This window comes from Hydrogenovibrio kuenenii DSM 12350 (assembly GCF_000526715.1).
Lineage (GTDB): Bacteria > Pseudomonadota > Gammaproteobacteria > Thiomicrospirales > Thiomicrospiraceae > Hydrogenovibrio > Hydrogenovibrio kuenenii.
On sequence record NZ_JAGP01000001.1, the window covers coordinates 2,191,517 to 2,422,202 of the forward strand.

The following is a 230,686-nucleotide window of genomic DNA, read 5'->3' on the forward strand; positions in this document are numbered from 1 at the left end:
CATCAATGCCGGCAATATTTGGGATACGAAAGAAATGCTTGGCTACTTAAAGCAAATACAAAATATCAAATAAATAAGCGATGGGAATTAAAAAACAAAGAAATGAAAAAGTCCTTGCTGCCAAACAGTCTAAAACACGCACTAAGTTTTAGACATACAACAGCAAGGAGGTCGTAAACTAGAGCACTAACACAAATACATCCATATACTTGCATGAGTGTTCTATAAGTCAACGTGTATAGATTACCCAAAGTGAATGGGTTTGATAACTACCCAAAAGGGTAGTTTTACAAAAAAACCTTACATTATTAAGGTTTAGAATATATTTATAAGTTGCGTGCTCGAATATAAGAGCCTTCACCCACATTCGTCCATTGCGACACCTGCTTCAAGAAAGCTTTTTGAGACGCCCATACTTTGGCTGAAAGCTTGTCTGAAGCAGCTTCGGCTTCAATCACTTCTGATGAAAGCTTTTTCAACTCTTTCAATACTTCATCAGGGAAGTGACGTAACTCTACATTGTGTTTTTCAATTAAGGTCTGTAGCGCTTGTTCGTTTCGAGCAGTGTATTCAGACAACATTTCCAAGTTTGCCACTTTCATTGCATTACGAACAATACTCTTCAAATCATCCGGTAATGCATTAAAGGCCTTTTCGTTAATCATACATTCCATGGTTGTTCCCGGCTCATGCCAGCCTGGCGTGTAATAGTATTTAGTAACTTTATAGAAACCAAAGGCAAGATCGTTATAAGGTCCAACCCATTCCGTTGCGTCAATAGCACCAGATTGCAAAGAAGGGAAAATTTCACCACCAGGCAAAGAAACAGGAATCGCGCCAGCTTTTTTCAGCACTTCGCCACCAAGACCAGGCATACGCATTTTCAAACCTTTCAGGTCATCAAGTGAGTTGATTTCTTTATTGAACCAACCGCCCATTTGCGTTCCGGTATTACCCGCTGGATTCGGCACCAAACCGAACGGCTTATAGGCTTCTTCCCAAAGCTCTAAGCCACCACCGTTATAAAGCCAAGCATTCATTTCATCCGCGGTTAAACCAAAAGGCACGGTTGAGAAAAATACCGCTGATGGAATTTTACCTTTCCAATAATAAGCACCTGCGTGACCAAGTTGTGCATGACCACTGGATACCGCATCAAACACTTCAAAAGCACCAACCAACTCACCAGCACCATAGACTTTTACGTCAATACGCCCACCAGACATTTGGTTAATTAGCTCAGCAACACGGTTCGCCCCCGTTCCTAGCCCAGGAAAGTTCTTTGGCCAAGTGGTTACCATCTTCCAATGCACTGTTTCCATTGGCTTGGCTGCCGCCGCTTGGCTTGGCGCATCTTGTTGACCACAAGCGGTTAAGGCCGTTGTTGCTGTTGCGCCTGCTAGGGCACCAATAAAGTCACGTCTTTTCATGCTTTTCCTTTCCGTAAAATCAAAACTCTAGTTAACCTAACGCCCAACAAAAAACTAAGCTATTGGTTTAATATAAAAAACATTCTAACGATTCCCTTGAATCAGGCAAATAAAATCTGCCAGGCTGGGTTGAAAATTAACCAGACAAGCAGATTTTTCATCAGTTTTCCAAGTAAAATATTGGGTTTGAAATTTCAAAATAGGAAAGGAAAACTATGACCCCAGCACAGCTCATCGAAAAATTAGACCAAGGCCCAGTTGAGTTTAACGACGTAATGGCAGTTATTGATACTCACTACAAATTTACGCCAACACGCTTTGTTAACGGTGAACAAATCAACGAAGAAAATACCAATAATGGTTCTTGCAAAGTATTTTCTTTCGGGCAACTCAACAAACTATCAGAACAAACTACACTGAATGCGTTCGGTAAATTTTATACAGAAGAAGTTTTGCAAGATCCTGAAGGAGACAGTCACGGCAATATCCGTAACTTCATGAAAAGTGGCTGGTCAGGTATTAAATTCGACCAATTTCCTTTAATGGAATTGAGTGAAAAATAAATCTTTAAACGTTGCTCTCGCTTTTAAACGAAAAACCTATCGAGAGCTTCTTTTTCCGTTACAGTCAGCACACCATTATCTCGATAGTGTGCTAGCACCTTCTCATAAACCTCTTTGTACTTCTCTTTTTCTGGCTCAATAATACTAGCAATTTTAAAACTATAGGTTAGACCTTCTTGTCCAGTTTCAAGCCAACAAACATTGACCTTGGAAAAGTAAATCGTCTCCCCTTCAATCTGGATATAACAGTTTTTCAACAATTGCTCGCGATGAAAGTGGAATGTACCATCATTAGAGGCAGGATAAGCAACGCCGAAACCGTCAAGCCCCAAGTTTCTTCCTTCTAAAACTTCATCTTTATGATGAAAACTAAATAAACAAGGGACTTTATAAGACGTTCGGTTTTCATAATTTTCAGAACATATATCCACAATGGCACCTAAATAAGATAGATGTACCTGAATATAAAAAATTTCGTATCAACTTTCAACCAATCTAAGTAAAAAGCCCTAAATTAAATTAGGGCTTCGTCTTTTTAGAAATGGTGTCTTGGATTAAACGGCAAGGTTTCCGCCATTTTTTCATAAAACGCTTTTGCTTCATCCGACTCTGCCGGTGGCGTATGAATTTGAATCAATACATACTGATTACCAGCCTTATCGGCTTTGCCTAAACCGCGACCTTTGATACGAAGCTTTGCACCCGATTGCGTACCCGCAGGAATGTTCATCGACACTTTGCCTTTCAAAGTCGGCACTTCAACTTTTGTTCCTAAAGCTGCTTCCCAAGGAGTAAGAGGTAAATTAAGCAACACATCATCGCCATCGACCTTAAACAAAGGATGATTTTGCAAATCAACTTCCAAAAACAAATCCCCGTTTGGACCGCCTCCATAACCTGGCATACCTTGTCCGGTCAACCTGATTCTGGAACCTTGTTTTACACCCGCGGGAATTCTCACTTTTAGACTTTTAGGTTGATGTGAAAAACCACCTTGTCGGGTTGGCATTGGCATTTGAATCGTTAAAGACTTCTCCACGCCATGCACGGCTTCTTCTAGAGAAACAAGAACTTTTACCGATTGATCTTCACCTTTTTGCTGATATGTTTGGTGCCCGCCACCAAAACCACCTTGCTGCTGAAAACCGCCGCCAAATAAAGAATCAAAAAAATCAGAGAAGCCGCTAGCACCAGCACCACCTTGCGCACCACCAAATCCACCGAACCCACCAAACATTTCTTCATAGCCTGGAGGCGGTTGAAAATTTTGTCCATTATGATAATTTGGCCCTAGTTGATCATACATTTGGCGTTTTTCTTTATCGCCCAGTACTTCATAAGCTTCATTAATCTCTTTAAACTTGGTTTCATCACCAGTCGGTTTATCAGGGTGATGTTTAGCAGCCAGCTTACGATACGCTTTCTTGATATCCGCTTCTTCCGCGCTGCGCTCCACGCCTAATATCTTGTAATAATCTTTATACTCCATAATCCCTTCGATCTCATTAATCTCAATACATCTAACATAAGGCCAAATATTTTATTTTCAATGGCCTACATAAATATATTTTGCTTATAACGAACACTTACCACTTACCATATCGCGTCTAAAAGTGCTAAAATTTAACCCTAATATTTACGCGTTTTTTTAATTATTCGTTTTCGTATATTATCAAAAATGCGTATACACTCAACGGAGGCGGTTACGATGAAAGATAATGGGCCTGTCACTCAAAGACAATACTCTCTTCCTGCTAAACAAACAATCGTTTCACGTACTGATAAGTTTGGCAACATTGTTAGCGCGAATGAAGCTTTTATCGAAGCCAGCGGCTATGATTGGAAAGACTTAGTCGGCCAACCTCATAATATTCTAAGGCATCCAGATGTGCCTGCTGCCGTATTCAAAGACTTTTGGCAAACCCTACAAGCTGGAAAACCCTGGACCCAAATCGTAAAAAACCGTCGTAAAAATGGCGACCATTATTGGGTAGTCGCGAATGCCACGCCAATTTTCGAAAATGGTGAGGTCACTGGCTATATGTCAGTCAGAACCCCTGCAACCGACAAGCAAATCAAACAAGCGGAATCCACCTACAAAGCTATTGCCGAGGGAAAAATTTCTTTAGAAGGCGGTATACCAAAAAGCTTTAAACAAAAGTTCGATTTACTGTCTAATTTCAACTTGACCACCTTAACTATAATCATCAGCTTTTTACTATTTACTTCAATTTTTACAGCATTAACATTTGGTATAGATAAGAATGGTTTCGAAGCTCTCGATATTGCATTAATTCTGTCATTGATTGGTCTCAACCTTGTTTATAGCAAACGCTTAAAGTCGTTAAGCTCTACGATTACTGCTATTTCGGAAGGTGACTTTTCATGCCAAATACAAGCTCAAGGAAACTCCTTGGTTAGCCAAACATTCAACCGTTTAAAGTCTATGCAAATTCGACTAGGTGCTGACATGGATAATGTAAAAGAAGCATTAACCAATGCTCAGCGTATTGAATTGGCACTCAAGTCTTCATCTGCCAACGTCATGGTAGCTGATCGCTTTCGAAGCATTATTTTTATGAACGACTCGATTATCGAAATGCTCAATGCCATTGAACCTGAAGTCAAAAAGATACTCCCTCAATTCGATGTAGAACATTTATTGCGTCAGAGCATTGATATTTTCCACCAGAACCCGAAACACCAACAAAATATTCTTGATCAACTTAAAGAAACCCTGAATACCAGAATTACCATTGGAGACATCAAAATCGATCTGGTCATCAATCCAATTTTTGACGATGAAGGAAAACGAATTGGTTCCGTTGCCGAATGGAAAAATATGACCGAACAATTGGCTATTGAGGACAATATTGAACACCTTGTCGAAAGCGCATCAAACGGTATTCTAAAAGACCGCCTAAATACAGATAAACTTCATGGGTTTGAATTAAAACTATCTCATTCCATTAATCATTTATTGGATACCTTTTCAGGCATCACTCAAAACCTCAGTAAAATCTTAACAGGGATGAGTGACGGTGACCTGACGGGACGTATGAACCTCCAAGCCGAAGGCGAAGTCCTAGCCATGAAAACCGCCATCAACAATGCGTTACGCAATATCGAACTAACACTTGGAAAAGTCAAACAGGGCTCTGCTGAAATCGGCAATATGGCTGCCGAAGTCTCACAAGCCAGTGAAGACCTCTCCGAAAGAACACAACAGCAAGCAGCTTCGCTGGAACAAACAGCTTCCAGCATGGAGCAATTGACTGCCACGATTCAACAGTCAGCAGAGCATACCCAAAAAGCTAATGAACTGAGTCATACCGCAGGAACTGAAGCGTCTGAAGGCATTGGCGTCATGGAAAAAACCATAGAAGCCATGCAAAACATTAATGAGGTCAGCCAAAAGATTGGAGATATCACAAGTGTCATTGATAGCATTGCCTTCCAAACTAACCTTCTGGCATTGAATGCTGCTGTTGAAGCTGCCAGAGCAGGTGAACACGGACGCGGTTTTGCCGTTGTGGCCGGTGAGGTTAGAAGTTTGGCGCAAAAATCTGCAGAATCTTCAAAGGAAATCTCACAGCTTATTCAGACCGCAACAGAGCAAATCAAAACAGGAACCGACTTGGTTGAACAAACAAACGAAGTTTTCTCTGCAATGGTCAACCAAATTCGTGATGTAGAAAACTTGGTGCAAGAAATTTCCGCAACCACTCAGGAACAAGCTCGTGGTGTAGGCCAGATCAATACCGCAGTAACGCATTTGGATCAAATGACACAACAAAATGCTGCATTAGTTGAGCAATTGTCAGCAACAGCAAGCAATATGAGTGACCAAGCGCATAACCAAGAACAATTCGTAAGCCGCTTTCAAATTAGTGATAATGCAACAGTTCACTCCCAGCATGGCATAGGCATGGCCAATTTCGACTTTGAAGATGCTAAACAAAAACACCGTTCATGGAACGTAAAACTGGAAAATCTCTTTTCTGGCCTAGAATCGGATATTGACCATAATGCCGCTCGCAGGAATGACCAATGTGCTTTAGGCAAATGGTTATTAGGCGATGGCAAAAAATACGGAAACATTCCTGAAATGCAGCAATTAATCGACTCTCATACAGAAATGCATAATGAAGTAGGTAAAGCTCTTGATGCTTTGGATGTGGATGATAGAGAAACTGCTGCACAACATAAAAACAAAGTACAGAAAATTTCCCATCAAATTATTGCTTTACTAGATATCATCGAAAATGAGGTCAAATCAGATATGTCAGCTTTGGAACATGCTAAAGATGACTCGCCCTTGCTATCATGAAGAAAGAATTAATAGGATAAAAAAAGAGGCTATATAGCCTCTTTTTTATTATAAACGGATGCTAAAACTCAGCTTTTATTCCGCCATAGATGACACGCCCGCGTAGCGGGCCCCAAATATGTCCGGTGTCCCAATTACCGCTTGTATCGTAATAAAGCGGCGAGTCATGTGCGGAACCAATTTGCGTATAGTCAAACAAGTTATTTACACCACCATAGACTTTCCAGGTTTTATCCAACTCTTTCGACAGCTTCACATCCGCGGTCATATAAGCAGGTGATTTAGTGCCTTTAGAAATCGTATTAGCCTTATCGTCATAGTGCTTATCGTAAGCAGCACTTGGATAATCCGAATACTTACGCGAACCAATACCTGTAACCGTCAAATTACCCTGCCAACCATGACCGTCATAATCCGCTGTTAAGCGTAAACGTGATTCAATCGGAATCACACTAAAAGTGTTTTTATAGGTTTTATCATAGGCAAAACCTTCCAAAGTTGAACCCAAGCTCCAATGATTTGTCAGTTGATAACTCACACTCACATCAGCATGCTGCACATGACCCGTACCTGGTGTAGACACTAATGTTGGTGTCGTACCGGAAGTATCGATCGCAGCCAGATTTTTCACTGCTGTCCACGCATAACTGGTACTCATATTCGTTTTAGCACCGGAGTAGGCCAATTCGTAACGAACCGATTGCGACTTCTCCAACTTATCCACCGCGACTTTAAAACCATCATCCAAAATACCATGTTCCGCCTCAAAGAACTGTAACGGCACTCGGTAGCCCATTCCGGCAGAAAAACGGGAGGTCCAGTTGAAATTATGGTCATAACGAATATGCATTCTCGGCACCACAACCGTATCGGTAAACTTACGATTCTGATCAAGGAAATTCACATCTATCGCATCCACACGGATTGCACCTGCCACTTCCAAACGCTGACTAGGTGTCCAAATATCTCTTACATAAAAACCGTTGGTCTTTTTATTGTAAGAGTCATTTGCGGAATGGGTTCCTCCGGTCGAAATCGACAACATCTTATCGTGCTTCAAATCCGTACCCAAAGTGACCGCGTGTTTTAGTGAGGGGTAATAGTCGGCGCGCAAATCTGCATAATAGATATTTTGATCTGCCTTATAGGTTGTGGCTTCATAAATATCATCAGTACGCGTTTTAACATAAGACCCTGTTAAATGCGTTGTCAGCTTAGCATTCACATCACGAGACCATTTACCGGTTACTTCTTGTTTGGTCGTCGTAACGTTTTCTAAGAAGTCGCGTGCCGTTGTGGTCGCATTCGGCTTATTATTAATATTGTTACCAATAAAACCGGGGGTTGTAGAAGGAGACTGTGTTTTCGCATCCGACTGTGAAACCGCCAAACTTCCAATCATCGGCCCTCCGAACATTTCCGCACGCTGATCAGCCAAGCGCACTTCCAAACGGTCGCGCTCCGTCGGCTGATGCCAGATCTGTGCAACCACACTATGGTTATCAAGCTTAGGCGACTCGTTCACACCATTATGGTCACCGTCATATTGGTCGATATTATCCGTCTGTGCGCCAACCATCATTTGTGTACGTTTGTCTTTACTGATCTTGGTGCCCATCACTTGGTACTTTTTATAACCATCCGTACCCAAAGACAAATCCAACATCAACTTATCTTCTCTCGGCTTAGAGCTAACGACATTAATCACGCCACCAATCGCCTCCGGTGCAATCAAGGAGGCACCTGCACCACGCGAAATCTCCACTGAAGTGACCCCCACCATTGGGATGGCATCATAGCCATAATAACTCTCCAAAATAGAACTGTTCGGCACACCATTAATCATCAATGTGGTGTGCTCACCCTTCAACCCATTTAACGATACACGCTTGGCACCACACACCGAACACTCGGTGCGCACCTCCACACCTGGTTCATTTTTAATGGCTTGCTCTAAAGACCCTGCTTGCTTACTTTCTATGGTTTTTGCGGAAATGACATCCGTATGCACAATCGAATCTTTGACCTGCACAGTACGCGATTCGTGCTTCGTCTCTCCTTTTTCACTCACGTTGATTTCGTTCAGTTGATCTGCGGCATAGAGGTTGGAAACGGGTGCGATAACAAGACTGCTGATTGCAGCAGTCAAAAGCTTCTTCTTAAAAAATTTCATCATGACTCCTAGTCGGTTGAATATTTATCCAATCAATTACTTACTCATCAGATTGATGAGCACAATTCGTTTTACGACCACGACCAATCACATCACGCGTAAGGCAGACATAAAGCCAAACACGTCATCAAACAGCGAACCTTTGGACGTAGCGTAAAAATAAAATATTGAAAGTTAAACCGACGGAGATGGCGGGGCACGACCCCAGAAAGCAGGATAGGTTAAGGTATAAACCTGCGAAACCGCTTCAGAGGCTTGAAGCGCATAAACAGGTTTTAAAAGCGGTAAATCTAGCTCATAAACGTCATCCGAAACAGGATGCGCCAACGCTTGGTAGATTTCACAGACTTCCGTATGCTGATGAAACGGATGCACCGTGTCATGAATCATCCCTGCCGTTTTGGCAAATAGGAATACCGCCATCAGCACGACAATGCGCGGCATCATACGAGCGTCATCCCATGCACCGTGTAGTGCATGTCTCAATTTGGCAATCATTAAAGGAGATGGATTCATAAATTCAATTCTAACAAAACGAGCCAGATCTACTAAAGAATTTCTCTATATTTTCAACGATTTTTATCTCTAGTAACAGCCCCCAACCTGGCAGATTTTAGCTATTTTGTTGGCGTTTTTGAGATTTGGTTTTGAACAACTTTAAGAAGGGAACCGTCAGAATATTCTGACGGTGTATTTAGACGCCTAGACGCTTAAAACGCCATGCTGGCATGAAGACGGAAATTACGCCCCATGCCTTGCGCATAGCCTTTATAAGTGTCGAGGAAATCACGATAAGCGGTATCGAACAAGTTTTGCACCGTCAAATCAAGCTTCAATGGATATTGTCCAAGTTTGACCTCGCCACCAGTTTGCAGGTTCCACAACCAATAGGCATCCGTCGACGCCACACCAAAAGGCGTGCTGTCAAACTGGCTGAATGGCTCATACGCCCCCGCAGAATCCTTCGCCGCGACATACTTAGTACCCAAACCAAGATATGGCTTATGCCACCACCCCTGATTTCGGAAAGTATAGTCCGCATTCAAGGTGGCATTGTTGGCAGGCATCAACGGCAAGTCACGGCTGTTTTTGGTATCGCGCCCCTGCATCACTTCCGCCGTGGCACGCCATTGCAACTGCGATGTCATCTGATATTTCGCCGACCATTCAACCCCTTGAATCAAGGCATTGGTCTGAGCGTTAATCATCTTGCGATACGGATAATTCAGGTTCTGCGTTACCTGACAATTGCCATCATGATCACAGTAGAGCGTTTGCTCGGTGTTCTCCAGAACGATGTAGTTATCCACCCAATTGCTGTAAACCGCCAAGGTGGAATGCAAGGTTGATGATTGCCAAGTCGCCGCCAACTCACTATTGATGGAAGTTTCCGCTTTCAGGTTAGGATTCCCCAGTTGATAGGCCTGTACGCCACCATGCGCACCAGATGCATAGAGTTCAAAAATGGAAGGCGCTCTGAAGCTACGTCCTAAATTTCCGGTAAATGTCCAGTTTGAAGTGGCATGATACGCCAACCCCAAGGCACCTGACCAATCTGAGAAATCACGCGAATTATTGGAAGCATCATAGACTTTGGTTTCATCCCAAAAGTGAGCGTTCTCCGCACTCAAAGGCGCGGTGGTTTTTTGCGTGTCGTAACGCGCACCAATTTCGACTTCCCAGTCCTTGAAATGCTGTTTCTCAACAACAAACACTCCTGTACCATCCTCCTTGGCACTTGGCGTTAAATGCCCCGAACGAAGCTTTTGGTCTTTGTTGTAATTGCTCACACCAAACTCACCTGTCCATCCGAAAAATGCCGGATGTTCCACGGCCAATTGGTAGTCATCACGATGTACAACAATGTCCAAATATTCTTCGTCATTTTTGTAGGCAGCCATTTTTTCATAAACGACTTCATGCATGGCTTCACGTTGATTGCGGGTGTGACCATAACTCGGTTTGAACACCCAGTCTCTCGCGAAAAACTCCGCCTTCAACTGCGTTTCTTCATTCTTCAGTTTTTGGCCTGCTGATGGCAACAACTCATAACCACTTGCTGCGGCTTCAACGCCCAGATAGTTTTGTTTGGATTGCCAAACGTTATGGCGCAATTCCACTTCGCCCCAATCTCCCTGATACCCCAACCCAATAACCGCGGCATCCGACTCGAAGTTGGTATAAGGCGTGGTTCCTGTCACCAAAGGTTTCGTTCCTGCCGGATCACCCGGTTTCACGTCGCCCGCTTCGGTCGTATTCGGTGACACGAAATCATTGCCTTTTCGTTGGGTAATCCCCCCAACCAAACCAACGCCATTGGATGAGAATTTCGCCTTGGCACCTATCATGGTTTCATTATTGTTGGAGTTCACTTCGCCCATCAATTCGCCGGAAGTTTTGGTCTGACCCTTTCCAGCATAATCAATTTGCGGGCCGGACACATTCACCGCCGACTTCACTGCCTGACTCGAATATTTCAACCCCTGAGGACCCCGAGTCACTTCAACGTTCTCCATCAATGCAGGATCAACATTCGGGTTATGGCGTGTTCCTTCCGCTTGATATTCCATCGTCAATCCATTGGACAACACCGGCAGACGCAATGAAGTATCACCGCGCACAATGGGCTTGCCGGACTGACTGCCGGATGACAGATTGTTCACCCCCGGCAAACCGTCCAAAGCTTCGCCAAGTGACGCAGTGCTACCGCGTTCCATTTCCGAAGCTTCAGGGTGTAAGGTGGTAGAGGTACTGATATGTACCGGTTTTAAGGTTTCTTCCCGTCTTTCTTCAACGGAAATGGTTTCCAGTTCCGTGACATTTCTCTGCTTTTCTTCCGCCCAGGCAACATCAAAGGTTGCTCCTGTCGCAACAAGAATGGCAGACACAAGTTTCTTACGAAGCATGTCTTTCTCCTAAATTTTGTCAAATTTTCAATTCACCGGCGCGCAAAAACGCAGGCTAAAAGCTCAATCAGACAAAACTAGGTGGTGCACGCCCCCAAAAAGCAGGGTAAGTAGAGGGGGTACGTTGAGAAACGACAACCGTATCATGAAGTGTATATTCGGGCGCAGAAATCGCGACCTCAAGCTCGGCAACCGTATTACCGGTGTGATGCGCCATCGCTTGGTAAATATCACACTGTTCCGTGTGATGGTGAAAAGGATGAACCTCATCATGAATCAATCCTGCCGTTTTGGCGAACAGAAACAACGCCAGCAGTAACGCTATGCGCGAAGCCATGCGACTGGAGTGCCAAGCAGACTGAGCGGCTCGGCGTAACGTTGAAAGATTAAAGAGTGACTGATTCATATTTTCAATTTTAGCAAACTCGTCAACCCCTATTTGCAACTTTAAAAAACTTTCTCACCCCAGCCTGGCAGATTTTCATACGTAAAACATGAAGTCATGCAAACGTCATTTCAAATCACTATAATCAAATCAAAGCTATTCAAATATAAGGAACGCTCATGCCGATTTCACCACTTGCCGGAAAACCCGCTCCAGATGATATTCTTGAAAATATTCCCCTATTGGTTTCAGATTATTACACCCTAACACCAAATGCCGACAATCCGGATCATGCTGTCAGTTTTGGTACTTCCGGTCACCGTGGCTGTTCGAGCAAATGCACCTTTAACGAAAACCACATCGCCGCCATTTCCCAGGCGATTGTCGAATATCGTGCTTCGCAAGGCATCAACGGACCACTTTATATCGGCATGGATACCCACGCGCTTTCCGAAGCCGCACACGCAACCGCCATTGAAGTGTTTGCAGGAAACGGTGTGAACGTCATCATTCAAGACAATGGCCGCTATACGCCAACCCCTGTCGTTTCCCATGCCATTTTGACGCATAATCATGGCAAAACAGACGGTCTAGCGGATGGCGTCATCATCACCCCATCCCACAACCCACCGCAAGACGGTGGCTTTAAATACAACCCGCCACACGGTGGCCCAGCCGACTCGGATGCCACCAATGTCATTCAGAACCGTGCTAACGACATCATTCGCAACGGCATGTCAGACGTGAAACGCATGACATTAAGCGACGCTCTGGAATCTAAATTTGTCACCAAAGCAGATTTGATTATGCCTTACGTCAAAGACCTAGATAAAGTCGTCAATATGCAGGCCATTAAAGATGCTGGTCTGAAACTAGGCATTGACCCATTGGGCGGTGCAGCAATTCATTATTGGCAACCTATTGCTGATTACTACGGTTTGAACCTTGAAATCGTAAACCACAAAATCGACCCGACCTTCTCGTTTATGAGTGTGGATAAAGATGGCAAAATCCGTATGGACTGTTCATCTCCTTATGCAATGGCAAGCCTCATCAAACTGAAAGACAACTACGACATCGCTTTCGGTAACGACCCGGATGTCGATCGCCACGGTATCGTCACGCCTTCTGCCGGTTTAATGAACCCAAACCATTATTTGGCTGTTGCTATCCAATACCTATGCACGCATCGCCCACAATGGTCGGATGACGTTAAAATCGGTAAAACACTGGTTTCCAGTTCAATGATTGACCGAGTGGTTCATTCTCTTGGCAAAAACCTGTCTGAAGTGCCTGTCGGCTTCAAATGGTTTGTGGATGGGTTGGTGACGGGCGAATATGCGTTCGGTGGTGAAGAATCCGCAGGCGCTTCCTTCTTGCGTTTAGATGGTTCCACGTGGAGCACTGACAAAGACGGCATTATTATGAATTTATTGGCGGCGGAAATCACTGCCGTCACGGGTAAAGATCCTGGTGTTCTTTATCAAGAACTTACCGAGCAATTCGGCAACCCAATCTACACCCGTATTGACGCACCAGCAAATCGTCAGGAAAAAGCGATTCTCAGTAATCTTTCACCAGAAATGGTCAAAGCCAGTGAACTTGCCGGTGAAAAAATTACCGACAAACTCACCCATGCCTCAGGCAATGGTGCTGCCATTGGCGGGCTGAAAATCACCACCGAAAACGGCTGGTTTGCCGCACGCCCATCCGGCACCGAAGATATCTACAAAATCTACGCAGAAAGCTTTAAAGATCAAACTCATCTAGAAGCCATTATCGAAGAAGCGAAAGCCATTGTTGCCGAAGCTTTAAAATAAAAGGAGCAGTCAATGCCAACGAAACAACACGGAAAACTTAATTACGTTGAATACCCAGCCCATGATCTTGAAGCAACCAAAACCTTCTTCCATACAGTATTCGACTGGAAATTTACCGACTTCGGTATCGACTATTGCGCCTTCACCAGTGAAGAAATTAATGGTGGATTTTACCGCTCCAAACTGACCAGCACACAAGCTGCTGGTAGCGCTTTATTGATTTTTTACAGCGAAAATCTCGAAAAATCGCTCGCCAAAATAGAAAGCAACGGTGCGCAAATCAACAAACCGATCTTTTCTTTCCCAGGCGGCAGACGTTTTCACTTTATCGAACCGAGTGGTAATGAATTTGCCGTTTGGAGCGACCGTTAAATCAAACCATCAAGATGAACAACTCAACTGCATGCCCTTTTGATAAGGGCGTGGCGGTTGTTGAAAATCTGCCAGGCTGGGGTGGTCGTCAAACGGATTTTGTAGCGCAACCAACCACTCGTTCAACATTTTATAATCGCCTTTTTCGGCTTTTTCGATAATCTGCTGGGCTATGTAGTTACGCAACACAATCGAAGGATTGGCTTTTAGAATCCGTTCACGCCAAGAGGACATTTCAACGCTTTCTTGCTCGACTCTTGCTTGAAACTTTTCAAACCATTGCTGGAATCCAGTCGGCAATTTATCTGGATGGATCAATTCAAACAATTCGCTCTCATTATCCGTTTGCCATTTTGCCAAACGACGGAAAAATAAACTGTAATCCACCTGGAACTGATCCATCAATACCAATAAATCACCGATCAATTCCTTGTCGCCCGTTTGCACACTCGCCAAACCGAGTTTTTGATTCATGTCTTCTAAATATGCCCGATTGTATGTCTGCACAAAATCATCCATCGCTTGCTGAGCTTGTTCTTCGGTTAGCAGTCCTTCAAAACAACTCGCCAACACCTTGCAATTCCACAGCGCGATTTGCGCTTGTTGGTTGTAGGCGTAACGTCCTTCATAGTCGGAATGGTTACAAATGAAGTCGATTTTAAAATCATCAAAAAAGGCAAAAGGCCCGAAATCAAAGGTTTCCCCAATAATGGACATATTGTCGGTATTCATCACACCATGGTTGAAGCCGACAGTTTGCCATTTTGCCAAAAGCTTGGCTGTCTTAATACAGGCTTGGTACAAAACAGCCCAAGCCTTTTGTTCCAAGGAATCTTGTTCGTGTTCGGGATAATGTTTTTGCACAACAAAGTTCAGCAGAGTTTCCATATGTGCCGCCCCTTTAGAAGCTGCAAACTGAAAATGCCCAAAACGAATATGAGTGTGAGATACACGGATTAAGGTCGCACGCGGCTCCATCACCTCACGGCGAACTGCTTCATCAGAGGTGGCTATTGCCAAGCCACGCGTAGTCGGTACTCCCAACCCAAACAAGGCTTCCGAAGCAAGATATTCCCGAATAGTAGAACGCAAAACGGCACGCCCATCCCCTCTTCTCGAATAAGGCGTGCGCCCTGCGCCTTTTAAATGAAAATCCCATGCTTGCGCGTGACTATCTCGCCACTGACCTAACAACATACCTCGTCCATCGCCTAAATCTGGGTTATAAACCCCAAACTGATGCCCCACATATTTTTGCGCGAGAGGGTTAGCATCCACCCGTTGTAAATGACCCGATAGCAAATCGAGTAAATCATCGTCATTCAAGTCGCAATTAAGTTGTTTCATTAGAGCCCGATTGACCGAAACCAAACGAGCGTTATCCATCGCTTCTGGATCAATATGCGAGAAATAACTTTTCGGTAACTGCACGTAATCCTGTTCTAACCGAGGCTTAGATTGCTGTTCAACTGTGTTATCTGGTTTCAAAAGAGTCATGACCATCATTTTAGTTTTTATTTCCTACTAATTTACTAGGTTTTTAGGTAAACTTCACCCAATTCGGGAAAATAATTTTTACCTTTCTTTTCAAATAAAGGACAACACAATGTTAAAAACAGGCGACCAAGCACCTTCTTTTTCCAGCCAAAACCAAAAAGGCGATACGCTATCTTTAGCGGACTTTTCCGGTAAAACGTTGGTTTTGTATTTTTACCCAAAAGACGACACACCCGGCTGCACCATTGAAGCAAATGACTTTACTGCTCTGGCAGAAGATTTCGCTGCAGCCAATACCGTTGTTTTAGGAGTGAGTAAAGATGATTGTGCCAGCCACCAGGCTTTTATCGACAAGTTTGGTTTAACGGTTGATTTACTTGCCGATACTTCAGGTGAGCTTTGCGAAGCTTATGGCGTGTGGCAACTAAAAGAAAAAAACGGTGTTTCAAAAATGGGAATCGTCCGTTCTACTTTCATTATTGATGGCGAAGGTAAACTGGTTTCCGTTGAATATGGCGTTAACCCAGAAGGCCATGCACAGGCCGTATTAGACAAGGTCAAGTAACGCTAAATACTGGCTCGCAAACCTGTCTTAAGCATACAGTCAAGGTTTAAGCCTAGACCTTGACACCATATCAGGTAAACTTTGCAAATCACCTAAAATGACTAAGGGTTTTGTAAAGTTGCGCCTAGGAATATTCAAACTATTTGCCGGACTGCTATCGCTATTAGCCATAGTGTTGCTATCGGCTTGCCAACTTTCCCCTTTAAGCGACTCTGAAGCCCATTCAGAAGCTTCACCTGTGTCTAATCAATCTGAAAATTCTGCCAAGGGTTTGGAAAAAACACTCTCTTCTCACTTGTGGCAATTAACCGCATTTTTTGGGCAAAATATTCAAACCACAGGCAATACGAATTTACGTTTTTCACCTCAAAACAAAAGTGTTTCTGGTTCTGCGGGTTGCAATCGTTATTTCGGCAGCTATACTCTACAGCAAAACAATTTAACCTTTTCTCAACTCGGTTCAACTAAGATGATGTGTATGGACATGACTGAAGAAGATGCCTTTTTCAAGCGTATCGGGCAGGTCAATCACTTTCAACTAAAAGATCACATCTTAACGTTGTTCGATAGAGCAATGCCTTTAATGCAATTTACCGCTCAGGCATTGCCTCAAAAACACCAATAAAGGAACATTCACATGTTCACTGTAGCGAAATTGATATCGCTAGCATCAAACAAAACCCGCCTGATCTCACTGGCGGGATTGGCTTTTATCAGCCTCACATTAGTTGGTTGCCAGTCTGATCCTGCCAAACCTTCTGATGACACAAAAACCAAGACTTCGCAAATTTCGGGGTTAGACCCAAATAACGTTGTTATTCAAGGCGTAGTGACCTATTCGGAAAACTTGTTTTTACTCGGCAATCAAACAATCGTCGTCAAGCTGGAAGACGTTAGTCGACAAGATGCACCTGCAAAACTAATTGCTGAAGATAAACATCAAATCAAAGGTCAAATCCCAATCACTTTCGCGGTTCATTACGACAAACGAAAATTAAAGGTTGGTCATAGATATAATCTTCGTGCGCAAATATTGGATACCGAAACGGGTGCCATCAACTGGCTCTCAACGCAAAGCTATCCTTATGTACCGGGCATCACGCAAAACATCAATATCAAAGTACGTTCTTACAACTCACAAGTGCGTAAGGCTTCTCAGTTCCAAACCTTCACCTGCGGTAAAGACAAACTGACCGTATTGCTGATAGGCACAAAAATTCAACTCAGCTTTCAAAATAGAAAATGGATTTTGGAACAGGTTCCCTCCACCAACGGTACAAAATACCAAGCTGGAAGCATTACTTTTTGGATGAATGGCAGTAACGCGGTTTATATGGAAACTGGAAAACCCGCCAAACGCTGCGCCTTACAACCCTAGCACCAACAACTTTCATAAAACACACACATTTTCGTCATCTCTGTGTCACCTTTTACCGTCAGAATTCGTCAGATGAGTAAAAAGAGAACTGACACGACGACATGATTGATATTCGCAAAACGATTCTGGAAAAATCCCCAAATTTTGAGAAAAAACTGGGTGGCAAACAGTTAATACGCTTCCTGGAAAAAATCACACACCAAGATGAAATCAATCAGTTCATTCTAGAAAACCAGCACTTAAAAGGGTTCGCCTTTTTAGACAAATCGCTGGCACACTTTAATTTCAGTTACCAAACTGACAACCGTTCTTTCAACCACATCCCCGCTGAAGGGCGCGTGATTATTATCTCCAATCATCCTATTGGTTCTTTGGATGGCTTGGCACTGTTGAAATTTATTCGCTCCGTCAGACCAGATGTGCGTATTGTCGCTAACGAGTTACTGAACAAGGTAACGCCTTTCCGCTCTTTATTCCTAAGTGTGGATAATATGTCGGAAAAAGCCAGCCATAAAACCCAGTTCAAAGCCATGCTACAAGCTTTAGAAAATGATGAAGCTTTGATTATTTTTCCGGCTGGTGAAGTCTCTCGTATTCGCCCAAATGGTGTACGTGATGGCAAGTGGAAATCAGGCTTCCTGAAATTAGCAGAAAAAACCAATGCGCCAATTTTACCTATCTATACCGATGCTCGAAACTCTGCCCTTTTTTATGGTCTATCGACCATTTACAAACCGCTTGGCACGCTGATGTTGGTCAAGGAAATGTTTAACAAAAGTGATCAAACTATACATTTTCATGTTGGTGGTATGATTCCTTGGAAATCGATCAAAAACAGTCGTTTTAATTTCAAACAAGCTGCGCAACTGCTTCGTAAACACCTTTACCGTCTAGACAATCCGAAAAAAGCGGCAAAGAAGCTTCCATTTGAAATTGAAGAAACCATTGCGCATCCGGTAGATCGCAAAAACCTAAAAAAAGCGCTGAAGGATGGCGAACTACTTGGTAAAACTTCAGATGGCAAAATCATTTACCTGTTTGATTATGATGCTGACTCCCCTGTTATTAGAGAAATTGGACGCTTACGTGAACTGACTTTCCGTACCGTGGAAGAAGGCACAGGTCATGCGCTGGATCTGGATCAATACGATGCCGACTACAAACATCTTGTGCTGTGGGATGACGAAGACTGGGAAATAGTTGGTGCCTATCGCATGGGTGAGGCGGGGAATATTTTAGCCAATAAAGGCAAACAAGGCCTTTACACCACAACGCTTTTTGACCTAAATAGTGAGTTTGACGACATTCTGCCACAAGCCTTGGAGATGGGTCGTAGTTTTGTCCAACCACGTTATTGGGGTAAGCGCAGTTTGGATTATCTTTGGTACGGCATAGGGGCCTATGTAAACCACAACCCGCATATTAAATATATGTTCGGGCCAGTGAGTCTCTCCGATGCATATTCACAAGAAGCAAAAGAAATCATCGTCGCCTTCTACCAAGCACAATTTGGCTCTAAACAAGATTTTGCGACTGGAAAACGTCCGTTTGAAATTTCCGATACAGTCAAAACCGTCGCAGAAACTGAGTTTACCGGCGACTATAAAGAATCCTACAAAAAGCTTAATGCCATTCTTGACGAGTATGGCATTAAGGTTCCTACCTTGTTTAAGCAATACGCTGAACTTTGCGAGCCAGGTGGCTGTCGCTTTATCGATTTTAGCGTTGACCCAGACTTCAATAACTGTATCGACAGTCTGATTTTGGTGGAACTGGATAAAATCAAACCCAAAAAACGCGAACGCTATCTATCATCACCTATCCGATAGGATTGCTCAATAATGAAAGTACAATAAAACCTAACCAATTGAACCATTGATTATTAGACAATTTTACTAACTGTTTGTACAATCGTACTTAATAATAATATAAGTTGAAGTCAACATGGGTTTTTGGTTCGAAAATGGCGATTCTAGGCGTTTCCAACGCGTTGAAATGCCTATAAAAACATACATTTTCCCTACCCAGCCTATTCGTGATAGGGATATTTTTGCTCTTGGCATTAATTACTTCCCCCCATCTGTCGTAAAAAAAATACAAAAAACCAAAGTTGATCTTTGGCATTGGGTTACACACATCCAAGAACAACGTGAAATTCTGGAGCCTGTTTTTCTAGAAGTAATCGATTTAGTCGATAGTTTTGGTGAAATCGTTAAGCAGATTAGTGTCGGTAAAAACGAACTAAAGAACCCACAACACCGAGAAAAATTACTCCATCTTCAAAAGGGCTTTCTTGGCATTAGAACGCTAAAAGACCCTGCACCGAAAACCTTTCAATACTTTGGGTTAATGGATCAAAAATTTTCGGTCTATACCGAAAATCTAATTCAAAGCATGGCAAAGTCTACACCGATAAAATTTGAAATAAACAGTGACTTTCAAACCGAATTTGAAATAGATAAAATTATTGCCACCTTTGAAGACCCTAAGTTTGAACACATTCCTTTAGCTCGAGCTCTCTATTATTTAGCAACCTATATAGATCTTCACCTAAACGCTTACTATCAGCTACTAAAGGACTTAAAGCCTTCGAAAACACCTAAATCGTGGGATACTTACCGAGTCAACATCAGTGCTTGTGGTGCGGCAATCTATGCGCCAAAGCGTTATGCGTTAAATAGCAAAGTAGAAGTCATCTTTTACTTTACCGAAACAGGTGAAATGCTTAAGCTTAAAGCTTCTGTTGTTCACACTTTTACACAACCCAAAGAACAAACAGAAAGCAACGCTCTGGATTTTGATTTCCCTACAGGCATGGATCAAGCTATGATCCAACGGCAAATAGAGCTCTACCAGATTATTCGCTGTATGGATTTCGACTTATAGGAAAAGGTTGTTCATGGTTTCAAGAAGCTTTACACAAAAAACAATCGAACCTTTCTACATGAATAGCTTGCCCTTTCATGCTCGCAAGGTTGGCACGTTATTTTTCAGAGAATACCGCTTAGATGAATTGGTAAATATGTTAATTTCGTGTGTCGACAGAGATTTGGAAGAACGTTTCAAGCTTGCGCCAGATGTATGGAAATTAACGCTCCGATACCTCATTCTCACAAAGCTGACATCTTTCACTCTTCAGTCTCAGCTGACACCCGAGCATTTGACCCGCTTATATAAAATTGCAGCTTTAGCACTTGAAAAGCCTCAAGCCAGCTTAAAAGATTTAATCAAAGAAACTGAAGGGGAAGCTCAAATACTCTCTAAGTGGCTACAACAGATTCAAACAGCACTCTCTAAAAAAACCTAGTTGATTAAAAATCCTGTCGCACAAACCAAACACCCCCCTGCAATAAACCTAGATTTATAGCTCTTATCTTTTTCGCGTCGACCGCAAATCACTGATATAACTTGATAACATCAAAACTAAACAGCCACTTGCTTCTAAATGACAAATCACATAAAAAATAATCCTCCCCAAAACAACAAGAACATAGACTATTTTGCTAACAGTTTGTACAATTTTACGAAACGATAATAATAGTGAGACAACATGGGTTTTTGGTTTGAAAAAGGTGAGTCAAGGCGCTTCCCGAGAGTTGAAATGCCTGTACAGGTTCACATCATGCCAAGCGATCCTATACGGAATGACGAAATCTATGCTCTAGGCATAAACTACTTCCCGCCGTCAGTAGAAAAAAAGATTCAAAAAACCAAGCTCGATATTTGGCACTCAGTCAAACACATTCAAGAACAAAAAGACATCCTAGAGCCAGTATTCATGGAAGCCGTAGATTTAATTGACACTTTCGGGGAAGTCATTAAAAATGCATGCCGTGGAAAAAATCCAGCTCGCAGTAAACCCAAAGATACTATAACTTTTCAAAAACTCTTAAACGGGTTTCAAAAATCTTCTTCCCTTGAAGAGGCTGCTCCAAGAACTTTTCAACACTTTGATCAGATGAACCAAAAGTTTCTCGTCTATTCAAAAAACCTTGTTTTCAGTCTTCAAAAATCTTCCGCTACAAAATTTGTATCGACCATGAATTTTCAGACTGAGTTTGATATTGATAAAACAATTGCTAACTTTGAAAAACCAAAATTCAAACAGGTACCCCTAGCACAAGCACTGTTTCATTTATCGCAATATCTAAATTTTCACTTGGAAGCCTACACAGAATACCTAAAAGACTTACAAATACCGAGAACAGCAAAGAAAATAGCTCCCAGACTCATGAGTATTAGCGCATGTGGCCTTGCTATAAAAGCCAATAAGCGTTATCCAATGAGTAGCAAAGTAGACCTACTTTTTTATTTTCCTGAAACAGACGAAACACTCAAACTGTCAGCGACAGTCGTTCGCAGTGTAACTTTGCCAAGCGACGATACAGAGTGCAATGCACTGGATTATTATTTTCCGACCAGCAGAGACCTCAACATCATTCAGCGTCAAGTCGAGCTTCTCCAAATTAACCGTTGTCTTGAAACCTCGGTCAGGTAACTGCTTATGTTTGCAAGAATATTTACTCTAAGAACAATAGAACTCGGCTATATGAATGAACTTCCTCTTTCAGCGAGAAAGGCTGCCATAGTAATTTTTCGAGACTTCCTACTCGATGAACTGGTTGCAATGCGTGAAAAAGGAATCGACAAAGGTCTTGAACAAAAATTTAAGATTCCACAAGATATTTGGCAATTAACTTTAGATTATGTCATTTTGACAAAATTAAGTACTTTCAGTATTCATCCATACTTACAACACGCACACTTAGTTCGTTTACATCAAATTGCTGCCTTAGCATTTGGTGAAGAAAATGCAAACATCACTACCCTTATTGGAATGGCAGAAGAAAACGATGCAACTATCATGGTGGATTGGCTAAAACAACTTCAAGTCGCTTTAACTAAAAAGAAAGCCTAGCCCACCTAATATTCAAGGTTTGGAGAACTGTTTTGGTTTTGCTAACAGATGCTGCAGTCGTACTGCGTTTGACACACTTTAAACCCCAGCCTGGCAGATTTTGCACTTTTTGATTGCTTTCCCAAGGTAAGAGGCAGATAATTCGCTTCAAGTCAGTCCGCGTTTTTCTGGCGGATTTTTCCAAACACCTTATTCGTGCAACGCGTTTTTTTAGAAGGTTTTCCCAATGCAATCCCCTGCCAACGATTCTGATGCCACGGTGCTATTTGACCCTACCTACACCGAAAGTGACGTCTCCTTTAACCAATTACTAGATAGCCTGGTTGAAAAAGGATGGTATGTCTGGCCCAATGCGATTGAAACCGAAGTTTGCCAAGCACTATTAGAAGAAGCACAAGAACATCAGCAAGAAGGAAAGCTACAACGTGCCGGTATCGGTCGGGGTGACGAACATCAACTCAATAATGATATTCGCCGCGATAAAATTAAATGGTTAGATGGCAAAACGCCAACACAACAAGCCTATTTGGCAAAAATGGCTGACCTACAATTTAGACTGAATCGAGAATTGTTTCTAGGGCTCTTTGAGTACGAGTGCCACTATGCGCTTTATCAGCCCGGCGATTTCTACAAAAAACACTATGATAGCTTTCGTGACCAAGCCAACCGTATCGTCACAACTGTACTTTATCTAAACCCAGAATGGTCACCGGGAAAAGGCGGCGAACTGGTTATTTATGCAAATGAAGAAGATACCAAACCTATACTGGTTTCACCCTATTTCGGTACGCTGGCGGTGTTTATGAGCGAAGAGATTTTGCATGAAGTATTACCGACACAACAATCACGCTTTAGCATTAGCGGCTGGTTCCGCCTAAACAACATGCAAGGCAGCCAAGTTGATCCACCTAGCCAACTTTTAACCTACTAAATTCTTTTCCAGGCTGTTATCGGTTTCTAGTGAAGTACATAATCAAGGCAATCACAAAGAAAAACACGATTGCCAATATTAAAGAAAAGTCCCAATGCATACCCATTCGCACACCCCAGCCTGGTAGATTTTTAGTTTACGTCTTTAAAACGTTTTTTATTACCCAGTTCTTTTAACGCTTGATTGATACGTTGCTTCAGGTAATAAGGCACATAATCATAAGCGCCTGAGTTTGTCATGCGTTTGCTGATTTCATTGCCATCAGCGTCAACAAAAACAATACTGGGAATCGAAGTGATATTGTAGAAGTCTTGGAAAAACTTTGGTTTAACGGCTTCACCATAAAAGTCTTTGATTTTCTCATCAGCATCCACCGTGACCTGAACCATGTGGACATAACCATCTAAAATACCGTTTTCAATCATCGGCAAGATCGCTCGATCTTTCAGTTTTTTACTGCCGTTTATCTTCGTCATATTGAAGTAGATGGCAATCGGTAAGTGGTCTTTTTTCGCTTGCTTTGACAGAGCGGAAAAATCCGTTGCTTCTTTTAACTGCCAATCATCTGCATAGGCGCTATTCAACAGCCCTGAAAACGAGACAAACAATAGGGACAACAAGAACAATTTGGGGGCGTTCAACATCGTCTTTTCTCCTCTATAAATAACCTTCTATGGGTAGCAATCCCATTAACTTGGAAGTTATTTTACGCCAATGGCTCGCTTCTGGCGGCACGAATACCATTTTTTCTCGACAACCTTTTCGATAATGCCATGCAACTTTTCCATTTATCAGAGTCAACTGATAAAAAACACCGGCTTCCAGTATTTCATTCAACTGATCATTTTCCTGTTTTGCCATGGCTTCACTGTCGATAACGGCAAGCATTTCAGTATTCAGTTTTCTTGACCGCGGGTCAGCATTGGCAGAGCCAATCAATAAATAACGATCATCAATAATCACTAATTTAGTATGCAAAGACAACTGATGCCTATGCCAATATTGAAGCAAGTGATGGGATTTCAGCCAATTGGTATCCACCCACTTCAATTTTGCCAGCAGGGTTTGCACCCAGTTTACCAACCATCCTTTTGGACGCAACTCATACAACTCCACGCCCATTTCTAAAAGCGCTTTTTGATAATGCTGATAGGCAGAGTACACCAACGTAACATCGGTAGATGCGAGTGAATTAGTAAGTATTCTAACCTTAACACCTTGCTTGATGTAATCACGAAACCTTTCCAATCCTGCATGCGTCGGAATAAAGTAAGGAGAGACCAATACCAGAGATTTTTCCACTTCAATTTCATATGTGAGTTGGTAGGCTAAGCTATGCTTTTCTGCATAGTAAGCACTAACCTTTTCAGGCGGATCGACCAATAAATTGGCGTGCGCTAATTCAAGAGAAAGAGGCTCTTGATGAGAAGCTTTTTGTAACGGACTTTGTTTTAATAACTCTGCAATTGGCATCGTCTCAAAATGAGAAATGATTTGCTGATGCCGCCAATGATTTCTCTGGCGGTTTTTAATCGCATAAAGTGCGACATCAAGCTGATTCAATTCTTTCGATTCGCTGCTTTGCCAATAATTGTCAAATGCTAACTGAACTTGTAAGCTGATCGGGCCAAACGTCAGCACGTCATAATCAAGAAACATACGATTTTCGTCGGAAAGAAAATATTCCGTACCAATGTTTCGACCACCAAATAAGGCTACTTCACTATCGGCTATCATCGCTTTGTTATGCATACGATGACCGAGCTTTTCCATATTAAACAACAGTACCAGCCCGCGAAATAAACCGCGAAACAGATTAGGATTAAACAAACGAATTTCAACCTTAGGGTGATTTGCCAGCAAGGCAAAAGACGCGCCACGGCGTGCGCCTTGTAGATCATCCAGTAACAATTGAATCTCAACCCCGCGATCAGCCGCTTTTAGCAGGCGGTCAATCAGCAAAGAGCCGATCATATCTTCTTTAAACAAATAATATTGCAAGCAAAGCCGATGTTGCGCACGATCAATCATCAGTAGTCTAGCCGCCAAGGCATCAACAGGCGAAGACAAACTGTAAAACCCAGACAAGCCGTCGGATAAGCTTTCCGACAACCCTGTGGTATCAAACGCGTCGGTTAGACTCAGAGCATCCGAAACCGGTGGAATAGCACCCTCAGCATTGAGAAAATCAAAACCATCATCGGCTGCTTTGGTCATATCCGCTACTCTTTTAGCAAGTTTTCAATGGCTTTCATTGCGGCGGGACTTGTCCATTCATAGCCACCAAACAAGGCAAAACGAATCTGCCCTTTTTTATCGATAAGATATGAGCTTGGATAGGCAAAGACTTTCCACTCCTTAACTGCCGAACCTTTTGGATCAAGCAGAATCGGAAAATTAACTGGATGGGTTTTAACAAAGGCATCTATCGCCGCTTTATCTTCGGCAAGGTTGGCCGCGAGTATTTCAAAGTCCTGCCCTTTCAGGCGATTTTTCAACGTTGCCATAGAAGGCATCTCATGCACACAAGGCGGACACCAACTTGCCCAAAAATTCAGCAACACCACTTTGCCACGATAATCTTTAAGGTTAACGGTTTTACCTGCTCTATCCTGCAATACCAAGCTACGGTTTTGCACACCGGTGTAAGCTGGTAGAACATCATCATTCGGTGGCGTTGACTCGTCTCGCTCTTGAGTTTGTTTTTCTGTTGTCAGCTGAGTTGTTGAATCATCCGATTTACCCGCTTGACGAGGTTCTGCTAAATAACTGGACAACAAGCCCATTGCACCTGCTAATTCATTCGCAAGATGCTTGGCTGTTTGCTGTTCAATATCCATCGCGTCTGGACGGAAGTAATAACGGTCCCGCACTTTAGGAATAACTTTAATAAACACATCCGAACCCGCGTGAGATAAACGCTGGCTTAGAGCTGCCAAGTGCCAATGCCAAGGTGACAATTCGGATTGCAACACCATTATCGGCAAATTCAACAGCAATACACTCGGCCAATATTCTGCATTTTTGCCAGCTTCTGGCGTTTTTACATAAAGATTTGGGTTCAGTAAAATCAGCCCTACATTTTTCACTGGCGACTGCTCAACTTTAACCAAAGCCTTTACCGCCAACGCAGCTGCTTGATTGGGCGCGATAATGAATAGCGGTAAATTAGGGTGATCGTATTGCAGTTTAACAATCAAGTTGGCAACGACTTCCGGGGGGATTTTTTTCATACTGCTAGGTGCAGCAGGAAGGAAGTAGCTATCAAATAAATCCGGCATCAAAACCGAAATGTTTTTTTGCTGCAGTTGCTTTGCCAGCTTTTTCTCTTGCGGCAATAAACCATACTCTGAAGGAATCCAGAGCACCTGTGCGACCGGTGCTTTTGCCGTAAAGCGATTCATACTCAATGAGTCTTCATCACTTGCCGCAAATGCAGGTCGAAACAAACTGCTCACCAGAACCGCCATCAACCCAAGCATTCTCGCTACTGATAACAGTCTATTTTTATTTAAGCAGCTAAATGAAGCTCTTTTTTGTCCCTTATTAAACGTCATGACTCCCCCTCCTACCGACTTCGGTATTTCAGACGTATTTGATACTTTTTTATATTGCTATTATTATCTATATGCATGATTTTGGAGATGTCGCTCTAACGGCTATGCAAACCAAACCAGCACAGATTGAATCTTAAACGATATGCCGATATACTTGAAATTTATTATGTTTTGTAGGGTATTATTTATACTCTTCAATACTGAAAAAACATGTCTTTGGTGATAACTATGAACGCAAAATTGTTTAACACTTGGTTTATTGCCCTTATTTGCTTTCTACCCTTTTCCGTTCATGCTGAAACCTCTTCTGACTCGCTTCGCATTGATGCCAAAGACTTAAATATTGCTATCGCACAACATAAGCAAAATGCAATTTTACTGGACGCACGCTCGAAAGAACTTTATCAACAAGACCATATTCCAGGCGCTTTAAACTTTCCCGTCAATTGGACTTACGCTCATAAAAAAACCAATGGGCAAATTGTTGAACCACAGCAAGCTCAAACGCTATTTCGTAAACTGGGATTAGACATTCAAACCCCCGTCATTATTTATGATGATGGTGCATTGGTCGATGCCGCCAGATTATTTTGGACACTGGAAGTTTATGGTTTGCAACATGTCAAAGTGCTTAGCACTGGTTACGACTTTTGGGTCAGCAAAGGCTATCCAACCACCGAACAAACTTCTGTGGATACCCCTAGTCACTATATCACCGAAGTAAAACATCAACGCCTAGCGACCAAGTTCTCGACATTGCTTGCCACCAAAAATCCGAATGAATTGATTATTGATGCCCGTCCGAAACCGGCCTATCTAGGAGAAAAGTCTTCCGCCAAACGCTTTGGGCATATTCCAAAAGCCATCAATATTCCTGCTTCTCACAACTTAAAACTTGAAGATCATATGGCAAGCTTCCAGCCTGTTAACGAGTTGAAAAAGGTCTATGCAAACATTCCTAAAAACAAAAAAATAATTATTTACTGCGCCATCGGGCGAATCTCAGCAACCAATTATTTAGCGTTGCGCGAGTTGGGCTATGATGTTGCCAACTACGATGCTTCTTGGAAAGAATGGGGGAATGATTTTGCGCTGCCGATCGTCAACCCCTCTGCTTTTGACGATAACGCCAAATAACCCGAACAAGAACTCACGGAGCAACTGAAAATAAAATGTGGCGAAAACTCAGCATAAAACTCCAGTTGATGATTCTTATTTCAGTGGTGACTTTTACCGTGGTCATCAGCTCCTTAACGGTTGCCTTCTGGTTAGATAAGAAACAACGTCAAAACCTCGCCATCGAACTTTCCAACCAAATCAACACGGCATTGAAGCATGATTTATTGGAAGGCATGCTTTCCAACAGTGTCGATGCTTATTCAGATTTGAACTTTACGCTTTCCGGGTTCCAACAAATTGACCGTGTCGTTCTGCTTGATAATGACAATCGCTCGATTTACACCTACCGCCACGGTTCACACCATTACCATGACTTGATTGCTAAAAGTACGGAAACTCCCCAGTTTTCTGGCGTAGATCTATATGTAACACATCCCCTAGAAGAAGGGGGACATCGTTTTGGTTCCGTTGTTTATGTTATCGATATGGAAGACTTTTCTACCCAAATCGAAAAGCACCTGATTTTCCTCATCCTCGCCTTGCCTCTAGAGCTGATTTTCGCCCTGATTTTGGCATGGTGGATTAGCCGTAGCTATAACAAACCCTTTAGTTTGCTTGCCGACTCGATGCAAAAGAATGATGTTATCCGCAACCGTTTCTACACCGTCGAAACCACTTCACAGAATGAAATCGGCAAGCTGTTCGACGGCTACAACCAAATGATTCAAAAAGTCGAATCCACTACCGAGCAAATGCGTTATCAGTCTGAACATGATTCGTTAACCGGGCTATTTAACCGCTACTATATCGAACACCAAATTCAAACCTGTTTACAAGATGACTCCGTGAACAACCACACCATCATTGCGCTGGATATAGACCAGTTTCGTTTGATTAACGACTCCGCAGGCCATCAAGCTGGTGATGAACTCTTAAAAATGGTTTCGCAACACTGCCTACAACATCTAACAAAAGATGCAATGATGGGGCGTGTGGAAAGTGATATTTTCTATCTGCTTTTACCTCAATATTCCGAGAAACAAGCAATGCTTCTTGCAAACGGAATGCTCGACATCATGGCGGACTTCCGTTTTACCTGGCAAGGAGAAGCACATTCCGTATCTGCATCAGTAGGTATGGTTGTTTTCAAACCCAATGAATATACATTGGAAGAGCTAATAAAAGCACTGGAATCCGCAACACATACGGCTAAATCCTTAGGGCGCAATAAACTTCATATCTTCCAACCAAACGACAAGACAACTGCGCTTTATAATCAAGAATTACAAATTGCCAATATGGTCAAAGAAGCGCTTGCCAATGGTCCAGATAGCGACTCAACAAGATTCGAACTTTATGCTCAGGCGATTGTTCCTTTGCAAACGCCGGAAGTTTCTCGTAACAAAATTGGCTATGAAATCTTGATCAGGTTACGCAACAGTGAAGGGCAAATAGTCCCGCCGGATCAATTCTTACCTACAGCGGAACGCTACCAGTTAATGAGTGAAATCGATAGCTATGTGTTGTGGCACTTTATTGAAACCGTCAGTGCGCACCCTGAGCATCTGGACAAGCTTCACCTTGCACATGTTAATCTTGCGGGTTCCAGCTTAAACCACCCTGACTTTCAAGCTAAACTCAAGCAGGCTGTAACCACCTTCCACTTTCCTTGGCAAAAACTGGAACTGGAAATTACCGAAACCTCTGCCATCGGCAGTTTCAGTCAGGCTGCGGAATTTATCCAATATTGTAAGAATTTAGGTATCGGTTTAGCGTTGGACGATTTTGGAACCGGTATGTCCTCGTTTGAGTATTTAAAAAGCTTGCCATTTGATGTGGTGAAAATCGATGGTAGCTTTATTAAGGACATGCACACGGATCCATCTGATAAAGCCGTTATTCGCTATATTCAAGAAATCAGTGCACTGCGTAACCAAGAAACCGTCGCCGAATACGTCGAAACCGAACAAGACCTACAAGCTCTCACCGAAATCGGCATCACCTATGGTCAAGGTTATTACCTTGGAAAACCCAAACCCTTATCAGAGTGGTTGTAGGCTGTAACATGAGGTTATCTTTAGCCTGATGCGATTGCTTAAACTCTTCATTCTGATACTGGGGCTCCTGTATCTTTCTTACCAACTGTTCCTATTGTTACTGACTCCACCAGAATCGTTAACACACAGAGGCAAAGTTGAACACGCACCAAAAGAAACCATCGTCCCCGAGCATAAAGTTTTGCCTAGCGACCAAATTGCCAAAAATGCGTGGAACTATATCAACCAGCTACGCCATGACGTTGGCTTAACGCCTTTACAACCTAACGCCAAGCTCAACCAAGCAGCACTCAACCACTCCAAATACTGTGTTGTTAACAATATTCAAGGCCATATTCAGCAACCCAGCCTGGTAGATTTTACGGGTAAAACCCCTTCTGATCGTGCCTATGCTGTCGGTTATCCCGCAGGCGTTAACGAAGTCATCAGTTTTAATCGAGACAGCGCTATTCCGTTCGTTGATGACCTAATGTCAGCCATATATCATCGACTCGGTTTGTTGAATATGACCATCGATCAAATCGGAACAGGGGTTTATCGCATCAATGGGAAAAATCCCGGCCCCTACTCAGTCTCCTCAACTTTTACCGCTGAAACCAGTAATTTTAAACTGGCGCAACTCTGTATCAACCCACCCGACCCTCGCCCGGGTGAACTTGCTTACAAGGGGCTTTGTCGCAAAAATGAACTCATTCCCAAACAATCATTTGACCGAGCACGATACGACATTGCCCGCCAAAACCCAAAATGGATTGTTTGGCCCAAAGACAACAGCACTGTGCCACCGGTATTTTATGAAGAAATGCCAGATCCATTACCGAATTGTGATGCCTCCGGCTACCCGGTTCATATGCAAATCAACCCTATTTACTGGGGGCGCATCACTTTTGTCAAAGGCAGCTTCAAACTCTATCGCATAGATCATCAGCGCAAAATGCCCGTTGAGATTGAACGCACTATGACCAATCTCAATGACCCCAATCATGAGTCCAAAGGCACCAAGCCAGAATGGTATGCGCTCTTTCCTCGCTTGAGATTAGATTGGAATGCCGAATACCTCGCCCAAGTGCAAACCAAAGAAGCCGGGCAAATCACCACCCATCATTGGCGTTTCTTTACCCCAAAATTAACGCATTTAACACGCTTCCGAACATCCCAAGGCAATCGCACGCCGCTGCCGATAAAAGTCGGCGAAAAACATCATATTTACTTCATGCCGCATTCTTGTCGTGCGCCACGAGAAAGTCAGCTCAAAACACGCACGCCAAGAGACGTAAAACTACAAACTCGCTTTATTGACGGTCAAACCTTACAGATTCAAGTGCTTAGCGCGCGCAAAGGCGATAAAATTGAACTCGACTATATTCCAACCCATACTCGAATCACCTTTAAAGTTAACTAAAAGCATTTGTAATTTACCATGCCAGATACTCAAGCCCACTCAACTCCGAAACCTCAAGACTGGCAAAGCTGGTGTCGGCTGCTACACAATTATTTAGCCGAGCAAAAACACCGTGCTTGTGTGGTTTTAGTGGGCGAAAACACTTGGCGGCAAAATCACATCCAACAGGCCCTTATCGAGTTAGCGACAACAAAACCAACTCTCACAGGACTGGAAATCACACAAGAAATAGCTTCCAGTTTCAACGCAACTCAAGCTGTTTCCGCTAAAAAATTGCCTCATTATTTAGGGCAAGAAACCGACTTTGCCATCTTTAGTGGTGAACAAGGGTTGGATGCAAACGCCCTCGGTCAAGCTGGCGGCATGATTCGCGCTGGCGGTATTTTATGGCTGAGCTTACCAGTAAACTGGATGGAATTTCCTAATCCATCAAATAGTCGTTTTTTAAGTTACCCACTTACTTTGGAAAACAGCTTAAAAGGCTTTAACCGCTTTTTATGGCAGGGGTTGCAAACCCAAGCCAAGCAACAACAGGTACTTTGGATAACCCAAAATTCACCTTTGCCGGCATTACCAACCTCGGCTATTTCTGAGACACCAGCATTCGATACCAATAAACCTGCCCTACACTTAAATGCAGACCAACAAGCCGCTTGGGAAAAAATCCAATCCGTGGCTTTTGGTCACCGTCATCGTCCTTTGGTGCTGACAGCAGATCGCGGTCGAGGCAAATCTACTTTATTAGGAGTAGCGGCAATTCGCCTACTACAACAAGGCAAGCAAACCATCGCCGTTACCGCAGCCAGACTGGATCAAACCCAGGCGCTTTTCCAAGGTGCGACACAAACGTTAAATCAGCTCATTGAAGAGTATTCCGACAGCATTCAAATCATTGAAAATCTGCCAGGCAGGGTGCGCTTCAACATACAAGTTCAACAAGGTAATAAAGAAATTACCGAGCGAAAGGAACTGCTTTTTATCGCACCGGATGAGCTTGTTTTAAACGCGCATAAAGCATGTGATTTACTGATGGTGGATGAAGCAGCACATTTGCCTTTGCCGTTGTTACTCTCCTTGAGCGAAACCTACAACCGTATGATTTTCGCCACCACCCAACAAGGCTATGAAGGGTCCGGTCGCGGCTTTACGCTTAAATTTCAAGCAACCTTAAAGCAACAATTCCCTCAAACCAAAACCGCCACACTGCAAACACCGATTCGCTGGGCAGATGGCGATCCGCTGGAAAACACGCTCAACCAATGCCTGCTGTTTTCTACCGATACCGGTGAAGCATCACCACCGGTCTCAACGACTGACATCAGCAAGCTAACATATCGCCCTATTTCGGTCGATGACCTCCTGTCCGACAGAAACCAATTGGTTCAACTGTTTCAACTACTGACCTATGCACATTACCAAACTGCTCCTAACGATCTGATGCAACTACTCGAAACACCCAACCAACAGCTATGGGTGGCCGAACACGACCAACAGATTTTCGGCGTGTTATTTGCATTGGAAGAAGGTAATTTACCGATTGAAACCGAGGGTCGAAAACAGGGGCACTTATTCCCGCAACAAATGCACCTGCAAACTGGCAATAGTGAATGGTTATTGCCCAGAACGCTGCGTATCGTCCGCCTTGCCGTACAACCAGAAATGCAATCACAAGGCATTGGTTCCGAGCTGTTGCAATCCGTTATTTTCGATGCGGAAAAAGCAGGCTTTTCTGCCGTCACCACCAGCTTTGGCGCCACCCCCAGCCTGGCAGATTTTTGGCATCAAAACGGTTTCACCGCCCTGCATTTAGGTATCAAGCGCGACAAGGCCAGCGGCACCCATTCTTTGATGATGGCGCAGCCGTTCGATCTCAATTTACGCGAACTGGTCGCACAACAACACCGCAACTTCCATCACCAATTCAGTTGGTTGCTGACTGATGCTTTCCAACATCTATCTGCCGAGCTGATTCTGGCAATACTGTCGGGCAATCAGATAACACTCAAAACCGATTTCCCGATGGGCTATTTGGAAAATCAGCCCTTTGAAGCCGTGTCTTGGCAACTACGCCAGTGGACCCTCAACCAACCCGAAACCATCAAAAAAATAGATGAACCACTACGCACCAACTGGATTCAACGCGTACTGCAAAATCATGCTTGGGAAGCCTTGATCAAAGCGGGCGAAACCACAAGCAGAAAACAGCTAGAACAGCAATTTAAAACGCTCTTCGACAGGTTAACAAAACTATGAATGCGCTAGAAGCGATTGGGTTTAACGATTGGTTTCAAAACCAACTTGATGCAGACATGGCATCGGCTCATGAAATTGCTCGAGTGATTTCCGTACACAAGAACAGATACGTTATAAACAACGGTAAGATGGAAGTGTTCGCCGAATTATCGGGACATCTTTTCTATACCGCAGATTCTTCTACCGACTTGCCTACAGTAGGAGATTGGGTGTATGCAGATTTTTATGATGAAGACACACACGCAATCATTCATGCTGTGATGCCGAGAAAAACACTATTAAAAAGAAAAACGTCAGGTAAGTTGGTCGATATCCAGTTAATTGCAGCAAATATAGATATTGCCTTTATTATTCAATCCGCAGATTACAACTTCAATCTCAGAAGATTAGAACGTTACTTGGTAATGGTCAACGAAGGTGATATCACCCCTGTCATTCTGTTAAGCAAATGTGACCTCTCTTCCCAAAATGAATTGGATGAACTCAAGAACAGCATTACAAATATCGCTCCCAATGTCACTGTGTTGGCATTTAGTAGTTTAAACGGCGAAAACCTTGATCGCGTTAAAGATGCCTTAGCGCCATGTCAGACTTACTGTTTACTAGGATCATCCGGTGTTGGTAAAACAACCTTATTAAATAGCCTCTTAGGTAGCGAACAACTAAGAACGCAATCCGTGAGCAAAAAACAAAATAAAGGAAAACATACCACTACGAGCCGTGAGTTAATCCAGTTGGATAATGGAGCGATGCTAATTGATACTCCTGGCATGAGAGAGCTTGGTAATTTATCCGTAGATACGGGGATGGATGAAACCTTTTCAGACATATCTGCGCTGGCGGAACAATGCAAATTCGGTAATTGCACGCATACCAATGAAAAAGGCTGTGCGATTTTAGCTGCTATCGAAAGTGGCGAGTTGTCTGAACAGCGCTATAAAAACTACATCAAAATGAAAAAAGAATCAGAGTTCAACGAATTGAATTATTTTGAGAAAAGAAAGAAAGACAAAGACTTCGGTAAGATGATTAAAGCAACCCTAAAAGATAAAAACCGATAAGCCCACCTAACAACCACATACAAACGAATAACAAGAAACTATCAACACTTTGTTTAGACATAAATAAAATCGTGAATACAACACATTCTAATTGCTTGTTATTTACCTAAAAAAGGCATACTATTAATAAATCCGTTTACACAGATGTAAAGAGGTTCAAATGAAATCAGTCAAGTTAGTTCTATCGAGTTTAGTGTTTTTCTGGGCTATGCAAAGCTCACAAGCTTTTGCAATGGACTTTAAATTTCAGCCTGTGACCAAAAATGTCTATGCCTTTATCGGCCCTTTAACCAATCGAACCCCTGAGAATCTCGGACTAAATGACAATATTGGCTTAGTCGTCACGGATGCTGGCGCAGTATTGATTGATTCCGGAACTGGCATTCCCGCTGCTAAAGCATTGGAAAAAGCTGCAAAAGCAGTCACGTCTAAAAAAATCATTGCGGTCATTAACACTGGCAGTCAGGATCATCGCTGGCTTGGAAATGGTTACTTTGCATCCAAAGGCGCAACTATCTACGCACTAGCTAGAACGGTCAAAACCCAGAAAGCGATGGGGCAAGGTGAAATTGCGAATATGACTAAAATTTCCAGTGCTTTTGCCAGCACCAAACCTGTCACCGCAGCCAAACCTTTTGCTAAAGACCAAGCCAACTTAACCATTGGCGGCGTGAAGTTTGAGATCAAATATTTAGGCGATGCGCATTTTCCGGGAGACGCAGTAGTGTGGCTGCCAACACAGAAAGTCTTGTTTTCAGGTGATTTGATTTTTGTCGATAGAATGCTGGGTATCCATCCATTTTCTAACGTCGCCAGCTGGCAAAAAGCCTTCCATAAAGCACAACATTTCCATGCCAAATTCATCGTACCAGGACATGGTCAAGTTTGTAATTGGCAAAAAGCCAGACAGGATACGGGGAACTATCTCGATAAATTAGTAAGAATTATGTCTACCGCGGCCGAAGAAATGATGGGCGTTGGGGAAGCGGTTTCGGCAAATGCCGATTGGCCGGAGTTTAAACATTTGAAACACTATAAGACCTGGCACAAAACCAATGTGAACCGTACTTACTTGCAGTTTGAACAAAACTTATAAAATAAAAAAGCGCTTCAAGAAGCGCTTTTTTTAAATGTTTTTTGACCTAAGGCGCAAATACCACCGTTTTATTACCGTGAATCAATACACGATCTTCAAGGTGATAACGCAATCCGCGCGACAGTGTAATTTTTTCAACATCTCGTCCTAGGCGTTTTAGATCTTCTATATCTTGCGAATGACTGACGCGAATGACTTCTTGTTCGATAATCGGTCCTGCATCTAACTCTTCGGTCACATAATGACAGGTGGCACCTATCAGTTTCACACCACGTTCATAAGCTTGGTGATAAGGTTTTGCGCCAACAAATGATGGTAGGAAACTGTGATGGATATTGATGACTTTACCAGCATAATCACGACACATATTCGGTGGCAAAATCTGCATATATCTAGCCAGCACTATGACATCAGCTTCGTATTTCGCTGCTAAGGCTTCAGATTCAGCAAACGCTTGCGGTTTGGTATCTGGTGTTACTGGCACATGATGGAACGGCACTTGAAACCACTCGACCATGGAACGCAAGTCATCATGGTTAGCAATGACACAGGCGATTTCACCCGGTAGGTCTTTTTCGTGCCAGCGATAAAGTAAATCAGCCAAGCAGTGAGATTCTTTACTGGCAAATAAGGCGATGCGTTTTGGCTTGGCAGAATCAAACACTTGCCATTCCATATTGAACTCTTCGGCAATAGGGGTGAATTTTTCTTTAAAACCTTCCAAGTCGTTATTCAATGAACTGGCTAGGATTTCATGGCGCATAAAAAACCATTGATCCATCGTTTCTGTATGGTGGTTGGCTTCAACAATCGACCCGCCTTGCTCTGCGATAAACGTTGCTACCTTTGCCACTATCCCCACTTGATCCGGGCATGAAATCACTAATCGAAACACTCTGTTCATGAAACGCTAACCTTTTTAAATAAATTGATATGTAATATTGACTCACCCATTTTTCCCATGCCCCGAAACTCAGGAAACCTCAAATACCCTATTAAAATCAGGGTAAATCTCATTTGGGTAATGACAAAACATTGGCTTACAATCATATCAAAAGCATTTATCTTGCAAAAACGTTTTTAGCCACTTCCGGTACAAGTTACTACCTCCAAACAGTAAATTTATGTAAAAATGAGTTCACAACTACTTCGTAGAGAAGCTGGAAGCCATGTCTGAAACGTCCAACTCATCACAAAACAAATTAAGAAAATTTAAAGCCGGAGATATTCTCTTCAAAGAAGGCGAACCCGGCCATAAAGTCTATATTGTTAAAGAAGGCGAAATACGCATCAGCACTCAAAAAGATGACAAGGCCGTTACGCTTGGCATCTTGAAAAAAGGTGCTTGTTTTGGCGAAATGGCTGTTATTTCTTCCGCACCACGAGTGGCTTCCGCGATTGCTAAAACTGATGCAGAGGTCTATGAAATAGACAGTAGCCATGTCGATAAAATGATTGAAGACCTTTCTCCTTTGTTTCGCGCTATCGTCAACTCCTTGATTAAACGCGTTGCAACCCTCAATAATTTTGCTACCGAGAACTCGACATTAGGGCATGCCCTGTCATCATTAGCGCATCTCATTATGCTGTTATTAAAAACACAGAAAAATGATGCTACAACCATGCCTGAAACAGCATCTGAGCTTGCTGCTTCCACACCGGCATGGGCTAGACAGCCAGATCCGATAGAAGAAACGCCCAAAGTGAACACAGAAGAAAAAGCACAAGTCCCCGTTCGTTTAATTATTGAAACCGGACAAACTGTTTTAGGGGTTACTAAGGGTCGTATCCAAAAACTATTGGATCAATTCATTAAGTTTGATATCGCGAAGTTTGAGCAAAAAGGTTCGCAAGAGGTGCTGAGCTTTCACCCAGAATCATTTATCGAGCAAACCGATAAAACACTCAGTGCGCTAGGCCATATGATTGATGAAGAGCTGACTGCAGACTTGGAATATGTTGATTTAATCGAAATGGCCAAACAAATGGACACTCAACCTCGCTACTTAATCGATGCTGTCGTGACGGGACGCCTTCCACAAGAGGCGGTGGTACTCAAACAATCACTTGTACGACGTGCAATAGAAGAACAAGGGCGCATGTTCTTTTAGTCTTTTCTGGTATAAAAACCTTCTGTTTAGGTCTGAAATCTGTCCGACTTTTACGAGTCAATTTTGATATAATTTCGCCTTTATTTTGAATTAGCCGGAAACCCCAAAAGCCATGAAAATCGTTTCTTTCAACGTCAACAGTGTTCGCATGAGATTGCATCAGATTCAGGCGCTAACCGATAGTCAGTGCCCTGATATTATCGGGTTACAAGAAACCAAAGTACAAGATCATGAGTTCCCGATAGATGACATTGAAGCAATGGGCTATAAAGCCATTTTTATGGGGCAAAAAACGCATTATGGCGTAGCGATTTTGTATCGCGATACAGTTGAGTTAGTCAATGCGCAATACGGCTGGAAAACCGACGATGAAACTGCACAGAAGCGCATGATTATCGGCGACTTCAAAGATAGCGACGGTAATGAAGTTCGCGTTATCAACGGTTATTTCCCTCAGGGTGAAAACCGTGACCATCCGGTAAAATTTCCGGCAAAAGAAAAGTTTTATCAAGACCTGATGCATTACCTACACACGGAATGCTCGCCTGAGCAAAAGCTAGTGGTCATGGGCGACTTCAATATCTCGCCAGAAGACATTGATATCGGCATCGGTGAACCAAACCGTAAGCGCTGGCTAAAAACCGGTAAAACCAGTTTCTTACCTGAGGAGCGCGAGTGGTGGGCGACCTTAAAAAATTGGGGTCTGAAAGACACTTACCGCACCATCCACCCAGAAGATAACAATACGTTCAGCTGGTTTGATTACCGTTCAAAAGGTTTTGATGATGATCCGAAGCGTGGTCTTCGCATCGATACTTTACTGGCAACCGAACCACTAAATGCTTGCACGGTAGACAGCGGCGTCGACTATGCGGTACGAGGCATGGAAAAACCTTCGGATCACGCACCGGTTTGGAGCGAATTTCGCCTTTAACCAACCACTTCCAAGCAAACCATTACATGAGCCATCATTGAGATGAAAATGAGCCAAATTTTTAAAGTCATTCAGGTTGAACACTTTTCAACCGATACCTTGCAGCTGATTCTTAAGCCAACTCAGCCTTTTCGCTATCAGGCGGGAGACTATCTATTGCTTGGTTTCGAACAGGAAGATTTGAAACCCTTCTCTATTGCTTCGTCTCCGCGCAATGACGGTCATATTGAACTTCATATTCGCAAACATGAAGACAATGCGTGGAATCAACGTTTGTTCACACTGGAAGCTGGTGATGAAGTGTTGGTGGAAGGGCCGAAGCCACAATACAAGTTGGATGATGATCTTTGCGAAAAGCAAAAGCCTATCTTATTCGTTGCTGGCGGCACAGGGTTTGCCCCTTTGAAAGCGCTATTGGATGAATTACTGGCTTCAGGTTGTAGCAACCCTATTCAGTTCTACTGGGGTTCGCGCCAGAAGGATGATCTCTATATGCGCAAGCAAATGATTGCACTTGCGAAACACCATGCTAATTTGGATTATATCGAAGTCTTATCTGAACCTTCAGAAACAGACACAAGCCTGAAGGGCTTGGTTCATAAAGTCGTGCTAGAACAACACCCCAGCCTGGCAGATTTTCGTGTCTATCTGTGTGGCCCTTGGCCAATGGTACAAGCAGCTAAAGAAGAGTTTGCCGCTGCGGGATTACCGGATTCACAATTTAATTAATTCTCAGTTTATTACAACTTCGGTTTAATTAATCTTTATCCGCCGTATTGAGCGCCTCTTCAGCAGGCAGCTCAAAGTGGGTTGCCCAAGGCACATTCATCTGAAACATATAGCTACCTTCGGTTTCTGCCACCTTGCCTTGTTGAAAAATAAACTCAAAAATATCATCGGCATATTGCGGCATCACGATCACTTTAAGCATATCCATTTCAATCCAACGATTCTGCAACATAGTTGACCCCTGATTTCTCACGGGTAACGACTCAGAAATAACGATATGCTTCTTTTCATAAAGCGCTTCAACTACTTGGTTTGACAAGCCACGCGACATCACGCAAACAATCATTTTTGCTTGGTATAGGTTGTCATGATTTAAGTGCAACATCAGCTTTTATCTTGGTGAATTTTTTGTAGAATTTTTTCTGGAATAAATGTCGCTGCTCTTTCTAGAGGCGTGACGAACATAATCCCCATCCCTGGAGTATCAAGCTCTCCAGCAGCGAACATTTCGGCAAAGACTTCTTCTTCCTGCTCTCTAGAGACCATAATTTGAATGACTTCTTTTTCCGCTTCCACGGTAATACTTAACAAACCTAACCGTTCACGAATACCCGCTCCTCTTCCATAGTGAACGGTTGCACCTTGTGCGCCTACTGACCTGGCAGCAGCAACCACATCATCAGCTTTACCTTTCTGAACCATACAGGTAATCAAGGACACGTCCGTCAACACGGTCATTTCTTGTGCTAGCTTCATCATTCATCATCCTTCTGTGTTTGTCCCATTGCTTTACGACTTTGCCATTTCATACTTATTTTCAGCCAAAGCCCTATCGACATCACGCTTAAAATCGGCCCTATGGATGCCATCGACAACACCCCAAAACCTTCAACTGCACCTACTGCACCGCCAAGCCCTAAGCCCATTGCCAACACCAACGGCACGGTAACTGGGCCAGTGGTTACACCGGCACTATCCCAGGCCACATTGACAAACTCTTCGCTGGAAAAAAACGTCAATACAAGTGCGAGGCCATAGCTCGGTAACAACAACCAGACCAATGGCAAATCGAAAACAATTTTTAGCACCCCCGCAGTAATACCCAGCCCAACACCAAAGGCAACTGCCATCATTAGGGTTCTCTTTTTAAGGGTACCGTTGGTTAATCTTTCTACCGTTGCTCCTAATGCATTCAAAGCAGGTTCGGCCATGGTTGCGCCAAAGCCTAAGAAAAATGCAAACAACATGACAATAAGAATGCCCAATGAAAACCAATACAGCGGTGAGTCATCAATCTGCGAGACTTGTGTGAAGGCTGCCGGAATCAACGCCCCTTCTTGCCCGCCTAATTTAGCCAAACCGTAAGTTAGCCCTAGATAAAAGACAATCATTCCCACAACGGCAAATAACAGACCAAGTAAGACAACTCGGGCATTGGGTAATTTTTCTCGTAAAACCACAAACAACACTAATGCCAAAAACAACATTAAAGGCACAATAGAGCGCACCCCAGCAATGATTTCTGTAAAAGGTGTCATGTCATACCAAGCTGTCGTTACCTGTGAGGTTTGTTGTACTGCGCTTAAAATATCTGCCACAGAAACCGTTGACTGCACATAAATAGACAATAGGCTAACGCCTAAAATCGGAAATAACGAAGCAAGGGTGACTATCCCAAACCCTGATAAAGAGTTATTACCACTCCCGGCCGCAGAAGTAATACCGATACCGAGTGCCAACACCAAAGGCACGGTTACCGGCCCCGTGGTAACAGCACCACAATCCCACGCCAAACCGATTAAACGACTCAAATGCGGATCTTGTGCAATATAGTAGGTGACTGCTAGTGTCGGAAAGAGTGTGAGATAAATAAGTGGTTTCAAACTCCATTCATTCAAAAAACGAAGCGTTCCCAAGACTGCCGCCAACCCCACACCGCCACCAACAACCAAAACGAGTGGCTCTGTCCATTGATTCAGCAAAGCGTAAAGATAAGGTGCCTGGTGAGGGTCAACATTAACACCGGCCGCTTTTAGCGCACCGATTGCTGGCTCGGCAAAAGTGACTCCTATACCCAACAGAAAAGCGATGCTCAGCACAACTGACAAGGTCGCTTTTTGTGGTAATTTATAGCCCATCACTTCACCAAATGGCATCAGCCCGAGACGCAGCCCCTCCATAAAAAGCATCAACCCCAACACTACCGCAACCAAGCCAGAGGCGATCATGCCTGCATCAACAACAGGTTGGCGCAAAATCAATACTTGGAAAAGCGCGAGATACAGCGCTAACGGCAATACCGCTCTAAGTTGTTCATAACTTTTACGTTGTAAATAAGGCTTAATCAGGCGATAGGCATCAATCGGTTTAACACGAATTTGTTGATAGGCTGCATTAGGCGCCTGCGTCAACTCATTGTAAGTAATGGTTTGAGTATTAAAACGCTCTAGTTGAACTATCTTATGATAGGAAATTTTTTTCATAAAAGTTGAATGTAATAAAGCTGCTCGCAAGCTAAAACACAGATTGAATTAATATCATTCTAGAGCATCAATCTTTAAAAGGCATCTTCTAAATAGGTAAGTAAACTTAAAATTGTTCTACTGAAAGTTTTTTCTTTTTTCCAATGCCTGTTCATCAACAGTCGTACTTTAATTCATATTTGCACAGTCTTTGCTTAATAAAAAAGATTGCGTAATATTTAGTGGAACCTACATGGCAAAAACAATTCTGATCTCTAGATTTTCAAAGCATTTAACGGGCATAGCATTCGGTTGGATTTTAACAAGCTCATTTAACAATGCTTACGCAACCACCTCCTTTATTCCACCACTACCGGAACCACCAAAAGTTACCGCTATCAAAATAACGGCACATCCACAAAAAAAGCAAACGGCTCCAGTTACGACCTTACACAAACGCGCCCCTAAAGTACTCAACGAATATTGGGGACTGAGTTACAACTTTCTAAGTGTAGAAAACCCAGGCATTGAAGCTACCAGTCCAAAAGTATTTATGATCAATGTCGGACATCATTTGGATGATTCTTTGGCTGTTGAAGCAAGTATGGCGGTGCCAAGTTCGGATCAAACCGTGACTTGGAATGGGCAATCTGCCAATCAAAAAGTGAGTGTCTTATTTACTTTACAGCTACGTAAAGGGTTTATTAACATCAAAGGCGTTGAAGCTTATGGATTATTTGGTGTTGCCTATAGCAACCTATCGACAGCCGTTATTCAAAACAATACTTTGCAACAAGCCACCAGAGAATCAGCTGATATTGCTTATGGATTAGGGGTTCGTTCGAGGCTAGGTTTATCTAATATGACGGGACACATGGAGTACAATCGACTGTTGGGTCAACCTCAATTCGGATTATCTAGTTTGTCATTGGGTGTGAACTATTATTTTTAACACGATTGAGAAAAACAACGATACCCAGCCTGGCAGATTTTGCTAAAAATACCAAACTGGCAAACTACTCTCAATAAATTCAAGATGGATTAAACTGCGCCATCAAGGCTTGCAATGCTTGCGCGCGATGACTGACTTGGTTTTTTTGTTCTTTAGATAATTCTGCTGCCGTACAGTCAAATGCATCAAACCACACCAATGGATCATAGCCGAACCCACCCGTGCCTTGTGGTGCATCCAGCAAGCGACCACACCATTGCCCTAAGCCAATTTTAGGTGTTGGGTCTTTAGCATGCTCAACAAAAACCATTGCACAATAATAACAAGCTTCGCGCTCTGTTTTACCTTGCATCGTCTCTAACAACTTTTCATTATTTAAAGCATCCGATGCTGACTGACCTTTGTATCCTTCGGCATAACGTGCAGAAAAAATACCAGGCTGGCCCTGCAAAACAGGAACCTCTAAACCAGAGTCATCTGCTATGGCAGGCAATCCGGTTTTTTCACTAGCAAAGCGCGCTTTAATCAACGCGTTTTCAATAAAGCTTAGGCCATCTTCAACTGCTTCATCTTGAAAGAAGTCGGACTGTGGACGTACTTCAAACCCTAAAGGTTCAAGGATATGCTGCATTTCTTTTAACTTACCGGCATTGCCGGTTGCCAAAACAAGTTCTTTCATCAAAATTACTCGGCTAACATTGCTTTTTGTTTTTCAATCAGCTCTTGAATGCCCTTAGCGCCTAAGGCAATCATTGCATTCATTTCTTCCATCGAATAAGGTTCAGATTCTGCCGTACCTTGAACTTCGATAAAACGGCCATCTTCAGTCATCACTAAGTTCATATCCGTTTCTGCATTAGAGTCTTCTGCATAATCTAAGTCCAACACAGGCGTACCTTGATAAACACCAACCGAAACAGAGGCAACGTTTTGAATCAATGGGTTTTCGCTCAAGGTGCCATTTTTGACTAAAGTATCAATCGCTAAAGCCATCGCCGCAAAGCCACCTGTAATCGATGCTGTACGTGTACCACCGTCTGCCTGAATAACATCACAGTCAATCGTAATGCTACGCTCGCCCAATTTCACAAGATCCACACCTGCTCTTAATGAGCGACCTATCAAACGCTGAATCTCAACCGTTCGTCCACCTTGCTTGCCTGCACTGGCTTCACGACGCATGCGAGAACCAGTTGAACGAGGCAACATGCCATATTCAGCCGTTACCCAACCTTGGTTTTTACCTTTTAAAAACGGTGGTACTTTTTCTTCAACCGTGGCGGTACAAATCACTTTGGTATCGCCAAACTCAATTAACACAGAGCCTTCAGCATGTTTCGTGAAGTTCTTCGTTAATCGAACTTGTCTCATTTCATTTGTTTGGCGGCCACTTGGTCTCATTTGGTTTGTCCTTATTGAGTACTTTTGATTAGAATGAAGGGATTATACGAGACGAAGACTCCGCACTCAAACCATCTCTTCTCCGTAATCAATTTATTACTGGCTCAATTAGGCCAGCCGACCTAACACCAAGGAGGGGAACTTTACATGAAAAGCATGACAGCCTTTGCCAGAATAGAGCAACAATATGATTGGGGGAAAATCAGTTGGGAGCTGCGTAGCGTCAACCAACGCTATTTAGAAATCTACCTAAAAATGGCAGAGAACCTTAAAACCGTAGAAATGCCGGCACGAGAACTCATTAAAAAATCGGTTGGCCGAGGCAAATTAGAAGGTTCGCTACAAGTTACTCTCAATGAAGCGGCTGAAAGTTTTCACGTGGATATTAACCTAGTCAATCAACTCGTCAAATCCATCGAATCCGTGCAACAATCCTTACCAGAAGCCACACAAGTCAACCCATTAGATATATTGAAGTGGCCGGGCATATTACAAACACAACAAAATTCACTTTCACCAGAAGCCTTAAACACCGCCATTCTTGACTGCTTACAACAAGCACTTGATCAGTTAAATGAAGCCCGCACTAGAGAAGGCAAAGCTCTTGCCACCATCTTGTCAGAAAAAACTGAACAAATGCACCAAGAAATTGAGAAGGTCAAAACCATTTATCCACAAGCGTTGCAACACCACACAGAAGCTTTAAAGCAACGCATTGCAGAACTCGCAGGACAAGTGGATGATCATCGCTTTCATCAAGAAGTCGCCATCATTGCGCAGAAAGCAGATATTGCAGAGGAAATTGAACGTCTAGAAACCCACTTAACCGAAGTCTCTCGCCTGTTAAGCGCAAAAAATGGCGTGGTCGGTAGGCGCTTAGATTTCTTAATGCAAGAACTCAATCGAGAAGCAAATACTTTAGGCTCAAAAGCTATTGATCCACAATTGACTCAAGCCAGTGTGGAATGCAAAGTTTTAATCGAGCAAATGCGAGAACAAATCCAAAATATAGAATGACAGCAGACGGCCATAAGCACTCTGAAAACAAAGATTTTTTATATCCTTGCTAATAAAGATTTTTTCTTGATACGAATCAATATTTTTATTTGAATTTTTGAGCTTAGGACAGTATAGTTCGAGGTGTTGTCATGGACTTACAACTATCTGAGGAAAAGCAAATGAACAATTTTATTAAAATGCTTGGCGTTTTAGCTATTACAGTTATTATTCCATTGCTAGTACTGTTAGGGATTTGGGGTGGTATCCTTCCTCAGTCACTACAGGTTGATATTGGTATGTTCGGCGTAATTGCTGCAATCGTCATTATCGTAGGTGGTAACCTATACTTGATGTACGATGACATCAAATCTGGACGTTATTCTAAAAAATAAACAACGTCTTGAGAGAGCATTCTAGAAAAACCCGACCTAAGTCGGGTTTTTTTATGGCTTTTTTACAGTTTTGTCATCTTTTCTCGCTTTTTAGCTAGATTTTTATCACGTATAATGAACTTCTTTTAGCCTAATAAAGTTTTATTATTGCTCCCTATGTCTGATGAACTGCGCAACGACGATTACTACGATCGCCAAGCACCCGAACAAGAAACGCCACCGCCTGAGAAAAAAAAGCGTGGTTTCTTCAAAAGATTTTTCTGGTTTAGCTTCTTTTCTGGTTCTGCCGCTTTCTTAGCAGGTGCAATTTATTACACTATAACCATTTATCCAACCCTTCCAGATGCGTCTTCCTTGAAAGATGTCTCTTACCAGGTGCCGTTAAAAATTCTGACCTCAGATGGCAAACTGATTAGTGAGATTGGCACCAAGAAACGTATCCCACTGGATTACACTCAAATCCCAGAGCGCATGACACAAGCCATCGTTTCTGCTGAAGATGAAGATTTCTTTAAGCATGGCGGCGTAGATTTTAAAGGGCTTGCTCGTGCCGTTTATGAGTTGGTAACAACAGGACATAAAAAATCTGGTGGTTCCACCATCACAATGCAGGTGGCAAGAAACTTTTTCCTAACAAAGAAAAAGACTTACTTGCGAAAACTGAATGAAATCATTCTGTCTTACAAAATTGAGCACCAAATCAGTAAAGAAGAAATACTTGCTCTCTACCTAAACAAAATCTTCCTGGGTTATCGCTCTTATGGAGTTGCTGCTGCTGCACAAACCTACTATGGGAAAGACATTAAAAATCTATCTTTAGATGAATATGCCATGATTGCCGGGCTACCAAAAGCCCCTTCTCGTTATAACCCAATTTACAATCCGGAAAGAGCTAAGCTGCGTCGTAACTATGTACTCAAACGCATGTACAAAAACCACTACATCACTGAGCAAGAAATGGAACAAGCTATTGAAGTGCCAGTTCATGCCAAACTGACTGGTTCTCGTATTGATGTTGAAGCGGGTTATGTAGCCGAAATGGCTCGTGACTTTGCTATTGAACATTTCGGTGACGATGCTTTAAAAAATGGCCTGACCATTACCACCACGCTTTCCAGCCACCTACAAGATGTGGCTAACAAATCGGTGAGAGATGGCTTACAAGATTACGAAAGACGACATGGTTATCGAGGCGCTATCACGCATTTTGCACCAACAATCATGATAGATAAAGCGCAGTTATTATCCAAACTCAATGACTTGAAAACTTTTGCTTCTTTGGATGTAGGCGCTGTCACCGCAACTACTGACGATGATGCAACCGTACTTCTAGAAGATGGTTCTGAAACTCACTTATCACTTGATAGCATTAAATGGGCTAAGCCTTATATCAATGTGAATAAAACAGGCGATACACCAGAAAAAATAACGGATGTACTCACCGTAGGGGATGCCATTTATTTGCAATTAACTGATAACGGTTGGGAACTAGCACAAAACCCAAAAACCGAAGCAGCCTTAATTTCGATTGATCCAGATAATGGCAGTATCAAAGCATTGGTTGGCGGTTATGATTTCTTCCGCAGCAAGTTTAACCGAGCAATCCAAGCTCGCCGACAGGTCGGTTCAAATATCAAACCTTTCCTATACTCTAGCGCGTTAGAAGATAACATGACTGCTGCATCGATTATTAATGATGCCCCAGTCGTTTTCCATGATGCTTCGCTAGAAGATGTGTGGCGCCCGGAAAACTACTCTGGCCGTTTTTATGGTCCAACTCGATTAAGAGTTGCTTTGATGCACTCAAGAAACTTGGTTTCTATCCGCTTACTACAGCATGTCGGTATTTCATACGCCATTAAGTACATCGAACGTTTTGGCTTTCCGAAAGAGCAACTTAATTTGCATCGAGACCTATCTTTGGCACTTGGTTCAGTACAATTTACGCCAGAAGAAGTCGTTCGAGGCTACGCAACGTTTGCCAATGGTGGTTATCTCATCAAACCTTTCTTGATCGACAAGGTACAAAATTTCGATGGCAATGTCATTTACCAAGCTAACCCGAAAAAAGCCTGTAGCGTACAGTGCACACCTGATGACCCAACAACTGCACCTGAAATCATCACCCCACAAAACGCTTACATCATGACAACCATGATGCAAGATGTTATCAACCACGGTACTGCCCGAGCTGCTCGCGTATTGAACCGAAAAGACATCGCAGGTAAAACAGGTACCACCAATGACCAAAAAGATGCCTGGTTCTCTGGTTTTAACCCCCATATCGCAACAAGTGTTTGGGTTGGTTTTGATCAACCAAGTACGCTGGGGCGTAACGAATTTGCTGGACGTGCAGCCTTGCCTATTTGGATTGATTTCATGCGACAGGCACTCAAGCCTTACCCAAATGTACCTTTCGCTATCCCAGATGGGTTGGTCAATGTGCCTATCGATAAAACAACTGGGAATGCCGTACCAGCGGATACGCCCGGCGCTTTCTTTGAAGTATTCCGTGAAGGGCACGCACCAAAAGTACCGAATGTTTCCGAAAAAAATATAGAAGAGATGACACAAAAGCTCTTTCAATAGCCAAAGGTGAAATCATGGATTGGTCTGCGCTTTCTAAAACTTTAAGTACCGAACATGGACTAGACCTTAAAATTGAAAGTGCGTCACCTGTTGGCGGCGGTGATATTCACCAAGCCTTTCATCTTAAAACACTCGATGATTCTTACTTCTTAAAAGTGAATCGTACTGAAGCGTTACCTCTATTTCAAACCGAAGCACACAGCCTTGAAACATTACTCGCAACAGGTGTTGTTGAAGCTCCAAAACCTTTGGCTTACGGCAGAGTCGAAGACAAATCTTTCCTATTAATGACTTATTTGCAAATGGGATTTCAAGGAGACGATGAACAACGCGGCAAAGATCTTGCGCTCATTCACCATCAAATTCAGCAAAACAAACAATTCGGTTGGTTTGAAGATAACTATATCGGTCATACCCTACAACAAAATACTTGGCATACCGACTGGATTGAATTTTATCGAGATGCCCGCCTGTTACCGCAACTTGAACTTGCTGCAACTCAAGGAGCAAGTTCTGACTTAATAAATTCCGGCTCGCAATTGGCAGAAGAGCTGCCTAAATTCTTTCAAGACTATCAACCTGAAGCATCATTATTACATGGCGACCTCTGGGGTGGAAACAGCAGCTTCCTTGCAACCGGAGAAGCCGTATTTTTTGATCCTGCTAGCTATTATGGCGATAGAGAAACTGACTTGGCGATGACTGAACTCTTTGGCGGTTTTTCTAAAGCGTTTTACGATGGATACAATGAAATTTTCCCTATCAACAAAGGCTATGCAATGCGCAGGCCTCTGTATCAGCTGTATCATCAACTTAATCACTTCAATCTGTTTGGCGGTCATTACCAACAACAATCGTTACATACCATAGAATCTTTACTCAAAACCCAGCCTGGCAGTTTTTAATCACCTAGATTAGACAGCAACAATTGGGTGGCAAAACACACTATGGTAAAATAGCCCAACTTTTTGACCAATCCAAACTAAACGCCTTCCTCAAAAGCCGAAATTGATTGGTCATACACCCAAATTATTTTGCTAAAACACGCTAAAAAATATTAGGAACATACATGAAATTCATTCTTCTAGGCGCGCCTGGCGCAGGTAAAGGTACTCAAGCTCAGTTCTTAACCAAACAATTTAATATCCCACAAATTTCAACTGGCGACATGCTTCGCGGAGCAATTAAAGCAGGTACGGAACTTGGTAACCTAGCTAAGTCATTTATGGATGCAGGTAAATTGGTTACTGACGAAATCATTATCGGCTTAGTTAAAGAACGTATTCAAGAAGCGGACTGTGCAAATGGCTTTTTGCTAGATGGCTTTCCTCGTACAGTTCCACAAGCTGATGCCTTAAAAGCTGCTGGTGTGGCAATTGACGCTGTGATTGAAATTGATGTACCAGATTCAGAAATTGTTAATCGCATGGCAGGTCGTCGTGTTCACCCGGGTTCAGGTAGAACTTATCATATCGTCTACAATCCACCAAAAGCGGAAGGAAAAGATGATGAAACGGGTGAAGACTTGATTCAACGTGATGATGATCAGGAAAATGTAGTGTTGGATCGTTTAAAAGTGTATCACGACCAAACAGCGCCTTTGGTCAACTACTACCAAGCTGAAGCAGCTGCTAACAGTGCTATCAAATACATTAAAGTTGATGGAACACAATCTATTGATACGGTTGAAAAAGAGATTCTGACTGAATTGAACTAACGTTTTAAAACGTCAGTCAAAAAGGCCTCAACATGAGGCCTTTTTTGTTTTTAGAACAACCCATTAGCTGTCTATTGTTGCAAATTTTGCAACAGTATTTTCTAGATTCACTTATTTTTTGTTACCAATTTTCTCTTTAGAATAAGGCTCCAACGTTAATACATTTCAAGGAATCTTATGTCAACATTACTTAGAATTGATAGCAGCGCCTTAACCCAAGGCTCTAACTCAAAACACTTAGCTGAACAGTATCAAAAACAATGGCTAGCTACCCATCCGCAAGGAAATATCATCCACAGAGATTTGGCGATGCAGCCGCCTGAACACTTATCTGAAGCTATGATTGGTGCAATGTACACACCTGCTGAAAGCCGTTCTGTTGAACAACAAGCGGCTTTATCTGATTCTGACCTATTCCTGAATGAAGTTAAACTGGCAGACACTTTACTGATCAGTATGCCTATGTACAACTTCGGCATACCCTCTTCATTAAAGGCGTACTTGGATCACATTATTCGTGTAGGAGAATCTTTTACTTATACGGAAGACGGCCCTAAAGGGCTACTGAAAAACAAAAACGCTGTGATTATTTTGACATCTGGTGGAAATTATACGGAGTCACCATACAAGCAATTTGATCATGTAACGCCTTACTTGAAAACGGCTTTAGGCTTTATTGGTCTTGAAGATATAAAAGTGGTGATTGCGCCAAATATGGCAAAAGAGGAAACGGCAAGACAACAAGCGTTAAACAATGCTGAGGAGGATTTACTTAGCGCGGTATAAACCTATGCGTAATGCGAATAGTCATTAAATAAGACATTGCGCTCAACTGATAAGCGTTTTGAAACTTTCTGTTTCAATCATTTCTGACCAATAAACGCCTTGCCCATAAGCGCAACCCCATTGTTTTAAACTTTGGGCTTGCTGCTCAGAATGAACGCCACTGGCAATCATACAAGCATCCAAACTTTGTACCATTTGAATAATGGCTTTCACCCATTGCTTTCCTTGTTCAGACTGCATCTGTTGATCCAACCAAACTGGGTCAAAACGAAACTCTTGAATAGACAACCCTGTTAAGAAATTCAAATCAAGAGGCTGAGGACCCACATCTGCTAGCGTTAATTGATAGCCTGCAGCTGTCAACTCTTGCAACAAAGGTTGCATCGTTAAACCTTCTTGCTGCAATCCTTTTAATGAAAAAGACAGCTGCAATTGATTTTTAGGTATGTCATAACGCGCAACCGTCTGTTCAAGCTTATTAAGAAGAGAGGCATTCCATAAAGGTTTCATAATAGGTAATGTCACAACAAATTCTGGATCAAGCACTTGCCAATCTTTTAGATAATGACAAGCCGTGTCCAACAACCAATCTGCCGCCGACTCTGCCCAAGGCATTTGTTCAAGTTGATCAGCCCACTCAATCGCTGAAAAACTTTCAAAAAATGAATTCTGCCATGCAATGGACAAACAGCCACCGACAATGCGATTTTCTTTCAGATCAATTTGAGGCTGAACGCAGCTAATCAATTCATTGTTGTGCACAGCCATTTCCAAAGCTTCTCGAATATCTGATTCCCTTTGCTCTGCTAAAAAGTCTGGTGATGTTTCAGCATCTTCATAAAAACGAAACCGTTTTTTACCTAATTTTTTAGCGACATATAGAGCTTTATCAGCATTCTCTGACAACTCGGAAGTGATTCGGCCGTCATGAGGAAAACGACTGACACCGATGCTAGTAGAAATTTGGACTTCATGACCATCAAAATAATACAGGCGGGAAATCTCATTAATCATACGCTTACAGATGCTTTCGATGATTTCTCTGCTATCTTCAGAGTCCGTTAATAAAGCTACAAATTCATCGCCCCCCAAACGAGCCACGACGTCATTTTCACGTAAAGAGGAGACCAAACGAGCCGCTGCAAGTCGAAGGAGTTCATCACCAACATGATGACCCAGAGTATCATTCACCTTTTTAAAACCATCGAGGTCCAAGAATAACAGAGTGAAGCTGGTTTCCGTTTCTGTCGCACGTTGCACCATCTGCTCCATAATGTCATGAAAATAACCACGATTTGGTAAATGCGTTAATGCATCAAAATGCGCTTTGCGATAAAGGTCTTCTGTTCGTGCTTTCACTTCTGCCTCAATCAGATTTTCAACATCTTGCTGACGCCCAGAAAATTTATAACGCAAGTCAGACAATAGGTGTTTAACATTCCCCATCTCCAATTTTGCTTGCAGTGAATCTTGATCATCTCGACCCAAACGACTCAACTGATCATGAGCCAAGCGACTTTCTTTTGTCAACCTTTCAAGAGATGCGTCGTTCAACTCGCTTGCATCGATTAAGGACACATCAGAAAAAGGAGTCATGTCATCTTGTACCATGTTAATTTCCCAAACTTCATATTTATAATTCTTTCGTCTAAAGCTGTTGACCAATACCTTTGTCATCCCGCTTTGACTATAATGGCTTCATTCGCCTGACTCAGAGTTTTATCATACCTTTATCCCGCAGCCTTATCTATTGATAAGAAAAGCAATATCTAAAACATCTGTAGTCAATTCTTTAACAGAATTTAATTTAATCAAAAGCAAAGGAAATGCCATGTTTCAGGATTCCGATAATCACGAAGTCACTATCGGCACTAAATTTTCGCCTACTGCTACCAAAATAATGCTGTGTGGTGCAGGAGAATTAGGTAAAGAAGTTGCAATAGAAGCACAGCGTTTTGGTATCGAAGTTATTGCGCTTGATCGCTATGAAAATGCACCCGCCATGCAGGTTGCTGATAAAAGCTACACCCTCAGTATGCTAGATGGTGATGCTTTAAAAGAAATCATTCTTAAAGAAAAACCTGACTTTATCGTCCCGGAAATTGAAGCCATTGCCACGGATACCTTGGCAGAACTTGAACAGCAAGGTTTTCATATTGTACCAACTGCTAAGGCAACACAATTGACGATGAATCGTGAAGGTATTCGTCGACTTGCCGCAGAAACACTGGAACTCAAAACCTCTCCCTACGCTTTTGCAGACAATAAAGAAGACTTTGTACAAGCGGTAAAAACGATTGGGATTCCTTGCGTGGTAAAACCAATTATGAGCTCTTCCGGTAAAGGACAAAGTGTCATCAAAAGCGCTGACGATATTAATCATGCTTGGGATTATGCTCAAGAAGGCGGTCGTGCTGGCAAAGGTAAGGTTATTGTCGAAGGCTTTGTCGACTTTGATTATGAGATTACATTACTTACTGTACGCCACATTGACGGCACAAGCTTCTGCGAACCAATTGGGCATATACAAGAAGATGGGGATTATCGTCAATCCTGGCAACCGCATCCTATGACACCTAAAGCCCTAGATAATGCGCAACATATTGCAAAAAACATTACCGACGCCTTAGGCGGCCGTGGACTATTTGGCGTAGAACTCTTTATTAAAGGTGATGATGTCATCTTTAGTGAAGTATCTCCCCGCCCGCATGACACTGGTCTGGTCACCTTAATCTCTCAAGACTTATCTGAGTTTGCACTCCATGTCCGCGCCATACTTGGTCTACCGATTCCAAACATTGTTCAACATGGACCTTCGGCTTCAAGCGTGATTTTACCTACAGGCAATTCAACCCAAACCGCATTTGGAAACTTGCAGCAAGCCCTCTTGCAGCCAAATACTCAAATTAAACTATTTGGGAAACCTGAAATTGCGGGTAGACGACGCATGGGCGTTGCTCTGGCTAGAGGTGAAACCATCGAAGATGCTTTAGAAAAAGCAAAACAAGCTGCCCAAGCGGTAACCATCACCTTCTAATCCCCTAATACCCAGCCTGGCAGATTTTTGACTAAAAATGACCAAGCTGGGGTTAATCACCAAAAAACACTCCGTCAAATTTCTGACGAACAGCAAGACTTGCCAGTTTTTTATCGTCAATTTTCCGCTTTACGGCAATTTTTTCCCATACTTAAAACCCTGTAAAAACATTGTGTTACCTGTGTTTCAGGCATTTTCGATCATTTTGGCACACTCAGTGCTATTCGACAGGTAAAGAAAAACTTTAAAAAATATTTACCACAAAGGGAAATAGCCATGACAACTAATTTAAATATGACAGCTGAAACTAAAGCTCCTTTGATTACCGACTACCAACGTGATGAACAAGCTGAAAAACACTTGGCAGAAAACCCAAGAAAAACCGTTTTACTACTTCTTCAAGGCGTTGTTGATAAAGGAAACTTGGCAAAAGTTTGCCACCAGTCCAGTGCTTTAGTTGAAAAAGGATTTCATCTAGGTCGAATGACTACGATTCTTGACGCGCTTCGTGACCGTCTAAGCATGACTGAACATACACCAATTGCATATGATTTAGAAGAACTATATCATTATGCTGACAAAGCTATTCAAGAAGCTGTTTTTGAGAAAGATACTTTCTACTTAGACAGCGCGATCGAAATTCTTACTGAGCTACGAGATGCTTGGTTAGAAATGATGCATCAAACAGGTGAGCTAGGTGATCACGCTTAATTCTCCTTAGCTTATCTGATGCAACCAAGTTTGGCTTTCTTTCCTTTCAAATTCGAAAGCTTTACTTACTCCCAAGGCCAGTTACTTTAACTGGTCTTTTTTTTCATTCTCATTTAAGCTTAATCCGTTAGAATTAAATTTCAAATTCCTTACAAATGGAAAAATCATGAGCTTAAAAAATACAGAACACTCTTTCGGTTTAGTTTCACGTGCTAATCATTGGATATCCGCTTTTGCCTTTATTCTTGCAATACTTACCGCCTTTATCGCTGAAGAATTTATGGCTAAAGGTGAAGCTAGAAGCAATGTATTTCAATTACATTTCTCTCTGGGAATCAGCTTATTTTTACTGATGATTCTTGGAATGATTTGGCTGAAAATTTCACCAAACCCTGCTGATATTGGTGAAAACCGCCTTGAAATCGTTCTCAGCCATATTGTAAAAGGCTTTTTATACCTATCCTTAATTGTGATGCCTATTTCCGGTTATATGATGGTCAGCGCAGGCGGGCATGATATTGGGTTCTTCAATCTATTTACGCTGCCAAATTTGGTTGGCGAAAACCCTGACATCAAAGCTATTGTCAAACCTTTACATGTTTACTCAGGATTCTTTATTACTTTTATACTGATGGTACATATCGCTGGTGCCTTAAAACACCATTTGGTTTACAAAGATAATGTTCTAAACCGCATGCTGGGACGAACACCTTCTCAGCCAGAATAACGCCAAATAAAAACCTAGAAATGCATTTAGATAAGTTTAATAAGCTTTTGTTTTTCTAAAGTATTTATAAACTCTGTCGATATCATGAAGATCATAAGAAATAATTAGCACTCTATTGACTTGAGTGCTAATTTCTGTATATTAGTACCTAATGAAAAAGATGAATCAACAGGAGCAGGATTGTATGACAAATCAAATGATTCCGTTAAGCGCTAGCCTTACTCCAGGACAAAACATCGAAAACTACTTGGTAACGGTTCGATCTCTGCCGCAATTGAATGCAGAGGAAGAGCATGCGCTTGCTGAAAAACTTTATTATCAAAAAGACCTAGACGCTGCTAGACAACTTATATTGTCTAGTCTTCGTTATGTTGTGCCGGTTGCACGCTCTTATAAAGGTTATGGCTTACCACTTGCTGACTTAGTACAAGAAGGCAATATCGGTTTAATGAAAGCCGTTAAACGCTTTAATCCAGAAGAAAACGTGCGTCTAATGACATTTGCAGTTCATTGGATTCGAGCTGAAATCAACGAATATGTCATTAAAAACTGGCGTATCGTAAAAACAGCAACAACTAAAGCACAACGCAAACTTTTCTTTAAGCTAAGAAGCACCAAAAAATCTTTGGAATGGTTTGGCGATAAAGATGCCGATGACGTAGCAACAGCATTAGGTGTAACCAGACGCGACGTGTTAGAAATGGAAACCCGTCTCTATGGTCAGGACTTACCTGTAGATATGAGCCCAGATGACTCGGAAGAATCTGGAAAGTCTTATCCTATTCTAGTTAGCCAAGAACCTGACCCTGAAACACAGTTGGTTAATGAGTCTCAAAGCACTTATGAGCTAAACATGATGACATCAGCACTAGGTAACTTAGATGAACGTAGTCAAGATATTATCCGTAAACGCTGGCTAAATGAAGACAAAATGGGCTTGAAAGAATTGTCGGAAATTTACGGCGTTTCAATGGAACGTATCCGTCAAATTGAACAGCAAGCTTTATTAAAAATGCGTGCAAATATGCAAACTGCATAATACTTAATGTTCAACATAAAAACAAAAAGCCCCGAAACCGGGGCTTTTTTTATAACTACGTTTTCACTTTACTGCTCATTTTAAAACCAACAACAATGTCAAACCCACATCAGCAACCAATGTAAAAATAAAACCTAAACTCAGTAGCAATCCACGATAAACATGGCCTCGCCATTTTAAAACCAAAATAGCCATCAAGTTTGCTAAAACCATCAATGGCAACCCCCACATAAAAGCAATATTAAACTCATACGCGCCTGGCTTTAACGGATTAATATCGAAGACAACCAGCAATGCTGGCAAAAACAACCAAAGCGCAATAATGCCAAATACCATGGACAACATAGACAAAAGGTTGATTACCCATAATGGCTTTATATTTTTATTGGACATTTCATCCCTCCAAACCTAATACCTAGCTTCTTACGAAAGCTTCTCAGCAAAAATAGTCATGCTGATAGCGTGCTTTGATTCACTTGGAACCACAACCGCATTATCCAATACATTACCTGACTCAACACACAACATGGTTTGCCAAGCGTCATCACCCATATCGGAAAAGGCTTTCACGCCTTCTGCTCCAGGATTCCATACGACACTGGATTGACTGTGATTCTTTTCAATCACAATACGGCGGTTCGCTCTCACATCATCAAAAGATACGGGGCTTGTTTGATCTAAATAAACATTGTCCAAAGGTGGATCAATATGCACTGACCCTTGTTGACGAACTGGCACTGCATTGGTTAACTTATCCAGCAGAAGCGCGCTTGCCATCCCTTGAACTTCAACACCAGTCGAATTAGAAACGGCGAAATAAGTATGAAAAGCTTCAGTGAAGCTCAAGTCATAGCCATTGAGGTTATGTGTTGTTAATGTCAAAGACAGCTTTTCACCAATTTCTATACGCAAAGATAAATGAAAATCATGCGGCCAAACCTTTCGCGTAACATCATCGGAATCACAAGTTAGCACCAATTCTGTCGTGCCATTATCATGAGAATGTGCACTATCTAAGTGCCATACACGGTTACGAACAAAACCATGAGCAGGTAGCCCCTCTTCATCAGACTTACCAAACCAAGGCCAACAAATAGGAATACCACCTCGTACAGGCTTTTGCCCATCGTATATCGCCACATCCGACACCCAAAGCAAATCTTGCCCCGCAGAAGCCCCTTGTTTAGGTATAAAACTTAACACGCTAGCACCATGAGGCGTAATAACCGCTGTTGCGAAAGGGTTATCGACTTCGATCATCATAAGACGATCTTTCATCGAAAAACTTACCCCTTCAGCATCAAATTGCTTACTCAGTGCGTCTGTCATGTCATGCCTTTATTGATTCGTTTAACAGTGTTCTCAGCGCCATTCCGTGAGTGTTTGTTCAAGCAAGGTTTGCGAATAATCGCCAGTCACATAAGCCTGACCAATTTCTTTTAGCAAAACCAACCGAATCTTACCTGCATGAACCTTCTTATCACCCGCCATTAGGTCTAGAAAACGTTGATTAGACATTTCTTCAACACTTGGCGGCAAGGTCGGTAAGTTGGCGTGTTTAAAAATCGCTTCAATTCTATCTAGATCACTTTGTGTCAGGTTGCCCATTAACTTCGAGAGATAAACCGCTTGCATCGACCCAGCGCTAACGCCTTCACCATGCAACCATTTGCCATACCCCATCCCTGCTTCAATAGCATGCCCAAAGGTATGACCTAGATTAAACAAAGCACGCATACCAGACTCTTTTTCATCTAGCGCAACGATTTTTGCTTTGTTTTGACATGAGCGCTCAATCGCTTCTGTTAATGCTGCTGAGTCACGACCAATCAAATCATCCATATGCTGTTCAAGCCACTCAAAGAAAGGATAATCCGTAATTAAACCGTACTTAATGACTTCCGCCAAACCTGCCGATAATTCTCTATCTTCAAGAGTGCTCAGGACATCCGTATCAATCACAACACATTCTGGTTGATGAAAGGCACCAATCATATTTTTACCAAAAGGATGATTAACCCCGGTTTTACCACCAACAGAAGAATCCACCTGAGACAACAGCGTGGTTGGAATCTGAATAAAGTTCACGCCTCGTTGATAAGATGCAGCCGCAAACCCCGTCATGTCACCGATAACACCACCACCTAAGGCAACAAAGGTACACTTTCGATCAAATCGATTAGCAATAGCAACATCAAAAATTTTGTTAAGGATTTCAAGATTTTTGTACTCTTCACCATCCGGTAACACCGCAACGCGCACTTCATAATCTGCAAAAGTTTGTTCGACTTGCTCTAAATACAATGGCGCAACAGTCGTGTTAGTCACAATCAATACTTGATTACCCTGTACATAGGGACTAATCAACTCAGGATTGCTAATCAGACTTTGACCGATAAAAATCGGGTAGCTTCTTTCTCCTAAATCGACATGTAATGTTTTCAATATTTTGTCCTCAATTCTTTAACGCTATATGCTGGTACTTAAGATAGGCAAGTTAAACAAGGTGTTCTTCTTCTAGCTTGTCGACGATTTGTTTAACCACACGATGAACTGGCGTCTGCTCAGTTTCTATCACCAAATCCGCCACTTCCATATAGAGTGGATCACGTTTTTTCATTAAGTCTTCCAACACCTGTTCAGGGTTGTCGGTTTGTAACAATGGTCGATTGCGATCATGTTTTGTACGCTGCACCAAAGCATCAACCGATGATTTAAGATAAACAACAAAGCCACGTGAACGTAAGTGCTTACGATTTTCAGGATCTAAAACAGCGCCACCGCCAGTTGCCAATATAGTCTCAGTACGTTGGGTTAACTCATCAATAACACTGGCTTCCCGGGAACGAAATCCTTCTTCACCTTCGATGTCAAAAATCATCGGAATGGTTGCGCCAGTTTTGGCTTCGATTTCATGGTCACTGTCCACAAAATCATAATGCAACTTTTCCGATAAAAAACGTCCTACTGTGGATTTCCCAACCCCCATTGGACCGATTAAAAAAATACTTTCTTTATGCATGCCGCTATTTTAGCCCACTACTATAGGAACAACTTAAAATATTTGCTCCCGAAATTTATAACCTGATTTTTATACCTTTGTTTCACAGCAGACCTTATGCTTTTATCATTGAAATTTCTGCTACTAACAATTTTATAGTTGTATGTTACAGGCTACCTAGTTAATTTTTATTCAAACTCTGTTAAAATGCCAAATCTGCTACAAAGTAAAAATACTATCAAATTACATCAAAAGAATCCCTCTAACTTTAACGGGATACTTAACAACAAAGAGTTAAAACGAAAATCATGACTGGTTCGCTTTACATCATCTCAGCACCATCAGGTGCAGGCAAGTCCTCTCTTGTCAGTAAATTACTAGAACGCGACCAGCACATTCAGGTTTCAGTTTCGACCACAACCCGACAAGCTCGCCCAGGTGAAGAAGATGGGGTGAATTACTTTTTCGTCACGGTTGATGCATTCAAACAAAAAATCGAGCAAAACGACTTTCTGGAATATGCAGAAGTTTTCGACAATTTTTACGGCACCTCCAAATCAATTGTCGAATCGAAACTATCTGAAGGTAAAGACGTTATCTTAGAAATCGACTGGCAAGGTGCTCGCCAAGTAAAATCTCTTTTCCCGAATGCAATTAGCATTTTCATCTTACCGCCAAGTTTATCGGAGCTGAATAAACGTTTAAAAGGAAGAGGAACAGATAGCGAAGAGGTTATCACTTCTCGCATGTCGAAAGCCGTGAGTGAAATGTCGCATTTTGATGAATTTGACTATGTGGTCATTAACAACCACTTTGAAACAGCATTAATGGAATTACACAGTATCTTTTTGGCTAACCGTCTTCGACGCCATATCCAACGCCAAAAACACCAAAACATGATTAACGAATTGCTTGAATCGAGCACCCCCAAATAACTTAGAAGGATTTCTAATATGCCTGGTTTTGAAATTTTTGACGATACCGAAAAACAACAAGTACAAGAAGTAATGGAGAAGGGCTTCACCTTCCGCTATAACTTTGATGGTATGCGAAATGATGTTTGGAAGGCTCGCGAACTCGAAGGCATGATTTGCGACACCTTAAAAGTCAAACACACTCATTTGGTTTCCAGTGGAACCGCTGCACTGTCAACAGCGCTTACAGCAAGTGGCATTGGTGCTGGTGATAAAGTTATCGTACCGCCTTTTACTTTTGTCGCTTCTGTCGAAGCTATCGTACTTGCTGGTGCAGTTCCTATTTTTTCAGAGATTGATAAAACCCTAACCCTTTCTCCTGAAGGTATTTTAGAAACCCTAAAAAAACACCAAGACATTAAAGCCATCAATTTTGTTCATATGTGTGGTTCCATGGGGAAAATGGATGAGATAAAGGCAATCTGCGACCAACATAACATTGTTCTTCTGGAAGATGCTTGTCAGGCAACTGGTGCAACCTATAAGGGACAAGCGCTTGGCACGATTGGTCATGTCGGCACCCTATCTTTTGACTCGGTCAAAACCATCTCCTGTGGAGAAGGCGGGGCGGTACTCACCAACGACACGACCATCTATGATTTTGCACATCAATACTCAGATCATGGTCACGATCACATTGGTATGGATCGCGGTGCAGAAAGCCATCCAATTATGGGAGCTAACTACCGTATCTCAGAAATGAACGCCGCGGTAGGTGTCGCGCAGTGGAAAAAACTTGATCGAATCTTAGACACGCAGCGCCGCAATAAAAAAGCGCTCAAAGATGCCTTAGCCAATTACTCAGAAGTTTCTTTCCGAGTCATTCCAGATGAAGCGGGTGATAATGCAGGATTCTTAAGCATCATACTACCGACTGAGGAACGCACACAAGAAGTGGTAAAAGCACTTGGCGAACAAGGTGTTGCAGGTGTCTTCTATTGGTATGCCAACAATTGGCACTATTTGAAAAACTGGCACCACATCCACCAGATGAAAGGAGCCGCTAAACTGCCTATTGACTTAATTGCTGATCGCCCGGACTATACGCAAATTAGCACCCCCAAGTCGGATGATATTATGAGCCGCACGCTATCCATGTTAATTAATTTATCTTGGTCAGAAGAACAAATTAATGAACGCATTGCGGCATTTGCCAAAGTTTTCCGCTAAACTTTACCCATATTTAATTCACTAAAATGTGTGACTCACAACTAAAAAATCAAAAGAGATAACATCATGAAACATCGCAATTTTAAAACTGTTCCCAGAATTATTTTCGGTCGCGGCGCCTTTGACCAATTAGATGAAGTCTTGGCAGAAGAGCGTCAATCCGAAAAAGATTGTGTGGTTTTCTTAGTTGATGAAGTCCATAAGGATAAGCCTTTAGCTCAGCGTATCCCGAAACATGATCAGGATATGATTATCTGGCTGGATGTTACCGACGAGCCAAAAACTACTTATGTTGATGCCCTGACAGAACAGGTTCAAACTTACTGCAGTGAACACAACAATGGTAAAGAACCTGTTAGTGTTATCGGTATCGGTGGTGGTTCCTCTATGGATATCGCTAAAGCCGTTGCATTATTGTTGACCAACCCTGGTGGGGCTGCAATTTATCAAGGTTGGGATTTGATTAAAAACCCTGCTGTTCATCATGTTGGTATTCCAACTATTTCAGGAACAGGAGCCGAAGCTTCACGCACCACGGTATTGACTGGCCCTGAAAAGAAACTTGGGATGAACTCCGATTACACGGTCTTTGACCAAATTATCCTAGACCCTGATTTGGTCGCTGGCGTACCGAAAAACCAATGGTTCTATACCGGAATGGACTGCTATATCCACAATGTGGAAGCACTAAACGGTACTTATATCAATGAATTTGCTCGTGCATTTGGCGAACAGTCAACGGAACTCTGTCACCAAGTTTTCCTTGAGGATCACCCAGAATCAGAGGAAAAATTGATGATGGCTTCCTACATGGGCGGACAATCCATCGCTTATAGCCAAGTTGGGGCTTGCCATGCGCTTTCGTACGGTTTGTCTTACGTGCTTGGCTTTCATCACGGTATTGGAAACTGCATTGCCTTTAACGTACTAGATGACTTCTATCCTGAAGGAGTGGCAACTTTCCGTAAAATGATGGAAAAACACAACATTGACCTACCAACGGGCGTTTGCGCGAACCTAACCGATGCTCAAATGGATAAAATGATACAAGTTTGTTCAGGCATGGCACCGCTTTGGGACAACGTTTATGGACCTAGTTGGAAAGAAAAAGTTACGCCTGAACTGCTTCGCGGTCTATACGAAAAAATGTAACTTCTTAATTCCTACCGATAAAAATTCGGTAGGAAACTTCTCTTTTCACTTAATTTTTAAGTCATCGGATTGATTCAACATGAAAACCTATGTTTTTATTCCTGCGCGTTACGGTTCCTCTCGATTACCAGGCAAGCCTTTAAAACTGATTAATGGTAAACCAATGATTCAACACGTTTTTGAGCGCACTTCAAAAGCTAAAGGCATTGAAGCCGTCTATGTTGCAACAGATGATGATCGCATTAAAGATGCCGTTGAAGCCTTTGGTGGCAAGGTCATCATGACACCACCTGAAGCAGAATCAGGTACGGACCGCATCGCACAGGCAGCCGCACAACTTCAACTTGAACCGAATGATTTAATTGTTAATGTGCAAGGCGACCAGCCTTTAGTACATTCCGAGTCCATCGAAGCCGTTATTTCTCCTTTTACGGATGACCGTTATGATGGTAGTTTTGAAATGTCTACTCTGTCTTTCAAAATCGTTAATGAAGCAGAAATCACCAGCCCGAAGGACGTGAAATTGGTTACCGATGTCAATGGGTTTGCGCTTTACTTCTCGAGAGCAACCATTCCTCATGGTCGAGACTATTGGGATCACGATTCTTATAAGCACCTAGGGGTCTATGCTTACACCAAGCGTTTTGTTGATGCTTTTAACGAACTCCCAATGGGACACTTAGAAAATATCGAAAAACTTGAGCAACTTCGCGCACTGGAATTTGGTCAAAAAATCAAAGTCGTTGAAAGCCTTTGGGACTCACCAGAAGTTGATGTTCCTGGTGACATTGAAATAATGGAAGCCCTGCTTAACGCTGGACACTAACGCTAGAATCTTAAAGACAATTAACGGCTAGACTATGCTGACTTACCAATTGCTCATTCACCTCCTCAGCCCGTTGGTTTTCTTTATTACTGTGCTGGAAGCTATTAAAAAACAGGGGGGGTTAGCTTTTATCCTAGAAAGGCTAGGACTAAAGTACCCTGAAGGCTCTTTACCAAACCTATCTCCAATCTGGATTCATTGCGCTTCTGTCGGCGAGGTCAAAGCAGCAGAACCCCTCATCCATAAGCTACTATTGAACCATTCTCTTTTAATCACCACCAATACACCAACAGGCCATGCATTAATCGAAAGACTATTTAATGAAAAGGTACTTCTCGCCTATTGCCCGGTAGATTATCCTTATGCCATTCACCGCTTTCTCAATCACTATTACCCATCAAAGCTTTGGGTCATGGAAACGGAAATCTGGCCAAACCTATACCGAGAAGCTCATAAAAAAGGGATTGAAATTAGTATTTTAAATGCCCGACTATCGAGAAAAACACTCAATAGTCCAGCTTGGTTGAAACAAGCTTACCAGCAAACACTGGCGCTGGTTTCACACTTACTGGTTAGAAACGAACAAGAAGCTTCACATTTTCGACAACTCAATGCCAACAACAATACCATTCAAGTTTTAGGCAACTTAAAATATGCGGCTATTGCAACACCTGTGGCAACGGACCGCCCGATTGAACGCCCTTATATCCTATTAGCATCCAGTCATGACAATGAAGAAACCGAGGTCACTCAGCGCTGGCTATCCTTTCATAGAGCAGAACTTCTGGTCATCGTACCAAGGCACCCGAAACGGGCAGATGAAATCGTAAAAAACTTACCTCTCTCGCGTGATCAGATTCGAGTTTATAGCAAAAATGAAATGATTGATTCAGACACATTGGTTTATATCGATGATCAAATTGGCGCGTTGGATCCTCTTTTTTGCCATGCAAAAGTTGTGATTATGGGGGGCGCTTTTGTTCCTAAAGGCGGGCACAATGTTTTGGAACCAGCTGCCTGCGGCGCTACCATTCTAACTGGGCCAGATATGTCGGATTTTGAAGAAGAAACGCAATTGCTTAAAAGTCATCAAGGGCTAATACAGTGTTCAGATTATGACAGCTTGTTTCAGGAACTTAATTCTTTGATTGACGCACCCGGTTTACTAAACAAAATGGGTGAAAATGCTAAACAGGCATTACAAAATAAAATGCACATATTAGAAGACTACTTAACGATTCTATTACCTGAACATAAGCAATAAAATAGTCACTAAACATAAAACACAACAATCAACTTCATTTATCACATATACAATTCCTTTCAAATTCGGTAAAATAGTAGTTTACTTTAAAATTAATTCTTAAAGACTCCTAACAAGACACACAAAAAGGCAAAAGAATGGCTCGTGTAACAGTAGAAGACTGCTTAGACCAAGTTGAAAATCGTTTTGAATTGGTTATTTTGGGTGCGAAGCGCGCCCGTCAACTATCTAACGGTGCAGAACCGACTTTGGAATGGGATAAAGACAAACCAACTGTCATGGCACTACGTGAATTGGCAGAGAACACTATCGACAAAGATGTGGTTATGTCTGACCCTGACACACCTCCTTATTTCGGTTAATCGGTACCTTATTTAGCTCTGTCCAATGCCAACTCCGACCAGTATCGATGGTTTATTAGAAAAGGCTTCGCTTTACCTTAGCAAAAAGCAAGTAAAGCAAATTCAAGCTGCCTTTGAATTTGGCGCTCAAGCACACGAAGGGCAAACCCGAAAATCAGGCGGGGAATATATTTGGCATCCTATTGCGGTTGCAGAAATCCTCGCCGACATCCAACTCGATTGCGAAAGTCTTATCGCTGCGATTCTGCATGATGTTGTAGAAGACACCCCTTTCACCAAAGATGATATAGAAGAACGTTTCGGACATAATGTCGCCGAAATAGTTGATGGTGTCACCAAACTTGGTAAGCTTGAGTTCGACAACCCTCAAGAAGCACAAGCTGAAAACTTCCGTAAAATGATTCTTGCCATGTCGCGAGATATACGCGTCATCCTCATTAAATTGGCAGACCGTCTCCACAATATGAGAACGCTCGGCGTTATGCGCCCAGAAAAGCAACGACGCATAGCAAGAGAAACCTTAGAAATTTTTGCACCAATCGCTGCACGCTTAGGGATTAACGCCTTTCGTATTGAATTGGAAGACCTAGGCTTCAAAGCCATGCATCCAAATCGCTATTCGGTTCTGGAACGAGCGGTTAAGAAAGCACGTGGAAATCGAAACGAAGCGGTTAACCAAATCAGTGAGGCCATTAACAATCGCCTGATTGACGACAAGATTCCGGCTCAGGTTGTTGGGCGGGAAAAACATTTATACAGTCTGTATAAGAAAATGAAATATAAAAATCTCAGTTTTGACGAGATTCTGGATATTTTTGCCTTCCGCGTTGTCGTTAATAGCGTTGATGAATGTTATCGCGTACTAGGCAGCGTTCACTCTTTGTACAAGCCTTTTCCTGGACGATTTAAAGACTATATTGCCATTCCGAAATCCAATGGTTATCAGTCTTTACATACCGTACTGTTTGGACCTTTTGGTGCCTATATTGAAGTGCAGATTCGTACCAAGGAAATGCATGAAGTATCGGAACATGGTATTGCCGCTCACTGGATCTATAAAGGTGATCAAACAGAAGAAGAACGTGCAAATCAAGGCAAAATGAACGCGGTAGAAATACGTGCACAAGAATGGGTAAAAAACCTGCTGGAAATTCAGCAAAGCGCAGGTAATTCACTCGACTTCTTGGAAAACGTTAAGATCGATCTTTTCCCCAACGTTATCTATGTTTTTACGCCAAAAGGGGAAATTATTACTCTTCCTGCAGGTGCGACGGCTGTTGATTTTGCTTATGCAGTTCATACCAGTGTTGGACACTCTACCGTTGGTTGCCGAGTCGATAAAAAACTTGTTCCCCTTAGAACACGTTTAGAAAGCGGTCAAACCGTTGAAATCCTACGAAGCCAAGAGCAACAGCCTAACCCTGCCTGGCTACATTTTGTTACGACAGCAAAAGCACGTTCACAAATTCGTCACTTCTTGAAAACACAACAAATCGAGTCCGCAGCAAGCTTAGGCAAACGCTTATTAACAAAAGCAATTCGCAGTTTTAATATGTCTTACCAGGGCCTTACCGAAGAAATACAGCTAAGAGTTGTGGAGGAACTTAAACTCAATAACTGGGATCACTTACTGGAAGAAATCGGGCTTGGCCAGCGTCTAGCAAATCTAGTCGCTAAACAAATTCATGATTTATTACTGGGTACAGAAGACTCCATTTTCCACTACCAAGGCGCTACTGATCCAGCGATGCCGCTTGTTATTTCCGGAACAGAAGGTATGGTCGTTAACTATGCCAATTGCTGTCACCCAATTCCTGGTGACGATATTTTAGGTTTTATCAGTGCGGAAAAAGGTTTGGTCATCCACCGTCAAGAGTGTCCCAACGTTAAGAACTTCAAAAACCATCCCGAAAAATGGCTCGACGTTCATTGGGAAGAAAACATTACCCAAACCTTTAACGTTGAATTGCAAATCGAAGTCTTAAATGGTCGTGGAGCGCTTGCCACTGTCGCCAGCAAAATCGCTGAAATGAAAACCGATATTGACCGCGTTCGCTCAGAAGACAAAGATGAAACCTATAGCTTGATGAATATTGTTATTCGCGTTCGCACACGCAAACATTTGGCTGATATCATACGTAAGCTTAAACGCCTGCCAATTGTTGAAAAAATTCATCGAATCTAACCACCTTCCACCAACCACTTTCATGTTTAATTCACGTTTATGCACTTGATGCATAAAACTTTACCCCTCTATAATGAAATCTATCTTCAATTAAAACTGTTTGACTAATCCAGCAATAAATCCATTTCAAGGAGTGCGTTATGACAACAGATATTCACGGTCTTTCCATCGGCATTGAACGAATCGACAACCAATTTTTCATGACACTAACGGCCAAAGGCAAGCTCACGCATGAAGACTATCAATTGATTACGCCCATGCTTGAAAACGCGATTGAAGGTGTGCAACAACCTGAAATAAATCTATTTGTTGATGCTACCGAATTAAAAGGCTGGGAACTCCACGCTGCCTGGGATGATTTCAAATTAGGCATAAAACACGGTAAATCTTTTGAAAAAATTGCTATTTACGGTCATAAACAATGGCAAGAATGGGCTGCCAAAACAGGTTCTTGGTTTATTGGCGGAGAAGCCAAATTTTTTGAAGACAAAGATGAAGCGTTACAGTGGCTAAATCAAGGAACATAATCCTCCTATCTTTTGTTTTTCTAAATAACGCACCCTACCCAGCCTGGCAGATTTTCGATAGAATGAATATCTAATGATTAAGCTCGCCCTTAGCAACTTAAGGCCAGCGATAATCCGTATTCATTTAAAGGACATTTCATGAAAGAAGTTATTGCAACTGATAAAGCCCCTCAAGCCATTGGCACTTACTCTCAAGCCGTTCGTACCGGCTCTACTGTTTACCTTTCTGGTCAAATCGCATTGATTCCAGAAACAATGGAACTTAAAGAAGGCGATATTTCTGAACGAATTCATCAAGTGTTCAAAAACTTAACTGCTGTTTGCGAAGCTGCTGGCGGCTCCCTGCAGGACATCGTTAAACTCAATATATTTTTAACAGACTTAAGTCACTTTGCAACCGTTAACGAAATTATGGCGCAATACTTTGAACAACCCTATCCTGCACGTGCTGCCGTTGGTGTTAAAGAGCTGCCAAAAGGTACAGATGTAGAAATGGATGGCGTCATGTACCTTAGCGCTTACTAATATAGGGCTGAGCGCGAACCTCATGACCTATTACCTCACTTCGCTAATACCAAGCTTTAAAAAACGCTTCCAGACAATACTGCTGTTATTACTCTTAACCGGAGTGAGCAGCTCAGTTTGGGCTAGTGCTTTTATCTGGAAAGTGTCTAAAGACAATCATGCCATTTATTTAGGTGGCGCCGTACACTTACTAGCGAAGTCGGATTATCCTCTTCCGAAAGCTTATGAATATGCCTATCAACACTCAAAAGCACTGGTATTTGAAGTCGATTTACGTCAAATCCAAACCCCTAGCTTTCAACAACATTTTTTAATGCAAATGCGCTACCCCTATGGCGAAACACTTCAACAGCACCTTTCGCCAGAGGTTTACCAAAAACTGGTCATTCAACTAAAAAAATATGGTGTCGACTTTCATAAAATAAATAATTATCGCGCCAGCTTAATGTCGATGAACTTAACCTTGCTAGAGCTTAAAAAACTTGGGCTAGCAGGCACAGGTGTTGATAAATATTATCTTGAAAAAGCCGTTAAACAACACAAACCCATTCTCGCGCTAGAAACCCCTAAGCAACATTTACTATTTATGAGCTCTATGGGTGAAGGGCATGAAAATGCCATGATTCTACATACGCTTGAAGAAAACACTCATCTTGCACAAGTCATGAATACTATGAAAAATTTTTGGCGAACGGGAAATGTTAGCGGTTTTGATCAAGTTGTACTCAGACCTTTTGAGACAAAGTTTCCATCAATTTATCAATCCATTATTGTTAAACGAAATCAAAACTGGCTCCCAAAAATCGAAAACATGATTCATACGCCCCCAACTAAATTCATTTTAGTCGGCAGCTTACACCTTGTTGGAAAAGATGGTCTGTTAGCGCAGCTAAAACACAAAGGCTACCAAATACAGCAACTCTCGTTCAAAAAGAACACTTCCGATTGATAAAATCTGCCAGGCTGGGGTTACCTCAATTCTCAGCCTACTAGGTTCTATGCAAGCAAGTTTGGTAGAATGCCAATGTTCCTATTAAAGATAATTTTATGCTGGCTGAACAAACCCTAACCACATTAAAAGGCGTTGGCGAAAAACAACTCGAGAAATTCCATCGTCTTGGGCTTCATACTGTTCAGGATTTGCTGTTTCATCTACCTCTTCGCTATCAAGATAAAACCAAACTGACGCCGTTCTCGAACCTCTTTGTAGGACAAGAAGCGCTTGTAGAAGGTGAAATTATCAGCCACCATCTCACCCAAAGCCGCAATACCAGCCTATTGGTTAAAATAATTGATACCGAAGGGAAAATACTCACTTGTCGCTTCTTTCACTTTCATTACCGCCAAGCACAGCAATTTAAACGTGGACAAATGCTCAGAGCCTATGGCGAAGTAAGATCAGGTCCAACCGGACTGGAAATGGTGCATCCAACCTACCAACTGTTTGCAGCTGACACTACACCAGAACTGGAAAATACGCTTACGCCTATTTACCCAACAACCGAAGGCTTAGGACAGCCCTCTCTACTCAAACTCATGAAACAGGCAGTGGTACTGCTTAAGCAATACCCACTAGAAGAAGGCATACCTCCGGACTTACTTAAGTCCATGCAGCTTCCAGGCATTAATCAGGCATTGCTCACGCTGCATCAACCACAGCCGGATGATGACCTGTTTCAGATAAAACAATTTGAGCACCCGGCGCAAAAACGACTGATACTTGAAGAACTCATGACATCTCAAATGAGTTTGTTGCTGATGCGTCAAACTGAAAAAAAATACGCAGCCCCTGTTTTCACTCTCGGCACCAAAAGTCGTTCTCTACTTGATAACTTACCTTTTGAATTAACACAAGCACAGCAACGTGTTTTAAAAGAGATACAACAAGACCTTGCACAACCTCATCCTATGCAACGTTTAGTACAAGGTGATGTCGGTTCTGGTAAAACCGTCATAGCGGCACTGGCGGCATTGCAAGCGGCTGAAGCGGGCTATCAAGTTGCCATCATGGCACCTACAGAAATCCTTGCTGAACAGCACCGTAATCATTTTATAGAATGGCTGATACCCCTTGGCATTAATGTCGCCTGGCTAAATGGTCGCATGAAAGCTGCTGAAAAACGGCTTATGTTATCCAAAATGACTTCAGGCGAAGCACAGGTGATTATCGGTACGCATGCCTTATTCCAAGAATCCGTCGAATTCAACCAACTTGGCCTAGTGATTATCGATGAACAACACCGTTTTGGCGTTCATCAACGTCTGGCATTGCATGCAAAAGGAAAATCAGAAACCGATGATTCTTTGGCTACAGAAAGCCATCCGCATCAACTAATTATGACAGCCACTCCAATCCCAAGAACATTGGCAATGACCGCCTATGGTGACTTAGACTTGTCAGTTATAGATGAATTACCCCCGGGCAGAAAGCCTATCGAAACCGCTGTTTTAAGCAATGCTAAGCGATTGGAAGTAATGGAGCACCTGGTTGCTCAATGCACACAAGGCGTGCAAGCTTACTGGGTTTGCCCACTCATTGAAGAATCAGAGCTCCTACATGCTCAAGCAGCTGAAGTAACTGCCCAACAATTTAAAGACAATTGGCCGGATTTACGCGTAGGCTTAATTCACGGCCGACTCAAAGGCGAAGAAAAAGCCGCCGTGATGAATGCTTTTCAGCAACATGAACTGGACTTGCTCGTTGCAACCACCGTGATAGAAGTAGGCGTCAATGTTCCCAACTCCAGTTTAATGATTATCGAAAATGCTGAGCGCCTCGGTCTAGCACAGCTACATCAACTGCGTGGACGCGTGGGCCGTGGTTCAAAACAAAGTCATTGTGTACTTCTCTATCAACCCCCTCTAAGCGAAACAGGAAAGGCGCGACTCAATATAATGAGAGAAACCAATGACGGTTTCAGAATTGCCGAAGAGGACTTAAAATTACGCGGCCCTGGGGAAATCCTTGGTACTCGCCAAACTGGCGGCATACAGTTTCGCATTGCTGATCTTAAACGTGATCAGGATTGGATTGCGACAGCAAAACACCTAGCAGAAAACTTTTTACAATCCGCAACGAAAGATCAAATTGAAACGTTGCAGATGCGGTGGCATGGATATCGTTTGGAATACCAAAGGGCTTGAAGACAAAATGCATACTCCAATTACCCTATTACCAAGGTGGTACCCTCAATCTTTACAGAGTCGTATGTCTATCGCTAAAAGCCTACAAAATTGGCTATTTGACCCTTCATCCTTAACCGCCAAACTCAAGCAGAAATGCCCTGAATTGACCGTAAAAGTCCTGTCAGAAAAATTAGAATACCCTCTTCCAGACGAAAGAATTCGATTAAACCTTAATCCAAAAAAGAAAGTATGGGTAAGGACTGTGACCTTAAATTGCGGTGAAATTCCACTGGTTTATGCCAGAACAATCATTCCAAATTTCAATACAGGCAATCCATGGTTTTCCTTAAAAACATTAGGACATACACCTTTAGGTCACGTATTGTTTGCAAGGGATTTTCGGAATCACTATTCCCGCTCGAATTTTGAATGCCAAAATCAGCGAAATAATTGGCCTCACCTGAAAAAAGAGGCATATTTTGACCAAAAAGAAGGGAAAAGGCTAGCATCGAGACGGTGCGAGTTCTCAAAAAAAGGGAACTCGCTATTATTGACTGAGGTCTTTTTGCCTGATAGTTTGGTACTATTTGACTAGAACTTGTAGTAACGCCAACCCTGCTGCATTTTATTGACAATCTCACCAACGGCTGTACGATCGGACTCAACATTTGAAATCAGCTTAACAGGGTGTCCAGCTTCAGCACGTCTTTCCAGCGCTCGCTTACACGCGAGTAGTTTAAGGTTGTCGTATTTCTTCAGCATCGCAATAATTTCAGCTCGATTTTTACTGGTTTTATCGAACAAATCAATACCATGATCATTTGCCACAATTTCAACTTGCGGTAACTGCTTGCTATCCGCTGTCGTGACAGATGTTTTTTCCAATAACTCATTCGCTGTATGCAGCAATGCTTGTACTCGCGCTGGCTTGTCAGAGTCAATATGCAAAATAACCTTCTGCGGAGCGATATTTTCTGCCACTAAATTTGATGGGGTATTAAATGCTTGCCCCTGTCCTTCTTGGTTAGAAACCACAAAGCCCAAACCAAAGGCAAGAGTTAATGAGGCGGCTATCGCCATACGAGACCCCCAACCTTTAGAGGTGTCGACATCCAGTTTAGGCATTGGTGGAATGTCTACTTTTTGATAATGTTCTAAAATCTGTTGTTTCACTTTTCTTAGCTCACAAACCTCATCCTTCAACTCATCATCTAATCGCATTGCTTTTTCAAAAGCATTCTTTTCCTGCGAAGATAAGTCACCATCAATATAGGCATGCAGATTTTGAACAGTAAATTTATCAAATGCGTTCATGATTATTTACTCTTCTTAAGATTCACCACGTTATGGTGATAACGTGGGATATATTTTTCACTCGTCACAAGTTTTTTCAGTTTATCACGTGCTCGTGATAATCGACTCATGACGGTTCCTACTGGTATTACCATGACTTCAGACACTTCCTGATAACTGTAGCCTTGCAGGTCAACCAGAATAATAATTTCCCTTTGATCGACAGGCAAACATCCAATGGCATCATGAATATTTTGAATCGCCTGTTTCTTGATATATAAAGTTTCAACTGACTCCGAATGCAATTCTTCAGAAAAGTCCTCCACATCAACCTGCTGCCAACGAGTGTTATGACGACAATTGTCATAAAACAAGTTGTGCATCACCTTGCATAACCAGCGGTCGATGTTCTCGAAACAAGATATTGTTTCCGCCTTTTGCAATGACTTGACCATGGTATCTTGAACCAAATCCTGAGCTAAAGAAGCATCTTGGCACCACGCGTATGCGATCCGATAGAGGTTCGCATAATGCGACTCCAGTACCGCATGCAACTTTGCTTGATTACTCTTTTGTTTTATCCAGCTTTTTATCATTTTGATATCTTTAAAAAATTTCCTTTTTTCATATTAGGCAAAAAAAATTGAGATAACAAGCGTTAATTTCATATAAGAAAATAATGATTTCCTTAAATAAATAGCGCTGATTTACTCATAGAAATTTGCAGTGGATGAAAACGGAATATTTCCCGCACCCCTCCCGTTATTCCCATGAGTACTCAAAGTTTAGACATTCAACTAGAAGGAAATCAGGTAATGAAATTTTTAACCCATACGTTAGTTTTAAGCTGGCTTGTCGGCTTACTGCTATCGCCTTTAACTATGGCTGCGCAAAAAGAAGCTCCTTTACCAGATACTTTTGCCACCCATAAAGTCGTTCTACAAATTAGCGATCCAAATCCTTTTAAACAAACTTTGGTACTTAATGTTGCAGGAAATCTCATGAAGTATTACGGCGCTGGAGATGTCGATATCGAAATCGTCGCATTTGGCCCTGGCTTGCGCTTAATGATGGCTGGGAACGTTAACACACCACGCATCAAATCCATGATGAGCTCCGGCATTCGTTTCAGTGCTTGCCAAAACACTTTGAACAACTACAGCAAAAAGCTTGGCTATACACCAAAGATTATCCCTGGTGTCCAAATGGTTCCAGCGGGTGCGGGTAGAATACTTCAGCTTAATGCTGCAGGCTATCAAATACTAAAACCATAAGCGAGAGCATGGCATGAAAAAACTATTGAAACCATCTTTATTCTTTCCTCTTCTGATTGCTGCTTTGTTCATGGCAAATTCAGCGCAGGCGAACAGCAGTCGTTATGGGGAGCAAAAAGTCGTTTATCACATCAACTATGACGACATAAAGCGCCAAGCCAAAGTGCTACACAACATTCAGAACAACATCAACGCTGTTGGTGCTGACCACATGAAAATCAAGGTTGTTCTTCATGGAAATGGTCTTTCTTTATTGCTATTACCTAAGGCGTTAAAGAGCCATCCAAAGTTCAATGCTGCCAATGCAACCCCTGAAATGCAGCAAAAAATCGACTCCCTAAAAATGGAAGGGGTGGTTTTCGATGTTTGTGCAAACACGCTAAAAGGTAAGGCAGTTGATTATAAAAAGGATCTTTACGACGTTGATCCTAAAGATGTTGTTCCTAGTGGCGTTGCCGAATTGGTCTACTTACAGCAGCGTGGGTATGCCTATCTAAGACCATAAAACTAATAAAACAGATAACGCAAAAAGATTGCTGAATGTTTCAGCAATCCAAGATGCATTTACCTCAAATTCAGAAGAGACGATACTTATGAAAAAGCATTTATTGAAAAAAGTACTTCCGATCGCTATTTTAGCTGCAACAGCTTCAACAAGCGTTCAAGCAGCAAACTGGCTCATGTTACAAGGTACAGAACCCGCCAATCAAGCACCAAGAGCAAAAGTGTGGGGGTTCTTGCAATTGGATTACCAATCAACTGATGATACAAAATTGAAAGCTGGACCTTATAAAGGCAAATCAGCAGCCTTTAACCAAGTTGCACCACAGCTTTCATCTCCTAGCAGCTTTAATGTCAAGCGTGCTCGTATTGGTGTCAGAGGTAACAACTTTCCTCTAGATCCAAAGGTGAATTACTTCTTACTTACAGAGTTTGGAAATAATGGAATTACTACAGGCGGAAAGGCCTCGCAGGGCCAACTAACAGATGCCAGCGTTACGTTAAATCATATCCCTGGAGCTCGCATCCGTGTAGGGCTCTTTAAAACACCTGGTTCAGAAAAAGCTATGCAAGGTATAGGTGTTTATAATTATGTCAACTTCACGAGTGTGGTTGATAGACTTCTACTTGAACGCTCTTTTACCAATTCAACCGGAGATACCACTCGTAGTCAACCTGTTAGCGCCTTCCGTGATACAGGTGTAGAAGTGTTTGATAGCTTTAATCTTAAAGGTTGGGACACTAGTTATGCTGTCATGATGGGTAATGGTAATGGTTTAGCCATGACAGACAACAATAAGTCGAAAGATACCTATTTATATCTTTCTACTGAAAAGGTATTTGGGGCTTCAAAAGGGCCTCGTCGCCACGGTCTGAAGTTCTATGCCTGGTCTCAGAATGGCAAGCGTACCATTAATATTAGTGGCGTTGCAACAGATAAAGATCGTAGCCGTTCAGGCCTAGGAACCACCTATTTTGACGGTAAATACCGTATGACGGCGGAATACATCACTGCAAAAGGCATGATTTATGGTGGAACAAAAGGTGCTGGATTGCCTGCCGATGGTGCATCATTTAGCGTTCAGACTGATGAAGAGGCAAATGGTTACTATGTTGATCTAGGTTACCGCGTAAAGCCAAATATTGAGCTAAATGCGCGATATGACTTCCTTGATAGCGGAACAAAAGTGGCTGCGAATGAACGCAAATTCACAAACACCACACTGGGTGCACAGTATTTCTTTAACAAGAAAACAACTTTGATGGCGGATTATGAAATTCGTAAAATCGAAGCTCCAGCTGGAAACGCTACTGTAAAAAGTATCTTAGATTCTTTGGATAACCGCTTGGCGCTTCAGCTAAGAGTTGTCTTCTAGGTTTTAACCCTCTCTCTTAACCCTTTCCTGCTACTTCTGTCTCCATTGGTAGCAGGCTTTTTTACTTCTCAAACTTTCTGTCATAAAACTGAGCTTCTAACATAAATGTTATGTTCGGATCAGCCTTTCTAAAATCCGTATCCTGGTTAAAATCCACTCTCGGTTGGATTTCAAAAAACAACCACTTCTTATAAATACGTTCACGCCATTGAAAGCCGGTATGGTAAGAAACCAAATGCGGGCCAACATCCTTGGTATCCCAATCCCATCCGACATGGTAGGCAATCGCTCGATGCACATTCATCGTCTGATAGAAATAAAATACCTGATGAAGCTCATAATATTGTTCCTTATCCCACCATGTTCCTTGAGTTTCCGAACGCAATAAATTTTCTTGGTTGAACTGGTAATCAAACGTTTGTTTAGAAGTTAATCCGACACCTGCATAGCTTTCCCAGAACAAGTCCTGCACCATCCGGCTATAAACTCGATCATTCAATTGCCATTTGTAGGTACCTTTAATTCGTGCATATGGATCGGGACTGATGCCACGAAAGTTCAACCCGAAACCAACAAAAGAGTTGGTATAGTTTTTTACTTCGAGCGCATAACGTAACCCTACCGTTGCTGCGGTATCATTATTCGTTGCTGTTCCTGAAAACTGGTTATTAGAAGTGGTATTTGAAGCTGAACCTGTATTTGCATAATCGCTCAATGAGTTTTCAGCAGACTGCACAATCAAGTTCCATCGCTTATTCGTTCTGGGAAGCTCGAACTTTCCTCTAACTTTAACTGTGGTATCGATTTTTCCATTTTCATGAAAAGTAATGGGGGTCATGACATCAAGACGACTGCCTTGTGTTCGATCAAAGTCTTCCTCAGATCCAAAAAAAGCATCTGCCGACTCACCGACATCTTCTACATAAGACCCGACCCAACCCTGAACCTTATCTAAATAATTCAGTGTCGAATTCATCAACGGACTAGAAACACCTTCAAAAAAATACTGCTTATCCTTTGTGGGTAATGGTGTCTTATCATTTACTATCGGCAACGGTGTTTTTTCTTGCGTTGTCGGCAAAGTCGGTTTCGTATCGGTCGTTTGAGAAGCACTTGAGGATGTGTTTGTCGCTTTGGACTCAGCAAGCGTCTGCGCAAAACTTACAACAGGCCATATCAGCATGCAGGCGAAACAAGGTATAATGAATTTAGAACTTATCAGCAATTGAAATATGTCCAGTCAAATTAAACAAATACAAGCACACTACCTTCCTATAGAAGATAGGATTTTGCTAAAAATTCATACTGACGAAAAGCAGGTTTTCCATGCTTGGTTAACTCGCCGCTATCTGAAATTACTGCTCCCCGTCTTGCAAGGGCAACACCCTCAGACAGGCGAAGCCATTTTTGACACAAGCCAGAATTCAGTTGAAGGCAACCCATCTGAGGAGCCTCAATTTGATCAGGCTTATCAACCACCAGAATCTGCTGATTTTCCTTTGGGGGAAGCACCAATTTTACTCAGCAGAATGACTTTTAAAGGGTTTGATACTGATTTTGCAGAGCTTATTTTAGAGCCTGAAGAAGGTTCAGGAATCTCTTTAAGCTACCAGCCCAAGTTTATTAAAGCCCTACTCACGATCATCCAACAAACCATTGAAACTGCCGATTGGCAATTTGATAGTTTTATTCATCAATCTCCAGAAAGTGGCGTTTTGCAATAACCACCTGTTACAACTGCCACTTATCAAATAAACTCCCCAGTAACAGTACTAAACCAATCCAATGATTATTTAAAAAGGCTTGAAACGCATACTTAGGTTCATTACGAGCTAAAAGTCGTTGGTGGTACAAAAACAAGCCCAAAACAGCTAATAGTGCTGCATGATAACCAACTGCTAAATGAAATAAATTACCTATCCACACAAGTAAAACAAACATTACAAGTTGAAAGAAACCTATCCAAAAGCGAACATGCTCACCAAACAATATTGCCGTTGATTTAATCCCTATTTTAAGGTCATCTTCTTTATCGGTTATCGCATAGGCGGTATCGTAAATCAACGCCCAAACCATAACAGTCAAAAATACTATCCAGCTTTGCCAAGGTACATCATTTTGTACTGCCGCAAATGCCATAGGAATCGCCCAAGCAAATGCAGCACCTAGAAATGCTTGTGGCCAATAAGTATGACGCTTCATAAAGGGATAAAGTGTTGCCAGAATGAGTGCGCCAATGGATAAAACAATCGTTAGTTGATTAAGTAATAAAACAAGCCCAAGCGCAATGATACAAAGTATGGCAAAAAAGATTAAAGCTTGTTTTTCCGTAATTAATCCGGCAGCTAAAGGTCGATTACAGGTTCGCTCTACGTGACCATCAAAGTGTCTATCTGCATAATCATTAATAATACAACCAGCGGAACGCATGACGAATGCGCCCAAAGTAAAAATTAGAATCAAACTTAATGAAGGAAGATGTTCTGCTGCCAAAACCAATGCCCATAACGCAGGCCATAACACTAAATAGGTGCCAATTGGCCGGTCTAAGCGTGTTAGCTGAATAAAAATTATCCATGTTTGCTTTGACAATAAATTCATTTTCACCAGCCACTTAATAAGTTATCCATCAATGGTTTTGCTGCAGTATTCATTTCTAAGTGTGAGGCTTGAACCCCCTGATTCTCGGAGAAGTGTAGCCATACTTCTGCCTCTTTACTTTCTCCCTCTGAGGTTGGTAATCGCCAATGCATAATATAAGCCCACCCAATAAATTCACTTTGACCACCATCTTGAGAAATCATTTCCCACAGATTGTCTCTCATAAGCTTTTGAAAATCATCCGCTTGTGATGGCAAAATTTCTCGATATATCATCAACGCCCCTTTATTGGCTTACCCCAGCCTGGCAGATTTTAGTGTTTTTCTTTTTTTGTCGGCTTTTGCCAACCTTTGATGGTTAACTGCTTTGAACGAGAAAGTGTCAATTCATCTGCGGGTGCCGTTTTGGTAATGGTTGATCCAGCACCAATGGTTGCACCACGTTCAACTTCCACAGGAGCAACCAGTTGAGAAGCTGAGCCAACAAATACATTATCACCAATTTTGGTTTGATATTTATTAACACCATCATAGTTACAAGTAATAGTGCCTGCGCCGATATTACAGTTTTCACCCATCACAGTATCGCCTACATAGCTCAAATGATTGACCTTTGAACCAGTGCCGATGACTGCTTTTTTGGTTTCAACAAAATTGCCTATTTTGACTTTTTCAGACAGAACGGTTCCTGGACGGATGCGAGCATAAGGTCCAATCACACAATTGGCACCAATTTCTGCTTCATCCAAATGGGAAAATGCTTCAACGACTGTATTGTCTGCCAAACTGCAATCTTTGATAATGCAGTTAGCACCAATTTTAACGCCATCACCTAAAGTAACTTTACCTTCAAAAACAACGTTCACATCGATTTCGACATCTTGACCGACTTCAAGCTCACCACGTATATCAACACGATTAACATCTATTAAAGTAACGCCTTTTTCCATTAGTTCATTAGCTAATGCAGCTTGATACTGTCTTTCTAAATCCTGTAATTGTTGCTTATTATTAACACCCAAAACTTCCATTAAGCTTGCGGGTTGTGCGGTTTCTACGAAAAAACCATCCTCAACACACATAGCAATAATATCTGTTAGGTAATATTCCCCTTGAGCATTCTCATTAGATAACTGACCTAACCATTTTTTTAGTGACTGCCCTTTGGACGCCATAATACCGGTGTTGATCTCCTTAATATGTTTTTGCTCATTATTTGCATCTTTTTCTTCAACTATCGCAGTTACTTGCTGTTTTGTATTTCGCACAATACGACCATAACCGGTTGCATCTTCCAGCTTAGTGGTTAGTAATGCCAAAGGGTGTTCCTGGCTCAGTTGGCTCAACAGGCCTTGTAAAGTTTCTACTCGTGTCAAAGGCACATCACCATACAAAATCAATACATCATCTTCATCCTGTATCAAGTCAACCGCTTGCTGAACCGCATGTCCTGTTCCAAGCTGTGATTCTTGCATAACAAAATGTAAATGTTCAGACTGGATTTGTTTTTGAACGTCTTCTGCGCCATGTCCTATTACAGCAAGTATATCTGAGGCACCTAACTTTTCTGCTGTTGCTATCACGTGTGAAAGCAAAGGACGCTTTGCTAATGGTTGTAAAACTTTTGGTAAACTTGAACGCATTCGGGTGCCCTTGCCTGCAGCAAGGATAACGACTTTCAGCGACATAGACTTTCCTATAATAAGAGGAGGTTAAAATTAAGTAAGTCTATTATACAGAATGTATGTTGAGGGTTTATATCAGGTATAAAAAAAGCGCCTTGCGGCGCTTTCTTAACAAAGATTAACGATTAAGCCAACCCAGTTTTATGCAGACGATCACGCAATTTGCTAAGCGTCTGAATTTGTGCAACTGCTTCTGCTAATTCAACTTGAGCTCGAGCAACATCGGTATCCGATTTTGCTTGATCCATAGCTTCCAGAGCACGACGTTTTGCTTCTTCAGCAGATGCTTGGTCAAGATCTTCAGCACGAATAGCTGTATCAGCTAAAACAGTTACTACTGAAGGTTGAATTTCGACGATACCACTGTTGATGTAGAAAATATCTTCTTCATCACCACTGATAACACGAACTTGTCCAGGCTTTAACGCACTTAAAAACTGGGTATGGTGAGGCATAATACCGACCTCACCATCGGCAGCCTGTGCGAATACCATTTCAGCCTTACCGGAAAAAAGGGATCCTTCTGCACTAACAATATCTACTTGCATTGAGACTGCCATAATATATTAACCTTCGTATTTTTTCGCTTTCTCTAAAACTTCATCGATGTCACCAGCATACATAAATGCCTGCTCTGCAACATGATCCAACTCACCGCTGATAATCATTTTGAATCCACGGATTGTTTCTTTTAGAGATACATAACGTCCATCTTCACCAGTGAACACTTTCGCTACGAAGTAAGGCTGAGAGAAGAAGCGTTGCATCTTACGAGCACGTGCAACAGTAGCACGGTCTTCTTCAGAAAGCTCATCCATACCAAGAATCGCGATGATGTCTTTAAGTTCTTTGTAACGTTGAAGCGTTTGTTGAACACCACGTGCAACATCATAATGCTCTTGACCAACAACTTGTGGGTCTAGCTGACGTGAAGTTGAATCTAGTGGATCGATAGCAGGATAAATACCTGTTTCAGCAATCGCACGGTTCAATACAACTGTCGCGTCTAAGTGAGCAAATGTTGTAGCAGGTGCAGGGTCAGTCAAGTCATCCGCTGGAACGTAAACTGCTTGGATCGAAGTGATCGAACCAGTTTTCGTTGAAGTGATACGCTCCTGAATCATCCCCATCTCTTCACCAAGAGTTGGCTGATAACCTACCGCAGATGGCATACGACCAAGCAATGCAGATACTTCTGTACCAGCAAGCGTGTAACGGTAGATGTTATCTACGAAGAACAGAATATCACGACCTTCATCACGGAAGTACTCAGCCATTGTTAAACCAGTCAAAGCAACACGTAAACGGTTACCTGGTGGCTCATTCATCTGACCATAAACAAGAGCAACTTTATCAAGTACTCCAGACTCTTCCATTTCGTAATAGAAATCGTTACCTTCACGAGTACGCTCACCTACACCAGCAAATACTGAGTAACCTGAGTGCTCGATCGCGATGTTACGAATCAATTCCATCATGTTAACGGTTTTACCAACACCGGCACCACCGAATAGACCAACTTTACCACCCTTAGCGAATGGACAGATCAAATCGATAACTTTAACACCCGTTTCTAGAAGCTCTTGTGAAGCAGCTAGTTCATCAAACTTAGGTGCACGACGGTGAATTGTGTTTTTCTCTTCTGCGTCCACAGGACCCGCATTATCAATTGGGTTACCAAGAACATCGAAGATACGACCTAGTGTTGCTTTACCTACTGGAACAGAAATCGCTTCGCCAGTATTTGTTACAGCCATACCACGCTTTAAACCGTCAGATGAACCCATTGCGATTGCACGCACTTGGTTATCACCGATTTGTTGCTGAACTTCTAGAGTTAACCCTAGCTCTTCAACTTTCAAAGCGTCATAGATTTTTGGTAAATCAGCACCTTTAAACTCGACGTCAATAACCGCGCCGATTATTTGTACTATTTTTCCACTCATAATCTTTAACCTTTTATTGAAATCCTTCAAACTTAAACAGCGGATGAACCAGCAACAATTTCTGACAATTCTTGCGTGATTGCAGCCTGACGAGCTTTGTTGTAAGCCAGCTTCAATTCACTGATCATCTCACCCGCATTATCGGTTGCATTCTTCATTGCAATCATACGAGCACCTTGCTCACATGCTGCATTCTCAACAACCGCACCATACACAGTACTTTCAACATAACGACGCATTAATAAATCAAGTGCCGTTTTTGCATCAGGCTCATATAAATAATCCCAATGCGTTTCTTTTGCTGAATCATCAGATTGAATTGGAACCAGTTTTTCAATGGTTGGATTTTGAGCCATAGTGTTAACGAATTCGTTTGAAGCCAAATAAACTTCATCGATTTCGCCATCATCATAACGATCCAGTACCACTTTAATGGTTCCGACCAAATCTTCAATATGAGGGGCATCTCCAAGATCGGCAACGGTTGCAACAACATTTCCACCGTATGAACGGAAGAATGACTGTGCTTTACCACCAACCAAGGCTAGTTCTACTTCAACCCCTGTTTCTTGCCAGTTTTTTAATACTGGTAAGGCTTTGCGGAATAAGTTTGAATTTAAACCACCACATAAACCACGATCAGAAGAGATCATAATCAGCGCGACGCGTTTTACGTTTTCACGTGGCTGAGTATAAGGATGCTTATACTCAGGGTGAGCGCCAGAGACATGATCAATCACTCTCTTCACTTTTTCAACGTATGGCTTTGTAGCTTCCATGCGAGCTTGCGCTTTACGCATTTTAGAAGCCGCCACCATTTCCATGGCTTTGGTGATTTTCTTGGTATTTGTTACGGAAGCAATTTTTGCCCGTATTTCTTTACTACCGCCTGCCATGGACTACCCCTTAATAAACGCCGTTTGCTTTAAAAGCTTCAATACAAGCTTTTACACCTGCAATGATGTCGTCGTTCCAGTCGCCTTTTTCATTAATCTTAGCGGCTAGGTCAGCATGTTCAGAGTTCAAAGAAGCGTGTAACGCTGCTTCAAAATCTAATACTTTTTCAACTTCAACATCATCTAAGTAGCCTTCGTTTGCTGCGTAAAGAGAAGTAGCCATTTCAGCGATAGTCAATGGAGCATATTGCTTTTGCTTCATCAATTCTGTAACACGCTTACCACGCTCTAACTGAGCTTTCGTCGCAGAATCTAGATCAGATGCAAACTGAGCAAATGCTGCCAATTCACGGTACTGAGCTAGGTCTAGACGAATACCACCACCTAATTTCTTAATCGCTTTAGTTTGAGCTGCACCACCAACACGTGATACTGACAAACCAGCGTTAACAGCAGGACGGATACCTTGAGTAAACAAACCTGTTTCAAGGAAGATCTGACCATCTGTGATCGAAATTACGTTAGTTGGAACGAAAGCAGATACGTCACCTGCTTGGGTTTCAATAATAGGTAGAGCAGTCAATGAACCAGTCTTACCTTTTACTTCACCGTTAGTGAATTTTTCAACATAATCCGCGCTAACACGAGCTGCACGCTCAAGTAGGCGTGAATGTAGGTAGAATACATCACCAGGGAAAGCTTCACGTCCAGGAGGACGACGTAATAACAGTGATACTTGACGATAAGCTTGCGCCTGCTTAGTTAGATCATCATAGATGATCAACGCATCTTCACCACGGTCACGATAGTATTCACCCATCGCACAACCTGCATATGCAGCCATGTATTGAAGAGCAGCTGGATCAGAAGCATTAGCCGCAACGATAACAGTGTTATCCATCGCACCCATTTCTTCTAGCTTACGTCTAACGTTGTTTACGGTTGAAGCTTTTTGCCCCATTGCAACGTAAACACATTTAACACCAGTGTTTTTCTGAGAAATAATTGCGTCAACTGCGATTGCAGTTTTACCAGTTTGACGGTCACCGATAATCAACTCACGTTGACCACGACCAACAGGAATCATTGAGTCAATAGACTTGATACCAGTCATCATAGGTTGATCAACTGATTGACGATCGATTACACCTGGAGCAATACGCTCGATAGGTGAAGTTACTTTAGTATCGATAGCACCTTTACCATCAATTGGACGACCCAATGCATCGACAACGCGACCTAGCATTTCTGGTCCAACTGGTACTTCAAGAATACGACCAGTACAAGTAACCTTTTGACCTTCTGAGATGTGTTCAAATTCACCTAGTACAACAACACCAACTGAGTCACGCTCAAGGTTAAGTGCCATACCGAAAGTGTTTTCGTCAAATTGAACCATCTCACCATACATTACATCTGATACGCCGTGAATAAGCGCGATACCGTCAGCAATGCTAACGACCGTACCTTCACTGCCAGACTCAGCTGCGCCGTCAAAACCTTTAATACGATCTTTGATCAGGCTGCTAATTTCAGAGGCATTCAATTGCATGTGTGTTCCTCTCCATTATTGGGCGATTGCTGCGCCAAGTTTGTTTAACTGCGATAGTGCTGAGCCATCAATAGCCCAGTCACCGACGATGATTTTAATGCCGGCGATCAATGAAGAATCTTCTTCATAATTGATTTCGACCTCAGCATCAAACTTAGCATTTAAAGCAGCACTTAATTTCTTTTTCTGCTCTACCGTTGCTGCACGTGCTGAAATAACGGTTGCTCTCACTTTCTTTTCTTCTTCAGCTTTCATGTTTTCAAAAAGCTCTGAAACAAAAGTAAGTGCTTGCAAACGTTTGTTTTCAAACATCACAGACAATAAGTTATCTAGCTCTTTATCCTGGCTTCCTTTTAAAACAGCTTTGAACACATCAGAAATTTGCTCATCACTTGCTTCAGGGTTTGCCATAAAAGCTTGCATTGCTTCATCAGAAACAATAGCTGATAGATTAGTCAAAGTTTCTGACCAAGCATCTAACTTACTTTCTTCTTTTGCAACCGCAAAAATAGCTTCTGCATACGGTCTAGCAATTGTCATTAATTCTGCCATAGAGTCGTCCTTAGATTGATTTAACTAAGGCTTCAAGCATGTCGTTGTGGGTTGCAGCATTAACTTCTTTCTTAAGAATTTTCTCTGCACCTTCAACCACTAGGCCAGACACTTCTTTACGAAGGTCTTCTCTAGCACGACTTACTTCTTGCTCTAATTCTGCTTGGGCGGCAGCTTTAATACGGTCAGCTTCTTCAGCAGCTTTTACTTTCGCATCTTCTACGATTTCAGAACCACGTTTTTCAGCTTGACTTAGTACGTTTTGAGCTTGAGATTTAGCATCTTTCAGAATTTCTTTTGCCTTCTGTTCTGCTAACTCAAGTTCATGCTTACCTTTCTCAGCAGCAGAAAGACCATCAGCAATTTTCTTCTGACGATCTTCCATTAACTTTGAAAGCGGCCCCCACAGCACTTTGTTCACAAACCAAATCAATAGCACAAATGCAATAATTTGGATGAGAAGCGTTGCGTTAATACTCACGGTGGTTACCTCGCCATTCGTTATTTAAAAATATGGGTAATGAAAAACTATGGATTAAGCACCCAAAGCAGCTTTCATTGCACCAACGAATGGGTTAGCAAACAAGAACCACATAGCAAATGCAAGGATGATGAATGGGAAAGACTCCATCAAACCAGCAAAAATAAACATGTTAGTCATTAGCGCAGGACGCATTTCTGGTTGACGTGCGATACCCTCTAGTGTCTTAGAACAAATAAGACCCCAGCCGATTGCTGAACCTAGACCAGCAGCAGCCAAGATAACACCAACACCAATTGCCGTAGCAGCATAAATGTCCGCAATAAATTGAGCTTCCATTTAGTTTACTCCTTAAAGTTAAAGTTAATAGTTAAAGTTAAAAAGCTTTTTACCTATTGATTTGACAGGCAGGTTGCTTAAACCTTTTAAGAGACTTAAGTGCAGCCTCTATATTCCTTTCATTGTTTATTTATTAATGGTCGTCTTCGTGCGCCATGCCTAAGTAAACAATTGTTAGCACCATAAAGATAAAGGCTTGTAACGTGATAACCAATAAGTGGAATATCAACCAACCTAAATCCAATATAGCTTGTAACGGTGCCCAGAATAAAGCAGCAGCACCAACTGCCAAAGTTCCACCGATCAAAGCGATCAATAGGAATACGAGTTCCCCTGCAAACATGTTACCGAACAAACGCAGTGCAAGAGAAAGTGGCTTAGACACTTCTTCAATCAACGTCATGACGATGTTTACAGGAACAAAAAACTTACCGAATGGGTGGAATAGGAACATTTTAATGAATCCTAAAATTCCCTTTACTTTGATGTTATAGAAAATAATCAAAGCAAAAACGGTGAATGACATAGCCAATGTGGTGTTCAAGTCAGTTGTAGGTACAACTTTTAGGTGGGCATGAGCATCACCTGTCACCAACTGGTATAAATAAGGTAGTAAATCAACAGGAATCAAATCCATGAAGTTCATTAACCAAACCCAAAGGAAAATGGTTAATGCAAGTGGCGCAATCAAAGGATTGTGGCCAGGGAAAGCATCTCTAACATTAGTTGCTACGAAATCCAAAAGACTTTCAACAAAGTTTTGGAATCCGCCGGGTCTGCCGGTTTCTAATCTTCTTCCAAGGCGTGCTGCTACAAAAACAATCAACGCACCCAACAATAAGCTCACAACGATGGTATCGATATTAAATGTCCAAAACCCTTCACCAATATGATTATTGGTCAAATGGTGCTGGATATACTCGACAGTACCCATTTTTTCAGTACTCAAGGTCTTTCTCCTTAGTCAGTCAAACGCCGCTTGCCTTTCAAATTGAACATCTGACCAGCCTGCATTAACACAAAAGTTAACACGACCGCCATTGGATCAAGTTTCAAGAGCGACAGCCCCAATACAAATAACACAGCCAGTAGAACAAATCTAATGACTGCACTTAGATATAAAATCAATATGCCACTTTTCGGATCCTCGGCCGCTTTCTCGTTTGCACGTTGAAACGTCAATCCAAGTAAAATTACGTTTACCAATCCGATAAACAACCCATAAAGTGCGGAAGCCCACAAGCCAAAAAACGCAAATACAGCTAACAAAATCAATCCAATTATGCCTTGTACCTTCAAGGATTGAGAAAGACTTCTATTTTGCATTTTTATCCTGATCTTCCGTATCTGTAGCACCTGCTTCTTTATCTTTTGCAGGCAACTCCAATAAATCCATTTTGCTAAGCAATTTGTGTATTTTTAAAATTCCACCAATAAAGCCCAATACACCGCAACTCAACAAGAACAACGGCGTTGTATTGAACAACTGGTCAAAAAAATAGCCCACTAAAAAGCCAGCAACAATCATGCTGGTAAACACTGAACCGGCACTCATTAGCAAAAAATTTAACGCAGGTTTCTTTTTTGAGGAAGACGATTCTTCTACTCTTTTTTCAGGTATTTTCACGTTAAATTTTTAACTCAAAATTATGTGTTTAGGCTTTAAAAAAACCAAATCAAAACGGCTTGAAATAATAGCTTTTTCTATAACTAAAATCTAGTGGTAATCAAACTATTTTTATGACACCACTATATATAGTAATATCATCTATTTACAGCACTAAATGTGCTCAAACAACCCTCAACGTCATTAATAATGTTTATCTTTTCGCACCAAACTTAGCTTAAATGCTCTAACAAACGTTGTAATTCTTCTTCTGAGCTAAAGATCAGCTCGATTTTCCCTTTTCCGTTAACACTGTGATTAATCTTAACTTTGGTCGCCATTTTTTCGGCAATCTGCTCTTGTTTTTCAAGATAATGAGCCGCTAACTCAGGTTTTTTAGCCTTTTTCAAATTCTTTGGAACTAGAATAGCTTGAACAGCCTGCTCCATATCACGAACTGTCCAGTTTTTAGAAATAGATTTTTGCGCAAGCTCTAACTGAAGATTTTCTGGCAAAGTAATAATGGCTCGAGCATGGCCCATAGTCAAATCACCTTTGTGCAACCATTCCTGAACTTTTTCTGGAAGCTTCAACAATCTTAAAAGATTGGTCACCGCAGTTCTAGAACGACCCACCGCATCAGCCACGGCTTGCTGAGTCAAATCAAACTCTTTCATTAAACGCTTCAAACCCAATGCAGTTTCAATCGGGTTCAAATCTTCACGCTGTATATTCTCAATCAGCGCCATTGCGAGCGTAGCTTGGTTGTCAGCTTGACGAATAACAACAGGAACAGAAGTTAATCCTGCTATTCTCGCTGCACGCCAACGTCTTTCTCCAGCAATAATTTCATAAGTATCATCTTCATCTGAAGCTTTAACCACTATCGGCTGAACAATGCCTTGCAAGCGAATTGAGTCAGCAAGCTCTGACAAAGCTTCCTGATCAAAATTATATCTCGGCTGATAAACACCAGGTTTAAGGTGATCTATGGATACTTTTTCAATGCGCAAATCCGACACATTAGACTCTGCTTTCTGCTTCGCGCCGTAAAGTGCACGAACACCCCCTAGACCCATACCTCTTTTCTTTGCCATTTCTCTGTCCGCTTCAGTTAGTAAACTTCAATTAAATTTTGGTTTTTCGAATCAACTCATTTGCTAGCGCCAAATAAGCTATTGCGCCATTCGAGGAAATATCATAATCCAATATTGATTCACCATGGCTAGGTGCCTCAGCCAACCGCACATTTCTTGGAATAATGGTTTGCAGCACTTTCATACCAAAATGCGACACTAATTCATTAGATACATCGTTCGCAAGGTTATTACGTCTATCATGCATGGTTCTCAGCAAACCATCGATATGCAGATCTGGATTCAAATCTTGCTGCACTGCCTCAATAGTATCCATTAAGGCAGATAAACCTTCTAATGCAAAAAACTCGCATTGCACTGGCACCACAATACCGTCCGCTGTTGTCAGTGCGTTCAAGGTCAACATATTCAACGTAGGCGGACAATCGATGATAATAGCGTCATACTGATCAACGGCCTTCTTTAACGCTTTTCGTAAACGCTTAGGCCCTTTATTTTCTTCAATCAATGCAACTTCAGCTGCCGTTAATTCACTATTGGAACCAATTAAATCCAGCCCTTCTATTTCAGTAGAGATAATGACATCTTTGGCTTTAACATCGCCGATCAAAAGGTCATAAGCTGACACTTCGAGTTCGTCTTTATCAATCCCTATGGCAACCGTCGCATTACCTTGCGGGTCCATATCAACCAGCAAAACCTTTTTCTTCATTCTTGCTAATGCCGCTGCAAGATTGACACTTGTAGTCGTTTTTCCAACGCCGCCTTTTTGGTTAGCAATAGCAATGATTCGGCTCATAATTGATTAGACACTCTGAATTTTCTGCACTTGAATTAGGGTTCTTTCTGCTTGCAAATGGGGTACTTGCAATTCAAAAACTTGCATTATTCTAGCAAAATTAGGCAATTGCGCTAGCTCATCTTGCGTTTTCTGAGATTTCATTGCCCACCAACAACCATTATCTTTTACTAAATGCTTTGTCCAAAACAACATATCATCTAATGAAGCAAAGGCACGAGAAACCACCCCATCATACAAATGTTCCGGTTGATAATCCTCAACCCTCATATGAAATATCTGAGTATTTTGTAAATCCAACTCTGCTTTTGCCTGAATAAGAAAACGGGTTTTTTTACTGTTACTGTCCAATAAATCGATTTGTCTTTCTGGAAATAAAATTGCCAAAGGAATACCTGGCAAACCTCCGCCAGTTCCTACATCAATCAAACGTTCACTATCAATAAATGGTGCCACTGCAAGACTATCCAGCAAATGTTTCACAAACATTTCTTCTTCATCACGAATCGCAGTCAAGTTATACACTTTATTCCACTTACGCAACAGTGCCAAATAGTCGACCAATTTCTGCCAGGCTGGGGGGTTAGGTTCCAAACCCCATTGCTCAAAAGCTTCTTCTAACTGGTCAAAATACATTAAAACTGAATTCCTTTACTTTTTAGGCGACCGTTTTAGATGCCTGACGGTGCTTTTTAATATAAATAAGTAAAATCGAAATGGCTGCTGGCGTAATACCTGAAATACGCGATGCCATGCCAATGGTTTCTGGTTTATGGTCGCGGATTTTTTGCTTCACCTCATTCGACAATCCAGAAACTTTATCCAAATCCAAGTCCTCAGGAATTTTCACTTCTTCAGAACGACGTAATTTTTCAATATCGATTTTTTGGCGCTCAATATAACCAGAATACTTCGCTTCAATCTCAATTTGCTCAACCACTTGTGGATCATCAATTGATTCACCAAACATTTCTAACGTCGCTAGCGAGTCATAACGTACATTTGGGCGCTTCAACAATTCGAATAACGTTTGCTCTTTACTTAACGGCAAATCCATCAATTCTTCTGCTTTCTTCGCTTCAGCATGATTAGGGTAAATCCAGCTTTGTTTCAAACGCTCGATCTCCTTATCCATGGTTTCCATTTTTTGCTCAAATGCAGCCCAACGGGTATCGTCTATCAACCCAAAAGCTCGACCGATTTCTGTCAAACGCTGATCTGCATTATCCTCACGCAACATCAAACGATACTCTGCACGGGAAGTAAACATACGGTAAGGCTCATTAGTACCAAGCGTAATTAAGTCATCCACCAACACGCCCATATAAGCTTCATCTCGTCGAGGTGACCATTGATCTTGTTCTTGCGCGGCACGAGCAGCATTCATTCCCGCCAACAACCCTTGTGCTGCCGCTTCTTCATAGCCCGTGGTGCCGTTGATTTGACCAGCAAAGAACAAACCTTCAATTGCACGAGATTCCAAAGTAGGCTTTAATCCTCTCGGATCAAAGTAATCGTATTCAATCGCATAACCTGGGCGTAAAATTCTCGCTTGCTCCATCCCCTTCATCGAACGCACTATCTGCAATTGTGTCTCAAAAGGCAAACTAGTCGAAATACCATTAGGATAAAGTTCAATAGAAGTTAAGCCTTCTGGCTCTATAAAGACCTGATGACGATCTTTATCGGCAAAGCGCATCACCTTATCTTCAATGGATGGGCAGTAACGCGGCCCTATACTATCAATTTCACCTGCATCAGAATACATAGGAGATTGATCCAAGGAGTTGCGAATTACGTCATGAGTCTGTTCATTGGTATAGGTAATGTAGCAAGGCATTTGTTTAGGGTGCATATCACGCGATCCCATAAAAGAAAAAACAGGCGTAGGTTCATCGCCAGGCTGTATTTGCATCGCATCAAAATCAACACTACGCGCATCAATTCTTGGCGGCGTTCCTGTTTTTAAGCGCCCAACTGGCAAATCTAACTCTCGAAGCTTAGCTGCCAAACGGTTAGCAGGCTCATCTCCAGCACGGCCACCTTCGTAGTTTTGTAGACCAATATGAATTTTACCAGCCAAGAAAGTGCCTACCGTCAATACCACTTGAGGCGCATAGAAGCGCAATCCCATTTTGGTTTCAACGCCCACCACTCTATCGCCTTCGGTCAGCATATCCTCAACAGGCTGTTGAAACAGATAGAGGTTCGGCTGATTCTCCAGCACAGTACGAATCGCTTGGCGATAAAGCACGCGATCAGCTTGTGCTCTTGTCGCACGTACAGCAGGGCCTTTAGAAGCATTTAAGGTTCTAAACTGGATGCCCGACTTATCAATTGCTAACGCCATAGCACCGCCCAAAGCATCCACTTCTTTCACCAGATGCCCTTTTCCAATACCGCCAATCGCCGGATTGCAGGACATTTGCCCAAGCGTATCAATATTATGGGTCAGCAATAGGGTCTTCACCCCCATTCTTGCCGAGGCCAATGCTGCTTCAGTACCTGCGTGACCACCGCCTACAACGATAACGTCATAGTGTGTCATATCCTGATCTATCGAACGATTCAATGTGCTTCCTTTTTGCTCGCCCATCACCTATTTCCAGACTATCTCAACCATCCCAGGGTAGAACCAGGGGTTAAAATCAACAAATTAGTAATAAAAACAGTTAATTATAACATATTCGACATTAAGCATTTTTCAGAAAAAAACTTATCATTGCCGAAAAGGTGGACGATAATAAACACTAATACCTTCCCTGTCGAGGAGTTTCAGAATGAAAGCACTTAAGCCAAACACATTTAAACTTATTTCCTTAACAACAATTGTCGGTTTAAGCCTCACCGCATGCTCCCTCACCCCGCCAAAATCGATGATGGATGTTCAGGCCGATAATACTTTCCAGCTCAATCAGACATTGACCGTACCCGCGAATGCGACACGTATTTTTATTCAATATGGCAAAGTCACGACAAGACATGGTTTTAATCGACAAGATCAACATTGCGAGCTTGAGGTTAACCAAATTAAAGACCATGAACAGAAAATATTACCTGATCACTTCACTATTACCAAAGTACGAATCGGTAATGAAATGGTGGCTAACCGCTTGACCAAAAACCAACCAGTTATGCTGGCACAGGCAGATACTGGCATCATGAGTGACACACAAATCCCATGGCAAAATTTGGTAGCTGACACTACTGACAATAATAGACCCGAAACCATGGACACGGTAATGCTGTATTTAAAACCGACTCACAACAACCCGAATATTTTCAGACTCACCTGTGCTGGCTCACTAAGCAATGGTGATTTACAAGATGCGCCTCGAAGCTATCGCCCTGAAAAAGCAGAAATCAACACCATACTCGGCTCAATCGGGCACTTAAACTAGACACCCTGCCAACCAACTCAAAGCAAAATGCCCGTCTCTTTCGGCGGGCTTGGTCGAGTTAAAGTTGGCCAGTAGAGAACTGTTAACCATAAAAAACCAACTATCCAACCTAACTGACTGATATGAACCCATAGTACTGTTTGATTGGGAGCAATAATGGGTAGCAGCACTCTAAAAATAGCACTCAACGTTAAACTAATAAACACCCACTTCAGCCCTTTAGGAGGATCAAATACATTGCGATTAGTGTGCCCCAAAGAAATTCTCGCAATAATTGCAGAACACAGTAAACCTATTCCTCCTGCCGCTAAAGCATGAATGGCGATTGAAAAACTCACCCACCCCAAAGGTACACCCACAAAGAGCAACATACCCAAGGTCATGAATCCATAGGAAATAAACAAAGGCCATAATAAAGTGACTTTCCAAATCCTTGGATGATACCAACGCCATAAACGGATAAAGTGTGCAATAAATAAAGGCAAGGCAATCACAACAACCATCCAATGCATTGACCAAAACACAACAACAATCATTAACGCAAAGAAGCCAACCAATGCAACTCCATCAAGCCACTTATATTGTTTTTGCTCTGGCAACCCCAGGGCTTTCTCCGTAAAAAAGGGAAGCAATCGACGCATCATCGTCAGGTTAATCGCAAGCACCAAAAACAACCCCAATAGAATGGCATTGAACTGACTAAAACCAATCCAACCCAGCGCTCCGGCATAAAACACCGCATTAACCAAAATTAACAACAAAAACTTCGATGCCAACCCCGTCTGCGCCCAAAGCTTTTTCTGAAAAACAGGTAATGCAAAGTGCAAGAACAACCCAACATTGAAAGCCAAATCAAATAACGCCACCCAAAAAATCGGAAGATCAAATAAATACCCTAAGCGAGCCACGACCCAGAAACCGAAAATTAACAGTAATCGCCATCCAGAAGCAGAATTCGCTCCCGTCCAATTCATAACGGCTGTCAATAAAAAGCCTGTAACCGTTGCCAACGCATAACCAAAGACCATTTCATGAGCATGCCACATCATCGGTGCAAGGCTTGAAAAATGAGCAGATATGATTGGATATTGCACAAACCAAACCGTCATCGCAACCACTGAAAAAAGACTGCCGCCTAAAAAGAATGAGCGAAAAGCTCTATCGAAAAAAAACATCAATGCACCCAATATGACTTCTATGTCATGTCCGCTAAAATATAAACATTCATCTATTATACATAAATAGATTTCCCAAATATAACAAGGAGAAAATATGAAACCTTTATGAATTACTTGAATTTTTTGACAATTTAATCGATGATTGCTATTCGTGAGTATACGAAATATTTCGCACACAGCTTGTTGTGTTCAGATTTCAACGAACATTAAGCTTAGGATGAGCAAAGATGAGTCTTATGAAAGATCGATATCACATTCTTATTGTTGATGATGTTTCTGAAAATATTCAAGTCGCAATGAATATTTTAAAAGAAGGCCATTATCAATTTTCTTTTGCACTCAATGGCGAAAAAGCACTTGCCCTGCTAGAAGAAAACGATTTTGACTTGATTCTACTCGATATCATGATGCCTGGCCTTAACGGCTTTGAAGTTTGCTCACGCCTTAAGCGCAACCCTATGACGGCTGATATTCCCGTTATTTTCCTCACCGCGAAAGTTGATATTGATTCTATCAGCCAAGGATTCAAACTCGGTGCGGTTGACTACATCACCAAACCTTTCCACGCTGAAGAACTCATTGCACGAGTCAGGAATCATCTCGATCTATTTACAGCCAAAAAGCTATTGAAACAACACAACATTGCCTTGCAAAATAGCCTCATCAGCAAAGAAAAACGTTTCATGACCGAACTGGAAGAAAACCAGAAAGAAATGATTTACGTCTTAACTGAGCTGATGGAAGCCACCTCCGATGAAACTGGCAAACATATCCGTCGTGTAGCTGAATATTCGCGGTTATTGGCAGAATACCATCCAGGACTTTCTGCGGATGATGTAGAAATCATCTTTCATGCCGCACCCATGCATGATATTGGCAAAATTACCATTCCACACCACATACTCTGCAAACCCGGTAAGTTAACGGAAGAAGAGTTTGAGATAATGAAAACCCATACCACCCGTGCTGCAGAAGTCATGCGAATTTCAAAACGAAAATTCATGAAAGCTGCAGAAATCATTGCCCTACAACATCATGAGAAATGGGATGGTTCAGGCTACCCTCAGGGATTAAGTGGAGAAAATATCCATATCTACGCGCGGATAGTTGCCGTTGCCGACGTATTTGATGCCTTAACCCATAAACGCGTTTATAAAGAAGCATGGGGTCTTGATGATGCTACCAACTTTGTCTTAGAACAAAATGGGAAACACTTCGACCCTCAACTTATCGAAATCTTCTCGAACAATGTAGATGAATTTAAGAAAATTGCTGAATCTTAAAACGCTTCTTCTAGCATCGCTCTGGGTAGTCTCGTTTACTGCCCAAGCAGCTTTGCAGCTAACGACAGAAGAAAAAGAGTGGATAAAACAGCATCCAACCATTACGCTAGGAGCCGACTACAACTGGCCTCCATTTGAATTTTCGACCAGCCCAAAACAGCATGCGGGTATCGCTGCCGACTTCCTCAAATTAATCTCCAAAAAAACTGGGTTAACCATTAAAGTCAAAAGTGGTGTATGGGCAGAGATTCTAAAAGATGCGAAATCCGGTAAGTTATATGGATTGTCATGTGCTGTTAAAACACCTCAACGCACACCCTACTTATTCTTTACCACACCCTATACCACCATGCCGCTGGCAATGGTTGTCAATTCCACAAGCAAACTCCAATCACTCAAAGAGCTCAACGGGAAAGCACTGGCACTAAATGGTGGCTCTTATATAGAAGAATGGGTAAAAAAAACCTATCCCAAGATTCATATTGTTTCCGTCAACTCAAATGCAGAAGCATTAGAGCAGGTTGCAACAGGCCAAGTTAATGCCTATATCGGTAATATTGCTGTAGCAACTTATCTAATCAAAAAAAATTACCTGACTAACCTGAAAATTGTTTCCAAGATTGATAGCTATCAAACCAGCACCTCTATTGCCATTAATAAAAAATGGCCGATATTGGCGTCCATTATGCAAAAAGCCCTCGATGACATTTCGCCAATCGAAAAAAACACCATTTTGAACAAGTGGTTCTTGGCATCAAGCTCTACCAGTCAGGCCTTCACACCAAAAGAACAAGTGTGGATAGCCAAACACCCCATTATCAAGGTCGCTGGTGAAACCGACTGGGCACCTTTTGATTTTGTCGATGCACAAGGGCACTATCAAGGCATTGCCAAAGACTACTTAACACTCATCAGCCAGAAAACAGGACTGAAATTTGATATCCAAGCAGGGGCTTGGCAACATAATTTATCCTTACTGAAAAACAAAAAAATAGACCTACTTCCTGCGGCTAATATCACAGAAGCGCGCAAAAACTACGCACTTTTTTCCGTGCCTTACTTCAAAATGCTCAACTACTTTTTTGTACGCAATGATTTAAAAGCCCAAACTCTTAAAGACTTTAATGGAAAAGTACTCGCTGTTCCAAAAGACTACGCCTCTATCGAATACCTAAAAAAATACTTTCCTCAAATCAAGCTACTCAAAACAGACAATCTCAACCAAGCAATCGATGCGGTCATTCAAAACAAAGCACAAATTCTTTACGATACCTACTCAGTACTCTCTTTTAAGCTCGAAAAAGAGGGCATCTCAAACATCCATCCATTTGCCTCAACAAGAAATACACCCCAAACGCTTCATTTTATGGTTCGTGATGATGCACCTGAATTAGTGTCTATTCTCAATAAAGCGCTCAATAACATCACGCCATTAGAGAAAAAACACATCTACAGTCACTGGCTCACAAAACCAGAAGATAAAGTGGCCTTTAATTTAACGTCACTGAAATTAACAAATTCAGAGACGGCTTGGCTATCAAAACACGCTTCTATCACTTTTGCAGGCGACCCCAACTGGCTGCCCTATGAAGCCTTTACCTCAAACGGCCGCTATATCGGTATAGTTGCCGACAACCTCAAAGCCATAGAAAAAAAGATTCCAATCAAAATCAAACCCAAACGAGTCTCTTCTTGGCAAGAAACTCTGAACCTGTCAAAAAATAAGGCTGTGGACATTATTTCCGGTGATATTGATGATTCCATTCTGAAGCAAAATTATCTGCCTATCTCTCCCTATATAAACAGCCCTATCATCATTGTCATGAATGACAAAAACCAGTTTGTAAACAGTTTGACGCAGCTTGAGGGTAAAAAAATAGCACTCATTAAAGGCTATGGTTATACCCATAGCCTTTATAAAAAATTTCCCTATCTAGTATTTACGCAAACCAATACCGCTGATGAAGCCCTAGAAGGGGTTGCGATTGGCAAATACGATGCTGCGCTCATGTCATTGCCCAAAGCCAGCTATCTCATCAAGCAAAAGGGGCTCAATACCCTGAAAATTGTCGGCAAAACGCCCATAGAGATGAAACTCACTTTATTCGTCAGAAATGATGAACCCGAATTACACAGTATTCTTGATAAGGTGATGAAACAAGTTACCGAAGAATCTGGAACCAAGATACTCAACAATTGGACGAAAATTGAGTTCGCATCAAAAGTTGACTACTGGTTGGTGCTGAAGATTATTGGCGTTTTCCTAATCATTCTCGGATTTATTATTTACTGGAACCTGAAGCTTTCACGGGAAGTCAGTCAACGAAAACGCGCAGAAGACCACCTACAAATCGAAAAAGAAAACTTCCAAAACCTATTTGAAAACGCAGCCGATGCCCACCTCATTATCCAAAATAAGGTTTTTGTTGCATGCAACCATGCAGCTCTTGACCTACTCGGCCTTGAGTCCAAAGAACAACTGATTAACACCTCACCCATTAAATGGTCACCAGAGCTTCAACCCGAAGGCGTCAGTTCTGAAGACAAAGTGGACTATACCGTTAGAGAATGTTTTAACCGTGGAACCGTTCGCCTAGATTGGATACTGAAAAAATCCAGCGGCCAAGAGTTTTGGGTCGATGTGGTACTCACCGCGATTCAATATCAGGGACACCCTGCTATTTATGTTTCCTGGCGTGACCAAACCGAACAAAAAGCGTTAGAAACATCCATCAAACGAAACCAAGAGCAAGTTCAAGCTATCATCGATCGTGTGCCGCTCATCATCATGGTAACCGACTACCAAGGCAATCTTCTTTCGGCAAACCAAAAGGCCCAAAAAAATTATCTCATCGATGCTGAAAACCCAAACACAAAAAGAATGAGCGACTATTACACAAGGTCTGAAGAGCAAAAGGAAATCGAAACGCAGCTCAACACCTATGGAAAAATAGAACAGCGCATTGTTCCCATGAAGGACATTCATGGAAACGGCAAACAAATGATGCTTTCAATCCTACCGATTCACTATGACAACCAACTGGCATTGCTGTCCATTTACGTTGACCTAAGTGACCGTATTCAGATGGAACAACAGCTTAACGAAGCTAAAGAGTTGGCGGAAACAGCCAACCAGGCAAAAACTGAATTCCTTGCCAATATGAGCCATGAAATCCGTACGCCAATGAACGCCATTATCGGCTTTACCGAGCTGCTCAACGACCAAATAAAAGAGCCTCGACTCAAGACCTTTATCCGCACCATCCAATCAGCGGGTAATACCTTATTAATGCTGATTAACGACATTCTCGATTTATCCAAAATCGAAGCCGGCAAAATGACGCTCCACAAACAACCCACCAACCCTACCGAACTGTTTCAGGAAATCTCCGATATTTTCTCCATGAACGTTCAGCAAAAGGGCCTCGACTTGTTTATGGATGTTTCGCCCGACCTTCCCGAAGCCATCCTTCTCGATTCGGTCAGGCTTCGCCAAGTGTTGTTCAACCTACTCGGTAATGCGGTTAAATTCACCGAAAACGGTTATATCAAGCTTTCCGTGCGCGCCATCAACCTGGATCAGCCTCGTAGCAAACTGGATTTATTAATTGAAGTGGAAGATACCGGTATTGGTATTCCCCCAGAAGAACAAGCCCGTATCTTTAATGTGTTCGAGCAACAGTCCGGGCAAGACAACCGTAAGTTTGGTGGAACGGGTCTTGGCTTATCCATCACCAAACGTTTGATTGAAATGATGGAAGGCGATATTGAAGTTGAAAGTAAAGTGGGTAAAGGCTCGACCTTTAAAATCCTACTTCATCAAATGGACATTGCCTCCACACACAGCCCGCAATATATGGCGAACCGCGTCAACCCGAATCATATTTACTTCAAACCGGCCAAAATCCTTGTCGTTGACGATGTCACTGATAACAGGGAACTGATTGCGCAAAACTTTATTGATACGGAAATCCAAATTTCCCAAGCCCAGAACGGTCAAGAAGCCGTCGAAAAAGCCTCTTTAGAAACATTTGACCTAGTGTTAATGGATATACGCATGCCGGTTATGGATGGTTATGAGGCGGCCAAAATCATTAAATCCGCTCATCCTGCCATACCGGTTATCGCATTAACGGCATCTGTGATGCAAGATGAGTTTGAGAAAACCAAACGCGCGCATTTCGATGGCTACCTTCGTAAACCCGTGCTCAAACATGATCTTTTCCAGATGCTCTGCCAACACTTAGCTTATGAAGAAATAGAAGTTGAAAGCACTGATACCCAAGAGCCATTGATACTGTCCAGTACGGTTAAAAGCCAATTGACGGACTTTACGGCAGCATTAGAAGACAAACTGGATCAACAGCATAAAAGAGCGATCAAAACCAACAACCTAGAAGACCTTGAAGATTTTGCCGACAATATAGAAGAGGTAGGCAAAACATTTGACGTGCCCGAGCTGACAGCTTTCTCAGCACAATTAAAAGAAAAGATTCAAAGCTTTGATATTGGCGGTATGCAACAAATGCTCAAGCAGTTTACAAAACTGTACGAAGAACTGTCTGAGCTAATCAAAGATATCAATGAAAGCCGAAATAGACGTTAACCCTTGACCCCAGCCTGGTAGATTTTTCTTACTGTCGGCTCAATCGAGTCAAATCAAACTCATCCTCAAAGTTAGAACGATAAGGATTAATATCCAACCCTCCACGACGCAAATAACGCGCGTAAACCGTCAACTTTTCCGGCATGCAATGTTTTTGAATATCGGTAAAAATACGCTCAACGCATTGCTCATGAAACTCATTGTGATTGCGGAAAGAAATTAAATACTTCAGTAGGCTTTCACGTTCTATTTTACTTCCCTCATACCGAATCACAACGGATCCCCAATCGGGCTGGCCTGTCACCAAACAATTGGATTTCAATAAATGACTATGTAGGGTTTCAGAAACCTGTTCATCCGATTCACAATGCAATAACTCGGGTGATACCTGGTATGCGTCTACTTCGATATCCAAGTCATCCAAAGTGTCGCCCGGTAGCTTACCAAGATATTCTTCCGCATCAACTGGACGTATATCCACCGACACTTCACCACCACTGGCTGCGGATAAGTCTTTTTCCCATAAGCTGATGACTTCTTGCTCAGATCCAAAACGCGATCCATTAAAGGAATTTAAATAGAGCTTAAAAGATTTGGATTCAATTAAATTAGGGGCATCAGCCGAAAATGCAAACTCAGCGATGGCAACCTGAGGTTTACCTTTTGCATTCAACCAAGAGATCTCATACGCTGTCCAAATATCCAAGCCCACAAACGGCAAACTATTTAGATCAAACCCTAGTTCATCACGATTTTCCTGGCGAGGAATCGGAAATAACAACTCTGGATTGTACGTTTGACAGTAGGGCGTATTTTGACCCAATAGACTTTGTTCTGCTATTGAAGTTTTTTTGGTGGTGTTTGACATAGCTTTCTAAAGTGTTTGTTGACTGAGAGTCATTATACCGTTTACAGAACGGCCGTTACCAAGACTTAAGCAACTCACTATGTAAGTGATTCACTTGCTTCTTAAGATGAGACAGGCGCTGGCGCGTGAATTTTTCTAACGTCTTGTGCGCCTCTTTTTTGCTTTTGCCTACCTTCATTTTTTTCGACATGGCTTTTAAATGCAAATATAAAATCTCAAAATCGTGTTCTTTGCCCAGTAAGTTACCTAGCTGGTCAAGCTTCTGAATGGCTTTCTTTCCCTTGTCCGTACCCAGTGATTTCAGTAGTTTCAGCTGATAATAACCATGCTTCACCCATTTACGCCATTCATGACGGTCTTCGGATGTCGCCCCAACAGCAATACCTGCCAATGCATAGCGATGACATGAAGATAGCGTTTTTTGAAAACCTTGCTGTAGTGTCTGCATAAAGTCTTGTTCAACCGAAAGTGCTTGCCATGCTGCTAACTCTTTCTTCAAGGCTTTCTGAATAACATTCCAGTCAATATCTGGCAAGGATTCTTCCTGCTGTACAATTTGTGCTTCAAAGCCAGATTTCAACTCATCCAAATAAGCTTGCGTTTCTTTTGATAAAGACTTTTCTACCATCAAACTTTCAATTTGTTCCAGAGACTCAAACATAACTTGAAGGTCTCGATGTTGAGCTAAAAGCTTTGCCGTAGAGCGGATTCTATTATTCGCTTCTCTAAATTCTTCTTTAGTTATAGCAGGGGAAATAAGCCGCCAATAAGCCCTTAAACGTTTAAACGTAACGCGAATTGCATGAATAGATTTAGAAGCTTCGCGTTGCTCAATATCATTGGCCAATGACAGCACATCTGAAACTTCTTGGCACACCGAAGCCATAAAAGCAGGCGCAACTTCTTCAGAGCTTTTTGCTTTTAGACCAAAGTTCTTAAAAATCCGGCGAATGAATTTTTTTGAAATGTCTTCCATAAACCCGGTTTTCTCAATTAATAGAATTGAATATTATGCTTACTGAACTTTACAAGCAAATGAAATTTTTAACGCAACGGGCTTGCGCCTAAAAGCGCAAGCCTAACTAACAAAATCTAATGGTGCATCATTGCCCATTGAGTGAACACAACCAAGCCCAAATAGATCCAAATCATCGACCCAGAAGTCAAAGTTGCCACAACCAATTTTCTGCCGGAAAGCTGGAGCTGTTTGAGTTTTTTGACCAATACATAGGCAGCAACAATGACCGCTAAATAATTAAATAGGCCAAACAAATGCACCCAAGCATCTCTGCGGGTTGCAAGGGGATTCATCGTTGCATCCGAACCGACCAGCCAATAAAAGGCATTACCCAAATCCGACGCATAGTGCAAAAAGAAAAAGCTGCCTATATGGCTTAATGCACCAATCAGCATTAGAGGCGCAAGCGCCAAACCAGCATGCTCAAACACTCGGTTATATTCAATCTTGGTCAATTTACTCGTCAAAGCAAAACTACCCAACACAACACCAAAAGTGAGCACAATGGCCATGACTAATGCAGAAAACCCAACCCAATCAATCATTGGAATGGTCGGCATTATCGAGTCCAACCATTGCCCAGTCTGAACCCAAGGCAATTCACTTTTAATTGGACTGTGGCCTAATGCATGGTGAAAACGCATGGTGATGGTAATAACAGCCAACAACGAAATAAAAACCCAAATCGCCATTTTATCCAGCTGTTTTACCGGCTCACTGACCTGCTTGGCAAAAGCCCCCAGATTCCACTGAACAGAATCACAAGCATGATGACAGTCCATGCAGAGCGTGCAATCCTGCATATTGTTTTTCTTTTCAAACAAATAGGGTCTCAGGCTCCACTCACAAGACTTTACACAATCAAAACTTCGGCAAGTTTTACATTCATTTTGATCTGTTTTTAGCGTTGCCGCACCGACTTTTCCATAGGATTTGATGACCGAACCAATTGGGCAAACATAGCGACAATAGTCCATATTTCGGTAGAGATAAAATCCTGCAAAAGCGATCACTGTTAACACCAAGAAATACATGGCACTGACAAAAGGCACCTTAAGGAAGTCAGGGAAAACATAAACCGGCACCCAATAACTCACCAGCAACAGTCCAAAACCCCACCAACGGTTGCGCATCCAATTTGGCATGAGCTTTTTCGGACCTATTCTATTCAGGTATTTACCGATAAAACTATGCGGACACACCGAACAAAACATTGGCCCCAAAGTCACCATTGATAGAATCAAGAAAAATGGCCAAAACAATGACCAGAAGACAGCCAAGGTATAAGGGTTTTCCGACTCCTCAGGATAGCTCAGACCGAAGTAAACCGCGCTGGAAAACAGCGCCAAAACCAAAACTCTCAAGAGATTCAATAATGCTGGTGAGCGATAAATTGTGCCTAATAAAGGCCAGTTCAACAGATTATTCATGACGCCACCTACTTATAGTTTGTAACGATAGTTAAGCTGGATATTTCGTAGTGCTCCCGGGCTATAACTGTAACTACCACGGCTATCTTTAGAAACTTCTTCCGCATAACGCATGTCAAATACGTTATTCACATTTAGTTGGAACAAATGCGCTTTGTGGCGATAAGCCACCATCGCATTGGTCACCATGTTATAGCCGCTGTATTTTTCGGTATTAGCATCGTCAATGTAGTAACTACCGAATGCCAAGCCTTCAACACGTGCTTGATAGCCTTTCTTCTGATAATTAGCAAAAATCGAATACTGTTGCTCAGGAATAAAACGAACATGCTTACCGGAATAATTCGCACCACTGTCTTTATAATCTAGGTAACGGTAATCCTGCCATGCAGCCGATCCACCAACATCCACTGTTGATAAAAGCTGATAACCTAAATTCAACTCAGCACCCTTTTTCTGGGTTTTACCCGCGTTCACATAGTAAGTTGTTGTGCCATTTTTTACCGCGACAATTTCATCAGTTAAATCTATCTGGTACAGCGCAAATGTAGTTTGTAGCTTTTGTGTATTACGCTTATATCCCACTTCATACTGCAACGCAGTTGAGGCTTTTAGATCCGTTGCCTGACCATAAGATCGGTTATTGCTGATTTCGCTTTCAGTCGGCGCTTGTTGAGCCGCACTGACCGTCGTGTATAAACGGGATGCCTTCGCCAATTCATAGTTCACCGATACTTTTGGCGCAAACAAATCATAGTTAGCTCGCGTCGTATAATGCCCCTGCCCTGCAAGGTACTTAGCCTGAGCATAATCGTATTTCCAGTATTCATCACCGGCAATATCCATCGCGAGATGGTCATAGCGCAAGCCCAAATCCATTTTCCAACGGTCCGCAGGTGAAAGCGTTTGTTGGAAATAAGCACCGCTCAATAGGTTTGATGAATCTTCTACGCTGGCCAAAGTACCTTTCGCATCAGACGTCACATCTACGATTCTGCCATACTTAACCACGGTATCTCGGTACTGGTATTTCTTACCTTGGTTACGAATATCGCCTCTCAAGGTCAAACCGAACACCTGACTCGCATCGTGACCGAAAAGCTGGTGTTTGCGGTCAAACATCAAATCTGTACCAATCACATAGTTGTCTTTCGCATCATTGATAATCCCTGTTACAGGGTGAAAATGCTGCCATTGATTGACATAAAACTGAGGTTTAAACTCAAGTGTTTTACTCAACTTGGTTTTGTAACGCGTATTGAAGAACAAAGTTTTACTGTCACGCGCACTTTTAGAAAAAGCCGAACCAGTATTAGTTTTATCATTAATCGTTTTACCGGTTTTCAGATAATTCGCATAACCGGTAGCGCTTAATGAGCCAGGCAATTTAAGGTTCGATTCCTGATAACTGATTTCTGACTCTAGCGTTGATTCACCTTTAAAGAAATGACCTTGTTTAATAGAAAATTGTGTCGTATCAAACTGATTCCACTCACGCCAATTATTGTCCGCCTGGCGACGAGAGAATTGAATAGAAAAGTTATCGTTTTGCCCGGCTTCCCAAGTTTTGTGCAATGCGGCATTACGGCTCGTTTCGCTACCTGCACCTAATTTTATATAGTCCTTAGTTCCATCGAAAACAGACTGGGAGTTAATCGACAATACGCCCCCACTTGCATTAGAAGCCGCAATAGAACCTGGTCCTTTAAACACTTCAACCGAGCTAATATCATCAATATCGACAAAATCAAAACGGGTGAAACTGTCTGGGTCGGTCATCGGTACACCATCACGCAATACCATGATTTCACGAACACCGTAAGGTGCTTTTAAACCCGCCCCACGGATAATCAATCGGGAGTCATACCCCCCGTTTTTGCTGACTGCTATCACACCAGGCATGGTTTTGATGACATCATTGATGTTACGTGCATTCTTCTTTTGAATCGTTTTGCTTTCAACCACATCAACACTTTGTGACACGTTCAACGCTTTTCTTTCTTGTTTTGTCGCGGTAACAGTAACTGCATCCAAAGACGTTTCTGCTTTAGATGACATAGATAGCACCGCTAAGCAAATCCCAAGAGGTAGTTTTTTTAATTTTGGCATTATTATTACTCCCAGTATTTTCATATCTCACCACTGATTTTTCTGTGAACTTACACAAGAAAAACAGAGTGAAAAACTCCTTAAAAAATTTGAGGGAATCTTACGGAAGTGCCTAGAATTAAACAATGTGACAAATTGTCACACCCCAGCCTGGCAGGTTTTATTAGCGATTAAGAAGGATAAGGAATGAATGGAGATTCTGTTTAAGATACGGATAAAAGGTATCGATATTTATATCGGAAATTGGATATGAAGCCTGACTTGATTCATATAATTCACTGAACCAAGCGTGTCTTCAGCTTCTCATCATTTGTTGTGTAGCGTAGTAACCTTATCAACTATAAAAGTTACAGTCATAGCAAATACTAAGTTTGCAGATTGGAGATTGTAGTGGCATAAATTTTTTCAGCCAAATAATCTAACTGATGATGTTTTTCCTGCACTGCAGGCAAGTAATCTCTCATACCATCAATTTGTAAGTGGAAAATAATCAACCCAAGTAAAGAAGTAATTACATAATGATGATCTGCATTCGGGTTAATTTCACAGAGCACTTTTTCCAGCCGCGTACAGCTCTCTGAAAGCGCTTTTTCCGCAAGAAATTGTAGTTTTTCAGGGTTGTTTTGTACCAACTCTCTGAGAATCAAACGCCTAAAAGTCATGTCTTCAGACATTTTCTTTATGTTTAAAAAAATCATCTTTTTAAGCTTTTCTTCGGACTCTTCATCTCCAGAAAGCACAGAACAAACCTCTGAATTGTGATTATCACAAACAGACTTCAGAACCGCCTCATAAAGACTTTGCTTATCTTTGAAGTGATTATACAAAGATGAAACCGTATGCAAGTCTGCAGCTTTGGCTATTTCCCTCATGGAAACTGCTTCAAACCCGTCCTTGGAAAACAATTCGGTCGCGCATGCCAGTATGCGATCATGGGAGCTCATAGATTTTTACCTAAATATTTTTATTCTATTTTGTAATTCTACTCGAAACTTTCACTTGGGTCGCCTCCCATTAACGCTTTATATTCACGCGCAATATATTTCACTAGAAGCAGCTAACAGGCCGCGATTTATAAACCGATCAACACGCGAAAATATTATTCTAATAACCCTATGAAACCACACACCTAAAGACTTTTATAGACTGACCTTATATCTCAAAAAAAATTTAAATATTTGTTTCTATTGCAATTTGATTCTTAAAACGCAAGAATAGAAACGAACGTTTGTTCTGGTGAAGTTTTTACCTAAGCCATAAAATAATAAAATATGATCCTCAACCTTAATGCTTAGGTCATAACCGCCGTATAAACAAACGTTCTTTTTCAATGACCGATTACAAGAATTTTGACCTTTAACTAAAGTTTGCTCGATTGTAGGTTAGAAATGTTTGGTGATCGTAAATTGCATATATGTTGGCTTTTCAGAGTGCCAATCATTAACCGCTGTTCCTGTCATTTCAGCGGTTTTTTTTACTTAATTTTTTACCCAGCCTGGCAGATTTTGTATTTTGAGTGATTAGAGTGGTATGTGGTATGAGCAGCGATTCTGTTCGAGATGCTGACAAAAAATATCAATATTTAATGTCGGAAGCTGGATATGTAAAGTAACTTGATTGGAATAGTCTACCGAATCAAGCTTACCTTCACCCTCATCAATAAAGTGGCGAACTTGCTTTTCCAAAGCGAAATCACAAGTTACGTCTATTGCGGTCATTTCAACCTGTTCGGTAATAGGCAAAACTTCCATGACCGCTTGAGCTGCTTGTCCATAAGCTCGTGTCAGACCACCTGCACCAAGCTTGATACCACCAAAATAACGCACGACAATCACCATAATGTCGCCAACACCTTTATGTTGTAGTACGTTTAAAATCGGTTTACCTGCCGTGCCGGATGGTTCACCATCATCGCCCATTCCAGCATTGGAAGCGCAAGATGGATTACCAATCAGATAAGCCCAGCAATGGTGACGGGCATCAGGATATTGTTGTTTGATTTCTGCAAGCCACTTCATGCCTTGCTCGCGGGTTTCAACTTGTTGCGCATAGGCAATAAAACGACTTTTCTTGATTTCGATTTCCGCTCGCGTCAGCTCAGCGGGCACCGCATAAGCCATTAGTCCGCATCCTCAACAGGTCGTTTTGCCCAAACAGGGTCTGCCGTAAAGATAACGTCCACCGCCAAATACTCATAGCGTTGTTTCAGCTTGTGATAGAGATGAGTACGGAACAAATCCGCTTCTTGCAGGTTAAAGTCTGCATCCGGCTTCATTTGAATATAAAGCTGTACATAAATGGAACGACCAAATTGAAAGTAGCGTTTTTCAAATCCAATAAAACGATCTTCTTTTAATTCATTGCGAACCAACTCTTCAATTTCCTCAGAAATTTCTGCATTCTCAAAACGGCCAATCAACTGTAGGCCATTTTGTTTGACTACTTTTAGTGGCATCGGCAGCATGAGCATGACCAACACCAAAATGACGACTGGATCCGTATAAGGCACCCATTGCTTGTAGTCGGTATGGGATAGCCACATTGAAAAGCCGAAAGAAATCCCAACTGCCAAACTGAGTACGCCCCCAATCAGCCACCCCTGTAAATCAACGTCTATCAACGCGGAATTCACACTTCGGTTCATACGGTGAAGGAAGTAAGACAGGACAAAACCAAGCAAGGAAGCAACAACTGCATAGAAAACCGCAATGTCTGCCACAACATGGCGCCCACCATTGAGTAACGCATGTATGGAGGCATAGATGGCGAAAATAATCACCACCACGACCATAATGCCTTTAATGAAGTTCAGTAACGGCTCGTATATTGCATAACCGAAAGGTTCGTTTTGATTGGCTTGCTTTGAAATCAGCGTTGCCACGCGAAGCGTCATCAAACCCGCGACCATATCAATAAAAGGGTAAAGACCATCCATCAAAATCGCTTGCGAATGCGTCAAATAGAAAAAGCTTAAGCCCAGCACCGCCATTAAGACGTCACCGATCATGACGAGTTTTATCGCTTTCTTTTCAACTTCCAAGGTTTTTTGCATGGGATAAATAATAAGATTAAGTGTTTATAAAGATCGCTCATTTTACCGTAAAACACTGTCGTTAACTGTGCTTTTAACGACAGCTTATGAACATTTAAGCAAACCAACCTAATTTAAGATGCTACTTCAGAGGGTTGTAACAAACCCAAAGCACCATAGAACTCAAACCAACTTTGCCAAATTTTGGCGCGAGTCATCGGCACGTCTCGCTGTGCTTTATGCAAACTTCGTTGCGCATTGAGCAAATCCAAAATATTGCGTGTACCGGTCTGCAATCCTTTTTCAGTGGCCTTTACGGCTTCTTGGTTGGAAGACAGCGCTGCTTGTAGCGCAACCAAACGCTCAATACCCGCTTGATAACTTAGCAAACTATTGCGTGCGATGGCTTGCAGCTTCAGCATTAATTGCCGCTGTTGCGCCTGAACCTGTGACACATTTGCTCGCGACTTGGCAACTGCCGCATCGGTTCTACCACCCAGATATAACGGGTATTTCAACTCCAATCCACCTTTAACGCCCTGCATATCATCGTAGAAATTACCGTCACTATCGTTGTAAACATAAGCGCCAAAAGCATCTAACTGCACGCCGTTTTTGTTTTTCTCATAATCCACTTGCCGATTAGCTGCTTGCTCTTGCTGACGCAAAGCCTTTAACCCTGGGTTTTGCATGAACCAGCTTTGTTGCACACTGATTTTTTCATGTGGTAGTCGCAAACGATTTTTCAACAAACCATCACTTGGCAACCCTTGTGGCATCAGCATTTTATCTAAGTTGACGGATTCGCCCACCAGCGCCACCAAATTAGATTCGGTAATGGCCAAAACCTGCTTGGCTTCAAGCAAATCAGCCTGATTGTTATCCAATCTCGCTTGGATTTCAGCAATATCATTCAAGTTCTGATACCCCACCTGAAAGCGTTTTCGAACTTGTACCAAAATAGAAGAAATCGAACGTTTTTCTTTCAACAAAAATTCAACCTGAGCTTGTTGGGACCAGTAACGATAATAGAGGTCGGCCACCTGCAACATCAGGTTTTGCTTTTGTGCTTCCAACGACCATTGCGCGGCATTGAACTGAAAGTTTGCCGCTTGTGTCAAATCGGTCTTATCCGGCTGATACAAGGGATAACTGGCTTTTAGCTGGTTTGCCGTGCGGCCAAAATCCTTCTTCTTCATCCAGGCATAGCTCAGCTCCGATTGAAGCTGTAGCTGCGCTTTTTCATAGGAAGCCGCTTGTTTTTGTTGGCTAAATGCCGCCTGCTCTTTGGCCGAAAAAACTGCCAGGCTGGGGTTGTTCTGCAATGCGGTTTGATACAAACGCATTAACTGCGCGTCCTGTTGAAACACCTGAGTGGGTACGCGTGGTGCTGGCTGGTCGCTATTCACCTTATCTGCCGACCAAGCGTTCAGGCTGACAAATAACAAACCACTTACCAGAAGCACCGTGCTTATTGTCTTATTCAATTTCATTTTCATGAGTGTGTCTCCTCTGCTTTTGGAGCAAGATTCGCTTCGCTATGCGGTTTACCGAACAGTCGCTTACGATAGAGTAAATAGGTCAATACAGGAATCAGCACCATCGAGACAATCGGGGCGGAAATCATGCCGCCAATCATCGGTGCCGCAATACGTTTCATCACATCTGCCCCCGTGCCTGTGCCGAATAGAATCGGCAATAACCCGATGACAATCACCGCTACCGTCATGGCTTTGGGGCGCACGCGCTGTACCGCACCTTGCATAATTGCTGCTCGCAAATCTTGTGGAGAATTCAATTGATGTGACTCTTTTGCATGCGTAATTGCCTGCTTCAAGTACAACAACATCACTACCCCAAACTCTGCGGCTACCCCGGCAAGCGCGATCATCCCCACCGCGACGGCAACGGAATAGGCATAATCCAACCACCATAAGAACCAAAGCGATCCCAGTAACGCAAAAGGAATCACCAACAAAATCATCATGGCTTCGACCACATCTTTAAAAATGAAATAAAGCAGCAAGAAGATTATCAACACAGTCAGGGGCACGATATGTTCCAGCGACTCTTGCGCTTTCAACAGATACTCATATTGCCCTGTCCAACTGATGCTGTAACCCGGTGGTAATTTGACTTTTTGCTCGACAATTTTCTGCGCATTTTGCACGTAGCTTGCCAAATCCACGCCCTTGTTTAGATCAACAAACGCCCAACCGTTCAAGCGAGCATTCTCCGATTTAATCATCGGTGGCCCGAGCTTCACCACAATATCTGCGACCTCACCTAACTGTAGTTGGTTACCTTTCGCGGTCACTATCGGTAGCGTTTGTAGTTTCTGCAAAGAGTCTCGCCAAACCTGCGGATAACGCAAATTCATGGTATAGCGTTCTCTGCCTTCCAAGGTGGTTTGCAATACCTTGCCACCGACTGAAGTGGACAAAATATCCGCCAACTCTGTCATGCTCAGACCATAACGTGCCATGGCTTTTCGTTTTGGCAGAATATCCATATAACGCCCGCCTTCGGAACGCTCAGCATAGGCAGATAAAGTGCCGGGAATGGTTTTCAATACCGCTTCCAGTTGACGGCCAATCTTATCTATTTGATGCAAGTCATCGCCCGCGATTTTGATACCGATTGGGGTTTTAATGCCGGTAGACTGCATATCAATCCGCGTTTTGATTGGCTGAACCCAAGCATTGGTCACTCCTGGAAATTTCACCTTATCGTTCAGTGCGTTAATCAACTTGGGTAAAGTCATGCCTTGAGGCCATTCCGATTTTGGTTTTAGCTGAATGGTGGTTTCAATCATCGTCAAGGGTGCCGGATCCGTCGCGGTATCCGCACGGCCGATTTTGCCGAAAACGCTTTTCACCTCTGGGAAGCTTTTGATTAATGCATCAGTTTCTTGCAACAGACTTTGCGCCTCACCAATCGACAAACCGGGTAACGTCGTCGGCATATAGAGTAAATCACCCTCTTCCAACTCTGGCATAAACTCCGAGCCGAGATGTTGCCAAGGATAAAACGCCGAGACAAACAGCAACAAAGCTACAGCGACAATGGTTTTCGGCCAATGCAGGAGCTTAGCCAATACTGGTCTATAACCTGCAATTAGAAATCGGTTAATCGGGTTATCTGTTTCATGTGGAACCTTGCCTCGCACAAAATAACCAATCAACACCGGCACCAATGAAACCGCCAGCCCAGCCGCTACAGCCATAGCCAAAGTTTTCGTCAGTGCCAGCGGCGTAAACATACGCCCCGCCTGCTCTTGCAATGAAAAGATTGGGATAAAGCTCAACGCAATAATCAACAACGATAAGAATAGAGGTAGACCCACTTCTTTTGACGCATCCAGAATCAAACGCCAATGGGTTTCGCCTGTTGCCACTTCACCTGTTTCTCGATGATAGGCTTCGAGATGTTTATGTGCATTCTCGATCATCACAATCGATGCATCCACCATGGTTCCGATGGCGATAGCAATACCACCCAAGCTCATAATATTGGCTGACACACCCAGCTTTTCGAGAATAATAAATGCGCCGAGAATCCCTAGCGGTAAAGAAACCACTGCCACCAGCGCTGAACGTAAGTGCATCAAAAACACCAGAGAAATCAACGCGACAACAATAATCTCTTCAATCAACTTATGTTTTAAGGTGTCCACTGAACGGTTAATCAAACTGGAACGGTCATAGACTTCCTTGATTTCTACGCCTTGCGGCAATCCAGGTTTCAACTCGGCCAATTTTTGCTTAACGGCTTGGATAACTTTCAGCGCATTTTCGCCAGAGCGCATTACGATAATACCGCCAACCACTTCGCCTTTACCGTTTAGCTCGGCAATGCCACGTCTCGGTTGCGGACCAAGTTTGATTTGCGCAATGTCTTTCAACAACACAGGCGTCTGATCTTGTGAAAAAACACCGACCGGGACTTCTCCCAATTGCTTCACCTTAGTCACGTAACCTTTCAACGCCACCATATACTCGGCTTCACCCTGCTCGATAACCGATGCCCCCATTTCCACACTAGAGCTGCGAACCGCTTTTTCCACTTGCTGCAAACTCAAGTGATAAGCGCGAAGTTTGTTTGGGTCTATCGTCACTTGATATTGCTTGATCATGCCGCCAACCGATGCCACTTCCGATACCCCAGGAACCGACTGCAACTCGTACTTCAAGAACCAATCTTGCAGGGTTCTGAGTTGTGATAAGTCATGGTGATGGGTTTTATCAACCAAGGCATATTCATACACCCAGCCAACCCCCGAAGCATCCGGCCCTAAGGTCGGTTGTACATCTGCTGGCAACGCGCCTTTGACTTGGCTGAGATATTCCAACACTCGTGAACGCGCCCAATAGGGATCCGTGCCATCTTTAAACAACACATAAACATAAGAATCGCCAAAAAATGAATAGCCGCGTACCACTTTGGTTTTAGGTACCGACATCATCAGTTTAGAAATGGGATAAGTGACTTGATCTTCTACCACCTGAGGCGTTTGGCCGGCATAAGGTGTTTTGATAATGACTTGCACATCCGATAAATCCGGAATCGCATCCAAAGGCGTTTTTTGAAATGCGACCCATCCCCAAATACCAATCGCCACACTGAGCAACAACACCAACACACGGTTATAGATAGCCGCTGTAATGATTCGATTAATCATAGCGCCTCCTATTTGTGTTGATGTCCGCTAAACATCAGCTTTCTTAAGTTAGATTGAATCTGACTTTCAGAATCCAATAAGAATTGTCCAGAAACCACAATACGATCACCTTCCTCCAAACCTGAATAGATTTCGACAATGCCTTGCGTTTCCATACCGGTGACCACTTTCACCACCTGAAACTCACCATTATCCAACTCTTTCACCACGCGTTTTTCATGACCGTCGTCAATCACTGCGCTCAAAGGAATGGCTAAGGTATTGCGTTTAGGTCCACCATAAATGGCAACATCGACAAACATATTCGGCTTAAGAGACAGATCTTTGTTTTCCACTGGCAAACGTACTTTCAATGCTTGCGATGCCGTATCGGTTACCGGGTAAATATAGTCGATAACACTTTCCCAAGTTCGCTTAGGAAAAGCATTGGTGGAAATGTCGGCTGTCAGCCCATCTTTAATCCAACTTTGTTGCAAAGGCAACACTTCTGCTTCCACCCAAACGGTCGATAAATCCGCTACATTCATCAGTTCAGTCTGAGGTTGCACATACATACCATCCTGCACAATCAGGTTCGACACGACACCGTTTTGCGGCGCATAAATCGGTACTTGGTTTATCGTGTCACCTCTTCGCTCGATTTGGCGAATCACGCTTTTGTCCAGCCCCAACAATGACAGGCGAATTTCTGCCGACTTCACCAAAGAATTTGCGGCTTTACCAATACGCTTGCGATTTTGAATGGCCAGCAATAAATCCTGTTGAGCCGAAACGATTTCTGGTGAATAGATGCGATACAACAACTGACCTTTTTTAATACTCTCGCCATTGCTGCGCACTGCTAGGTCGCTAATCCACCCCGATGCACGCGGGTGGATATGAACAGCCTTACTTTCATCGGCAACGACTTTTCCAAAGGTAGGGATATATTTCCAAAGCGTGGTTTTCTGTACCTTAGCGGTACGAATGGCAAAACCTTGCTTGGTGCCTGACACACCGCCTTGGCTAACGGAAATCTTCGGTGCCTGTTCAGACGCTTTAAATAATTGTTTCACCAGCTTCATACCGCAGATAGGGCAAGTACCCGGATGGTCACGCACAATCTGCGGATGCATCGGACAGACATATTTATACAGAACTTTGTTGTCACCTTTTTCTGGCACAAGTGATGGAAGCTTGTTATTGGCGGTGGTATCTGCCAAGCTCGCAACTGGAAGCCCACTGATGACAGCAGATAGCACACCATAAAGAAATTGCCTACGGGTTTTCATAGAATTCACCTTATTTCGAGGGTTAACTCGAATGTCTTAAAAATTGACTGTTTTGTTTACGCAAAATGCGCAAAGACTGCGTTCATAGCACGCAAACGAGCAAAAAAAGACTAGGCGAATTTAGGAGGACGAATGTGTTTACTGGTAGGCGCGACAGGTAAAGAAGTTTTAATAGCGAAAACCGGCATTTCTGATGGCACTTCAAAATCGAATTGAGGTGTCATCATATCTGCCACTGGGTAAATCACATGGCATTGATCCATATCGTAATGGCAAGGACCATGACAATAAGGACAATAATGTGCATAAGACATTTTAGGGGCATCTTGTTGCTGCATATCCATTTGCATCATATGACAAGCAGGCATATTCATAGCGGTGTCTTTCGACATCTGATGCCCCATTGCTGCATGACTCACTTCAGTAGACTGAGCAGTTGAAGCTGATGTTGAAGGCAAAGGGATAGCCATCGCCCAGTGTGAATACAGGGCAGAGAACAGTACCATAAAGGCCATCAAATAATGTCTGAGTCGTTTTGTCATAAAATCAATTTTAAGTGAATGCTTATATTTTGCAATTAAAATCCTGTTGTACAGTCATTGAATTTTTTAATAATTAGAAATAATTCTCATTTCCTTTGTAATGTTGTTTGGCGTAAAATGACAATTAATCGACTCCATTTTCTCAGGTGATTTATGTTCGCGACTTTTATACAAAACCTATGGCAAACCCTTGCTATTTCAGCGCCCTGGCTGATATTCGGCTTGATTATTGCGGGTATTATCAAAGCCAAAGTGTCGAATAAATGGGTCGCCAAACATTTATCGGGCAACGGTAGCACCCCCGTCATTAAAGGTGCTTTAATTGGTGCGCCTTTGCCTTTGTGCTCTTGCTCGGTCATTCCTGTCGCCACCCAATTACATCGTTCGGGAGCTTCCAAAGGCGCAACTGCAGCCTTTTTGGTTTCCACCCCCGAAACTGGGGTTGATTCCATTTCTCTAAGCTATGCGCTACTGGGGCCATTTATGGCGGTCATTAGACCCATTTCTGCGGTTTTATCCGCTATTGTCACCGGGTTAAGCATTAGCTGGTTTGCAAAACACAATGATACAGAGGCCGCTTCCAATGAAACTGTTGCTGCCAGCTGTTGCCACGAAGAAGCCCCTAAAAGCAGTTGTTGCTCAACCGAGAAAGCAGAAGAAACAGACAAAGAAGAAAGTTGCTGTGGTGCGGAAAAACAAGACGACGCACCTAAAATGACGTTACTACAAGGTGTTCATTACGCCTTTACCCAAATGCTAGACGACATGAAAAAATGGTTATTCATCGGTCTGGTTTTATCGGCACTGGTGATGACTTTTATTCCCAACGACTTCTTGTTGCAGTACCAAAATCAATGGTGGATTTATCTACTGGTATTCGTCGCCAGTTTCCCGGTTTACATCTGTGCATCCGCTTCTACCCCGGTAGCAGCAGGGTTAATGTTGGCAGGCCTATCGCCGGGCGCCACCTTAATTTTTATGCTGGCAGGGCCTTCTACCAATGTAGCCACCCTCGGCATTCTAAAACAAGAACTGGGCGCACAAGCCATGAAACTTTATGTTGCCTCTCTTGCTGTCACCAGCATTGCTCTCGGAGTTGCGGTTGATTGGATAGCACATGATTGGCAAATCGACTTGCATCAACAACTTATGCATCACCATGAATTTCTGCCAGGCTGGGTCAGTGCTGTTAGCGTGATAATTCTATTTGCGTTTGGTATCAAGGCGGTTCGACAGAAATTCTTACCAACAGCTTAGTTCTATGCCCGAACTTTCGATTGAGCTCATTGCTTTTCTGTTCGCTATTGCACTACTGGCAGGCATGATTGATACACTGGCAGGCGGTGGTGGTTTATTAACTTTGCCTGCTTTAATCGTCAGTGGATTACCACCATTGGCGGCACTTGGTACCAATAAACTGCAAAGCACCGTTGGCACTGGCATGGCGACTTTTATGATGCTAAAGCACAAAAAAGTTACTTGGCGGCAAGTGAAATGGACGATGCTCTCAGCCTTTATCGGCTCAACGCTAGGTACTATTTTCATTCAATTTCTGGACACGGCTTTTTTGTCTTGGTTGATTCCACTGGTGTTATCGATCATTGCATTCTATTTTTTATTTGCCAAAGCGCCACATGAACTTAACCGCCCTCATAAAGTATCAGATAAAACCTACCAACGTTTTGTGCTACCGACTATCGGCGCTTATGACGGCATGTTTGGCCCCGGAACGGGTTCTTTTTTCAGTCTGGCGGGCGTGTCATTAAAAGGTCAAGGGTTGCTGCAAGCGACTGTCACTGCTAAAACACTCAATTTCGCTACCAATGCAGCCTCCTTAATCGTGTTTATTTTTGCAGGACATGTGGTCTGGGTTCTCGGTAGCATTATGATGCTGGGGCAACTCTTTGGTGCTTGGCTCGGCTCGCATTTTCTATTCCGTATCAACCCAACCCATTTACGTTATTTGGTTGCCCTAATGTGTTTGGCCATGCTCATAAAATATCTCATATCTGCATAAAAACACCTTACCCAGCCTGGTAGATTTTGACGGTCTTCACCAGATTTCAGCACCAAACAGATCATGACCAATTCCATATCTTTGTTGACAAAGACAAACAAATTGTTAACAAAGAGCAACATATAACTCATTGATTTAGCTTAGATTTTAGGGTTGCCATAAAGCTAGTTTATTGATTCTATTAACTTTTCCTAATTTTGGCGCAACCAGTGCGAATGAGAACCGAAACGTTAGGAGACCGTTATGAAGCAAAAACCTTTAATCAAACACATTCATGCCGTCCTTGCAGGTTCTGCAATCGGATTGGCTTCTTTTTCCAGCCCTACAGTCATGGCCGGTGAGTTCACCGATGCGCTAACGGGTGGTAAACCGACAGTCGATATTCGCCTGCGCTACGAAGGCGTTAACCAAAAAGGCAAAGACGACGCGGCCGCTTTTACCGAAAGAACTCGCGTTGGCTACCTGACGGGAGATTACAAAGGCTTCACTGGCTTTGTTGAAATGTCAGGCACTGAAGCCTTAGGCGGCAGAAAAAACTATTATGTTGCTGCTGGGCCTGGCGCAGGTGGTGATGCGACTAAGGCCGTCGTTTTAGATCCGACCATCACGGTTCTTAACCAAGCATGGATTGGTTATAAAGTGGGTAGCACCGCTATCAAAGCCGGTAAGCAACGCATCATTTTCGACACGCGCTTTTTAGGAAATGTGGGCTGGCGTCAAACCGAACAGGTTTACACAGGGGTGACTTTAAAAACCGCCATCATTCCAAAAACAATGCTGGACTATGCCTATATTACCGACACGCGTAATCCAATTGGTGTTGACCGTATCATGAAGACCCATGCCTTGCAGGCAGCTTACGGCGGGATTCCTTTCGGCAAGCTGACGGCTTACGCTTACTTGATCGACTATGACCTAAACACTCTAGGCGCAGCGGAAAAAGACAGCCAGACTACAGGCCTGAGATTTGCCGGGAAAACAGGCATCAGCGATAGCATGAAGGCTATCTATCACATCGAATATGCCACGCAAGGCAAGTATGCTGACAGCACCAATATCGGTGGGGATTATACTCGAGCAGAACTGGGCCTAGGCTTCAAGAAAGCTGCTGTGAAAATTGGTCAGGAAAAACTCGGCGGTAACGGCACACATGCTTTCCAAACGCCTCTTGGTACGGTTCACCTCTATAACGGTTGGGCAGATATGTTTATCGGGCCTGTTGGCGGTACACCAGCAAATGGCTTGATAGACAACTATCTAAACGTCTCAGGAAAAGCCTTGGGAATGAAGTTAGCCGCGGCATATCACGACTTTAGCGCTGATAAAGGCGGCTCAAAATATGGTACGGAATACGACCTGTTGGCTGCCAAGAAGTTTGGCAAGGTGTATACGGCTGGGGTCAAATACGCTTCTTTCAGCGCAGACAGTGCCTCCACTTACAAAAATACCAACAAAATCTGGATTTGGGGTGAGGCCAAATTCTAATAGCAAATCGTTTTGTCGACTATGCCCGCTCTTTAGCGGGCTTTTTTATTGATAAAACAAAGCGCTTACAAACCTAATGACAAAGTTTTTGCCAAACTTTCCGTTCTGCACCAAAAACTTACAATTCATTACAAAATGTAAGACTTTGTTTACAAACAATACCCATAAAACATGACAAAAAACAATAAATTTCACTTATGTCTTTGATTTAAAAGAATAAATAATAGCTGGCATCCCCTAAGCTAAATAGATATTAAATAAAATTCATTTATGGAACAAAATTATTATGACTGCACATGCATCAAACGTTTGGATAGCCGAGTTATCCCATAGTTACAAAAAACAATTACCACCAGTGTTAACCAATATTAACCTGAATATCCCAAAAGGCCAGCTAACTGCAATGATCGGCCGAAGCGGTTGCGGTAAATCAACTTTGCTGCAAATGATTGCCGGGCTTCTTCTTCCATCAGATGGTGTAGTACGCATCAACGGTAAAACCGTTGTTAAACCCAGTGCGAAATGGAACATGATGTTTCAAAAACCATCGCTTTATCCTTGGATGAGCGTCCGTGAAAACGCAGCGTTAGGATTGGTGTTCGCTGGCACTTACAAACAAAAACAAGATCGAGTAGAAGAGTTGTTAGACATGGTGGGCTTATCCGAACACAAAGACAAGAACGTACAGGAGCTTTCCGGTGGTCAGCAACAACGTGTTGCCTTAGCTCGCTCTTTAGCGACTGAACCGGAAATCCTATTGTTGGACGAACCATTTTCGGCATTAGACGCTTTTACCCGTACCGCACTACAAACCGAAGTAGCTCAAATTTGTCATGAGCAAGGCATTACGATGATTATGGTTACCCATGACATTGAGGAAGCCATCGCCATGGCCGACAAAGTTGTCATCATGAGTCATAACCCAGGGGAAATCGTCGGAGATCTAGATGTTCCCCTTACTTATCCGAGAGACCGCAGCGCAGCGGATTTTATTGAGTTGAAAGAAACCCTATTCAACCAATTCGAGCAAATCGACTTAGCCAAACAAAAAGAAATGGCTGAAGTCGCGAACCAATAATTTTTAAAGGAGTATTCCCCATGTGTCATTTATGTGAATGGAACGATAAAGACTCGAATGATTATGTATTTAACCCTGTAAAAGGTCGCCGTGAATTTATTCTAGATTCCATGGCAACTGCTGGGGGGTTAGCCGCTGCGATGTCTCTTCCGAATACGGCATTTGCCAATATGGAAATGCCTGAAGACGAAGTTGTACGAATCGGTTACATCCCGATTACCGATGCCAGTGCGCTTTTGGTCGCACACGCGATGGGCTTTTTCGAAGACGAAGGCCTAAAAGTCGCTAAACCAACTTTGATTCGCGGTTGGTCGCCATTGATCGAAGGTTTCGCTGCCAAAAAATTCAACTTGGTTCACTTCCTGAAGCCGATTCCAATCTGGATGCGCTATAACAACAACTTCCCGGTCAAAATCACCGGTTGGGCGCACACTAATGGTTCTGGTGTTGTGGTCGGTAAACATACCGGCATCGAAGACTTCAAAGGCTTAGCAGGCAAACAAGTAGCAGTTCCTTACTGGTATTCCATGCACAATATCGTGTTACAGATGGCATTGAAAAATGCAGGATTGGAACCTGTGATTCAGGATCAAACGGATAAGCTAAAACCGAACCAGGTTAACCTACAAATCATGCCGCCACCAGATATGCCAACCGCTTTGGCTGCAAGAAAAATCGACGCCTATATCGTGGCAGAACCATTCAATGCCGCTGGTGAAATGCTGGCCGGTGCGAAAATGATTCGTTTTACTGGCGATATCTGGGAAAACCATCCTTGTTGCGTTGTCTGTATGCACGAAGAACATACAGAAAAGAAAAAAGTATGGTCACAAAAAGTGATGAATGCCGTAGTTAGAGGCGCTATGTACGCTCAGGAAAACAAAGAAGAAGTCGCCAAAATGCTCTCACGTGAAGGTAAACGTTACTTGCCGATGAAAGCAAAAGTGGTATTGAAAGCGATGACTGACTACTCAACAACAGAATATGCGCATCCAGATGCCATTCATCATCCAGACTGGGGTGTTGGTCGTATCGACTTCAACCCATGGCCATATCCTTCTGCGACAGAATTCATTGTAGATCACCTGAAAACAACTTTGGTTGCTGGGGACACCACTTTCCTACAGAAGCTTGATAGTAAATTTGTAGCGAAAGACTTGGTCAACTACGAATATGTAAAAAATGCGATGGATAAATTCGGTGCATGGGATAAAGTCGAAGGCGTTAACCCTGCTCATCCAACAACACGTGAAGAGGTATTCAAGCTGTGAGTGAAACAACTACAACACCAATGATGGTTTCAGTAGTCAATCAAGCCACGTCGGCTTTCCGGCAGCTACCGGTTTGGGCGCAGAATGTCAGTTTTTCGACCTTCGGTATGGCGATACTACTGTTTTTATGGTGGCTTGGAGGCATCTGGATTGCCTCCAACCCAGATACGGAATCTTTTGCCAGTTTTGCACCTGCGCCAGCATTCGAAGCACTTTATGAGCTGGTAGCAAGTGGTGAAATCTGGCAAACAATCTGGTCAAGTTTGTACCGTATTCTTGTCGGACTCTTTTGGGCGATTTTACTAGGTGTACCTGCAGGCATCATTATTGGTTATTTTTCTACTATTAGACAAATCGCCAATATGCCATTTCAGCTATTGCGAATGATCAGTCCGTTGGCTTGGATGCCAATCGCAGTATTGGTCTATGCAACTTGGGACAATGCCATTATCTTCCTGATCACCATCGCTGCAGTATGGCCGATTATTTTTGGTACAGCCCACGGGGTGCAACGTATTGATCCACTTTGGTTCAAGGTTGCGAAAAACCTTGGCGCAGACGGTTATCAGATGTTGATGCGTGTGATTATGCCGGCAATTGCCCAAGACGTTTTCGCTGGTATCAGATTAGCAGTAGGGGTTGCATGGGTTGTATTAGTGCCTGCCGAGTACCTTGGGGTTACCAGCGGGCTGGGCTATGCCATCAACGATGCACGTGATACACTTGATTATGCCAAGCTAGCCGCTGTCGTTGTTGTCATCGGTATCATCGGATACATGTTGGACAGCATCGCGGCAAGGCTCATCAAACTCTACAGCTGGCGCATGGAATAATTTTTTGGCAACGTTAGTCAAAACAATAAACTCAACACAATCGGTTCAATCCAACGGGTTTGCGACATCATATCGCAACCCTAGAGGCTTGAGCCTTTTGCGTTTATACGACTGTGATGTCTGTCACGTCATCCAAACAAATCTCATCACTGGATTCGGTGATGACAAACTCTTTGCCTTCTCGCGTCTGAAGATCCTTCAGATACCCGACAAAGTCAGGTTTGTTTGCATGAAATGACAGTTTGACCTTCTGATGTTTCATGATTGCGATTTCAAATTGATCGTATAAATGACAAGAGATGGACATAGCGTAACCCCCTATAAAAGCAACAATACTAAAACGAAAGAAAGCCTATGACGACAAAACTACAAGAATTCGATATAGCCAACGACTCCGAGTTTGTCGTTATTCAAGAAGCGGCTCAACAGATTGAGCATGCCAATGACCCCGATTTCGCAATATACAATATTTTGAGTATTTGTTCTCGCCTAATGGGTCTTAATCGTGGTCGAGTGTTCTTACATGATCAAGAGGCTGAAAACCTTTATGCCGCTTACGGTTATGGACTGACGCAAGATGAAATCGAGCGCAGCCGCTTTGGCTCGAAAGAAGGGATTACCGGGAAGGTCATGCACCTGGGGCGTGCCGTGGTCGTACCCGATATTGACGAAGAGACCGACTACCTTTTCCGTACGGTTGATCGTGAAACACTCCCTCAAGAGCCTGTTTCCTTCTTGGCGGTGCCGATTATCCGAAAGAACGAACGTATTGGCGTATTGGCGTTCAACCGCCTGAAAAACCGTAAACGTTCTTTTGACCGCGACTTGAGCTTTTTGAAAATTCTTTCCTTATTCATCGGTGAGATTCTTGCAGTTCATCAAATGCTGGAGCGCCAAACTCTCATTCTCAAACAAGAAAACGAGCAATTGCGAAGCGTCGCCCTTGGGCAAGGTAGCCAATACGGCATTATCGGTGAAAGCCCGTTATTGCTTCAGGCATTGGATAAAGCTTCTCGTGCTGCCAACACACCGGTAACCGTCATGTTAAAAGGGGAATCTGGAACGGGGAAAGAGAAATTCTCTCGTATGATTCACCGTGCCAGCAACCGTAAAGACAATCCGTTTATCGCCATCAACTGTGCCGCGATTCCGGCCGAGCTACTTGAAGCTGAGTTATTCGGTTATGAAAAAGGCAGTTTCACGGGCGCGACCCAACAGAAAAAAGGAAAGTTTGAGTTGGCCAACCACGGTACGCTATTTCTCGATGAGATCGGGGACTTGGACTTTGCTTTGCAAGCCAAATTGTTACGACTACTCGAAGATAAAGCCGTCACTCGTATTGGCGGCACACAGGATATTCCAATAGACGTTCGTGTTATCGTCGCATCACACAAAGACCTTTATAAGTCGGTCAACGAAGGTTCATTCCGTCTCGATTTATTCTATCGATTCAACGTATTCCCAATTGAACTGCCTGCGCTACGCGACCGTCACGGCGACATTCGCACTCTGATCAGACATTTCTTAAACCAGACAAACCAAGACTATCTGACCAATGCGATTCTCGAACCGGAAGCCATAACCTTCCTAGAGACCTACTCTTGGCCAGGAAACATTCGCCAACTTGAAAACGTCATCAAACGTAGCGTTTTGTTGGCTGAAGACGATAAATTCGTCACTTTGGGGCTGGTACAGAAAATCATTCACGAAGAAAGCGCGATTACACACAATACCTCGCTGTCATCACCAACGCTGGTGACAGAGACCGCGGTTAACGCTGTACCTCAGAGCATTGCCTCAAACTGGGAAGCGCCTGCCAGAAACGGGACCAACGGTGGATTCACCGCTTATCCTAGCGATGACGAGCGAATGGAAAACTGGCAAGGCAATGATGGTAAACGCGCTTACTGGAAGGTTTCGGATGATGAAAAGGAAAACCTGATGATGGCGTTGAAGCAAGCTCGCGGCAACAAAACCCGCGCAGCAATGTTACTGAATATGACCCCAAGGCAGTTCAGCTACCGTATGAGTAAGCTCGGCATTGATATGTAAACGCCTTGCGTTGTTAGAGATCGTAAACAAAAAAGAGAGCTAAATGCTCTCTTTCTTTTTGTTGCTGATACACTTTATGCACTTAGCGCTTTATAAAGCTTCGCAGCCTGATTCACCTTATCTCCTGATAACGCAAACCCTTTCACTTGCTCTTCTACCAGATAACTGACTTCTGAACTGGTCTCGTCATTGGACACGATAGACCAGTCACCATGCGCATCTTTCTTAAGTGGCGGACAGGTAATGATAGAAAGTGACGGTGTTTTGGTTTTCACCAATGGCGGCACCACCTTGAACTCTGCTGAGGCATCACCTGCAATATGCTTGGCGATGGTCTCCGCTTCACGACGAATCGGCTCTAGGAATGCCTGTAGCTCTCCATCGATTTCGATACAATCACCAATCGCATAAATGTCTTCATTTGAGGTTTGCAATTGATGGTTCACCAAGATGCCACGTGAAACATCCAAACCGGCTTTCTTGGCCAAATCGATATTCGGCTTCAAGCCAATCGCAGCCACCAACAAGTCGGTAGCCAGTTTCGAACCATCATCCAGGCTCAATGCATAGGCATCGCCGTCATGATCGATCGCTTCCAGTTGTGCTTCGTAAACAATCTCGATTTGTTTATTGATCAAGGCCTCCGCCAGTTTCGTTGATAGCTGGGAAGGCAGTAAGTTTCTCATCAAAGTATCGCCTCTTACCAACAAAGTGACTTGGTAGTCTTGGCTGATCAAATCTTCCGCCATTTCCACCGCAATCAAACCACCGCCTAATAAGGTGATATGCTTTTTATCGGCAATCGCACTGCGGAAACGCTTATAGGCCGCCAGGTCGTTAATGGTCATCACATCTGAGACAGCATCCCCAGACAGCATCGGCTTAATGGCACTGGCACCTGTTGCCAGAATCAATTTACTGTAGTTGATACTGCCGCTGGTGGTCATTAGACGATTACGTTTGGTATTGACGCTCATTACTTTGGCGCGGGTTTTAATCCCAATGCCCAGTTCACCAGCTTTTTCCTCACCGGAAAACTCTACTAAATCCTTCGCGTCACGCCCCTGAGACATGGCCATGGAAATCGCCGGTTTTGGATAAACCGATCCATCGCATCCAGTGACGATACTGACATCCGCATCGGGCAATTCTTGTTTGATTTTTTCGGCAACCGTCCAACCAGCATATCCTGCACCAATGATGACGATACTTTCTTTACCGCCGACTTTCGACTTAGGTCTTGCGACATCCGATTTCGGTTTCGGTGCATCATCAATCAATACGAAATCTGACTTTGACACCAAACATAGCGGGCAGTACCAATCATCGGGAATGTCTTCAAACCGCGTGCCCGGAGCCAATCCGCTATCTGGATCGCCTTCGGCTTCGTCGTATATCAAACCGCAGGTTTTACAAATATATTTACGAAATGGCTCTGACATAATTTTTCTCCTTATACCCTTTCTTTATGCTTCCAAACGAGCAATTTCTTTACGCAAATGTTTGATGGAAGGGGTCACGATAATCACAAAGTAGGCTTCTCTTTGTTTACGCTGTGCCGGCGCATCGACAATATAACCTTTGGCACCGCAATGCTGCATCACCGCATCGGCGCTACGCTTACAGAATTCCGCACCCAGCAAACGTGCTTCTAGCACTTGTTTCATATAGTCTGTGCCTGGTGTAAATGGTTCTTCCGCCAAGGCCTGTATCAACTCAATCGCTTCTTCCAGCTCCTCTTCCAACTCTTCTGGACGGTCATCCAAATATTCATTGATTTCATGAAGGGTCATATCTGCTTTGCGCATCTCATCAATGGAACCTTGAATCACACCGACAGCCATCCCTGTTTGTAACAAGATGAATCCGGCTTTGATCTTTTCCAGATAAGGTTTGATTGGGTCAGCCAATAGATATTTTTTCGGTAGGAACGCGTTGTCGAACAGCAGGGAATAAGTACCAGACCCTTCCATACCCGCGAACTCCACCATCTGTTTCATGGTCAAACCATCCAAGTTACAAGGAATCAGCCCCATCACATCTTTCGTGTTGCCTTCTGAATCGTGCACATGGAAAATAGAACCGAAAAAGTGTTTGTCGCTTTTCTCTAAAAGGTTGGATACCCAAGGCAAAGTCCCATTGATGATATACCCATCTTCTACTTCTTCCGCAGATAGCTTCAACTCTTCAATACCCGCAAAATACTTCATCGGATTAGACAAAGCCGTTGCGCCGAAATAATCACCATCGACCATCTTTGGCAAAATCTCTTGTTTCAGCCAGTCATTTTCAGAGTTTTCAATGTACCAAGTACAGACATCCTGCGCCCACATCATGAAGCCAGTCGTCATACACTCGCGTGATACTGTCGCCATATCCTGAATAGAGCCGAACACATCGACCGTACCGTTGTTCTGCGAAGCGATATGATGTCTAAAAGCACCCGCCTTACCCAGTTTTTCCAATACTTCTGTCGTATAAAGACCGTGGTCGATATCAATGACCTTTGGCTTTAAAACATCTTTAACTATTTGTTGAATCATCTTCTTTACCTCAAATCCCGGCTCGGCAAATCCCGAGCCGGTTTTGCCATTACTTCACCAGACTTGGAGTTACTGGAACCTTATTCATATAAGTATTCGCAACTGGCGACCATTTGGTTGCGTGTTGAACCAAATCTTCTAGCTCTTCTGCCGAACAGTCAGCTTCGATATCAAAGAATGCGCGCACTTCACGAACACCCAACAATTTGTCAGGGTCGACATCACCCGTTCCCCATACCGCAGTGATATTGATGTCACCTTCCAATGAGATTTCCAATTTAGTCAGGTTGATACCACGTGCCGTTGCGTTTGCCTGAACACCAACTGACAAACATGAACCCAAAGACAACAACGCCATTTCAGATGGGTTTGGTGCAGTATCTTCACCCAACAATCCAGGTGGCTCATCCACGACAATCGCAGGAAGGTCACGGATATAGTTCAAGTTTTTAAACTGACCTTCTAAAACCGTTTTAGATTTAAGGGTCTTGATTGTGTCTGGTGCTGCTTTTCCTTGCTCACCCAATTGCTTCAAACCGTCGTTATCAATCGGTCTTAAACAAGATGGAATATATACTTCAGCCATTTTTATCTCCTAAACAATGGTTAATTTGAATTTGTTAAGTTTTCTCTTCGTGTTTGTTAAAACTCATCTCCCTTATAACCATGTTTGTGCCAGACATATTTTGTTGTTTTATTTCAATGACATAAGCTATTTTCCTGATATTTTTCTCTAATTTTGTATTACAATTTCTTACAATCTTATTCAAATGACTTACATTGTTTAACAATTGCAAACAAACTCATATAAAAACGCCTAAAGTAACACGTCTTCATTTCATCAACTTTTCGTTTTTATCAATAAAATCAACTTGTTAAAAAATATCTACACTTTTGGTATAGCGGTTGCTCTTTTGATACTTGCAAGATTTGCAATAACGAAAAGGAAATCTATCTATGGACAAAATTACAATGACGGAAGCCATCATTCTGGCTAAGAACGAATTAGGCGTAAGCTGGGGACAGATCGCTGAAGCAGCGGAGCTGAGTGAAGTATTTACCACTTCAGCTTGTTTGGGAATGAACAGTTTGAAACCTGAGCCAGCAGAAAAAATCGGTGCATTTCTAAAACTGCCTAAGGAAGTTGTTGGTGCATTACAGGCATTTCCGCACAAAAGTTGGGAAAAAGCGGTGCCGACCGACCCTTTGATTTATCGTTTATATGAAATCGTTGGTGTCTATGGCCCGACAATGAAAGAATTGATTCACGAAAAATTCGGTGACGGCATCATGAGTGCGATTGATTTCTCAATGCACATCGACAAAGAAGAAAACCCAGCGGGTGATCGTGTGGTCGTAACAATGAATGGTAAATTCCTACCTTATAAGTCTTGGTAAGACTTTAAAGTTACCAGTTGTCATAAGCTCCTCGCCCCGCTTTCGCGGGGTTTTTTGATGCTCAAGATTACCCCAGCCTGGCAGATTTTCAATCTCTAAAAACGAAACACACCCGGTGATTTTTTCTTCGCAGTTTTTTTGGTTTTGACCAATTGCACCATGACTTCGGCATGAGACGTATGCGGGAACATATCCATAAATCCAGCTTTACGAATTTGGTAGCCTTGCTTTTCTAAAAGCTGAACATCACGAATCAGTGTCGATTCATTACAGGAAACATAGACGATAATTTGGGCATTAAGTTTACCCATTTGCTGACAGATCGACATGGCACCTTGTCGGCCTGGGTCGAGCAACACGCGATCATAGGTTTGATGATGGAACCAGTGAAAATCATTAGCGGAGTCAAACAAATCAGCTTTGTAAAAGTCTGCATTTGGCAGGCTGTTTTTCTTGGCATTTCTTTGTGCAAAATCTACCAGGCTGGGGTCACCTTCCACACCAACCACTTTCGACACTGTTTGTGCAATCGGTAGGGTGAAATTCCCCACGCCACAAAATAAATCCAATACGGAATGGTTTGATTCAAGCTGTAACCATTCCAAGGCTTGCGCGACCATTTTTTGGTTGATCTCCGCATTGACCTGAATAAACCCATCTTTTGGAAAATCAAATACCAAATCATCCAAAGTGTAGTGTGCTTTGGTACTGGTTTCATCATCTGACCAAAGCATTACAGGTTGGGTTTTAGGCAGTGTTGACTCAACCAAGGTAACTTCTTTTAGAGAACGACTCGCCACAGGTAAACACTGCTCACGTTTCACGTGTAACGCTGCATTCATTTCATCGGTGAGTAGTGGACAGGACTCAATATCCACCATCTCACTTGATGCTTTAGCGCGAAAACCAAACTTAGCGACTTTATCGGTTTTGTGTTTGCCGTAAACAAAACGCGCGCGGCGACGGTAACCTTTGTTTTCTCCGATTAAAGGGTCGGCAATTTTGCATTTCTTGGCATCCACCGCCTTAATCAAGGCATTGAGAAAACGCTTGGCCTTCCATTCGCGTTGCGCTGCAATATCAACATGCTGCAACTGACAACCACCACACTCATTATAGACAGGACAAAAAGGTTCAACCCGGTGCTCCGATGAGGTTTTCACCTCCACCAACGCGGCTTCGTCATAGGTTTTTTGCGATTGCATTATCCTTGCCGAAACGATATCGCCGGGAATTGCACCTTCTATAAAGATCGTTTTGCCATCAACGCGCCCTATGCCACGACCATCATGAGAAAGGTCGGTGATTTCTATCTGTTCAATTATCATAGTTCTGTATCTTAAAAAATTAGAGAAATTATAGCCTATCTTCTAGAATAGGGTTCTGACACCTGAATTTACACAGCCATAAAATCAACCGAATCTGCTGGAGTGACTATGTACGTTCCCGATGACTTTGCGGAATACGATCAAGACAAGATTATGGCTTTGACGCGCCAGTACCCGTTTGCGATGTTGGTCACCACTGACCAAGGTGAACCTTATGTCACTCACTTGCCTTTAACCTACGAGCCAACTAATGATGAAAACGGGAAAGGAAAGGTTATCGGTCATATGGCACGTAGCAACCCACAATGGCAACATTTGGCGGAAGGGCAACGTGCACTGGTTGTGTTTGAAGGCCCACACGCTTATATCTCGCCCACTTGGTACCAAAGCCCGGGCGTGCCAACTTGGAATTATGCCGTTGTGCATCTGCGTGGACAAGCCAACCTGATTGAGGATGCAGATCGTTTGAATGCCATGTTAGACGACCTGATTACCACACATGAACCGACGTTGCCACAGCCCTGGCAAGAAAACGTGCCTGCGGACAAACAGGACATGCTGCTGAAAATGATTGTGGGATTTGAAATCGAAGTGACAGACATCTCCGCGAAATTCAAACTGAACCAAAACCGATCGGCAGCGGATAGAGCGAACGTCATCACCACACTTGCCGCCTCCGACAACTCTTTAGATAACGGTATTGCAGAACTGATGAAATCTTTGTGATAGGCAAAAAACATGAAAGCTTACTTAATTTCTTCAAACATCATTGATTGGGATCATCCAGAGGTTTTAGCGAAAGCCAAGCAGCTTTCCAAGCATCTGAAAACCGATACCGAAGTTGCCAAAGCCTGCTTTGAGTTTGTGCGCGATGAAATAGCGCACAGTTGGGATTTCAAATGCAACCCGATAACCTGCAAGGCTTCGGATGTTTTGGAATACGGTACGGGTTATTGTTATGCCAAAAGTCATTTATTGGCAGCCTTACTCAGAGCAAATGGGATTCCCGCTGGGTTGTGTTATCAACGCCTGACGATTAATGACGAAACACCGCCTTTTTGCCTGCATGGGCTGAATGCGGTTTTTTTAGAAGATTACGGTTGGTATCGCATTGACGCGCGAGGCAATAAACCAGGAGTGAATGCACAGTTTTGTCCGCCGGATGAACAATTGGCGTTTCCGATACAGATAGAAGGTGAAATGGATTTACCCGATATTTATGCTGACCCGCTACCCCAAGTGATTGAAACCCTGACGACCTATTCAACTTACTTAGAAGTCTCAGAACACCTACCGGACATCAACCCAGATAAGTTCTGACACCCCTGCCTGGCAGATTTTCGCTGGTTTTAAGCGGTTTGCACTTTGTCTTCTGCTTGCCTTTCGACAATATAGTTTTCTCCCCATTGATAAAGCGATTCCAATATCGGAATTAACTTTTCGCCTTGCTCCGTAAGGGTATACTCCACTTTTGGCGGCACTACAGGATAGACAGTTCGATAAACGATGCCTTCCTCTTCCAGTTCTCGTAATTTCTGCGTCAGCATTTTTTGTGTGATGCTTGGTATTAATCGGCATAATTCACTATTACGCTTAGTGCCGGATTGTAAGAACCACAAAATAAGCCCTTTCCACTTTCCATCTAACACATCAATTGCTACCTGAAACGCGCAATTGTAAACTTGGTTGTTGATATGAATTTCGCAGGGTTTCGATTGAGACATAGGTTTTTCTCGCTTTATAGTTACTTTTTGGTAAGTATAGTACAAAAAAGTGCATTCTTATTATTTTGTCTCAATGATGTTAGCATGTCGCTACTTACTAATTTTTAACGTTACTGAACCAAACAAAGGATTTAATTATGACCACACTCACTTCAGCGCAAGATGCCTTTATGCACGCCATTCACGAACGATATGCTGTGAAATCTTTTGACCCAACACAAAAAATTGATAGTGACACACTGACGAAAATTCTCGAAGTAGGACAATATTCTCCAACCTCTTTTGGTCTTGAGTTTACGCGCTTTATCGTGATTCGTGATCAAGCCGTCAAAGACGCTTTAAAACCTCATTGCGGTAACCAACCGCAAATCGATACTTGTAGCGATTTGGTAATTTTTGTTAGCCGTACCGATGTTGAACCGGAATCTGAATATGTTCATCAACAATTTGGCCGCTGGGGACTGGACGAAACGAGTTTTGCTGGGCTGATGGATTTCTACTCTTTTTATATGAGTCAATTCAACGAGCAAACTGCGCCTTATTGGGCAGGGAAACAAGCTTATATCGCCCTGGGGAATATGATGACAGCAGCACAAATGCTCGGTGTAGGGTCTTGTCCGATTGAAGGGTTCATGAAAAGTGAAGTCATGGAGGTACTCGACTTAAACCCACAAGAATACAACCTACACGTCATCATGGCGCTTGGTACACCTAACGATACTAAACGCCCTAAATACCGTTTACCTCTTGAAGAGTTGGTTTCCTATCGTTAAGACGATTGCGCCATGGCGTTGGCTACCTTAGTAGCCTAACGCTACCTAAACCACTTATCCAGCCTGCCAAAACTAGACAAATACCTTTAGACACGGTATTTTGTACAGTAATTTACTTTTCCTAGCGCACCGTTGCGCATGTTTCTAATCAAAATATATCTCTTCGGGAGCGACTATGGACGCCATCAATCACCTACTCTCCACTCTGAGCAGTTGGGTTTGGGGACCTGTTATGCTGGTTTTATTACTTGGCACAGGCATTTACCTAACCATTCGTTTAAAATTCTTGCCTCTGCGCAATCTTGGCTATGCATTCAACCTTGTTTGGAAAGGCCGACACTCTACAGAAGAGGGTGATGTGCCACCTTCAAGCGCCTTAATGATGGCGCTATCTTCCACTGTGGGAACCGGAAATATAGCGGGTGTAGCCGCAGCACTCTTTATCGGTGGACCGGGAGCGATTTTCTGGATGTGGATGACTGCTCTGGTCGGTATGGCAACCAAATACAGTGAAGCCGTATTAGCGGTAAATTACCGTGAGGTGGATGAAGAAGGTCGCCATGTTGGTGGCCCGATGTATTACATCAAAAACGGTATGGGCGAAAAGTGGAAACCGCTTGCGTTTGCTTTTGCTACTTTCGGCACCATTGCGGCTTTCGGTATCGGTAATATGGTACAAGCCAATGCGGTTGCGGGTGCGATGGAAAGCGCTTTTCACCTCAATAACCAAATCACTGGTTTGATTTTGATGGGGCTAGTCGGCTTGGTATTGTTTGGGGGCATTCAACGCATTGCTCACACGGCAACGGCATTGGTGCCTTTGATGGCGGTACTGTATATCGGATTTGCCCTGTTTATTCTTTTCACCCACGCTGACCAATTGCCTTATGCCTTTAGCACCATTATTGACAGCGCATTTACTGGCACCGCTGCCGCGGGTGGCTTTGCTGGCGCGAGTATTATCCTAGCGATTCAATTTGGTGTGGCACGTGGTGTGTTTTCCAATGAAGCCGGCTTGGGAACAGCGCCTATCGCTCATGCAGCTTCACAAACCAAAAGTCCTGTGCGCCAAGGTCATATTGCGATGTTGGGTACGTTTATCGACACCATTATCATCTGTACCATGACCGCCTTGGTGATTATGGTTACGCATACTTGGCAGAGTGGTGAAACCGGTTCAGCCTTAACCTCATTAGCCTTCACCAAAGGGCTAGGCTCAGACTTTGGGGCGATTGTCGTCGCGGTCAGTTTATCGCTTTTCGCCTTTACCACGCTGGTTGGCTGGAGTTACTACGGTGAACGTTGCGCCGAGTATATTCTGGGTGTTAAATTATTGAAACCTTATCGAGTACTTTGGGTACTGGCGGTATTTGCTGGCGCAGCACTTTCAGATTACTTCAATACAGTCTTAATTTTGGCGGATGTGTTAAATGCTTTAATGGCAATTCCTAACCTGATTGCTTTGTTGGTTTTATCTCCGGTTATCATCCAACTGACACGCGCCTATCAAAAATAGTGCGTTGTCTTTAATCATAAAAAGGGACTGACTATGATTACTGACCTAGACACGAACACCGCTTTGGTTCTCATTGACCTGCAACAGGGCATTTTAGAAGTGGCGGCTCATGCGCATGCAGCTCAACCCGACAAATTGGCGGGGATGAGCAGCATTCCTCAAGTGCTGGACAACGCGGCTAAGTTGATAACCGCTTTCCGAAAAAAGGGACTGCCGATTGTCATCGTGAACGTCAACAGCTATGGCGAGGCGTGGACGAAAACCCGCAAAGACAATCCTCTCAGCGGCACGCAACCACCCAGCGAAAACTACCTGAAAATTGTCGATGACCTTCCCACGGATGAAAATGATATTTTCATCACCAAACATTCTTGGAGCGCGTTTTTCAACACAGGTTTGCATGAAAAGCTGCAAAAAAGACAAGTGACCAATATCGTGCTTGGCGGTGTTGCCACCAGTATCGGTGTGGAAGGCACTGCTCGCGATGCCAGTGTACTTGGCTATAACCTTAGTTTTGTCTCAGATGCTATGTCGGATTTTACGACAGAAGCACACCACCACACCATAACTCGCATCTTTCCACGTATTGGTGAGACGGGTACAACAGAAGCAGTCTTAGCGAAGCTAGGCTAACCACTATTTTGTCTGCGGATACTTGCCAAGTGTCTATGATGATCATAACAAACCCTTATCCAACTACATTTCACTCAGCGATATAATGACTCTATCTTAATTTTCGGAGTGACATCATGAGTCAGCAAAACACTTATATTTTTGAAGTGTCGGAGAACAACTTCGACCAAATCGTATTAGAAAACTCAAACAAATTACCAGTATTCGTCGAGTTTATGGACCCAAGTATTGGCTCATGCATCGCGATGGAACATACACTATCTAACTTGGCAAAAACCTATGCGGGACAATTTATTTTTGCGACTTTAGATATCGGTCTTTATCCAGAAATGGCAGCAAGATTCAAAATGATCAATGTGCCGTCTTTACTCATCTTTAAAGACAATACATTAGTTCAGACCGAAGTCGGTTTGATGGAACAAGACGAATTGATTACCTTATTAAGATCCCATGGTATTTTTAAGGCGTCTGATGATTTACGCGCACAGGCTCGTGAAAAACATCTGTCAGGTGACACGCCAGCAGCGATTCAACTGCTAACAGAAGCGATTCAAAAGGATCCTGGCAATACGCTGGTTGCGATGGACATGATTCAAGTCATGCTAGATATCGACCTGTTGGATCAAGCCTTAGCTCTGTTCAATAAATTACCGAATATCGACAAAGAAACTGAACTGGGTCGAGCGTTGGTCGGGCAAATCACCTTTAAGCAACTGGCTGCCAAAACAGACGGAAAAACTGCATTGTTGGAACGCCTGTCTCGCGACTTGCACGACCATGATGCTCGCTTTGATTTGGCGATCTGCTTAGTGGCCGAGCACAACTATCCCCAAGCCATGGAAAACCTATTTGAGATTTTGATAGAAGAACCGGAATACAAGCAAGGCGCCGCTCATGAAATGATTGTAAACTTAGTCAATATGCTGGAACCTAATGACCCTGAAACGGCACAAGCCTTCCGTCGACGCTTGGGGACTATGCTAAGCTAACAAGAACAACGACGCTTGCACTTGGGAGAAACGTGATGAAACCCATTTTCATTTTTCTATTGATTGTTTCAGTATTACTTTTCTTCTTTTGGCGAGCACAGTCAAAGTGGGTTCACTTTACAGACTCGCAAGTCAAACAAATCACAAACGACCCTTTGGATGAGCAGACTTCTGTCAATTTAGAAGAAGTCAGCTCACTGCCACCTATCGTACAAAAGTACTTTCATCTGGTACTGAAAAACAATGCCCCGATTATCCAAAAAGCACATGTCTCTCAAATAGGGGGGTTTAGAGCCAAACCGGAATTAAAAGATTGGTCACCGATGAAAGCAGAGCAGTACTTTTCAACAACCCAGCCTGGCTTTTTTTGGCAAGCAAAAATCCAGATGCTACCGGGCCTCAACATCCATGTTTGCGATGCGTTTTTGAATGGAAAAGGCTATACAAAAGGAGTGCTGGCAAAGGTCATACCGATCATCGATGCTCATGACCGCCCGGAACTCAATCAAGGGGCTTTTCAGCGTTATCTTGCTGAAGCGGTATGGTTTCCGACAGCACTCTTACCAAGCCAAGGTGTTCAGTGGCAAGCAGTAGATGAATTTCATGCATTAGCAACTCTGTCTTTAGGGCAAACGAAAGTCTCCCTAACTTTTGAGTTCAACCCAAAAGGGGAAATCATTTCCTCCTATACGCCAAACAGATACAGGGAAGTCGCTGGCGATTTTGTACCCACACCATGGCAAGGAAAATATGCGGACTACATACAGGTCGGTGATTACAAAGTTCCGAAACATGGTGAAGTTGAATGGCACTTGCCTGATCAAACCTATCCCTATTTTCAAGCAGATATCGATCACATTCAATTTGAATAATCCCATTTAATGATTCTAGGTTTCAGGCTTTAGTCACCCTTTTACAACAGCTAAACATTGCCTTCAATGAGGCTTATTCATAAGATAGAAATCTCAGCTATCTTAAAAGAGATTTGAAATGACTCAGAAAGCCCCTGTGATGTTTGTCAGCCATGGTGCACCGACCTATGCACTTGATCCTGGAAAAGCTGGCGCATCACTCAAACAGGCATTGCCTTCTTTTCAAGACGTCAAGGCAGTGATTCTACTGTCCGCTCACTGGATTTCCAATAAACAGGAAGTGATGAGCGCAAGCCATCCGACCACTATCCATGACTTTGGTGGCTTTCCTGACGAGCTGTATCAAATTGAATACCCGGCACCGGGCGATACCGAGCTAGCTGGACAAATCCAAACTGTGCTCAAAGACGCAGGCATCGCCTCCACACTCAATGACAGCCGAGGGTTTGACCACGGCGCATGGGTGCCGATGCTGCATCTGTTCCCAAACGCAACTATGCCGATTGTCCAAATCTCGATAGATAGACATCTTACTCACCAGCAGCTTTTTCAACTGGGTCAAACGCTGAAGCATTTAAGAGGTGAGGGGGTAGCGATCATCGGCTCGGGCAGCCTGACACATAATCTACGCGATGTTCGCTGGGGAGAAACCGAGGCTTTGCCCTATGTTTTGAGGTTCCAACAAAGCATCAAACAGTACTTGCAGTCTAATGACTTTGATATGCTCATCAACCATGCCGAGCATATTGGAGATTTTAACCAAGCACACCCGACAGATGATCATTACCTACCACTCGTATTTGCATTGGGTTGTGTTGAGGAAACAGATACTTTCGAGGTTTTAGAAGGGGGTATCGAATTTGGTGCCTTGTCGATGGACTCTTATCTTTGGCATTGACGCTTTAGCTAAGCAGTTTTCTTAGGTTCGCCATAGAATAAATCTGACCTGCACCACCCCAATTGCCTTCTTCCACTTCGTGAATCATCACCCACACCCGCGCAGCATTAAACATATTGTGGTCCGAATCTTCTAAGTCCAGTACAGCACCAGTAAGTTTCCGAGTCAGAATTTCTTTCTTTTCCGCTGTGAGCGTGTTGGCAAAAACAGTTACATCAAACAAATAATGCGGGTGTGCCTGCATCGGCTCTCCACCGATATAAAAAGCGTTTTTCGGATGGGTTTGGATATAACTCCAAGTCAAACGACGGGCTTTGGGGTTAGTTGCCATGCCTTCTAAAGTAAGTAAAATATCGGCTGCTTGTTTGGCTAGCTCTGCTTGCTGAGGCTCTGTTAAAGCATCTTCTGGTAGGGTAATGTTGATCAACGGCATGACTAACTCCGGCTAGATTATTTATCATTAGCATACAACAAACAGATGACGAAAAAGTGACTTAGCTTGGATTAAGCGTTACCCAGCCTGGCAGATTTTAATAAACGAATGACTGAATGAAAAAGTGAAATGGATTTTTTATTTGCCGATGCAGAAGGAAGTGAAGATACGTCCCAATAGGTCATCAGAAGTGAATTGTCCTGTGATTTCAGACAAGGCGTTTTGCGCTTGGCGTAGGTCTTCTGCCAACAGCTCACCTGCCGCATAACTTTCCAACTGTTGCTGACCCGTCTCGACAAAATGCAATGCAGTTTGCAAGGCTTCAAGATGACGCTTACGTGCCATGAATACACCTTCTTCAGTTTGTGCATAACCCATTGCTGTTTTGAGGTGCTGCTTGAGCAAATCAATACCAAGCTGTTGTTTGGCAGACAACCAAACCACGGTTTCTTCATGCCCCATGAGTTGCATGCTCTCGCCATGTTCATCGGTTGATTGAAGCTTTGGTTCTAAATCCATCAAATCGATTTTATTACGAATCAACGTGAGCGGAATGCGCTTTGGCAGTTTATCCAAAATAGCTTGGTCTTCAGGGTCAATCTCTTCGGAAGCTTGTACAACCACCAAAATACGATCAGCTTCTTCAATCGCTGCCCAGGCACGTTGAATACCGATTTGTTCAACCTGATCCGTCGCTTCACGCAACCCTGCCGTATCCAGAATGTGCAACGGCATACCATCAATTTGGATTTCTTCTCGCACAATATCACGTGTGGTACCGGCAATGTCCGTTACGATTGCGGACTCTTTACCGGATAACGCATTCAATAAGCTGGATTTACCCGCGTTCGGACGCCCAAGAATCACCACGGACATCCCTTCTCTCAACAATACACCTTGCTGAGCGGATTGGAAAACTCGATGCAGTTGATCAAGGATATGTTGTAGCTGACCAGCCACTTTACCATCTGATAAAAAGTCGATTTCTTCTTCAGGAAAATCAATCGCCGCTTCCACAAAAATACGCAATTGAATCAGCTGTTCAACCAAGTCGGTGACTTGTGCCGAAAACTCACCTTGCAAAGAACGTAGGGCGGATTTTGCGGCTTGTTGAGAAGAGGCATCGATTAAATCTGCAATGGCTTCGGCTTGTGCCAAATCCAATTTATCATTCAAAAAGGCTTGTTTTGAAAACTCCCCCGGCTCAGCCAAGCGCGCGCCAAGTGAAACAACTCTATCCAACAACCACTGCAAAACCACGGGGCCACCATGCCCTTGCAGTTCCAAAACATCTTCACCAGTAAAGGAGTTAGGATTGGGGAAGAACAATGCAATCCCCTGATCTAAGGCATGACCTTTTTCATCCAAAAAATCACCATAGTGCGCATAACGTGGCTTGGGTGTTTTGCCCAATACAGCTTCTGCTATAGCTAAAGCTTTTGAGCCGGATACACGCACGATACCAACTCCACCTCGTCCTGGTGCGGTAGCAATAGCGGCAATGGTGTCTTGATTGGATAGGTTCATCAGTATCTTTGTGTGTTGTTTGCGTTCATTATATTCCACTGAAACAAAAATCGCCCTCAATGAGGGCGATTTCAGTTCTGGAAATACATTAAGTATTAAGCGACGATTTGATATTCCGTCGTTTCAAAGTCAGAGATAAATGGCTTTTCCTTATAAAAAGCCAATGTCTTTTCCAGTTTCTTTTTGGACTTGAAGGTCATTTCTTCAGCTTCACCATTCACCTTGAAGGTCAACACATACAGAGTTTGTGTATCAGGTTTACCAGCAGGCTTTGAAGCTTCCGATTTGTCTGCTGTATTGGCAGCTTGCCCAGCAGTGACTATTGGCAAATAACCCTCTGCCGTTTTATAACAGACTGGTTGCATACCGTCCATCACCTTGTATTCGGCTTTGCCGTACATAGGATCGTCTTGTCCAAGTTTTTCGTAGGATAAATGCATCTGTCTAACCTCTTATTTCTCTTCGCCAGCAGCAATCTTCTTGGTGATGTACCATTGTTGCGTTACTGACAATACGTTATTCACTACCCAATATAGAACCAAACCAGCAGGGAAGAACATAAAGAAGACGGTGAAGATAAATGGCAACAGCTTCATCACTTTTTGCTGCATTTCGTCCATCATCGCCGATGGATTCAATTTTTGTTGTACCCACATAGAAATCCCCATCAAGACTGGCAAGATGAAATAAGGATCTTTTGCTGATAAATCTTGAATCCACAGCATCCAAGGTGCTTGACGCATTTCGGCAGAGTAAAGCAGTACCCAGTAAAGTGCGATGAATACCGGCATCTGTACTAGAATTGGTAAACAACCACCCAGAGGATTAATCTTCTCTTCTTTATAAAGCTTCATTAATTTTTGTTGGAAAACAGCTTTATCATCACCATAGTTTTCTTTCAATTGCTTCATTTTTGGTTGGAATTTCTTTAAACGAGCCATTGAACGATAAGACGTTTCTGACAGTTTATAGAACAAAGCTTTAATCAAAATGGTTAAGAAAATAATTGACCAACCCCAGTTACCGACAACACTATGGATTTTCTCCAGCAACCAGAAAATAGGTTTAGCGATAATCGTCAACACGCCATAATCTACCGTCAATTCTAGACCTGGCGCAATAGACTTCAATTTATCTTGAATGATTGGCCCAGCATATAATTGGGTATTCAAAGTGCCTGATTGTCCAGGCTTAACTTCGACCATCGGTTCAACAACACCAACAGAATATTGATCATGCCCTAAAGATTTCGCATAGAAACTGTTTTTTGCTTTTTGGTTAGGAATAACAGCAGCAATAAAGTAATGCTGAATCATCGCACCCCAGCCACCAGTAGCTGTTTGATCGTTTATTGGCTGCTTTTTCAAGTCATCAAACTTGTGCTTGTTGTATTTGTTTTCAGCATTACCGTCATACAATACTGGGCCCGTATAGGTATACATCATACGGTTATGATATGGGTCATTTGATGAACGCTTAAGTTGCGAGTAAAGACTTCCAGACCAATCTTGCTTGGATGCGTTTTCGACCTTGTAATCAACCTTAATCAAATACTTACCTTTGGTGAAAGTATAGGTCTTAGTGACTCGGATACCATCTTTTTCCCAATACATCGGTACTGAAAGCGTATTGCCAGTCATTACATAATTATTTTTTGCAACCTGGTAAAGAGATTTGTGCGTTGGTGCAGGCAGTGTTGCTTTAGGTGCTAAAGCAATACCGTTTTGCGCAATATAAAACAAATCGCCTTTGTCGCTCATTAATTTGAAAGGCTTAGTATGATCATGTTGCGCAGCATATTTTAATAAACTGACATCACGAATATCACCACCTTCAGTATCGAGGGTAATATCAAAAACATCTGTTTTTACATGAACACTCTGACCAGAAGCCAAGGTTGGCTTCATAGCAGGTACATCAGCCCCTTTCACCGCAGGAACGTCACCTGGCGCTGTCGGCTGATTTGCCGTAGGGACGCTATTGTCAGATGCCGGGGTGCTTTGCTGAATCGCCTCAGGTTGTGATTTTGCATGTTGGAATTGCGTCCACTGCAACCAGATCCACAATAGGGTAAAAGCTAAAGCTAACCACCAAAAAGATCGCATGTTCATTTTAGTTTGTTCCTGTTTATCTTTGTGTCTATGACTTATTTAAATTTCAATATTCTGTGCAGCAAGTTCGATCAACTTCGTTTATCTTGTCTACCACCGTTGGTAGAAGAACGACGTTTTTCAATCGGGCGTTTTTTTCCATCTTTTAATCCGCTGCTACTGATTTTCCGGATTAAATGGGCAAAACTTTTGTTCAGTGTCGCATTATCAATTTCTTGCATGCCGCGACGACTCAAAACCACAATATCATACCCGCTTAATGCCTGTTTATGTTGACGAAATAACTCTCGTGCCAATCTTTTTATTCGATTTCGCCAAACAGCTCTACTGAGTTGTTTTTTGGCTATCGCCAACCCCATACGAGGATAAAGCTTTTTATTAGGGCGAACAATTAAGGTCCAATGACGATTAGCGAATTTTTCGGCATCCGCAAAAACATACTGAAAATCATTCGGCGATAATAAACGAAAGGCTTTTGGAAAAGTATTTAACGATAGGTCGAATAAGGCAGGGTTATTCAAGTCTTGCTCGGAAGGGACTTCCGTTTCATCAGGTGAGGGTAAATTTTGATGAGTTAAATTTTGAGGTTCATAGGAATCTGCATTTAACTCATCAGAATTATGTCGCTTTTCAATCATTTAAAAAATGATTACACAGTCAAACGCTTACGTCCTTTTGCACGACGAGCCGCCAAAACTTTACGGCCGTTCTTAGTCGCCATGCGAGCACGGAAACCATGAGTACGAGCGCGTTTGATAACACTTGGTTGGAATGTACGTTTCATGATTCAAAATCCTATACAAATTAATTCTTTCAAAAGAATCGCGCATTATAGTGGAACCACATACAAAACACAATAGCCATATTTTAAACTTTTACTTTATTTGCATTCTTCGGATCAGCAAATGAACTCTAAGTAAAATCAATAGGTTACTCACCCATAAAAGTCCGTCAGCTCATTCACTTTATTAGACTTACTTCCGTTTATGGATGGAATTCATACAAACATTCAGCAAAATTTTTGATTTTACCTTGCTCAACTTTTACCCCTTCGGCGGCTAGTCGAGATATTTTTTCCGCTTGGCCGAAAGCAAAACCGCCAAGTACCCCATTCGAATTTACGACTCTATGACAAGGTACAACTGGTGCATTCGGATTACGATTCATTGCATTACCAACAGCACGATAGGCTTTGGTACCTAAAGCTTCCGCTATGGCTTTATAGGTCGTTACCTTGCCTTTGGGTACTTGTTTAAGCAGTTCATAACAGCGTTCATCAAAACTTTTCATCATGATAAAACCTAATCGAGTTGATTAATAATAAGTTTAACATGGGTTCCAATCAAACGGCATTTCCCAAACCTTGCTTGTTAATATCCTAAAACTCCAGTTTTCCGCACTTCTTTTCTTTCTGAAGTCATTTAGAATAGACAGCATAAAAATTTTGGACTTCTAAAAACTATGGAATTTTTGATTTATATTGCAACAGGCGCTTTTGTTGGTTTTTTTGCCGGACTATTAGGTATCGGTGGTGGACTCATATTAGTACCCGTACTGACATCCGTTTTTGCAACCTACATGACCAGCAATGAACATATGGTGCATATTGCCATAGGAACCTCATTGGCAACCATAATGGTGACCTCTTTATCTTCTGTGAGAGCTCACCATAAACATGATGCTGTACGCTGGGACTTGGTTAAATCTTTATCACCCAGTATTTTCATTGGTGGGCTGCTGGGTGGTTGGATTTCACAATTTATGGATGCATCTGTTTTATCAAGAATTTTTGCCATTTTAGAAGTGCTTATCGCCATCAAAATGTTACTGGATCTTCAACCAAGTCCTCATCGAGAAATGCCTGGCACAGTTGGTAGAAGCATTGCTGGCACCATGATTGGTGGATTATCCAGTTTAATCGGTATTGGCGGCGGTGCACTCAATACGCCTTATATGGCTTGGCATAATGTCCCTATGAGACAAGCAATTGCAACTTCATCGGCATGTAGTGTGCCTGTGGCTATTTCAGGAACACTTGGATTTATCATAGCCGGATGGGGTGTATCCAATTTACCAAATTATTCAACAGGTTTTGTCTATTGGCCAGCATTTTTAGGCATTGTTTTAGCAAGCGTTTTTACCGCCCCTTTAGGCGCTAAAATGACCCATAAATTACCGGTAAAACGCCTGAAAAAAATCTTCGGATTACTTTTAATTATCCTAGCTATAAAAATGTTTTGGCATTAAATTTTATATTTATTTCAATTTAATGATAAATCTTCTTTTATCAACTAGATACATAGATAAAAAACCAGGTTATCCACAGGATATGTTCACAAGTTATCCACAGGCATGGGCTGTTTTTTAAAGTTATTCACAGTTATAATGTTTTTCGTGTTCAAACAGTCTTGGTTGTAAGTCATTTATTTAATAAAAATAAAGGCTACGCGAACCCTGAATGCAAGAAGAAACAGAATAACAATAGAGAGCGCCTAATAAGCTCCTTGGATCACAAACACCTTCATCCGGTGTTAAATTGCAGAGCAGATTTCTATGCACTGCCAAACTTTTGATCCACTTAATTACACTTTGTGTAATTTTTTCGTCACTTTGAGCTATACAAAGGACGACTAATCTACTTAACGACACAGTATTAACCCATGCACAGAGACGTATGCCACTTAAATGTGGTTAGGTTTTCTATGCACTAACAGATACAAAAAAATACGTTAGAAGAGATTGCATCACTTCTACAAAGTATTAAAAAGGTAGGATATTTTGACAACACCCCTATGGCCGCAAGTGCTTAAGCAATTGCAGAATGTTTTAACGGACCAGCAACTTTATACATGGATCAATCCATTACAAGCTGTTGAAGATCGAGAAGTTTTGCGTTTGATCGCGCCGTCTGGATTTATTTTGGACTGGGTTAACAAGCATCTTCTCTCTCATATTGAACAAGCAATGTCTTTGGTGTCGCCAGTGAACACACCTCGCGTCGCCTTAGAAGCAGGTGAATATGCGATTGAAAGCCTTAATATCCCAGAAGATACCTCTATACCTCAGCCTTTAAGAGCTGCAGTAAAACCTAAAGTAGAAACAAAATCTAAAGAAAAATCCGCAAAAACCATTCAACACAATTTAAACCCTCATTTCACGTTTGACTCTTTCGTTGAAGGTAAGGCTAACCAGTTGGCAGCTGCTGCTGCTCAACAAGTTGCGGAAAATCCAGGTGGAAGTTACAACCCTTTCTTTATTTATGGCGGAGTAGGTCTTGGTAAAACGCATTTAATGCACTCCATCGGGAATGAATTAATGCGCAAAAACCCAAATGCGCGTGTTGTTTACCTGCACTCAGAACGTTTTGTGGCCGATATGGTCAACGCTTTACGACACAATAAAATAGATGAATTCAAACGCTTTTATCGTTCATTGGATGCATTGCTCATTGATGATATTCAATTCTTCGCCAACAAAGAGCAATCACAAGAAGAGTTTTTCCATACCTTTAATACGCTGTTAGAAGGGAATAAACAGGTTATCTTAACCAGTGATCGCTTTCCAAAAGAAGTAGATGGCTTGGAAGACCGCTTAAAGTCGCGTTTCGGCTGGGGACTAACCATTGCCGTTGAGCCACCAGAGTTTGAAATGCGTGTTGCCATTTTGATGAAAAAAGCATCCGAGTTCGGCTTTATACTACCTGATGAGGTCGCATTCTTTATTGCCAAACGTCTTAGAGGCAATGTACGTGATTTAGAAGGGGCGTTGAAACGTGTTGGTGCGTTTGCTCAGTTTACTCAACAAATGATTAGTGTTGAAACAGCTAAAGAAGCTTTAAAAGACTTGTTGGCACTTCAACAAAAAATGGTTACCCTAACCAATATTCAAAAGACCATTGCTGACTACTATAAAGTGCGTGTAGCAGATCTTTTATCTAAAAAGCGTTCTCGCAACATTGCACGCCCGAGACAAATGGCAATGGCTATTTCAAAAGAGCTGACAACGCATAGTCTGCCGGAAATTGGGGATGCCTTTGGTGGCAGAGATCACACCACTGTTTTGCATGCGGTTCGTAAGATTAAAGAATTGCGCGAAGCAGATCATCGAATCGACGAAGATTTCAATAGCTTAGTCAGAATCATCACCAATTAGACCCTTGTCATTAGGCTTGTATGAATTTGTGATGAATTCTTTGCAAGAAAGCATAGGAATTCAAAAATATTTTGGCATAATAGCTGTCAATAGTTGGAGAACTTAATAGGAAACAGGATGAAAATCAGTCTCTCGCGCGAAAACCTTTTAAAAGTCCTTCAAACGGTAGGAGGGGTTGTTGAAAAACGCCAAACCATGCCGATTTTGGGAAATATCTTATTCCAAATTAACCAAAATACCCTTACCGTTACCGCATCCGATTTAGAAATCGAAACACGAGCATCAACCGAACTTGAAACTAGTGATGGTGATTTTGAGGTTACTTTACCTGCAATCAAGTTGATTAGTATTGTGCGCTCTTTGCCAGATGGTTTAACGGTTGTTCTAGAGTTCGAAGAAATGCGCTGCAAACTGTCTGCTGGACGTTCAAACTTCAAGCTTTCAACTTTACCTGCTGACGACTTCCCAACTATAGATTTGACGCAAACCGAATTGTCTTTCTCAATGCAACAGCATCAGTTGAAGCAACTGATTCACAATACTGCATTTGCAATGGCTAGTCAGGATGTTCGCTTTTATCTAAATGGCATGTTATTCGATATCAGTCATCAAACACTACGCGTGGTTGCAACTGATGGTCACCGTTTATCGACTTGTTCAACGCTATTAGAAACAGAAGGCTTAACAGCAACCCAAGCCATCTTGCCACGTAAAGGTGTATTGGAATTACAAAAGCTAATTGGCGATGACGACAGTCTGATTTCTTTTGCTCTGGCAAAAAACTATTTAACAGTTCAATTCGAAGAAACCGTGTTTACCTGTAAACTGGTTGATGGTCGCTTCCCTGATTTCAAACGTGTTATCCCTCAGCATAATGATCAATTGGTACAAACAGATCGTGAATTCCTTCGTAGCATTCTGCAACGCTCCGCTATCTTGTCTAATGACAAATTCAAAGGAATTCGTTTATCGCTGGCACCAAACCTATTAGCTGTTCATGCACAAAACTCTGATCAAGATGAGTCGCATGAAGATATGGCAATTGACTACCAAGGCACACAAATGGAAATTGGTTTTAACGTCAACTACCTAATTGATGTACTGAACTCGATGCATGAACAAACAGTTACCTTGTATATGAAAGATGCTAACAGTAGCTGTATGGTTGAAACACAGAATGAAGCCTGTCATTGTCAGCATGTTATTATGCCAATGAGGCTCTAGGCGCCAGTACTTTCAAAGCCTGTTTCACGGAAAGCCCGCTGAGGCTTTCCGAAACAACAAATGATTTTCTCCTTTCTACTTATTCGTTGTATTCTTATCCTTGATAGCGTCAAACAAACCTAACTTTTAGCGAGACACTCTTGGCTAAACTGCTCGAATTACAATTACAAAATTTCAGAAATCTGAAACCCTATAAGCTGACATTCGGCCCTCGTCTTAACCTTATTGTTGGCGATAATGCTGCGGGTAAAACGTCTGTGATTGAAGCCGTTTGGACACTTTCTTCAGGGCGCTCTTTTCGCACCGCTAAACCACAGCACCTGATTCAACAAGACACTTCCGAGTTAACCCTGTTTGCTCGCGTAGAACAACAACACCAAACTCATGCCATTGGGCTATCACGTTCAGATGAAAAAGTACTCATTAAGGTCGATGGTGAATCAATTCAAACTCAAGCAGAACTTGCCAGCAAATTGCCCGTGCAACTGCTTACGCCAGAAAGTCACCGTCTCTTGGAAGAAGGCCCTAAAGCCCGCAGACACTATCTGGATTGGGGCTGTTTTCATCAATCACAATCCTTTATTAATGCTTGGCGACATTATCAACGTGCATTAAAACAACGTAACCATGGGCTAAAAACCAAACTGCCAAAAGAACAAATTCAACTTTGGAGTCCTCAGCTGATTGAAACGGCGGCGGAGGTTGATCGCATCCGCCAAGATTATGTTGAAGCCCTTACGCCCTATTTGGCAGAATTTTGTCAGGCTCTCATGCCTGAGTTGAAGATGATACCTGAATGTCATTTCCGAACAGGTTGGCCAAAATCTGCGGGCACTTTTGCGCAAGCACTGGAATCGAATTTCCAAAAAGACTTTCAACAAGGCCATACTCAATATGGTTGCCATCGTGCTGACATCAAATTTCGTTTTGACGGTCAGGATGCCTTGATCAAACTGTCTCGCGGTCAGCAAAAGCTATTTGTTTGTGCGTTGCTATTAGCGCAAGCGAGTCTATATGAAAAAACGGCAAATGAAGCGGTCATTATGCTGATTGATGACCTGCCTGCCGAGCTAGATGCGCACCATCGCAAAACGCTACTTAAATTATTACAGGCACTGGATATTCAACATATTTTGACCAGTACCGATCAAAGCCTTATTCCCCTATTAGATGCTGAAAACTCAAAAATCTGGCAACTGGAAAAGGGACAGTTCACCGAAATACTTCAAGACTAATGTCACGGATGAACTTTGCTATTTCTCCGGTTTTATTGAATAATTTCCACTGTTTTAATAAACCAAGAGAAAATCCATGTCAGCTCGTCACACCCTATCTGTTGTTTTAATTTCTTTGCTAGGACTATTTGCTACTAAAGCAGCCTATGCAGATGACTACAAAGAAGCTCTAAAATCTTTTCAGTCAGTTGATGCCACTTCGCCATTTTTTAAAAATGCCTATGGTTATGCGATTTTTCCAAGTATCGGTAAAGCAGGATTTGTTATCGGCGGCGCTTATGGTGAAGGCCGAGTTTATAAACACGGTACTTGGGTTGGCGACACCACCATGATGCAGGGCACTTTGGGCTTTCAGCTTGGTGGACAAGTCTTCAGTGAAATCATCTTCTTTAAAAACAAAGATGCTTATGATGACTTTACCCGTGAAGGCTTCGAATTTGGTGGAGAAGCTTCTGTGGTTGCCATTACAGCTGGCGCCTCTGCATCGGCAGGCACAACAGGGGCAGGAACCGGTGCGAGTGGTGGCAGCAATAACGCAACAGGAAAAGCTGAGTACTATCGAGGCATGGCGACTTTCACTATTGCCAAAGGCGGCTTAATGTACCAAGCAACGCTAGGTGGTCAGAAATTTACTTTTAAACCAAAAAAGTAATGGCTCATGCTTGGTCGCTTAACATCTTTAATACTTGCAATAGGCTTAATCACAAGCCTATTGCCCGTCTCTGCTTATAGCGCCCAAACCACTTATTCCCCTCTCAAAACCTTTTATAGCTTTGATCTCATCAACAGTAAAACCGGGAAACAACTTTCCGTCAGCGAACTCGCAAAGAAAATCACAAATGCCAATGTCATCTTTATCGGTGAACTTCATGGTCATCAAGCGTCACATTTACTTGAAGCTGAGCTTCAATCTGCACTCTACGATTTACGACCTAGTCAAGTGCTATCTATGGAACAATTCAATCGTGACCACCAACAGGATATTGATCAATATTTAGATGGTGAGGTTGGCGAAAAAACCTTTATGCAACAAAGTGAAGCTTGGTCAAACTACAGTGGCAGCTATCGCCCATTGATTGAATTCGCAAAGCGACACTTTTTACCGGTTATCGCAGCCAATGCCCCTTTTCAAACCGTGCGTTGTGTTGGTAGACAAGGAAAACCCTATTTGCAAAAGCTTTCCTCAGAGGAAAAAGAGCAAATCGCTAATCAGCCTTTTATGAGCGATAGCGCTTATCAACAGAAATTTGCACAATTTCAATCCATGGCAAAACCACACACTCAAAACCAAAAAGGGTTTGAAGCACAGCTTTTACGCGACAACACCATGGCGGAGTCTATCCTACAAGCGATCAAAGACAATCCAGGCGCGCAAATCATTCACACCAACGGCACCTTTCATAGCGCATCTCATTTAGGCACAGTTGCACTTTTGCATAAGCGTGCGCCAAAACTTAACATTGTGGTTATCAGTCCCATTGTGACAACTTCACCTGATAAGCCGCAGCTCCAAAAAACAGACTTGAAAAAAGGCGATTATGTCTATCTGATCCAATCGCTACCCGTCGATTACGTTCAGGCTAGTAAACGTAAAAAAGCCTTTGCCAAAATGTTCAAAGAAGCCAATGCCAAGGCTTGCCGCTAATCATCATTTATCACACCCCAGCCTGGCAGGTTTTAAGCGACATAAAAAAAGCGGCTAATGCCGCTTTCTTTCAAGTTAAAAAGGTTTGCCTTCCTCTATCGGCAATTCTGGAATCCTTGACCATTCATTCCAAGAACCGAAATAAAGTTTTACGTTTTCAATGCCCGCAGACTTTAAAGCCACTAGGGTATTTGATGCACGGGCGCCTTTGAAGCAATAAAGATACACTGGCGTGTCCTTTGTAATGCCCACGGTTTTACATTCTGCCAAAATCTCATCTGGTGTTTTGAACAAGGGAACGGTTCCAGGTTTCATCATACGATACCATTCAATCCAAACCGCACCTGGCAGTCGTCCTTTCCTTGGGCAAAAATCTTTACCGTATGGCGAGGAGCTGTCCGCAATCCATTCGTCCACATCACGAACATCCAGCATGGCGATTTCGCTTCCAAGCGCATTAAGTACGTCTTCCTTGCTGACCATTAAGCTATTGCCCGTTTCCTTAACAGGAAAAACGGTACTTTGTGGCGCAGGAATCTCTGTACTAACAGCATATCCTTCAGCCAGCCATGATTGATAACCACCGTGGAGAATTGCGACTTTTTCATATCCCAAATAACTTAGCAGAAAATAACCACGGCATGACTGCCCAAAACCCGTTGCCATAGAGTCTTCATAAAAGACCGCCGTTTCTTCTCCTGAAAGTCCGGCCTCCCCAAATGCTGAGGCAAAATTCTCTTTTAACTCCTGCAAACCTTCTGGCGTGGAGGTGGCTAAAAAAGTAAAAATAGAGTGAATATTTACGGCACCTGGAATATGCCCTTGCTCATAGGCTTCTGCAGATCTAGTATCAATAATGACCGTAGATGTTCCTGCTGTCAGCATTTCGTTGAGTTTGGACGCGTTGATAAGTACTTTATCCGACATAATGTTCTCCTGGATTTTTTGCATTGCATAGGGAGCCATAGTAGAAATGACTTGAAATCCACTTTCGTGTATTTAACAAAGAACACACATAGTCCGTACCAAAAAAATAAATGGCAATCTATTCAATAACATATTGAAAATAATAGATTTTTTATGTCAACAAAGTTAAGCACAGCTTGCCAATTAGTGCCAAAAACCGACAAAATACAGATTTTCTTTCTACATGCCCTAGCCTGACAGTTTTTCATCAGACTTCGGGTTTCCCAATCCGTTTTCTCGACAACCTGAATCAAAGTTTTTTATCACCCCAAAAAACCTATTAAATTTCATAGAGTTATACACCCAAAAACCCCCTTAACCAAGCTTGTGCAAACCCCATGCTTTTGTGGTAAAATTCTTTAAGTTTTTACATCAGTAAAATCGATGTAAAACCCCTATAAAACAACAACAAAGATACTCACAAAGAATTCTGATCTATGACTGCAGAAAATACTCTTCCAGAAACTCAAGAAAACGAATACGATTCCTCGTCGATTAAAGTCCTTAAAGGCTTAGATGCCGTCCGAAAAAGACCCGGTATGTATATCGGTGATACGGATGATGGTACAGGTCTTCACCACATGGTCTTCGAGGTGGTCGATAATGGTATCGATGAAGCCTTAGCGGGCCATTGTGATAAGGTGGTCGTTACCATTCACACCGATGGCTCCGTTTCCGTCACCGATAACGGACGCGGTATTCCGGTCGGCATTCATGAAGAGGAAGGGGTTTCTGCAGCCGAAGTTATCATGACGGTATTGCATGCCGGTGGTAAGTTCGATGACAACTCCTATAAGGTTTCCGGTGGTTTGCACGGGGTGGGGGTTTCAGTTGTTAACGCCCTATCATCAGAACTGCACCTGACGATTAAACGCGAAGGCCATATCTGGAAACAGAGCTACACGCATGGTGTTCCTGATGCGCCTTTAGAATCAGTTGGAGACACAGATGAAACAGGAACGGAAATCCGCTTCCTGCCAAGTAAAGAAACCTTTACTAACCAAACCGAATTCAGTTTTGACTATTTGTTAAAGCGCTTAAGAGAACTTTCTTTCCTTAACTCTGGCGTGCATATCGAGCTACTCGACAAGCGTGATGACCGCCATGAAGTCTTCGAGTTCGAAGGTGGAATCAAGGCTTTCGTTGACTACATCAACACCAACAAAACACCGATTAACGAAAAAGCTTTCTATTTCTCGACCGTAAAAGACGACATCGTCGTTGAAGTGGCGATGCAGTGGTCAGAAGCTTATCAAGAAGCCATTTACTGCTTTACCAACAATATTCCGCAACGTGATGGTGGAACGCATTTATCTGGTTTCCGCGCAGCATTAACACGTTCATTGAACCAATATGCGGAAAAAGAAGGTCTGACCAAAAAGTACAAAATGACTGTGTCGGGTGATGATGCTCGTGAAGGTCTAGCTGCGGTCATCTCAGTAAAAGTGCCTGATCCAAAATTCTCATCACAAACCAAAGATAAATTGGTTTCATCAGAAGTAAAATCTGCTGTCGAAACGGCAATGAACGAAAAGCTTGCTGAATACCTATTGGAAAACCCGAAAGAAGCCCAGTCCGTATTCGCTAAAATCGTCGATGCAGCACGTGCACGTGAAGCTGCCCGTAAAGCGCGTGAAATGACACGCCGTAAAGGTGCTTTGGACATTGCAGGTCTGCCAGGAAAACTAGCAGATTGCCAAGAAAAAGATCCTGCAAAATCTGAACTTTACTTAGTGGAAGGGGACTCAGCCGGTGGCTCGGCCAAACAAGGTCGTGACCGTCGTACCCAAGCGATTTTACCATTGAAAGGTAAAATCCTTAACGTTGAAAAAGCTCGCTTCGATAAGATGCTGGCATCTGCCGAAGTCGGTACACTCATTACGGCATTGGGCTGTGGTATCGGTCACGAAGAATACAATCCTGACAAATTGCGTTACCACCGCATTATTATCATGACGGATGCCGATGTCGATGGTTCGCACATTCGTACCCTATTATTGACCTTCTTCTATCGTCAAATGCCGGAATTGATTGAGCGCGGATATATCTATATCGCTCAACCACCGCTTTATAAAGTGAAGAAAGGTAAACAAGAAGCCTACTTGAAAGATGAAGCAGAGCTAGAAAGCTACTTGCTACAAAGTGCTTTGGATCAAGCCGGACTATATCCATCAAGCAATACACCGCCTATTCAAGGTGTTGCATTGGAAACCTTGGCAAAAAGCTTTTTATACACTAATCGCATTATCGGTCGTTTGACACGTCGTTACAGCCAACCTTTCATGGAGCTGATGACTGACTTACCTAAAATGACGTTAGAAACACTTAATGACATGGATCAAACGCAAACGTGGATTAACCAAGCATTGCCAAGATTGAAAGCCGCTGGTGAACTTCAAAAAGTTGAATACGATCTTTCGGTTGAACCTGCACATGAAGGGGAAACCAAGTTTCAAATTCGTCTACAACAACGTGAGCATGGCACACTGAGTTCCCAAGTTTTTGATGAAGATTTCTTTGCCTCTTCTGATTATGAGCAAATCGCAAAAACCAGTTCTGAATTACATGGTCTGGTTACTGATTCTGCTTATATTCAGCGTGGTGAAAAACAAGAGCCAGTTGCGCACTTCCGTGAAGCGCTTGACTGGTTACTCAATGAAGCAAAACGTGGTCAATCCATTCAGCGCTATAAAGGTCTGGGGGAAATGAACCCAGAACAGCTATGGGAAACCACAATGAATGCAGAAGCTCGTCGCCTACTTCAAGTGACCGTTGCCGATGCCGTTCAGGCTGACCAAGTCTTTACCACTTTGATGGGAGATGAAGTTGAGCCGCGTAGAGATTTTATCGAATCGAATGCATTGAAAGCAGAAAACATCGACGTATAAATAAGACCTACGAAAATTATCCGATCACAAGTATTAGTCATTTGCTAAGGCGTTGTTTGAGAAAGTTTCAACGACTTAGTAAAAGTGTCATTTGACAAAAAAACGATAAATCGGATTAAATACGCAAATTATTTTTTTAAACTTTAAACCCCAGCCTGGCAGATTTTTGGGTTTTATTTACAAATAAAACTTTAAAATTCAAGGGTTTGGATATGTTTGATCTACAGTATTGTAGTGAGAACATTTAGTTAAGGAGACTGAAAATGTCAGTAGAACATCCAATTGTAACGGTTACTGGTTCTTCCGGTGCAGGTACATCTTTTGTAAAGCGCGCTGTAGAAAAAATCTTTGAACGTGAAAGCTTAAACGTTGCTATCGTTGAAGGTGATAGTTACCACAAATACAGCCGTGTTGAAATGCGAGAAAAAGTGGCGGAGTCAAAAGCGAATGGTGGCCCTGTTCTGACTCACTTTTCTGAACATGCAAACGAGTTCGCTGAATTAGAAGCTCTATTTAAAGAATATAAAGAAAGCGCTACAGGTAAGCGTCGTTACTACATCCACAGTGATGAAGAAGCGGTTGAACACAATGCACGTCTAGGAACTGACTTAGCACCTGGTGAATTCACTCCTTGGGAAGCGATTCCTGAAGGAACAGACATTTTGTTCTACGAAGGTCTTCACGGTATGGTTAAACGTATGGATCATGGTCCAAAAGAAGGTATGCACAATGTTGCACAATACGTTGACCTTGGTATCGGTGTTGCGCCATCAATCAACATTGAGTGGATGCAAAAAATCTACCGCGATACGTCAGAACGTCCTTATTCAGTTGAGCAAGTACGTGATGTAATCCTTGAGCGTATGCCTGACTATATTGAAACTATCGTTCCTCAATTCCACCGTACACACATCAACTTCCACCGTGTACCTTTAATTGATACGTCTGACCCTTTCTCAACTATGTCTCCAGATGCACCTATGGGTCCAGCACCAGAAGATTCATTGATTATCTGTCACGTACGTCACCAAGACATCGACTTGGAAGCGGTCAAAGATAAAATTCCTGGCGCTTTCCTACAAAACGCTGAGACTTTGGTTTGTAACGGTTCACACATGGTAACCGCTATGGATCTTATGATGTCTCCGATCATCCACAACTTGATCGAGAAAAAACGTGCTGCAATAGCTAGACAAAACGGTTAATTCATTAACTGTTTAAACGTTTAAAAAACCCGCTTTTGCGGGTTTTTTTATTTCTATATTCCGTCATAATAAACATATGACGGTTTTTCAATCAATGCCCAACTTATTGATAAAAAAGAGAATCAACTTTCTTCTCTGGGGAGTTAGCTTGTCTTTTTTAAACTTCGATACCGCTTTCGCGAAACAGACTTTACCCAAATGGGAAATCGGGGTTGGTCCGGGTTTGCTTTCCTATGCGGATTATCCAGGGTCAAAAGAGCAAAATAATCTGATCTTGCCTTTTCCTTATATCACTTATAGGGGGAAAGACTTTGAAATAGACCAAAGAGAAGTTAAAAAACCCATGTATGAAATGGGCAGAACAGAACTGGATTTAAGCTTATCCGGCACTGTTCCCGTATCCAGTAAGGACAACCAAGCACGTAAAGGCATGGACAATCTCGATGCATCGCTTGGTTTGGGACCAGTGGTACGCTATCAACTTTATCACCATGATCTCAACCAATTTAAATTTGAGTGGCCGGTAAGATGGGTTATTGCGACTGATTTTCGCTCTTTGCATGAAGAGGGTTTTATTTCAAAGCCTGGTTTCTATTACTACTTTCGTAAAAGCTATACACCGCGGCAACGCATTAAAATCACGCTTGGCACTACGGCAAATTTCGCTACTGCAAAAACCAACAACTATTTTTATGGGGTGAAAGCATCGGAAGCCACCTCAACCAGAAGTGCTTATCGAGCAACTGGAGGTTTTACGGGTTTTGGTTATGTTGCTCGAGTTAACTGGCATTTAAACGACTTTTGGCTCGGTGCCTTTTATCGATTCACCGATTTATCACAGTCTGTATTTCATGACAGTCCATTAATCGAAACAACTAAAGCAGAAACTTTTGGTTTTGCCGTCACCTGGAATTTCTTTACCTCGAAAGAAACCGTCGAGGCTTTGGAATAGGCTACCCAACAAACTTAACGCTTCACAGCTAAAGTAGCTTCCAATGAAATCGCATGGCCTAGCTTCTGTTCCATCTGCTTTTTAATGCGATCTATATCTCCACTCGATAAGGTTTTATGAGACACCAACGTCACACCGACAAAATCTGGGTTGTCGCCAGAAACATCCCGTACCTTAACATTTCTTACCTCAACGCCATCCACCGTCCATCCTTCCAATGCGTAGACCATGCGCTGTTCCAATACCATCTTGTGGAAAGAAACCCCTAAAGGAATGCTCACCAAAATACCGAAGAGAAAGATGAGTATCATGCCTTTCTTCGCCAAACGGAAAGGGCTGTATCCCATCAATAAAAAGGTCAATGCCGCTGCAAGGATAATGCCGACCAAGTTGGTGACAAACAACAAAAATGCACCATAAAATACCGCAAAATCATGCCAACCTATCCCAATACCAGACACAGCTAAAGGCGGCACCAAAGCCACCGCTATCGCCACACCGGCCATACTTTTGGCAACTTCTGAACGTGCATTCGCATAAGCACCGGCAATGCCCGAAAAAATAGCGACCGCTAAATCTAAAATTGTCGGACTTAAACGCGTACTAATTTCATGGTTCATCGCATGCAAAGGGGTCAACAAGGTCAAAACCGTACCAAAACCTAGCGCCAATAAAATCCCAGTTACGAGCGTCTTACTACTCGTAATCAAGATATCACTATCTTGCCGCAACAAACCCATTGAGAAAGAAATAATCGGTGCCATCAAAGGCGCAAGGATCATCGCACCGATAATCACTGGCGCAGAATTTGCAAATAACCCAACCGTAGCCAAAAGCGTGGACAACACCATCAATACTAAGAACGTCTCTGACAACTTCGCATTTTCTTTTAACGTCACGAAGGTTTCTTTAACTTCTTCGAGATCCGTATGGTGAATCCACGGTAAAGGATATTTCACCAATTCTTCCACGGCTTGACCTTTTGGCAAGCCAGATACCCGTAATGACTCTTTTAAATCACCTTGGTTGTTCTTTTCCGGCAATGCCTTAGTCAAAAGCTTTAAAGCATTAGGCCGAACTTCTATCTCTAGTTTTTCTGCTGCTTGCATTTCACCGTTTAGATAAAAATCTAACTGCTGGCTTCCACTCACCGTTAGCTTGTCAGTCTTCACTGCACCAAGATAGCTTGGCAGACTATTGCTCTTTTTTGGCTTTGGAAAAATACGACCAATCAGAAAACGTACAACCTCCGAGATGCTTCTAGGCGCAAGAACGATGGCATTTAACATAGGTTCATCTTGTGGCATTTCGTCAACAATAGACTTAGTGAAATCACTATCCGAAGGACGATAAACCACGGCTACGCCCAAGGCTGCTGTGTTAATTGTGTTCTGCTTAGCAGTTTCTAAACAATAAGGATTGAGGTGAGCGTGACTGAGATTAAACGTCAAAATAAATAGGTTTTTTATTTTACTGAAAAAACCCAAATCAACTTGAGCTGCCGGTGCCATGGTTTCACGATTACCTAACATCACAGAACCAAAAACCAATTGGCCGTTACAAGTCATTAAATCTGCCAGGCAGGCCTCGTTAGTTGCAGCTTGAATATCAGCCAAAGCATCCGGTAACTTTTTATGGATGGGAAAAGTACGATAGAAACGAAGCATCTCAGGATGAGGCAAAAAACCGACCTGCCAGCTCTGCTCCGCCGCTAAAGATAAAAGCTTACCGAGCTGTACGTCACCTAGCCAGGTTAAAATGCGTGAGTCTTCAGCAAAAGAAAAATCGGGAGACGCTTCTGCTTGTAAAGGTTGTAATTCGACATCCCAATCCGCTAAAGAAGGCAAAATCGTTTCTTCAAATTCCGCTTGTTTATCGGCATCAAAAACGACTGTATAGTTGCATGCTTGTTCAGCCACTTCGCCTCCTCATTGACTGTCATTCGACATAGGTATAGATTACGCTAAATCAAAACCCTTTACTGAAATCTTCAATTTTTCGACGATCTCGCTTAGTAGGCCGCCCTGCGCCTTTATCCCGATAACCCACCAAAGCCATATCTGCCGTTGGTTTACGCTGGTTCAACTCTTCTTTATCTAACTGATAAAGTTTTTCAGCGGTTTCTGCATTGCCACGCTTGTCAGACAATTCCAATACGGTCACTTCAACCTGACGATGTGCTTGCGTTATACTCAGGCAATCACCGACAACCAAGGTTTTACTTGGCTTCGGTTTTTGGCCGTTTAACACGACCTTTCCACCTTTAATCGCTTCCAATGCCGAACCACGCGTCTTAAAAAAACGCGCAGCCCAGAGCCATTTATCAACGCGAAGTTTATCAAGTGGTTCTGTCAAAGCTATACCCAGTTTCTTGGTGTTAAGTATTCGTACAGTTGCGCTTCTTCTGTGCCTGGCTCTGGGTGATAGTTATACTTCCAAGTCACTAAGGGTGGCATTGACATCAGAATTGATTCCGTACGCCCGCCAGTTTGTAGCCCGAAAATCGTGCCACGGTCAAATGCCAGGTTGAACTCAGCATAACGTCCACGACGGAACAACTGAAAATCACGCTGTCTTTCGCCATATTCTTTACCTTTTTTGCCCGCCATAATCGGACGATAAGCCTTGATGTAATGGTTACCGACAGATTGCATGAACGCAAAACACTTATCAAAACCCCAACCGTAAGTATCTGAATTCAAATCATCAAAGAATAAACCGCCAACGCCACGTGTTTCATCACGATGCTTCAGGTAAAAATACTCGTCACACCATTTTTTATAAGCAGGATAAATCTCTTCACCAAACGGATCACAAGCATTTTTAGACTCTTGATGCCAATGCACCGCGTCCACTTCATCCAAATAATAAGGCGTTAAATCAAAGCCACCGCCAAACCACCAAACTGGTGCTTCTCCTTCTTTTTCAGCAACAAAAAAACGTACGTTTGCATGTGAAGTCGGTACATAAGGGTTACGAGGGTGAATCACCAAAGACACCCCCAGTGCTTGAAAAGAACGTCCTGCCAATTCTGGACGATGTGCCGTTGCCGAAGCAGGCAACGTCTTGCCGCGAACATGAGAGAAATTCACACCACCTTTTTCAATCACATTTCCGTTTTCCAATACACGTGTGCGTCCGCCGCCAGTTAATCCCATCGCGCCCTCAGCACCTTCTCTTTCCCATTCATCAATAATGAACTCTTGGCCGTCTTCTTCACTTAATTGTTGGCAAATATCAGCCTGAAGGTTTAATAAATACTCTTTTACAGCATCAATATTGATTTCGGACATGCTTACTCCATTGCGTCATTTAATGACACCTATTTTATAGAAAACATCATGATTGTTTTTTAAAATATCCTTTAGACTTACTTACTCCAACTTTTACCTTAAAACCAGACACATGATTTCAACCAATACGACTCAGCCAGCTAAAATTATTTTTTCACTCGTGATGTTTGCCTTGCTTGCAAGCTGCACCAGCAATGTGACAAAAAAAGGCACCGTTGGCGTAGAACGCAGCCAAATGATGCTGGTTTCCGAATCGGAAATGGAACAGGGTGCTGATAAAGCCTATGCTGACATCCTGGCAAAAGCCAAGAAAGAAAATAAACTCAACAATAACCCTGCTGAGTTAAAACGCCTAAGAGCTATCGCCAACCGGCTCATTCCTCAAACCAAAGTATTTCGTGATGATGCGCCCAGCTGGCATTGGGAAGTCAATTTAATTCAATCAAAAGAGCTCAATGCCTGGTGTATGCCAGGGGGCAAGATTGCTTTTTACAGTGCGATTATCGACAAGCTGCATTTAACCGATGATGAAATTGCCGCCATTATGGGGCATGAAATCTCTCATGCATTACGCGAGCATGGACGTGAAAGAGCCTCGGAAGCTATGGTTGGGCAAGCAGGATTGACCGCGCTTAGTTTAATTACGGGAATTCAGGGCCCAGCACTGGATGCCAGCAACATGGTCATGCAAGCTACCTTTATCCTGCCTAATAGTCGTACCCATGAACAAGAAGCAGACCGCATGGGCGTTGAACTTGCCGCTCGTGCTGGCTACAACCCTTATGCCGCAGTAAAGGTGTGGAAGAAAATGAGTGAGATCTCCAAAAATGCGCCGCCGGAAATCCTCAGTACACACCCCTCAAATGCTTCACGCATTAAAGATCTTGAACACTACGCTAAGCTAGTGGAACCGCTTTACTTAAAAGCAAAGCAGCACTCTTAACGCAACCTGACCATGGTTTGTGCATCCCAGATTTGAGAGGGCTCGGAGAGACCACTTAAGCTGCCTTCAAGAATGGGAATATCGGGAAAGGTTTCATGACAAATTTCACGGCTTTTTATCGGGGGTTGACCGCTAAGATTCGCACTGGTGGAAACCAAAGGCATGTCCAAAGCTTCACACAAGGCTTTCACTTGCGGATGATGCGTAACACGAATGGCGACGGTATCTCGCCCACCGGTAACCCATTCAGGTACGACACTGGTAGCTGGCAAAATCCAGGTGGTCGGTCTTAACGCAGATTCCCAAGCATTGAGTACACTTTGAGTCCAAGGCTGGTAGAAAATTTCGGCGAGAGATTTAACTTGTTGCACATTAGCAGCAATCAGTATCACGCCTTTTTCAAGTGGACGCTGTTTCAAATCAAGCAGTTTTTCAAAGGCCCGCTGATTAAATGGATCGCAGCCTAAACCATACACCCCTTCGGTTGGATAAGCGATTACCTCACCTGCTTTGATGTAGTCAACCGCTTGTTCTAAATGAATGTTTTTAACGTCGTTCAATGATGTTGTCTCAAATATTTGTCGCCATTTTATCGGAATTGTCAGCAAAAATCCGTGTTCCATCTAATCTAATGATTTTATTCTCATTTCCTACTAAAAGGCTTGGTTGTTATATTCATAAAGTTTATTTAATATGGGAAGTTAAATCATTATTATCTCAAACACAAAAGATGACTGAATCGACTTTAACCACTAACGATGACAATCTACCCAAAGTAAGCACTCTGCTGCCTAAATGGGTATATAACCAATGGCTAATTTTGGTGGCGTTTTTGTTTTCAGTTGCTTTGGTCGGGGTACTGGCATTATCAGTACAACGATTAACGGAAAGCACCATTAATGATGCTGCGAAAATCGTCGATCTTCAGTATGAAAAGCTGCACAACTTGCTAAACCTTCACCTTTTCGGAGAAAAACGTACAGTCAATTTAAGCCTGATTCTCTTACAAGATGATGCTTTTGAGCAAGATAAGGCGTTAATGAATTTTTATAAAAATGGTAAAGACTATACAACCTACCGAGATAATCTAACCAGGCTCATAAAAAACAACGCGCGAGAATCCGAGTGGTTACAGCAAATCAGTGATATGGCGAAAATAACTGGGCCACTTCAAAATCACATTGCCGCTTTAGCAATGAATGATCAAAAGGAACAAGGCATCGCCCTCCTGACACAAGAAGTTATTCCGCAATTCAATGCCTTTAGTCAGAAAGTGAATGAGTTTTCTTTATACCAGTCTCTAGATACCAAACGCCTTATTTCAGAAGCCAAACAACAAGTTGATCAAATGATGCGTACCATTATTATGATTGCTTTACTGATTATAGCCATCAGTAGCACGATTGCATTTGTGATTGGGCGCAAGTTTTTACGCATGAACCGAAGCTTGGTACTGGCCAATGAAACATTAGAGAAAAAGGTAAATGCTAGAACACAAAGCCTTTACGAGACGAAAGAAGCGTTATTAGAAAAAAACCGGATTCTAGAAGAGTTGTCGATTACCGATCCTCTGACACAACTCTATAACCGCCTGAAAATGGAAAGTTTGCTTGAAGCCTATCAGCAAGATTTTGAACAAAACGGTACTGCTTTTAGCCTGCTGTTAATCGATTTGGATTTCTTTAAATCAATCAATGATACCTTTGGTCACAATCAAGGTGACCAGGTTCTTATAGAATTATCCGCTTGCCTCAAACTCTTTTTTACTGAAAAAGCGCACCTTGGTCGCTGGGGTGGCGAAGAATTTATTGTTCTGCTTGAAGATAGTGATGTGAGTACGGCTGAGCAAACAAGCGAAGCTTTTCGTAAACTGATAGAAGACCATGAATTTTCTATAAGCAAGCCACTAACCGTCAGTATTGGTGTTGCCGCCATTGAACCTAATGAACCGATTGCAGAGTTTATCCACCGTGCAGATATGGCACTTTATAGTGCTAAGCATCAGGGTCGAAATCGCGTTCGCGCATCTCAACAAAGACGCTTGCTATAAGACAGTTGATAACCAACTGTCTTATATTCTCACTGAGAGTGGTTACGAGAAATATTTGTCCAGTTCTTCATAGACCACTTCAAGATACATTAGCTTGGGACCTCCGCCCATAATAACCGCCATCATTGCTGACTCTAAAATTTCTTCCTTTGTCGCTTTGGCATCAACACAATCTTTGATATGAACAGCAATACACCAGCTGCACTGAAAAGCGACAGCCAATGACAATAACATCAGATGTTTAGTCTTTGCCTCTAACGCACCTGGTTTTTCTGCCGCTTCAATAAAAGCCATAAAACTGCCGGTAGCCTGCGGCATATCTTTTATCAAACGTTGTATTGTCGCGCCTGCTTCTTGTAACTTCTCCATTTTATCCTCCTAAGATAATGAGAAATAAATAAACCCTTCAAATAACATCATACGCCTGTCTAAAATGAAAATAAATTATTGTTTTTTAAATAAAATTAAAGTTTTATTACCCAGTTAAAGTTTAATCAAATAACTCACTTCTTACCCAGCCTGACAGATTTTCATGTCCTATTTCAGGAATGGAGTAAAATCAATTCATTCATATCAATTCGCTAAGCTGGTTACCTTTTTGTCTAGCTTTACATATCAAGGAAAGGACTCCTATGATTTACTACGTCATAAAAGTCGTTCTTACTGCAATCTTAATCGTGGCCATTGCAGAAACCGCAAAACGTAGCACGCTATTTGGTGCGTTGATTGCCTCTCTGCCTGTGCTTTCAATTCTGGCAATGTTCTGGTTATATTACGATACCCATGACCTACAAAGAATTTCAGCACTATCAACTCAAATTATTTGGTTGGTGATTCCTTCTTTCATTTTTTTCATCGCCCTACCAATCCTATTAAAAAATGGCTTTCATTTTTATCTCAGTGCGCTAATATCCATATTGATGACCAGCGTAGGTTATCTGTTGATGATTCTGCTTTTAAAGCAAATAGGCATCAAAATTTAACGGGAAGTAATTAATTCATGACATACGGCAATCGTTTCGCGCACAAATTCAGTCAATGGAGACAAAACTGGCTCTCAATATGGTTTATACCGACTATTTTTATCTTGTTATTCAGTTTTGCACCGCCCAATATAGCCGCCGAAACGGAAGTCTCATCTAATTCTGACGGCAGTGCCGTCATTTTGCTTTATCATCGTTTTGGCGAAGACAAACTTCCTAGTACCAGTATTCGGCTTGATCAGTTTGATGCGCAACTTGACTACCTTGCACAAAACCATTTTCACGTTTGGTCTTTGTCGCAATTAATCACTGCACTTAAAAATCATTCCCCCATTCCAGACAAAACCGTGGTGCTTACCGTTGATGATGCCTGGGAAAGTGTTTATATAAACGCCTATCCAAGGCTAAAAGCGCGTGGTTGGCCGTTAACGGTTTTTGTTAATACAAATCCGGTCGATAAAGGCTACAAGTCAAATATGACCTGGGCACAAATGCGCGAAATGCAACAGCACGGCGTGGAATTTGCCAACCACTCACAAACGCATGATTTCTTGATTCAAACTGACCAAGAAAGCTTAGATGCATGGCGTCAGCGAGTAGAAAATGACATCACTGGCGCACAACAGCGTTTACAGGAAGAGCTTGGTTCCGATACCAATAAAATGAAGCTCTTCTCTTATCCCTATGGAGAGTTTTCCAAACCCCTTGCTCAATTAGTTAACAAAATGGGCTATACGGCTGTGGTACAAAATTCTGGTGCCGTTGGCTATGATTCAGACATGAGAGCTTTAATGCGCTTTCCAATGAGCGAAACCTATGGTGACTTGGAGTCCTTTATCCTCAAGATTAACACCCAAGTGTTACCCGTAACGCATTACGAACCTTTTGACCCTGAAGTGAAACAAAACCCACCAAAATTAACCCTGCATTTCGCTACACCACAAAAAGGAATACAATGTTTTAATCATAAAGGGGAACGTCTCGAGCTCCACTGGGAAACCCCTCTAACCTTAGTCATCGAAGACAAAATGAAACTGTCGCCGCCAAGAGATAGGTACGCTTGTACTCAGCAAACATCTAATGGTAGGTGGCGCTGGTTCAGTCATTCGTGGATTATTAAGGATGAACGTTAATGCCTTTTATCATCAGTTGAATAAGCGATATGGAAACGGAAGTCTTACTCTCATTTATCGGCATTACAGTTTTAATTGCACTGTCACCCGGGCCGGATAATCTCTATGTGTTGATGCAGTCAGTACTTCATGGTCATACTGCTGGTATTTGGGTAACGCTGGGTTTATGCACTGGCTTGATTGTACACACAACGGCTGTTTCACTTGGGCTCGCCGCAATACTACAAAGTTCAGTGATGGCTTTTACACTATTGAAAATAGTGGGCGCACTTTACCTGCTATATCTAGCATGGCAAGCCTTCAAAGCCGGCAGTCTCCATTTACACAAACAGAATACGCCAGTACTTAAGCCTTGGCAGCTTTATCGCCGCGGGGTGCTGATGAATATCTCCAACCCGAAAGTATCACTCTTTTTTCTAGCGTTTTTACCGCAGTTCATTTCCGTACAAACAGGCCATATTACCCAGCAAATCTGGTTGATGGGGCTGATGATCATTTTCGTTACTTTCATTGTTTTCAGCAGCATCGCGCTTTTGTCGGGTAAACTAAAAATATTAAATACATCTGCCAAAGCGCAACGCATACTTCACCGTATCACTGCGATTATTTTTGTAGGCTTAGCAATAAAGCTGCTCTCTAGCCAACCTTAATGCTTTAAGCAAGGAGGAATTATGACCCCTATTCAATCTTTTGGTGCTGCAGAAACCGTCACAGGATCGTGCCATCTACTACAGCTCAAAAATGGACCCAAAATCTTGATTGATTGCGGCATGTTCCAAGGCCACACCGATCATGACAACTCTGACCCTTTTGGCTTTGACCCGAAAGAAGTCGATATTTTGCTCATCACTCACGCTCATCTTGACCATGTCGGACGTATTCCAAAACTGGTCAAAGAAGGTTTTGATGGCCGCATTATCAGCTTACGCGCCACAATGGAATTGGCGGAAGTCATTCTGCTCGACAGTGCCAAAATCATGCAAGAAGATTACAAAACACACTACAAAAAAGCACAACGTAGAGGCGAAGAGGAAAAAGTTCACCTGCCTTTATATGACTTAGATGATGCAAGAGATGTGTTCGATTTAAACATTCAGTACGCTGAATACGACAAACCGATTTCCATGGGAAAAAACCTGCATGCAACCTTCCGTAATGCAGGACATATTTTAGGATCGGCTACCATTCAAATTGATTTTGAAGAAGAAGGTGTCATGAAAACCGTAGTTTTCTCTGGCGACTTGGGTAATCAAAAAGATTTGATTCTGCAATCTCCTGAATACGTCAAAAAGGCCGATGCGCTTTATATCGAATCTACCTATGGTGACCGAAATCACCGTTCGTTAGACGCCAGTATTGAAGAGTTCAAAAAAGCAGTTAAAGATACGCTCATTAATCAAGGCAACGTCATTATTCCGTCTTTCGCCGTTGAACGAACTCAGGAACTTCTTTTACTGCTCAAACAAATGTATTACGACAAAGAACTGCCTACTTGCAAAATCTTTTTAGACTCCCCGATGGCGATTCGAGCCACGCGAATTTACAGCCAGTATGTTCAAGAACTCAATGAAGTCGCCAATGACTTCCTAGAAAGAGACGGATCTGTATTTGACTTTCCTTATCTTGAATACACGCTGAAAGGCGAAGATTCAATGAAAATAAATGATGAAGAAAGCGGCTGTATTATTATCGCGGGTAGTGGCATGTGTACTGGTGGCCGAATTTTACACCACTTCAAACACAGACTATGGAATCCCCGTAATAGTGTGATATTCGTCGGTTATCAAGCGGTAGGCACACTGGGCAGATTGATGGTAGATGGTGCCGAATCGATTCGAATCTACCGTGAAGAAATCAAAGTCAACGCAAAAATCTATATGATTAACGGATTTTCTGCTCATGCCGATCAACAAGAATTACTAGCGTGGATGGGGCAATTCGAGCAACTAGATAAGGTATTTCTCATCCATGGCGAACGGGATAAACAGGAAGTTTTCAAAACCGCTATTGAAGACAAACTGCACAAAACGGTGCACATCGTTGAACATGCAGAAGGTGTCTGGATTTAAGCAGTAGTTGAAACAAAGAGAAGCTTGATGAAAAAAATACATTCTATCAGCTCAATTATCGTCATCATATTGGTCGCGATTTTTGCACTGCAAAACACATCAATAGTTGAAGTTAAACTGCTATTTTGGGGATTCTCCGCACAAATTGCGCTTTTAGTGGTGATTCTAATTGGGTTAGGTTTTATACTTGGCGTACTGTTTTCAGGCTTCTCAAAACACAAAGAAAAAGACGAAGCCAACCATTCAGAATAATTTTTAGTCAGGAGCAACAGCCATGTCCCATTTTACCGAAGAAATGCTGGATGAGCATTTAGCCGATAAACACTACAGCCACCGAATGGGTTGGCTTCGTGCCGCTGTATTAGGGGCAAATGATGGCATTATTTCCGTAGTCAGTATTCTGGTGGGGGTTATTGCTGCGGGTACCGACAAAGACCATATCATTCTGGTCGGAACCGCTGCCTTGGTGGCAGGTGCACTTTCCATGGCCGCAGGAGAATATGTTTCCGTCAGCTCTCAGTCCGATACTGAAAAAGCTGACTTGGAAATAGAACGCCAAGCGTTAGAGGACGACTGGGAAACCGAACATGCCGAACTGGCAATGATTTACCAGCAAAGAGGCGTGAGCCCGGAAACCGCAGACCAAGTAGCGAAAGAGCTGATGGAGCACGATGCATTGGGCGCTCATGCTAAAGATGAACTCGGGCTGTCGGAAATTCATACGGCAAGGCCACTACAAGCAGCCTTTGCTTCTGCCGCTTCTTTTGTCTCTGGGGCAGGGATTCCGGTCATTCTGGTTTCTATTTTACCGATGCAAAACCTAGGTTATATTGTTGCCGCCAGCTCTTTAGTACTACTTGCACTATTAGGAGCAATTGCCGCTAAAACTGGTGGTGCCAATATGATGAAAGGCGGTGTTCGTATGTTGGTCTGGGGTGCATTAGCAATGGCGCTTACCACCTATGTTGGTTTAATGTTTGGCGCAGGTTAGACGGGGTTCGAGCTCTGCAGTTCGGAGATCACATAATAAATAGGAGAAACAATCATGCCGCATCAAATCAAAGTATGGGATATTGCGGTTCGTAGCTTTCATTGGCTGCTAGTTGCATTCTTCTTTATCGCCTACCTAACAGGGGATGACAGTGTTATCCATGCCTACGCCGGCTATGTAGTATTGGCTCTGGTCGCATTTCGCCTGATTTGGGGGATAATCGGCACCCGTTATGCCCGTTTTTCGAACTTCGTTTACAGCAAACAAACCGTTAAAACCTATGTTCGCTCCATTCTAGATTTCCGCCCTATTCATTATATTGGCCATAACCCTTTAGGCGGCTGGATGGTTATTTTCCTACTGATCTTTTTGCTGTTAACCTCTTGGACCGGGCTTGAAGCTTATGCTGCTGAGGGCAAGGGACCACTTGCAGCTCTTTCACTTGATTTAAATCCTATCGGCATCGCATGGGCTGATAGTGATCATAACGGTCACAGTCTTTGGGAAAGTGTTCATGAATTTTTTGCCAACTTCACTCTGTTTCTCGTTTTTGTTCACATCGCCGGCGTACTCTTCTCAAGCGTGATTCACGGTGAAAACTTGATTAAATCAATGATTACCGGCGAAAAAACGCTCTCCGAAAAAGAGACATCAAATACTGATGACTGAAGCCATCCAAATTCGATCCGCTGAATTATCTGACATAAATGCATTGAATCGACTATTGGCTTCGCTTTTTCAACAGGAAGATGAGTTTACGCCAAGTTTAGAATCACAGACCCAAGGCCTCACCGAGATTTTGCACCACCCAGAAATGGGACAGATTTTGGTTTCATGTGAAACAAGTACGCCGGAGCAAAACATCATAGGCATGGTCAGTCTATTGTTTACCATTTCCACCGCTTTAGGCGGAAAAGTAGCGCTATTGGAAGACATGATTGTAAGTGAGAATTATCGTAAACAGGGCATTGGTTCTGCATTAATTCAGTCCGCCATTGATGAGGCCAAACGCCATGATTGCAAGAGAATCACGCTACTAACTGACAACCACAATACAGCAGCGCAGGTGTTTTACGAAAAACATGGCTTTCAGGCTTCGCCAATGCGACCTTATCGTCTATTACTGGAATAAATCATTCATTCAAACACACCCCCTGCCTGACAGATTTTACTCACTTTAGCATTGCGACACTTACCACAAGTTAAACCCTGCCTTAACGTAAGGCCCATGCTTTGATTGCGTTATAAAGCAATTCAATTTATGCTGTCATCAGGTTTCTGTTTAGGATAAAAAAATGCTTAAAACCACTTGGTTAATTGCAACCTTGACACCTCTTATGAGTTTAAGTGTCTTGGCAGAAACGCCTTTGCCGAAATATGATGCCGAATGCATACAGAAAGCACTTGAAGATCAAGCTCCCAACACGACCTTACAGCAACTGCGTGACCAATGTGTTCTCGATCAAGCTGCGTTAGAGCAAGGGAAAACTGCACTTAATGCTCGATTGCTATCTGAAAAAAGTACAAAATACGATCCCTTCACAATCCAACCCTATCGACCCAATTACTTAATCATTGGTTCCTATAACTTCGCCGGCACCAATGAACACCCTTTTCAACAAGCGACTTTGCCACAAGCAACTCACTTCGAACCCTATGAAGCCAAATTTCAAATCAGCCTAAAAATTCCCATCGCGGACGATCTGTTTGGCATTGGCGACCACTTGTATATCGGTTATACCAATCGCTCTTTTTGGCAGGCCTATAGCCACAACATTTCTGCCCCCTTTCGTGAAACCAATCACGAACCCGAAGTGTGGATGAGTTTTGACAATAAAATGGAGATTTTTGGTTGGCGTAATCGTTTGATCGATGTTGGCTTGAGCCATCAATCGAATGGGCGATCTGATCCTTTGTCTCGATCTTGGAACCGCATCTACACCAGATTGATGTTTACTAAAGACAACTCGACCTTTTCCATTAAACCTTGGATTCGCGTGCCTGAAGCTGCTTCAAACGACGATAATCCAAATATCTCGCATTATATGGGCAATATCGAATTTACCTTCACCAGCAAGCTTGAAAAACATCATTTTAAAATCATGGTACGAGACAACTTCAGTGAAACTGACAATAAGGGCGCGTTTGAGCTGGGCTACAGTTACCCGGTACACCGTAATATGAAAGCTTATATTCAATGGTTCTCAGGTTATGGCGAAAGCTTGATCGATTACAATTATCGCAATAATAGCATCGGCATTGGGGTGCAATTTAGTGGCTGGAGTTAGCGTTACTTGTGAATTAGGTCACTAATCAGACTAACCCAGCCTGGCAGATTTTACATTGCCATCCATCATTTGCATTGCACGCCATTCGGCGTACAATCTTTCATACCACTAATCAGCATTTTGCTTGAAGGAGGGTATTCTGATGGAAGACTTAAAGATTCTTGGTTTGTGCGGTAGTCTGCGTAAAAAGTCGACTAATATGGGATTGTTGCGTTATGCAAAAGAACACCTCCCAGAAGGTATGACTCTCGAAATTGCCGACTTATCCCATGTCCCCTTTTATAACGAAGACATTAAAGACAAACCTCCAGCAGTAGAAATGCTTTTTCAACAAATGTCAGAAGCTGATGGGTTTTTATTTGCCTGCCCTGAGTACAACTACTCCATTGCACCAGCTTTAAAAAATGCCATAGACTGGGCTTCTAGAGAACCAAACAACCTTTTACTATCAGACAAACCTGCTGCAATTATGGGATCGGGTGGTGGAATGGGCACCTCCCGTGCGCAATATCATTTGCGCCAAGTTTGCGTGTTCGTCAATCTTCACGTTCTCAATCGCCCGGAAGTCTTTTGCAATGCATTTGCCGATACCTTCAATGAAAAAAGCGAACTGGTAGACACACGGATTCAACAGTTGATTGAACAACAACTAATGGCCCTCAAAGCTTTTGCCCAAAAATGGCAAAGGGATTCTTCAAATTAAGGAAAAATAGTGAGTACATCTGAAAACTCTCGTGTTAACCAGCTATATAACATGATTCACGGTGATGAAGATGCTCGCGCCTGTAAAGATATACCTGAGTCGGCGTGCCATGATCAACCCAAAAACTTTTTTGCTTATTTGGTTGCCAATAGTCTCGGTAAAATAGCCGATGAACTTGCCAGTGCAAAACTGATCTTACCCTGGTTACTGGGTGTACTCGGTGCGCCCGCTATTTTTGCCGGTTTTTTGGTTCCGATACGCGAATCAGGTATCTTACTACCACAATTGATGGTGGCAGCAGCCGTACGTCACCTTCCCGTTCGTAAAGGCGTTTGGTTATTAGGCGCTGCCTTATCGGCATTGGCATTACTGGGCATGGCAATCACTGCTTATACCGCCAGCGGTGCAACTGCTGGCTGGGCCATCATTATCGCACTCATTGTTTTCAGTTTAGCGAGAGGCCTTTGCTCGGTATCTGCTAAAGATGTACTTGGCAAAACGATTTCTAAAGGAAAACGCGGCGTATTAATGGGGTATAGCGCCAGTTTCGCCGGGCTTTTTATCTTAGCTATCGGTGCCATAATCGAAATGCTGAGTGAAAAATCCACCAACTCTTCGCAACTATTACTCTCCATTTTACTTGGCTTGGGTGCGATGCTTTGGGTGGTTGCTTTTATCAGCTTTAACCGTATTAACGAGCAACCTGGCGCAACGGAAGGCGGCAAAAATGCTTTAACTGCTGCGTTACATAGTTTTTCTCTACTCAAAACAGATACGCCTTTTCGGCAATATGTCATTGCCCGCACGTTATTCTTAAGTATTGCGCTGGTGCCCCCTTTCTATGTGTTGTTGGCACAATCTTACAGTGAAGACGCTTTAAGTGGCTTGGGGATGTTGATTATCGCGGGTGGCATTGCCAGTAGTCTGAGCGCACCGCTCTGGGGAAAAATGTCGGATAAATCCAGCCGAAAAGTCATGATCCTCGCTGCTTCCTTAGCTGGCTTACTCGGTGTTTTGTTATTTGCTCTTGTAGAAGAAAAGTCCAGTTTGCTAACGCATCCTCTAACTCATGCCGTGTTCTTTATGGCGATTACGTTGTTTCACAGTGGTATTCGTTTAGGGCGAAAAGTCTATTTGGTCGATTTATCTAATGGTGAAAACCGTGCTATGTATGTCGCTTTGAGTAATACTTTAATCGGGATTTTCATGCTTTTGGCTGGTACTATTGGTTTATTGGCTGACATATGGTCTATTCAAAGTGTGATTTTGTTACTCAGTCTTATTGCTATCGCTAGCGCTGTTTGGACTTGGCGTTTACCAGAAGTGAGTTTAACCACTACAACAGAACCCTCAAAATAATTTAGGTAAAACGTATGCCTTTTAATATTCCCGTTGAAACGAAAACTGCGATGACTGTAAGAGACCTTGTACTTTCATCACATAGGCGTTGGGCTAATGCAAGGGTATTTCTTTGCCAAACCCGGCTATGAGCCTTTGCCCAGTGTGGATTTCAGTCAATTAAATTAAAAACAATATGCCAAACAATTCTCACAAAAAAACCATATCACTAGTCTTAGGCAGCGGTGGAGCCAGGGGGCTTGCTCATATCGGTATTATTCGATGGCTGGATGAGCACGGCTATCAAATCACTTCCATTTCCGGGTGTTCTATCGGCGCTCTCATTGGCGGCATTTATGCCATGAATAAACTGGATGATTTCGAGCAATGGGTATGCGCCATTCGGAGAATGGACATTGTCAAACTACTTGATATTTCCTGGCAAAAGAACGGTTTGGTCAAAGGCGATAAAATCATCAACTCACTAATTGATTTGGTTGGGAATCAGTTGATTGAAGAACTTCCCATCAACTTCACTGCTGTCGCGACCGATATTCAAAACCAAAAGGAAGTCTGGTTAACGTCAGGTAAACTCTTTGATGCCATTCGCGCTTCCATTTCGCTTCCTCTATTTTTCACGCCTGTACACCGCAATGGAATCAATTTGATTGATGGCGGTGTGTTAAACCCTGTGCCCATCGCTCCAACTTTTGGTGATGCAACAGATATCACTATCGCGGTTAATTTGAATGGCACCATACAAGTCTCGCAAGAAAAACCGCAAGAAAACCTCGTTGAACCCAATCCCTTTTATGAAAAAATTCGCCATTTCATCGATCAGTTTAGTGGATCAGAAAAAGCATTAGAACAACCAGATTGGGGCATGTATGACATTGCAAACCAAGCTTTTGATGCCATGCAAACCGCGATTTCTCGTCAAAAATTAGCTGCTTATCCACCAGATTACTTAATTGAGATTGCTGGTAATGCTTGCGGTACGCTGGAATTTGAAAGGGCAAAAGAAATGATTGCGTTGGGCTATCAAATGGCAGACCAACAATTAACCGAACTAATCACTAACGAATCCTAATAAATATATTTAATTCGTATTAACCAAACATTCGGCGTCTAATAAAGCTACAGGATGTTGTAATCAATCCGCATCCGAAAGAATTTAAGTAAAGCTCATTTAGTTAAGGAGTTTATCATGATAAAACAGACGCTACTTGTTTCGGCCTTGGCCTGTACCTTCTCAGTGTTTTCAGCTAACGCTTTTGCAGCACCGCCTCCACCGCCACCAGTTTATGGCGGTCAGCTTATGACTCAACAAGAAAGGAACGCATACAGAACCAAAATGCAATCTGCGCAAACACAGGAAGAGAGAAATCAAATCCGCAATGAGCATCATAAACAGATGCAAGAACGCGCTAAAGCACAAGGCATCACTTTGCCAGATAACCCACCTGAAAATCGTGGTCCTGGTAATAGAATGAGACCTGGTTCAGGCATGGGTCCTGGCGGTGGAATGGGGCCAGGCATGATGAGACCTGGTGGTGGAATGGGCCCAGGCGGAGGCCCAAATCGTTAATTCAAAACACTTCACGCTAATCCCTAGGCAGTTTCCAAAAGAAGCTGTCTAGGTTTAAAACCTCAATCACTCCTCACCTTTAATCTCTAACGTCTTTTCGTATAATAAAGCCTACTTAACATGTGGGGATTCCTAGTGCTAGATTCTGTTTTTTTACACTTATTGACCGTTTTTATGGGGTTTTTCGCCATTATGAATCCCATTGCCAACACCCCCATTTTCTTAAGCTTGACCGCTGATGACTCTGAATCCACTACACGTAAAATCGCCTTTCGTAGTCTTATGCTGGCATTCTTCATCGTTGTCCTGTTTGCAATACTTGGTAAACTGATTTTCCAAGTTTTTGGCATCAGTCTGCCTGCATTCCAAATCACTGGTGGCTTGATTGTCTTACTGATTGGTTATCACATGCTGCAGGGGAATGCTTCTAGCGTGCACAGCCTTAATGAAAGCGATCAACAAAGTGCAATTGAATCCAAACTAAGTGTCGCAGTGTCGCCCTTGGCAATGCCTCTACTTGCTGGCCCAGGAACCATTGCCACGGCAATGAATTTTTCTGCCAGTGGTAGCCCGCTTGAAATGTTGGTAACGATTGGCGCGTTTGCCGCTCTGTGCGTACTGACTTATTTTATTTTTATTTTCGGTGAGCGATTCGTCACTTTTATCGGTGCCGGTGCCTTAAGCGTGATTACACGGATGATGGGGCTCATTCTTGCAGTGATTGGTGTACAGATGTTGATTGGCGGTATTCATGCCGCCTTTCCTGTCAACTAATGCTCTTACCCCAGCCTGGCAGATTTTATTTTACAGGCACAACCTGCCAAATTTTGTAACCCTCAGGAGTCGAGGCTTGTAACTTTAAGCAGGGTAAAGGCAATCCGACCGCAGAATTTTCCACATATTTGTTAAAACCAAATTCATGCAAAAACTGACAGGTGACTTTATTGTCCAAAGTGGCTTGCTGGATTTTCTTATCGGAAAAACCAATTTCCATCGCTGGCGCTACTTTCACCAATTGTTGAGCACCCTGGTTCACTACCCAAAAATTAACCCCAAGGTTTTGTGTCATCACATGATCGTGCATTTCAAAGTAGGGCTTTGTTGGTGTTTTGGGTTCGTGGCTGAAGTAAAAGCCATAATTACCTAACGTGACTTTCACCATAACCAACATAAAGAGAATTAAAAATGGGTGTGGGCGAACTTTCCACTCTCTTGCCAATAAAATCGCCACTATTGGAATCAAGTTATCAAGCATATATCTGATTTGCATCGGCAAAGAAAACCAGGCAGCGGTCAATGCCCATTTCTTCTCCGAAGTTCGCCACTTATAAACAAACAATACGACTAGGCCGATAAATATCAGCGACAAGGGTAAAGAAAAAGCATTTTCTGAAACCTTAATGCCGGGAATACGCATCGCACCAAAGTTCAAAATATCCAATACTTCTTTGAAATACTGGCCACCAGTAAACCACTGCCAACCAGCCAAACCGAAAATCAAAGGCAAAATGTAAATACGTCGCCAGATGATTAACGGCAATAGATAGATAAAAAACAGATGGTAGAAACTCGCCATCAAACAACCTAGTAATAGGTGTATGACCATATCCCATTTTGGTTTGAGTGGATAAAAAGTGATGCCGATAGCAATAAACATAAATAGTGTTTCAAAAGTGGTCGGTCTGGCAATTAAAAAACGAGAACCTACTGCCCAAACCAGAATCAAGACCACCAATACTCTGGTGTCACGATGAGCCTCTTTTAAATTAAGATAAATGGCTAACGCGAACAAACCAATAGACGCGGCTTGTATCAACTTAATGGCAAACGCCCCCATGGATTGATACAAATGACCAACCAGCCAGTCAAAGCCAAACCAAGCATCAAAATGATAAGGATAACCATCGAACATTCTGCGGTAATCAAAATCATACTGCCAGGCATGGATATGTCGGAGCAAGTCATCTTGCGGCATAGGCGAGAAAAACAGCGTGATGCCGAACAGAAACAACCAGACAAGCACAAAAGATAAACTACGGTCCTGCCATTGCGGATCTTCAGGCGTATAAATGGGTTTACGGCCATACCAATAGTTTGCCAAGAACAATTGCCAGTCGTTCTGTAGCCGATTCTTAAAGGTTTCTAACATTAAGCGATTCCTGAAATTCGACGTTAAATACGCTGACTGCTACGGAAAATGAAGCGTTTGATTTCTCGACTGTGACTGTTGATGTTTTCGGAAATCAATCCAATGGCAAAGGTTAACAGCGTCAATACAAAGCCACCCATGCTAACAATCAACGTTGGGAAGTGTCTTACCTTGTCTGTCATGATAAATTCGGTCAACGGAATCGAAAATGCGACCAATGACATAATCAACAGCAGCAAACTGGCATAACCATAGAATTGAAGCGGTTTCTTCAACTGATACAACCAAACCAACTTAAACAAGATGCGGCTGCCGTCTTGAATGGTACGGAGTTTGGAGTGAGAATCTTCCGGTCTTTCGCGATATGCCACTGGCATTTCGGCAAAACCAACACCCAAATCAAAGGCATGCACGGTTAATTCTGTTTCCACTTCAAAGCCAGACGCTACCGATGGAAAGCTTTTCACAAAGCGCGCGGTCATTACTCGCATACCCGAAAACGGATCTTCAACTTCCATATCAAACAAAGTAGAAATTGCCTTAGAAAATAATCGATTCCCTAAATAATGTCCCGCTCTGGTATGACTGCTTTTGTCTTTCAAACGGTCTCCGACCACCATTTCCAAATGGTCATGCTGTAATCGTTTAATCATCTCTGGCAGATATGAGGTTTCATAAGTGTCATCACCATCAATGATGATGAAAATATCAGCATCAATTTCACCAAATGCTTTTTTCAAAGCTCGCCCTTTTCCAGGTCGCTTTTCACAACGCACAATCGCACCAGCCGCTGTCGCCACAGCGCAGGTATCATCCGTAGAGCCATTGTCATACACATAAATACCACAGTTGGGCAAAACTTCGCGAACAGATTCAATAACCTTAGTGATTGTTTGAGATTCGTTGAGACAAGGAATCACCACTGCGATTCTTGGTGAAGTAGTAGACTGACCTTCTTCAGAAAACTCAAGAGAATTTTCGACCAACCTGAGAGAAGGATTAAGCGCAAACATAGACAACTTTTAACACCAGTGATAAGTTAAAACGCATATTATGCGCTTAATGAACACTCAACGTTTTTGAAGTTTTTTATTGGCTTATTGTGCAACTTTATACTAACTAGAACAGATTTAAACAAACACCCAGCCTGGCAGATTTTATTGGCATAATTCAGAACTCGGTTTGACATTTAATACGATTTGAAAGCAATTTTTATTATTCTCATACTGGTAAGTCAGAACCCCTGCATGCTTTTCAACAATGAAGCGGACAATGGCAAGCCCGAACCCAGTATGATTCCGCTCTGCTGTGCTATTCGTTCTACCAACGACTAACTTATGCTCCAATAACCTATGAACCTCATCCAATTGGGCGCCGGCACTACAGACGCGTATATGAATCTCGGTATCAGCTTGATAAAGATGAAAACTTACCCAATCATCGCCATATTTAACGGCATTATCCAATAGGTTTCTAATCGCACTTTCCATCAATTCCTTGTCAAATTTCATCTCTATCTCTGGATGAATGTCCACCCACCAATCTACGTTTGGCGATAATGACTGATACTGAATTAACAGCGTTTCACAAAACGCACTCAGCGATTGATGGCGCTCATTAAGCGGAATCAAATTGGAATCTAACTTTGCGTATTCAAACAGTCTGTTCAAGTAATTCTTCAACTTTATACCATTCTGAAATGCTACCTCTAAGTAAACGGTAGAGTCATCTAATTTCGCTTGCTCGATATAGCCAAGTAAATTGGTTAATGGCGTTCTTAAATCATGGGATAAACTGGAAATCATGAAACGCCTTTGTTGATCCGTTTGCTGAATATGCGCCAACTGTTCATTGAGTTGCATAGACATATCAGAAGTGGCAAGCGCCAACTCATCTAATTCATCGTTCAGCTTTTTCGGTGCTAAAATCACCTGTTGAGGATGCTGCTTAAACTGTTTTACTTGTTTCGATAATAAGGTGATACGACGATTCAAAAAGTAAAATAATGTACCGCCAAGTCCCAAACCAAGTAATAAACTCGTGATAAAAGACCAGCCACTCAACTTTAGCAGTATGCTTTCTTGCAAACGTCTATCCACCTCTTCTGCAATATGCGATTGAATTACTACATAAAGATAAGCTTCAGGATGATCCGCATTTGGCAAATAAGCGACAGAAAAAGGACTTTTGCCATCAAAGCTTCTCGGATCATCCCCGAGAATAACCCCTTGAGATGGGTGATTCAAAAAATGTTGCAGGGGCTTGGTATCAATGTGACTGCGTTTGATCTTATCGGCATTTGCCGAGTACTTAAGCAAGTTACCAGATAAATCCACAAGATAAATCTCAAGATTCGGGTTCAGCAACATATAACGATGGAAAGTATCTTCAAGCGCTGGTTCATTGAGCTTACCTTGCTTGACCAGTTCGTTATCTTGTATCAAGGTTTGGGCAACATCTGCGTTGATCTTGATTTGCACCTGCTTCAAATAGTGGCTGGACAAGGCGAGGCTCAACGCCAAATAGCTGATACCCATCACGGAAAAAATCGCGACTAGCCACAAGCTATACCGTCTGGAGATTTTCGATTTAAACATGTTCAGTTGTCTCGGATAAACAAGCAGGATTCAAGCGATAACCCACGCCCCAAACCGTCTCTAAAATTTTTGGCTTAGCAGGATTAGACTCGATTTTCTTCCTTAAACGATTAATGTGAGAGCTGATGGTATGCTCAAACCCGAAATAGTCAGATCCCCAAATTTGCGCCAACAAATCATGTCGAGTAAAAACCTGATTTGGGGACACCGTAAACAACTTCAACAGGTCAAATTCCTTGGTGGTCAACTCTAGCAAAGACTCTTTCAACCATGCTTGGCGGGATTGCAAATCCAACTTGAGGTAACCGACCTGAACAATCGTGTCTAGAGTGTTGTGCGTTCGTGAGCGCCGTATCAAAGCCTTAATGCGCGCCTTGAGTTCTTCCAGCCCAAAAGGTTTGCTCAAATAATCGTCTGCTCCTAATTCCAATCCTGCAACCTTATCTTGCTCGTCAGAACGCGCGGTCAACATCAAAATAGGGGTAATATGGTTTTGTCTGCGAAAATAACGACAAAACTCAAGGCCATCTCCATCAGGAAGAGACAAATCGAGAATAAGAAGGTCAATAACATTTGATTCAACATAGGATTTCGCTTGTTCTAATCGATCCAATATCGTGGCTTGCCCTTTTAAGCTGCCTATCTGGAGGCGAACTAAATTAGCGATGTCTAGATCGTCCTCCACAATTAAAGCTTTGAATAGATCGCTCATATGAATTCCTTAAACTCTGCCCATCACCGTTGTGTTCTGGGCAAAGGCGCTACCAATTATGGTAAACGACTTGGCAAAAGTGCAGGCTTGTGGAACACCCAATCCTGATTCTTCACTGGCGTGTGACAAGCAACACAACTGGCATGGGCGGATCCTCCCGCATCTGCAAAAGGTTTTTGCGCCATACCAACCCATCTGGCCCACCCCCAACCATGGGTAGAAGCCCATTTCTTACTATCCTTGAACATAAATTCCGCATGAACAAACTTGCCAGGAACCTCTGCCGTTGGCCAATGAGGGTCTTTTTCTTTTTTCCAAACTATTTTGCCTAACACTGCTCCATCAGGCCAAGGGTTGGTTTTGCCTTCCTCAATAGCTTTGATCGCTGCTTCATTTCCCAACACCGCACGAAGCGTTTTATTATCGTCTCGATTAGTTACAGAAATCAGCTTCCAATTCTGGTAACCGGCAGGAAATTCAATGCCATCCACCGTTGCTGCAGGCAATTTATTGGCAGATTGAGCAAAAGTGACTTGCATAGGCAAGCTCAATGCAAAAAATACCATTGCTTTCAAGTTTAACATGTTGCGTCGTTTCATTCCTTTTCTCCATGTGGTCATTAAAGGACCTTCATTATCAAGGTCGTAGCACCTTGAAATCCTCACAAAACTTTCACAAACCAATATTTTTCTTCCACCCCCCAGCCTGGCAGATTTTTGCTTTTGCTTTCATGTTTTTGCTACACTTTTTAAATCCTTCCTTTACCCGCTATATAAAAGGAGCAATCGCTCTATGCTGACTAATTGGTTTCCCAATTTGCAAAGTTTTTGGCACAGTCTTACCCAGCCTGCGGATTTAAAATCGAATGTGTTGGCTGGGTTAACGGTAGGCATCATTGCTTTACCTTTGTCTATGGCATTGGCAATCGCTATCGATGTGCCTCCACAACATGGACTTTACACCGCGATGATTGGTGGTGTGCTCATTGCGCTTTTGGGCGGCTCCAAAATCAATATTTCTGGGCCAACGGCCGCGTTTGTCGTGGTGCTGTTACCAATTGTGTATCAATACGGATTGGGCGGCTTATTGCTTAGCGGACTCATGGCGGGCGTTATTCTAATCATTATGGGTTTAACAAAAATGGGGCGCTTAATTGAAGTGGTTCCTTATCCTGTCACCGTCGGTTTTACATCAGGGATTGCGGTGGTTATTGCTACCCTACAGATTAAAGATTTACTGGGGCTGCCCTTACCTACTTTGACTGGACATTTTTTGGAAAATGCCAGCACGATTGTTCAAGCACTGCCACAATTTCACTGGCAAGAAACACTAGTGGGTCTGCTGACCCTCTTCACCTTTATTTTTTGGGGCAAATTAAAATCTCACATCCCGCCACACCTGATTGCACTTTTAGTCGGTACCCTCTCAGCCTTACTTCTACAATTCATTTCCCCTGGCTTTCACATTGAAACTATAGGGTCACGTTTTCACTATGTGGTGGACAGTATTTCTGGGCAAGGCATCCCACCATTCTTACCGGAATTCACCTTACCTTGGAATCAAGCAGGAGCAGATGGCAAGCCATTACAATTGTCGTTTGAACTGATACACAACCTGCTCGGCCCTGCAATTACCATCGCACTCTTAGGGTCAATTGAATCTTTGCTTTGCGCCGTAGTTGCCGATGGTATGACCGGTACTAAACATCAGCCAAATAAAGAATTAATTGGGCAAGGTATCGGTAATTTGGTGGTGCCATTTTTCGGTGGTATTCCGGCTACCGCAGCCATTGCCCGTACTGCTGCCAGTATTCGTTCTGGTGCTAACTCACCTTTGGCATCAATCGTTCATGCGGCTTTTGTGTTAGGGGCAATCGTATTTTTTGCGCCTTTACTATCCCATATTCCTATGGCGGCTTTGGCTGCGCTACTCGTTATGGTGGCATGGAATATGAGTGAAGCGAAGCACTTTATCCGTATTTTAAAAATCGCACCGCGAACAGATATTGCGGTTTTACTCACCTGTTTTTCCATTACCGTACTCTTCGATATGGTGATGGCGGTCAGCATCGGCATGGGCTTAGCGGCATTACTGTTTATTAGTCGCAGTATCCAACTGACAGAAATCAAGAAGTGGGAAAATCAATCGGAACATCCTCACTTGAAAGATCTACCGAAAGAAATTGTGGTTTATGACATCAACGGCCCTTTGTTTTTCGGGTCGGCACAAAAAGCCTTGCACAGTATTGCAACCGTAAACCCAGAAACCCGCGTGGTCGTACTCGATATGAGCGATGTTTCAATGCTGGATATGAGCGCCATGATGGTGCTAGAAACGATTTATTCACGATTGAATGCGCAAAAAGTCGCTATCATTATTAATCAGTGCAATACTAGGTTGACTTTGAAATTAGGCAAAGCGGGGATTCGCCATCAACCTGGTGAAGTGGAATTTTCTAGAAACATACAAGAAGCCATAGAAATCGCACAAACAGCTCTACTTAAAGAGCCCGCTGCTGAATAATATCTGAACATCACTAAATTGTCTCTGGAGGCTACATGAGTGACCACATTTCCCACCAACATGAAGAGAAGGGGTTGATACACGCCTTTTTGATGGATGGTAACGGTGGTGGTCGTCATTTGAGCTGGGACGAAGTTCAAAACTGGACGCCTGATCAAGGCAAAATCTGGCTACACTTCGACTACACAGAAGCTTCTACCCGGCATTGGTTAGAAACCGATAGCGGTCTTGATCCTGTGATTATTAATGCCCTACTGACAGAAGACACTCGCCCCCGTACCACCAATATCGAAGATGGCTTGCTTATCACCCTGCGCGGTGTCAACAATAACCCAGGAGCCGACCCGGAAGATATGGTCTCCATTCGACTCTGGTCAGACGCAGATCGCATTATCTCTACCCGCAAGCGCAAGCTGCTTTCTGTCAAAGATTTATTGAGACAACTCGAGCGTGGAAAAGGCCCGAAGGATATGGCGGAGTTTATTGTCTATCTTACCGATCGCCTAGTATGGCGCATGATTGATACGATTGATCAACTGGAAGAGCAAATAGACGATATTGAAGATAAAGCGCTGACTGAAAACCCAGGTGGATTACGTCACGAATTGTCCGAATTAAGACGTCAAACCATTGCATTACGCCGCTATCTTTCCCCCGAACGGGATGCTGTAACAAAAATCATGGTAGAACAAGTGAGTTGGATTCACGATATGCATCGTATGAAAATGCGAGAAGTTGGTGAGCGCTTAATTCAACATATCGAAGACATAGATGTGGTTCGTGAAAGAACCTCCGTTATGAACGAACAACTGTTAAACCGTATGTCAGAACAACTTAACCAACGCATTTATGTGCTATCGATTTTATCTGCTATTTTCCTGCCACTAGGTTTTTTAACAGGCTTGCTAGGCATTAATGTTGGCGGTATTCCCGGCTCACAAAACCCAATTGCTTTTTGGGTTTTTGTCGGCATACTCGCTGTCGTCGTCGTGATGCAAGTAGCCATATTATGGTGGAAAAAATGGTTTTAACAGCCAGCTTCACCAAGGAATTAAATGACTAAACCCATACGTAGCATCGGACTAATCGGCGCCATTGCCATAGGCATTGGCGGCATGGTGGGTGGTGGTATTTTCGCCGTTTTAGGCGAAGCCGTTTCTTTAGCTCATGGCGCAACTGCGGTGGCTTTTCTCATGGCAGGTGCCGTAGCTCTGCTAACCTCTTACGCTTATGCCAAGCTATCGGTTGCCTTTCAAAGCCAAGGTGGCACTGTGGTGTTTATCGACAAAGCATTTCACCACAATATACTATCGAGCAGCATGAACTTTATGCTTTGGTTGAGTTATCTGGTGACGATTTCTCTATATGCGGTAGCGTTTTCATCTTACGCACAAACCTTTTTCCCGCATGTCCACTCTATCGTGTTAAACCATTTTTTTATTACCCTAGCGATTTTACTACCCACATTGATTAACTGGATCAGTGCTGCATTTGTCAGTAAATCTGAAACCTTTATCGTATTACTCAAAATCATATTGTTGGTTTTGATTATTGTTACCGGATTCAGTTATGTCGATCCGAAGTCTTTAGACCCCCATCAGTGGAAAGCCCCTCTATCGATTTTCGTGGCAGGAATGGTGATCTTTGTTGCCTATGAGGGCTTCGAGCTGATTGCCAATGCCGCAGAAGAAATCAAAGACCCAGAACGTAACCTGCCCCGTGCTTTTTACGGCTCCATTTTGTTTGTTATTCTGCTTTATGTATTGATTGCAATTATCACTGTTGGCGCAGTACCGGAAGCACAACTGATGCAGGCAAAAGATTATGCACTTGCCTTGGCTGCCAAACCTGCATTGGGTCAACTTGGCTTTATCCTGGTCGCTATCGCTGCTCTATTGGCGACCTTTTCTGCCATTAATGCCACTATTTACGGTAATGCACGATTAGGCTTTATCATCGCAAAAGAAGGTAGCTTGCCAAAATTTCTAGAGCGGGAAAAACGCAACCAACCACTGATGGCGATTATCATCACATCTGCTTTAAGCTTACTGATTGCTAACAGCATTCCATTAAGTCAAATTGCTATTATCGGTAGTGCCAGCTTTCTACTGATATTTTTCATGGTCAATTTAAGTGCGCTCAAGCTTCACCAACAGATTAAAGGAAAACCTTGGCTGTTTTTTATAGCGGCTATGTCGAGCTTGGCAGCTCTTATAACGCTTTTAGTTCACACCTATCAGCTTCACAAAACAGCAGTGATGATTTTCTTTGCTTTCCTCATACTCTCAATCAGTTTTGAATTGCTCTATGGCCGTTGGGTAAGAGGGCATTTCTTCTACCGACCTTATTCAAAATAAGGCTTTAATAAATACTGCCCGATTTTGTTCTAAAACAGTTCTGACAGTGATAGGATTTTCTTTAAAATAGACCCAGCCTGGCAGATTTTACATGCTGGTTTTATCCTTGAGGATTCCCATATGCCTAACCTTTCTACGCCAAACGAAACCAGTAGTGAACTCAATCTATTATCTGTTTATCTTCCAGCAGATTTGAACCATCATGAAGTCGCTGAAAAACTCAACATGCCACTCAAAAAAGGGATTGAAGCCTCCTTTTACGCGGAAATTATTGAAGAAGATTCTCATCGCTTTTTGTTTTTCACCCAGTTTGATGTCATTACCTTTATTAACTGGCCAAAAGAATCAGTTAACGAAGCATTGACTAAACTTGGGTTGGCAGAACCTTACACACAAGCAACGCTTTATCAGGACTATCAAATCCTACTTAATGCCAACGCATCGGCACCTTTTCATGTTGATAACAATAGAATAGAAATCCGAGAGTTAAGCTTATGGCCGCTGATGATCGTAGCCTTGGTGATTGCACAAAGTGTTGGTCTGGAAAAGTTCGAAAAAGAAGTCGATCGCTTCTATACCAAAGGTCGAAATATGGTGGAAAACTCCAGTCGCCTTGGTTGGGTTAAACGTCATCATTTTACGGATTACGCCATTGAATTAAGTCTGTTACGACATGATATGGTGCTAGATCTGATGCTGTTAGACAAACCCAATATTCTTTGGGACAACGAAACCTATGAAAGCCTCTATAACCGCTTGGCAGAATTGCTCGATTTGCAAGAACGTTTTGAGGTCGTAAGTTACAAACTCAATGTGCTTAAAGAAGATATGACGATGATGATCGATCTCCACCAACATAAACATAGCTCGTTTTTAGAGTGGATTATTATTGTGTTAATTTTGGTAGAAGTCTTTATGGGGCTTTGGGAAATGTTTTTCAAACACTAATAAAAAAGCCGGCTATAAAACCGGCTTTGACCAACCTTAAAAAGGTTAAGAAGCTTTCGCAGCAGGTGCTGGTTTCGCCATCATGTTTTTAGGGCGGTAATAGTTTTTCGCTATCATTTCAAACTGTGCAGGTGTTAATACAGAACGCACAAAAGCGCGACACTTCAATTTACCGTGCATGATTTTTGATCGCAGTTTGATTGACTCCTCACCCACTTTGATAATGGCATTATCATCTTCACCAGCCAATGCCATTTTTCGGGCTTTTCTTTCTAGCTGGACGACTTTTTCAACCATGCCACGCATTTTACCTATGTTTTTGGTATGAAAACCCATCAACTTATCATACTGTTCTTTAGTTAGGGCCAAAGGGTTTCCACGTTTATAGCTGCCCATTAGTCTAGGCATCAAATTCGGCATAAAGTTGGCGTGTCCCAAATGACGTTTAAACGCCTTTCCTGGACCCATTCCTGCACCGGGCCCCATACCAGCACCCATACCAGCACCCATTCCTTGACCCGGCCCCATGCCCGCACCAGGCCCTGAACCAGGCACTCTTTCAATAGCATAAGCTTGAGAAGCGAAAACTCCCGTTGCTAAAACAAGTAACATCGCTTTAATGTAACGCACCATAAAACCCTCCTAGGGTTAACTATTCATAATGGACATGATCAGACTAAGTTTACACCGAAGTCATAGTTTTTCATTATCATTAAAAAATGATATTTGGGAATAGTTTTTTCGTTAAAGTATTATTTCAAATCATTAAAAAGGCTAAGACTGATCGGCTTTTATCTGCAATTTAAGCTGCTTGGCTGCCATGGCATAACCGCCGTCTGCGGCATCGACAAAATGCACGTGATCTGTTCCTGTCTTTTCGACCAGACAAGTGATGACCGCGGCATCCGCCTGGTGACAACCATAAAACAAAATACCGGCTTGGTATTGTTCTTCCAGCCATGCCAATAGCGCTTGCAAGGAAGACAAATCGCAAGACAAAACGGTTTTGAAATTATCATCCAGTTTTTGATAATCGGAGTTTTCAATCAGATCCGATTTATAGTTTCCCCAATCAAACCCATCCACTTCTTTATGCGTTTGCATCCAATAAACCCCTACCAGGTTCTCCAAACGGATACGGATGGCTGTTTTAAGTCGGAACCAGAGAGAGTGATGAAAGCTTTTTGCCCGAGTTTCGGCTTTCAGCTTGTCACTATCGAAACTGAGAGATAAATTTCCTGTACTAAGCGGATGGTGCTCGACACGATCACCCAGCAATTCTTCGATTTTGTCGGTCAAGCGTTGATAGAGTGTCAACGTCACTTTCTGCTCGGGTAAACGTGATTTCACCAGTAAACTAAACGTCACTTGTTTTGGGCTAGGTATTTGATTCCATCGGCATTCAAAACCGGAAAAGTCCGCCTCGGAGGGCGTATCGGCTGGCAGTTGATAGGATGCAACTTCTTTTATCAACGCATCGGCTTCATCCATACCGCCGCCCATAAAAAAATATTGAGTCAAATTGGGTGCGCTACGATAACGACATAAACGGATTTTCTGCTTTAATTCACTGACAGGCACAACCCCAACTCTTAGCGTCAGATCCAATCCTTCGGAAGCCAACTCCTGACAACCACGCATTGCACGTTTGACCTTATCGATTAGCTCGGGCGGCACACAAAAGCTCGCACCATCTCCGCCAAACACATAAGGCAGCCGATAAGGTTTTGCCGCATTAACGACCGCAGCAATCGTACTGCCGCCTACCGCATTAACATCTCTGTAACGGCCTTCTTCTATAGCTTTGGTGGAATTAACGACATCAGTGACAATAACATACCAGTCTGAAGGCAACTCGGTATAGGCATCGCAATTTAGGGTTTGTTCAAAATGGGTAAAAAGGGGAAGTGACGCTTCAAAATCTATCGAAGGCATGACTGCTGAAACCAGCCTTTACAAAGGCTGTGCATTGTCTCGGTGATGTTTTAGAATCGCTTTAAAGACATTCGGGTCTTTGATTTGCGTCATTTCACCTTCTCTCGGAATATGCTTGTCTTTCAAACGAGATAAGAAAAAACGCAACGCCGCCAAGCGTAAGGCATAAGGCCAGGTTTCTTTTTCTTGCCAGCTCAGTTCACGAATTTTTTGATAACTGGATACCATGGCATCGACTTTTTCAGCATCGAAAGTCAAATCCGGCGAACGACACCAATCATTGACCATGACCGCTAAATCATAAAGTAATGGGCCATTGCACGCATAATATAAGTCGATAATACCCGACAACTGATCGCCATCAAACAATGCATTGTCACAGAAAAGATCTGCATGGATCACACCATGAGGTAACAGCTCCCATTCATAGTTTGAAAGCAAATTGATTTCTGAAGAAATAAGGTTCGTTTCATCTTGTGGCAAGCGAGTCTGAATCAGATCGAAAGTCGTTTGCATCCAATCCAAATTGCGATCATTTTCACGGAAATCTTCAAAATCCTGCCCTGCCATGTGGAATCGAGCCATTTGCTCACCCATCACTTTGCACTGCTTCAGAGTCGGAAGTTCAACACCATCTCCTTTTAAGCGTTCAACTAAAGCGGCAGGTTTGCCTTGGATGGATTTTAAGTAGCCGTTGGATAGAGTTTGTTCAGGATGCGCGGTCGGAATGGCATGCTCTGCCATAAAAGCCATGATATTTAAAAAATAAGGCAGTTCGTCAAAACTATGATGCTCAAATACCGTAAGAACAAATTGATGATGCTCACCCTCTTTTTCCGTATTAACGAAATAGTTGGTATTTTCAATTCCAGCACTAATCCCTTCATAGGAAGACAAAGTACCGACATCATAATCTTGTAAAAAAGCTTCTAGTTCTGCTTGTTCTATGACTGTATAGACTGACACAATCTAAATCCGAATATAGGTTAAAATAATGAACGAATTTTACCATAACTCATCAAAATCTAGGCAGTTTCATGACATCAATGCAACAGGCTCCGCAACTCGAATTTAATTCTAAAGCACCTTTTATATTAGTGGACGGTTCGTCTTATCTATTTCGAGCTTTTCATGCCATGCCACCTTTAACCAACTCTAAAGGTCATGCGACAGGTGCGATTTTCGGTGTGGTGAACATGATTGGTAAGTTGTTAGAACAATATCAACCTGAACGCATTGCCGTGGCATTTGATGCCAAGGGCAAAAACTTTCGTCATGAATTGTATGAGGAATACAAAGCACACCGCCCACCAATGCCGGACGAATTGCGTATTCAAATAGAACCGATTCACCAAATTATCAAGGCGTTAGGGATTCCGCTTTTGGTGATTGATGGCGTAGAAGCCGATGATGTAATGGGAACACTGGCGCACCAAGCCACAGAAGCAAAAATGGATGCCCTGCTGTCGACTGGCGATAAGGATATGGCGCAACTGGTGAATGAACATATTTCGCTCATCAATACCATGAACGACACTTTGATGACGCCTGAAAAAGTGGTCGAAAAGTTTCATGTGAAACCAGAACAGATTATCGACTATCTCGCTTTAATGGGCGACAGCGCTGACAATATTCCCGGTATTCCGAAATGTGGTCCCAAAACAGCGGCTAAATGGTTGGAAGAATATGGCACGATTGAAAACTTGGTTGCGAATGCCGATCAAATCAAGGGAAAAATCGGGGAAAGTCTTCGTGACAATTTGGATCAGCTAAAGCTCTCGCAAGAACTCACCACTATTCGTATTAACTGTGAGTTACCAATACACCTAAGTGACATCAAACGCGAATCCCCAGATATGCAAGCTCTGGCAGAACTCTTTGCTGAATATGACTTACGCAACTGGCAGAACCAGATTGCAAAAGGCGAACTGCCATTTAGCAAGTCCACAGGACGTAAGGCGCATAGCAAAACCGTGGTAAGTGAACAGAATGGTAAACATCACGCCAACCAAACAATACCTCAAGCAGCAACAACGAGCACTTATGAGATTGCGCCTTATGAAACGATTTTAGACTGGAACAGCTTTGATGAATGGCTGAAAAAATTGAGTCAAAGCGAATTGTTTGCGATAGATACCGAGACGACTTCTCTTGATACCATGACAGCAAAAATTGTCGGTATCAGCTTCGCCTATGAGGCGTCCGACACAATTCATGCGGCCTATTTGCCTTTAACGCATGACTATGAAGGGGCGCCTGAGCAATTAAATTTTGACCAGGTTCTATCCAAGCTCAAACCGATTTTAGAAAATGACCAACACCAAAAGGTGGGACAAAACCTAAAATACGATTGGCATGTATTTATGAATCATGGCATTGAACTTAAAGGCATTGCCTATGACACCATGCTGGAATCTTACTGTTTTAACAGTGTCGCCACCCGACACAATATGGATGACTTGGCACTTAAATACCTAAACCACAGTACAATCCACTTTGAAGATATTGCCGGTAAAGGTAAAAACCAATTAACCTTTAATCAAATCCCACTTGAACAAGCTGCACCCTACGCTGCCGAAGATGCGGATGTCACATTACGTTTGCACTTTGCACTTTGGCCTCAGCTGCAACAAGATGAAGGGCCGTGCAAAATCTTCCAAGAGATTGAAGTGCCTTTATTAAGTGTATTGGCAAAAACCGAACGTAATGGTGTATTGATCGACAAGCAAATGCTGGCAGATCAATCTTATGAAATTGGTGAAAAACTGGTACAACTTGAACAGAAAGCGCATTTGATTGCAGGTGAAACTTTCAACCTCAATTCTTCAAAGCAACTGCAAGTCGTATTGTTTGAAAAGCTGAATCTACCAATCTTGAAAAAAACACCGAAAGGCCAACCTTCTACTGCTGAACCTATTTTGGCTCAACTGGCAGAAGAAGGACATGAGTTGCCGACCTTGATTTTAGAATACCGCAGTTTGGCAAAACTGAAATCCACCTATACCGATAGTTTGCCGAAACAAATTAACGAACAAACTGGACGTGTTCACACTTCTTATCAGCAAGCGGTGGCCTCAACGGGCCGCTTGTCTTCGACCGATCCAAACCTGCAGAACATCCCCATTCGCAATGCAGAGGGGCGTCGTATTCGCCAAGCGTTTATTGCGCCTGCCGGCTATAAAATCATGGCGGCCGATTACTCACAAATCGAATTACGCATCATGGCGCACTTGTCTGGAGATGAAAACTTGCTGAAGGCTTTTGCCGAAGGCAAAGACATACACCAAGCCACCGCGGCAGAAATTTTCAATATGTCGCTCGATGAAGTCACCAACGAACAACGTCGTAGCGCCAAAGCTGTAAACTTTGGACTGATTTACGGCATGTCAGCTTTCGGGTTAGCGAAACAACTCAATATCCCTCGAAATCTGGCACAAGAATATATCAACCTCTATTTCAGCCGTTATCCTGGTGTGCAAAGCTACATGGAAACCACACAGGCCAATGCACGTGAAAAAGGTTATGTTGAAACCCTTATGGGGCGTCGTTTATACCTACCTGATATTAATGCAAAAAACGGGCAACTACGCCAGTATGCCGAACGTACTGCAATCAATGCCCCAATGCAAGGCACGGCAGCAGACATTATCAAACGTGCCATGATCGATATGCAAAAATGGCTAAATACCACGGCTCTAGACATCAAAATGCTAATGCAAGTTCACGATGAATTGGTCTTTGAAGTCGCTGAAAATGACATGAATGCCGTTAGACCAGAGATAAAACGTATTATGGAAAACGCTCTAAAACTTGATGTGCCTTTGATTGTTGAGATTGGTGAAGGAAATAATTGGGATGAAGCACATTAAGATTTATTTATTCGCGACATTTGCATTGAAAATAGATAAAAATCAAGAATAGAAGCTTTTGACTACCTTTCATCTTACTGTAAGATACTTATATAATAAGATTTGAGACAGACTTTTTAACCTAGGAGAGGTTCACTCATGAAAAGACAACTACTATTAAGCTGCATTCTAGCAGCATGCGCAACAGGTGCTAATGCAGCACCAAGTTCTTATATGCCAATTGGTCCTAACATCACTTACGGTGATGCTTCTAACTCAAACACCATCTATAGTCCACTTGCTAACCCTTCATACAACGCCATTAATAAAAGCGATACCGAAGGTTATCGTCTTGGTTTAGGGGTGAATGGTCAGATTAACTATGAATCAAAAGGTTTGGAAGGTTACTCAGATTACTTTAAAGATAAAATTCAAGCGGTTATCGATACTAATAATCCCGCTCTAGCAGGGACACTTCAAACCAACTTGAATAATTATTTTACTAAATATAATGGTGGACATGTTGCTGTACAAGGTGGTGTGACTATTCCTCTGTTAATTAAATCCGGTAAACTAGATGGCGGAATTTCTCTAGATATTTCCAAACAGTACGCCACTCAAGTAAATGTCGTCAGAAAATCGAATGTCACTGTTACAACTTCTGGAACTAATTTTGTTGTCACACCTGGTTCTGCAGGCTGGAATTTAAGTTACCGCGAATTAACGGAAATGGCATTAGGCTATGGTAAAAACGTTTTTTCAAAAAACGGAGGAACTTTATCTGTAGGGTTGACGGCCCGCTACTTAACCATGTTATCAAACACCAAAATGCTCGATTTTAGTACCGTTGTAAGTGATAACAACGGTAGTAGCAGTAAAGATACAGGAGATTACTTATCTGACTTGAATACGGGTTCTTCTAGCTCTGCAATCACTGCCGATATCGGTATTAACTGGATTCATGATAATTACTCACTTGGTTTCGTTGGGATGAACCTGACTTCACCGACCTTTAAAACCCATGATTTATCCACTACCGCTACAAGTACAAGTTTCGCTGGTTACTACAGTAGTTCTGACTTTCAATTAAAACCACAATATCGCATTACTGGTCAATTGAATACTGAAAGCCGTCATTGGACTCTAGCTGGTTCATATGACCTAGCTAAAGCAAATGACCTAAACAACCAAGACACTCAATGGTGGAGTGCGAGTGCAAGCTATGCTACTAACTCAGCTTGGTATGTTCCTGACTTACGTCTAGGCTTACGCGGTAATATGGCTGGTAACAAAAACACCTATACAGATGTTGGTTTAACCTTCGGCTTCTTGAACTTGGATGTTGCAACAACAACAACCGACTTCTCTGGTGTTATAGATAAGCAAAAAGATTCTGGTTTGATTGCTTCTGCAGGTATTGAATTCGATTTCTAAAGACTGTCTTTCCATTTAATGCTTATTTGAACCCCTCTTTTGAGGGGTTTTTTATTTAACATCATAAGTATCATCAATTAAAGGAAGAATCCATGCGCCTCTCTGCTAAGCTTTCAATTACAGCAACATTCGTTTGTTTGTCATCTAGTGTTTTCGCTGCAAAAAATAATATCAATTATTTGAACTTCAGTTCACAAGATCAATTCAAACATTTTTCAACTGACCTAACTGGTGTATTGGCTTACAAAAGCCTTCGCCCAACAGAACCTCTTGGGTTAATTGGTTTTGATATTGGCATTTCTGGCAACAGTTCTAGCTTGAAATATAAAGATATGGGATCTGTTTCATCTAATAGTGCTAACTCTATTGACACAGTTACTTTACACGCTGTAAAAGGTCTGCCTTTGGGGATTGATGTTGGTGTTGACTATATGACAACACCTAACAGCAACCTGTCGACTTGGAGTGGAAATATGAGTTGGGCATTTTTTGATGGTGGAATCCTTAGCCCATCAATTGGGATTAACGGGCACTATACTCAAACCAGCGGGATCAGTGCTTTAGACTACAAAAGCTACGGCATGGATTTAGGGGTTTCGAAGGGAATCTTGAATATGACCCCTTTTGCTTCTGTTGGTATTGTAAATAGTGAGGTTAAGCCTCTAATCACCAATCAAGTGAGTGGTGTTAGCTTACAGAAAGTCACCTCAACCATGACAAAAATCGCCGCTGGTGTGAATATTAATCTGCTATTTATGGATGTATTGGTGGCTTATAACCAAATTGGGGATGTGCCAACCTATAGTATTAAAGCTGGTTATCGTTTTTAAGCCTAAACTAACCTTTGAAAGCACTGTCTGAATTAAGGTACGCCTCTTCTTCTGACGTACTAACTCTGTTCAAGATTGAATTACGATGCGGAAAGCGTCCAAAACGCTCAACAAGTTTTTGATGATGACGGGCGAAATTCAGATTAGCTGTTAATCCATAATGCTCAAATAGTCCAACTGACTTTTGTTGATCTTTTAAGTTTTCACTATGCATTAAAGGCATCAATAAAAACGCCTGTTGAGATTTGGGTAGCTGTTCTAAAAACCCTTTTTCAATAGCAACATAAGTTGCCTTAACGGCTTGCTGCTCTGTCTGAAAACTTTCTGGAAGACCGCGAAACATATTTAACGGCATTTGGTCGAGCAGGATAATCAAGGCTAGCGCTGATTTTGGTTCATTTAGCCAGTCATCCAATAACCCTTTTTGAGCTTGTTGCCATAAGGTTTGATATTTATCTCGAATTTCTTGATCCAATTCAGCAGTAGAATTAAACCATAAAGGTTTTATCCTGTCGGAAAACCAAAAACTTAAGATTTCTTCTGCTCGATTCATGATCTTACTCACAGAAGTTTTTAATCGTTATTTTTAGGCGGCCTTTCATACTCCATCCATTCATCTAACTTTTGCCAGACTTGATCCAATCCTTGTCGTTTCAATGAGGAAAAAAGCTGAGCGCTGGCATGTGGATAGGATTCTTTCAACATCTTTTGTAGCTTTAGTAAGCTGGCTTGGGCTGGCCCTTTTTTCAATTTATCTGATTTGGTTAATAAAATATGAACAGGTAAATCCAAACTCAATGTCCAATCCAACATCACCATATCAATTTCTGTTGGTGGCATTCTTGAATCCATTAACAGAACTAGACCTTTCAGAGATTGGCGTTGTTCAATATAAGCTGAAAGGCCAGCTTCCCAAGCATGCTTCACATTGATATTGACTTTGGCATAACCGTAACCAGGTAAATCAATCAAACGTCTTTCATCATCACACTCAAAAAGATTGATCATTTGAGTACGTCCAGGCGTTTTACTGGTTCTGGCTAACGCCTTTTGTGAGGTAATCACATTTAATGCGCTTGATTTACCAGCATTAGAGCGACCGGCGAAAGCGACTTCATAGCCACTGTCTTCGGGACAATGTGACAAATCTGGCGCTGATTTTAGATAATGTGCTTTTTGATATAATGGGTGTTGCATAATATTCTTCTAAGAACGATGAAATAAGCTTAAATACCGCTTATTTATTAAGGTTTTAACTGATAAAGTCCTTAATACTTTATCAATAATGGCAATCGGTTTATACTTTACAATCTTTTCTCTAATGAAACTTGAAAAACCATCAAAATGTCAGAAAAAAACATCGTTACACCAAAAAAATCCAATTTATTCATCCAGTTTCTAGGTTCTATGAACCTTGCTGTAACGCTGTTGGTGATGCTCGCTATCGCCTCCGTTATCGGAACGGTATTAAAACAAAATGAAGCCTTTCAAAACTATATCATTAAATTTGGCCCTTTCTGGACCCATGTATTTGATACTTTAGGCTTGTTCCATGTTTATGGCGCTGCCTGGTTCATGTTGGTATTATTGTTCTTACTAACATCAACAGCAACATGCTTAACTCGCAACTCGCCTCGTTTCCTTAAAGACATGAAGCAATATAGCGAAAAGCTATCCATTACCGCCTATAAACACCAACCTTACACTGAAACTTATGCAGTTGAAGGCTTTGACCAAGATTTAGCTCAGCAGACTTTAGAAAAAAACGGCTATAAAACAAAAATTCATCACGGTGAAAATGGCGATGTTACAGTTGCCGGAATGAAAGGTCGTTGGGGACGTTTAGGTTATATCTTTACCCACGTCTCAATCATTGTCATTTGTGTTGGCGCGTTACTAGACAGTGATCTGCTTTTAAAATATCGTCAGATTACTGGTCATTTGGCTCCAGAGACAAGATCTGTTCCACTTGATCAAATCCCTCAAAAATCCTGGCTAGGACCAAACAACTTTTCTTTCCGTGGTACGGTTAATGTTGCAGAAGGCCAGAGTACAGATGTCCTGTTCTTGCCTTATGGTCGAGGTTTTTTAGTACAAAAATTACCATTTAATATCGCCGTTAAACAATTCCGTATTCGCTACTACGATACTGGCATGCCAAAATCTTTTGAATCAGATGTCGTTCTTACCGCTCCAGATTTGAAAAAACCGATTGTCAAAACAATCAAAGTAAACCATCCATTACTTTATAAAAACTATGCTGTTTACCAATCTTCTTTTGGTGATGGCGGTACCAAATTAAATTTAGAAATTCATCCACTATTATCGCCTTATCCAAATGCGTTAAAAATCAATACTGCCGTCAAGCAAGTTGAGCCTTTAAAAACACCTGTCGGTACTTTTAAAGCAGAGTTCAACGACTTTAAGATGTTTAACATTGTGCCAGCAACACCGGAAGAGAAGAAGAAAACCGGGCATAAAATGCATAACAATGGCCCAACGATTATCTTTAAAGTTCGTAACGATCAAGGGAAAGCTTGGGAGTATGTAAACTACATGCAGCCAAATCTACAGGATGGTCGTTGGTTCTTTATGAGCGGCGTTCGCACAACACCTGCTGCACCTTACCGCTACTTGTTTATTCCAGCTGATGAAAAACGTACCAAAGAACGTTTCTTTAAGTTCTTAGCACTACTGAATAATCCTGTACAAATTCATCAATATTTGAAAGATTCGATACCTCATTCGAAAAATATTGATGATAAAACCTATAACTTGCAAATGCGCTTGCTTCAACAGTTGATGGTTTTGTTCAGAGACAAGGGATTCAGAGGTATTGACTTATTCGTTGAGAAAAAAGTACCTAAAGCACAGCAGAAAAAGGTTAAGGACTATTACCTAAGCCAAACCAGTTATGCTTTGCAAATGCTTTATCTAGAGTTTTTACAAAAACAGTACCCTACAAAAAACTTTGATCCTAATACGCTTTCCGATTTCAACAAACAATGGTTTGAAGATACTTTGAATGTTATTAACGCCTTACCTAACTACGGGCCACCAATGTATTTTGAAGTGAAATCTTTTAAACAAATCAATGCAACCGGATTACAAATCACTAAATCCCCTGGAAAAGATGTCGTTTTCTTTGGAAGCGCAATGCTTATAATCGGGGTATTCATCCTGTTCTATATTCGCCAGAAACGCGTTTGGCTGGCTTATTCTAAACAAGAAAACGCACTGACCATCGCGGGTAAAGACACTAAGGATTTACCTGAAACACAAAACGAATTTGACCAACTCGTAGAGATTGTCAAAACTAACATGAAGGTATCATGATTATGAACACTCTCAATTCGACAATGGAAAGTCCTGTTCCAAAAAGTCATCTTGTGAAAGACGCTATTTGGGCGACATTAGTTGCTATTGGTAGCTTTTTAGCCTGGCAAGAATTTAATGCGTTAATGGGAATTTATGAAGACGGTATTCTAATCGGTGTAACAGTCGGTTTAATCATGCTAGGGCGCTTTTGGCCAAGCATTAAAACACTGTCTTTCTTTATTACTGCCCTAACTCTTTTGGCCCTGTGGTCCTATAGTCTCCACAATAACCAAATCAGCGCGAATGAACATGCATTCTTTTTACGCTTTTTGGTTTCAAGCCAATCGGCATTTATGTGGATGAGCGCTTTGTATGTAATGGCGACCGTTACTTACTTCGGCGCGCTTTGGGCTAAATCAGAGTTTACTGGTAAAGTAGCTTCAACCTTAGCTTGGTCTGGGATCACTTTTGGTTTGGTTGGTATGTTAGTTCGTTGGCGCGAATCTTACCTAATCAACCCTGATTATGGTCATATTCCAGTCAGTAGTTTGTATGAAGTGTTTATTTTATTTACTGTTATCACTACCCTGCTATACCTTTACTACGAGCAAAAACTGAAAACCCGTGCAATGGGCGGCTTCGTTATGTTGGTTGTTAGTGCTGCAGTTGGTTTTATCCTTTGGTATACCTTTGACCGTCATGCTTATGTGATTCAACCACTAGTACCAGCTCTAAAAAGTTATTGGATGAAAATACACGTTCCAGCTAACTTTATTGGTTATGGTAGTTTCTCTATTGCGGCAATGGTTGGCTTGTCATATATCTTGACTGACAGAGCCAAAGAAAAGAATCCAAACAGCGAATTCGTTGCCAGAATGCCAAGTTTAGAAAAAATGGATGACTTGATGTATAAAGCCATTTCTCTTGGATTTGGTTTCTTTACTATTGCGACTATTCTTGGCGCTCTCTGGGCTGCAGAAGCTTGGGGTGGTTATTGGTCTTGGGATCCAAAAGAAACTTGGGCATTAATTGTTTGGCTAAACTATGCGGCTTGGTTACATATGCGTATGTCTAAAGGTTTGCGTGGTCGTCCAATGGCTTATTGGGCATTAATTGGCCTATTGGTTACAACTTTTGCTTTCCTTGGTGTGAATATGTTCCTATCAGGATTACATTCATACGGTGAGCTTTAATCCAATCATCGAAAAACAGACTATGCTAAGAAGATATTTTTTAACAACTGTTTTGGGTCTTTCAGCACTGGGATTAAGCTCCCAGGCTTTAAGTGCCCAGCAATCGAAATTTTTGGAAGGCATTAACTACCAAAAACTAGAGAAACCCGTTTCAATAGAACCTTATAAGAAAAAAGTCGTAGAAGTATTTTTTTACGGCTGCCCTCATTGTTATCATTTGGAATCCAGTCTTAACCAGTGGCTTAAAAACAAACCAAAAGACATCGATTTTGAACGTATGCCTGCAGTTTTAGATAATCCAAATTGGGTTTTTATGGCACGTGTTTTTTATACCGCTAAAGCACTTGGCATTTTAGACAAATTCCATGAAACTTACTTTAATGCGATTCAACGTGATGGAAAACGTATTTTTGACATTGATACGCTAGCAAACTATTGTGAGCAATTCGGTATCAAACATAAAGATTATGTACAAATGTTCAAAAGCTTCCAAGTGAGTCAAATGGTTCAAAAAGCTAAAATCTTAACCAAAGAATATGGCGTAGATGGTGTACCTGCTGTTATCGTTAATGGTCGTTACCGTACTGATGTACCTATGGCAGAAGGTAAACCTCAACTTTGGCACTTGGTTAACGAACTCGTTAATAAATAATCACATCACTATTACATTTCTAATGACGGCGCTATTGCGCCGTTTTTTATCGCCTTTTAAATCCGATGGTTTATAATCAAATCAATAAAATCTGCCAGGCTGGGTAGATCAAGCATAACTGAGGATTAAAGGGACTCATAATGAAAGCATCACAACTCTTTGTTCAATGTCTGGAAAATGAAGGCGTCGAATATATTTTCGGTATCCCAGGCGAAGAAAACATGGATGTTATGGATGCTTTGGTCGATTCCAAAATCCAATTTATTACCTGTCGTCATGAACAAGGTGCTGCCTTTATGGCAGATGTCTATGGTCGGTTAACGGGTAAAGCCGGTGTTTGCCTTTCTACTCTTGGACCTGGCGCAACCAACCTTGTTACCGGGGTTGCAGATGCTAATATGGATAATTCTCCTGTCGTTGCTATTGCAGGCCAAGCTGCCACCACCCGCATGCATAAGGAATCACATCAAGTATTAGATTTGGTCAGTATGTTTAGACCTATTTCCAAATATGCTATTCAGATTTTAGAACCTGAAACGATTCCAGAGGTTATGCGTAAAGCATTCAAATTAGCGCAGGCAGAAAAACCTGGCGCGTCTTTTATTGATTTTCCAGAAAATATCAGTGAAATGGAAATTGTTGAATCACCTCTTCCAGTTATCAACTCCAAATTAACTTTGGCAGACTCACAACTGATTTTGGATGCTGCTGAAATTATTAAACAAGCAAAAAAACCTTTAATTTTGGTTGGTAACGGCGCAGTCAGAGCCAAAGCTTCAGGAAGCTTATTCGCATTTTCTAATCACTACAATATTCCGGTTATCAACACTTTTATGGCAAAAGGCGTCGTGCCTCACTATAAAAACCCACTATCAATGGGAACTGCAGGTTTACAAAAAGGTGACTACAACAATGGCGGTTTTGCCGAAGCGGATTTAGTGATTTGTATCGGTTTTGATATGGTTGAGTATCATCCTCATTTATGGAATCCGAACCGAGAGCACAAAATTATTCATATTGATACTAAAGCTGCAGAAGTTGATTACAGCTATATTCCACATGTCGAACTCATCGGTAATATCGGTTTTAATTTAGACGCTTTAAAACAGGCATTACCGGAAAAACCTAAGACATCTATTCAATTTCCACTAAGACAATCTCTATTTGATGAAATGGAGCGTGTTTCACAGAGCCAAGATTGGCCAATGAAGCCACAAAAAATAATTTGGGATCTCAGAACTGCAATGAAGAAGAAAGACATTGCTATCAGTGATGTAGGCGCTCATAAGATGTGGATGGCACGCATGTTCCGCTGCGAATTACCAAATACCTGTATTATTTCCAACGGATTTGCCAGTATGGGTATCGCTGTACCTGGTGCAGTAGGTGCCAAGCTTGCATTTCCAGACAGAGCTATCGTTGCAGTAACTGGTGATGCCGGCTTTATGATGAACTCTCAAGAAATTGAAACTGCTCTACGCTGCGAAACACCTTTTGTTATTTTAATTTGGAATGACAACCAATACGGTTTAATTAATTGGAAGCAAAAACGTCGATACGGCCGCCCTGCTTACATAGACTTTAAAAACCCAGACTTTGTTAAGTATGCTGAATCTTTTGGTGCTACAGGCATCAGAATTAACGCAGCAGATGAATTATTACCTGCTTTAAAAACAGCATTAACAGCTAATACGGTTACTGTTATAGATTGCCCGGTTGATTATTCAGAAAACGATCGTTTAACGGAACTCTTGGGTAGTGTAATATCTGAAATAGAGAATTAATAAATAAGGGTATTTTTATGATCTATGTAAAAAGGAATGAATCCAATCAAATTATTGATATTTGTTTTGATGAAAAAGAAAATTACGAAAAATCCTCTATTTTTAATGAAGAAATAAAAACATTTATTCAAAATTCCAATAATCAAAACCAAGTTAAAGAGATCATGACAAACTTGGATCTTGATATGGTCAGAATTACGGAAGATGTAATTGAAATTTTAATAAAAAAAGAAATTTTACTCTTCACTGACTTCCCTGAAGCTGTTCAAAGCAAACTTCTCTTTAAACGTTTCTTAAGACAAGCATTAAGTAAAAATGGTGTAAATCTGACAGAAGATGGTGAATCAATTCAGTTTAATTAATCAAAATGCTTTATAACTTCTGATACTTCTTTACGTTGTGTTGTCCCTACAGCATGAGGATACCCAATATAAAGTGCCGCAATTAACTCATGTTTATTAGAGTCTAAAGACAAAATATCAAACGTTCTGCTATCTTTTAAAATAGGCCCAGAACTCCATTGAACACCTACCCCCTTCTCCCAAGCAGCAAGTTGAAAATTCTGAATTGCACAACTACAGGCAGCATAATCTTCTTTGCTTGTAATCGAATCTTCATCTAAATTTTGTACGACAAAAACAATTTGTGGGATTGAACAAAACTTATCCAATGATTTATCAAAGGCTTTCTTATATCCTTCTGAATCCTCAACCTGATACTTAAGTGCCCTATTCTCAGCGTAAATTTTAGCTATATTTTCCTGAGTATTATTACCAATAATTAAAAATTGCCAAGGCTCAGTCAACTTATGATTTGGCGCATAAATAGCTGCTTCAATAAAAGATTGGATTAAATCCAATGAAACTTCTTTTTCTATAAATTGGTAAATAGTACGACGGTTTTTTATTAACTCAGTTAAAGACATAGTTATTGGGCTTTTAATATTAAATTTTCACTATTATAAATCGCTTAATAATATAATCTGATAAAAGAAAACTCATGAATAACCCTTGTAAAAGGTGTTATAAATTGTGAATAACTTTTGGATACTTTTAATAACCAAAAACTATCCACAAACTAATCACATTAACTAAAGCAGTTTTATCTAAAGTTAAACAACGATTATTCACAAATCAACTCTTTGAAAATAAAGATCTTTATAGAGTTATTCACTGAAAACTAGCTCACTAATAATAAAGAAAAGAATAAAAAAAGAATATATATATATTTAATTTAATATGACATTAACCGAACTTAAATATTGCGTTGAACTCGCAAAAACCAAACATTTTCGAAAAGCATCGGAAAATTGTTATGTCAGTCAACCTACACTTAGTGTTGCTATTAAAAAGTTAGAAGAAGAGTTAAATGTCACTCTATTCGAAAGAAGAAAAAACGATGTTATTCTCACGCCTATAGGAAAAAAAGTTATTGAGATAGCAGAAAATATTTTGAAGCAATCTCAGATGATTCAACAAATAACAAAAGATGAGTTTTCTGAAGTTACAGAAGTAAATATTGGCGCAATTTATACAATAGGCCCCTATCTATTACCAAGCATGATTAAAAAGCTCAATCAACAAGCGCCTTATATACGGCTTACTATTGAAGAAAACTATACTCATGAGCTTGCTAAAAAATTACAGTCTGGAGAATTAGATATTATTTTGATCGCAGAGCCTTTTGATGAAAAAAATATCGAGAAAATGGCTCTTTATGAAGAACCTTTTGTAGCGGCTTTGCCATCTCATCACAAAATGGTCGGTCAGAAAACAATTGATTTAAAGTCAATTGAAGATGATGTTGTTTTTTTACTAGGTGCAGGGCATTGTTTTAGAGATCAAGTGCTAGAGGCTTACCCTAATTTGAATCATTCCGGTTATCAAAGTCATCCATTACAAAAAACATTAGAAGGTAGTTCTCTTGAAACCATTCGCTATATGGTTGCTTCTGGTGCGGGTTTGACAATATTGCCATGTACCGCAGTTCAAGAAAATAATAATGAATTGTTAGTCTATAAACCTTTAACCATGCCTGTACCTAAAAGAAAGGTTATTATGGCTTGGCGAAAAAGTTTTCCGAGAACAAAATTATTGAAACTTTTTCAGGAACTTTTGTTATCTATTGACTTAACCTGCACAGAAAAAAATTAATTTTTATGAAAACAGTTTTAATTGGTTTGTTTTTAACTTTTTTTTCCGTTTCTTGTTTTGCAGCTGCAGACAAAGACAGTTCGCCAATGAATGATAAGGATCCCTATGAATCCTATAACCGTTTTATGTTTAATTTTAATATGGGGTTTAATGATTCAGTCGGTGCACCAGTTGCTAATGTTTATAAAAATTATGTTCCATCACCAGCACGAAAAGGCATCAGTAATTTTTTCCAAAATTTAAAAGAACCGTTAAATATTGTTAATGCGCTTTTTCAAGCTAAGCCGAAAGAAGCTTTAACGAGCTTGATGAGATTAAGTTTGAATACAACATTAGGCTTATTCGGGTTAATTGATATAGCGACGCCTGCCAAATTAAAATATCAAAAAGAAGATTTGGGTCAAACGCTTTATAAATGGGGTGTTTGGGATAAATCTTCATTTATTATGATGCCAATTTTAGGGCCTTACACAACACGTGAGTTGGTTGGTGGATCTGTTGATTCAACTTATGATCCAACCTACCCTTATTTGATCAAAACAGATTTATCTGGAAGAGTTGGTTTCTTTATAGGTGGAAAATTTGTTGATTACACTAAGGCAATGACTTTGATTCCTGAAATTAAAGCGCAACCAGATCCTTACATTTTTATGCGTGAATCCTATCTACAATATCGAACTAATTTGATTTACGACGGTCATCCTCCACAACCTAAATTAGATGATTTTGATTTTAATTAGCAGTTATAAAAATCTGCCAGGCTGGACCAATTAAAAAATCCTTATTATTAATGATGTTAATCAAGAAATTAACAATAATTTATTGGAAGCTAAAGGGTGAGGTAATTTAAACTACTCGCACTTTATCTGATGAAAATTTAATCATTAAAAAATGGATTTTAAAAAACCGAGTATTCGAAAAACTATCCTTTTGGGAGCGCTAGCTGCTTCCTTGTTGATTTTTGTTGGTTCTTATTTTTTCTCGTCTAAATTATTCGAAAACTCAATTATTGAAAATAATCACCGTGTTGCAGTTACTTTTTCTCGTCTGACTTTCGATAATATGTATCAAATTATGAGCGAAGGTTGGACACGTAAATAGCTCAATAATTTTCTTGAAAAAACCCAAAAAACCTATCAATTATCAAATATTAATATTGATATTTTTCGCAGTCAGATTGTTAGTAAACAGTTTGGCGCAATCCCTCAACATTTAGAAAATTCTCCAAAATTAAAAAAACGATTGGATCAGGTTTTTTTAGATAAAGAACCTTTGTCATTAACGCAAGATGCGGTTTTAGATAGCCTGTTTCCACTTAAAGCAGAGCAAAGATGTTTGGTATGTCATACACAAGCGAAAGTAGGGGATGTATTAGGAGTGATGCACTTTCGTCAAGATATGCGTCAAACCTTATCTGATGCTAATCAACGATTTTTGCTTTTTTTCCTTCTCTTATTGCCTTTACCTATTATTGTTGCTTATTTAATTACTTTAAAACTCAGCGGTTTTTTAGAAAGAGTAATTAGCTCTCTTCATGAAAAAATAGAACATATTCATAAGATTAGAGATTTAAAATAAATCCAACCATCAGATATTTTTTCAAAATTTAAAGAACTCGAAATGCTGGGTGTAGAGTTTGAAAAACTATCCGATAAGTTGCAGATGGTTGCAGTGGATAGAGATATTCTTGAATTTGAAATTAAGCTTTTAGATAAATTTATTATTACATCTGAAGTGGTTCGAGATTGGAAAGAGCATGTTAATCAACTGATTGTTGAAATCACTAAAATTTTACCGATTTATGGGCTTTTTGTAGTTTTCAGAACGGATGATGAAGAACGTTTTGGGATGGAAATATTTTGGGCAGGTACGCCTTCAGAGGAAATGAAAAAGCATTTTGAAAAGTTAGCTGAAGCCCAAATTTTAGAGCACCCTATTTTAAAATTGAACCCACAAATTGATGTTCATCATAGTATTGCTGATGAAAATCTTCGGCTAGAAGATAATCAAGAAAATATTGAAACTCAAGCCAAAAGTTTAATGCTAGAGCAGCCTCGTATTGGTGGTGTGGTTGGTATTGGTGTTCAGGCAATAAATCAAGATTTAACTCGTACTATCGTTATTGAAAGTATTTTAACGACTTTGATTAATGTAGTTGGTTCTATCAAAGCCATTAATAAATATACTCATGATTTGGAATATTATGCGACTCGAGATCCTTTAACCAACCTTTATAACCGTCGTGTATTTCATGAATTACTGGAATATGAAATACAACGTGCTGATAGACATGAGTATCACTTCTCATTGATGATGATTGATTGTGATAATTTTAAAATGATTAATGATCGATATGGCCATGCATTTGGTGATCAGATGTTACAAGCTTTGACTAACAAAGTAGAGGAAGCTTTGAGAGGTGAAGATGTATTTGGTCGTTATGGTGGTGATGAATTTTGTGTGCTGTTACCAGAGACGGATATAGAGAAAGCGCATGTGATTGCACAGCATATTATGGATGAAATTCATCAAATCGAAGAAATTCATCCTAGTGGTGAAAGGGTTCATTTAACCTGTTCTATTGGTTTGGCTAACTATCCTGATCATGCTGATAGTGCAAAAGACTTATTTATTGTTTCTGACAATATGATGTATAAGGGTAAACGAAATGGTAAGAACCAATTTTGTTTCCCTGATGAAGATGAGCTTGCTGAACTTTATCGTAGAAATACTGAAAAAAGTGCATTCATTATGCAAGCTTTAGCGGATGAAGATTGTATTGAACCGCATTTTCAACCGATTTTATCTTTTAAAAATCATAAAGATATTCAAGTACACGAATTGTTGATGCGTATTCGTAAAAATGATGAATTAGTGTCAGCTGGTGAGTTTATTGATATTGCTGAAAACATGGGTGTTGTGCATCAACTTGATTATCTATTAATCAAAAAAGCATTTATCAAAATGCGGCAACAAAATTATCAAGGTTTGATGTTTATTAATATTTCGCCTCGTGCCTTAATATTGAATGAATTTATCAATAAGGTAAAAGAGCTCGCAAGAGAGTATGAAATAGTGCCTAGTCGCATTGTTTTTGAAATAACTGAGCGTGAGACTGTAAGAAACATCAGCCTTTTAGAAAAGTTTGTTAAAGAACTTAAATTTGAAGGCTTTATGTTTGCCATTGATGATTTTGGTTCCGGTTTTTCGTCTTTTCAATACATAAAACGCTTCCCAATCGACTATTTAAAAATAGAAGGGGAGTTTATTAGCAATATGCTGAATGATCGTATTGATTATGCATTTGTAGAAAGTGCGGTCACACTAGCAAAATCAGTTGGTATTGAAACCGTTGCTGAATTTATTGAATCTGAAGAAGTGTTAAAAGCTGTTCAAGATTGCGGTATTACTATGGCTCAAGGCTATTTTATAGGTAAAGCTGAGCTAGAGTTTTTAGACCAGGTTCCTGATAGAGTTCTTAATGTTTTGGATTTAGATAATACTTAATCTGCCTGTTTATAGCCTAATTGACGCATACAATCCTCATAAGAGATTGCACCCATTTCACCTTTATAAATATTCATTTTAGACACGCCATTCCGGTTGTTCCATGCACCAGTAGCTTCGCCTTTACAGTAAAGCATGTCATTACGGTATTGATTATTGGTTTGCCCTGATTTTTTTAGAAATGCTTGATTATGAGCACAACTGCTCAAAAGCAATATGCCTGCAAAAATACCTAGTTTTTTCATAATAAATCCTAATTTTTTCATTAATTTTGTGGTGATTCCAAACCCTTGGTTTGTAATCTTGCAATCCTTTTAGATAGAGTGTGTAAACGTTTCAGTGCATCGACAATTTGCATTTCTATTCTAAAAATAATCAGTCTGGATTCATCTGATCTCATATGTTTCACTTGATGTTTTAATGTCATTTGTATCATTTCATCAATGGCTGCTTTTGCTGAAAACACTTCCAAAGCTTTTTCTTTTTGCTGCTCATCAAGAGCAATTAAAGCATTATTTAGAGATTTAACCACTTCTTTGGTGATATTACCCATTAAATCCTGCATGGTAGGGCTAACCTTGAGTTGGAATTCAAACGTTTGATGGCGGGCATCTAACAGTCCATTTTCAATGGTTTCCATTACCGATTCTAATATGTTCGATATGGTAATCAATTCAACATATTTTTGTTGTTGGGTTTCATCAAGATTAGATTGAGAGATTTTGCTTAAATACAGCAATATTAAATGTTGATATTGTCGAAGCTGTCGAAGTGATTTTTCTTCAAATTTAAGAGCATTTAATTGAACAGGATAGTTATTGTTTATGAAATGTTGGAATAGATTATTCAGTTTTTCACGAAAAACATTCAGTTCCATTACAACTGCACCAAAAGCTAATTCAGGGGTTTTTAGAAAGTTGTCATCCAAAAATTTAGGATCGAATGATTGTTGTTTTTCTTCATCCAAAACGGGTACGAAACGGTAAGCTAGCCAAACAAATAAACCCAGTAAAGGTAAAAATAGAATCAGAGCAGAAAGTTTGAAAATTGTATTGGCATTGGCAATCTCACGAGGTGTATTTTCTGCCAGGCTGGCCATAGAATTTAAGTCAGTTCCTGTCATTGGAGAAATATAAACAGCTAAAGCTGCTAACACACTAATAAACGGTAACCAAAGTAGCACGCCAAATACATTGAACAGCACATGAATCAAAGCTGCTCTAATCGCTTCTCGAGATTGTCCGATGGTAGCGAGAACCGCTGTAATACAAGTACCTATGTCAGCGCCCATCGATAGAGCAATACCGTTGGGTAAGGTCAAAAATCCTTGGCTTGCCATGACAATCACAATACCAATAGTTGCTGAAGAAGACTGTACTAAGGCAGTAAACCCCAGGCCAATCAAAATGCCGTAAAGTGGATGGTTAAGTTCTCTGATTGTTTGTAAAAAAGGCTCATAGGTTTTGAGTGGAGACATACCTTCACCCATTAAATTCATGCCGATGAAAAGTAACCCAAGACCTAAAAGCAATTGGCCGAAATTTTTTCTAACACGTGTTTCGCTCATAAATTGAATTAGAAAACCGACAAAGACCATTATGAGTGCTAGGTTGTAGATTTTGAAAGCAACGATTTGGGCAGTGATTGTTGTCCCTAAGTTTGCTCCCATTATGATGCTACCCGCCTGCATAAGCGTCATCATGCCTGAAGCAACAAAACCGATGACTAAAACACTAGTGACGGAAGAAGATTGGATAATAGCAGTTACGAAAGTACCAGATAGGGCGCCCATCACTCGGTTGGTGGTTAAGGTAGCTAGCAGTTGTTTCATGCGGCCACCGGCAATTGCCAACAAGCCTTTAACCATCAAATCCAAACCAAAGAGAAAGAGTGCTAGACCGCCTAATAATTGCAACAGCATTTCATACCAATTCAGGGTAGAAATCATTTCTCTTGGTAGAACAGCCAGTGCAGTACCTGACCAAAAAAGTAGCAGTAGGAGAGTTTTGACAGGTTTTATTTTGATTTGCATAGGTACAGCTTTAAACAATGGATATAAAGGTTATTCTGAACCCGTTTAGATGTTTATGGGTATTTTTTTGATAAAAATTTTTATTTTTAAATAAACGAATTTTGGGTCTTTTATACGATTTTTTATGTATTATGAAATTACTGTTGCTTGAGAAAGTCTATTAGAAGGATCTATATATGACTCATAGATCAACGCGAGAGATCATCGATGATCTCTATGAAAAGTTTTATCAAGAGCTGCTGTCTGAACCGCATTATGCAGTGTTTTTTGAGAAACAAAATATTAATTCAATCAAGCAAAAACAAGCTCAATCTCTTTTTGATCTACTCAGTCTTTCTGACGAAGAAATCCATGAAAATGGTCTTTTACTTGGCAAAATTCATGTCAATATCGGCCTACCTTTTGAAGATTTATATGCGGGTTATCACAAACTTCAGCAATTAATTCCGTTATATTTTGATGAATATTGGTTGGCAAATCACCAACTTTTCCGAAGATTGAGTTTACAAAAAGATGCTGTTGCAAAAGGTTATTTGATTAGTTATATCGAGCAACTTAAGCAAGAAATTGACACGACTATAGATAAACGCAGACTTTTACTCCGAGCCAATTTTTCAGAGTTGGCAAACTATCCTTTGGTTTGGTTCCAAGAAATTTTAGTTCACTTATCCGACAAAAAAAATCCTTTACCGGAAATGGATCACAATTTGTGTTCGTTAACAGATCAATTAGTTAATCATACTTGTTTGAAGGAGTCCGAAAGAGCAGAGTTGCTCCATACCCATACGGTACAGCATATTATGGGTAATAATTTTCTGTTTTTTGTTAATCATAAAGAATATACGTTAGCGGTATTTTTGTTATCACGTTTTTACGGCCTGACTTTAGATTTATCTAATCGTATTGGCCTGGCTTTTCAAATGTCGTTTATTCAGGAGCTGCAAAAAGATCCTTTAACGCATTTTTATCTGCGACATGATATGGAAAGTCTTATTGAAGAAGTGCTTCAAATTTCTGTGACTACAAAGCGGAATGTTGCCATTGTTATGCTTGATTTAGATGACTTTAAACAGATTAATGATCTTTACGGACACTTGGCGGGAGATAATGTTTTAAAAGAAATTAGTGAATTGTTTGCCCAAATTGTTAGAGAATCAGACAAGATTTTTCGTTATGGCGGAGAAGAATTTTTGATTTTATTGGACGGTGCTAATATTGAAGTAGCAGCAACAATCTCTGAGCGTTTGCGTAAGCTGATTGAAGAACATGATTTTTCAATTAACGAAACGGTAAAAATGCACATTACCGCCAGTATCGGTATTGCTGCTTATCATCCGAGTATGATGGAAAAAGTGCCTAGTGCTAGACACTTTATTGATACCTGTGATCGTATGTTGCTTAGAGCAAAACGAAACGGTAAAAACCGTATTGAGTATTGCTAAATCTTAAAACAAGTTAGCGTTAATCAAGCTGTGAACCCAAATACTGGCAAAATAACCCAATAGAATCGCTGGCATCCATTTTAAATGCCCGACAAAGGTATATTTTCCTTTTGATTGTCCCATCAGTGCAACACCCGCTGCAGAACCAATAGAAAGTAAGGAACCACCAACCCCCGCGGTTAAAGTGACTAGTAACCATTGACCGTCTGGCATGCTTGGATTCATTGTTAGTACAGCGTACATAACAGGGATGTTATCAACAATCGCTGATAAGAAACCTACTGCAATGTTAGCTTCTGTCGCGCCCCACTGGTTATACATAACATTGGAAGCCACAGCAAGATAACCAATCGTTCCTAAACCACCTACAGCGAGAATTACACCGAAGAAGAATAAAAGCGTATCCCACTCTGCACGGGCAATTTTGTTGAAAATATCAAAACTGACGGGTTGAGAAATGTGTTTGATTGAACCATCGCTTCCTGTGTTCATTTCATAAGACAATTCCCCCGTTTTCTTTAGATAGAAAGCAAAGAACTGTAAATAAGCTAAACCGGTCATCATGCCCAATACGGGAGGCAGTTCGAGGAAGTTATGGATAGAAACTGCAGTTGCAATGGTTGCGAAGAACAAGAAAATAATGCGCTTTGCACCACGTTTCATTTTGGTAATTTCTTCTAAAGCATCAGGTTTTGATTTTGGCAGGGCTAAAGACATGAAAATCGCCGGTACAACAAAGTTCACCAAAGCTGGAATAAATAAGTCGAAGAATTCATGGAATTTCAACAAACCTTTTTGCCAAACCATTAGCGTGGTGATATCACCAAATGGGCTGAAAGCACCACCCGCATTGGCAGCGATAACAACATTAATAAAGCTCAGTGTAACGAACTTCGGTGAGTTTACACCTACAGCAAGGATAACAGCGCCCATTAGCAAAGCGGTTGTTGAGTTGTCTGCAACCGGAGAAATAAAGAAAGCTAAGAACCCGGTAATCCAAAAGAGTTGTCGGTAAGAAAAACCTTTAGAGACCAACCAACCGCGAAGCGCGTCAAATACATGGCGCTCTTCCATTGCATTGATATAAGTCATGGCTGCCAGTAAGAATAAAAATAGTTCGGCATATTCTAAAATATTATGGCGTACAGCCTCTTCAGCTGCATGAGGGAAACCGTGAGTATGCATGACATAGGCAATCAGTATCCATATCAATCCCGCAGCTAGAATCACAGGTTTTGATTTACGAAGTTGGGTAAATTCTTCTGTCATTACCAGTAAATAGGCGACAACGAAAATACCCAAAGCAGTATAACCAATCCAATGTGTTGTTAAATCTAAACTGCTGGGTGTTTCCGCAGCGAAAGCAAATCCCGGGATGAATGAGATAGCCAGAACGAAAAGAGTGGACAGAAATGTCTTCATCACTATTCCTTTAAAAAGCATTAATTATGTGTATTATAAGGAATTGATGTCATAAATGGGATTAATCAAAGCTGATGCAGAGTTTTAAAGAATATAAGTTGTATGCGCCTTGGGAAAAGGCATTTAACCGTCTTGCTACACCTTTTGAACGTTTCCTTCATCAACAAACCACCACGGGTTTGGTGTTGATGTTTATGACGGTGGTTGCACTGATTCTAGCCAATACACCTTTAGCAGAAGCCTATAGTCATTTGTTTCATACACACATTGTTGTGGGTATTGGTGATTTTAAAATTGATCACTCTTTACATCACTGGATTAATGATGGATTGATGGCACTGTTTTTCTTTGTGATTGGTCTTGAAATTAAACGAGAAGTGCTTGTTGGTGAACTTTCCGATATTCGCAATGCTATTTTGCCGATTATCGCTGCATTAGGCGGTGTTATTATGCCGGCTATGCTTTATTTCGGTATTAACCAAGGCTTGCCAAGTGAAAATGGCTGGGGAATCCCAATGGCAACGGATATCGCGTTTGCCATCAGTGCGTTGGTGTTGCTTGGCAGAAGAGTTCCAACGGCATTAGTGACATTTTTAGTTGCCTTGGCAATTGTCGACGATTTGATGGCGGTTGTTGTAATCGCCTTGTTTTACACTGAGCAAATTCACTTTATTCCATTATTTGTGGCACTTGGTTTTTTCCTAGTGTTGATCTTGTTTAATCGTTTTGGTATCCATAAACCTTTACCATATTTCATCATTGGTGGCTTGATGTGGGTCGCTATGCTGGAGTCCGGTGTGCATGCAACCATTGCAGGGATTTTAACGGCTATGGCTATTCCAGCTAAGCCTTCGTTTAATCCTGAAGCATTTGACTCACAAATCAAAACGTTGACCGAAAAATTCCGTTCTTACAATGTTCAGAATGATTTTCAGCTTCATGAAAAACAAGAGCCTATTTTGCATGAAATCAATCATACAGTTCATGCAGTACAAGCACCATTGAATCGTTTGGAGCATGATTTTCATTTGCCGGTCAGTTTAATTGTCATTCCTTTGTTTGCATTGGCAAATGCCGGGATTACGATAGACTTTTCAGCAATGGAAAGTATGATTATGGAACCCGTTACTCTAGGGGTTATTATTGGATTGGTAGCAGGGAAAGTCATCGGTATTGCTGGGGTGTCAATGCTGGCTATTAAATTAGGTATTGCGCGTTTGCCGACAGGATCAAGTTATTCTCAATTGCTCGGAGTGTCTTTCCTTGGTGGGATAGGGTTTACCATGTCTATTTTTATTGCCGGACTAGCTTGGCCAGCTAATGAAGCTTTCTTATTACAGGCTAAGGTAGGTATTTTACTCGCATCTTTGTTTGCGGGACTATTTGGTTTTATGTGGTTACGCTTCGTTGCGAAACCAATCCATTTAAAAGATATTTAATCCCTATTTGAAATGATGGGATTCAATCAAGCGTTGGATGTATCAATGTATTGGGTTCCGTCATTTCTTCATTCGCTTCGGAATTGAAGTGAATTTCATAATGCGTAAAATCCGTATCCTTTATGCTGATAAGTTGTTCCGCGACTTTTTTTAAATAAACGGAATCATAATGTTTGGCTTTAAAAGTCAGGTTGTGTTTTCCATACACCTTAAGCACAAACTCTTCGTCTTTCATTATTATTCTCCTTGTACCGTGATCACAATACGGCGCTCAAATCGACCAGTACGATGTTCATATAGAAAAATACCCTGCCAGGTACCCAAATTCAAAAACCCATTGGTGACCGGTAAGGTTTGGCTCGATTGGGTAATCATACTACGAATGTGACCACTCATATCATCGTCACCCTCGTAATCATGACGATAGGATGGGTCGCCATCTTTAACGGTTTTTTGCATCCAATATTCAATATCTTCCCTTACGGTTGGATCGGCATTTTCAGTAATGATTAAAGAAGCCGATGTATGTTGACAAAACACATGACACAAACCAGTCTTAATGCCTGATTCTCTGACACATTGCTCAATTTTATCCGTGATTGAATAAGTTCCTCGATTTGGGGTATTAACGTTTAACGTGGTTTGGAATGTTTTCATATTTTCTTAAAAAGACCTACAGATTTGTATTTTACCGTTTCACATGAAACATTTTACTACGTAAAAAAACTAATTTATTGAAAGTAAAAGAGATTTTTATGATGTTTCATAAAAGGTTAAAAATTCCTTAACGATGGATTGCTAAAGTACGCGCTGTCATTGCAAAGGAAAATAGAATGTTAAAACTCAAAAATAAGATTATTTTGAACTTAATGGTTGTCGGAATTTTACCACTAATTGTAGTAGTTTCTATTTCTTGGTTTCTAACTAAGAATGAAATATCTAAAGAAACCTATAGCCACTTAGAAGCCGTTAGAGATCTTAAAGAACAGGCGTTAACAGACTATTTCCAACAGGTAAAAGCGCAGCTGGTCAACCTTTCTGCCACCAGCCGAGTTCAAAGAATGGCAGGTTACATTGCACCTAACTTTGCCTATATGGTCGATTTTTTAGCGGTAAACAAAACCGAACAAAAAGAAGCCGTAAAAAATTATTGGAAGACACAGTTTGCTAAAGAGTATCTAAAACGTAATCCTGGTAGTCATCTTAATATCGATAAGTATTTTGATCAGATGGATCCTTCTGCAATTAGCGCGCAATATCTGTATTTAGCCTCTAATCCATTTCCTTTGGGGCAGAAAAATAAACTGCTGACAGCAAAAAAAGATGAGTCACCTTATTCTGACTTTCACTCGCTAAACCATGCGTTTTTTAATCAGTATCTGAAGAATTTTGGTTTGTTTGATATTTTTGTTATCAGTAATGATGGCAGAGTAGGTTATAGCGTTTATAAGAATCTTGAGTTTGGTACAGACTTGAACAAGGGGCCATGGAAAAAATCAGGTCTGGCACGTGCTTTTCAAGCGGCTAAAAAACTCAAAAAAGGGCAAGTCTACTTAGAAGACTTTGCACTTTACACGCCTTACTATGATGCACCAAGTAGCTTTATTGCTACGCCGATTTTTGATGATGATGGGCGCCAAGGCACATTGGTTTTCCAATTGCCTTTAGATCGTATTACCCAAGTGATGAGTGCTCGTTCAGGAATGGGTAAAACGGGTGAATCTTATTTGGTTGGTCCCGATGGTTTATTGCGTTCCGATACCTTTCTAGATGCGTCGCATTTTAATGTTGTGAATGCTTTCCGTGATCCTAAGCAATATAAAATTATCTCTTCACAGGTTAAACAAGCGATTGCAGGCAAAAAAGGATCGATGTTAACAACCAACTATCTTGGTCAATCAGTGTTATCAGCCTATGGACCAATCAAAATCCTCGACAAAAACTGGGGCATGATAGTTGAAATCAATAAAAAAGAAGCCTATGCCTCTTTAACCCAGTATCTTCAACTTATATTGGTAATCACAGGGGTGATTTTGATTGTGTTGTTAGTAATGGGCATATTCTTAAGTCACAGTATTACCAAACCGATTTTGAAAATTGCTAAAACCATTCGTACCGTTGGTAAAACAGGGGACTTCTCTTTGAAGTCTGATGTTAAGTCAAAAGATGAAATTGGTGAAATGGGACAAGCCTTTAATGAAATGACATCGGATTTATCTGCCATTTTCGGTGAGATCAATTTTGTAGTGGATCAGATTTCAAAAGGACAGTTCCAACATAAAATTACCGGAGAATTTTCAGGGGACTTGGCAACATTGAAAACAGGTGTGAATACTTCTGTTGAGATGATCGAAAAAACCATGAGTGTGATTCGTTCTGCGCTAGAAAACTTGGAACAGGGTGAATTTAAAACCAATGTATTGGTAGATGGCGAAATACAAGGTGAGTTCCAGCAAATATTATCAAATTTAGGTTCCGCAATGCAGGGTCTGGATGCGATTATCAATGAAATTAACCAAGTGATGCGTGAAGTGAAACATGGCGTGTTTGATCAACGTTCAACTTCTGAAGCCAAGGGAGATCTTAAGTACCTGCAATCGAATATCAATATTTCATTAGATGCGTTGCAAAATGCATTCTCTGAAATTAAGCAGGTCGTTGAAGCTCAAGCTCTGGGTGATTTAACGCAAAAGGTTCAAGGTGATTATCCAGGTGACTTAGGTGTGCTGGCCAAAGACCTTAACCGAGCGACTGAATCAAGCCAAGTGGCATTGCATCAAGTAAATACCAATGCCCGTTTGGTCTTTGACAGTGCTCAAGAGATTGCTAAAGGAAGTGAAGACGTTTCTTTAAGAACACAAAATCAGGCGTCGGCGCTTGAAGAAACGGTAGCAACCATGGAACAGATGAATTCTGCCGTTGCACAAAATGCAGAGAATGCGCAGAGCGCAGCAGAGAAAGCTGAATCCACAGCAAAAATAGCTGAAGAAGGCCGTGTGGTGATGCAGCAGCTACAAAATGCGATGGTCGATATTTCAGAGTCCAGTCAACGTATTCCAGCCATTATCGAGTTGATTGAGAGTATTGCTTTCCAAACCAATCTATTAGCGTTAAATGCAGCAGTTGAAGCTGCAAGAGCAGGGGAGCAAGGACGAGGATTTGCGGTTGTAGCCTCTGAAGTCCGTACGCTTGCCGGGAAGTCCACCTCTGCGGCGCATGACATTAAAGTACTGATTGAAGATTCCGTTTCTAAGGTTGAGACAGGAACAAAATTGACTGAGTCTTCTATGGCGTTCTTAAACAAGATTCATTTAGGCATAACAGAAGTCAACAATGTGGTTGCCGATATCAGCCATGCGACTGCGGAACAAAGTCTCGGTATCCATCAGGTGAATACTTCCATGACGTCAATTGATGCAGATAACCAGCAAAATGCTGCTCTTTCAGAGCAAACTGCCAGCGCGGCAGATGCTTTGAAAGAAATGGCTGAAAAGCTTGAACAATCGGTTACTCAGTTCAAGCTATCAGCCTCAATCGAAAGCTTGGAATATGAAAAAGAGGTGGCTTAAACCTCTTTTTAGAGGGTTTTAAAGCTTGAGCGCCTTTACTTTGATTTGGTAAGCTTTATGGCAAGCAACACAGTTTTTTTGTAATGCCGCCAAACGGTTTAGGATGACCTCTTTATCACCCAGACTTGAAGCTTCATCAGCAATGCTTTCAAAGCCACGATGTGTTTCTGGACCTAATTTCATCATACCAGGTGGTAGTTGTTTTTTAAGCGATAGAGGAGTGTTCTTAATCATTTTGATACCTACTTCTCGCGCTGATTTTTCCACTTGGTCCATATTATCTGCCAGGCTGGCCTCTAGTATTTGTTGGCTGGCAGACATGAAATCACGCATTTCTTGTAAGAACATGGCTTTTTGTTCTGCAGATAGCCACACAATGGTTCGGTTATCTGCATAGCTATTGGCTGAAAATATCAGCCCCATTAACATCAATAAAAGATTTCTTTTCATCACTACGCTCCTTTGCGCTTGTTACTTAATGTTTAGTGAATTTTTACTGCATTATTAATCAAACGATAAATTTCGTTGGTTGCTTCATCTAATGTCGGATCAAGTGGTTGCTCGGAGCCAATAGCATCACGCATTGGCTTACTGGTGATAAAGAAACATAGGCTGCCGATAATCATAAAGTGCGTGGTTAAAGGGTCCACTTTAGCGAAGATGCCCTGTTTTTCCCCCTCAAGCAGAATGGTTCTCAGAGCTTCAAGTAAGCGCTGCATTTGCTGTCTGGCTGCTATGGGCATGTGGATGCCGCCAGAGGCGATTTCTCGCATTAGAATGGATGGCATTTGGCTGTGGGTTTGAGTTTGCTTTGCAAACGTCTGTACAAATGCCCAGAGCTTGTCTTCTACTCCCGTTTGCGATTCAACTTGAGCGATGACCGCATCTGCTACAGTCGCAAACAGGTCATGCAAACAAAAATCATAAAGATTTTCTTTGCTTTGAAAGTGATAGTAAATGCTCGCTTTATTTACCGCTATAAGTTCAGCCAATTCATCCATAATCGTGCCGTCATAGCCTTTTTCTGCAAACAGTTTGGTAGCGGCCTGTTGGATTTTGATCGCGGTTTTAGATGTTTTTTTATTCAATGGCATTACTTCGTTCATCATAGGTTTTTCATTGTTTGAAATTATTTAACTATACAGTTTAACTATTTAGTTAAATAAGTCAAAAATTTTCACAACGCTGTTGATGCACTATAATTTGTACACTTAAATAAAAATGATTAAACAAAGGGCATAAAGATGCAGAACTCCGAAGTTTCGACGAATCCTCTTTTGGATATAAATGGTTTACCGAGATTTGATGCGTTTCATGTGGAACACATTAAACCCGCTGTCGAAACTCTGATCAAAGAAAACCTAGAAAAGATCGAGTATTTGATTGAGGAATCAATCGCGCCGACTTGGGAAAATTTTGTTCAGCCGCTAGAAGTACTGAGTAACCGTTTGGAAAGAGTTTGGGGGCCGGTCAGTCATTTAGATGCAGTGAAAAATAATGATGCTTGGCACGAAGCTTATAATGAGTGTCTTGCACCGATTACGGATTACTATGCACAGATGGGTCAAAACAAAGGTTTGTTTAAAAAGTTTGAAGCCATAGTTAATTCAGCGGAATATCACAGCTATACACTTGCTCAGAAAAAGGTTGTGGAAAATGCATTACGGGATTTTCGTTTATCCGGTATCGATCTGCCAAGTGAAAAGCAGGATGAATACAAATCTATCTCGCAGAAATTATCGCAATTGAGCAGTCAGTTTAGTAACAATGTTTTAAAAAGTAGCCAAGCTTGGTCAAAGCATATTACAGATGAAGCTGAGTTGTCTGGACTGCCAGAAACTGCAATGGGTTTATTGAAGCAACTCGCTGAACAGCGTAGCGAAAAGGATGGAAAGTCTTATCCGGGTTGGATGGTGACGTTAGATTTTCCATCTTATCTGGCAGTGATGACACATGCAGATAATCGCTCTCTAAGAGAAGAGGTGTATAAAGCATTTTCTACTAGAGCATCTGAATTGGCAGATAATCCAGCCTATGATAATTCCGACTTGATTAGACAAATCTTAGATTTACGCCATCAAAAAGCCCAATTACTTGGTTTTGATCATTATGCAGATTTATCGCTTGCAACCAAAATGGCAGAGTCAATCGAGCAAGTAACAAGCTTTATTCGCGATTTGGCAACACAATCCAAACAACAAGCCGAGCTTGAGCTCAATAAACTAAAAGACTTTGCCAAAACCCTTGACCCCAGCCTGGTAGATTTTCAACCTTGGGATGTTAGCTATTGTTCTGAGAAATATAAGAATGAAACCCTGTCTTTATCACAGGAAGTACTTCGTCCTTTTTTTCCGGTGGAAAAAGTATTGGGCGGTCTATTTAAAATTACCGAGACTTTGTTTGGGGTAAAAGTCCAGCAGCGTGAAGATGTAAAAACCTGGCATAAAGATGTGCGTTTTTATGATGTCATGGGTAATCAGAATGAAGTTGTGGCGTCTTTTTATCTCGACTTATATGCCCGAGAAAATAAGCGTGGTGGCGCATGGATGGATTCGGCAATCAGTCGTTGGAAATTGCCATCTGGAGAAATTCAAACGCCTGTAGCTTATTTAGTGTGTAACTTCACGCCGCCAGTCGGCGATAAACCAGCGTGTTTAACGCATGACGAGGTAACAACCTTATTCCATGAGTTTGGTCATGGTTTACATCACATGTTGACGGAAATGAGCCACTTTGATGTTTCTGGCATTAATGGTGTGCCCTGGGATGCAGTAGAGTTGCCATCACAATTTATGGAAAACTTTTGCTGGCATAGAGAAAGCTTAGATTTAATGACTTCTCATATTGAAACAGGCGATTGTCTGCCGGAAGAGTTATTGCAAGCATTGCAAAAAAGTAGAGGTTTTCAGTCGGCAATGATGATGTTACGTCAATTGGAATTCAGTCTGTTTGATTTTGTTGCACACGCTGAATATGATCCGAATGAACCCAAAGAAATTCTGCAGCTTGCACAAGAAGTACGTGATGAAGTAGCTGTGATTCAACCACCTGAATACAGTCGTTTTGCACAAAGTTTTAGTCATATATTCTCAGGTGGCTATGCTGCAGGCTATTTCAGTTATAAGTGGGCAGAAGTACTGTCTTCAGATGCGTTTGGGTTATTTGAAGAAGAAGGCATCCTTAACCCAGATATTGGCGCTAAGTTTAAAAACACGATTTTAGCTGCTGGCGGTTCTGTTCATCCGATGACATTGTTTAAAAGTTTCCGAGGGCGCGAACCACGGGTTGAAGCTTTATTAAGGCATTCTGGCATTAAGGTGGAAGATGCTGCTTAAAATCCCCAGTGAAAATTTAAACTGGAATAGCGGAAACGCTTTTCCGGTTGATTATCATAATATTGTGGCGTCGATTTGGTGCTGTAATTAACACTAAATTGATTGTGGGTAAGGCCGATACCGACATCAAATAATGGAAAAAACTTTCGTCTATTTACCAATGGCCTATCATCGGTGAATAAGCGGCCATCGGTGATTCGATTGTAAATTTCATAATTGACATTGATTGTTGAATAGACAAACCACCCCCATCCCCATCCAAATTTGATGGTGTTGAGCTGGTTATCGAAAAAATTGGGTGAACAGTTAGAGGCATAATCTATGCCTAAACCACCTCCTAAATTGGTTCTCAATGTTCCTAGCTGCCCACTTAGTGTGTAAAAACTATGGAAGCTGTCATTTGATAATTGTGATATATCGCTTTGTATACTTAGGTTGAAGTTGATCGTTGGTTGATTAGGGTATTGATGGTTCCAGCCTCTTTCATTGCTGTTTCCGATCAGTTTGTGAACGCCGTTTTGGATCTCTTCTCCACCGCTACCTGGGCCAATCCATCCCAGGTTCAATTCCATTCCCAGTTGTTGTTTTTGATAGGACTCTATATGGCGAAAGGCAAAATAAGTCCAACCGGTATTTGCCAGTGGTTCTATTTGGTTACCATCCTTTTTTCTGAGGGTGTAAATTTCTGTGGCTAAAATGAGCTGGTCTATTTGGTCGCTTTTAGGTGAGAAATGGGGGCGTAGAGGCTTGAAAAGAGGAGAAAATATCTGTTCGTTTAGCTTGATTGAGTTTTCAGTCCAATAAAAATGACTGCCGGCCGTATATTCCCGATCTGTCCCAAAAAGAATATCGTTATCCAAATTAAACACAATTTGAGTTGTGCCATTGTTAATCAATGTGCCGGCATAAGCTTTTGTTGTAAAGACTACAGCTGCAAACACAAGCGGTGTCTTTATCAAAAGAAATAAGGCAAAACGGTGCCTTATGACAGAAATCATTTTATGTCCATATTATTTTTATATAGTGTAGTGAATATTACACTTTTGCATGATGAAAATCACCAAGTATTCTTTATTGATAAATCATTATCAGATTGATTTAACCCATAATAAGAATGAATCGTGTTTTTAGGTGAAGTTGTTATAATCCTGCACCAATGTCTATAACGATTTGATTTTGATGGAGAATGCAGGATGCGTGTTGCCTATAAATTACCTTTACTTTTATTATTTAGTGCTCAGGCGCAAGCTTCAGGTTTTGCATTGATTGAGCAGTCGGCCAGCTTTCAAGGCTATTCGTATGCCGGAGCGGCGGCATCAGCTGCAGATGCTTCGACAATTTGGTTTAATCCGGCAGGAATGACTCAGATTAAAGGTAATCAAGCTATTTTAGGTGCGCATTTGATTGTACCGAAGGCAAAGTTCACCAATAAAGGCTCAACAACCCCTCTTTCAACAGCGATTACGGGTAGTGGTGAAGATGGGGCGACTATTGGTCTTGTCCCGAATATTTATTGGAAAGGTCAGTACGGTGCCTATGATGTTGGTTTAGGTATCAGCGTGCCTTTTGGTCAGGAGATCAAATATTCCGACAAATCGGTATTGCGTTACCATGCGACTACAACGGATCTGAAATCTTTGAACATCAACCCATCGATAGCCAGAAAAATTAATGACAAATGGTCGGTCGGACTGGGATTAAATGCGCAATACGTGCATTTGATTATGGAAAATCAAGTTGATGTTGGGACAGCTCTTGGTAGCCCGTATACTTATTCTCAAAAATTAGATGGCCACGCTAAATTGACAGCCGATAGCTGGGCATATGGCTATAACTTGGGGGTTTTGTTCAAGCCGGCTGAGCAAACCCATATTGGATTCTCTTACCGTTCACAAATGTCCCATCATGCAAAAGGGAATGTGAAGTTCACGGACATTAACGCGGCAGCAGCCAGTTCCTTTCCAAATACGGGGGTGAGTTCCACAGTAAATCTTCCTGCTTCTGCAATGCTGAGTTTAACGCAAGGCATCTCACCTAATATGACCGTCTTGGCGGATGCGACTTGGACAGGTTGGAAGGCCTATGATTCTTTGGTGATTCATTATGATCAAGCTGTCGGTGGTAAGACACAATCTTCAACCAATCAACACTTTAAGGATGTGATGCGCTATTCACTTGGTTTGAAATATCAAATGAGCGACAGATTAAAACTGAGAACTGGGGTGGCAGTTGATGAAACGCCTGTACCGAATGCTGCATCCAGAACGCCTAGAACTCCCGATTCAACGCGTAAATGGGTATCGGCAGGGTTTGGGTATGAGTTTAGTCCAAAAATGGGCGTAGACGTCGCTTATAGCCACTTGTTTGCAGACCGTAGTGATGTGAACTATAACAATGGTAGCAACTATATTTTGAAAGGCTATTACGACTCTTCCGTTGATATTGTCAGCGCGCAATTCCGCTGGAATTATTAATCAAGTCCAATGAGCGAGCATGCCCTGGTTTATTACCGGGGCTTTTTGTAACTTTTGGTAAAAGTCGATTAAACTAGGTGCTTAAAGTAAATGTGTTTTTATAACATGCAAATTCATCAATATTAGGCTTTGAAGTTTGTGACCAAGACTTTCTTTTTTCAAAAACGTTTTTTTCCTTTGTTTTGCGTTCAGTTCTTGGGTGCATTTAATGACAATGTCTTTAAAAATGCTTTGGTGATGCTCATCACCTTTCAATTAGCGAAAACACCGAATGAAGCGGGGCTTCTCATTACCTTAGCAGCGGGAATTTTCATTTTGCCGTTTTTTCTATTATCCGCGTTTGCCGGACAACTGGCTGACAGTCATGATAAAACGATGTTAATCCGAAAGATTAAGTTAGCGGAAGTATTAATTATGCTGACGGCAGCAGTCGCTTTTTGGATGCAGGATATTCAACTATTACTTGTCGTTTTGTTTTTTATGGGCGCACAATCCGCATTTTTCGGTCCGATTAAATATGGGGTTTTGCCTGAGTATTTATCTGAAACTGAACTTTTGAAAGGCAATGGTTGGTTTAGTGGGTCTACTTTTATTGCGATTTTGCTAGGCACGCTTTTAGGTGGCTGGATGGTACTGAGCCAAGACGGTATCAAATGGGTGTCTCTCACCGTTATAGTGATTGCGCTAGCGGGTTATCTTATGAGTTTGAAAGTTCCTTCTTCTGACCTGAAAATTGAGCCTGTTACTTTAGAGTGGAATCTTTTGGGTGCAATTCGTCATGAAGTTGCTCATGCCCGCCAATTTCCACAAGCATTTTTTGCGGTATTGGCAATCTCTTGGTTCTGGTTTTTAGGTGCAACTTATTTAAGCCAAATGCCAGTGTTGGTTAAGGAAACGTTAGGTGCAAACGACTCAGTGGTATTGATGTTCTTATCACTCTTTTCCATTGGTATTGGTTTAGGCGCATGGGTGGTGAATCAATTTAAGCTGGATATAGCCAATATTCGTCAACTTCGTTGGCTAGTGCTGCCTTTATTGGGTATCTCTTTGGTAATGTTGCTGTCCAATGCCTTAATGCAACATTCCGGTACGGACACCAGTGAGCACGGACTGATAACGCTGTCGCATTTTCTAAGTAGTCCATTTCACGATATTGTGCTTGTTTTAATGGGGTTGATTGCCGTATTAGGCGGCATCTATATTGTCCCGCTTTATACGCTTCTGCAAGTGCAAACACCGGATGGTAAGCGTTCACGCATGGTGGCAGCCAACAACATCCTTAATGCCGTATTTATGGTGGCGTCATCGCTATGGATTATGATGCTTTATGCGCTGGATTGGTCTTTATTGACCATTTTGACAAGCATTGCGGTATTGAATTTAGTTGCAGCGATTTGGTTTATGTTGCGTGCTAAAAGATTAAGTATCGAAGAATAATAAAAACATGGGCAGCATAAGCCGCTCGGTGTAAACAGAAAATAGGAAAAATAAAAACATGAAACGATTGGTGAAATTACTGCTTTTGGTATTTTTTCGCGTCAAGGTAAAAGGATTGGAAAATTATCATACGCTCGATAAGAGTGGTGAGCCCATGCTGATTATCGCCAATCACACCTCTTTGCTTGATGGCTTGTTGATTGCCAGTTTTTTACCGGGTAAGACAGCGTTTATGATTGCCGAAGAGCACACCAAGCAGTGGTATGAACGCTTCTTATTGAGTTTTGTTGATCACTTCAAAGTAGAGTTCCATAATCCTTACGCCACCAAACGTGTTATTCAAGAGCTGAAAAACGGCACCCATTGTATGATTTTCCCCGAAGGGCGTATTACGACCACGGGTAGCTTGATGAAGGTCTATGAAGGTACGGCGATGGTCGCTACCAAAGCCAATGCAATGATTCTGCCGATCCATATTTCAGGTGCAGAAAAAAGTAAATTGTCTTATCTAGATGGATCACATTATGCCTATACCAAGCGCCGATGGTTTCCAAAGATTCAGTTATCGATCCAACCCGCCGTAAAATTAAATCTGCCTAAAGGGTACAAAGGTACACGCAAGCATGAATACTTTAAAGACCGTATTTTTAATATTTTGAAGGATGCCGGTTTCCACGGACAGTTTGAACCGCAATCGCTCTTTAAAGCCTTAGTTAAGGCAAGAAAGTCTTATGATGCTTCTGAAGTTTGTTTAGAAGATTTTAATCACAATACGCTGACACTGAAGAAATTGTTGGCGGCCAGTAAGGTGCTCGGTAAGAAGTTGCACCAAGAGCTTGGTGAACAGAAACGAGTGGGGGTGTTGTTACCGAATGTTGTAGGGTTACCAACCACTTTCTTTGCACTACAAGCCTATGGTTATGTACCCGCAATGCTGAATTTTACGTCAGGACTTGGGCCGATAAAATCTGCCTGTGAAACAGCAGAATTACAGACGGTAATTACTTCTCGCAAGTTTGTTGAAGTTTTTCAGCTGGATGCGGTAATCGAAAATCTGTCTGCACAAACCGACTTTATCTATTTAGAGGATATCCGTGCACAAATCGGTTTGCTTGATAAATTAAGCTTGCTTTGGACTTGTAGTAAAAAACTGCCTGGCTACGGTTTAGATGAAGAAGAGGAAGCGGTTGTACTCTTTACTTCCGGCTCCGAAGGTGCGCCAAAAGGTGTGGTTTTATCGCATAAGAATATCAATAGTAATATTGATCAAATCTCTGCGGTACTTACATTACTACCAGGAGAGAAAATCTTTAATGCTTTGCCGACTTTCCATAGTTTTGGCTTAACTGCGGGTACGCTTTGGCCAGTGCTTAAAGGGGCAAGTGTTTACATGTATCCATCGCCGTTACACTATGCGGTGATTCCGGAAATGATCTATCAGCTGAATGCCAAGTTCTTATTTGCAACGGATACCTTCTTTACAGGCTATGCGAAAAAGGCCGATCCTTATGACTTCTACAGTATTCGTGCTTTGGTTGCTGGCGCCGAGAGATTGCGCCCTGAAACGCGTCAACTGTACGCTGAAAAATTCCATACCCCCATTTTTGAAGGTTATGGCGTAACTGAAACGGCGCCGGTGCTTGCGGTGAATATCCCGCAAAAATTCAAACATGGCACTGTGGGTCAGTTGGTACCAGGCATTGAGTATCATTTGGAACCTGTCGAGGGGATTGAGGCAGGTGGACGCCTGTTGGTTAAAGGGCCGAACATTATGAAAGGCTATTTACTATCAGATCAGCCAGGTGTGTTGATTCCACCCAAAGATGGTTGGCATGACACCGGCGATATTGTCGATATTGATGAAGAAGGTTATATGTCGATTAAAGGGCGAGCCAAACGTTTTGCGAAAATTGGCGGAGAGATGATTTCTTTGGCGGCGGTGGAAAACTATATCAACAAAGCCAGTCCAGAAGGCCATCATGTTGTGGCAGCAGTGGCTGACCCAAGAAAAGGGGAACAACTCGTTCTTGTGACCAATGACGAATCTTTAAGTCGCCACACGGTCAAAGAGGCGGCTAGAGCAGCAGAAGTGTCTGAAATTATGATTCCGAAAACGGTGATCTTGGTGGAGGAAATGCCTGTGTTGGGTACGGGTAAAACCAACTATCCTGAAGTGCAAAAAATAGCAGATGGGCATAGTGCCAATTAAATAAACTCTATGGAAGGAGACTAGGAAGATGATGCGACAATATATAACGGCAAAGAATATTTTTGCTTTGCTTTTTATTATTTTGATTGTGACCAAGTTACATGCTTTTACGGCGATTACGCTCGATAGTAAATTTGCTGAGCATTTCATCGTCATTAACTGGCCGTTGGTGGTGACGGTATTTGTGATTGCTGCCAGTGCCATTTTCGTGCGCCGTGGCTCCAATGACTGCTGGTTTATAGCGTTGAATTTTATTGCCTTAATCCTCCTTTCGATTGTGTTGGAATGGTATCAACCTGGGTTGGGTATCGGCATTTTCATCATGATGATTTCTACCGCGGTGGCTGAAGAGTTAATCGTGCGTTATGCGTTATTTGAAGTGCTTTGGCCGCGTTTTAAACCAGCTATGATCGTGTTGATTAGTGCGCTATTGTTTATGGGCATTCACACCAATATTTATACGGAGTTTGAATCTTCCTTGATGGTATTCTTTTTCGGCTTGGTTTTGGGTTCGATATATGCCAAATTTAAACAAAAAGATCAAACCATAAAAGGCTTAGCATTGGTTGCTTGGCTGCATCTTGGGGCTTTGTTGCTTACTATCTATTTATAGTTTTGTATTGCTAAAATCTGCCAGGCTGGGGTCAGGGATAGATAACCCAGCCTGGTATATTTTTAGGTTGGATAGATCGGATCCAGCTGTCGACCTTCTTGCTTGTCAGATACCTTCGAATTTTGATTCTCCGCTGCTTTCAATGCTCCACAAAGCCCATTAAGCGTTTGTTCGCCTAAAGTCGTCTGGTGGAACAGGTGCGCCTTTAAATCCTCAAAGATTGCGGCATTGTCTGGTGAAGATAAGAATTGCTGTGCATTATCGGGAAACGTCTGAGACCAATGATTAAAGGCTAGATAAACGCCTTTAGCATCCTTTGCACTACTCAAATCGCAAATCTGACGGATTGTTGGATGTACCGATATTTTCTCCGAACCAGACACGCTTTGGTTTGCTTGCTTTGTTTTTACATGGCTTGATTGTTTGCGCTCGCGCCAATAAAGAATCAAAGTGACAAGCCAGAGTAATGCAAATACTCCCGTTAAAGCCTGCCAGAGCCAAGATGATTTTCCAAGGCTAACTGTCGTTTCATGTGAAACCTTGGTTTGGTTCGCTTGAGGCGCTAAAGGGGTTAGGTTTGTTTGTGGTTTAAGCGACGGTAAGACTTCCAATGTTTTTGCCGGCAAAACACTGGTTTCCTGTTTATGGGTTTGTGTGTTCCACCAACTGATTTTTATAGGTGGTAAGGTGATTTTTCCTGCTTCTAAAGGCACAATTGCCATTTTGACGGTTTTGGCGGAAATTACCCCTTCATCGGTTTCTTGATCAGACAGTTTAGGGTCGTCCGGATAAACATGGAAACTCCCTTGTTCTTCCAATGATATATCCGGCAATTGCGAAGACATCAAATCTTGCGCTTGTAAATGGATAGTGCGTGTAATTGAATCCCCGACCCGAAGCTTATCTGGCGTTTGCCAATCTTGTGTCAGATTTAGTTGAGGTGTCGGTAGCCAGGTTTGATCTTTAGGATAACTTGCGTCTTGAGGCATTACCTTAAGCGTTAAAGGTTGGCTAGTGTTACGGATCATTTTAATCACGCCACGGTATTGCAGGCGGCCATCAAATTCTTCAGGTGGAATTGTCAGTGTACCGCTTTTTTGCGGGTAAAAAGCCCAGCTCCACTCATAGACTTGGTAGAGTTGTCCATTAATGGTTTTTTGATAATTTACCTGATTTTTAAGCTGCTTATTTATGGAATTTTTAAAAATAGGCGGTCTGATATTGCCATCAATAAAACGCCCCAAATGGTAGTATTTCAGCGTGTAGATTACCTGTTGCTGTACGTAGGCTTTGTTGGTGCTGACTGAAGACTCTAAGAAACTGACACCTTGTCGTCCGGTTTTCTTCATCGCCGAAACATAGAGTTTATAGGGCTGACTGCTAATGCTATCAACTGTCAAAGGCGGCACCATTAATTCACCGATTTGCTTGGGTGTGATGTTCACATCCCAGCGCGTTAGCGCCTTGTAATTACCATTCACTATGCTGACATTAGTAGAGCGCTGTGTGCCCAAAATCTTGAATTGATCTTTAAGTGGCGACAAATCCAGGTCATCAAATGTTTGGAAGTTGGTTTGTATCACCAAATCAATGACATCGCCCATTTCGACTTTTTGGCGGTCAGTGGAAACGGTCAGTGTTTTGGTAGCAGCAAAGGCATTTAGGGTAAACATAGCCATTAAAAAAGCCATAGCCGACACCAGCCATTTACGTTTCAGGCGTTCTGTTGCTGCACTTTGTAAAAATTGAACGGGGGTCATTGCCATAGTCTCACTGCATTTCTCGTATTGTATTCATGATCACCATATTTTCCCTGAATTTTGCGTGTTATCAGAGTTTTGATGCTGTAGTTGATATTGATACTCAAATTTCCGTTTCAAAAAAAGCCCAGGTTCATCTGGAATTTGGTTTAGCCAAGCTTTTTCTGCTTGCTCTGACTCGGTTAGTTTTTTACCTGATTGTCCTTTTCCGTCTTTCATTTGTTCAGAGAGCCTACTAGGTGCTGTTTGTTTTCCGTTCGGATGCGGTTGTTTGTTTGGTTTTACCTGAGACATTTCTGTCGCCTGCTGACCTTTTTTACCTGTTTTTTGCCCAGATTTTTCAGCTTGTTTTTGTGAGTCTGGTGATTGTTTGCTTTTTTCTGGTTGTGGCTTATTCTGTACGTTTTTAGATTCTGACTGTTTATCTTTAGCGGGTTTTCCAGATTCATCTTTTGGTTTGGCTTGAACGGGTTGGTTCAAGTCGTTTTTAGCATCAGACTTACCAGAATGATCGGCATTGCTGTTTTCTTTCCCTTTTTTCTTGGAAGGTTGCTGCCCGCCAGAAGAGTTTTGTTGGTTTTGCTGATTGTTCGTTTGGTTCTGCTGCGATGCCTTTTGGTGTTGTTTGGCTTGTTTATGCTTTAATAGTTTCTCCACCAGATTCAGGTTTTGCTTCGCTTTAGACCAGTTGGGACGCGCTTTTAAAGCCGCCTGATATTGTTCTTTTGCCTTTTTAAGTTCTCCCAGGTGTGCATAGGCGTTACCTTGATTGTAATGACCTTCGGGAGTGTGTTCCAAACTAAACTGTTTTTGTGCTTCTTTATAGTCTCCAGCACGATAGTAGCTAGCACCTTTCCAGCCAGGGCTTTCAAAGCGGTCAGCAGCCGTTTCGTAATCCTTCTGCTGCCATTTTTCATAACCTTGCTGATTGGGTGATTTGAACACATCCGTAAAATGCACGCTGGCATCTTCATGTTTGGTTTTTTGTGTTGCCTTAGCAGTGCTTTCCGTGTTTTGCGTTTCTGCCGCAAAAGTAGGTGAAGAGTAAAGAGAGCTAGCGCCCATTAACCAAAATGCGAGTAAGCCGCTACCGATAGAAACACTAAATAACCAACCGCGACGATAAGCCAATGCAATTAAAGGCACCAGTAAATAAAGCAGGTACATGCCTTTATCTAACCAAGCGGTAAATGTCTTGGGTGGATTTTTTTTGTTTTTGGCTTGTTGAGCTGCCATTTGATTAAGGAATGGGGGCAGCAATACAGGCAAATCATCATCTGAGTTTTGCAGGAGCGTTACGCGTGCATCCAAAGCTTGAGCCAGTTTTTGAATCCGTGCGACGGGAATTTTTGCCATGATGATTTTGCCACTGTCATCCTTCAGTAAGCCGTAGTTTGGTACGGGAATCGGCCCGCCATCTGCAGTACCGCTGATTAAAATACTTACGCTGACTTTTGCATCTTTAATCAGTGATACCACCTTGGAAATGGCATTTGGTTCAATATCGTCCATCACCCAAATCAAGTGACCGTGTTTGATATGTGCGCCTTTGAATAGGCTGAGTGCTTTTTTGACACCCTGTACGGCATCAGAACCATATTTAGGCATCATGGTTGGGCTTAAGTGTGGAATGAGCGATAGCAGGGTTTCATTATCGTCTGAAATGGGTGCTAAAGTATGGGCACTGCCGGCATAGACAACCATGCCTGTTGCCATTTCCGGATGCTGTTTTAACAGGTCGATGAGTTTGTATTGTGTTCGTCTAATGCGATTGGGTTTAAGGTCGTCTGCCAACATAGATAAAGACAAATCTTGTAATATCACCGTGCCTTCAGTTGATTTTTCTGCGGGTACTTTTACTTGATCCCAAGTCGGACCAGACAGTGCAATGATTGCACTGAACCAAATTAGCATTAAACCAATCACTTCCCATGGTTTATCGGCTTTCTCAGCTGTTTCACCCAGTAGAATCGGTTTGAAACTTGGGTTAATAACCTCTTGCCAACTGCTTTGTTGACTGCGTCTTTGCCAGAGTTTCCAGCCTAGCCATGCGGAAGGTAGTAGTAGCCAGAGCCATTCAGGGCGTAAAAAGTGGAAAGCCATTTCAGCAGAACTCATAAGGATCCTCCTGAAGACGGACCTGTTGAATCAGTAGACGTAGATGAGCTGTTTTCAGTCTCTGTGGTATTTAAGCGGTTTTTAAATAGCCTGCTCGGTTGATAGAGTCTATTGATAACAACCAAGAGACTGAGTAACAATGCTAAGCCAAGCGGCCAGACAAACAATTCTTCTCGCATGCGATACTGATGAAGCTCATGAGGTGTGGATTCGAGTTTATCGATGCTGTCATAAACCTTGTTCAGTTTGTCTGTGTCAGCCGCATAGAAGAATTGACCGCCAGTGATTTTGGCGATGTTTTTCAAAGTAGCTAAATCCATATCGCTGCCACCGAAGAAGACGCTCATTGCGCTAGCCTGAGAGCGACCAATACCGATGGTATAGATCTTTAAGCCCATTTTTTTCGCTTGTTTAGCGGCGTCTATCGGTTGCACCGTGCCGGCGGTATTGGAACCATCGGTCAGCAAAATCATCACTGCATTTTTTTGGTGAGCTTGGCGCAGATGTTTCAGCGTAATTCCTATCGCATCACCAATAGCTGTGTTGTTTCCCGCCATACCAATTTCAGTTTGATTGAGTAGGGATTCGACGGTTTTTAAATCGTAGGTTAAAGGGCTTTGCAGAAACGCTTGCGTACCGAATACCACCAAACCCATGCGATCGCCTTGACGTTTTTTAATAAACTGAGAGACCACCGCTTTAACGGAAGTAAGTCTATCGACGGGTTTACCGTCAAGTATCATATCGTTTTTTTCCATACTGCCGGACAAATCCACTGCCAACATCATGTCTTTACCGCTGGCGGTAAAAGTGGTTGGTGTTAGAAACCAAACGGGGCGCATGGCAGCCAAAATTATCAGTAACCAAAGCAGAATAAATAACCACGGAATTCGTCTTTGTTGACCGTTCGCTTCTAGAGAGGGCAGACTGGTAGATTTTGATAATCTTGCCATCAAGTGTGGCGCAAACAGCGGGAGTTGCTTTTGTGCGGCTGGCGGTAGTATTAGGCGCATAATCCAAGGCAAGGGTAAGAAGGCTAGCATCCAAGCCCACAAAAAGCTGAAGCTATCTAAGAAATCTAAACTCATTTGTGATGCCCCTTAATCCATTGCTTCACATAATTGAGCGTTTCTTGAATGTCTTGCGGTTCTAAAGGTTGGTTTGGGTTGTAGAGTGAGGCAAAGCAATCCTCTAGGCCATCTGGTTGTTGTACATAGGATGCGCTTTGTTTTAGAAACAATACCCAATCTATACCCGTGAGGCCGGCGACTTGTTTCCGTCCATAGCTGGTAATTGCTACTTGTTTGAGTAGTTGGTTTGCAATTTGTAACTGACGCTTTGGGTTGTCGGATTTTGCAATGGCATCGTCAAATAAAGACTGTGCTTCTCGACGATATTGGTTTTGTTTGCGTTGATTCAAAAAATACCAACTCAACCCAATGATAATGCCGGCAACACCAATAAATAACGCAATAAGTGAATCGGAAATAGGCCACCAGCCAACCGGAGGGGGCACCACTATGTCATGCAGCTGTGATAAAGCAGCTTGCAGTTGAGGTGAGACATTAGTTGCGGCATTAGTATTCGGTAGAGTGTTGAGCATGGTGTTCGGCATGGTTGTCGGCATCTTAGGTCACCACCTTTTGAGCACGCAGGCTTTCTAATGCATTTTCTTGCGTTGAGACCGAGAGTAACGGAATTTGCATACCATGGCTTAGCTGTTGTAATTGTTCAAAGCGTGATTCATATTGCGCATGATAATCTGCCAATTGAGCGGATGAAAAAGTATCAAAATCAGTTTGGCTTTCACCATCGGTCAGTTTGAGCAACCCTTGCGTTGGCAGATTAGATTCAATAGGATCAAAAAGATGAATCAAGACAATTTCGCAATGAGATTTGAAATTCGATAGCGTTTTAAAAAAATCCGCCTCTACATCCAAAAAATCCCCAATCAAATAGACGCGACTACCAGATTTTAAATAGGGTAACACTTGCGCTAGATGTTGCTGCCAGTCGGTCTGGCTGCCAGGTTTTGTCACCTGTTGTTGTAAGGTGCTTGCAGCGCTTAAAAACTGTAAAACGGTCTTAGCTTGGTGTTTTGCTTCAACCCACTGATGCGCTTTGTGATTAAAAACATAACCGCCAAAGCGGTCACCTTCCTGCAAGGTAATCCAGCCAATCAGCGCAGCGATATTGAGCGCTTGCACTGATTTGAAGCGGGTTTGGCTGCCAAAAAACAGTTTTGGGCTTTGCTCCAATAAACAGAGAACAGGGCGTTCCAGTTCTTCGGTAAACAATTTGGTGTGGTATTTTTGAGTGCGAGCGCTCACTTTCCAATCGATGTGGCGAATGTCATCTCCGGCCGCATATTCCCGCACTTCGTTGAATTCCATGCCTCGCCCTTTGCGAATGGCTTGGCGGTAGCCGGCTTTTTCGGAAATCAGCTTTTGTTGGCTATTGAGTCTAAGGCGTTTCACATGAAACCTAACGCGCAGCAATTCATCCAGCTGAGAATAGATCGCCGGATTATCCAAATAGGTATTTTGCGTTGGGTTTGCTTCTGTCATCATTTGTCCAAGCTTAGATAACAGGTACCAATTGAATCAGTTGGTCGACCAATTTGTCGGCAGTCATACCTGCTGCTTCGCCTTCGAAACTCAGTAATAATCTATGACGGAAAACATCATGTACAATCGCTTGAACTTCTTCCGGGCTGACAAAATCCTGACCTTTTAACCAAGCCAATGCACGCGCACCACGTGATAAGGCGAGGGTTGCACGAGGGCTAACGCCAAACTCGATGTATTTCGCGAGTGCTGGGTCATATTTTTCCAATTGACGGG

Annotated in this window: 216 protein-coding genes (2 of these 216 cut by a window edge); 118 read left to right on the forward strand and 98 right to left on the reverse strand. The window is 42.1% G+C overall.

Annotation, left to right across the window (positions count from 1 at the left end; all coding sequences use genetic code 11):
• Positions 1 to 73 carry the end of a TlpA disulfide reductase family protein gene (locus N745_RS0110280; protein ID WP_024852039.1) on the forward strand. It extends 1,316 nt beyond the left edge of the window, so the window shows 73 of its 1,389 coding nt (coding positions 1,317–1,389); the start codon falls outside the window, past its left edge; its stop codon occupies positions 71 to 73.
• A 253-nt stretch (positions 74 to 326) separates the two neighbouring features.
• Here N745_RS0110280 and N745_RS0110285 read toward each other — a convergent pair whose 3' ends face one another.
• Positions 327 to 1,430 (reverse strand): TRAP transporter substrate-binding protein, encoded by a 1,104-nt coding sequence (locus tag N745_RS0110285; protein WP_024852040.1) that lies wholly within the window; start codon positions 1,428 to 1,430, stop codon positions 327 to 329.
• Positions 1,431 to 1,645: 215 nt separating this feature from the next.
• Between N745_RS0110285 and N745_RS0110290 the strand changes: the two genes are divergently transcribed.
• Positions 1,646 to 1,993 carry a HopJ type III effector protein gene (locus tag N745_RS0110290; protein ID WP_024852041.1) on the forward strand — a complete coding sequence of 116 codons (348 nt, stop codon included), beginning with the start codon at positions 1,646 to 1,648 and terminating at the stop codon, positions 1,991 to 1,993.
• Between the two features lie 23 nt (positions 1,994 to 2,016).
• Here the strand turns inward: N745_RS0110290 and N745_RS0110295 are convergent, their stop codons facing one another.
• Both N745_RS0110295 and N745_RS0110300 read right to left on the reverse strand, forming a co-directional pair.
• Complete coding sequence (locus tag N745_RS0110295; protein WP_024852042.1) at positions 2,017 to 2,424, reverse strand: hypothetical protein; 408 nt, start codon at positions 2,422 to 2,424, stop codon at positions 2,017 to 2,019.
• Between the two features lie 104 nt (positions 2,425 to 2,528).
• Positions 2,529 to 3,482 carry a DnaJ C-terminal domain-containing protein gene (locus tag N745_RS0110300; RefSeq protein WP_024852043.1) on the reverse strand — a complete coding sequence of 318 codons (954 nt, stop codon included), beginning with the start codon at positions 3,480 to 3,482 and terminating at the stop codon, positions 2,529 to 2,531.
• Between the two features lie 219 nt (positions 3,483 to 3,701).
• Between N745_RS0110300 and N745_RS12740 the strand changes: the two genes are divergently transcribed.
• Positions 3,702 to 6,323, forward strand: coding sequence for a methyl-accepting chemotaxis protein (locus N745_RS12740; RefSeq protein ID WP_024852044.1), 2,622 nt, complete (start codon positions 3,702 to 3,704; stop codon positions 6,321 to 6,323).
• Between the two features lie 61 nt (positions 6,324 to 6,384).
• On the opposite strand, the gene N745_RS0110310 is transcribed toward N745_RS12740, so the two are convergent.
• The 4 genes from N745_RS0110310 to N745_RS0110325 all read right to left on the reverse strand — a co-directional run bounded on the left by N745_RS0110310 (position 6,385) and on the right by N745_RS0110325 (position 11,808).
• On the reverse strand, positions 6,385 to 8,496 hold the full coding sequence (locus N745_RS0110310; RefSeq protein ID WP_024852045.1) for a TonB-dependent receptor plug domain-containing protein: 2,112 nt from the start codon (positions 8,494 to 8,496) through the stop codon (positions 6,385 to 6,387).
• Positions 8,497 to 8,670: 174 nt separating this feature from the next.
• Positions 8,671 to 9,012, reverse strand: a complete 342-nt coding sequence (locus tag N745_RS0110315) for a hypothetical protein (protein WP_024852046.1) — start codon at positions 9,010 to 9,012, stop codon at positions 8,671 to 8,673.
• A gap of 194 nt (positions 9,013 to 9,206) precedes the next feature.
• On the reverse strand, positions 9,207 to 11,402 hold the full coding sequence (locus N745_RS0110320; protein WP_024852047.1) for a TonB-dependent receptor: 2,196 nt from the start codon (positions 11,400 to 11,402) through the stop codon (positions 9,207 to 9,209).
• 67 nt (positions 11,403 to 11,469) lie between these two features.
• Positions 11,470 to 11,808 (reverse strand): DUF2607 family protein, encoded by a 339-nt coding sequence (locus N745_RS0110325; RefSeq protein WP_157833761.1) that lies wholly within the window; start codon positions 11,806 to 11,808, stop codon positions 11,470 to 11,472.
• A gap of 158 nt (positions 11,809 to 11,966) precedes the next feature.
• On the opposite strand from N745_RS0110325, the gene pgm reads away from it, so the two are divergent.
• Positions 11,967 to 13,607 carry a phosphoglucomutase (alpha-D-glucose-1,6-bisphosphate-dependent) gene (gene pgm / locus N745_RS0110330; RefSeq protein ID WP_024852049.1) on the forward strand — a complete coding sequence of 547 codons (1,641 nt, stop codon included), beginning with the start codon at positions 11,967 to 11,969 and terminating at the stop codon, positions 13,605 to 13,607.
• Between the two features lie 12 nt (positions 13,608 to 13,619).
• Positions 13,620 to 13,979: a VOC family protein gene (locus tag N745_RS0110335; RefSeq protein WP_024852050.1), complete on the forward strand. Its 360-nt coding sequence runs from the start codon at positions 13,620 to 13,622 to the stop codon at positions 13,977 to 13,979.
• 9 nt (positions 13,980 to 13,988) lie between these two features.
• On the opposite strand, the gene N745_RS0110340 is transcribed toward N745_RS0110335, so the two are convergent.
• Positions 13,989 to 15,485 carry a protein adenylyltransferase SelO gene (locus N745_RS0110340; RefSeq protein ID WP_024852051.1) on the reverse strand — a complete coding sequence of 499 codons (1,497 nt, stop codon included), beginning with the start codon at positions 15,483 to 15,485 and terminating at the stop codon, positions 13,989 to 13,991.
• Positions 15,486 to 15,585: 100 nt separating this feature from the next.
• Here N745_RS0110340 and N745_RS0110345 point away from each other — a divergent pair, with 100 nt between their 5' ends.
• From N745_RS0110345 to N745_RS0110385, 9 genes are all read left to right on the forward strand, one after another.
• On the forward strand, positions 15,586 to 16,041 hold the full coding sequence (locus tag N745_RS0110345; RefSeq protein WP_024852052.1) for a peroxiredoxin: 456 nt from the start codon (positions 15,586 to 15,588) through the stop codon (positions 16,039 to 16,041).
• Between the two features lie 97 nt (positions 16,042 to 16,138).
• A complete protein-coding gene (locus N745_RS12380) occupies positions 16,139 to 16,666 on the forward strand; it encodes an META domain-containing protein (RefSeq protein WP_024852053.1) in 528 nt (175 codons plus the stop codon).
• Between the two features lie 12 nt (positions 16,667 to 16,678).
• Positions 16,679 to 17,419 carry a YbaY family lipoprotein gene (locus N745_RS12385; protein WP_024852054.1) on the forward strand — a complete coding sequence of 247 codons (741 nt, stop codon included), beginning with the start codon at positions 16,679 to 16,681 and terminating at the stop codon, positions 17,417 to 17,419.
• A 101-nt stretch (positions 17,420 to 17,520) separates the two neighbouring features.
• A complete protein-coding gene (locus N745_RS0110360) occupies positions 17,521 to 19,248 on the forward strand; it encodes a lysophospholipid acyltransferase family protein (protein WP_024852055.1) in 1,728 nt (575 codons plus the stop codon).
• Between the two features lie 115 nt (positions 19,249 to 19,363).
• Positions 19,364 to 20,305, forward strand: a complete 942-nt coding sequence (locus tag N745_RS0110365) for a PilZ domain-containing protein (RefSeq protein ID WP_024852056.1) — start codon at positions 19,364 to 19,366, stop codon at positions 20,303 to 20,305.
• Positions 20,306 to 20,318: 13 nt separating this feature from the next.
• Positions 20,319 to 20,726, forward strand: a complete 408-nt coding sequence (locus N745_RS0110370) for a hypothetical protein (protein ID WP_024852057.1) — start codon at positions 20,319 to 20,321, stop codon at positions 20,724 to 20,726.
• Positions 20,727 to 20,969: 243 nt separating this feature from the next.
• On the forward strand, positions 20,970 to 21,917 hold the full coding sequence (locus N745_RS0110375) for a hypothetical protein (RefSeq protein ID WP_024852058.1): 948 nt from the start codon (positions 20,970 to 20,972) through the stop codon (positions 21,915 to 21,917).
• Between the two features lie 6 nt (positions 21,918 to 21,923).
• A complete protein-coding gene (locus N745_RS0110380) occupies positions 21,924 to 22,337 on the forward strand; it encodes a hypothetical protein (RefSeq protein WP_157833762.1) in 414 nt (137 codons plus the stop codon).
• 226 nt (positions 22,338 to 22,563) lie between these two features.
• Complete coding sequence (locus N745_RS0110385; protein WP_024852060.1) at positions 22,564 to 23,268, forward strand: 2OG-Fe(II) oxygenase; 705 nt, start codon at positions 22,564 to 22,566, stop codon at positions 23,266 to 23,268.
• Positions 23,269 to 23,399: 131 nt separating this feature from the next.
• On the opposite strand, the gene N745_RS0110390 is transcribed toward N745_RS0110385, so the two are convergent.
• From N745_RS0110390 to N745_RS0110400, 3 genes are read right to left on the reverse strand one after another with little or no spacing between them, the layout of a single operon-like run.
• On the reverse strand, positions 23,400 to 23,912 hold the full coding sequence (locus N745_RS0110390) for a thioredoxin domain-containing protein (protein WP_024852061.1): 513 nt from the start codon (positions 23,910 to 23,912) through the stop codon (positions 23,400 to 23,402).
• 13 nt (positions 23,913 to 23,925) lie between these two features.
• Complete coding sequence (locus tag N745_RS0110395) at positions 23,926 to 25,485, reverse strand: phospholipase D family protein (RefSeq protein WP_024852062.1); 1,560 nt, start codon at positions 25,483 to 25,485, stop codon at positions 23,926 to 23,928.
• A gap of 5 nt (positions 25,486 to 25,490) precedes the next feature.
• Entirely contained in the window at positions 25,491 to 26,825 is a 1,335-nt protein-coding gene (locus tag N745_RS0110400; RefSeq protein ID WP_024852063.1) for a TlpA disulfide reductase family protein, read from the reverse strand.
• Positions 26,826 to 27,053: 228 nt separating this feature from the next.
• Between N745_RS0110400 and N745_RS0110405 the strand changes: the two genes are divergently transcribed.
• The 6 genes from N745_RS0110405 (at position 27,054) to N745_RS0110430 (ending at position 35,813) form a co-directional block, all read left to right on the forward strand.
• The gene (locus tag N745_RS0110405) at positions 27,054 to 27,962 is read left to right on the forward strand and encodes a sulfurtransferase (RefSeq protein ID WP_024852064.1); all 909 of its coding nucleotides are present in this window, start codon (positions 27,054 to 27,056) and stop codon (positions 27,960 to 27,962) included.
• 35 nt (positions 27,963 to 27,997) lie between these two features.
• Positions 27,998 to 30,001 (forward strand): EAL domain-containing protein, encoded by a 2,004-nt coding sequence (locus tag N745_RS0110410; RefSeq protein WP_024852065.1) that lies wholly within the window; start codon positions 27,998 to 28,000, stop codon positions 29,999 to 30,001.
• Positions 30,002 to 30,095: 94 nt separating this feature from the next.
• On the forward strand, positions 30,096 to 31,403 hold the full coding sequence (locus tag N745_RS0110415; RefSeq protein ID WP_157833763.1) for a CAP domain-containing protein: 1,308 nt from the start codon (positions 30,096 to 30,098) through the stop codon (positions 31,401 to 31,403).
• A gap of 18 nt (positions 31,404 to 31,421) precedes the next feature.
• Positions 31,422 to 33,656 carry a GNAT family N-acetyltransferase gene (locus N745_RS0110420; protein WP_024852067.1) on the forward strand — a complete coding sequence of 745 codons (2,235 nt, stop codon included), beginning with the start codon at positions 31,422 to 31,424 and terminating at the stop codon, positions 33,654 to 33,656.
• On the forward strand, positions 33,653 to 34,717 hold the full coding sequence (gene rsgA / locus N745_RS0110425; protein ID WP_024852068.1) for a ribosome small subunit-dependent GTPase A: 1,065 nt from the start codon (positions 33,653 to 33,655) through the stop codon (positions 34,715 to 34,717). The genes N745_RS0110420 and rsgA overlap by 4 nt, the downstream gene beginning before the upstream one ends.
• Before the next feature lie 160 nt (positions 34,718 to 34,877).
• A complete protein-coding gene (locus N745_RS0110430) occupies positions 34,878 to 35,813 on the forward strand; it encodes an MBL fold metallo-hydrolase (protein ID WP_024852069.1) in 936 nt (311 codons plus the stop codon).
• A gap of 46 nt (positions 35,814 to 35,859) precedes the next feature.
• Here the strand turns inward: N745_RS0110430 and purU are convergent, their stop codons facing one another.
• Positions 35,860 to 36,717, reverse strand: a complete 858-nt coding sequence (gene purU / locus N745_RS0110435; protein ID WP_024852070.1) for a formyltetrahydrofolate deformylase — start codon at positions 36,715 to 36,717, stop codon at positions 35,860 to 35,862.
• A 265-nt stretch (positions 36,718 to 36,982) separates the two neighbouring features.
• Between purU and N745_RS0110440 the strand changes: the two genes are divergently transcribed.
• The 3 genes from N745_RS0110440 to N745_RS0110450 all read left to right on the forward strand — a co-directional run bounded on the left by N745_RS0110440 (position 36,983) and on the right by N745_RS0110450 (position 39,587).
• Positions 36,983 to 37,924, forward strand: a complete 942-nt coding sequence (locus N745_RS0110440) for a cyclic nucleotide-binding domain-containing protein (RefSeq protein WP_024852071.1) — start codon at positions 36,983 to 36,985, stop codon at positions 37,922 to 37,924.
• Between the two features lie 112 nt (positions 37,925 to 38,036).
• A complete protein-coding gene (xthA, locus tag N745_RS0110445) occupies positions 38,037 to 38,858 on the forward strand; it encodes an exodeoxyribonuclease III (protein WP_024852072.1) in 822 nt (273 codons plus the stop codon).
• Positions 38,859 to 38,906: 48 nt separating this feature from the next.
• Positions 38,907 to 39,587 (forward strand): NAD(P)H-flavin reductase, encoded by a 681-nt coding sequence (locus N745_RS0110450; protein WP_024852073.1) that lies wholly within the window; start codon positions 38,907 to 38,909, stop codon positions 39,585 to 39,587.
• A 28-nt stretch (positions 39,588 to 39,615) separates the two neighbouring features.
• On the opposite strand, the gene N745_RS0110455 is transcribed toward N745_RS0110450, so the two are convergent.
• Genes N745_RS0110455 through N745_RS0110465 form a run of 3 tightly spaced genes read right to left on the reverse strand, consistent with a single transcriptional unit; the run spans position 39,616 to position 42,070 of the window.
• Complete coding sequence (locus N745_RS0110455; RefSeq protein WP_024852074.1) at positions 39,616 to 39,972, reverse strand: hypothetical protein; 357 nt, start codon at positions 39,970 to 39,972, stop codon at positions 39,616 to 39,618.
• Complete coding sequence (locus N745_RS0110460) at positions 39,972 to 40,346, reverse strand: P-II family nitrogen regulator (RefSeq protein ID WP_245595682.1); 375 nt, start codon at positions 40,344 to 40,346, stop codon at positions 39,972 to 39,974. The genes N745_RS0110455 and N745_RS0110460 overlap by 1 nt, the downstream gene beginning before the upstream one ends.
• Positions 40,343 to 42,070, reverse strand: coding sequence for a DUF1538 domain-containing protein (locus N745_RS0110465; RefSeq protein ID WP_024852076.1), 1,728 nt, complete (start codon positions 42,068 to 42,070; stop codon positions 40,343 to 40,345). The genes N745_RS0110460 and N745_RS0110465 overlap by 4 nt, the downstream gene beginning before the upstream one ends.
• A gap of 232 nt (positions 42,071 to 42,302) precedes the next feature.
• Here N745_RS0110465 and N745_RS0110470 point away from each other — a divergent pair, with 232 nt between their 5' ends.
• Positions 42,303 to 43,001, forward strand: a complete 699-nt coding sequence (locus N745_RS0110470; protein ID WP_024852077.1) for an outer membrane beta-barrel protein — start codon at positions 42,303 to 42,305, stop codon at positions 42,999 to 43,001.
• A 79-nt stretch (positions 43,002 to 43,080) separates the two neighbouring features.
• Here the strand turns inward: N745_RS0110470 and rdgB are convergent, their stop codons facing one another.
• Both rdgB and rph read right to left on the reverse strand, forming a co-directional pair.
• The gene (rdgB, locus tag N745_RS0110475) at positions 43,081 to 43,680 is read right to left on the reverse strand and encodes an RdgB/HAM1 family non-canonical purine NTP pyrophosphatase (protein WP_211239103.1); all 600 of its coding nucleotides are present in this window, start codon (positions 43,678 to 43,680) and stop codon (positions 43,081 to 43,083) included.
• A gap of 5 nt (positions 43,681 to 43,685) precedes the next feature.
• Positions 43,686 to 44,402: a ribonuclease PH gene (rph, locus tag N745_RS0110480; protein WP_024852079.1), complete on the reverse strand. Its 717-nt coding sequence runs from the start codon at positions 44,400 to 44,402 to the stop codon at positions 43,686 to 43,688.
• A 147-nt stretch (positions 44,403 to 44,549) separates the two neighbouring features.
• Between rph and N745_RS0110485 the strand changes: the two genes are divergently transcribed.
• From N745_RS0110485 to N745_RS0110510, 6 genes are all read left to right on the forward strand, one after another.
• On the forward strand, positions 44,550 to 45,419 hold the full coding sequence (locus N745_RS0110485; RefSeq protein ID WP_024852080.1) for a YicC/YloC family endoribonuclease: 870 nt from the start codon (positions 44,550 to 44,552) through the stop codon (positions 45,417 to 45,419).
• Between the two features lie 161 nt (positions 45,420 to 45,580).
• Positions 45,581 to 45,793 (forward strand): hypothetical protein, encoded by a 213-nt coding sequence (locus N745_RS0110490; protein WP_024852081.1) that lies wholly within the window; start codon positions 45,581 to 45,583, stop codon positions 45,791 to 45,793.
• Between the two features lie 156 nt (positions 45,794 to 45,949).
• Entirely contained in the window at positions 45,950 to 48,382 is a 2,433-nt protein-coding gene (locus N745_RS0110495; RefSeq protein ID WP_024852082.1) for a penicillin-binding protein 1A, read from the forward strand.
• Positions 48,383 to 48,396: 14 nt separating this feature from the next.
• Positions 48,397 to 49,287, forward strand: a complete 891-nt coding sequence (locus N745_RS0110500) for a fructosamine kinase family protein (protein WP_024852083.1) — start codon at positions 48,397 to 48,399, stop codon at positions 49,285 to 49,287.
• A 164-nt stretch (positions 49,288 to 49,451) separates the two neighbouring features.
• Positions 49,452 to 50,099, forward strand: a complete 648-nt coding sequence (gene adk / locus N745_RS0110505; RefSeq protein WP_024852084.1) for an adenylate kinase — start codon at positions 49,452 to 49,454, stop codon at positions 50,097 to 50,099.
• Positions 50,100 to 50,276: 177 nt separating this feature from the next.
• Positions 50,277 to 50,885, forward strand: a complete 609-nt coding sequence (locus N745_RS0110510) for an FMN-dependent NADH-azoreductase (RefSeq protein ID WP_024852085.1) — start codon at positions 50,277 to 50,279, stop codon at positions 50,883 to 50,885.
• Positions 50,886 to 50,927: 42 nt separating this feature from the next.
• On the opposite strand, the gene N745_RS0110515 is transcribed toward N745_RS0110510, so the two are convergent.
• Positions 50,928 to 52,496 (reverse strand): GGDEF domain-containing protein, encoded by a 1,569-nt coding sequence (locus N745_RS0110515; protein WP_169729912.1) that lies wholly within the window; start codon positions 52,494 to 52,496, stop codon positions 50,928 to 50,930.
• 220 nt (positions 52,497 to 52,716) lie between these two features.
• Here N745_RS0110515 and purT point away from each other — a divergent pair, with 220 nt between their 5' ends.
• The 4 genes from purT (at position 52,717) to rpoH (ending at position 56,399) form a co-directional block, all read left to right on the forward strand.
• Complete coding sequence (gene purT, locus N745_RS0110525) at positions 52,717 to 53,922, forward strand: formate-dependent phosphoribosylglycinamide formyltransferase (RefSeq protein ID WP_024852087.1); 1,206 nt, start codon at positions 52,717 to 52,719, stop codon at positions 53,920 to 53,922.
• 276 nt (positions 53,923 to 54,198) lie between these two features.
• Entirely contained in the window at positions 54,199 to 54,633 is a 435-nt protein-coding gene (locus N745_RS0110530; protein ID WP_024852088.1) for a flagellar export chaperone FliS, read from the forward strand.
• A 166-nt stretch (positions 54,634 to 54,799) separates the two neighbouring features.
• Positions 54,800 to 55,360: a cytochrome b gene (locus tag N745_RS0110535; protein ID WP_024852089.1), complete on the forward strand. Its 561-nt coding sequence runs from the start codon at positions 54,800 to 54,802 to the stop codon at positions 55,358 to 55,360.
• 184 nt (positions 55,361 to 55,544) lie between these two features.
• Positions 55,545 to 56,399, forward strand: coding sequence for an RNA polymerase sigma factor RpoH (rpoH, locus tag N745_RS0110540; protein ID WP_024852090.1), 855 nt, complete (start codon positions 55,545 to 55,547; stop codon positions 56,397 to 56,399).
• 75 nt (positions 56,400 to 56,474) lie between these two features.
• On the opposite strand, the gene N745_RS0110545 is transcribed toward rpoH, so the two are convergent.
• Genes N745_RS0110545 through aroK form a run of 4 tightly spaced genes read right to left on the reverse strand, consistent with a single transcriptional unit; the run spans position 56,475 to position 59,421 of the window.
• Positions 56,475 to 56,792 (reverse strand): hypothetical protein, encoded by a 318-nt coding sequence (locus N745_RS0110545; protein WP_024852091.1) that lies wholly within the window; start codon positions 56,790 to 56,792, stop codon positions 56,475 to 56,477.
• Positions 56,793 to 56,822: 30 nt separating this feature from the next.
• A complete protein-coding gene (locus N745_RS0110550) occupies positions 56,823 to 57,728 on the reverse strand; it encodes a D-hexose-6-phosphate mutarotase (RefSeq protein ID WP_024852092.1) in 906 nt (301 codons plus the stop codon).
• 33 nt (positions 57,729 to 57,761) lie between these two features.
• Positions 57,762 to 58,844, reverse strand: coding sequence for a 3-dehydroquinate synthase (gene aroB / locus N745_RS0110555; protein WP_024852093.1), 1,083 nt, complete (start codon positions 58,842 to 58,844; stop codon positions 57,762 to 57,764).
• 52 nt (positions 58,845 to 58,896) lie between these two features.
• Positions 58,897 to 59,421, reverse strand: coding sequence for a shikimate kinase AroK (gene aroK, locus N745_RS0110560; protein WP_024852094.1), 525 nt, complete (start codon positions 59,419 to 59,421; stop codon positions 58,897 to 58,899).
• 287 nt (positions 59,422 to 59,708) lie between these two features.
• Between aroK and gmk the strand changes: the two genes are divergently transcribed.
• From gmk to N745_RS0110620, 12 genes are all read left to right on the forward strand, one after another.
• Complete coding sequence (gene gmk, locus N745_RS0110565; protein WP_024852095.1) at positions 59,709 to 60,335, forward strand: guanylate kinase; 627 nt, start codon at positions 59,709 to 59,711, stop codon at positions 60,333 to 60,335.
• An 18-nt stretch (positions 60,336 to 60,353) separates the two neighbouring features.
• Positions 60,354 to 61,544: a DegT/DnrJ/EryC1/StrS family aminotransferase gene (locus tag N745_RS0110570; protein WP_024852096.1), complete on the forward strand. Its 1,191-nt coding sequence runs from the start codon at positions 60,354 to 60,356 to the stop codon at positions 61,542 to 61,544.
• 66 nt (positions 61,545 to 61,610) lie between these two features.
• Positions 61,611 to 62,696 carry an iron-containing alcohol dehydrogenase family protein gene (locus N745_RS0110575; protein ID WP_024852097.1) on the forward strand — a complete coding sequence of 362 codons (1,086 nt, stop codon included), beginning with the start codon at positions 61,611 to 61,613 and terminating at the stop codon, positions 62,694 to 62,696.
• A gap of 79 nt (positions 62,697 to 62,775) precedes the next feature.
• On the forward strand, positions 62,776 to 63,522 hold the full coding sequence (gene kdsB, locus N745_RS0110580; RefSeq protein WP_024852098.1) for a 3-deoxy-manno-octulosonate cytidylyltransferase: 747 nt from the start codon (positions 62,776 to 62,778) through the stop codon (positions 63,520 to 63,522).
• A 34-nt stretch (positions 63,523 to 63,556) separates the two neighbouring features.
• Positions 63,557 to 64,786, forward strand: coding sequence for a 3-deoxy-D-manno-octulosonic acid transferase (locus tag N745_RS0110585; protein WP_024852099.1), 1,230 nt, complete (start codon positions 63,557 to 63,559; stop codon positions 64,784 to 64,786).
• 137 nt (positions 64,787 to 64,923) lie between these two features.
• Complete coding sequence (gene rpoZ, locus N745_RS0110590) at positions 64,924 to 65,148, forward strand: DNA-directed RNA polymerase subunit omega (RefSeq protein WP_024852100.1); 225 nt, start codon at positions 64,924 to 64,926, stop codon at positions 65,146 to 65,148.
• A 25-nt stretch (positions 65,149 to 65,173) separates the two neighbouring features.
• Positions 65,174 to 67,333, forward strand: a complete 2,160-nt coding sequence (locus N745_RS0110595) for a RelA/SpoT family protein (protein WP_024852101.1) — start codon at positions 65,174 to 65,176, stop codon at positions 67,331 to 67,333.
• Positions 67,334 to 67,473: 140 nt separating this feature from the next.
• Positions 67,474 to 67,860, forward strand: a complete 387-nt coding sequence (locus N745_RS0110600; protein ID WP_024852102.1) for a SpoIIAA family protein — start codon at positions 67,474 to 67,476, stop codon at positions 67,858 to 67,860.
• Positions 67,861 to 67,998: 138 nt separating this feature from the next.
• Positions 67,999 to 68,385, forward strand: a complete 387-nt coding sequence (locus N745_RS0110605) for a RidA family protein (RefSeq protein ID WP_024852103.1) — start codon at positions 67,999 to 68,001, stop codon at positions 68,383 to 68,385.
• 142 nt (positions 68,386 to 68,527) lie between these two features.
• On the forward strand, positions 68,528 to 69,334 hold the full coding sequence (locus N745_RS0110610) for a TraB/GumN family protein (RefSeq protein ID WP_051453400.1): 807 nt from the start codon (positions 68,528 to 68,530) through the stop codon (positions 69,332 to 69,334).
• A gap of 98 nt (positions 69,335 to 69,432) precedes the next feature.
• Complete coding sequence (gene recG, locus N745_RS0110615; RefSeq protein ID WP_024852105.1) at positions 69,433 to 71,529, forward strand: ATP-dependent DNA helicase RecG; 2,097 nt, start codon at positions 69,433 to 69,435, stop codon at positions 71,527 to 71,529.
• Positions 71,498 to 72,106, forward strand: a complete 609-nt coding sequence (locus N745_RS0110620) for a chorismate--pyruvate lyase family protein (protein WP_024852106.1) — start codon at positions 71,498 to 71,500, stop codon at positions 72,104 to 72,106. Before recG ends, N745_RS0110620 begins: the two co-directional genes overlap by 32 nt.
• Here N745_RS0110620 and N745_RS0110625 read toward each other — a convergent pair.
• Positions 72,103 to 72,825, reverse strand: a complete 723-nt coding sequence (locus N745_RS0110625; RefSeq protein ID WP_024852107.1) for a hypothetical protein — start codon at positions 72,823 to 72,825, stop codon at positions 72,103 to 72,105. The genes N745_RS0110620 and N745_RS0110625 overlap by 4 nt on opposite strands.
• A gap of 2 nt (positions 72,826 to 72,827) precedes the next feature.
• Complete coding sequence (locus N745_RS12040) at positions 72,828 to 73,358, reverse strand: RNA polymerase sigma factor (RefSeq protein ID WP_157833764.1); 531 nt, start codon at positions 73,356 to 73,358, stop codon at positions 72,828 to 72,830.
• Positions 73,359 to 73,619: 261 nt separating this feature from the next.
• Here N745_RS12040 and N745_RS0110635 point away from each other — a divergent pair, with 261 nt between their 5' ends.
• The 3 genes from N745_RS0110635 to N745_RS0110645 all read left to right on the forward strand — a co-directional run bounded on the left by N745_RS0110635 (position 73,620) and on the right by N745_RS0110645 (position 75,955).
• Positions 73,620 to 74,078 (forward strand): DsrE family protein, encoded by a 459-nt coding sequence (locus tag N745_RS0110635; RefSeq protein WP_024852109.1) that lies wholly within the window; start codon positions 73,620 to 73,622, stop codon positions 74,076 to 74,078.
• A gap of 13 nt (positions 74,079 to 74,091) precedes the next feature.
• Entirely contained in the window at positions 74,092 to 74,583 is a 492-nt protein-coding gene (locus N745_RS0110640; protein WP_038070735.1) for a DsrE family protein, read from the forward strand.
• A gap of 88 nt (positions 74,584 to 74,671) precedes the next feature.
• Positions 74,672 to 75,955 carry a porin gene (locus tag N745_RS0110645; protein ID WP_024852111.1) on the forward strand — a complete coding sequence of 428 codons (1,284 nt, stop codon included), beginning with the start codon at positions 74,672 to 74,674 and terminating at the stop codon, positions 75,953 to 75,955.
• Between the two features lie 61 nt (positions 75,956 to 76,016).
• On the opposite strand, the gene N745_RS0110650 is transcribed toward N745_RS0110645, so the two are convergent.
• Positions 76,017 to 77,138: a hypothetical protein gene (locus tag N745_RS0110650; protein WP_024852112.1), complete on the reverse strand. Its 1,122-nt coding sequence runs from the start codon at positions 77,136 to 77,138 to the stop codon at positions 76,017 to 76,019.
• A gap of 49 nt (positions 77,139 to 77,187) precedes the next feature.
• On the opposite strand from N745_RS0110650, the gene N745_RS0110655 reads away from it, so the two are divergent.
• Positions 77,188 to 77,679: a hypothetical protein gene (locus tag N745_RS0110655; protein WP_024852113.1), complete on the forward strand. Its 492-nt coding sequence runs from the start codon at positions 77,188 to 77,190 to the stop codon at positions 77,677 to 77,679.
• 7 nt (positions 77,680 to 77,686) lie between these two features.
• On the opposite strand, the gene ubiA is transcribed toward N745_RS0110655, so the two are convergent.
• The 17 genes from ubiA to mnmG form a co-directional block, all read right to left on the reverse strand.
• Positions 77,687 to 78,556 carry a 4-hydroxybenzoate octaprenyltransferase gene (gene ubiA, locus N745_RS0110660; protein WP_024852114.1) on the reverse strand — a complete coding sequence of 290 codons (870 nt, stop codon included), beginning with the start codon at positions 78,554 to 78,556 and terminating at the stop codon, positions 77,687 to 77,689.
• A 2-nt stretch (positions 78,557 to 78,558) separates the two neighbouring features.
• Positions 78,559 to 78,831, reverse strand: a complete 273-nt coding sequence (locus N745_RS0110665) for a hypothetical protein (RefSeq protein ID WP_024852115.1) — start codon at positions 78,829 to 78,831, stop codon at positions 78,559 to 78,561.
• 38 nt (positions 78,832 to 78,869) lie between these two features.
• Positions 78,870 to 80,243: a bifunctional UDP-N-acetylglucosamine diphosphorylase/glucosamine-1-phosphate N-acetyltransferase GlmU gene (glmU, locus tag N745_RS0110670; RefSeq protein WP_024852116.1), complete on the reverse strand. Its 1,374-nt coding sequence runs from the start codon at positions 80,241 to 80,243 to the stop codon at positions 78,870 to 78,872.
• 122 nt (positions 80,244 to 80,365) lie between these two features.
• Positions 80,366 to 80,800 (reverse strand): F0F1 ATP synthase subunit epsilon, encoded by a 435-nt coding sequence (locus tag N745_RS0110675; protein ID WP_024852117.1) that lies wholly within the window; start codon positions 80,798 to 80,800, stop codon positions 80,366 to 80,368.
• A 6-nt stretch (positions 80,801 to 80,806) separates the two neighbouring features.
• Positions 80,807 to 82,189 (reverse strand): F0F1 ATP synthase subunit beta, encoded by a 1,383-nt coding sequence (gene atpD / locus N745_RS0110680; protein WP_024852118.1) that lies wholly within the window; start codon positions 82,187 to 82,189, stop codon positions 80,807 to 80,809.
• A 29-nt stretch (positions 82,190 to 82,218) separates the two neighbouring features.
• Entirely contained in the window at positions 82,219 to 83,082 is an 864-nt protein-coding gene (gene atpG, locus N745_RS0110685) for a F0F1 ATP synthase subunit gamma (RefSeq protein WP_024852119.1), read from the reverse strand.
• Between the two features lie 10 nt (positions 83,083 to 83,092).
• Entirely contained in the window at positions 83,093 to 84,634 is a 1,542-nt protein-coding gene (atpA, locus tag N745_RS0110690; RefSeq protein WP_024852120.1) for a F0F1 ATP synthase subunit alpha, read from the reverse strand.
• A 15-nt stretch (positions 84,635 to 84,649) separates the two neighbouring features.
• Positions 84,650 to 85,186 carry a F0F1 ATP synthase subunit delta gene (locus N745_RS0110695; RefSeq protein WP_024852121.1) on the reverse strand — a complete coding sequence of 179 codons (537 nt, stop codon included), beginning with the start codon at positions 85,184 to 85,186 and terminating at the stop codon, positions 84,650 to 84,652.
• A 10-nt stretch (positions 85,187 to 85,196) separates the two neighbouring features.
• Positions 85,197 to 85,667 carry a F0F1 ATP synthase subunit B gene (locus tag N745_RS0110700; protein ID WP_024852122.1) on the reverse strand — a complete coding sequence of 157 codons (471 nt, stop codon included), beginning with the start codon at positions 85,665 to 85,667 and terminating at the stop codon, positions 85,197 to 85,199.
• 54 nt (positions 85,668 to 85,721) lie between these two features.
• The gene (gene atpE / locus N745_RS0110705; RefSeq protein WP_024852123.1) at positions 85,722 to 86,006 is read right to left on the reverse strand and encodes a F0F1 ATP synthase subunit C; all 285 of its coding nucleotides are present in this window, start codon (positions 86,004 to 86,006) and stop codon (positions 85,722 to 85,724) included.
• A gap of 133 nt (positions 86,007 to 86,139) precedes the next feature.
• A complete protein-coding gene (gene atpB, locus N745_RS0110710; protein WP_024852124.1) occupies positions 86,140 to 86,955 on the reverse strand; it encodes a F0F1 ATP synthase subunit A in 816 nt (271 codons plus the stop codon).
• 11 nt (positions 86,956 to 86,966) lie between these two features.
• The gene (locus N745_RS0110715; RefSeq protein ID WP_024852125.1) at positions 86,967 to 87,332 is read right to left on the reverse strand and encodes an ATP synthase subunit I; all 366 of its coding nucleotides are present in this window, start codon (positions 87,330 to 87,332) and stop codon (positions 86,967 to 86,969) included.
• Positions 87,322 to 87,633 (reverse strand): AtpZ/AtpI family protein, encoded by a 312-nt coding sequence (locus N745_RS0110720; protein ID WP_024852126.1) that lies wholly within the window; start codon positions 87,631 to 87,633, stop codon positions 87,322 to 87,324. The genes N745_RS0110715 and N745_RS0110720 overlap by 11 nt, the downstream gene beginning before the upstream one ends.
• Positions 87,634 to 87,845: 212 nt before the next feature.
• On the reverse strand, positions 87,846 to 88,709 hold the full coding sequence (locus N745_RS0110725) for a ParB/RepB/Spo0J family partition protein (RefSeq protein ID WP_024852127.1): 864 nt from the start codon (positions 88,707 to 88,709) through the stop codon (positions 87,846 to 87,848).
• Positions 88,710 to 88,740: 31 nt separating this feature from the next.
• A complete protein-coding gene (locus tag N745_RS0110730) occupies positions 88,741 to 89,508 on the reverse strand; it encodes a ParA family protein (RefSeq protein ID WP_024852128.1) in 768 nt (255 codons plus the stop codon).
• A gap of 6 nt (positions 89,509 to 89,514) precedes the next feature.
• Positions 89,515 to 90,144 (reverse strand): 16S rRNA (guanine(527)-N(7))-methyltransferase RsmG, encoded by a 630-nt coding sequence (gene rsmG, locus N745_RS0110735; protein WP_024852129.1) that lies wholly within the window; start codon positions 90,142 to 90,144, stop codon positions 89,515 to 89,517.
• 22 nt (positions 90,145 to 90,166) lie between these two features.
• The gene (gene mnmG, locus N745_RS0110740) at positions 90,167 to 92,104 is read right to left on the reverse strand and encodes a tRNA uridine-5-carboxymethylaminomethyl(34) synthesis enzyme MnmG (protein ID WP_096761362.1); all 1,938 of its coding nucleotides are present in this window, start codon (positions 92,102 to 92,104) and stop codon (positions 90,167 to 90,169) included.
• 184 nt (positions 92,105 to 92,288) lie between these two features.
• Here mnmG and N745_RS0110745 point away from each other — a divergent pair, with 184 nt between their 5' ends.
• A complete protein-coding gene (locus N745_RS0110745) occupies positions 92,289 to 92,909 on the forward strand; it encodes a hypothetical protein (protein ID WP_024852131.1) in 621 nt (206 codons plus the stop codon).
• A gap of 17 nt (positions 92,910 to 92,926) precedes the next feature.
• Here the strand turns inward: N745_RS0110745 and N745_RS0110750 are convergent, their stop codons facing one another.
• Positions 92,927 to 94,084 (reverse strand): NnrS family protein, encoded by a 1,158-nt coding sequence (locus tag N745_RS0110750; RefSeq protein WP_038071410.1) that lies wholly within the window; start codon positions 94,082 to 94,084, stop codon positions 92,927 to 92,929.
• 239 nt (positions 94,085 to 94,323) lie between these two features.
• Here N745_RS0110750 and N745_RS0110755 point away from each other — a divergent pair, with 239 nt between their 5' ends.
• Together N745_RS0110755 and N745_RS12390 are read left to right on the forward strand one after the other, a co-directional pair.
• Positions 94,324 to 95,370: an HD domain-containing phosphohydrolase gene (locus tag N745_RS0110755; protein WP_024852133.1), complete on the forward strand. Its 1,047-nt coding sequence runs from the start codon at positions 94,324 to 94,326 to the stop codon at positions 95,368 to 95,370.
• Positions 95,342 to 99,976, forward strand: a complete 4,635-nt coding sequence (locus tag N745_RS12390) for a transporter substrate-binding domain-containing protein (protein WP_024852134.1) — start codon at positions 95,342 to 95,344, stop codon at positions 99,974 to 99,976. Before N745_RS0110755 ends, N745_RS12390 begins: the two co-directional genes overlap by 29 nt.
• Positions 99,977 to 100,004: 28 nt before the next feature.
• On the opposite strand, the gene queF is transcribed toward N745_RS12390, so the two are convergent.
• From queF to N745_RS0110815, 11 genes are all read right to left on the reverse strand, one after another.
• The gene (queF, locus tag N745_RS0110765) at positions 100,005 to 100,844 is read right to left on the reverse strand and encodes an NADPH-dependent 7-cyano-7-deazaguanine reductase QueF (RefSeq protein ID WP_024852135.1); all 840 of its coding nucleotides are present in this window, start codon (positions 100,842 to 100,844) and stop codon (positions 100,005 to 100,007) included.
• A 55-nt stretch (positions 100,845 to 100,899) separates the two neighbouring features.
• Entirely contained in the window at positions 100,900 to 101,820 is a 921-nt protein-coding gene (locus N745_RS0110770) for a CHAD domain-containing protein (RefSeq protein WP_024852136.1), read from the reverse strand.
• 116 nt (positions 101,821 to 101,936) lie between these two features.
• Entirely contained in the window at positions 101,937 to 103,292 is a 1,356-nt protein-coding gene (locus N745_RS0110775) for a 4Fe-4S binding protein (protein ID WP_024852137.1), read from the reverse strand.
• A gap of 12 nt (positions 103,293 to 103,304) precedes the next feature.
• Complete coding sequence (locus N745_RS0110780; RefSeq protein WP_024852138.1) at positions 103,305 to 105,401, reverse strand: TonB-dependent receptor; 2,097 nt, start codon at positions 105,399 to 105,401, stop codon at positions 103,305 to 103,307.
• Positions 105,402 to 105,766: 365 nt separating this feature from the next.
• Complete coding sequence (locus N745_RS0110785; protein WP_024852139.1) at positions 105,767 to 106,345, reverse strand: TetR/AcrR family transcriptional regulator; 579 nt, start codon at positions 106,343 to 106,345, stop codon at positions 105,767 to 105,769.
• 576 nt (positions 106,346 to 106,921) lie between these two features.
• The gene (locus tag N745_RS0110790) at positions 106,922 to 107,521 is read right to left on the reverse strand and encodes a YigZ family protein (protein ID WP_024852140.1); all 600 of its coding nucleotides are present in this window, start codon (positions 107,519 to 107,521) and stop codon (positions 106,922 to 106,924) included.
• Positions 107,521 to 108,453: a cation diffusion facilitator family transporter gene (locus tag N745_RS0110795; protein ID WP_024852141.1), complete on the reverse strand. Its 933-nt coding sequence runs from the start codon at positions 108,451 to 108,453 to the stop codon at positions 107,521 to 107,523. Before N745_RS0110795 ends, N745_RS0110790 begins: the two co-directional genes overlap by 1 nt.
• Positions 108,454 to 108,566: 113 nt before the next feature.
• Positions 108,567 to 109,931, reverse strand: a complete 1,365-nt coding sequence (locus tag N745_RS0110800; RefSeq protein WP_024852142.1) for a TolC family protein — start codon at positions 109,929 to 109,931, stop codon at positions 108,567 to 108,569.
• Positions 109,928 to 113,113, reverse strand: coding sequence for an efflux RND transporter permease subunit (locus N745_RS0110805; protein WP_024852143.1), 3,186 nt, complete (start codon positions 113,111 to 113,113; stop codon positions 109,928 to 109,930). The genes N745_RS0110800 and N745_RS0110805 overlap by 4 nt, the downstream gene beginning before the upstream one ends.
• Positions 113,114 to 113,121: 8 nt before the next feature.
• Positions 113,122 to 114,384, reverse strand: coding sequence for an efflux RND transporter periplasmic adaptor subunit (locus N745_RS0110810; RefSeq protein WP_024852144.1), 1,263 nt, complete (start codon positions 114,382 to 114,384; stop codon positions 113,122 to 113,124).
• A 110-nt stretch (positions 114,385 to 114,494) separates the two neighbouring features.
• Positions 114,495 to 114,926 carry a hypothetical protein gene (locus N745_RS0110815; protein ID WP_157833765.1) on the reverse strand — a complete coding sequence of 144 codons (432 nt, stop codon included), beginning with the start codon at positions 114,924 to 114,926 and terminating at the stop codon, positions 114,495 to 114,497.
• A 153-nt stretch (positions 114,927 to 115,079) separates the two neighbouring features.
• Here N745_RS0110815 and N745_RS0110820 point away from each other — a divergent pair, with 153 nt between their 5' ends.
• The 6 genes from N745_RS0110820 to N745_RS0110845 all read left to right on the forward strand — a co-directional run bounded on the left by N745_RS0110820 (position 115,080) and on the right by N745_RS0110845 (position 121,610).
• Complete coding sequence (locus tag N745_RS0110820; protein ID WP_024852146.1) at positions 115,080 to 116,183, forward strand: SO_0444 family Cu/Zn efflux transporter; 1,104 nt, start codon at positions 115,080 to 115,082, stop codon at positions 116,181 to 116,183.
• 4 nt (positions 116,184 to 116,187) lie between these two features.
• Entirely contained in the window at positions 116,188 to 116,943 is a 756-nt protein-coding gene (locus N745_RS0110825) for a TSUP family transporter (protein ID WP_024852147.1), read from the forward strand.
• 243 nt (positions 116,944 to 117,186) lie between these two features.
• The gene (locus N745_RS0110830) at positions 117,187 to 118,428 is read left to right on the forward strand and encodes a hypothetical protein (RefSeq protein WP_024852148.1); all 1,242 of its coding nucleotides are present in this window, start codon (positions 117,187 to 117,189) and stop codon (positions 118,426 to 118,428) included.
• Positions 118,429 to 118,714: 286 nt separating this feature from the next.
• On the forward strand, positions 118,715 to 119,506 hold the full coding sequence (locus N745_RS0110835; protein WP_024852149.1) for an ABC transporter ATP-binding protein: 792 nt from the start codon (positions 118,715 to 118,717) through the stop codon (positions 119,504 to 119,506).
• Between the two features lie 20 nt (positions 119,507 to 119,526).
• The gene (locus tag N745_RS0110840) at positions 119,527 to 120,777 is read left to right on the forward strand and encodes an ABC transporter substrate-binding protein (RefSeq protein WP_024852150.1); all 1,251 of its coding nucleotides are present in this window, start codon (positions 119,527 to 119,529) and stop codon (positions 120,775 to 120,777) included.
• A complete protein-coding gene (locus tag N745_RS0110845) occupies positions 120,774 to 121,610 on the forward strand; it encodes an ABC transporter permease (protein ID WP_024852151.1) in 837 nt (278 codons plus the stop codon). The genes N745_RS0110840 and N745_RS0110845 overlap by 4 nt, the downstream gene beginning before the upstream one ends.
• A 103-nt stretch (positions 121,611 to 121,713) precedes the next feature.
• On the opposite strand, the gene N745_RS0110850 is transcribed toward N745_RS0110845, so the two are convergent.
• A complete protein-coding gene (locus N745_RS0110850; RefSeq protein ID WP_024852152.1) occupies positions 121,714 to 121,917 on the reverse strand; it encodes a hypothetical protein in 204 nt (67 codons plus the stop codon).
• A 47-nt stretch (positions 121,918 to 121,964) separates the two neighbouring features.
• Between N745_RS0110850 and N745_RS0110855 the strand changes: the two genes are divergently transcribed.
• A complete protein-coding gene (locus N745_RS0110855; RefSeq protein WP_024852153.1) occupies positions 121,965 to 123,662 on the forward strand; it encodes a sigma-54-dependent Fis family transcriptional regulator in 1,698 nt (565 codons plus the stop codon).
• Positions 123,663 to 123,736: 74 nt separating this feature from the next.
• Here the strand turns inward: N745_RS0110855 and N745_RS0110860 are convergent, their stop codons facing one another.
• The 3 genes from N745_RS0110860 to N745_RS0110870 are packed head-to-tail and all read right to left on the reverse strand — an operon-like array spanning position 123,737 to position 126,791.
• Positions 123,737 to 125,104: an FAD-dependent oxidoreductase gene (locus N745_RS0110860; protein ID WP_024852154.1), complete on the reverse strand. Its 1,368-nt coding sequence runs from the start codon at positions 125,102 to 125,104 to the stop codon at positions 123,737 to 123,739.
• A gap of 24 nt (positions 125,105 to 125,128) precedes the next feature.
• Positions 125,129 to 126,205, reverse strand: a complete 1,077-nt coding sequence (locus tag N745_RS0110865) for an acyl-CoA dehydrogenase family protein (RefSeq protein WP_024852155.1) — start codon at positions 126,203 to 126,205, stop codon at positions 125,129 to 125,131.
• 49 nt (positions 126,206 to 126,254) lie between these two features.
• Positions 126,255 to 126,791: an OsmC family protein gene (locus N745_RS0110870; protein WP_024852156.1), complete on the reverse strand. Its 537-nt coding sequence runs from the start codon at positions 126,789 to 126,791 to the stop codon at positions 126,255 to 126,257.
• A gap of 371 nt (positions 126,792 to 127,162) precedes the next feature.
• Here N745_RS0110870 and cynS point away from each other — a divergent pair, with 371 nt between their 5' ends.
• Complete coding sequence (gene cynS / locus N745_RS0110875; protein WP_024852157.1) at positions 127,163 to 127,603, forward strand: cyanase; 441 nt, start codon at positions 127,163 to 127,165, stop codon at positions 127,601 to 127,603.
• Positions 127,604 to 127,698: 95 nt separating this feature from the next.
• Here the strand turns inward: cynS and rlmD are convergent, their stop codons facing one another.
• Positions 127,699 to 128,931 (reverse strand): 23S rRNA (uracil(1939)-C(5))-methyltransferase RlmD, encoded by a 1,233-nt coding sequence (rlmD, locus tag N745_RS0110880; protein ID WP_024852158.1) that lies wholly within the window; start codon positions 128,929 to 128,931, stop codon positions 127,699 to 127,701.
• A gap of 108 nt (positions 128,932 to 129,039) precedes the next feature.
• Between rlmD and N745_RS0110885 the strand changes: the two genes are divergently transcribed.
• Together N745_RS0110885 and N745_RS0110890 are read left to right on the forward strand one after the other, a co-directional pair.
• Positions 129,040 to 129,657, forward strand: coding sequence for an FMN-binding negative transcriptional regulator (locus tag N745_RS0110885; RefSeq protein WP_024852159.1), 618 nt, complete (start codon positions 129,040 to 129,042; stop codon positions 129,655 to 129,657).
• A gap of 12 nt (positions 129,658 to 129,669) precedes the next feature.
• Positions 129,670 to 130,251 carry a transglutaminase-like domain-containing protein gene (locus tag N745_RS0110890; RefSeq protein ID WP_024852160.1) on the forward strand — a complete coding sequence of 194 codons (582 nt, stop codon included), beginning with the start codon at positions 129,670 to 129,672 and terminating at the stop codon, positions 130,249 to 130,251.
• Between the two features lie 29 nt (positions 130,252 to 130,280).
• Here the strand turns inward: N745_RS0110890 and N745_RS0110895 are convergent, their stop codons facing one another.
• Positions 130,281 to 130,655, reverse strand: coding sequence for a winged helix-turn-helix transcriptional regulator (locus N745_RS0110895; RefSeq protein ID WP_024852161.1), 375 nt, complete (start codon positions 130,653 to 130,655; stop codon positions 130,281 to 130,283).
• Positions 130,656 to 130,792: 137 nt separating this feature from the next.
• On the opposite strand from N745_RS0110895, the gene N745_RS0110900 reads away from it, so the two are divergent.
• From N745_RS0110900 to N745_RS0110925, 6 genes are all read left to right on the forward strand, one after another.
• Entirely contained in the window at positions 130,793 to 131,428 is a 636-nt protein-coding gene (locus N745_RS0110900; protein ID WP_024852162.1) for an NAD(P)H-dependent oxidoreductase, read from the forward strand.
• Positions 131,429 to 131,603: 175 nt separating this feature from the next.
• Positions 131,604 to 132,944: an alanine/glycine:cation symporter family protein gene (locus N745_RS12050; RefSeq protein WP_038070740.1), complete on the forward strand. Its 1,341-nt coding sequence runs from the start codon at positions 131,604 to 131,606 to the stop codon at positions 132,942 to 132,944.
• A gap of 33 nt (positions 132,945 to 132,977) precedes the next feature.
• Positions 132,978 to 133,577 (forward strand): isochorismatase family protein, encoded by a 600-nt coding sequence (locus N745_RS0110910; RefSeq protein WP_024852163.1) that lies wholly within the window; start codon positions 132,978 to 132,980, stop codon positions 133,575 to 133,577.
• Positions 133,578 to 133,693: 116 nt separating this feature from the next.
• The gene (locus N745_RS0110915; RefSeq protein ID WP_024852164.1) at positions 133,694 to 134,566 is read left to right on the forward strand and encodes a tetratricopeptide repeat protein; all 873 of its coding nucleotides are present in this window, start codon (positions 133,694 to 133,696) and stop codon (positions 134,564 to 134,566) included.
• Positions 134,567 to 134,601: 35 nt separating this feature from the next.
• Positions 134,602 to 135,438, forward strand: coding sequence for a DUF6920 family protein (locus N745_RS0110920; RefSeq protein ID WP_024852165.1), 837 nt, complete (start codon positions 134,602 to 134,604; stop codon positions 135,436 to 135,438).
• Between the two features lie 118 nt (positions 135,439 to 135,556).
• A complete protein-coding gene (locus N745_RS0110925) occupies positions 135,557 to 136,336 on the forward strand; it encodes a dioxygenase family protein (RefSeq protein WP_024852166.1) in 780 nt (259 codons plus the stop codon).
• Positions 136,337 to 136,340: 4 nt separating this feature from the next.
• On the opposite strand, the gene N745_RS0110930 is transcribed toward N745_RS0110925, so the two are convergent.
• From N745_RS0110930 to N745_RS0110960, 7 genes are all read right to left on the reverse strand, one after another.
• Positions 136,341 to 136,769: a tautomerase family protein gene (locus N745_RS0110930; protein WP_024852167.1), complete on the reverse strand. Its 429-nt coding sequence runs from the start codon at positions 136,767 to 136,769 to the stop codon at positions 136,341 to 136,343.
• 138 nt (positions 136,770 to 136,907) lie between these two features.
• On the reverse strand, positions 136,908 to 138,296 hold the full coding sequence (gene mnmE, locus N745_RS0110935) for a tRNA uridine-5-carboxymethylaminomethyl(34) synthesis GTPase MnmE (protein ID WP_024852168.1): 1,389 nt from the start codon (positions 138,294 to 138,296) through the stop codon (positions 136,908 to 136,910).
• A 95-nt stretch (positions 138,297 to 138,391) separates the two neighbouring features.
• Positions 138,392 to 138,736 (reverse strand): hypothetical protein, encoded by a 345-nt coding sequence (locus tag N745_RS0110940; RefSeq protein WP_024852169.1) that lies wholly within the window; start codon positions 138,734 to 138,736, stop codon positions 138,392 to 138,394.
• Between the two features lie 12 nt (positions 138,737 to 138,748).
• A complete protein-coding gene (yidC, locus tag N745_RS0110945; protein WP_024852170.1) occupies positions 138,749 to 140,407 on the reverse strand; it encodes a membrane protein insertase YidC in 1,659 nt (552 codons plus the stop codon).
• 71 nt (positions 140,408 to 140,478) lie between these two features.
• Entirely contained in the window at positions 140,479 to 141,045 is a 567-nt protein-coding gene (gene rnpA, locus N745_RS12055; RefSeq protein ID WP_024852171.1) for a ribonuclease P protein component, read from the reverse strand.
• Positions 141,046 to 141,056: 11 nt separating this feature from the next.
• Positions 141,057 to 141,191, reverse strand: a complete 135-nt coding sequence (rpmH, locus tag N745_RS0110955) for a 50S ribosomal protein L34 (protein WP_024852172.1) — start codon at positions 141,189 to 141,191, stop codon at positions 141,057 to 141,059.
• Positions 141,192 to 141,391: 200 nt separating this feature from the next.
• Entirely contained in the window at positions 141,392 to 141,700 is a 309-nt protein-coding gene (locus tag N745_RS0110960) for an MGMT family protein (protein ID WP_211239104.1), read from the reverse strand.
• Positions 141,701 to 141,868: 168 nt separating this feature from the next.
• On the opposite strand from N745_RS0110960, the gene N745_RS0110965 reads away from it, so the two are divergent.
• From N745_RS0110965 to N745_RS0110990, 6 genes are all read left to right on the forward strand, one after another.
• Complete coding sequence (locus tag N745_RS0110965) at positions 141,869 to 142,654, forward strand: sulfite exporter TauE/SafE family protein (RefSeq protein ID WP_024852174.1); 786 nt, start codon at positions 141,869 to 141,871, stop codon at positions 142,652 to 142,654.
• Positions 142,655 to 143,185: 531 nt separating this feature from the next.
• Positions 143,186 to 144,559 (forward strand): chromosomal replication initiator protein DnaA, encoded by a 1,374-nt coding sequence (gene dnaA / locus N745_RS0110970; RefSeq protein WP_024852175.1) that lies wholly within the window; start codon positions 143,186 to 143,188, stop codon positions 144,557 to 144,559.
• A gap of 117 nt (positions 144,560 to 144,676) precedes the next feature.
• Positions 144,677 to 145,783: a DNA polymerase III subunit beta gene (dnaN, locus tag N745_RS0110975; protein WP_024852176.1), complete on the forward strand. Its 1,107-nt coding sequence runs from the start codon at positions 144,677 to 144,679 to the stop codon at positions 145,781 to 145,783.
• A 140-nt stretch (positions 145,784 to 145,923) separates the two neighbouring features.
• Entirely contained in the window at positions 145,924 to 147,018 is a 1,095-nt protein-coding gene (gene recF / locus N745_RS0110980; RefSeq protein ID WP_024852177.1) for a DNA replication/repair protein RecF, read from the forward strand.
• Between the two features lie 76 nt (positions 147,019 to 147,094).
• On the forward strand, positions 147,095 to 147,670 hold the full coding sequence (locus N745_RS0110985; protein ID WP_024852178.1) for a lipid-binding SYLF domain-containing protein: 576 nt from the start codon (positions 147,095 to 147,097) through the stop codon (positions 147,668 to 147,670).
• 6 nt (positions 147,671 to 147,676) lie between these two features.
• On the forward strand, positions 147,677 to 148,663 hold the full coding sequence (locus tag N745_RS0110990; RefSeq protein WP_024852179.1) for a ChaN family lipoprotein: 987 nt from the start codon (positions 147,677 to 147,679) through the stop codon (positions 148,661 to 148,663).
• A 75-nt stretch (positions 148,664 to 148,738) separates the two neighbouring features.
• Here the strand turns inward: N745_RS0110990 and N745_RS0110995 are convergent, their stop codons facing one another.
• Positions 148,739 to 149,590, reverse strand: coding sequence for a sulfurtransferase (locus tag N745_RS0110995; RefSeq protein WP_024852180.1), 852 nt, complete (start codon positions 149,588 to 149,590; stop codon positions 148,739 to 148,741).
• Between the two features lie 476 nt (positions 149,591 to 150,066).
• On the opposite strand from N745_RS0110995, the gene gyrB reads away from it, so the two are divergent.
• The 3 genes from gyrB (at position 150,067) to N745_RS0111010 (ending at position 154,674) form a co-directional block, all read left to right on the forward strand.
• Positions 150,067 to 152,517, forward strand: coding sequence for a DNA topoisomerase (ATP-hydrolyzing) subunit B (gene gyrB / locus N745_RS0111000; RefSeq protein ID WP_024852181.1), 2,451 nt, complete (start codon positions 150,067 to 150,069; stop codon positions 152,515 to 152,517).
• 263 nt (positions 152,518 to 152,780) lie between these two features.
• Positions 152,781 to 153,722, forward strand: coding sequence for a phosphoribulokinase (locus N745_RS0111005; RefSeq protein ID WP_024852182.1), 942 nt, complete (start codon positions 152,781 to 152,783; stop codon positions 153,720 to 153,722).
• A 148-nt stretch (positions 153,723 to 153,870) separates the two neighbouring features.
• Positions 153,871 to 154,674: a MipA/OmpV family protein gene (locus N745_RS0111010; RefSeq protein ID WP_024852183.1), complete on the forward strand. Its 804-nt coding sequence runs from the start codon at positions 153,871 to 153,873 to the stop codon at positions 154,672 to 154,674.
• Positions 154,675 to 154,688: 14 nt separating this feature from the next.
• Here N745_RS0111010 and N745_RS0111015 read toward each other — a convergent pair whose 3' ends face one another.
• The 3 genes from N745_RS0111015 to hemF are packed head-to-tail and all read right to left on the reverse strand — an operon-like array spanning position 154,689 to position 157,967.
• A complete protein-coding gene (locus N745_RS0111015; protein WP_024852184.1) occupies positions 154,689 to 156,593 on the reverse strand; it encodes a TIGR00341 family protein in 1,905 nt (634 codons plus the stop codon).
• A 49-nt stretch (positions 156,594 to 156,642) separates the two neighbouring features.
• Positions 156,643 to 157,029, reverse strand: coding sequence for an RNA-binding S4 domain-containing protein (locus N745_RS0111020; protein WP_024852185.1), 387 nt, complete (start codon positions 157,027 to 157,029; stop codon positions 156,643 to 156,645).
• A gap of 2 nt (positions 157,030 to 157,031) precedes the next feature.
• Positions 157,032 to 157,967 (reverse strand): oxygen-dependent coproporphyrinogen oxidase, encoded by a 936-nt coding sequence (gene hemF / locus N745_RS0111025; RefSeq protein WP_024852186.1) that lies wholly within the window; start codon positions 157,965 to 157,967, stop codon positions 157,032 to 157,034.
• A gap of 112 nt (positions 157,968 to 158,079) precedes the next feature.
• Here hemF and N745_RS0111030 point away from each other — a divergent pair, with 112 nt between their 5' ends.
• Positions 158,080 to 158,910 carry a M48 family metallopeptidase gene (locus N745_RS0111030; RefSeq protein WP_024852187.1) on the forward strand — a complete coding sequence of 277 codons (831 nt, stop codon included), beginning with the start codon at positions 158,080 to 158,082 and terminating at the stop codon, positions 158,908 to 158,910.
• Here the strand turns inward: N745_RS0111030 and N745_RS0111035 are convergent.
• Positions 158,907 to 159,533: an L-threonylcarbamoyladenylate synthase gene (locus tag N745_RS0111035; RefSeq protein ID WP_084657368.1), complete on the reverse strand. Its 627-nt coding sequence runs from the start codon at positions 159,531 to 159,533 to the stop codon at positions 158,907 to 158,909. The genes N745_RS0111030 and N745_RS0111035 overlap by 4 nt on opposite strands.
• Positions 159,534 to 159,640: 107 nt before the next feature.
• Between N745_RS0111035 and N745_RS12395 the strand changes: the two genes are divergently transcribed.
• Positions 159,641 to 160,960: a diguanylate cyclase gene (locus tag N745_RS12395; protein WP_157833766.1), complete on the forward strand. Its 1,320-nt coding sequence runs from the start codon at positions 159,641 to 159,643 to the stop codon at positions 160,958 to 160,960.
• A 42-nt stretch (positions 160,961 to 161,002) separates the two neighbouring features.
• Here N745_RS12395 and N745_RS0111045 read toward each other — a convergent pair whose 3' ends face one another.
• Positions 161,003 to 161,329: a carboxymuconolactone decarboxylase family protein gene (locus tag N745_RS0111045; protein WP_024852190.1), complete on the reverse strand. Its 327-nt coding sequence runs from the start codon at positions 161,327 to 161,329 to the stop codon at positions 161,003 to 161,005.
• A 263-nt stretch (positions 161,330 to 161,592) separates the two neighbouring features.
• Between N745_RS0111045 and N745_RS0111050 the strand changes: the two genes are divergently transcribed.
• The 14 genes from N745_RS0111050 to N745_RS0111115 all read left to right on the forward strand — a co-directional run bounded on the left by N745_RS0111050 (position 161,593) and on the right by N745_RS0111115 (position 172,827).
• On the forward strand, positions 161,593 to 161,943 hold the full coding sequence (locus tag N745_RS0111050; protein WP_024852191.1) for a DUF3147 family protein: 351 nt from the start codon (positions 161,593 to 161,595) through the stop codon (positions 161,941 to 161,943).
• Positions 161,944 to 161,960: 17 nt separating this feature from the next.
• Positions 161,961 to 163,076, forward strand: a complete 1,116-nt coding sequence (locus N745_RS12065; protein ID WP_024852192.1) for a polysaccharide deacetylase family protein — start codon at positions 161,961 to 161,963, stop codon at positions 163,074 to 163,076.
• Between the two features lie 29 nt (positions 163,077 to 163,105).
• Complete coding sequence (locus N745_RS0111060; protein WP_024852193.1) at positions 163,106 to 163,726, forward strand: LysE family translocator; 621 nt, start codon at positions 163,106 to 163,108, stop codon at positions 163,724 to 163,726.
• 21 nt (positions 163,727 to 163,747) lie between these two features.
• Positions 163,748 to 165,145 (forward strand): MBL fold metallo-hydrolase RNA specificity domain-containing protein, encoded by a 1,398-nt coding sequence (locus tag N745_RS0111065; RefSeq protein WP_024852194.1) that lies wholly within the window; start codon positions 163,748 to 163,750, stop codon positions 165,143 to 165,145.
• Between the two features lie 27 nt (positions 165,146 to 165,172).
• Positions 165,173 to 165,397 carry a LapA family protein gene (locus tag N745_RS0111070; protein WP_024852195.1) on the forward strand — a complete coding sequence of 75 codons (225 nt, stop codon included), beginning with the start codon at positions 165,173 to 165,175 and terminating at the stop codon, positions 165,395 to 165,397.
• A 22-nt stretch (positions 165,398 to 165,419) separates the two neighbouring features.
• Entirely contained in the window at positions 165,420 to 166,136 is a 717-nt protein-coding gene (locus tag N745_RS0111075; RefSeq protein ID WP_211239105.1) for a VIT1/CCC1 transporter family protein, read from the forward strand.
• 54 nt (positions 166,137 to 166,190) lie between these two features.
• Complete coding sequence (locus tag N745_RS0111080; protein ID WP_024852197.1) at positions 166,191 to 166,805, forward strand: cytochrome b/b6 domain-containing protein; 615 nt, start codon at positions 166,191 to 166,193, stop codon at positions 166,803 to 166,805.
• Positions 166,798 to 167,268, forward strand: a complete 471-nt coding sequence (locus N745_RS0111085; protein ID WP_211239106.1) for a GNAT family N-acetyltransferase — start codon at positions 166,798 to 166,800, stop codon at positions 167,266 to 167,268. Before N745_RS0111080 ends, N745_RS0111085 begins: the two co-directional genes overlap by 8 nt.
• Before the next feature lie 163 nt (positions 167,269 to 167,431).
• Positions 167,432 to 168,424: a phospholipase A gene (locus tag N745_RS0111090; RefSeq protein ID WP_024852199.1), complete on the forward strand. Its 993-nt coding sequence runs from the start codon at positions 167,432 to 167,434 to the stop codon at positions 168,422 to 168,424.
• 142 nt (positions 168,425 to 168,566) lie between these two features.
• The gene (locus N745_RS0111095; RefSeq protein ID WP_024852200.1) at positions 168,567 to 169,127 is read left to right on the forward strand and encodes an NADPH-dependent FMN reductase; all 561 of its coding nucleotides are present in this window, start codon (positions 168,567 to 168,569) and stop codon (positions 169,125 to 169,127) included.
• Positions 169,128 to 169,136: 9 nt separating this feature from the next.
• Entirely contained in the window at positions 169,137 to 170,486 is a 1,350-nt protein-coding gene (locus tag N745_RS0111100; protein ID WP_024852201.1) for an MFS transporter, read from the forward strand.
• A gap of 175 nt (positions 170,487 to 170,661) precedes the next feature.
• Positions 170,662 to 171,555 carry a patatin-like phospholipase family protein gene (locus N745_RS0111105; protein ID WP_024852202.1) on the forward strand — a complete coding sequence of 298 codons (894 nt, stop codon included), beginning with the start codon at positions 170,662 to 170,664 and terminating at the stop codon, positions 171,553 to 171,555.
• Positions 171,556 to 171,672: 117 nt separating this feature from the next.
• The gene (locus tag N745_RS0111110; protein WP_024852203.1) at positions 171,673 to 172,053 is read left to right on the forward strand and encodes a hypothetical protein; all 381 of its coding nucleotides are present in this window, start codon (positions 171,673 to 171,675) and stop codon (positions 172,051 to 172,053) included.
• A gap of 135 nt (positions 172,054 to 172,188) precedes the next feature.
• Positions 172,189 to 172,827 carry a MarC family protein gene (locus N745_RS0111115; RefSeq protein ID WP_024852204.1) on the forward strand — a complete coding sequence of 213 codons (639 nt, stop codon included), beginning with the start codon at positions 172,189 to 172,191 and terminating at the stop codon, positions 172,825 to 172,827.
• Positions 172,828 to 172,852: 25 nt separating this feature from the next.
• On the opposite strand, the gene N745_RS0111120 is transcribed toward N745_RS0111115, so the two are convergent.
• From N745_RS0111120 to N745_RS0111140, 5 genes are all read right to left on the reverse strand, one after another.
• A complete protein-coding gene (locus N745_RS0111120) occupies positions 172,853 to 174,202 on the reverse strand; it encodes a hypothetical protein (protein WP_024852205.1) in 1,350 nt (449 codons plus the stop codon).
• 23 nt (positions 174,203 to 174,225) lie between these two features.
• Positions 174,226 to 175,215 (reverse strand): glycosyltransferase family 2 protein, encoded by a 990-nt coding sequence (locus N745_RS0111125; protein ID WP_024852206.1) that lies wholly within the window; start codon positions 175,213 to 175,215, stop codon positions 174,226 to 174,228.
• Positions 175,216 to 175,359: 144 nt separating this feature from the next.
• Positions 175,360 to 176,799, reverse strand: coding sequence for a sensor histidine kinase (locus N745_RS0111130; protein WP_024852207.1), 1,440 nt, complete (start codon positions 176,797 to 176,799; stop codon positions 175,360 to 175,362).
• The gene (locus tag N745_RS0111135) at positions 176,792 to 177,511 is read right to left on the reverse strand and encodes a response regulator transcription factor (protein ID WP_024852208.1); all 720 of its coding nucleotides are present in this window, start codon (positions 177,509 to 177,511) and stop codon (positions 176,792 to 176,794) included. Before N745_RS0111135 ends, N745_RS0111130 begins: the two co-directional genes overlap by 8 nt.
• A 56-nt stretch (positions 177,512 to 177,567) precedes the next feature.
• Positions 177,568 to 178,110, reverse strand: coding sequence for a cytochrome P460 family protein (locus N745_RS0111140; protein WP_038070746.1), 543 nt, complete (start codon positions 178,108 to 178,110; stop codon positions 177,568 to 177,570).
• A 193-nt stretch (positions 178,111 to 178,303) separates the two neighbouring features.
• Between N745_RS0111140 and dauA the strand changes: the two genes are divergently transcribed.
• The 4 genes from dauA to N745_RS0111160 all read left to right on the forward strand — a co-directional run bounded on the left by dauA (position 178,304) and on the right by N745_RS0111160 (position 183,339).
• The gene (gene dauA, locus N745_RS0111145) at positions 178,304 to 180,034 is read left to right on the forward strand and encodes a C4-dicarboxylic acid transporter DauA (RefSeq protein WP_024852210.1); all 1,731 of its coding nucleotides are present in this window, start codon (positions 178,304 to 178,306) and stop codon (positions 180,032 to 180,034) included.
• 35 nt (positions 180,035 to 180,069) lie between these two features.
• Positions 180,070 to 181,065 (forward strand): zinc transporter ZntB, encoded by a 996-nt coding sequence (gene zntB, locus N745_RS0111150; RefSeq protein WP_024852211.1) that lies wholly within the window; start codon positions 180,070 to 180,072, stop codon positions 181,063 to 181,065.
• 24 nt (positions 181,066 to 181,089) lie between these two features.
• On the forward strand, positions 181,090 to 182,391 hold the full coding sequence (locus N745_RS0111155) for an APC family permease (RefSeq protein ID WP_024852212.1): 1,302 nt from the start codon (positions 181,090 to 181,092) through the stop codon (positions 182,389 to 182,391).
• A gap of 120 nt (positions 182,392 to 182,511) precedes the next feature.
• The gene (locus N745_RS0111160) at positions 182,512 to 183,339 is read left to right on the forward strand and encodes an RMD1 family protein (RefSeq protein ID WP_024852213.1); all 828 of its coding nucleotides are present in this window, start codon (positions 182,512 to 182,514) and stop codon (positions 183,337 to 183,339) included.
• Positions 183,340 to 183,384: 45 nt separating this feature from the next.
• On the opposite strand, the gene N745_RS12725 is transcribed toward N745_RS0111160, so the two are convergent.
• The 3 genes from N745_RS12725 to N745_RS0111175 all read right to left on the reverse strand — a co-directional run bounded on the left by N745_RS12725 (position 183,385) and on the right by N745_RS0111175 (position 186,240).
• A complete protein-coding gene (locus N745_RS12725; protein WP_024852214.1) occupies positions 183,385 to 183,972 on the reverse strand; it encodes a hypothetical protein in 588 nt (195 codons plus the stop codon).
• A gap of 141 nt (positions 183,973 to 184,113) precedes the next feature.
• Positions 184,114 to 185,274 (reverse strand): DUF3095 domain-containing protein, encoded by a 1,161-nt coding sequence (locus tag N745_RS0111170; protein WP_024852215.1) that lies wholly within the window; start codon positions 185,272 to 185,274, stop codon positions 184,114 to 184,116.
• Between the two features lie 18 nt (positions 185,275 to 185,292).
• On the reverse strand, positions 185,293 to 186,240 hold the full coding sequence (locus N745_RS0111175) for a homoserine kinase (RefSeq protein ID WP_024852216.1): 948 nt from the start codon (positions 186,238 to 186,240) through the stop codon (positions 185,293 to 185,295).
• Positions 186,241 to 186,311: 71 nt separating this feature from the next.
• Here N745_RS0111175 and polA point away from each other — a divergent pair, with 71 nt between their 5' ends.
• From polA to N745_RS0111190, 3 genes are all read left to right on the forward strand, one after another.
• On the forward strand, positions 186,312 to 189,143 hold the full coding sequence (gene polA / locus N745_RS0111180; RefSeq protein WP_024852217.1) for a DNA polymerase I: 2,832 nt from the start codon (positions 186,312 to 186,314) through the stop codon (positions 189,141 to 189,143).
• A gap of 138 nt (positions 189,144 to 189,281) precedes the next feature.
• Positions 189,282 to 190,556 carry a conjugal transfer protein TraF gene (gene traF / locus N745_RS0111185; protein WP_024852218.1) on the forward strand — a complete coding sequence of 425 codons (1,275 nt, stop codon included), beginning with the start codon at positions 189,282 to 189,284 and terminating at the stop codon, positions 190,554 to 190,556.
• 92 nt (positions 190,557 to 190,648) lie between these two features.
• Positions 190,649 to 191,386: a hypothetical protein gene (locus N745_RS0111190; RefSeq protein WP_024852219.1), complete on the forward strand. Its 738-nt coding sequence runs from the start codon at positions 190,649 to 190,651 to the stop codon at positions 191,384 to 191,386.
• Between the two features lie 7 nt (positions 191,387 to 191,393).
• Here N745_RS0111190 and N745_RS0111195 read toward each other — a convergent pair whose 3' ends face one another.
• The gene (locus N745_RS0111195; RefSeq protein WP_024852220.1) at positions 191,394 to 191,939 is read right to left on the reverse strand and encodes a DUF924 family protein; all 546 of its coding nucleotides are present in this window, start codon (positions 191,937 to 191,939) and stop codon (positions 191,394 to 191,396) included.
• Between the two features lie 20 nt (positions 191,940 to 191,959).
• Positions 191,960 to 192,583 (reverse strand): ribosome biogenesis GTP-binding protein YihA/YsxC, encoded by a 624-nt coding sequence (gene yihA / locus N745_RS0111200; protein ID WP_024852221.1) that lies wholly within the window; start codon positions 192,581 to 192,583, stop codon positions 191,960 to 191,962.
• Between the two features lie 147 nt (positions 192,584 to 192,730).
• Here yihA and N745_RS0111205 point away from each other — a divergent pair, with 147 nt between their 5' ends.
• The 5 genes from N745_RS0111205 (at position 192,731) to N745_RS0111225 (ending at position 198,695) form a co-directional block, all read left to right on the forward strand.
• Positions 192,731 to 194,722 carry a cytochrome c biogenesis protein ResB gene (locus N745_RS0111205; RefSeq protein WP_024852222.1) on the forward strand — a complete coding sequence of 664 codons (1,992 nt, stop codon included), beginning with the start codon at positions 192,731 to 192,733 and terminating at the stop codon, positions 194,720 to 194,722.
• Positions 194,723 to 194,724: 2 nt separating this feature from the next.
• Positions 194,725 to 195,897, forward strand: coding sequence for a c-type cytochrome biogenesis protein CcsB (ccsB, locus tag N745_RS0111210; RefSeq protein ID WP_024852223.1), 1,173 nt, complete (start codon positions 194,725 to 194,727; stop codon positions 195,895 to 195,897).
• Positions 195,898 to 195,919: 22 nt separating this feature from the next.
• On the forward strand, positions 195,920 to 196,549 hold the full coding sequence (locus tag N745_RS0111215) for a thiol:disulfide interchange protein DsbA/DsbL (RefSeq protein ID WP_024852224.1): 630 nt from the start codon (positions 195,920 to 195,922) through the stop codon (positions 196,547 to 196,549).
• A gap of 140 nt (positions 196,550 to 196,689) precedes the next feature.
• Positions 196,690 to 198,333, forward strand: a complete 1,644-nt coding sequence (locus tag N745_RS0111220) for an acetolactate synthase large subunit (RefSeq protein ID WP_024852225.1) — start codon at positions 196,690 to 196,692, stop codon at positions 198,331 to 198,333.
• Positions 198,334 to 198,350: 17 nt separating this feature from the next.
• The gene (locus tag N745_RS0111225; protein WP_024852226.1) at positions 198,351 to 198,695 is read left to right on the forward strand and encodes a hypothetical protein; all 345 of its coding nucleotides are present in this window, start codon (positions 198,351 to 198,353) and stop codon (positions 198,693 to 198,695) included.
• On the opposite strand, the gene N745_RS0111230 is transcribed toward N745_RS0111225, so the two are convergent.
• Positions 198,692 to 199,258, reverse strand: a complete 567-nt coding sequence (locus tag N745_RS0111230) for a nitroreductase family protein (protein WP_024852227.1) — start codon at positions 199,256 to 199,258, stop codon at positions 198,692 to 198,694. The two genes, N745_RS0111225 and N745_RS0111230, sit on opposite strands and share 4 nt — an antisense overlap.
• Positions 199,259 to 199,571: 313 nt before the next feature.
• Between N745_RS0111230 and N745_RS0111235 the strand changes: the two genes are divergently transcribed.
• The 4 genes from N745_RS0111235 (at position 199,572) to N745_RS12070 (ending at position 203,993) form a co-directional block, all read left to right on the forward strand.
• The gene (locus tag N745_RS0111235; protein WP_024852228.1) at positions 199,572 to 200,486 is read left to right on the forward strand and encodes a hydrogen peroxide-inducible genes activator; all 915 of its coding nucleotides are present in this window, start codon (positions 199,572 to 199,574) and stop codon (positions 200,484 to 200,486) included.
• 5 nt (positions 200,487 to 200,491) lie between these two features.
• On the forward strand, positions 200,492 to 201,226 hold the full coding sequence (locus N745_RS0111240) for an MlaA family lipoprotein (RefSeq protein ID WP_024852229.1): 735 nt from the start codon (positions 200,492 to 200,494) through the stop codon (positions 201,224 to 201,226).
• A gap of 502 nt (positions 201,227 to 201,728) precedes the next feature.
• Entirely contained in the window at positions 201,729 to 202,064 is a 336-nt protein-coding gene (locus tag N745_RS12405) for a hypothetical protein (protein ID WP_051453402.1), read from the forward strand.
• Between the two features lie 42 nt (positions 202,065 to 202,106).
• On the forward strand, positions 202,107 to 203,993 hold the full coding sequence (locus N745_RS12070; RefSeq protein ID WP_051453403.1) for a putative bifunctional diguanylate cyclase/phosphodiesterase: 1,887 nt from the start codon (positions 202,107 to 202,109) through the stop codon (positions 203,991 to 203,993).
• On the opposite strand, the gene N745_RS0111250 is transcribed toward N745_RS12070, so the two are convergent.
• Together N745_RS0111250 and N745_RS0111255 are read right to left on the reverse strand one after the other, a co-directional pair.
• The gene (locus N745_RS0111250; RefSeq protein ID WP_157833767.1) at positions 203,990 to 204,238 is read right to left on the reverse strand and encodes a hypothetical protein; all 249 of its coding nucleotides are present in this window, start codon (positions 204,236 to 204,238) and stop codon (positions 203,990 to 203,992) included. The two genes, N745_RS12070 and N745_RS0111250, sit on opposite strands and share 4 nt — an antisense overlap.
• Positions 204,239 to 204,258: 20 nt before the next feature.
• Positions 204,259 to 206,025 (reverse strand): Na/Pi cotransporter family protein, encoded by a 1,767-nt coding sequence (locus N745_RS0111255; RefSeq protein ID WP_024852231.1) that lies wholly within the window; start codon positions 206,023 to 206,025, stop codon positions 204,259 to 204,261.
• 176 nt (positions 206,026 to 206,201) lie between these two features.
• Between N745_RS0111255 and N745_RS12410 the strand changes: the two genes are divergently transcribed.
• Entirely contained in the window at positions 206,202 to 207,467 is a 1,266-nt protein-coding gene (locus N745_RS12410) for a GGDEF domain-containing protein (RefSeq protein WP_024852232.1), read from the forward strand.
• Positions 207,468 to 207,470: 3 nt separating this feature from the next.
• Here the strand turns inward: N745_RS12410 and nhaD are convergent, their stop codons facing one another.
• The gene (gene nhaD / locus N745_RS0111265) at positions 207,471 to 208,889 is read right to left on the reverse strand and encodes a sodium:proton antiporter NhaD (RefSeq protein ID WP_024852233.1); all 1,419 of its coding nucleotides are present in this window, start codon (positions 208,887 to 208,889) and stop codon (positions 207,471 to 207,473) included.
• A 74-nt stretch (positions 208,890 to 208,963) separates the two neighbouring features.
• On the opposite strand from nhaD, the gene nhaA reads away from it, so the two are divergent.
• The gene (gene nhaA / locus N745_RS0111270; RefSeq protein ID WP_024852234.1) at positions 208,964 to 210,328 is read left to right on the forward strand and encodes a Na+/H+ antiporter NhaA; all 1,365 of its coding nucleotides are present in this window, start codon (positions 208,964 to 208,966) and stop codon (positions 210,326 to 210,328) included.
• Positions 210,329 to 210,350: 22 nt separating this feature from the next.
• Here nhaA and N745_RS0111275 read toward each other — a convergent pair whose 3' ends face one another.
• Both N745_RS0111275 and N745_RS0111280 read right to left on the reverse strand, forming a co-directional pair.
• Positions 210,351 to 210,563: a hypothetical protein gene (locus tag N745_RS0111275; protein ID WP_024852235.1), complete on the reverse strand. Its 213-nt coding sequence runs from the start codon at positions 210,561 to 210,563 to the stop codon at positions 210,351 to 210,353.
• A gap of 2 nt (positions 210,564 to 210,565) precedes the next feature.
• Positions 210,566 to 210,985 carry a secondary thiamine-phosphate synthase enzyme YjbQ gene (locus N745_RS0111280; protein WP_024852236.1) on the reverse strand — a complete coding sequence of 140 codons (420 nt, stop codon included), beginning with the start codon at positions 210,983 to 210,985 and terminating at the stop codon, positions 210,566 to 210,568.
• A 176-nt stretch (positions 210,986 to 211,161) separates the two neighbouring features.
• Here N745_RS0111280 and N745_RS12415 point away from each other — a divergent pair, with 176 nt between their 5' ends.
• Positions 211,162 to 213,897 (forward strand): methyl-accepting chemotaxis protein, encoded by a 2,736-nt coding sequence (locus N745_RS12415; protein WP_024852237.1) that lies wholly within the window; start codon positions 211,162 to 211,164, stop codon positions 213,895 to 213,897.
• An 18-nt stretch (positions 213,898 to 213,915) separates the two neighbouring features.
• Here N745_RS12415 and N745_RS0111290 read toward each other — a convergent pair whose 3' ends face one another.
• Positions 213,916 to 214,347: a hypothetical protein gene (locus N745_RS0111290; RefSeq protein WP_024852238.1), complete on the reverse strand. Its 432-nt coding sequence runs from the start codon at positions 214,345 to 214,347 to the stop codon at positions 213,916 to 213,918.
• A gap of 32 nt (positions 214,348 to 214,379) precedes the next feature.
• Complete coding sequence (locus tag N745_RS0111295; protein WP_024852239.1) at positions 214,380 to 215,006, reverse strand: TetR/AcrR family transcriptional regulator; 627 nt, start codon at positions 215,004 to 215,006, stop codon at positions 214,380 to 214,382.
• 135 nt (positions 215,007 to 215,141) lie between these two features.
• On the opposite strand from N745_RS0111295, the gene N745_RS0111300 reads away from it, so the two are divergent.
• Entirely contained in the window at positions 215,142 to 217,232 is a 2,091-nt protein-coding gene (locus N745_RS0111300; RefSeq protein WP_024852240.1) for a M3 family metallopeptidase, read from the forward strand.
• Here the strand turns inward: N745_RS0111300 and N745_RS0111305 are convergent.
• Complete coding sequence (locus tag N745_RS0111305) at positions 217,229 to 218,230, reverse strand: lipid A-modifier LpxR family protein (protein WP_024852241.1); 1,002 nt, start codon at positions 218,228 to 218,230, stop codon at positions 217,229 to 217,231. The genes N745_RS0111300 and N745_RS0111305 overlap by 4 nt on opposite strands.
• Positions 218,231 to 218,425: 195 nt before the next feature.
• Here N745_RS0111305 and N745_RS0111310 point away from each other — a divergent pair, with 195 nt between their 5' ends.
• The 4 genes from N745_RS0111310 to N745_RS0111325 all read left to right on the forward strand — a co-directional run bounded on the left by N745_RS0111310 (position 218,426) and on the right by N745_RS0111325 (position 223,965).
• Positions 218,426 to 219,706 (forward strand): OmpP1/FadL family transporter, encoded by a 1,281-nt coding sequence (locus N745_RS0111310; RefSeq protein ID WP_024852242.1) that lies wholly within the window; start codon positions 218,426 to 218,428, stop codon positions 219,704 to 219,706.
• Between the two features lie 138 nt (positions 219,707 to 219,844).
• Positions 219,845 to 221,143 (forward strand): MFS transporter, encoded by a 1,299-nt coding sequence (locus tag N745_RS0111315; RefSeq protein WP_024852243.1) that lies wholly within the window; start codon positions 219,845 to 219,847, stop codon positions 221,141 to 221,143.
• 58 nt (positions 221,144 to 221,201) lie between these two features.
• Entirely contained in the window at positions 221,202 to 223,352 is a 2,151-nt protein-coding gene (locus tag N745_RS0111320; RefSeq protein WP_024852244.1) for an AMP-binding protein, read from the forward strand.
• Between the two features lie 28 nt (positions 223,353 to 223,380).
• The gene (locus N745_RS0111325) at positions 223,381 to 223,965 is read left to right on the forward strand and encodes a CPBP family intramembrane glutamic endopeptidase (protein WP_024852245.1); all 585 of its coding nucleotides are present in this window, start codon (positions 223,381 to 223,383) and stop codon (positions 223,963 to 223,965) included.
• A gap of 62 nt (positions 223,966 to 224,027) precedes the next feature.
• Here N745_RS0111325 and N745_RS0111330 read toward each other — a convergent pair whose 3' ends face one another.
• The 6 genes in view from N745_RS0111330 to N745_RS0111355 are tightly spaced (at most 33 nt apart) and all read right to left on the reverse strand, a layout consistent with a single transcriptional unit that may run on beyond the window.
• On the reverse strand, positions 224,028 to 225,731 hold the full coding sequence (locus N745_RS0111330; protein ID WP_024852246.1) for a BatD family protein: 1,704 nt from the start codon (positions 225,729 to 225,731) through the stop codon (positions 224,028 to 224,030).
• A 33-nt stretch (positions 225,732 to 225,764) separates the two neighbouring features.
• Positions 225,765 to 227,843: a VWA domain-containing protein gene (locus N745_RS0111335; protein ID WP_024852247.1), complete on the reverse strand. Its 2,079-nt coding sequence runs from the start codon at positions 227,841 to 227,843 to the stop codon at positions 225,765 to 225,767.
• Positions 227,840 to 228,931: a vWA domain-containing protein gene (locus N745_RS0111340; protein WP_024852248.1), complete on the reverse strand. Its 1,092-nt coding sequence runs from the start codon at positions 228,929 to 228,931 to the stop codon at positions 227,840 to 227,842. The genes N745_RS0111335 and N745_RS0111340 overlap by 4 nt, the downstream gene beginning before the upstream one ends.
• Positions 228,928 to 229,470 carry a DUF4381 domain-containing protein gene (locus N745_RS0111345; RefSeq protein ID WP_024852249.1) on the reverse strand — a complete coding sequence of 181 codons (543 nt, stop codon included), beginning with the start codon at positions 229,468 to 229,470 and terminating at the stop codon, positions 228,928 to 228,930. Before N745_RS0111345 ends, N745_RS0111340 begins: the two co-directional genes overlap by 4 nt.
• A 1-nt stretch (position 229,471) precedes the next feature.
• Positions 229,472 to 230,413: a DUF58 domain-containing protein gene (locus N745_RS0111350; protein WP_245595683.1), complete on the reverse strand. Its 942-nt coding sequence runs from the start codon at positions 230,411 to 230,413 to the stop codon at positions 229,472 to 229,474.
• A 10-nt stretch (positions 230,414 to 230,423) separates the two neighbouring features.
• A protein-coding gene (locus N745_RS0111355; RefSeq protein ID WP_024852251.1) for an AAA family ATPase crosses the window boundary here: on the reverse strand, positions 230,424 to 230,686 show its 3' end. 709 nt of this gene lie beyond the right edge of the window; 263 of the gene's 972 nt are visible here — the last part of the coding sequence; the start codon falls outside the window, past its right edge; its stop codon occupies positions 230,424 to 230,426.

Bases quoted from the DNA above. Each gene is read 5' to 3' on its own strand.
- N745_RS0110285 (WP_024852040.1), bottom strand. From the start codon at position 1,430: ATGAAAAGACGTGACTTTATTGGTGCCCTAGCAGGCGCAACAGCAACA.
- N745_RS0110290 (WP_024852041.1), top strand. From the start codon at position 1,646: ATGACCCCAGCACAGCTCATCGAAAAATTAGACCAAGGCCCAGTTGAG.
- N745_RS0110300 (WP_024852043.1), bottom strand. From the start codon at position 3,482: ATGGAGTATAAAGATTATTACAAGATATTAGGCGTGGAGCGCAGCGCG.
- N745_RS12740 (WP_024852044.1), top strand. From the start codon at position 3,702: ATGAAAGATAATGGGCCTGTCACTCAAAGACAATACTCTCTTCCTGCT.
- N745_RS0110310 (WP_024852045.1), bottom strand. From the start codon at position 8,496: ATGAAATTTTTTAAGAAGAAGCTTTTGACTGCTGCAATCAGCAGTCTT.
- N745_RS0110315 (WP_024852046.1), bottom strand. From the start codon at position 9,012: ATGAATCCATCTCCTTTAATGATTGCCAAATTGAGACATGCACTACAC.
- N745_RS0110320 (WP_024852047.1), bottom strand. From the start codon at position 11,402: ATGCTTCGTAAGAAACTTGTGTCTGCCATTCTTGTTGCGACAGGAGCA.
- N745_RS0110325 (WP_157833761.1), bottom strand. From the start codon at position 11,808: ATGAATCAGTCACTCTTTAATCTTTCAACGTTACGCCGAGCCGCTCAG.
- pgm (WP_024852049.1), top strand. From the start codon at position 11,967: ATGCCGATTTCACCACTTGCCGGAAAACCCGCTCCAGATGATATTCTT.
- N745_RS0110335 (WP_024852050.1), top strand. From the start codon at position 13,620: ATGCCAACGAAACAACACGGAAAACTTAATTACGTTGAATACCCAGCC.
- N745_RS0110340 (WP_024852051.1), bottom strand. From the start codon at position 15,485: ATGATGGTCATGACTCTTTTGAAACCAGATAACACAGTTGAACAGCAA.
- N745_RS0110345 (WP_024852052.1), top strand. From the start codon at position 15,586: ATGTTAAAAACAGGCGACCAAGCACCTTCTTTTTCCAGCCAAAACCAA.
- N745_RS12380 (WP_024852053.1), top strand. From the start codon at position 16,139: ATGACTAAGGGTTTTGTAAAGTTGCGCCTAGGAATATTCAAACTATTT.
- N745_RS12385 (WP_024852054.1), top strand. From the start codon at position 16,679: ATGTTCACTGTAGCGAAATTGATATCGCTAGCATCAAACAAAACCCGC.
- N745_RS0110360 (WP_024852055.1), top strand. From the start codon at position 17,521: ATGATTGATATTCGCAAAACGATTCTGGAAAAATCCCCAAATTTTGAG.
- N745_RS0110365 (WP_024852056.1), top strand. From the start codon at position 19,364: ATGGGTTTTTGGTTCGAAAATGGCGATTCTAGGCGTTTCCAACGCGTT.
- N745_RS0110370 (WP_024852057.1), top strand. From the start codon at position 20,319: ATGGTTTCAAGAAGCTTTACACAAAAAACAATCGAACCTTTCTACATG.
- N745_RS0110375 (WP_024852058.1), top strand. From the start codon at position 20,970: ATGGGTTTTTGGTTTGAAAAAGGTGAGTCAAGGCGCTTCCCGAGAGTT.
- N745_RS0110380 (WP_157833762.1), top strand. From the start codon at position 21,924: ATGTTTGCAAGAATATTTACTCTAAGAACAATAGAACTCGGCTATATG.
- N745_RS0110385 (WP_024852060.1), top strand. From the start codon at position 22,564: ATGCAATCCCCTGCCAACGATTCTGATGCCACGGTGCTATTTGACCCT.
- N745_RS0110390 (WP_024852061.1), bottom strand. From the start codon at position 23,912: ATGTTGAACGCCCCCAAATTGTTCTTGTTGTCCCTATTGTTTGTCTCG.
- N745_RS0110395 (WP_024852062.1), bottom strand. From the start codon at position 25,485: ATGACCAAAGCAGCCGATGATGGTTTTGATTTTCTCAATGCTGAGGGT.
- N745_RS0110400 (WP_024852063.1), bottom strand. From the start codon at position 26,825: ATGACGTTTAATAAGGGACAAAAAAGAGCTTCATTTAGCTGCTTAAAT.
- N745_RS0110405 (WP_024852064.1), top strand. From the start codon at position 27,054: ATGAACGCAAAATTGTTTAACACTTGGTTTATTGCCCTTATTTGCTTT.
- N745_RS0110410 (WP_024852065.1), top strand. From the start codon at position 27,998: ATGTGGCGAAAACTCAGCATAAAACTCCAGTTGATGATTCTTATTTCA.
- N745_RS0110420 (WP_024852067.1), top strand. From the start codon at position 31,422: ATGCCAGATACTCAAGCCCACTCAACTCCGAAACCTCAAGACTGGCAA.
- rsgA (WP_024852068.1), top strand. From the start codon at position 33,653: ATGAATGCGCTAGAAGCGATTGGGTTTAACGATTGGTTTCAAAACCAA.
- N745_RS0110430 (WP_024852069.1), top strand. From the start codon at position 34,878: ATGAAATCAGTCAAGTTAGTTCTATCGAGTTTAGTGTTTTTCTGGGCT.
- purU (WP_024852070.1), bottom strand. From the start codon at position 36,717: ATGAACAGAGTGTTTCGATTAGTGATTTCATGCCCGGATCAAGTGGGG.
- N745_RS0110440 (WP_024852071.1), top strand. From the start codon at position 36,983: ATGTCTGAAACGTCCAACTCATCACAAAACAAATTAAGAAAATTTAAA.
- xthA (WP_024852072.1), top strand. From the start codon at position 38,037: ATGAAAATCGTTTCTTTCAACGTCAACAGTGTTCGCATGAGATTGCAT.
- N745_RS0110450 (WP_024852073.1), top strand. From the start codon at position 38,907: ATGAGCCAAATTTTTAAAGTCATTCAGGTTGAACACTTTTCAACCGAT.
- N745_RS0110455 (WP_024852074.1), bottom strand. From the start codon at position 39,972: ATGTTGCACTTAAATCATGACAACCTATACCAAGCAAAAATGATTGTT.
- N745_RS0110460 (WP_245595682.1), bottom strand. From the start codon at position 40,346: ATGATGAAGCTAGCACAAGAAATGACCGTGTTGACGGACGTGTCCTTG.
- N745_RS0110465 (WP_024852076.1), bottom strand. From the start codon at position 42,070: ATGAAAAAAATTTCCTATCATAAGATAGTTCAACTAGAGCGTTTTAAT.
- N745_RS0110470 (WP_024852077.1), top strand. From the start codon at position 42,303: ATGGCAAAAACAATTCTGATCTCTAGATTTTCAAAGCATTTAACGGGC.
- rdgB (WP_211239103.1), bottom strand. From the start codon at position 43,680: ATGAAAGAACTTGTTTTGGCAACCGGCAATGCCGGTAAGTTAAAAGAA.
- rph (WP_024852079.1), bottom strand. From the start codon at position 44,402: ATGAGACCAAGTGGCCGCCAAACAAATGAAATGAGACAAGTTCGATTA.
- N745_RS0110485 (WP_024852080.1), top strand. From the start codon at position 44,550: ATGAAAAGCATGACAGCCTTTGCCAGAATAGAGCAACAATATGATTGG.
- N745_RS0110490 (WP_024852081.1), top strand. From the start codon at position 45,581: ATGAACAATTTTATTAAAATGCTTGGCGTTTTAGCTATTACAGTTATT.
- N745_RS0110495 (WP_024852082.1), top strand. From the start codon at position 45,950: ATGTCTGATGAACTGCGCAACGACGATTACTACGATCGCCAAGCACCC.
- N745_RS0110500 (WP_024852083.1), top strand. From the start codon at position 48,397: ATGGATTGGTCTGCGCTTTCTAAAACTTTAAGTACCGAACATGGACTA.
- adk (WP_024852084.1), top strand. From the start codon at position 49,452: ATGAAATTCATTCTTCTAGGCGCGCCTGGCGCAGGTAAAGGTACTCAA.
- N745_RS0110510 (WP_024852085.1), top strand. From the start codon at position 50,277: ATGTCAACATTACTTAGAATTGATAGCAGCGCCTTAACCCAAGGCTCT.
- N745_RS0110515 (WP_169729912.1), bottom strand. From the start codon at position 52,496: ATGGTACAAGATGACATGACTCCTTTTTCTGATGTGTCCTTAATCGAT.
- purT (WP_024852087.1), top strand. From the start codon at position 52,717: ATGTTTCAGGATTCCGATAATCACGAAGTCACTATCGGCACTAAATTT.
- N745_RS0110530 (WP_024852088.1), top strand. From the start codon at position 54,199: ATGACAACTAATTTAAATATGACAGCTGAAACTAAAGCTCCTTTGATT.
- N745_RS0110535 (WP_024852089.1), top strand. From the start codon at position 54,800: ATGAGCTTAAAAAATACAGAACACTCTTTCGGTTTAGTTTCACGTGCT.
- rpoH (WP_024852090.1), top strand. From the start codon at position 55,545: ATGACAAATCAAATGATTCCGTTAAGCGCTAGCCTTACTCCAGGACAA.
- N745_RS0110545 (WP_024852091.1), bottom strand. From the start codon at position 56,792: ATGTCCAATAAAAATATAAAGCCATTATGGGTAATCAACCTTTTGTCT.
- N745_RS0110550 (WP_024852092.1), bottom strand. From the start codon at position 57,728: ATGACAGACGCACTGAGTAAGCAATTTGATGCTGAAGGGGTAAGTTTT.
- aroK (WP_024852094.1), bottom strand. From the start codon at position 59,421: ATGCATAAAGAAAGTATTTTTTTAATCGGTCCAATGGGGGTTGGGAAA.
- gmk (WP_024852095.1), top strand. From the start codon at position 59,709: ATGACTGGTTCGCTTTACATCATCTCAGCACCATCAGGTGCAGGCAAG.
- N745_RS0110570 (WP_024852096.1), top strand. From the start codon at position 60,354: ATGCCTGGTTTTGAAATTTTTGACGATACCGAAAAACAACAAGTACAA.
- N745_RS0110575 (WP_024852097.1), top strand. From the start codon at position 61,611: ATGAAACATCGCAATTTTAAAACTGTTCCCAGAATTATTTTCGGTCGC.
- kdsB (WP_024852098.1), top strand. From the start codon at position 62,776: ATGAAAACCTATGTTTTTATTCCTGCGCGTTACGGTTCCTCTCGATTA.
- N745_RS0110585 (WP_024852099.1), top strand. From the start codon at position 63,557: ATGCTGACTTACCAATTGCTCATTCACCTCCTCAGCCCGTTGGTTTTC.
- rpoZ (WP_024852100.1), top strand. From the start codon at position 64,924: ATGGCTCGTGTAACAGTAGAAGACTGCTTAGACCAAGTTGAAAATCGT.
- N745_RS0110595 (WP_024852101.1), top strand. From the start codon at position 65,174: ATGCCAACTCCGACCAGTATCGATGGTTTATTAGAAAAGGCTTCGCTT.
- N745_RS0110600 (WP_024852102.1), top strand. From the start codon at position 67,474: ATGACAACAGATATTCACGGTCTTTCCATCGGCATTGAACGAATCGAC.
- N745_RS0110605 (WP_024852103.1), top strand. From the start codon at position 67,999: ATGAAAGAAGTTATTGCAACTGATAAAGCCCCTCAAGCCATTGGCACT.
- recG (WP_024852105.1), top strand. From the start codon at position 69,433: ATGCTGGCTGAACAAACCCTAACCACATTAAAAGGCGTTGGCGAAAAA.
- N745_RS0110620 (WP_024852106.1), top strand. From the start codon at position 71,498: ATGGATATCGTTTGGAATACCAAAGGGCTTGAAGACAAAATGCATACT.
- N745_RS0110625 (WP_024852107.1), bottom strand. From the start codon at position 72,825: ATGAACGCATTTGATAAATTTACTGTTCAAAATCTGCATGCCTATATT.
- N745_RS0110635 (WP_024852109.1), top strand. From the start codon at position 73,620: ATGAAATTTTTAACCCATACGTTAGTTTTAAGCTGGCTTGTCGGCTTA.
- N745_RS0110640 (WP_038070735.1), top strand. From the start codon at position 74,092: ATGAAAAAACTATTGAAACCATCTTTATTCTTTCCTCTTCTGATTGCT.
- N745_RS0110645 (WP_024852111.1), top strand. From the start codon at position 74,672: ATGAAAAAGCATTTATTGAAAAAAGTACTTCCGATCGCTATTTTAGCT.
- N745_RS0110650 (WP_024852112.1), bottom strand. From the start codon at position 77,138: ATGCTGATATGGCCTGTTGTAAGTTTTGCGCAGACGCTTGCTGAGTCC.
- N745_RS0110655 (WP_024852113.1), top strand. From the start codon at position 77,188: ATGTCCAGTCAAATTAAACAAATACAAGCACACTACCTTCCTATAGAA.
- ubiA (WP_024852114.1), bottom strand. From the start codon at position 78,556: ATGAATTTATTGTCAAAGCAAACATGGATAATTTTTATTCAGCTAACA.
- N745_RS0110665 (WP_024852115.1), bottom strand. From the start codon at position 78,831: ATGATATATCGAGAAATTTTGCCATCACAAGCGGATGATTTTCAAAAG.
- glmU (WP_024852116.1), bottom strand. From the start codon at position 80,243: ATGTCGCTGAAAGTCGTTATCCTTGCTGCAGGCAAGGGCACCCGAATG.
- N745_RS0110675 (WP_024852117.1), bottom strand. From the start codon at position 80,800: ATGGCAGTCTCAATGCAAGTAGATATTGTTAGTGCAGAAGGATCCCTT.
- atpG (WP_024852119.1), bottom strand. From the start codon at position 83,082: ATGGCAGGCGGTAGTAAAGAAATACGGGCAAAAATTGCTTCCGTAACA.
- atpA (WP_024852120.1), bottom strand. From the start codon at position 84,634: ATGCAATTGAATGCCTCTGAAATTAGCAGCCTGATCAAAGATCGTATT.
- N745_RS0110695 (WP_024852121.1), bottom strand. From the start codon at position 85,186: ATGGCAGAATTAATGACAATTGCTAGACCGTATGCAGAAGCTATTTTT.
- atpE (WP_024852123.1), bottom strand. From the start codon at position 86,006: ATGGAAGCTCAATTTATTGCGGACATTTATGCTGCTACGGCAATTGGT.
- N745_RS0110715 (WP_024852125.1), bottom strand. From the start codon at position 87,332: ATGCAAAATAGAAGTCTTTCTCAATCCTTGAAGGTACAAGGCATAATT.
- N745_RS0110725 (WP_024852127.1), bottom strand. From the start codon at position 88,709: ATGGCAAAGAAAAGAGGTATGGGTCTAGGGGGTGTTCGTGCACTTTAC.
- N745_RS0110730 (WP_024852128.1), bottom strand. From the start codon at position 89,508: ATGAGCCGAATCATTGCTATTGCTAACCAAAAAGGCGGCGTTGGAAAA.
- rsmG (WP_024852129.1), bottom strand. From the start codon at position 90,144: ATGTATTTTGACCAGTTAGAAGAAGCTTTTGAGCAATGGGGTTTGGAA.
- mnmG (WP_096761362.1), bottom strand. From the start codon at position 92,104: ATGGGCGAGCAAAAAGGAAGCACATTGAATCGTTCGATAGATCAGGAT.
- N745_RS0110745 (WP_024852131.1), top strand. From the start codon at position 92,289: ATGAAAGCACTTAAGCCAAACACATTTAAACTTATTTCCTTAACAACA.
- N745_RS0110750 (WP_038071410.1), bottom strand. From the start codon at position 94,084: ATGTTTTTTTTCGATAGAGCTTTTCGCTCATTCTTTTTAGGCGGCAGT.
- N745_RS0110755 (WP_024852133.1), top strand. From the start codon at position 94,324: ATGAAAGATCGATATCACATTCTTATTGTTGATGATGTTTCTGAAAAT.
- N745_RS12390 (WP_024852134.1), top strand. From the start codon at position 95,342: ATGAATTTAAGAAAATTGCTGAATCTTAAAACGCTTCTTCTAGCATCG.
- queF (WP_024852135.1), bottom strand. From the start codon at position 100,844: ATGTCAAACACCACCAAAAAAACTTCAATAGCAGAACAAAGTCTATTG.
- N745_RS0110770 (WP_024852136.1), bottom strand. From the start codon at position 101,820: ATGGAAGACATTTCAAAAAAATTCATTCGCCGGATTTTTAAGAACTTT.
- N745_RS0110775 (WP_024852137.1), bottom strand. From the start codon at position 103,292: ATGAATAATCTGTTGAACTGGCCTTTATTAGGCACAATTTATCGCTCA.
- N745_RS0110780 (WP_024852138.1), bottom strand. From the start codon at position 105,401: ATGCCAAAATTAAAAAAACTACCTCTTGGGATTTGCTTAGCGGTGCTA.
- N745_RS0110785 (WP_024852139.1), bottom strand. From the start codon at position 106,345: ATGAGCTCCCATGATCGCATACTGGCATGCGCGACCGAATTGTTTTCC.
- N745_RS0110790 (WP_024852140.1), bottom strand. From the start codon at position 107,521: ATGGCTTATGCGGTGCCCGCTGAGCTGACGCGAGCGGAAATCGAAATC.
- N745_RS0110795 (WP_024852141.1), bottom strand. From the start codon at position 108,453: ATGCAAAAAACCTTGGAAGTTGAAAAGAAAGCGATAAAACTCGTCATG.
- N745_RS0110800 (WP_024852142.1), bottom strand. From the start codon at position 109,931: ATGAAAATGAAATTGAATAAGACAATAAGCACGGTGCTTCTGGTAAGT.
- N745_RS0110805 (WP_024852143.1), bottom strand. From the start codon at position 113,113: ATGATTAATCGAATCATTACAGCGGCTATCTATAACCGTGTGTTGGTG.
- N745_RS0110810 (WP_024852144.1), bottom strand. From the start codon at position 114,384: ATGAAAACCCGTAGGCAATTTCTTTATGGTGTGCTATCTGCTGTCATC.
- N745_RS0110815 (WP_157833765.1), bottom strand. From the start codon at position 114,926: ATGACAAAACGACTCAGACATTATTTGATGGCCTTTATGGTACTGTTC.
- N745_RS0110820 (WP_024852146.1), top strand. From the start codon at position 115,080: ATGTTCGCGACTTTTATACAAAACCTATGGCAAACCCTTGCTATTTCA.
- N745_RS0110825 (WP_024852147.1), top strand. From the start codon at position 116,188: ATGCCCGAACTTTCGATTGAGCTCATTGCTTTTCTGTTCGCTATTGCA.
- N745_RS0110830 (WP_024852148.1), top strand. From the start codon at position 117,187: ATGAAGCAAAAACCTTTAATCAAACACATTCATGCCGTCCTTGCAGGT.
- N745_RS0110835 (WP_024852149.1), top strand. From the start codon at position 118,715: ATGACTGCACATGCATCAAACGTTTGGATAGCCGAGTTATCCCATAGT.
- N745_RS0110840 (WP_024852150.1), top strand. From the start codon at position 119,527: ATGTGTCATTTATGTGAATGGAACGATAAAGACTCGAATGATTATGTA.
- N745_RS0110850 (WP_024852152.1), bottom strand. From the start codon at position 121,917: ATGTCCATCTCTTGTCATTTATACGATCAATTTGAAATCGCAATCATG.
- N745_RS0110855 (WP_024852153.1), top strand. From the start codon at position 121,965: ATGACGACAAAACTACAAGAATTCGATATAGCCAACGACTCCGAGTTT.
- N745_RS0110860 (WP_024852154.1), bottom strand. From the start codon at position 125,104: ATGTCAGAGCCATTTCGTAAATATATTTGTAAAACCTGCGGTTTGATA.
- N745_RS0110865 (WP_024852155.1), bottom strand. From the start codon at position 126,205: ATGATTCAACAAATAGTTAAAGATGTTTTAAAGCCAAAGGTCATTGAT.
- N745_RS0110870 (WP_024852156.1), bottom strand. From the start codon at position 126,791: ATGGCTGAAGTATATATTCCATCTTGTTTAAGACCGATTGATAACGAC.
- cynS (WP_024852157.1), top strand. From the start codon at position 127,163: ATGGACAAAATTACAATGACGGAAGCCATCATTCTGGCTAAGAACGAA.
- rlmD (WP_024852158.1), bottom strand. From the start codon at position 128,931: ATGATAATTGAACAGATAGAAATCACCGACCTTTCTCATGATGGTCGT.
- N745_RS0110885 (WP_024852159.1), top strand. From the start codon at position 129,040: ATGTACGTTCCCGATGACTTTGCGGAATACGATCAAGACAAGATTATG.
- N745_RS0110890 (WP_024852160.1), top strand. From the start codon at position 129,670: ATGAAAGCTTACTTAATTTCTTCAAACATCATTGATTGGGATCATCCA.
- N745_RS0110895 (WP_024852161.1), bottom strand. From the start codon at position 130,655: ATGTCTCAATCGAAACCCTGCGAAATTCATATCAACAACCAAGTTTAC.
- N745_RS0110900 (WP_024852162.1), top strand. From the start codon at position 130,793: ATGACCACACTCACTTCAGCGCAAGATGCCTTTATGCACGCCATTCAC.
- N745_RS12050 (WP_038070740.1), top strand. From the start codon at position 131,604: ATGGACGCCATCAATCACCTACTCTCCACTCTGAGCAGTTGGGTTTGG.
- N745_RS0110910 (WP_024852163.1), top strand. From the start codon at position 132,978: ATGATTACTGACCTAGACACGAACACCGCTTTGGTTCTCATTGACCTG.
- N745_RS0110915 (WP_024852164.1), top strand. From the start codon at position 133,694: ATGAGTCAGCAAAACACTTATATTTTTGAAGTGTCGGAGAACAACTTC.
- N745_RS0110920 (WP_024852165.1), top strand. From the start codon at position 134,602: ATGAAACCCATTTTCATTTTTCTATTGATTGTTTCAGTATTACTTTTC.
- N745_RS0110925 (WP_024852166.1), top strand. From the start codon at position 135,557: ATGACTCAGAAAGCCCCTGTGATGTTTGTCAGCCATGGTGCACCGACC.
- N745_RS0110930 (WP_024852167.1), bottom strand. From the start codon at position 136,769: ATGCCGTTGATCAACATTACCCTACCAGAAGATGCTTTAACAGAGCCT.
- mnmE (WP_024852168.1), bottom strand. From the start codon at position 138,296: ATGAACCTATCCAATCAAGACACCATTGCCGCTATTGCTACCGCACCA.
- N745_RS0110940 (WP_024852169.1), bottom strand. From the start codon at position 138,736: ATGCATTTATCCTACGAAAAACTTGGACAAGACGATCCTATGTACGGC.
- yidC (WP_024852170.1), bottom strand. From the start codon at position 140,407: ATGAACATGCGATCTTTTTGGTGGTTAGCTTTAGCTTTTACCCTATTG.
- rnpA (WP_024852171.1), bottom strand. From the start codon at position 141,045: ATGATTGAAAAGCGACATAATTCTGATGAGTTAAATGCAGATTCCTAT.
- rpmH (WP_024852172.1), bottom strand. From the start codon at position 141,191: ATGAAACGTACATTCCAACCAAGTGTTATCAAACGCGCTCGTACTCAT.
- N745_RS0110960 (WP_211239104.1), bottom strand. From the start codon at position 141,700: ATGATGAAAAGTTTTGATGAACGCTGTTATGAACTGCTTAAACAAGTA.
- N745_RS0110965 (WP_024852174.1), top strand. From the start codon at position 141,869: ATGGAATTTTTGATTTATATTGCAACAGGCGCTTTTGTTGGTTTTTTT.
- dnaN (WP_024852176.1), top strand. From the start codon at position 144,677: ATGAAAATCAGTCTCTCGCGCGAAAACCTTTTAAAAGTCCTTCAAACG.
- N745_RS0110985 (WP_024852178.1), top strand. From the start codon at position 147,095: ATGTCAGCTCGTCACACCCTATCTGTTGTTTTAATTTCTTTGCTAGGA.
- N745_RS0110990 (WP_024852179.1), top strand. From the start codon at position 147,677: ATGCTTGGTCGCTTAACATCTTTAATACTTGCAATAGGCTTAATCACA.
- N745_RS0110995 (WP_024852180.1), bottom strand. From the start codon at position 149,590: ATGTCGGATAAAGTACTTATCAACGCGTCCAAACTCAACGAAATGCTG.
- gyrB (WP_024852181.1), top strand. From the start codon at position 150,067: ATGACTGCAGAAAATACTCTTCCAGAAACTCAAGAAAACGAATACGAT.
- N745_RS0111005 (WP_024852182.1), top strand. From the start codon at position 152,781: ATGTCAGTAGAACATCCAATTGTAACGGTTACTGGTTCTTCCGGTGCA.
- hemF (WP_024852186.1), bottom strand. From the start codon at position 157,967: ATGTCCGAAATCAATATTGATGCTGTAAAAGAGTATTTATTAAACCTT.
- N745_RS0111030 (WP_024852187.1), top strand. From the start codon at position 158,080: ATGATTTCAACCAATACGACTCAGCCAGCTAAAATTATTTTTTCACTC.
- N745_RS0111035 (WP_084657368.1), bottom strand. From the start codon at position 159,533: ATGGAACACGGATTTTTGCTGACAATTCCGATAAAATGGCGACAAATA.
- N745_RS12395 (WP_157833766.1), top strand. From the start codon at position 159,641: ATGACTGAATCGACTTTAACCACTAACGATGACAATCTACCCAAAGTA.
- N745_RS0111045 (WP_024852190.1), bottom strand. From the start codon at position 161,329: ATGGAGAAGTTACAAGAAGCAGGCGCGACAATACAACGTTTGATAAAA.
- N745_RS0111050 (WP_024852191.1), top strand. From the start codon at position 161,593: ATGATTTACTACGTCATAAAAGTCGTTCTTACTGCAATCTTAATCGTG.
- N745_RS12065 (WP_024852192.1), top strand. From the start codon at position 161,961: ATGACATACGGCAATCGTTTCGCGCACAAATTCAGTCAATGGAGACAA.
- N745_RS0111060 (WP_024852193.1), top strand. From the start codon at position 163,106: ATGGAAACGGAAGTCTTACTCTCATTTATCGGCATTACAGTTTTAATT.
- N745_RS0111065 (WP_024852194.1), top strand. From the start codon at position 163,748: ATGACCCCTATTCAATCTTTTGGTGCTGCAGAAACCGTCACAGGATCG.
- N745_RS0111070 (WP_024852195.1), top strand. From the start codon at position 165,173: ATGAAAAAAATACATTCTATCAGCTCAATTATCGTCATCATATTGGTC.
- N745_RS0111075 (WP_211239105.1), top strand. From the start codon at position 165,420: ATGTCCCATTTTACCGAAGAAATGCTGGATGAGCATTTAGCCGATAAA.
- N745_RS0111080 (WP_024852197.1), top strand. From the start codon at position 166,191: ATGCCGCATCAAATCAAAGTATGGGATATTGCGGTTCGTAGCTTTCAT.
- N745_RS0111085 (WP_211239106.1), top strand. From the start codon at position 166,798: ATGACTGAAGCCATCCAAATTCGATCCGCTGAATTATCTGACATAAAT.
- N745_RS0111090 (WP_024852199.1), top strand. From the start codon at position 167,432: ATGCTTAAAACCACTTGGTTAATTGCAACCTTGACACCTCTTATGAGT.
- N745_RS0111095 (WP_024852200.1), top strand. From the start codon at position 168,567: ATGGAAGACTTAAAGATTCTTGGTTTGTGCGGTAGTCTGCGTAAAAAG.
- N745_RS0111105 (WP_024852202.1), top strand. From the start codon at position 170,662: ATGCCAAACAATTCTCACAAAAAAACCATATCACTAGTCTTAGGCAGC.
- N745_RS0111110 (WP_024852203.1), top strand. From the start codon at position 171,673: ATGATAAAACAGACGCTACTTGTTTCGGCCTTGGCCTGTACCTTCTCA.
- N745_RS0111120 (WP_024852205.1), bottom strand. From the start codon at position 174,202: ATGTTAGAAACCTTTAAGAATCGGCTACAGAACGACTGGCAATTGTTC.
- N745_RS0111125 (WP_024852206.1), bottom strand. From the start codon at position 175,215: ATGTTTGCGCTTAATCCTTCTCTCAGGTTGGTCGAAAATTCTCTTGAG.
- N745_RS0111130 (WP_024852207.1), bottom strand. From the start codon at position 176,799: ATGTTTAAATCGAAAATCTCCAGACGGTATAGCTTGTGGCTAGTCGCG.
- N745_RS0111135 (WP_024852208.1), bottom strand. From the start codon at position 177,511: ATGAGCGATCTATTCAAAGCTTTAATTGTGGAGGACGATCTAGACATC.
- N745_RS0111140 (WP_038070746.1), bottom strand. From the start codon at position 178,110: ATGAAACGACGCAACATGTTAAACTTGAAAGCAATGGTATTTTTTGCA.
- dauA (WP_024852210.1), top strand. From the start codon at position 178,304: ATGCTGACTAATTGGTTTCCCAATTTGCAAAGTTTTTGGCACAGTCTT.
- zntB (WP_024852211.1), top strand. From the start codon at position 180,070: ATGAGTGACCACATTTCCCACCAACATGAAGAGAAGGGGTTGATACAC.
- N745_RS0111155 (WP_024852212.1), top strand. From the start codon at position 181,090: ATGACTAAACCCATACGTAGCATCGGACTAATCGGCGCCATTGCCATA.
- N745_RS0111160 (WP_024852213.1), top strand. From the start codon at position 182,512: ATGCCTAACCTTTCTACGCCAAACGAAACCAGTAGTGAACTCAATCTA.
- N745_RS12725 (WP_024852214.1), bottom strand. From the start codon at position 183,972: ATGGTGCGTTACATTAAAGCGATGTTACTTGTTTTAGCAACGGGAGTT.
- N745_RS0111170 (WP_024852215.1), bottom strand. From the start codon at position 185,274: ATGCCTTCGATAGATTTTGAAGCGTCACTTCCCCTTTTTACCCATTTT.
- polA (WP_024852217.1), top strand. From the start codon at position 186,312: ATGACATCAATGCAACAGGCTCCGCAACTCGAATTTAATTCTAAAGCA.
- traF (WP_024852218.1), top strand. From the start codon at position 189,282: ATGAAAAGACAACTACTATTAAGCTGCATTCTAGCAGCATGCGCAACA.
- N745_RS0111190 (WP_024852219.1), top strand. From the start codon at position 190,649: ATGCGCCTCTCTGCTAAGCTTTCAATTACAGCAACATTCGTTTGTTTG.
- N745_RS0111195 (WP_024852220.1), bottom strand. From the start codon at position 191,939: ATGAATCGAGCAGAAGAAATCTTAAGTTTTTGGTTTTCCGACAGGATA.
- yihA (WP_024852221.1), bottom strand. From the start codon at position 192,583: ATGCAACACCCATTATATCAAAAAGCACATTATCTAAAATCAGCGCCA.
- N745_RS0111205 (WP_024852222.1), top strand. From the start codon at position 192,731: ATGTCAGAAAAAAACATCGTTACACCAAAAAAATCCAATTTATTCATC.
- ccsB (WP_024852223.1), top strand. From the start codon at position 194,725: ATGAACACTCTCAATTCGACAATGGAAAGTCCTGTTCCAAAAAGTCAT.
- N745_RS0111215 (WP_024852224.1), top strand. From the start codon at position 195,920: ATGCTAAGAAGATATTTTTTAACAACTGTTTTGGGTCTTTCAGCACTG.
- N745_RS0111220 (WP_024852225.1), top strand. From the start codon at position 196,690: ATGAAAGCATCACAACTCTTTGTTCAATGTCTGGAAAATGAAGGCGTC.
- N745_RS0111225 (WP_024852226.1), top strand. From the start codon at position 198,351: ATGATCTATGTAAAAAGGAATGAATCCAATCAAATTATTGATATTTGT.
- N745_RS0111230 (WP_024852227.1), bottom strand. From the start codon at position 199,258: ATGTCTTTAACTGAGTTAATAAAAAACCGTCGTACTATTTACCAATTT.
- N745_RS0111235 (WP_024852228.1), top strand. From the start codon at position 199,572: ATGACATTAACCGAACTTAAATATTGCGTTGAACTCGCAAAAACCAAA.
- N745_RS0111240 (WP_024852229.1), top strand. From the start codon at position 200,492: ATGAAAACAGTTTTAATTGGTTTGTTTTTAACTTTTTTTTCCGTTTCT.
- N745_RS12070 (WP_051453403.1), top strand. From the start codon at position 202,107: ATGCTGGGTGTAGAGTTTGAAAAACTATCCGATAAGTTGCAGATGGTT.
- N745_RS0111250 (WP_157833767.1), bottom strand. From the start codon at position 204,238: ATGAAAAAACTAGGTATTTTTGCAGGCATATTGCTTTTGAGCAGTTGT.
- N745_RS0111255 (WP_024852231.1), bottom strand. From the start codon at position 206,025: ATGCAAATCAAAATAAAACCTGTCAAAACTCTCCTACTGCTACTTTTT.
- N745_RS12410 (WP_024852232.1), top strand. From the start codon at position 206,202: ATGACTCATAGATCAACGCGAGAGATCATCGATGATCTCTATGAAAAG.
- nhaD (WP_024852233.1), bottom strand. From the start codon at position 208,889: ATGAAGACATTTCTGTCCACTCTTTTCGTTCTGGCTATCTCATTCATC.
- nhaA (WP_024852234.1), top strand. From the start codon at position 208,964: ATGCAGAGTTTTAAAGAATATAAGTTGTATGCGCCTTGGGAAAAGGCA.
- N745_RS0111275 (WP_024852235.1), bottom strand. From the start codon at position 210,563: ATGAAAGACGAAGAGTTTGTGCTTAAGGTGTATGGAAAACACAACCTG.
- N745_RS0111280 (WP_024852236.1), bottom strand. From the start codon at position 210,985: ATGAAAACATTCCAAACCACGTTAAACGTTAATACCCCAAATCGAGGA.
- N745_RS12415 (WP_024852237.1), top strand. From the start codon at position 211,162: ATGTTAAAACTCAAAAATAAGATTATTTTGAACTTAATGGTTGTCGGA.
- N745_RS0111290 (WP_024852238.1), bottom strand. From the start codon at position 214,347: ATGAAAAGAAATCTTTTATTGATGTTAATGGGGCTGATATTTTCAGCC.
- N745_RS0111295 (WP_024852239.1), bottom strand. From the start codon at position 215,006: ATGATGAACGAAGTAATGCCATTGAATAAAAAAACATCTAAAACCGCG.
- N745_RS0111300 (WP_024852240.1), top strand. From the start codon at position 215,142: ATGCAGAACTCCGAAGTTTCGACGAATCCTCTTTTGGATATAAATGGT.
- N745_RS0111305 (WP_024852241.1), bottom strand. From the start codon at position 218,230: ATGATTTCTGTCATAAGGCACCGTTTTGCCTTATTTCTTTTGATAAAG.
- N745_RS0111310 (WP_024852242.1), top strand. From the start codon at position 218,426: ATGCGTGTTGCCTATAAATTACCTTTACTTTTATTATTTAGTGCTCAG.
- N745_RS0111320 (WP_024852244.1), top strand. From the start codon at position 221,202: ATGAAACGATTGGTGAAATTACTGCTTTTGGTATTTTTTCGCGTCAAG.
- N745_RS0111325 (WP_024852245.1), top strand. From the start codon at position 223,381: ATGATGCGACAATATATAACGGCAAAGAATATTTTTGCTTTGCTTTTT.
- N745_RS0111330 (WP_024852246.1), bottom strand. From the start codon at position 225,731: ATGGCAATGACCCCCGTTCAATTTTTACAAAGTGCAGCAACAGAACGC.
- N745_RS0111335 (WP_024852247.1), bottom strand. From the start codon at position 227,843: ATGAGTTCTGCTGAAATGGCTTTCCACTTTTTACGCCCTGAATGGCTC.
- N745_RS0111340 (WP_024852248.1), bottom strand. From the start codon at position 228,931: ATGAGTTTAGATTTCTTAGATAGCTTCAGCTTTTTGTGGGCTTGGATG.
- N745_RS0111345 (WP_024852249.1), bottom strand. From the start codon at position 229,470: ATGCCGACAACCATGCCGAACACCATGCTCAACACTCTACCGAATACT.
- N745_RS0111350 (WP_245595683.1), bottom strand. From the start codon at position 230,413: ATGATGACAGAAGCAAACCCAACGCAAAATACCTATTTGGATAATCCG.